Source organism: Vagococcus intermedius, from assembly GCF_029144185.1.
In the GTDB taxonomy this organism is placed as follows: Bacteria; Bacillota; Bacilli; order Lactobacillales; family Vagococcaceae; genus Vagococcus_D; species Vagococcus_D intermedius.
Genome location: NZ_CP110232.1, coordinates 1557128 through 1787813 on the forward strand (window position 1 = coordinate 1557128; position 230686 = coordinate 1787813).

The following is a 230686-nucleotide window of genomic DNA, read 5'->3' on the forward strand; positions in this document are numbered from 1 at the left end:
AGCAATCCTGTGACCTAATAACAAACCAATATCACCATATTTAAACGTATCTGATGGTCTTACTTCATGAATGCAATCCGCGACCCCACCAGAAAACGATAAAGCTAAGATATTACGATCTGATTCAATCCCTTTATTAGTTAAAATCATGTCATAATAAGGGCTTGGTGTGCCTAAACCAACACTATTTTCTAATAATTGCACCATAATATCAATAATTGGTTGTAAGCCCTCTGGTGTAGTTCTTTGACCTACTGCCAAGGGGATTTTTTCTGCCTCAATAATTTGGGCAATTTTAGGTGCGATATAAGTAATATTCTGTGTTTGACTGTCAACCTTAATCAGGCGACCCCCAATATCTAAACACCCCGTATCAATGACTTCATCATCATAAAAAAGAGCTAAGTTGGTTGTGCCACCACCAATATCTAGGTTAACAACCGACGTATGATGATTTTTAGAATGCATTTGAGCGCCTGCTCCACGTCCAGAAATAATGCTTTCCAAATCTGGGCCTGCAGTAGCAACTACAAAATCACCTGCGTAACCGCTCAAAGCAGCTAAAACATTACTTGAATTCTCTTTACGAGCTGTTTCCCCAGTAATAATGACAGCACCAATTTGAATCTCCTCTTTAGTGATGCCTGCAGCTTGATACTGTCTTGCAACAAAATTCTTAATCTGATCTACATCAATCAAGTTATTTTCTAAAATTGGCGTGAACATGATTTCACTTCTAAAGATGACTTCTTTATCCGTAATCGTAATTCTTGGAATTGTAAAGGCTGAGGCCATATTTTGAATATGTAACTTCGAAATTATCATCTGAGTAGTTGATGTGCCTAAGTCAATCCCAACACTTAACACTGTTTCTTGTGACATTATCGTTTCTCCTTTCGTGAATGAGCTAAGCCAAAAAGGCGCTTAAAATAAACCTATACCGTAATATAGCTTTCTTTTAAGCGCCTTTGCTTTTAACAAACATCTGTGTTTGCTATTATTTAATTGTCTAGTTCTTACTTCCGAAAATAAAACTGAGTAGTTGTTCCGTTAGAGTTTGAATTAATTTTAATTTTGCCTCTTAGTTTATCTTTCACATAGCTGATCACAATTTGCAAACCAAAACTATTTTTATTAACTTTTTTAGGGTTATAACCGCGACCATTGTCTTTTACAATAATCGAAATCGTATCGTCATCAATAGCTGAGACTACTATTTCAATTGAATTATTAGAATCTTCTTTAGTAAAGCCGTGTTCAAAGCTATTTTGTAATAGCTCGTTAACAATTAAAGCTACGGTTACGGTTTTGTCTCCATTCAAATAAATCTTTTCATCTATTTGTTTGTCTAAATTAATTTTTTTACTACTTAAAAAACTACGATGAGCATTCGTTATAATTAAATCCAGTACTGATGCTAAAGGAATATCATCCGTTAATTCCTTAGATAAAATCTCATGAGCAGTTGAAATAGCTAAAATACGCGCTTCGCTTTCACGTAAGGCTTTTTTTACTTCTTCATTCTCACTACGACGACCTTGAATTCTTAGGAGTGACACAATGCTTTGCAGGTTGTTTTTCACACGATGATGAATTTCTCTAATAGCCACTGATTTTGTAATGATTTCCACTTCTTTGTTATACACTTCTGTCTTATCATGTAAAATCATCACTAAAGCATCTTCATCTTGTTCGAAGAAACGTTTCATATTGAAATGAGATTCTCCAAAAAAAATCTCTTTCTCATCTACTTCATCCCAACGTTCCGCATGTTTTAAGTATTGTAATTGTTCAAATGTTGTCATATCAAGCGATAAATTATCATAATGTAGACCCTTAATTTTATCAAGGTAACCTAAATGGTAGTAATAAGACTCTGCCACTTCATTATTAATAACGAGATAACCCGCTTTATCAAAAATCAAGATCCCTTCGTCTAGCTTATTGACTAGTGTCCGATAAAAATGACTTTTTTTGGGCAAGTCACTACTTTGTGACGATATCTCTGGTAATTCACGCTCTTTAAACAAATTGAACAAGAAATAACGCTCTTCTGCTACCTCATTTAGTGGGGATTCCACTATGACTACCGCAATATTTTCTCGATTATTTCTAATAGGAAAAACTTTTTGTCGAATCATTTTGTTCTCTTGCGTCTTTGCTAAGAGACCTTCAGTTTTTAACGACGTTTCAAACGTTCGATAAACACTTGGTTCATTTAAACGTTTGGCAACTTTCCCTACTACTTGTTCACTATAAATCGAGGTACCACGCTTAGGTGGTCGGTGGTAAACAACAATTGCTTCGTCTGTCACATCAGACAGTATGTCAATAAAAACATCTTCATTTTCATACTGTTTACTCTCTTCAAGTTGATGGGCTGCTTTAATGATTTCAGCAATATTTTCAGCTGACAAATCAGAATACTTCTGACATAGCTGACGAATATTTTTGTCAATCATGGGCAATCACAATCATCTCCGCTACTTCGATCATTGGGCAACGTTTATCCATACTTAGTTTACGAATCTGTTGATACGCTGTTTCTTCATTGATTCCATTAGCTTTCATGATGATTCCCTTAGCTTTTTCAATGGTTTTACGATTTTCTAATTTTTCAGAAAGTTTCGTAACATCATTTTGAAGTTTGTCAACTTCTTTTCCTTTAGCTACCCCCATCTCGACCATCGGGATAAATGATTTTTCATCCAATGGCTTGACTAGATAACCGACTGCACCAAACTCTAAAGCTTTTTTACGATTTGTTTCATCACTAAATGCTGTTAACATCAGAATAGCTTTAGCCATTTTTTCAGACATGATCTTTTTACCAGCGCTTAGACCGTCTAAAATAGGCATTTGCACATCCATTATCACTAAATCTGGTTGATGTTTTTTACACAATTCAATAGCCTCAAAGCCGTCCGTTGCCTCACCTACCACATTATACCCAGCAATCTCTAACATTTCTCTCAGGTCTACTCTCGTAAGAGGTTCATCATCGACAATGATAATATCTCCATTCACGATTACCACTCCTGCCTTTTTTTATTCACTTCAGCAAACTATCTATGTTTTAGTGACAATAGTACTTGAAAAACCTAACAGTTCTTCTAAGCCTCTTGCGACTTCTGACAAGGCTGATTCAACAGAGGATAGATCACCGGTCAATACGACAGAGCCGCTAAAACGGTCAACAAAACCAATTTCAACATCTCCAGCTTTTACCGCAATATCAACAGCAATAATCGCTGCCTCACTTGGGGTAATGGTTAAAACGCCAATTGCACCCTGTTTAGTGTTTACTAAACCTAGCTTATCATAAATATCTGCTGTTGGGCTAGCAATTATATGCGCCATTGACACTTGTTTTCCTGGAACATATTCTTGAATCAATCGTTGTTTATCTTCCAATAGCCTCTTCCTTTCATCTAGCGCCTTATTTTAATAACTTAAGATTAAAATAACGGTGTTAATAAACGTTTTACATCCGCTGCAGTTGGTTGCACTGGATTAGTTGCCGTCGTTGGATCAACTAACGCTTCTTGGCTAATTGTTTCCCCATGTTCAGCTAAATCATCTTTAGTAAAACCTGCTTCTGCAAAACTAGCTGGCATTTTTAATTTTTGACGCAGTGACATAATTTCATTAACTAACGTACGAACACCAACTTTGCCTTTTGAAGTTGAAAAACCTTGACGATTTGCAATTTTAGCATATCGTTCTAAAGCTACATCACTTTCATTGGCATTGTATTGAACAACTGATGGTAATAAAATACCATTGATACGACCATGTGGCATATGTAGCTTGCCACCAACAGTGTGTGCAATACCATGACACATACCTAATGAGGCTTGGTTAAATGCAATCCCAGCAATACATGATGCATAGTGTACTTGTTCACGTGCTTCTGAATCTTCTGAATTACTAAATGAACGCTCTAGATAAGTAAAAATCAAATCAATTGCTTTTTCAGCTAAAGCATCTGAAAACACGTTTGCTGATGTTGAGACATACGCTTCTAAGGCATGTGTTAAAACATCCATACCCGTATCTGCCACAATATGAGGTGGCACACTTTTTACTAAACGTGCATCCAAAATCGCTTTATCTGGTTGTAATAATTCATTAACCAGTGGGTATTTCAAATTGTTTTTAGGATTGGTAATTACAGAAAAGTTGGTTACCTCAGAACCTGTCCCACTTGTTGTTGGAACAACTACTAACGAAATGTCAGCTGCTAAACCAAGTTTAGTACCAAATAATTTCATTGCTTTAGCCGCATCAATCGCTGAACCGCCACCAAAGGCAATTAAAACGCTTGGGTTAAACTGTGATAAATCGGCTACACCACCCACAACATTATCGACTGTTGGATCTGGTACAACATCTGTATATACGTGATACTCATTTGTATCATTAATATTGTCTGTTACATAGTCTACTAATTTAGACTCAACCATAAACTTATCTGTTACGATACAGATACGTTCATTTGAATAATTTTTAATTTCATCTAATGAATTTTCGCCAATAAAAATTTGCGTATCAAAATTCAATCTTTCCATTCTTTCGACACCTCCATAAAAATATAAAAAGCTATCTAAAAAGGCCTACTGCTTGAATAGACTTAATTAGATAGCGTCATTGCCAACTAAGGTTATAACATATTCTAAAGTAAAAACAACAAAAAAGACAGTGGTCAGTACGCCTTTGTACTGTAACTCACTACTTAGTAAGTTGTTTTACCCAATGTCTTATATCATAGCTATGAAGTTCTCCCCTAAAAAATAAACTTCTTAGGTGATACCCAGTTTGTTCATCCAAACCAGGATTGTCAATAGGTACGCTATAAAAACAAAGGGTACAACACAAAGAGCCGTAAGCTTTAAAAAGCGTTACTGGTTCTTTTATCCCACTGTTTTACCACGAAACAGTTGGTACCGTAAGAGTTACATGTAGAAAGACCTGACTTAAAGCCGAAGCTTATCACAGTGGCGGGACCGTGTTGGAATTTCACCAAACTTCCATCTAACAAATAACTAAATTTTAGACAATATTTATCATAATCAATATATCACAATCAAATAGAAAATACAACTATTTATGCGCTTTCTTTTTCCTCAAAAATAACAAAAAGCTCGTTTTAGTTATTTTTAATTATAAAAGACTTGGCTGTTACGACGATAACTAACATCTGAGCGTCCTTCGCGGAAATTGATTAAACGTGCTGCCGCAAAGAAATAATCGGATAAACGATTCAAAAATTTCAAGACTTCCTCATTGATTTCTTCTTCCATAGCAGTTGCAACTACCAGTCTTTCAGCACGACGAGCAATCGTTCTTGCCATGTGCAACTGAGCCGCAATCGGATCACCACCTGGTAAGATAAACTCTTTTAACAAGGGGGGTGACGCTAAATATTTGTCGACACACTCTTCTAACCAAGTGGTTGATGCCGCGTCTGTTCGATACCCTTTTGAACTATTCGGTGTCGCCATATCAGTCCCACAATCAAATAATATTTGTTGGATCTCCACCAAGTCTTTTTTCATATCAGGGCTACTTTTCATTTGGCTAATGATAACTCCAACATATGAATTTAATTCATCAATTGTGCCATAAGCGACAACGCGATCTGAACATTTCATAACTTTTTCGCCACCAATAATACTTGTTTGTCCTTTATCTCCTGTTTTTGTATAAATTTTCACATCTATTCCTCCTCTGTTAAATAATCTAAAACCGCTTCTATTCCGTCATTAGCAACAGATGACACTCTAAATACTTTTGTCGCACCTGCCGCTAACAAGGTATGTTCAGCTTTTTCAATCTCTTCTTCTGACTCAGCTAAATCAATTTTAGTTACAATTCCAATCGTCGGTTTCGGAAACATTGTACTGAATCCAGGTGGGAAGGTGTCAAAAGATTCTCCTACACTTTGTAGCAACCCAATCACATCTGCTTCTGTAGCTGTTACCTGTAAAGCACTGTAGTATTGTCTACGCTGGGTGAATTCACCTGGTGTGTCAATAATATTATCACCAAATTGAATCGCCTGTGTTTTGTGGTAAGAAATATCATTACCTTGTAGCCGCTGGGTTAAAGTTGTTTTCCCTGTCCCTACTGCTCCTACTAGCATTATCTTCTTCATAAGGCTTCTCCATTCTAATTACTGTTTACTAACACTACTGTTAAGATCGTGTAATCTTAGCTCCTGAAATTTTTAACATACGACCCAAGGTATCATTAACAGCCTCTAAAGCTGCTTCAACTGCTGTCACATCACCGGTCACAATCAACGCCCCACTAAAGCGATCCATAAATCCTACAGATACGTCCGCTGCCTTAGTCGCCACATCAGAAGCTACGATTGCCGCTTCAGCGGGTGTAATCGTTAAGATACCAATGGATTGATTCTTATGAGCTTGCAAGCCGACTTTATCATAAACTTTCTCATCCGGACTGGCAATAATATGAGCTATTGTTATTTGTCTACCCGGTACTGATTCTTGAATAACACGTTGTTTTGTTTCCATCATTATTACTCTCCTTTAATCTCACATATAATTTTATTACGTTAATTTTAAATAAAGTTGTTTCATTAAGTCCGGCGTTGTTCCACAACAACCACCTAAACCCTCGACCCCTAATTGATGCAAAGCCAGACCATATTTTAAGTAGTCATCATCCTGACAAGGATAATGAGCTTTTTTATCAGGAACTCCTTTGTTAGCTTGGATGATTAACGGCAATTCCGTAATTAAGCGTAGTTTAGACACCAATGAAACTAAATCAGCTGACATCTCAGCACAATTAATACCTAGCGCCTGCACTCTGTGACCTTCAGCTAATTTGATAAAATCAACCAGGTTATCACCACCATAGGTTGCTCCCTCTTCTGTAAGCGGACAACTAATAAAGACAGGACAGTGACAAACTGAGCGAATCGCTTTTATCGCAAGTTCAAGTTCTGCCAAACTCGAAAAAGTTTCTAAGATGATTGCTGAAACGTGGTAACGGCAAGCCAATTCTCCTTGTAAACGATAACGTGCTGTCAACCACTCTTCGTTGTCACGAGTCAATTCTCTAAAATCACCTGGACCAACACTAAGCTGAACAAATTCAGAATTTTGTTCCTTAGCTAAAGATACCGCATTCTTGACAATCTGTCTAACCTCATCCTCACTCTTACATGCAGTGACACGAAATGTATTGGTTGTTAACATCGTAGCGCCTGCTTCAACATAAGAATGATGAACTTTTCTTACCAAATCTTTTGCAGTCAAACACGCTTGATCTAGAGGATAGTCTTGAAACCCATATTTTTGTAACTCTGTTCCAATTCCACCATCAAAAAAGACTTGTTTATCGTATAATTTAGCCATCAATCCCATCATACTTATCCTACTTTCTTATAAAGTAACTACTATCTATATAAATACCAATCGGCAGACTCTTTGACACTCTGCCATAAATTCCAAGGGATTTTTAATCGTCGACGCATCACCGGCTCCATTTCAACATTATCTAAACTAATTTTTTCCCCATTTAACACCTTTTCCGCCCAATTAGGAATAAAAATATAAGGACGACATGCTGAAGCCAACTGACACTCATTCAAGACTTTTTCTACAGATGGCGCTGTCAACAGGTTACCGCAACCTATTAAAGGGACAGAGGGTGACATCTTATTTAACATTTTGGCTAAAGGTAGTGTCACACCATCTATTTCAACTTCTTTTAGCATATCACTCGTAGCTAAATGAATATAATCAATTGGACAATTATTTAGCAACTGAATAATTAAAAGTGTATCTCGCAAACTTTCTTCTCTCTGACTGCCACTTGCTCCACTATCCTCAACTGATAAACGCACGCCTAAAGAAAATGCCCCTGATGTTTCTGCCTCAATTATTTTTTGTAACCGGCCAATCAATTCACCTAAAAATCGAAAACGGTTTGTTAAAGAGCCACCCCATTTATCTTGACGCAAGTTCCAACCTGACATTAAAAACTGATAGGGTAAATAGTTGTTAGATGCATGAATTTCTACTCCGTCAAACCCAGAAGCAATCGCGCGGCGCAGTGCCTCTTCATACTCTACAAAGATCATCTCAATCTTATCATCCGTTAATTCTTGATACTCATGATCCGAAACTGCTAATAAACGCTCCGAGTCTTGACTTACACAATAAGAAACCTTTTGATTGCGACGATAAGCGCACATCGCACCGCCATGATAAATTTGAATAATCGCTCGTGTTTGGCCTTTTTGGATAACCCTCGCTAGCTTAGTCAATTCTTTTACACACGTTTTGTGACTAATACTCAACCCATTGTCATACGCTTTTCCTTTAATTGAGACATAAGCCGAGGCAACGACTATCGCACCAACATCCCCAGTCCTTGCCGAATAAAAATCACACTCTTCTTCTGTGACTTGTCCACTTACCGAACTTGACAAGGTTGAAATCGGAGCAAAAAACAAACGGTTTTTCAAAGTTAAACCTGACGGCAACGTATAAGCTTCTTGAACTTTCATAAATTTCTCCCCATTTCTCTAAACTTCCCAAAATAAAAACGACACAAAAAAAGAAACATCCCCCTTTTTTGCATCGTTGCATCTATCTCACCAGTACCTCTTTGTCTGGTTTATCGTTCTATATTATCATCTAAATAATACCAAAATTCAGCTTTTTAGTCAAAAGAACTTATGATGTCATTATTTTTTATTTATTTAAAGAGTCAAACTAGGTTCAGCATTCAGATCCCAATCAGCTAAGTTCCCTTTAGAAAATTCAATCCAAGCGGCTGCCCCAATCATACCAGCATTATCTCCACATAAATGTAAAGGAGGGACAATCAGCTCGACTTTTGGTGAAATTTCGGTAATAGCCGTCTTGATTTCAGCTCGTAATCCTTTATTTGCAGCAACACCACCTGCTACTACCAATTGCTTAACTGGATATTCCTGACAAGCTTTTAATGTTTTTGTCACAAGTACTTCGATGACACTAGCTTGAAAACTTGCAGCCAAATCATTTTTATCTAGATTGACCTCTTTTTGCCTAGCATTATGAACCGTATTTATAAAACTACTCTTCAAACCACTAAAACTAAAGTCATAGTTAGGCTCACGTAACATAGCACGCGGAAAATTAAAGGTATCTGCTCCTAAATGAGCCAATTCATCTAATTCTTTCCCTGATGGATAAGCAAGTCCCAAGACTCGGCCCACTTTATCATAGGCCTCTCCGGCTGCATCATCTCTTGTCTCACCGATCACCTCGTAAGACCCATGCTCTCTCATATAAACAAGTTCTGTGTGTCCACCACTAACCAATAAGGCCATCAAAGGAAATTCTAGCGGTTTGACATAGCTTGCCGCATAGATGTGCCCTGCCATATGGTTAACAGGGATTAAAGGTAAACCATTCGCCCAAGCAAAAGCTTTGGCCGCACTAATCCCAATTAATAAAGCACCAACCAACCCTGGTCCCTCAGTTACTGCCACAGCAGACAGTTCAGAAACCGTAATATTTGCTTCTTCTAAAGCCAGTTTCATACATAATGTAATTTGTTCGACATGATGACGACTTGCTACCTCAGGTACCACCCCACCAAATCGTTTATGACTTAGGATTTGCGAGGCAACAACATTAGCTAATAACTGATTATCCTCAGAAACAACCGCAACACTTGTTTCGTCACAACTACTTTCTATTGCTAAAATATATCTTTTATCTGTCACTCTTTCCATCTCTTTTCTAATCACCTAGCAATTGGCACATCATAACCAATGCATCCTCTAAAGGATGGTGATAATATTTTTTCCTTAAACCAACTTTTTCAAAATTATTTTGACGATATAACTTAATTGCAGCTTGGTTGCCAACACGCACCTCTAAAAAAACAGTTCTGACCCCAACTAATTTAAGCGTTGCTAAACATTCTTTCAACAGTTTATTAGCCAACCCTTTCCCTTGCCAGTCGGGTAAAACCGCAACATTATAAATTTCGGCCTCATCTAACATAATTCTATAGGAAATATAACCGATAACTGCTTGATTACTTAGCATCACGAAATAAACCGTCTCTCCCAATAGAATATCTTCTTTAAATTGACTAACTTTCCACGGAGAACCAGTGACGAATGCCTTATCACTGATTTCGTAAAGCACATCCGCTAAGACCACTCCTTGAGTCACATCTACTTTTTGACACTCTATCATTTATTAACCCTCTTCATGATACGATGTCGTCTCAACATACTTACTTATTTTTTCCGGGTTAGTTTCTAACCATTTCTCTTCAGCTTCGACTAATTTTAAGTAAACAGGAACAAATCCTTGACAGTCTTCAATTGGGTCTAACTCAAGTCCTAGTTTAGCTAACGTTATGGGGTTAACCTCATTCATCTCAACTAGACTGGTTTGTTCTGCATGGGGCAACTTCTCACTAATCTTGTCAGAAAATTGCTTAACGTCATGTCCTACAAAACGTAAGCCTTTTTCTAAATCTGGTAAGGTCAGTAGCTCTTCCAACCACTCAACCATCGCTAAATGTTTATCAGCTATAACAGAGACTAAACGTCCGTCTTCCCACTTATAAACAGCACTATAGACATTGTCACGGCGGGCATCAAAGACTGGGACGATATAACCTTGGTACTCAGTTGAATTACCAGCAATGGCAGCTAAACTTGAAACACCAACAAGGTCAATCCCCAATGTCCAAGCTAAAGTTTTAGCTGTTGTTACACCAATCCTTAAACCAGTATAAGAACCTGGTCCCTGAGCAACAACAATTCTGTCTAACTCGTTTGGGCTGATTTTGTTAGCTGACATCACAAAATCAATCGCCGGCATCGTTGTCACACTATGGTTATTGTTGGCTGTGCCTACATAATGAGCAACAACCGTTTGATTATCTAATACACCTACTCCCAAAGAACGGTTCGATGTATCTATTGCTAATACTTTCATTTTATTCATCCTCTACACTGAATTCTTGCTTATTGTAACCTATTTAAAAGCCTCAGTAAAAAGTCTTATTACACTACTGTAAGAAGACTTTAACTAAGGTTTTAAACACTATTACAAAGCAGATAGAAACGCCAAAGCTTCCGACACTTGATTATTAAAGCCATCTAAATCCTGTAATTCTTGCTGATACTTTGCTATTAATTCTTCTGCAGATAAAGTTGTTTCAGAATAATCAATTTCTTGATTTCCCATCAAGGCCATTAAATCAAGCGGATTAATCATTATTTTGCTTAAATCAACAAAAAAGATATCTAAATGATAGACCTCTTCTATTTTACGCATAACCATTGGTAAACGTGAGATACTCTGATCTGAACCGATCGTCAGAGAGACATCCGTTTGACGATTATCCCAGCTTGCCATTATATAATGCGCTGCCTGAACGAGCTGTTTACCATTACTACTAGAAAGTCTCAAGGTACTAACAGGCCACGCTAACAACTCAGCAGTCACTGTACTAAATAGAGGTAATTTTGCCGTCGCAATAGACTTGGCATTTTTCAAAGCAGACGCTTCATAACCTCCCACATATCTACCATGAACCATATCGCTACCCTCAGCATCAAACTTACCACCCTCAGCTCCTATAAAATAGTGGGGGAAGATATCAGCCAAAGCCAACAACTGTTCTAAAACACGCTGACCTGTTGGCATGCTATCGTGATGTTCAGAAGTAAAAATACAGCCCTCTTTTAAATTACTGTGGGGTTCAAACTGATAATTCCAAGTTTCGCCCAATAAATTCATTCGAATCATTCGTTGTATTTGGCGTGACGGATAGAAACGATGCCCTTCATACCCTTCATTTTCCATACAGTATAAACACACTGGATAATAACTGCGTAAAGCCGCATCTGCCAAACGCGCTTCCCGATGAACAGGTGCGAAGCGCCACGTTCCAAAATCAGTCTCTGCTAATAATTCCGTTTTGTGAGGTGGCATTACAAAATGATTGGCTTGATTGATGTCATAAAAATAATGAGTCGCATCAATCGGATCTTTTTCATAACGTTGTGCAAAAATAGCATTCACAACAGAAGGTGGTGGGGTTAAGATTTCAGCTAACCTCATCTCTAATGTTTTAAGTTCCTCGCCAACTATCCCTTTGGCCTCTCCTAAGACTTCAACTAAATCGGTTAAAACATCACCCGTTGTGATCTTAACTTCCTGTACAGGTAAGGCATCAAAAGAAGGTTCTTCAATAATCCCCAACAATCTATTTTTTAAATAAAGACGATCCATTTCCATCCAACCGCCAGTTTTAATAGCTAGTGACATAAATTCTTCTACTAATTGAGATACTAACATCCTATCGCTTCCCTTCCAGCTCATTGATACTCAACTGGTATCAAATCCTCCTATATTCTACCAAAAAAACTTGATAAAAACTATATTTTCCTACGCTCTTAAGGGATTTATCCTACTAAATAAGTGGCTAATAAGTAAAGTATTACAATATGTGCTGGATAAAAGATGTAAAAGAACCATTTTATCTTACGCCCTTCTTGCCCATTGTATAACATAATTGGAATAGCAGAAAAAATCATCATCCATTGAATATTAGTAGTTAGTAATTGATGAGTAAACTCAAAACCAGTCGTCACTAAAGCTACCAATCCTAAACCTAACACTTGTAGCCCTTTTTTTCCTCGGAAACAATAAAACCAGACACCTAATGCCACAAAGATGACATTTCCTTCAACAAACATGATATTCGGAATCACCATACTAAACAGTGCCACAGGCATCAACCAACCCGGTTGCGTGATTAACCATAAAAAAAGACCTCCCAACCCAACGATTCCCAGTAATAATACACTCCCTACTAGACGACTCTTCCCTTGATTTTTTTTAAATAAATCCAACCCGTACATAGTTAAAACAGTTAAAAATAATGTTCCAAAAATATTATTTGTAATCACAATGTCATCATTGGGAACTAATCTTGGTAAAAACCACTGAATGCTCGACATTATCCAAAAACCACCTAACAAATTACGTAAATAAGCTAATTTATTATGTGTATAATAATAGCCTTCTGCACTTAAAAAAAGAAAAATTGGCGCGACCACTCGTCCTAGCATGGTCAAATACATTGGTGCTCCTTGCATGACAAACATTTGATGGATATGATCACAAACCATCAAGGTAACTCCTACTAATTTCATTTGATAACTAGTTAACCCTTTTTGCATCTCTGTCTCTCCTTCTCTAACTTATCTTGGTATTCATAAGTATATCGAAAAGACCTAGTCATCTCACGAACACTAAACTAACAATCACCTTACAATTTTGTCAGATAAAAAAACCTCATCACAATGATGAGGTTTTAACTTTTTTTATTTTACAGTTAATTTAGATAACGCTTCAGCATCTGCAATCACATAAACATTTGGATGATTTTGCAAGGCACTTGCTGGACAAGCGGTTGATTGTTCTCCTTCAATCATGCCATAAATAGCATCAGCCTTAGCTTCCCCATAAGCAATTAAAATAATTTGTTTTGCTTTCATAATTGAGCCAATCCCCATAGAATATGCTTCAGTTGGCACGTCTTCTTTTTTATCAAAGAAACGTTTGTTTGATTCAATAGTTGACTCCACTAAATCAACACGACGCGTCAATGAATCAAAAGGCGTTCCTGGTTCATTAAAGCCAATATGACCATTTGTCCCAATCCCTAAAATTTGGATGTCAATTGGATTATCTTCAATTATTTTATCGTAACGGACACATTCAGCCTCTGCATCTGTTGCTGTTCCATCTGGTACGTATGATGCTTTAAAAGGTTTATCATTGAATAAGTTTTCATTCATAAAATAGCGGTAACTTTGGATATCTGTTCCACTTAATCCCACATATTCATCTAAATTAACTGCAGTTAAGTCAGAAAAATCCATATCACTTTTAACCATTTCTTGATATAACGTAATCGGCGTACTCCCTGTTGCTAGCCCTAATACTTTTGCACGATTCTCTTCAATCCCTTGACGAATTAAATCAAATGCTTTTTGACCCCCACTTACTTGGTCATTCACTAAAATAATATTCATAACTGTCTCAACTCCATTTTCCATTTGTTTTTTGGTATAGTCCAATGATACTCTAAATTGGTCTAGAGCACAAGTGAAAAGCTGATTAAAATTTTAGCTGATTAACAAATAGCATCAAGACTCCTTTCAAAATGTTTTTATATAAAAAAGCCGATTTAAGTAACTAACTTAAATCGGCTTAATTTTCAATCCAATTACTTTATTCTACTGTAACACTTTTAGCTAAGTTACGTGGTTTATCAACATCTAAGCCACGTTGTAAACTTGCATAGTAAGCAATCAATTGAATCGGCACAACACTAACAAGCGGTGTCAACAAGCTATGAACTTTTGGTAAAACGATGCCGTCACCCTCACGCTCTAATCCTTCCATCGACACTACTAATGTGCTTGCTCCACGACTCTCTACTTCTTTTAAGTTACCACGCGTATGAGCCCCAGTTTCTTCTTCTGTAATAACCCCAATAACTGGTGTCCCTTCTTCAATTAAAGCAATCGTGCCATGTTTTAATTCACCCGCAGCAAAGCCTTCTGCTTGAATGTAAGAAATTTCTTTTAATTTTAAAGCAGCTTCCATCGAAACAAAGTAATCTAACCCACGTCCAATATAAAAAGCATTTCGTGTTTCACTTAATTTTTCTTTGACTAATGAAGAAATCATGTCTTTTTCACCCACTAAACGCTCCATACCAGCTGCAACAAGACCTAGCTCATGCACTAAATCAAATTGTTCTGCCTCTACTTTAGCGCTAGCCATACCAGCAGCTTTAGCCAAAATTGCCAAGGTTGCAATTTGAGCTGTATAAGCTTTAGTAGACGCCACCGCAATCTCAGGGCCTGCATGCAATAACATTGTATGAATCGCTTCTCGTGATAGGGTTGAGCCTGCGACATTTGTCATCGTCATTGAATCATAACCCAATTCATTAACTTTAACTAATACTTGACGGCTATCCGCTGTTTCACCACTTTGGCTAATAAAGATAAAGAAAGGTTTCTCTGAAATTAAAGGCATATTATAAGCAAATTCACTAGCAACATGAACTTCAACCGGAACACCCGCTAATTGTTCAATTAGTTGTTTCCCTACCCAACCAGCATGCCAACTTGTACCACACGCCACAATATACACACGATCACTCATATTTAAACGCTCAGTAATTGTTGAATCAACCACTAATTCGCCTTGTTCATTTGTATATTCTTTAACTAAACGACGCATAACAGCTGGCTGTTCGTCTACTTCTTTTAACATATAATGTTCATATGTTCCTTTTTCCATATCAGCCACATCGATTTGAGCTTCATAGGCTTCGCGCTCAATTGTTTCACCTTGAGCATTTTCAATCGTAATCCCATCAGCTTTTACAATAACGATTTCGCCATCTACAATCTCTACAAATTGTTTTGTTTCCGAAATCATTGCCATGGCATCACTACAAATAACATTAAACCCTTCGCCTAATCCAATTAGCAATGGGCTTTTATTTTTAGCAACATAGACAACATCTGGTTCTTCTTGATCAACTAAAGCGAAAGCATATGATCCTTTTATAATATTTAGTGCCTCTTTAAAAGCTGCTTTTGCTTTCAATTTTTTTGTAGTTGCAAGATGATTAATCAGCTGAACGGCTATCTCAGTATCAGTCTCACCAACTAGTGCTACTCCTGTTAAGTACTCTGCTTTAATTTCTTCAAAGTTCTCAATAACACCATTATGAACCAAAACAAAACGACCCTCACCTGCAGTATGGGGATGAGCATTTGTTTCTGATGGCACACCATGAGTCGCCCAACGTGTATGCCCTATACCAGTCGTTCCTTCAACCTTACTTGAAATCTTAGCTCTCAAATCAGCAATGCGCCCTTTGGATTTTGTTAAATGCGCTTCTTTTGCTTCATTTGTAACAAATATTCCTGCTGAGTCGTATCCACGATACTCTAATTTTTCTAATCCTGTTAATAAAATCTCTGTTGCCTTACTATTACCAACTACTCCAACAATTCCGCACATATCCAAAATTCCTCTTTCTTTTCGTATATTCTCGTTTCTACCTGCGTGATTTGTACTTTGTTCTAACTTCACAGCTAGTTTTTATGCAAATCTTTAGAGTGCAGTCCCTAGAGTCACCCGCCGAATCATTCGATAAACTCTTTCCTCGTCACCTACAATAGGTCTGGCGCTTGTTTTAAATTGGTATATTCCAAAAAATTCATCAACCAACCATAGAAACATTTTAAATACTACAATATATAGATGATATAGTCAATCTTTTTATCATTGGTATAAAAATAATTTTAGATTGGTCTAGTTATTTATCTACATTGGTCTAGTTTAAAGTACAAAAAACTTTAATTATCTCATAATATTTTAATGTAACAAAAAAAGTACCGCTCTATTTCAAGCAGTACTTTTTGACAACTCTAATTAATCAATTCCAATTTCTGCACGAACAACATCCGCAATTGCATTGACATAATAATCAACTTTTTCAATAGTTGGCGCTTCAGCCATAACACGTAATAAAGGTTCTGTTCCAGAAGCTCTGACTAAAATACGGCCATCACCATTCATTTCAGCTTCAGCTTTTTCAATCGCCTCTTTAATGGCAGGAACTTCCATTGCGCCATTTTTATCTGATACACGAATATTTACAAGTCTTTGTGGATATTCTTCTACTTCTGCCGCTAATTCAGATAATTTTTTGCCGGTTTGCTTCATCACGTTCACTAATTGAATACCAGATAGCAAACCATCACCTGTTGTGTTGTGATCTAAGAAAATCATATGACCTGATTGTTCACCACCAAAGTTATAACCATTTTTACGCATTTCTTCAACTACATAACGATCACCAACTTGAGTCGCTACAGCAGTCATTCCTTCTGCTTCAACAGCCTTATGGAAACCTAAATTACTCATAACAGTTGAAACAATTGTATTTTTCTTAAGTCCACCGTGCTCATATAAGTATTTACCACAGATAAACATAATTTTATCACCATCAACAATTTTACCGTTCTCATCAACAGCAATAATTCGGTCACCATCTCCATCAAAAGCTAAACCAACTTGAGCTTGTTTTTCAACAACCAATTCAGCTAATTTTTCTGGATGAGTTGAACCAACACCCTCATTAATATTTAAACCATTAGGGCTTGTACCCATAGTATAAAAATCTGCTTCTAAATCAGCAAACACACGGTTGACTAAAGGTGTAGTCGCACCATGAGCACCATCTAAACAAATTTTCATTCCTTCAAAATCACCTTCAATGGTGTCAGTTAAAAATTGTGAATATTTTAAGATACCTTCCGGAAACTCATCTAAGGTTCCTAGTCCATCAGCAGATGGTCTTGGCAATGAATCTTCGGCTGCATCCAATAACGCTTCAATCTCAAGCTCTTGACTGTCAACTAGTTTAAAACCATCGGGGCCAAAAAATTTAATGCCATTATCTTGAGCAGGGTTGTGAGATGCTGAAATCATAACACCTGCTGCAGCTTTTTGTAATCTTGTTAAATAAGAAACACCTGGTGTAGAAATAACACCTAACTGAAATACTTCAATTCCAACTGAAATCAAACCGGCTACCAATGCTTGCTCTAGTAATTGACCTGAAATTCTTGTATCACGACCAACTAACACACGTGGTTTACCTTCATTTTCTTGATGCTGACACAAAACATATCCGCCACATCGCCCTAATTTAAATGCCAACTCTGGAGTTAACTCCTTGTTTGCCACTCCTCTAACACCATCTGTTCCAAAATATTTTCCCATCTTTACCTCTCCATTACTTTAAATTTTATATATTAACTAAGTATCACTTAGAGGAAACCTTATCAGTTACCTTATTCTTTACTTTCTTTAATAGGTATAACTTTCACTTTTACATTATTAGGGCTCATCTCTATCCCTGCTTGTGTCGGCAAGCGGTACGTTTCTTTAAACTCTTCCGTCACTTCTGACGTATTGATAGACAATTCAATTTCATTGACCTTATCAAGAGTCTCCATAGCACCTTGTAACCTAACTTCTTTAATTTCTGGTTTAAACTCAAACGATTTAATACCATTTGGCAACGTCCCTGAACGCTTCACTTTAATTGGCACCATTTTTGTTGGCGCAGAAATTTCCACAGTCATTGTTGCCGTGTTAGGTGTCATCACAACACTTAAAGCATTACCATCTTCATCCACTGCAATTAAATCTACACGTTTTGATAAATTTTCAGATAAATCACGATCATCAGATAAAGTGGCTTCCACACGTTTAATTTTTTTCAACGTTTTTTTACCACCAGTCACCTTAACCACTTCAGGTGTTACCTTGATACCTTCTAGTGTATAACCATGTTTTAAAAGATTATCATTAATTTTAGGAGTTACCGAAACCTTTTTACTCGACCGTTTTTCCAATGTAACATGGATTGTTCGATCGGCTAAAGTCCCTTGCACACCAGGATTCAAATTTTGGATAGATATAGGCACCTCATAGGTGCCTTCTTCAAAGCGAGTTAAATCAGCTTCAACAGTGAATTTTCTTGTTTGATCATGAGACTCACTATCTAATAAAACTCGATTGGAACTTTTTAAGTAAACCGTTGTCGTCGATTCATAACCTGAAACAAAATATTTTTTTTCATCATATTTAAGGTTGATTGGAACTTTTTCGGCAACGGCTGCTAAACTAGGTCCGGTCTCAATTTGTTTATTAGGTCTTGTTGAATTGGCATTGAAAAACAATAACAAGGCAAAAATCAAAGCAATAACTTTGGTAAACCATCTACTTTGGACTATTTTTTCCATTAGTCATTACCTCCTTTAGTGATACCATCAAAAAAGGACTGCAATAAACTTTCTTTTGTTTCTTCTTTATTTTTGATTAGTTCTTTTTTTAGAACTTCCAAATATTCTTCTCGACTTAGGTGCGTTTGTAAGTCATTATTTTGCGCCAAACTTACCTCACCTGTCTCCTCAGAAACAATAATCGTAAGTGAGTCGCTGACCTCGCTAACCCCTACAGCTGCTCGATGACGCGTACCAAATTCTTTTGGAATCGTCTCACTTTCAGATAAAGGTAGGTAGGCACAAGCTACTGCTATTTTATCGTCTTTTACAATCACTGCCCCATCATGTAAAGGCGTATTAGGGATAAAAATATTAATTAATAACTCACCTGTAATTGTCGCATTAATGGGGATTCCTGTTTCAATATATTCCTCTAATCCCGTATTTTTTTGAATCGTGATTAACGCACCAATTTTACGTTTAGACATATACTGAATCGCTTGATCGAAAGATTTGACAACTGCCATATCTTTCCGCTCACTTTTATTTGATGCTCTAGAAAAACCGGCTCGACCTAAATGCTCTAAACCTCGCCTTACTTCTGGTTGAAAAATAACTATTGCTGCAATCACACCATAAGTAATCACTTGATCCATAATCCACGATACTGTATTTAAGCCTAATATAAGACTGATAACTCTAGCAACAATAATAACGGCTATACCTTTTAGTAATTGTACCGCTTTTGTACCTTTTAACAAATCGAATAATTTATAAATTAAATACCAAACAACTAATATATCTAAGATATTTATTAAAAAATTGGGATTTAAAATATAGGTGTTCACTAGCTCTGTCCAACTACCAAACTTTAAAAAATTAAAAAACGGATGTCCCACGGCTGTCACTCCTTATGAATCAGATATCTTATTTAGTATATCACATTATAAAAACCAAGAAAACTCTTCTCGTTCTTCTCCCAATGAAAAATACTGATATCCTTAGTTTATTTTAATAATACCTTATTAAAGAACTAGACCACTTCTAAATAACTTACTCATGCTATTCTAGAGCACATGAATAAAGAGTCCTTTATAGTTAACTAGCACTATTAAGTTTATCTTACTAAGAATAGCATAGCTAACCAATTGCTTCATCTTTTAAAGTTTTAAAAATAAATAAATATGAGACAGTCTCGTTTTATCCTTCTTTTTTCTTGCTAAGTTAATAACTTTCACATGTTTTTCACTACAGTATGACCTAATTCAGATCAAAAAAGCACGTCTAGCCAATTCATTGAAGATGAATTTAGCAAAGACATGCTTTTTTATAATAAGACACTAAGTATCACTCATCGACTCGTAAACGTTCGTTATTATTCCCCTTCTAACTTCGCTTTAATTTTCTCTTCTTGACCAGCAATTCTAGCATAACGATAAAATCTTTCCCGCGCTTCTTTGACCGTCTGATCAAAAAGTCCTTCCGAGATAGTCTCATCTATTCCCATCAAAGTAGAAAAACGTGTCTCCGTCTTCATGAACTCTTTCATTTTAGAAAAATCTGGTTTTTTAAAATCTAAGGTCATTGGATTTTTTCCCTTATCAGCTAATAATGGGTTATAGCGATATAACGACCAATACCCACAATCAACAGCATCTTTGGCTTGTTTTAATGTAATACCTCCTGAAATACCATGAGCAATACATGGCGTATAGGCAATAATAACTGATGGCCCAGGGAATTTTTCAGCTTCTTCAATCGCTTTAATTGTCTGCATTTGGTTAGCGTTTGAAGAAATTTGTGCGACATATACATGACCATAACTCATAGCAATGATCCCTAAATCTTTTTTATTACCACGTTTACCATCTGCTGCAAACTTAGCTACAGCCGAAGATGGGGTGGCTTTGGATTTTTGCCCACCTGTATTAGAATAAACCTCATTGTCCATAACTAAAATATTAACATCTTCGCCGCTAGCAATGACATGATCTAATCCCCCAAAACCAATATCATATGCCCAACCATCACCACCGACAATCCAATGACTTGGTTTAGCAAATAAATCGTGTTTCTCATAAATTTTCTCAAGTAGTGGCTGCTTATCTTTTTCAGATAATAATGCCGCTCGTAATTTTTTAGCCCGTTGCTGTGTGCCATCTGTCACTTGATAATTTGCTAACCAATCGCTTAACAAGGCAAATAACTCGTCAGAGATAGCCAATGTTTCAAGCGCTTCTGCCACATTACTTGCTAAATAATCCCTTCTAGAATTATTAGCCAGATACATACCATAACCATATTCAGCATTGTCTTCAAATAAAGAATTAGACCAGGCTGGTCCTTGTCCTTGTTCATTAGTTGTATATGGTGTTGACGGTGCAGCCCCACCAAAAATTGATGAACAACCTGTTGCATTAGCCATCATCAAACGGTCACCATATAATTGTGTGAGTAACTTAAGGTACGGCGTCTCTCCACAACCAGAGCACGCACCAGAAAATTCAATCAATGGCTTTTGAAATTGGGAACCCTTAACAGAACCTAATTTTGTTGGATTTTCTTTTGTTTTCAGAGTCATTGAAAAGGCCCAATTAATAGCTTCTTCTTTCATCTCTTCATAAGGACGCATCTCAAGCGCTTTTCCTTTAGCTGGGCATGCCTCAACACACAACCCACAACCGGTGCAATCTTCGAGAGAGACTTGAATACGATAGTTTAGCCCATCTGCCCCTCGCATCTCCCTAACAATATAACCTTCCGGTGCTTCTGCTAGTTCTTCTTCATCTGCTAAAAACGGACGAATAGCCGCATGAGGACAAACAAAGGCACATTCATTACACATCGTACATTTATCAGCATCCCAGACAGGTACTTCTAAAGCGATACCTCTTTTTTCAAAGGCAGCAGTTCCTAACGGCATCCTGCCGTCGGTCATGTTATTTGCTTTTAAATCTCCTACTGATAAAGAATCTCCTTCTTGACGATTGACTGGTTCAACAATATTAAAAACAAACGACGGACGTTCTTTTTTGACAGTTTCTGCTACTTTCGTAGCGACCCACTCTTTAGGTATCGTTACTTTTTTCACGATTTGACTAGTGCCATCTATCGCTAAATTATTTTTATCAACAATTTTTTGTGATTTACGTCCATAATTTTTTACAACCTCAGCCTTCATCCACTTAACAGCTTCCTCATAAGGCATAATGTTAGTTAATTTAAAAAAGGCTGCTTGCATAATTGTATTAATCCGACGACCTAATCCTACTGATTGAGCCAAATCAATTGCATTGATTGTATAAAATTCAATCTCTTTTTCCACCAATTCTTTTTTTAACTTAGCGGGTAAATTGTTGGCTAACTGCTCTTGATTCCATGTCGTATTTAAAAGAAATGTACCACCCTTTTTCAACCCTTTAATCAAATCATATTGATAGACGTATGACGAATTGTGACAAGCAATAAAATCAGCATGCTCTACTAGGTAAGTAGAATCAATAGGTGTTTCGCCAAATCTAACATGAGATACTGTTAGACCGCCAGATTTTTTAGAATCATAAGAAAAATACCCTTGGGCATATAACTTCGTCTGATTCCCAATAATCTTAATAGTTGACTTATTAGCTCCAACCGTTCCATCAGAACCAAACCCCCAGAACTTCGCTTGGTAGGTTGACGTTGGCGTTAAATCTAATTTTTCAGTTGTTGGTAGCGATAAACCAGTAACATCATCCACAATACCAATTGTAAAGCGCGGTTTCATTTCACTTTTAGGTAGGAGTAAATGATCATAGACAGCTACAATCTGATCGGGTGTCACATCTTTAGAACCTAATCCATATCTTCCACCAATAATTTTAGGATGCAACTCACTGTCATACATCACACTTTGAACATCTAATAATAACGGCTCACCACCTGCACCTGGTTCTTTTGTGCGATCTAACACCGCCATTGATTGAACTGTTTGAGGAACCCTAGCTAAAAATTCTGCAACTGGGAACGGGCGATATAGGCGAACGTTGATATGTCCAACTTTTCGACCTTGCTCATTTAAATAATCAATCACTTGATGTACAACAGGTGCAACACTCCCGATTGACACAATAACTTCAGTTGCATCCTCTGCCCCATAATAATTGACTAAATCATAATCTGTTCCTCGTAATTTATTAATTTCTTGCATGTATTTTTTTACAATGCCGGGTACGGCTAAATAGTGGCTATTAACTGTCTCGCGCTGTTGGAAATGAATATCAGCATTTTGATTAGTTCCGCTAATATGAGGATGATTTGGATTCATACTTTTAGCGCGAAACTCAGCTAATTTTTCTTGATTAATCAACTGTTGAATTTCTTCGTATTCAATCACATCAACCTTTTGTATCTCATGACTCGTTCTAAACCCATCAAAGAAATTTACAAAAGGTAAGCTTGCTTCAATTGCCGCTAAATGAGCGATTGCAGATAAATCCATCACTTCTTGAACGGTACTTTCAGCTAACATCACAACACCTGTTTGACGTGCGGCCATCACATCTCCATGATCACCAAAAATACTTAGAGCATTAGTAGCGACCGCTCGGCTGGCGACATGAATGACAGCTGGGAGTAACTCACCTGCCATCTTATACATATTCGGAATCATCAACAACAGACCTTGTGATGCCGTATACGTTGATGTAAGTGCTCCAGTTTTTAAAGAACCATGAACCACGCCAGCAGCACCTGCCTCTGATTGCATTTCAACGACTTTAACAGGATGACCGAATATATTTTTTTTGCCATTAGCTGCCCATTCATCAACTAATTCAGCCATGGTTGAACTCGGCGTAATTGGGTAAATAGCGGCTAACTCAGTAAAGGCATAGGAAATATAAGCTGCTGCCGTATTACCATCCATTGTTTGTTGTTTACGCACAACGACTCTCCTTCTTTCTTTTATTAAATTACTTACTTTTTAACTGTTACTACAGAAACAGTCACCCTTATTATAAACGAGAGTCCCTGAATTAACATCTTATTTCACAAATAAATCATTTTTTTTAGATATTAATAAAAAACAAGCGAGCCTCTTTAAAAGAGTCTCGCTTGTTTTTTACTATTTTTTACATACAAAGAACCAACGAGTTGTATTTTCAGTCGGTTTATCATCTGTAAAATCAGCAAAAATTTCGATATTATAAAAGTTAGCACTTTCTAACATCGTGTAATAATTTTCCATGGTATAAGTGCGTTCCTGATGTAATTCATCATGGCGAACAAATTTCTCATCATCCTCATGTTCTTTAACAAAAAAGGTTAGGGCATGTTCAATACTATGTTTTTTCTCCCCTTCATAACTTTCCCACAAAAAGGCAAAATCGTCTGTTTGATAATGATAGCTATATTCTGGGAAGACTTCATCTATTTGAAAAATAGAATGAACATCAAAGATAAAAGTACCACCTTCTTCTAGTGCTTGATAAACGGAATCAAACACTTGCTGCACAGATTCTCTATCTGGCATATAACATAAAGAGTCTGAAAAACACGTAATCGCTTCATACGTGCCCACCTCAGATAAATCCATCATGTCGCCTTGAACAAACTGAACGTCTACGTTCTCTTCTTCAGCTCGTTCACTTGCTACCGACAACATTTCTTCTGATAAATCTAAAGCTGTTACATCATAGCCCTCACGTGCAAAATCACAAGCCAAAGCTCCCGTTCCACAAGCTAATTCTAAGATACGTTTGGTATCAGCCGGTAAGTGACGCTTGCTGAACTCCAACCAAGCAAGATAAAGTAAGGGATCCATGACTTCGTCATACACACAGGCAAACGTTTTATATAACATCTTAGTCAATCATCGATGCAATATTTACTGTTGGTGCATCTGCCCATAATTTTTCTAGATTATAGAAGCTACGTTCTTCTGCATGGAAGACATGTAACACGATATCTCCTAAATCAACTAAAACCCACTTACCAGATTCTTTACCTTCAATACGACCTACTTCTATACCATTTTCACGAGCTGCTTCTGCGACTTGGTCGACAATTGCCCCTACTTGTTTTTCACTATTACCATGACACACAACAAAATAATCTGCTAATAATGAGATACCTTGTACATCCATGGCGATAATTTCTTCTGCGCGCTTGTCATCTGCGGCTTTTACTACTACTTCTAATAACTGACTGCTTTCTATGATAATGACCTCCTATTATTTAACCACCCAGTGGTTATATGTTTCTAATGTTTTTGGATAAATTAGCATCTCTTTTTGAGTTAGGTAAAGCAATGTTTGCTTTGTTTCAAAAGCCACTGCCCTATCTAAATCTTCTAAGGCCAATGCTCTAGCCTCTTTGACTACCGGAAACTCTCTACCTGCTTCAACATAATCAGCAACATAAATCACTTTTGCCAATAAACTCATCTCACTAGACCCTGTCGTATGCAAACGAATAGCATGTAGAATATCTGAATCAGTAATCCTTAATTCTTTAGCGACTACGTCAGCACCCACTACACCATGCCAAATAGCATTCCCGTATTTTATAAGATCGGTTGAATAATCTCCTGCCTGAATCAACGCTATCATCTCTTCATCAGGTCTTTCTTTGGCATAATCGTGAGTTAAAGCAGCAATACTGGTTTTTTCTAAACAACAGCCATAGCGTTCAGCCAAAATCAAAGCCATTTCCTCAACTCTCAAAACATGTTCAAAGCGTTTCCGACTCATTTGACTGGCAACCTTACTCATTAACTCACTACGAGTCATAGGGCTATAGCCCAAGGTATAATTACTGACCATTTCTTTAACCATCGCGATACAGTCCTTTCATCTCTATATAGTTTATCACATCTCTGGGCAAAAGATAATTCACTGAATCACCTTTGGCAACCTTTGCACGGATTAAAGATGAACTAATATCCATCAACGGAACATCTACCCAAATCAATGGATACTCTGATGTAATAGGATAATTAGGACGACGTACCCCCACCAGTTGGACTAGCGACATCAGTTTCTCTATTTCATACCATTTAGGTAAATACTCCACCATATCGCCTCCAATAATGAAGTAATAATCCACATCAGGATTTAATTCGGTTAAAGTTTTCATCGTTTCATAAGTATAGCTCTTACCTGCTCGATTAATTTCCAAGGTTTCAATCTCTAAATAGTCGTCGCTAGCTAAAGCTAGTTCTAACATGTCTAAACGTAATTCTGATGAAATAGTTGTTTTATGATCAATGTGGGGTGGCTCGTACGTTGGCATTAAGTATATTTTATCTAAGCCTAATTGATGGTAGACTTGATCAGCGACAATCAAATGCGCATGATGCACGGGATTAAAATTCCCACCTAAAATCCCGACTTGCTGACGTTTAGAGGTTTCTTTTAATTCGGTCCTCGCAACAATTTGCGTCCTATTAAGTGTTTCTGACATGCTTCCCATCTTATCCTCCTTGATAAATTAAAAATTAAATCTTGCGAACGTCATATGATAATCTTTGATATTTTTCTTTTGAAGAAGGTTTAAAGACAACTAAGACACGACCTATTACTTGTACTACGTCACAATTAATTTCTTGTTCCAAGACACGTGCGACATCCTCGGCTACCTCATCTGTATTTTGTAACAAACTTACTTTGATTAATTCTCTTTTTTCTAAGGCTTCTTCAATTTGTGTAATGACAGCAGCATTTAAACCACCTTTACCAATTTGAAAAATTGGGTTTAAATCATGTGCTTTACTGCGTAAAAAACGTTTTTGCTTTCCTCTTAATTCCATTTTCTTCCTCTTTCTATAATCCGGAACTTAACAACACCGTTGTCAATTCCTTTTTTTAAATCAGGGCTTTACGGCGAATAACATCGACACCTTTAGGCGCCCAACCAGCTACAACACATGGTGTTGTGATCGTGATCCAGCCTAAACCAGCAAAGACAATATCTGTGTTTTCTTTGACTGAAAATTCAAAACGAACAAGCTCAGGAAAATCAGATACTTCATCTAGTTGAGGTGGTGTTAACAAACCTCCAGCATGTTTTTGATAAAATTCGCTAGCTTTTTCTAACTTAGTACGGTGAATATCGATATCATTAGAAACATAGGTTACAAATGAGGCGCGATCCCCTTGAATGAAATCAAACCGAGCAAGTCCACCTAAGAACAAGGTTTGTCCTGCGTTTAATTGGTAAACTTTTGGTTTAATTTCTTTAGTTGGGGCAACTAAACGCAAATCTTTTTTACCTAAATAATGAGCCATTTGAAAATTATGAATAATTCCTGGCGTGTCAATTAAAAAACGACCATCTTCTAAAGGTATTTCAATCTTATCTAAAGTCGTACCCGGGAATTGCGATGTCGTAATGAGCTCTTGAACACCTGCTGTTGATTTAATGATAGCATTAATCAAGGTTGATTTTCCAACATTCGTCACTCCTACTACATAAACATCGCGTCCCTTACGATATTTTTCAATCGTTTTTAATAAACTTTCCATCTCATTTGGTTTTTTAGCGCTTGTCAAGATTACTTCTTCAGGACGTAGCCCTACTTCATGAGCACGTTCGCGCATCCATTGTGTCAACTTGCCACGTTTCAATGATTTCGGCAAGATATCTACTTTATTCCCTACTAATAGAACCGGGTTATTGCCAATAAAACGGTGTAAACCTGGAATTAGGCTACCATTAAAGTCAAAAATATCTACAACATTAACAATTAAGGCATCTTCTTGACCAATTCCATTTAATAAACGTAAAAAATCATCATCTGTCAATTGAACATCTTGTATATCATTATAGTGACGCAAACGGAAACAACGCTGACAATAAACTTCACCCGTTTCTAACCCTTTTTCTAAAGCCGAATTAGGCGTATAGCCTAAGCCTTCTTTATCTTCAGTTTGAATAATCGAACCGCAGCCTATACAACGGATTTCTTCTAATAACTCTTCGCTCATTTTAATTTACCTCTCCATTTCATCTCTGGGTCTTTCTTTTTAAGCTGTTTCATAATAATTTTTTCCATTGCCCGATTGGGCTTGGTATTCCAGGCATCTGATTCGACAATCGGTTTTACTAAAATCGAGCGAATACCTGCACCATTTGAAGCTCTAATATCCGTCATGATTTGATCACCAACCATCACAATATTTTCCTTCGGTAACTGTAATTTCTCAACTGCTTCATCCATCCCCTTAGTCAAAGGTTTCAAAGCACGTGAGACATAATCTAAGTTCAAGTGTGAAATGGCGCGTTCTACTCGTTCAGCCTTATTATTTGAAACGACAATTACTGGAATACCCGCTGATTTCATACTATCAATCCAAGCCAATAACTCTGCTGTACCGTCTGGATTATTCCAAGCAATCAAGGTATTATCTAAGTCAGTTAATACCGCTTTAATATTATTTTTAGCAAGTACTTCAGGTGTCAACTGATAGATAGCTTCAAGCATCCATGTAGGTTTAAAGTTAAGAAACATAGTGACTCCTTTCAAAATTAGGCGCAAAATAAATCCTTTATTTCAAAAATTTGGCCTATAAAAACAGGCGTGCCCCGAAAGCACCCCTTCATATCCTTACTATTATAACTTATTTTTAATTTTTTTTCATCTTATTTATGATGTTTTTCACTGGAAGCCCTCACAACTAAACTGAACTTATCATTGAATTATAAAAAGGAGTACGTGTATACTCCTAATCGCTACAAGTAAAAGCACTTTCTAATCTTTCATTTCATCCCAATAAGCTTGTTTTTCTGTCTCCCAATAGCTTTTATCTTCATTAGTTATAGATCGGATTACACGACACGGATTCCCTGCTGCAATCACATTGGACGGAATATCTTTAATAACCACTGATCCTGAACCGATAATTGTCCCATCGCCTATTGTCACACCTGGGTTAACCGTTACTTGTGCCCCAACCCATACATCATTTCCAATAGTAATAGGTTTGGCAAATTCTATTCCCGATGACCTAACTTGACTATCTATGGGGTGTCCCGGTGTAAATAACCCTACTCGAGGACCAAACATCACATTGTCCCCAATCTTTATTTTTGCTACATCTAACATGATACAATCAAAATTGGCGTAAAAATTTTCACCAATGGTAATATGTTGACCATAATCACAACGGAAAGGAGGTTCAATATAGAAATTATCTCCTGTTTTTTCAAAAAGTTCTCGAAGCAATTCTTTACGATATGCCTGTTGTTCTTCTGTTGTTTGATTAAATAGGCGTGTGATACGACGTGATACAGCTGCATCAGCACGTAATTCCGCATCGTTAGCCATATACATAGATTCTGTTAACATTTTTTCTTTCTCTGTTCTCACTTGTCAAGCGCTCCTTCAATAATAATTAGCATAACTTTATTTTCTATTATAACAAGATAAAATCTGCTGAATGAACTTATCTAATTTTACAATTACTAGTGACTAATTACCAGCCATTAAATTCTCTAAAAAATCACTAACTCACTAAAAAATGGACATATTTTCTTCATATTTTCCAGCTATTATATAAGCATACCAACAAAACAACCCTAACAAAACTTTTTCATTATTTACTCCTCCAAAGTAAATAATAAATCTCCTAAACCATCCCTATTATTGGATGGTTTTTTTGTTGTTGACTGCCTAAAAAAACGTGCTGACATCAGCACGTTTTTTTATTTATTATGATAACCAAATAATGGACTCATCGCTACATTTTCATGAATACGGCGAATAGCATCTCCCATCAAATCAGAACAAGTAATAACATTTAAATGATTAATCGTCACATCATCTCGTAAAGCTACTGAATCGGTCACAACAATTTCTTTAAAAGGCGCTTTATTTAAAGTTGTCGCTGCATCACCACAAAAAATCCCATGAGAGGCACAGCCGTAAATTTCTTTTGCACCATTAGCATTTAAGATCGTTGCAGCCACAGCTATAGTAGTCCCTGTATTAATAATATCGTCCACTAAAATACACGTTTTCCCCGTAACTTCTCCAATTACATATCCTTGGTTAATTCCTTCTTCATCAACCCATTGATCAATAATTGCCAATGAAGCATCCAAATACTTAGCTAAGACACGAGCTCGAATAATACCGCTATTTTTAGGTGAAACAATAACAATATCCTCCCCTGTAACATGTTCTTTTTGAAAATGTGGACCAAACAGTGGCATTGTAAATAAATTGTCCACAGGAATATCAAAGAAGCCCTGTAACTGAACAGTATGTAAATCTAAGGTCAATACTCTTGTTGTACCGGCTTTTTCTAATAAATCAGCTACTAATTTAGCAGTAATTGGTTCACGAGGCTTTGCAATTCTATCTTGGCGAGCATAGCCAAAATAAGGCATGACAACGTTGATAGTTTTAGCGCTAGCACGTTTTAAAGCATCTATCATAATTAATAACTCTAATAAATGATCATTGACAGGATAACTTGTCCCCTGAATGATGTAAACATTAGCGCCACGAACACTTTCTTCTATATTAATTGAAAGTTCGCCATCACTAAACTGCTGAACCGTACATTTACCTAATTCAACCCCAACCACATTTGCTATTTGCTTTGCTAACTCTTGATTTGAGCTTAAACTAAAAATCTTTAAATTCGATTCTTTATCAGAATTTGTCATAATTGCCTCCAATGATTTGTTTTAGAAATAACCTTACTTCTCTATTATCTTTAGTTTATCAGAAAATCTTAGAAATAACACTCTGATTCAAAATTCTCATAGCATCCTAATCATGTTAGGAAAACTTATCATTATCATTTTCACTCAATAAAATTCATTATTTTGAATTTTTATACATAATAACTTGAAAAAATGAATATTTAGTGCTATTATAATTAAAAATATGAATAGTCGCTTTATGAAAGTTTATATGAAAATATCAGTAAGTGATCTTGCTTGCTGAAAATTAAAATTTAACTAGTGTCACTTTTTTAATCTACTATTCAAAAAAAACAGAGGAGCAACGTTATGCCAAAAGTACTAAAAGCAATTATTACCACCCTTATTACCTTATTCATTTTTTTGCCAACTGTTACACATGTATCAGCAGCTACCAATCAAGATAAAATTTATGAAGAAATTCAAAAAGAAGGTATTTTACGTATCGGCTTAACTGCAGACTACCCCCCTTATGAATTTCACGCTAGTATCGATGGAAAAGATCAAGTCGTCGGTGCTGACGTGTCAATGGCAAAAAAACTCGCGAAAGATCTTGGTGTAGAGTTAAAAATTGAAGAACTAAGCTTCGATGCTTTGCTGGGTGCCATGAAAACTGGTAAGATTGATTTAATCATTTCTGCTATGTCTCCAACTCCTGAGCGTGAAAAAGAAGTCAGCTTTTCAAACCCCTATCTAGATATCAATCAAAAAGTTGTTATTAGAAAATCCGATAAAAAATTATTTAAAACAACAAAGGATTTTGCAAATGTTCGTGTCGCTGCTCAAAAGCAGTCGACTCAAGAAGAGTTAGCTAAAACAGAATTAATCGGTTCAGAAGTCGTTTCTTTACAAAAAGTAACAGATATTATTTTAAATTTACAAAATAACAAAGTCGAAGCTGCTGTCTTGGAAGGTCCTGTAGCGGATGCTTATGTTGCCCAAAACAAAAACTTAACTACTGCTGATTTAACATTTGACGGTGGAAAGTCAAGCTTTGCAATTGCTATGTCAAAAGATGCCCCCATACTATTAGAAGAAATTAACAAATCTGTTGATGATATTTATCAAAAAGATTTAATGAGTGATTATAAAAAAGAAGCTAGTAGCTTAATGTTTAATGATGAAAGTTTTTTTAAAAAGTATGGCATGAACTATGTTAAAGGTACTCTCTATACAGTCTTTTTAGCCTTTGTTGGGGTTTTTGCCGGTGCTTTTCTCGGCGGTTTGCTTGCTTTAATGAAATTGTCTAAAAATAAGTTAGCTAAAGGAATCGCCCTTGTCTATATTGAGTATGTCCGTGGCACGCCATTACTTGTCCAAATTTTCTTGGTGTATTTTGGTTCAACCGCCTTAAATTTAAATATTAATGCTTTGGCTGCTGGCTGTATTGCCCTAACACTTAACAGTGGTGCTTATGTCGCTGAGATTATTCGTGCTGGTATTAATGCTGTTAATAAAGGACAGTTAGAAGCCGCTCGCTCTCTAGGAATGACTCAAACGGAAGCAATGCGTTTGGTTGTATTACCACAAGCTATCAAGAATATCCTACCTGCCCTTGGTAATGAATTTGTAACGGTCATTAAAGAATCATCTGTTGTTTCTGTTATCGGTGTTTCAGAATTGATGTTCCAAGCAGGTGTTGTCCAAGGAGCCAGTTTTAAACCCTTCTTACCGATTGTCCTAGTCTCAATCATTTACTTTATTTTAACGTTTACTCTCTCTCGTTTAATTGGTATTGCTGAAAGGAGCATGAATACAGATGATAGAAATTAATAAATTACATAAATATTACGGTAAAAACGAAGTCCTTAAAGGCATCAACTTAAGTATCGAATCAGGTGAAGTCGTTGTCATCATTGGTCCTTCTGGTAGCGGAAAAAGCACCCTGTTACGTTGTTTAAACCTTCTGGAAGAGCCCACTGATGGGACTATTACCTTTGAAGGACAGAACTTAACAAACAAAAAAACTGACATTAACCTGTTGCGTCAAAAAATGGGAATGGTCTTTCAAAATTTCAACCTATTTCCTCATAAAACTGTTTTAGATAATTTAACACTTGCTCCTATCAAAGTCAAAAAAATCAAGAAAGAAACAGCTGAAAATACGGCGCTAACTTTACTTGATAAAGTTGGTCTTAAAGATAAACAGTTAGCCTTTCCCAGTAACCTATCAGGAGGACAACAACAGCGGGTTGCTATCGCTCGTGCTTTAGCAATGGACCCCGATGTTATGTTATTCGATGAGCCAACCTCTGCACTTGACCCCGAAATGGTCGGAGAGGTTTTACAGGTAATGAAAGATTTAGCTCAAGATGGCATGACCATGGTGATTGTAACTCACGAGATGGGATTTGCCAAAGAAGTCGCTGATCGCGTAATCTTCATGGCAGATGGAATTGTTCAAGAACAAGGAACACCTGACGCCATTTTTAATACTCCTAAAAATCCAAGAACACAAGACTTTTTAAGTAAAGTTCTCTAAAACTTTCTACTACTATAGAAGAAGCTTAACCTCGTTGTTTTTCTAGCCAGGTTGAGCTTTTTTGTTTAAAAAAACAGACTATTATAAAATATTTCATTGAAAAACTAGTATAACCTCACTATAATTGAAAATAAATACTAATAAAATGACTCGGGGTGGATAAGTATGAAATGGCGCGGTGGTAGACAAAGTAATAATGTAGAAGATCAGACTGGCAGACAAAGTAATCGTAACGTCACAGGTGGTGGCATAAATGGATTGCCTATAGGTCTTTTACGTGGCGGTGGTTTAGGTTCGGTCATTATCGTCATACTTTTCTTTTTATTTAGCGGTGGCGATTTAACTTCAATGATCGGTGAGCCACAAACATCGGCACCACGTTCATCGGTTACTCAAACACAATCGAAAGCAGACCCTGAGAGAAAAGAGTTTGTTTCTGTCGTATTTGGTCACTTAGAAGATTATTGGGGACAAGCTTTTGCAGAAAAAGGGCAGACCTATGAACAACCTAAAATGGTGCTCTATGATGGACAAGTTCGAACAGCTTGCGGAGCAGCTGACTCGTCTGTTGGTCCTTTTTATTGTCCTGGTGATAAAAAAGTATATTTGGACCTCTCTTTTATGGATGAATTAGTGACAAAATTTAAAGCCAGTGGTGACTTTGCTATGGCTTATGTTGTAGCACATGAAGTAGGACACCACGTCCAAGAGCAACTAGGTGTTTCAGATCAGATGAATCGTTTGAGACGACAGCTACCTGAAAAGGACTATAATAAATACCAGGTGCGTATGGAACTACAAGCTGACTACTATGCTGGTGTTTGGACACGCTACATTGATGGCAAAACTTTCAATAACCAACCTATTCTTGATGTAGGCGATATTGACGAAGCTCTTGTTGCCGCTAATAGTATCGGGGATGATACCTTGCAACGTAAGTTTCAAGGTTTTGTCGTCCCAGATAGCTTCACTCATGGTACATCAAAACAACGGAAAAATTGGTTCTATCGAGGCTTTGAGTATGGTGACTTTGAACATGGCGATACTTTCAATGCTCCTAATCTAGATTTAAACTAAAAAAGCTAATTGGCTAGTCGCCAATTAGCTTTTTTAGTCTTCCGAACGATTAATTACTGTTAATCCTTTTAAAAAGTTTCGAGCAAACTTGTCTCCACACATTTGATAATTACGATGTCCTTCTTTACGTAGAATTGCACTCAATTCACTATTAGAAATACGTACGCCAGCTTTTTCTAAAATAGCTAACATATCATCACTTGTTAAAGCTAAAGCAATTTTCAACTTTTTCATCATGACATTATTCCCATTTTGATTACTCATTATCAATTTAGGTGCTTTTTCTACTTCACCTGGTTTTAAAGGCTTTTTACCACGTTTATAAGTGATGAACCCATTATAAAACATTTCTAATGCTTTATTATTGCACGTTAATTCATACTGATTTTCATCAAATTCATCTATTTCAGGACTTTTAATTCGGGTCAACATCTCACGAACCTCTTCCTTCGTAATTTCAACACCACCTAAATCAAAAATATCAACCATGTCCTGCTCTTTCATATCGAAAGCATATCTTAAGCGAACAAGTTTATCATTATTATTCATTTTTCATCCTCCAACTCTTCCTACTTTGTTGCCTTTTATTATATAACGCCTTTCATCAGAATGCACTTGTTATCTAATATTTATTAATTGAATCAAGAAAAAAACAGATTAGTTTAACTAATCTGTTTTAGAAATCACGAAAACGTTGATAACGTGTTTCTAATAATACATCCAATGGTCGACTTTTTAAAAAAGTTAAAAGTGCCACTAATTCTTGCTTCAATCGTTGCGTTATTTGAGTTTGAGGTAATGGTTCACCATTACTTGTTTCTGGAATAATATAATCAATTACTTTTAATTTTTTCAAATCAGGAGCTGTTAATTTCATTAAATCGGCAGCTTCTGGTGCTCTCTTTGCATCCTTCCACAAAATAGAGGCAAAGCCTTCCGGTGATAAAATTGAATAAATACTATACTCTAACATTATAACTTTATCAGCTACACCTAAGGCTAAAGCACCTCCACTACCACCTTCACCAATAAACACCGCAATGGTTGGAACAGTTAAATCACTCAATGTCAATAAACATTGAGCGATTGCCTCCCCTTCACCGCGTTCTTCAGCTTCTATCCCGCAAAAAGCACCTGGAGTGTTGATAAAGGTGATAACAGGACGTTCAAACTTTTCAGCTTGTTTCATCAACCGTTGTGCCTTACGGTACCCTTCTGGATGAGGACTACCAAAATTTCTTACAATATTCTCTTTTAAATCATGTCCTTTTTGAATCCCAATCACTGTCACAGGTAGTTGTTCTAAATAAGCAATACCACCAACAACCGCTTGATCATCCCCATAAAGTCGATCGCCATGACATTCGAAAAAACCTGTAAACAGTGTCTCAAAGTAATCTAATGGGGTCCCTCGCTTGATTTGGCGTGCTAGGGCAACGATATCACTTGCAGATTTCATTTTCTCTTTCATGTTACAGTCTCCTTAGCCTATTTTTCGTGAGCATGTAATTTTAACAAATCAGCAAGCTTTTCTACCAATTCTTGTCTAAAAACAATTTGATCGACAAAACCATGAGTTAATAAAAACTCAGCTGTTTGGAAATCGTCCGGTAACTTTTGCTTAATCGTTTGCTCAATCACACGCTTTCCAGCAAAACCAATTCTTGCTTTCGGTTCAGCTAAAATAATATCGGCTTCCATCGCAAAGCTAGCTGTAACTCCCCCCATTGTAGGATCAGTTAAAACTGCTAAATAAAACAGACCTGCTTTACTATGGCGTTTTACTGCATTCGTCACTTTTGCCATTTGCATGAGAGATATTATCCCCTCCTGCATTCTAGCTCCACCAGAAGCAGTAAATATAACAACTGGTAATTGGTTGCTTGTCGCATATTCAAATACCAAAGTTAATTTTTCACCGACAGCACTTCCCATACTTCCCATCATGAAATGACTGTCCATAATCCCCAATACGACTTTCTGACCTAAGATTTCCCCATACCCTGTTAAAATAGCCTCATCAAGCTTTGTTTGTTCGCGACTTTTTTTGATCTTATCTGGATAACCTGGAAAACCAAGAGGATTTGCTATAGTATGAGTCTTAAATAATTCTTTAAAACTCCCTTTATCTACTAATACCTCCAAACGTTCTCTTGCTTCTAAAGGAAAACAATAGCCACATTTTTGACAAATTTTTGCCTTGCCTAAATCTTTGGCATAAATAGCTTGCTGACACTCTGGACATTTAGCCCACATTTTATCAGGGACACTCGGTTTAGGTAACGGGTTAGATCGTTGGCTCTCACTGATTGGAGTAATCGGAATATAACGTCGCTTCTTTTTGAAAAAAGCCATATTATCACCTCTTATTCATTATCTTCTTGTTGCCAATCAGGTAAAAAAGTTTCTTGTAGAAAACTCGTATCATACGTGCCAGCTATCACATTGGTATTACTAATCAAATCTTGTTGAAATTCATGATTAGTTGCTACACCTTCCACAACTAGTTCAGCCAAGGCTCGTTGCATTTTAGCTAAGGCCTCTAAACGTGTCTTGCCATGTACAATTATTTTAGCAATCATCGAATCATAATACGGTGGGATATAATAACCATTATAAACAGCACTATCTACTCTGATTCCCATTCCACCGGCCGGTAAATAAACATGGTCAAGTGTCCCAGGAACCGGTGAAAAATTAAAGCTTGGATCTTCTGCATTAATCCGACATTCAATTGCATGACCTTGAAAACTTACTTGAGCTTGAGTGACTCTCAACTCATGGCCATAGGCAAGCCGCAATTGTTCTTTGACAAGGTCTATTTGTGTCACCATTTCCGTAACAGGATGTTCAACTTGAATGCGTGTGTTCATCTCCATAAAATAAAACTCATTCGCTTCATCGACTAAAAATTCAATCGTCCCAGCATTTTCATAACAAACTGCTTGAGCAGCCTTTACTGCCGCTTGACCAAGTTCTTCACGTAATGGTTGTGGCAAGTTCGGAGCTGGAGCTTCCTCTAACACTTTTTGATTTTGTCTTTGTAAAGAACAATCTCGTTCACCTAAATGAATGATATTTCCTGATTTATCTCCTAAAATTTGAACTTCAATATGCCTTGCTGGATAAATTATTTTTTCCAGATACATCTGACCATTATCAAAAGCTGCCAAAGCCTCTTGTTGTGCTGCTTTAAATTGACTAGCTAGTTCACTGGCATCCATAACTTTACGGATACCTTTACCTCCACCGCCAGCTGCAGCTTTTAGCATAATAGGGAAACCAATGGCCTGAGCAACTTCTAAAGCCTCATCACTCGTTTCTAATAGCCCTTCACTACCTGGAATGACTGGTACACCAGCTTTTTTCATTTCTGTTCGAGCATTTATCTTATTACCCATCAACTCAATCGTTTCAGCACTAGGTCCAATAAACGTAAGTCGACATTCTTCACACATTGTAGCAAAACGACTATTTTCAGAAAGAAAACCAAAACCTGGATGAATGGCTTCTGCTCCTGTTAAAATCGCTGCACTTAAAATTTGCTGTTGATTTAAGTAAGAGTCTGTTGCTCGTGCAGGGCCAATACAAACAGCCTCATCTGCTAGTTCGGTATGTAAGGCATAACGATCCGCCTCAGAATAAATTGCTACTGTCTGAATCCCTAATTCACGGCAGGCTCTAATGATACGAACAGCAATTTCGCCACGATTTGCTATCAACACTTTTGCAAACATCTTCTATGCCCCAATAATAAAGGTCATTGTCGCTTCACAAACCTTTTTGTCTTCAACATAGGCCGTTGCTTGTCCAATACCAATATTACCTTTTTGCTTAACGATCACCATTTCCATCTTTAAAACATCTCCTGGAACGACTTTTTGACGAAAACGAACTTTATCAATCCCACCTAAATAACCTGTTTTACCTTCGAATTCAGGACTTTTCAAAAGTGGAATCGATCCTGTTTGAGCCAAAGCTTCTAAAATTAAAACGCCTGGCATAACTGGTTCCCCTGGAAAATGGCCGGGAAAAAAGTGCTCATTGTAGGTCACATTTTTCACTGCGACTACACGCTTCCCTGGTTCAAGTTCTAATACTTTATCAACCATCATGATTGGGTAACGATTGGGAATAATTTCCATAATTTCTTGAACATTTAATTGCATTAGTTTACCTCCTGGCTAATTTCGAATAAGGGTTGTCCGTATTCGACCATAGTATCATTTTTTATTAAAACAGCTGTTATTGTTCCAGTTATTGGACTAGGAATATCATTCATTATTTTCATCGCTTCCACAATGCACAAGGTTTGACCTTTAGTAACCTGTTGACCCACCGAAACAAAAGAGGGTTCTTCTGGTGCTGGGCTTGTATAAACCATCCCCACTAAAGGTGATGTGATTGCTTCACCTGTTGCGATAGGGAAATCTACACTTACAGACTCTTCTTGTGTTTCTTGTGAAGTCTTATGAAAAAATGTGCCATCTGATTGGTCTATCTGATTATCTGAACCAATCGATTTTTCCTCTTTAAAAGATTGGTATTTAGATTGTTTATTTTTGTTGAGATATAGTGAACTATTGTTATCTGAAAACTCTAACTCACGTACGTTACTTTCATCAAATTGAGTAAGTAATTCTTTTAATTCAGTAATGGTCATTAGTTATCTCCTTGCCATTTTTTAAATAAACAGACGGCATTGTGCCCACCAAATCCTAATGAATTACTCATAGCATAGGTCACTTCTTTTGAGCGTCCAACTTGTGGCACATAATCTAAATCACACTCTTGAGCAACTTGTTGTAAGCCTATTGTAGGAGGAATAAAATCATCACAGATAGCTTTAATACAAGCGATTCCCTCAATTGCCCCTGCAGCTCCTAACAAATGCCCCGTCATACTTTTAGTACTTGAAATAACAACCTGACTAGCTGCTTCACCTAAGGCATATTTAATAGCTGTTGTTTCTGCCACATCGTTAGCTGGCGTACTTGTGCCATGAGCATTGATATAATCGACTTGACTTGGTGTAATCTCTGCCTCTTCTATAGCATCTAACATACAACGTCCAGCACCTGAACCATCAGGATTAGGACTTGTCATATGATAAGCATCACTCGTCGAACCATATCCTACAACTTCGCCATAAATATTAGCTCCTCTTGCTAAAGCATGCTCCATTTCTTCTAACATTAGCATACCCGCTCCTTCCCCCATCACAAATCCGTTTCGATTCTGGTCAAAGGGAATAGACGCTTTGTTGGGATCAGTCTCAGTACTTAAGGCGGTTAAGGCAGCAAATCCCCCAATACCAATCTCACAAATAGTGGCTTCTGATCCTCCAGCTATGACAAGATCAGAGTAACCATGCTTAATTGATCTAAAGGCTTCACCAATCGCATTCGTACCAGAAGCGCATGCCGTCACTATTGAGGTACAAATACCTTTTGCACCTAAATAATAAGAAATATTTCCTGCCACCATATTTCCTATAGCCATTGGGACAAAAAATGGGGCAATCCGTTTTGGTCCTTTTTCTTTCATTTTGATAACTTGTTCTTGTATTGTTTGCATTCCACCAATACCAGAACTTGCAATAACACCAAAGCGGTGGACATCAACTTCTTCTATTTTTAAGCCACTATCCTCCATTGCCTGTAAAGCAGCTGAGACACCATAGATTGAAAAAAGATCCATTCGCTTAGTCGCTTTTTTTTCCATATACAAGGTAGGATCAAATTCTTTCAATTCTGCTGCAACTGTAATACCAGTTTCTTTAGCATCAAATTTTGTAATTGGTCCAATACCGTTGTACCCTTTTTTTAAGTTTTCCCAGAAAATATCGGCAGTATTTCCGACTGGAGTCACTGCTCCTAATCCAGTTATGACAACTCGTTTCATGTGATTACCTCTCTTTCAACCTAACTTTTAGTAACTAATAATTTCTACTGCATGACCATGCCACCATCAATATTGATAACTTGTCCTGTTACATAGTTTTGCTTAGCTAAGAAATAAGCAACTTCTGCAACATCTCTTGGTTGACCAAATTTTTTAAGGGGAATTTGATTCTTAACCTCATTTTTCACTTTATCGCTTAAACTAGCTGTCATCTCTGTTTCGATATAACCTGGCGCAATGGCGTTACAACGAATATTACGCGAGGCAAGTTCTCGTGCTACAGATTTTGTCAAACCAATTACACCCGCTTTACTGGCAGCATAATTGGCTTGACCCGCATTACCGGTCAGTCCTACTACACTTGTTAAATTGATAATACTGCCACTTTTTTGTTTTAAAAAATAACTTGTACTCGCTTGAATCATATTAAAAGTACCCGTTAAATTCACTTGGATCACTTGATTAAAATCATCTTGCGTCATCCTCATTAACAATTTATCTTGTGTGATACCTGCATTATTAACCAGTACATCTAAACGACCAAAGGTCGTTAACGTTTCCTCAACTAACCGACTTGCCTGTTCGGATTCTTGAACTTCTCCTGCTATATAATGAACGTGGTTCCCCCACTCTGTTAGCCATTCCGGCACCTGCTTAGCACGCCCATTGATCACAACGTTAGCACCTTTCATTAAAAATTCAATGGCAATTGCTTTTCCAATACCGCGTGTACTACCAGTGACTAATGCTACTTGTCCTAACATATTAAGTCTCCTTTATTTTTCAATTCTACTAATTCAGTTAAATGAGTAGTCTTTTCAACATTGTAAATTGTCTTTCCCTTTGTAATTTTTTTGATAAAATGACTTAGGGCTGTTCCAGGACCAATTTCTATAAAAACGCTGACCCCTTCATTCGATAAGGTCTCTACGCTTTTTTGCCATAAAACAGGCGATTTTACCTGTTGAACCAATAAAGATTGACAATTTTCTGCTGTGATTACTTCTCCAGTAACATTACTGATTAATGGTATGTCACTTTTAGCAAACTGATAGTGAGTCAATTCTTGTTCCAATTGTTTAGCGGCCGGTTCTAATAATGGCGTATGAAATGGTCCGCTAACATTTAAGGGAATCACAGCCTTGGCACCTGCTTCTTTTAATAAGGTTTTAGCAAATGCTAACGCTTCAAGCTCCCCTGATATGACAGTCTGATTTGGCATATTATAATTAGCTGGTGCGACAAGACCTTTGCTACTAACTAATTGACAGATTGAAGCAATCCTGTCACTGGATAGCCCCATAACTGCCATCATTGACCCTTGATTGTTAGGAACAGCTTCTGTCATAAATTTACCGCGTTGCTGCACAATTTTCAGTGCATCTGAAAAGCTGAGTCTGCCGCTGACTACTAACGCGCTGTACTCTCCTAAACTCAAACCTGCAACATAAGCCGGTTTAATACCAAATTTATTAATCAGTAAACGTGATATCGCTACGCTAACTGTTAAAATTGCAGGTTGTGTATAACGTGTCTCATTTAAACAATTATTTTCTTCAAAACAGATTTGTTCCAAATTAAAACCTAACGTTTTCGACGCTTCTTCAAAAGTTGCACGTATCTCTAAATAATCATCATACAACTCTTTACCCATTCCTTGATATTGAGCCCCTTGACCATTAAATACAAAAGCAATTGTCATGATAAGCCTCCTAATTTTAAGATAACCAACGTGTTGCTTGTTCAATCGTGTCACAACATTCCGACACCAACTCATCGATAATTTCTTGACAAGTTTGACCTTCTTTCTTGACAAGTCCAGCAATTTGTCCTGACATCATGGAACTATTGACAGTATCGCCATCTATCACTGCCTTTTTTAAAACGCCCTTACCTAAATCTTCTAGACGCTCCCAATTGGGTTTTTCTTTACCCATTTCTTCACGCTCAGCTTGATCATAAAGACGAGTTAATTTATTTCGTAAACCACGTACCGGATGCCCCGTACTAATACCAGTAACAGTGGTATCAATATCTCTTGCTTTTAAAATCGCCTTTTTAAAATTTTGATGAATAACGGTTTCTTTTGCCACTAAAAATCGCGTTCCTAGCTGAACACCTTCAACCCCTAACATTAAAACCGCTGCCATACCACGTCCATCGCCAATTCCACCAGCAGCAATGACTGGGATTGAAACAGCATCGACAATTTGAGGCACAAGGGCTAATGTTGTTAATTTTCCAATATGTCCGCCAGCTTCCATCCCTTCAACTACAACAGCATCTGCACCTGCTTTTTCCATTTTTCTAGCTTGTGCAACTGAAGCGACAACAGGTATCACAACAATTCCTGCCTCTTTAAATCTTGGCATATATTTAGCGGGTGTTCCTGCACCTGTTGTTACAACTTTTACACCACACTGACATACTACGTCGACAATCGCCTCCACATGTGGAGAAAGTAACATAATATTAACTCCAAAAGGGCGCTTGGTTAAGGTTTGTGCTTTTCTTATTTGAGCTTCGACAAACTCTCTTGGGGCATGACCTGAGGCAATAATACCTAAACCACCTGCATTAGATACCGCACTTGCCAATTCTGCTTCAGCGACCCATGCCATGGCTCCTTGAAAGATAGGATAATCAATCCCTAATAATTGACATACTTTAGATTTTTTCATTAATTTTCTCCACTTTTATTAGTTATTTTAATTTTTTTTAATAAAAAAGTAGTAGTCAAACCTCATGGTTTAACCCTACTTTTTTAGAACATTTTACTTTTCAGCTAATTGACGATCAACTAATTCTACTAGGTCTTTAACAGTGTTTAACCCTTCATCTGTTTCAATTTTGACATCAAATTCATCTTCAATATCATTAATAATTTGGAATAAATCTAAACTATCCGCCTCTAACTCTTCACGGAAATTTGTTGTTAAAGTTACCTCATCGTTTTCTTTACCTAATTGATCCACGATAAGTTCTTGAATTTTTTCGAATGTTGTCATGTTTAAATCCTCCTATTGGTTGCTACAATTATTTTTTATTTTATATAAGCTGGCTAAATGATAATTAAAGGTTAAGAAGAATGCTTCCCCACGTTAATCCACCACCAAAACCAGTTAATAATACTTTTTGTTGTGAGCCTAACACTAATTGCCTCTCTAATACTTTATCCGCTAATAATAAGGGGATGGAGGCTGCCGATGTATTCCCATAATCAGCTATGTTACTTAAAAATTTAGTTTCAGGAATACCTGTTTTTTTGCTTAAAACCGCTAAAAGACGTTGATTAGCTTGATGAGCTAAAACATAGTCTAAATCCTTCATAGCGACAGATGAATTATCAAAAAGCGTTGTGATATTTTCAGCTACTGTTTGCGAAACAAAATTAAATATCTCTCGCCCATTCATTGTTAGAAAATCTAACTCTACTTTTGAGCTATCCCCTTCCAAATGAAAGGTGGTAGCGCCTCCTCCTTTTAAATGTGAGGCACAAGACCCATCGGAGCCTAGTGATTCCTCCCATACAGTCAAATTTGAAGTATCACTAGCTTCCACCAAGACACCCGCGGCACCGTCTCCAAATAAAATTGCTGTACTACGGTCTTGCCAATTAACAAGGCGAGACATAATATCAGCACCTATTACGAGACCACGCTGATAATTACCTGAATTTATAAATTTTTCAGCTGTCGCCAAACCGTAAATAAACCCTGAGCAAGCCGCACTAACATCCATAGCAAAGGCTTTAGAAGCACCTAATTTTCCCTGAACCAAGCAAGCAACGGAAGGCGTTGCATAATCTGGTGTCATGGTCGCGATGAAAATAAAATCCAATTCATCAGCTGCTAGCCTTGCTTGTGCTAACAAATCTTTAGCAACCATCACACACAATTCTTCCAAACTTTCAGATTCAACTAGATAACGTTGTTGAATCCCTGTCCGTGATTGAATCCACTCATCATTTGTTTCCAAATAACAAGCTAATTCTTGATTATTAACAACTCGTTTAGGGAGCGCTTTAGAGACTGCCCTTAATTTCATGTTAGTTCTCTTTTTAATCACTACCACTTCCTTTAATAATACTGTTCTAAGAATAAATGAAGATTTTTCAGGCCTTTAACTAAGGCTGCTTGTTCTGATTCTTCCATATCAGCTAAAGCTGACTCTACCATTTTTTTATGGAAGTGTTGGTGCGAACGATAAAATAAACGACCTCGATTTGTCAACTTTAACCTCACAACACGGCGATCTTTATCGTTACGTAGACGTTCAACGTATCCTTTTTTTTCTAGGTTGTTAATGGCTACAGTCAATGTCCCTACTGTGACAGATAATTCCTTTGCTACCTCACTAGATGTTTTTTCACCATGCAAGCCTATGGCATCAATTGTGTGCATTTCTTTAACTGACAAGTCATCAAATTCGCCTTTTTGTAATTCAGTTTCTTCAATTGTTAATATATCGTTAAAAACTGTTACTAAGTAATCATTGACTTGAGATAATTTATGATCCATCCATTTCTCCTCATCTCTTTTTATTACTTTGAACATCAAACCTTTTGATAATCAAAGTATATGTTGATAATCCAAAAAAAGCAACACTTTTTTTATATCTTTCTGATTTCCTTTATCCTCATAATAATTCCTACTATTAATTGGTTTAAAAATACGCAACACTTTTTTTCATAAAAAGGAGGTAATCTGTATTCACTTGGCATCGTTGCTTGTTTTTGACTGTTTTTGATTGTTAAAGAATGATAATGATGCTATTATATAATTAAGGAGGCGATTTTTTGCTCACTGAAGAACGTCAAAAATATATATTAGAACAATTATCACATCAAAAAATTATAAAAACTCAGACTTTAGTAACTAAATTAGATGCATCAGAATCAACAATTAGAAGAGACTTACAAGAAATGGAAGCCGCTGGCTTGTTAAAAAGAATTCACGGTGGTGCCAAGCAACTAATGAAGTTAGATACAGAACCAGATATGCTGGAAAAATCGTCTAAAAACCTTCATGAAAAACAAATAATCGCAAAGTATGCATCAGACTTAGTCAAAAATGGCGATTTTATTTACCTCGATGCTGGGACTTCAACTTATGAAATGATCCCCTTTCTGAAAGGAAAAGAGATTCATGTTATTACCAATTCGGTCTATCATGCAAATGCATTAGTTAATTTATCTATACCGACAATGATTATCGGTGGCACAATACGATTAAAAACCAAAGCTGTTATCAATGCTTTTAGCGTACAACAATTAGAATTGTTACGTTTTGATAAAGCCTTTTTAGGGATTAACGGTGTTGACGCCAACGCTGGTTTGACAACACCGGATCCTGATGAAGCAATTATGAAAAGTACGGCAATACAACAGAGTGAACAACTGATTGTTTTAGCTGATGCTTCCAAATTTAATAAAGTATCATTTGCTAAAGTAGCTGAGATCGATGCAGGTCTAATTCTTACTAATAGTTTGCCTGAAGAAGATCATGCTATTTATACACAACTAACAACAATAAAGGAGCTTGTCTTATGATTTATACCGTTACTCTAAACCCCTCAATCGATTATATCGTCCGTGTGACTGATATTGAATTAGGTCAATTAAACCGTGCTGACTCACAAGACAAATACCCTGGTGGTAAAGGGATTAATGTTTCTCGTATCTTACAACGTTTAGGTACTCCAACAACTTCACTAGGTTTTATTGGTGGTTTTACAGGTGATTTTATTCAAAAAACTTTACAGAATGAAGGAATTATTTGTGATTTCACTACGATTAAGTCCGATACCAGAATCAATATTAAGTTAAAAGCGACTTCCGAAACTGAAATAAACGGACAAGGTCCTCACTTAAACACACAAGACATACATGATTTAAAAGAAAAACTTTCTAGGATTCAAGCTGGAGATATTGTCGTTTTAGCAGGTAGTCTCCCTACTCAATTACCAATTGATTTTTATAATCAACTAATCGAGATTATCAAAGAAAAACAAGCCGACTTTGTGATTGACACAACTGGGGATAGTTTATTAAAAGCCCTTGTACACCAACCGCTTTTAATAAAACCAAATCACAATGAGCTAGCGGAAATCTTTCAGACTCAGTTCACTTCGGTGACTGACATATTGCCTTACGGCCAAAAATTATTGGATATGGGAGCACAAAATGTCCTGGTGTCAATGGGTAAAGATGGTGCATTGCTCTTCACTTCCGATGGCAATTACCGCTCCACTCCAATCGAGGGTACTTTAAAAAATTCGGTAGGTGCTGGAGACTCCATGGTAGCTGGCTTTATTAGCCAACTTGCTTTTGATCGCCAAAACATTAAAGAAGCTTTCACTTATGGAGTAGCCTGTGGCAGTGCAACTGCTTTTTCAGATGATTTAGCTACAACTACAGCTATTAAACAGTTACTTAAGACAGTTAAACTAACAAAAATTGCCTAACAAATCAAAGGAGACTACTATGAAAATTACAGACTTACTATCGCCAAATGTAATGATTTTAAATCTAAAAGGAACAACAAAACATAGTGTAATTGAGGAAATGGTTGAAGAACTTGCCAAAAATAATCGTATTACTGATTCTGAATTATTTAAAACTGGGATTTTAGCACGTGAAGCGCAAACTTCAACTGGACTAGGTGATGGTATAGCCATGCCTCATGCTAAAAATGCTGCTGTAAAAAAAGCGACCGTTCTTTTTGCTAAAAGTCATGCTGGGGTTGACTATGATGCCCTTGACGGTCAACCTACTTATCTATTCTTTATGATTGCTGCACCAGAAGGAGCAAATGATACTCATCTACAAGCATTGGCGGGATTATCACGCTTACTAATGAAATCAGAGTTTACTGCGAAACTAAAAGATATTGAAACCGCCGAAGAAGTTTATGCTCTTTTTTCAGAAGCCGAGCGGGATGATGAAGAATCGGCGCAACAAAATACGGAAGTAATCGAGCCCTTAACAGAGGATCAACCATTTGTCGTAGCTGTCACAGCTTGTCCTACAGGGATTGCTCATACTTATATGGCTGAAGATGCTTTAAAAACCAAAGCCAAAGAAATGGGCATTGCTATCAAAGTAGAAACAAATGGTTCAGATGGAATTAAACACGCTTTAACAAGTGAAGAGATTTCACGGGCTAAGGGCGTTATTGTCGCAGCAGACAAACAGGTTGAAATGGCACGTTTTGCCGGAAAACCTGTATTAAATCGTCCTGTCAGCGACGGGATTAGAAAAACAGAAGAACTATTAACTAAAGCTAGTCTTGGAGAGGCACCTCTCTATCAAAGCAGTGAAACAACAAATACAAAAGAAACCGAAAATTCAAGTGGCTCGATTGGTTCACAAATCTACAAACATTTAATGAATGGTGTGAGCAACATGCTTCCTTTTGTAATCGGTGGCGGAATTGTGATTGCCCTAGCCTTTATGCTAGATCAAGGGATGGGTGTTCCACAAACTGAGTTGGCTAATTTAGGAAGTTATAATTTCATTCCAAGTCAATTAAAAATGGTTGGAGACGCAGCCTTTAGCTTTATGTTACCAATCTTAGCTGGATTTATCGCATCAAGTATTGCTGATCGTCCGGGATTAGTTGCCGGATTTGTTGCTGGAGCCTTAGCAGCTTCTGGAGGAGCTGGTTTCTTAGGCGCATTAATTGGTGGGTTTGTTGCTGGATATGTCTTAATTTTCTTAAAAAAACTATTAGCTAAGTTACCACAATCGCTAGCTGGAATTAGAACCATATTATTTTATCCAGTCTTAGGTGTCTTGATTACTGGGGCTTTAATGTTATTAATAAATATTCCCATGCAAGCTGTCAATACTGGCTTGAATAATTTTTTAAATAACTTATCTGGTGTCAATGCAGCTTTATTAGGTGCATTACTAGCCGGTATGATGTCAGTTGATCTAGGTGGTCCTGTTAATAAAGCAGCGTACGTTTTTGGAACTGGTACACTTGCTACAACAGTTGCAAGTGGCGGTAGCACTGTTATGGCAGCGGTCATGGCAGGCGGTATGGTCCCTCCTTTAGCTATTTTTATTGCAACATTGTTATTTAAAAATAAATTTTCTGAAAAAGACCAACAAGCTGGTCTCACTAATCTTGTAATGGGTGCTTCTTTTATTACAGAAGGTGCGATTCCCTTTGCTGCTGCTGATCCTTTAAGAACCATTCCTGCTTTTGTAGTCGGATCAGCTATTACCGGTAGTTTAGTCAGTAATTTAGGCATAAAATTAATGGCACCACATGGTGGAATTTTTGTTATTCTATTGGTTAATCGTCCTCTACTATATATTGGCTTTATTATCTTAGGAGCCTTTATCAGTGCCTTCATTTTAGGCGCTATACGTAAACCTGTTCCTAACTAAAAAAGAGACTTCGGTCTCTTTTTTTTAGCTTCACATCATTAAAAAACTATATGTAAATAACATTAATTTTCATGAAAAAACTATTATTCTTTTGGTGTCCCTTATTTATGGTATTCACCCACACCCTTTGTTATAATCGATAACATCGTCATTGAATCTTTGGAGGGATACACGATGCTTGAAGAACGCTATCTTGAATTAAAAGCTGCTGAAAAAGGAGCAGTTATTAGTATTTTAGCTTATATTTTAATTTCTACCTTAAAACTAACTGTCGGAATTTGGGCTCACTCAGCAGCCCTTAAAGCAGATGGTTTGAATAATTTTACCGATATCATTGCCTCATTAGCAGTCCTGATTGGTTTGCGTCTAGCAAGACGTCCTGCTGATGATGATCATCGTTATGGTCATTGGAAAGTCGAAACTGTGGCAAGTATGGTGACATCTTTTATTATGTTGCTAGTGGGGGGACAAGTTTTAATTAGCTCTATCAAATCTTTTTTAAATAACGAAACAACAAGACCAGACCCTTTAGCAGCCTATGTTGGCATTTTTTCAGCACTTATTATGCTTGGTGTTTATTTTTATAATCGAAAACTGGCTAATCGTGTGCGCAGCGGAGCTTTATTAGCAGCGGCTAAAGATAATCTATCTGATGCTTACACTAGTATTGGTACAGCAGTGGCCATCTTTGCTGCTAGCTTAAATTGGCATTGGTTAGATAATGGTGCGGCTTGTATCGTTGGCTTGATTATTATTAAAACCGGCCTAGAAGTTTTTTCCGAAAGTGCTTTTTCCTTATCAGATGGCTTTTCGGAAGATTTACTCAAAACCTATAGCAAAGAAGTCATGACCGTTCATGGCGTTCGCCAAGTCAGTGAGATTCGTGGACGAACCTACGGTGCTAATATTTTTATTGATGTTGTTGTCTTAATGGATGGCGATTTGAGTGTCAATGAAAGTCATGATATTACTGAGCACATTGAATTTATCTTACACGAAAAATATGGCGTATTTGATACCGATGTCCACGTCGAGCCCTATAAAGAGTCAGCTTTTTAAAAAGCTGACTCTTCTTTTACTAAAAACACCCATTTTAGGTTATAATATATAAGTATCAATATGTGAGAGGAGCATTCGATGAAAATTGCCATAATTGGTGGAGGAATTGTCGGAACAACAACTGGCTATTACTTAACTCAAAAAAATGATGAGGTCACGATATTTGATGAAAAAAAAGGGCAAGCAACAAGTGCTGCTGCTGGTATTATCTCCCCTTGGTTATCCCAACGTCGTAACCAAGAGTGGTATCAACTAGCCAAAGCTGGCGCTAAACTCTATCCAGAATTAATGACAGATTTAGGTGTCACTGGCAGTTCCGATATCTATCAACAAGTTGGAACGCTATTATTCAAAAATAACGAAAAATTACTAAATAAATTATATGATATTGCTATTGAGCGTCGAATCGACGCCCCTGAAATAGGTAACATTGAGATTTTATCACCTACAGAAATAAAAGAAAAAATCCCCTTATTAAATCCAAGTATGCCTGGATTATTTGTCTCAGGTGGGGCTAAGGTCGATGGCCGTAAACTGATTGAGCACTTAATCACTTGTTTTAAAGCTAACGGTGGGGTTTTTCTCTCAACAAAAGTACTTGCCATTAGCCCTACTTCTCAAGGGTGGCAAATAGAAACTCAGGATGATAAACAACTTTTTGATAAAATTGTTTTAGCCACAGGGGCTTGGTTACCATCACTTTTAACCCCGCTAGGCTTTTCTGTTGACATTCGCGGGCAAAAAGGACAATTAATTGAGTTAAAAATCGACGAAGATACTAAAAAATGGCCGGTGGTAATGCCACAAGGAGAAAGCGATATTATTCCTTTTAGTAATGGACAGTTATTGGTCGGAGCAACCCATGAAAATGAACAAGGATATGATTTAACTGTAGATCCAAAGGTAGTAGCCGACATGCTAGCGACCGTCACTAACCTTGCGCCTAATTTAAGTGAGGCCGATCAAATCGAAACACGTGTAGGGACACGTGCTTATAGCTCTGATTTCTTACCATTTTTTGGTGAAGTAAAAGAACTTCCTAACTTATTTGTAGCCAGCGGGCTAGGCTCATCTGGTTTAACTATTGGACCTGTCATTGGTCAAACCTTGGCGTATTGGCTACATGAAGAAGAAACACCTTTAAAACCCGTTTCTTATTCACCTAACAATTATATTATTAAACACTAAAAGAAAGTAGGTAATTTATCATGGGATTAAAATTCAAAAAAGATGACCGCTTAGAAAGAGCCTTTGACTCATTTGCTTTTGACCCTTTAAAAGAAGAAGTTAATGCCAAAGCTCAAGCTGCTCGTGAAGCTGCAGCTAAATTTTTAGAAGAAGAAACAGACCACTCTGATCAAGAATCAGTCGACGACTAGGTTAAAAGAAAAAGACCTCAAAAAGGTCTTTTTCTTTTAGCTATAGGAAATATTTTGGTTCTTAAATTACGACGTGCAATTTCAAAAATAATTAGTCCCCCTGCAATGGCACCTGCTACAACCATCACACTTAAACCATACTCTACTGCCTTCGTGTACTGACCTGTAATCAAACTATAAGTCATTTTATATGAAGTTCCCCCAGGAACAAGTGACGTGATGCCAGGGATATTATAAAGAGTTGCTGGTGTCCGGCGCCACCGAGCAAGATAATAACTAATTGCTGCAATGGTCAATGACCCTAAAAAATTAGAAAGAGCTGGTCCCAATTCTAATAAATTAGCTGCCCAATAGACCAACCAGCCACCAGTGCCACACAAGCCAGCATAGACCCAGCCACTTTTAGGTACTTGCCAAATAATAGCAAACCCCACTGCTGAGATAAAACTTAATGCAAATTGTTCGATAAATTTTAATACCATCTCTGACATCATCTCTACCCCATCACACCAAAGGATGCAGCAATTCCTGCACCTATCATCATTGCGATAATCAGAGCCTCAACTCCTCTTAATACACCTGAAAGCATGTGTCCTTCCTGTAAGTCTCGAATTGTATTAGTCAAAGCTACTCCTGGTACCAAAGGCATAATACTCCCAATAATCATATCGTCTAATGAAAATCCCCAACCGATTTTTATCATAATAAAAGCAAGAGACCCCATGATAAAAGCTGAAATAAACTCATCTATATACTTTAATCTTAAATAAGTAGCACTAATATAATACGCACCATATCCCCCTGCTCCGACCAAGCAAGTCGCAAAAAAATCAGGCCATGTCCCGCCTAGTAAAATCATCAAACACCCACTGATTAAAGCTGAACTTAAAATTTTAAGCCAAACTTGGGTTGGTGCTTTATAGCGCTCGACTTCACGCAATTGTTTATTTAATTCTTTAATTGTAATCCTATTTGTAGAAAGTCCCCAAGATAAATCATTAACCCAAGAAACTTTTCCTAAATTAGTCGTTCGTTCACTGACCCGTTTCATTTGAATATTTTTCGTACTTTCTAAACTCATTAAAACAACTGTTTGCGTTACAAAACTAATGCCTTCTTCTTCTTGACTCGCTGCGATGCGATTCATCGTATCTTCCACTCGATACATCTCTGCACCATTTTCGAGCATGACTTTGCCTGCTAAAACACAGGTCTCTAATAAAAAGTTTTTTTCTTCCAAAGACATTGCCTCCTCACAATTGACTTGTTATTTCTCTCAACTATCTTTTCTACATCTTCCACATCATAACAAGTCATCATAGTATATGGCAACGTTTTAATTAAAAAACTAATGACTTTCTAAACTATTTCACATCACTTATTGATAATTAAACAGTTGTTTTAATCACTCATTCTTAGTTAAGGAAATAACTTTACGAATTTTTGCCAAACTCGCCTCAGAATGTTCTTGATCATGATACATGACATTCACAAACAGTGCATCTATAATACTTAATTGCGTAATTCGTGAGGCCAAAGCTTCAGATCGATATTCGACTTCTTTTGACGTCGACAACAAACAAATATCTGACAGTTCTGCTAATGGCGACAATAAAAAACTCGTAATTACTATTAAATGAGCACCATTTTTTTTCACCTGCCCAGCTATTTGCAAGCTATCTTGGCTCTGGCCAGTATGTGAAATAATCACTGCTGTGTCTTTTTCTGTTAGGCGTGCCGCTTGCATTAATTGAATATGACTATCTGTACTACAACTAACATCTAATGGGCTTCTTAAAAACTTATGATACGCGTCCATAGCAATAACATTTGAACCGCCTATCCCAAAAAAATAAATACGATCTGATTGCCTTAGCAAATCAATCGCTGCTGCTACTTGAGCTCCATCTAACAAGTCAACCGTGTCATTTAAAGCTTGTCGATTTGCTTCAAAAACTTTTTTAGCAATTGTTTTTGGTGAATCTTCCCTAGTAATCCCCTCATAAATTTCATTTTCAATACCTGGCTCGTTTTTTTTAAACGAAGCTAGGTCAATTTTAAATTCTTTATATCCTTTATACCCCAAACGTTGGCAAAATCGAAAGACCGTTGATTCAGCCATGCCTAACTGACGTGACAAATCACCTATTGATTGATGAATAATTCTTTCGGGAAAGTTTAAAATATAATCAGCAATTTGTTGTTCTTTACGACTAATATCTCGATATACGGCATTTATCTTTAATTCTATTGGATTTTTCATGGAATAACCCTTTCTTCTATATTAATTTATTTAAAGTGTTTTTTACTTTATTATTGTCATTTTTATTATAACATGACAATTCGGAAATAAAATTTCATTTTAACTTGAAAAGAATAAAATTTTATTCTATACTTAAGAAAATAAAATTTTATTTAGGAGTGACGAATAATGGAATTAGGAATTATTGGTTTAGGAAAAATGGGACTAAATTTAGCACTTAATATGACACGCCAAGGTCATAAAGTTGTTGGAACAGATATTAATAGTGACTCACGAAAACAAGCAACCAAAGAAAATATCCCTACAGTTGACACGCTTTCTGACTTATTAATGACTTTACCTGAAAGAAAAATAGTGTGGATAATGGTTCCTAACGGTGATCCTTTACAAGCTGTATTGGATCAAGTTATCAATCAATTAAATCCGAATGACATTGTTATAGATGGAGGAAATTCAAATTACAAAACCTCTCAGGCTCACGGAAAGCGCTTTGCAGATAAAGGAATTCACTTTTTTGATGTCGGGACTAGTGGTGGAACTAGTGGTGCAAATAATGGTGCTTGCTTGATGATAGGTGGTAATAAAGAAATCTTTTCTGAAATTGAACCTCTATTCCAAGGAATTTCAGTAGAAAATGGTTATATGTATGCTGGAGAAGTTGGTAGTGGTCATTTCTTAAAAATGGTTCATAATGGAATCGAATATGGGATGATGCAAGCAATAGCTGAAGGCTTTGATGTCCTTGAGGGTGGCCCTTTTGATTACAATCTTGAAGAAGTAGCTAAAGTTTGGAATAACGGATCAGTTATTCGTTCATGGCTAATGGAGTTAGCAGAGGATGCCTTTAAAGAAGATGCCAAATTAGATAACATAAAAGGAATTATGAACTCTTCTGGGGAAGGGAAATGGACTGTTGAAACAGCCTTGGATTATCAAGTTCCCACACCGGTTATTGCCTTATCATTAATGATGCGTTATCGTTCGCTTTACGATGATACCTTTACTGGTAAAGTAGTCGCTGCTTTACGTAATGGTTTTGGTGGACATGACGTTGAAAAAAAATAATAAAAAACAAGGTGAGTTAAATAACTCACCTTGTTTTTTATTTAAATGATTGAACATATGGGAGACGTTCGACTGTTACGCCTGCAGAAGCGCCTCTAACCCACTCTTTGTCTATCAACTTTTCAAAATTTTCAGAACGCCCGGTTAACATTACTCCCATCATTTTAACTTCCTTATAGGACTTTCCTTCATTATTTTTAAGCAACTGCTTCAACTCACTCTGTTCTTGTTTATTTGAAATTTTTTTGGCTACTTTAAAAAATTCTGCAAAATCTTCTTCAATAAATTTTGAGGTTTGGTATTTTTCTTCAATATTTATTCCATACTTCGGCATTCCGGCTGGACCTAATTCTTCTTTTGGCTGATCCTCTGGTTTAATGTCCAACCAATACCACACTTTATTCAGCTTCATAGAAGAAGGAATCAAGTCTTGAATTTCTTGATAAGTATAGGCTTTATCAAAGGAAATTGCTACTTCCACGACATGATTATCTAACTGGGTAACTGACTTTAAATCATTTTTAACACCGTCATAATAATTTTTGATATAAGGACTATAAAATGATGCTACTTTCTGTTTAGTTTGTTTATCATACTCATAGCTATCCCTCTCTCCTAGATAAAAACCTGGAACCAGTTCATTGTAATTAATTGATGAATTCAACCAAGTATAACGACTAGTTAATGTACTCCAAGGGACGATATAGCCATTAATATTTTTAGAACGATTTGTGATAACTGTACCACTTGTCATACCACTTTGACCTAATGTTTGTGAATCAATCTGAATATTAGGTGCAGAGAGGACCTGTTGATCGAATAACGTTTCATTTAAATAATCTGACTGCCTTCTAGCAAAATAGTTCGCTGTCTTATAAATAACTGGTAGAGCTAAAATGAACACAACCAAACTAATTAGGATTGTTTTTACTAATTGCTTGCGTTTCGCTCTTTTTAAAGCCTGTGAAACTGACCCTACCTTTTTTTTATCTAAGTTCATTTATCTTCCTCCTCTAATAATATCCTTGCTGCTTTTCTAGCACGATATAGTAGTGTTCTAACATTATGTTCTGAATAATTTAAAACAGTTCCAATTTCTTCGTAACTCAATTCATAATAATATTTGAGCATTAAAATTTCCCGATACTCTTCTTTAAGTTCTGTTAAAAGTTGGACTAATTGATCTCGCTCAAGCCAATTCACATCTAGCTTTTGACTACTATCATCCGCATCAAATACTTGTTTTACCAACCTTTTTCCAGTCTTCTCACGGCGTTTCATGTCAATCAAATTGTTCATTGCTACTCGGTAAAACCAAGCACGAATCGTTCGTGGTGATAAATCATCTGTTAAGATCAACATTTTATAAAAAGTGTTTTGAACAGCATCCTCAGCATCTTCTTTAGTCGCTCCTTTACTAATCAAATAACGTTTAACTTCCACTGAAATTGTTAATAACTGTTCATCAAAACTTGGTTCATGAGACCCGTCCTTCTTAAAAAACAACATATCCCCCCCTCTTTGCGACCCCTACACTTATAAGACGAATAAACTCATCAAAAGTATACACCTTTTTTAAGAATTATTTGCCAAAAAAAAAAGCAACAAGTTTTACTTGTTACTTTTAATAAACTATTAAAGAATGCCAATCCCGACTAACATACCTAACACAAAAGAAATCACCCACAATATCCAGACACCAATGCTAAATTGATGAAATTTAGCTTTTGCTGCTTGACTCCCTTTTTTATAAACCCAAATGGCCCAAATGAAATGTAGCCCCATTAAAATTAAGGCGGCTCCTCCTGTTAATTGATGTAAACCAAATACAGACCCTCCATTATCACTCGCAATTCGATTCATCAAAGTAGTTCCTGTCGTATCAAAGACTAAACCACCGGCAAAAAACAATAGATGTTTGAATTGAATAGTTCCACTCAATTTTTCACCAAAAACCCCAATACTGTATAAGACTAGCGCAACCATCATGGACCCGCTAGCTAAGATTAAATCCAAACTCATTTTATTACACCCTCACTTTATTTTATTTTTTTATTGTTTAACGCAAAAGTTAATAATAAGATAACTGCCGAAGCTAGTGTGCTCATTAAAAACATATGTTGATAAGCTAGATGTGCTGTATCATAAAAAATTGTTAACATCTGTGACTGTTCGATGCTTTGTGGTAATTCTTTAATACTCAATAAAGTCGCTTCCACCGAAGAAGTCTTAACGCTAGCCAAATTTTGGCTCACATACTCTGTTGGTAGTGATTCTTTGACAGTTGGTAGAAAAGAATCAAAGCCCCCTTGAATAAGAGCGGCATAGATAGTTGGTGCAATTGTTAAACCAACTTGTCTACTAACTGACAAAGTACCTAGTGCAGAACCTTTTTCTTCTCCCGCCGCTTCTGAGGCTAAAACTGACAAGGGTGCACCCATCAACATACCAAATCCAAGACCCGTAATGGAAGAAGTCACTAAGAAACTAGTGATGGTAGTGCTTAGAAATGCTAAACTACCAAAGCCTACCATTGCAATAAAACTTGCCATCACAATTGTCTCACGAGCACCTTTTTTATCTACAAAACGACCGCCACTACCTGCTCCTACAATTGAAGCCAGACCAATTCCTGACATATATACCCCTGCCTGGTTAGCAGATATTCCCAAACGGTGTTCCACATAACTTGGAATGTAAACAAAAATGGCAATCAACGTTCCTGTTAACAAGCCCATCACTAAGGTCAACATAAAGTTACGATTTGTTAATAAATGATAAGCTAAAATAGCATCAACATCTTTCTTTTCATTCGCTTTTTCAATAGTAAATAAACCAATAAATAAAGCAATCCCAATCCCTAAAAAAATCAACACAGTTGGACTAACTAAACTAGCTAATAAATTTGACTGGTCTAAATTAGTAATAGCTAACATAAAACTTAAAATACCTAGACTAAGGAAAACAGTGCCCCAATAATCTGTCCGTTTTAATACAGTTACTTTTGTTTCTGGGATCCACATCATCCCTGTAATAATGATAATCACAGCAATTGGAATGTTAATTAAAAATAACCAGTGCCATTTATGTGTCATATTTAACACTAAACTTCCGACATTTGGCCCAACGACCGAAGCAATACCATTAACTGCGCCAAGCATTCCCAACAATCCACCTTGTTTATCTTTAGGAAACACTGTTAATACAAATGAACTAGCAATAATAAAAATACCACCGCCGCCTAAGGCTTGTATAAAACGAGCACCTAAGAAGAAAATAAAAGTTGGGCTAATGGCAACTAAAAGTGACCCTATTGCAAATAAAATAATCTCCATGATAAATAATTTTTTACGACCATATCTGTCCGCTAATTTACCAATAATAGGAGTCGAAATTGCCATTCCTAAGGTGTATAAGGTAATCCCCCAAGAACCTTGAACTTCTGAAATATTAAAAGATGTATTGATAGTCGTCAATGCTGCTGAAATAATCCCATTATCTAGTGCTGACATAAAGACCCCTAAAACCAGGACCATCATTGCCAGTTTTTCAGTTCCTTTTTGATTTATCTTTGTCATAATTTTGTCATCTCTTTCTTTTTTAAAGTGACAGGGTGTCACTAATACACTATTGATTATAGTGACACCCTGTCACTATGTCAACAAAAAAAGATAATTCTTTTAAGAATTATCTTTTTAACCAAGTATAAGAAAGATTGTTTTTTTGTAAAAATGCTCCATTGACTGTTACACCAATGCCTAATCCTTGAGGTACTTTCATTTTACCAGCTTCCATTAACAGAGGTTTTTCTAAAATATCTTCATAAAAATAACGATCTGATGCCGATATATCTCCGGGCAAACCAAATTCTGTCCTAGAAGCTAATTGCAAGTTTAAAGCTCTACCTACACCCGATTCAAACATACCACCTAACCAGACTAATATCTGTTTGTCACGGCAATAGTCTATAATCTTTAAAGCTTCTGTAATTCCTCCAACGCGTGGAATCTTCAAATTGATACTTCGACAACTCCCTAAAGCTACTGCTACTCGACAATCATTTACCGTCCGAATATTTTCATCTAAGCAAAGTGGCGTGTTCAACTCTTTTTGTAAGATAGCATGATCTAAAAAATCATCAGCTGCAAAGGGCTGTTCAATCATTACTAAATTTAAACTATCTAATGCTTTCAAATCAGTTAAATGTGATAAATCATAAGCTGAATTCGCATCTGCCATTAACATAAGATTAGGAAATTTTTTTCTTATAGCTGATAATGGGATAATATCATAGCCTGGCTTTATCTTCAATTTTACTCGTGTATATCCCTCTTCGACATAGTCTGACACACGCTTCAACAATTCCTCTGTTGAGGCGACCATCCCCATGCTGACACCCACCTCTAATTGATCTGTTGCCGATTCTAAGATAACCCCTAAACTTTGTCCTGTTATTTTAGCATATAAATCCCAGACTGCTGTCTCAATGGCTGATTTAGCCATATAATTCCCTCTGACGACTTGAAACCATTCCCAGATTTGTGTGGGATTTTCAATTTTACGATTTAAGATAAGTGGCAACAAGTGGTCCTTAATAATCAGACGTGAATTGGGGAGGGTTTCTTCAATATAATCTGGCGTCTCGAACGCTACTAATTCGCCATAACCAATATGACCAGACTCAGATGTTAAGCAAATAATATCAAAAGCCTTCTCCGTTAAAACACCATAACTCGTTTTAAAGGGGCTTTTTAGAGGCAAACGAATCTGAAATAGTTCTACTTTGCTAATGCTAAAATTTTCTTCCTTCTCTCTGACTATTCTAACCATTTTATGATTACCTCACGAAATTTATTTGGAGCCTCTAAATGGACACAATGTCCAACATTTGATATTACTTCTTGTTTTAAACATGGGTGACTAGCCTTCATTCTATTAGAGATAGCACAAAATTTACTATCCAATTCGCCTGCAATATATAGAATTGGACACCTTATTTCTACTAAAGATTGCCAATAATTAGGCTGGCTCCCAGTTCCCATTTGTTTTAAACTTTGGGCTAATCCCTCTTTATTTTGTTTTAATCGCTCTGCTCTAAGTCTAGCTTGAACATCGGGTGTTAAGGCTTTCTGACTAGCAAATAAAGGAATATTTTCCCACTTATCTACAAAATCAGTTAAAGGATGTGACTGAATATAAATTGCCAACTGCTCATCACTCTGACGTCTGAGTAAACGTTCCTCCGGTTTAGCTAAACCTGGGGAGCCACTTTCTAAAATAAGAGTGTCCATTAATTCTGGGTAAATAATAGCGAGTGCTAGAGCAACTCTTGCACCCATCGAATAACCTAATAAATGTTTTTTACCAGGAACTAAGAAATTAATTAAGCTAGCAAGATCTTGACATAACTCTACCATCTGATAGCGGAATGCTTCGATAACTACAGTTGACTGCCCATGCCCTAATAAATCTACTACTAATACATTATACTGAGTCACTTGCTTCAAAGATTCATGAAAAGTTGCTCCTGTCCCTGTAAAACCATGTAAACAAATAAGAGTTGCTTTATTTTGATCAAATGGTCTTAAAAATTCATAATGATAAGTAGCATCTCTAATGTTTAACTTCATTTACTAGCCCTCTCAAAGGCTTTTTCTAGATCAGCTAAAATTGCCTCATATAAAGCAACTGGCTCTGATTGTTGTCCTGTTACTTCGATAAGTCTAAATTTTGGCTCGGCAATCGCCAAGTCTAACACTTCTTTAAACTCAACTAGAGTAGCTGGTTTGGCATACTCCGCTTCGTATAAACTGGCAACTTTACTAATATCCAAATTTAAGGGCGTCCCAAATAACGGGACAAAATCATGACTTTCTAACTGACGTTGTGATAAAAATGAGAAAATACCTCCCCCATTATTATTCAATAAAACGATCGTAATCGGGAGATTGAATTGTTTCATCAACTGCAATCCATTCATATCATGGAATAACGTTAAATCTCCTACTAATAAAAATAGTGGCTTATTAGGTTTAGCTAGACTAAGACCAGCACTTGTCGAAATAATCCCATCAATTCCATTAACTCCGCGATTACCAAAAATATGATATCGTTTCTGATTACTTTTCCCGAATCTATCAACAAAACGGATAGCATTGCTATTAGCAACAAATAATTGGGCGTTTTCAGGTATTTTATTTAACAAAGTTAAACTAGCACTTGTTTCTGAATAAACAGAATTAAGTAACAAGGAATTTTCTAAAATTCCGGTTGTCGTTAGTTGATACCTTTTCCACTGATCTAGCCATTCACGATTCGTTTCAGCCAAGTCGGCTGTCAATAAACTTTGAACAAACCACTTTTCTGATACTGGTAAAATCATATCGCTACATTGCAATTGATCTTTCCAAGTTTTTTCTTCATCTACTAAAAGCCACTCAATAGTTGGTAACTTACTCAAGGCTTTTAACCATAACATAATATTTTTAGAAACTGGTAACACTCCGATTCTAATTATTACCTCTGGAACTAGTTCTTTAGGTTGTTGCGCTAAAAATAAATCGGCTTGTCTCATTAAGACTGACGCATTTTTGCCACAATTAGCTAAATTAGTTAATGGGTCCCCCATGATAGGCCAGCCCAGTTTTTCTGCTAAAGACAGACAGTCTTTTGCCATCTCAGGTGTTTGACTTCCACCAACAATAATCACTCCACGCTTGGTTGAACATGTTGTTATTAGTTCTCTTAAGTAGGCATCATCAAAACTTTCAACCGTTTCAAAAACTTGTGTAGTTTGCTTGTACTTCCAATCTAACTCCAAATCGGGTAATAAGGGTTCTCTAAGTGGTAAATTTAAATGGACTGGTCCTCGTGGTGTTTGACTTGCCAAATTAGTCATCTTCATTCCATGCCAGTAACTATAGCGATACATCGCTTCGCTTGCCTCTGGTACAGCTAACTCCATAAATTTTTTGACATGAGAACTATATAATTGTTGTTGCTCCATCGCTTGTGGTGCCCCCACATCTCTTAGTTCTGGAGGTCGATCTGTTGTCATTATAATTAAAGGCAAATTAGTTGCCTCTGCTTCACAGATAGCTGGATAATAATTAGCTGCTGCTGTACCTGACGTACAAACTAAACCAACTGGCTCTTTCGATTGTTTCGACATACCTAAAGCCACGAATCCGGCTGAACGCTCATCCACATCTACCACCGTCATAATAGTTGGATGGCGATATAATAATAAAGCTAACGGAGTGGAACGTGACCCAGGACTAATGACTACTTTCTTTATACCTGCTACCTCTAATCCCTGGATAAAAGCAATCAAATACTTTGTCATCGCTTCTTGCCAATTCATTCTCCTGTCACTCCTCTCAGCATAGGTTGAAATTTAACCCATGTCTCTTTTAATTCTAATTCAGGTATAGAATCTTCTACAATTCCACAACCACCATATAACATTCCTTTGTTTTTACTAAAAATACCTGATCTAATTCCAACTGCAAACTCGCCTTCATCACGTACTAAGTTTAGCCAACCAACTGGCGCACCGTAAAGACCTCTTCCTAAAAATTCCTTAGTAGCAATCCAATCTAGAGCGGCTTCTTTAGGTTCTCCACCTAAAGCTGGAGTGGGATGCAATGCTTCAAGACCCTCTAATAAGGAAACCCCGTTACGACGCTTGCCCTTAATTGGAATAAATAAGTGCTGAATATCCCTATTTTTTAGTAAGGATAACTTAGGTTGAATCATCGATCCCTCAATTAAATCAGCTAACTGATTTTCAATTCGTTGAATCACTACATGATGCTCATAAATATTTTTAGGATCTGTAAGCAGTGACTCGCTTAAAATTTGATCTTCTTTAGAGGTCTTACCTCGCGGTGCTGACCCTGCAATGCCTGCTGTTTTAAAGTAATTTTCATCTGCAGAAAGCAAGCGCTCTGGCGTTGCGCCAATAAAACTTACCTCACCAGATACCAAGGCAAAAAGATACGTATTGGTTTGTTGTTGAGCTAAATTTGCTAAAACAACTTCGCTTGAGATAACTTCTTCCGCTAGTATTTCTAAGTGACGTGCTAAGACAATTTTTTTTATTGGATTGGCAGCATCTTTTATTTCAGACACTGTTTCTTCTACCAATGTTAACCACTTATCAACTGCTAACTCTTGTTGTTTTATATGATACCCCTTTTGTAAAGTTACTGGATGGTTATCGTCAACTAATTGCTCTAGAGTAGTCATTATCGCTTGTCCCTCAAACCACTGGCTCTCTAACTCATCAAGGGTTTCAGCTACAAAATTAAATGTCACATAATTTTGTTCTAGTCCCTTAGTTACTAACACACGTGGCAAGTACAAATAGCCACGTTCTAAATCAGACCAATACTGACACTGAGCGTCTTCTTGATTAAAAGCAAAAGCACCTAATACTATTGCTCCTGCTCCATAAATCAGTCTATTTTGATAGATCAAGTTAGCCATTTTTTTTTGATATTTCAAAAGCGATGCCGGAGTCCCATCCTCCTCCTTAAATGTTAAGACTGACCCTAAAGCAACTAAGGTTAGTTCTTTTGTAGGGGTTTCCCAGTAAAAACGTTCGGCCTCGCGGGAGATCGCCTGTGCCCCTTTTTGATATATTGTTAAACTAGTTGCGTCTCCATTAAACTCTTGAATACAACTAAATAAACGCTTCCCTTCTGCAAAAGCTTCTTTTATTTCTTCTGGTAAGTTCATCATACAACCTCTTTCCAACCATTGTTTCTGATTAAATTATTGATCAAAATCATACTGGAGAATTAACTATATCCCCTATTCTAACTGATTTCTTGATTGTTGAAGTATCTCTCAATCATCACTTCAAATTATTTTATCGACATCTTTTATTATAGCATTTTTATTGATTAGACAGCTAGACGATGCTTACTAAAAAAACTAGCCACTAAATGTAAGTGGCTAGCTTTTCTGATTAATTATTTTTTATTAACTTAGCCAATAATCACTTTACCTTTCGGATAACGGTAATTTCCTTGATCATTTTCTTTACTAGTTAAAGAGAGTAAGACAGTAAAAATCCCTACTCGTCCAATAAACATCAGGCACATCACGATAATTTTCCCTGCTACTGTTAATTCTGGCGTTAATCCCATACTCAAACCTACCGTCGCTACTGCTGAAATAACCTCAAATAAAATATATTCAATACCAGCTTTTTCAGGAACTGTTTCTGTCATAAATAAAATTAAGGTAGCGCCTATGACTAATGTTACGTAAAGAAATAACATAACAAACGCCTTCATCACAGTATCGATGGGAATTGTTCTTTGACGAAATTCCGCTTCTTTTCGACCCTTTAAAACGCTTTTCACTTGAAGTAAGAGTACCCCAAAAGTAGTTGTTTTTAACCCACCTGCAGTTGATCCCGACGTCCCGCCAATAAACATTAAAAGCATAGTTATCATTAAACCCGCATAACTCATCTTCAAATAGTCACCGTTAAAAAAACCTGCAGTTCGTGGTGTGACAGCTAAAAAAAGAAAATTAAGCAACTTATCTCCTGTTTTTACAGTCTCTTGATAAAAGTTAGGATTTTGCCAATCTGATAAGATTAACCCTATAAAACCTCCTAGTAATAAACTAAGCGTGACAGTTAATGCTAGTTTGGTATGTAACGTTATTTTTTTGGTATGACGGTATTCAATTAGATCCAGCCAAACTAAAAAACCTAAACCACCGGCAATAATTAAAGCCGATATTACTAACAATACCAATGGATTAGATGTAAACGAGACTAAACTATCTCCAAACAAATCAAAACCGGCATTACAAAAAGCTGACACCGCATGGAAAATACTAAAAAATAGACCTTTTGTGAGCCCAAGTTTTGGAATAAAAACAAAACTTAGTAGCAAGGCTCCTATAGACTGGATAATAAATGATATTTTTAAAACAAACATCATGACCTTAACAACACCTGCATACGTGTCAATGTTAAGTGTATCTTTTAAAAGTAAGCGTGAGGAAAAGGAGATTTTTTTTCTCAACATAATCAGAAATAAAATCCCTACTGACATAAACCCTAAGCCTCCAATCTCAATCAATAGCAATAAAATACACTGTCCAAAACTAGTAAATTGCTCAGAAACGGTCACCGTTGATAAACCTGTAACACAGACCGCTGATGTTGCTACAAATAAAGCATCAATAAAAGGAAGATTGCCTTGTTGATTACTAATGGGCAACCATAGAAACAATGCTCCTACTAGAATCAAAGCTAAAAATCCTAATGTTATAAGTTTCCCAGGTGGGATTTTTATGGTCTGATGTTTTGTTTGAAATAAATGTTTTTTTCTCATTTTTTTGTATCCTATCTTTTTATTTTCTTAAATCAACCTTATCTTGATAAACTATTTCTTTCATCAGTATACGCTCTAAACACATCAGGCGAAAGCCTTCTTTAAAAAAATAAAAAACAACCTTGCCATGACAAGGTTGTTTAAAAATACGATTATTTAATTAACTCAAATTCTACTTGTAAAAACTCGTCACTATTTTTACCTAACATTAAATTAAATAGACCGGATTCTGATTCAAACGTTAAATCTCTCGTATAAAAACGAAGCATCTCTTCTGTTATTTCAAATTCTACTTTTGTTGTACTAAGTGGTTCTAATAATACTTTTTTAAAACCTTTCAGTTCTTTAACTGGTCTCACAACACTACCTTTTTGATCCTGAATATAAAGTTGAATAACTTCCTCCCCTTGACTATCACTTAAATTTTCTACTTCAATTGTCGCGACAATACTCGTCTGTAAAGTTAATTCAGTTGTGCTTATTTCTAAATTCTTATATTTAGTTTCATGATAAGATAAACCATATCCAAAAGAAAACAGTGGCTGGTTCGGTGCATCTAAATACTTAGAGACAAACCTACCACTATGTGTTTCTGAATTTTCAGGTCTTCCCGTTATAAAACTATTATAATAAACCGGAATCTGACCTTCATTATGAGGGAAACTTTGAGTTAAACGAGCACTTGGATTTTTATCACCAAAAATAATATTAGTTAATGCCCTAGCACCTTCAGTTCCAGGGAACCAAGCTTGTATCAAGCCATCCACCATTTCAAATTCTTCTGTTAATACTAGGGGTCTGCCACTAAATGTTATCAAAATAACTTTTTTCCCTAATTTAATAATATCATTTAATAACTCTCTTTGTTTTTCAGGTAATCTCAGCTGTGTTCTACTTCCAGCCTCTCCACTTTGTAAGGTATGTTCACCTAAAGCCATTATCACAACATCAACTTGCTTAGCATAGGCTAGAGCTTTAGCATGTTCGGCTTGTTTTTCTTCTTCTGTTAATTGATAATTACCAATCACTTGTATCGGAATACCAAACTCCCCAAGAAAATCATAATTTTCTAGCATATCACAGCCTTTTGTATAGTGAACTTGCTTAGAACCAATCTTCTCCTCAAAAGCCTCTTTTAAAGTTTTAACATCTGACATCTGGCCATGAACAGCCCATAAGCCCATAAGTTCCTGACTGTCAGCATACGGTCCAATCAAAGCTACCTTGCTACTTTTAGCCAAAGGCAAAATATTTTCTTTATTTTTTAATAAAACCATTGAATTTTCAGCTATTTCTAAAGCAGTTTCTCTATTTTCTTTGGTAAATATGTCCGTTAGCTCCCTTTCTTCTGATGCACCACGATAAGGATCTTCAAATAATCCCAACTCATTTTTCAAGCAAAGGACGCGCCAAACGGCCTCATCAATTTTACTACTATCTAATTTTCCAGTGTTAACCAAATCTGCTAGATTATTTGCGTAACAAGACGTTTTCATATCAATATCATTTGTAGCTTCTAAGGCCTTGAGTGTAGCATCAGACTCATCTTCTGCATAGCCATGGGTAATAAGTTCTTGCACAGCTGCGTAGTCACTAATTATTACCCCATCAAATCCCCATTCTTTCCGTAAAATATCATTCAGTAACCATTTATTGCCAGTAGCAGGCACACCGTCTACAGTATTAAATGATGTCATTACCATTTTAGTTCCCGCATCAATTGCCGCTTTATACGGTGGCAAGTACTCAGAACGTAAGCGTCTCTCAGACATATCAACATTATTGTAATCCCGACCACCTTCTGCTGCGCCATAAGCCGCAAAATGTTTGACGCATGCTGCTAATCCTTTAGTAGCACCTAACTCTTTTTGAATACCTTTGACCATCGCTTGAGAATACAAACTACTTAAAAAATGATCCTCGCCTAAAGATTCTAAACACCTTCCCCATCGTGGATCTCTAACCAGGTCCACCATTGGAGCAAAAGTCACGTGCGCGCCTCCAGCAACGGCTTCATCAGCCATGATTTCATACCCTTTTTCAATTAACTCTGGATCCCATGTAGTAGAAAAGCCTAAAGGAATTGGATAAACAGTTCGATACCCATAAATAATATCTGACATGAATAGTAAAGGAATACCGTGATCCACATTATTTAAATAATTCGTTTGAATCTCTCTAACTTTTTTTGCCCCGGTAACATTTAAGACTGATCCAGATAAACCGATCATTTCTTGATTTATTCCTAATTTTTGTTGTGGCCCAACTAACATCGCTTGATCCTCACTAAAAAATTCACCTGACAATTGGATGAGTTGACCAATTTTTTCTTCTAATGACAACTTATTCAACAATTCTTTCAATTGACTAATTTCCATTATTCAACAACCTCGCTTTTTTCATTTTCGACTGCTTCTTTTTCAACCCACTTAAACCACGGATACCATAATAGTGGAGATATAACCAATTGTAAAATGAGCATCAAAATAATAATTGACATTTTACCTTGAATCGCTGCGTAGACTCCTACTGGCAACCCGAAAACTGCAGCTGTTCCTGTAAAAGTGGCTACCCATCCTATTTTTGTTACAATATAAGCAATAATAATCGCAATGGTATTATTAAATATGAACGGAATAGCTAACTTGAAGTTTAAAACTAGTGGCATTCCAAAAATAACAGGTTCAGTAATACCGAAAATAGCAGGGACAATTGATATTTTCCCAAGTTCTCTATACTGGCGACTCTTCGAAAATAACATCAAAATAACTAAACCTAAAGCTAGTCCACCCCAAGTAATCGTTGAGAAAAATGCTGATCCCAAGATATTAGGTGGCACCTCCCCTTTCGTTACAGCATTTAGATTTTCTAAATCCATTGACATCCAGATTGGCATAACAATTGGCATAATAACATTGGTCCCATGAATTCCAAAGAACCATAATACTTGTTGAACAATGCTTAAAATAATAACCGCACCTAAGCTTCCCCCTAAACTTTTCAACGGTTGCTGAATAATGTTATAAACGAATTCGTGCATCGTTCCAAAAGAGGTTGCCGCAAACAATCGTGTGACCACAATGAAAAATAGTCCTAATAAAATAGTTGGAATAAGTGCTTCAAAAACTTTTGTGACCATTGGAGGAACACTAGCTGGCATTTTAATCGTCCAACCTTTTTCTTTTACAAAAATAAAGAATCTTCCAACTATCAAGCCAATAATCATTGCTGAAAATACGCCTTGTGCCCCTAACCATGTAACAGGTAAGGCTAACGTATCAACTTCAGCCACTTTGACACTAACTGAGGGTGTTATAATAAAGAAACACATCAAAGCAATAATTCCTGCTGACACCCCATCTTCTTTTGGATTAAATTTAGAAACTAAATTTTTCGCCATTAAAAATACAATATATAGTGCCATCGCACCTACAGTAAAATTAAAAACTTGATTCAAAATTGGCGTAAAAGGTGTTAAAAACGCTACCTTATCTCCCATAGCTGTTATAAAAATAACACCTAGCAAGCACATTGAACCTAAAAATATCGGACCTAAAGTTGCCATCATTGAAGCTGAAATTGTTTGGAGATAAATACTTTGTCCTAACTTATCAAAATACGGATTTAACTTATAAAAAAATTTTATTACTTTTTCCTTCATAATACCCCTCCTGTTTTGAAATCGCTTTCTAAAAATAGTATAAACGATATTATTATTGTATAAGGGATTATTATTGCTATCTATTCGGAAATATTTTGTCTTTTTTATTTTTTCTATAATCACTAGGCGAAACTTTATAAAAGTGAGTAAAAGCATTATAAAATGTTCTAGTATTATTAAAACCTGATTCTATCGCAATATCAACGATTGACCAATCAGAATTAATTAATAAATTCTGAGCATGATTCAAGCGAATCGAGGTTAAGTAATCGGTAAAATTTATTCCTACATACTTCTTAAATAATTTTGAAAAATAACTTGTAGAATAATTGAAACATTCGGAAATATGAGTCAAACTAATGTCTTCTTTATAATGTTCTTGAATATACCTCATTATTTCAGCCATTTTAGTTTGTGTTGCCATCTTATTTATTTTAGGAGCGACAGAAATAATTTGACGATACTCAGAAACCAGTAATGATAACAAATTATATAACTCACTTTTAGTTAACAATTGTTGACTCAATTCTTGAGATTTAAATATTTTGGTTAACCTGGTCAGTATCTCTCTAAGTGATTGATCATTCTTTTTTTGATTTTTTAAAGTATCTAAATTGAACATCCAACTAACGTTATACTCTTCTTTAGTCAATTTTTGAATAAAAGATAACGGAATCTGTAAAACAAATATATGATTAGAACACGGACTTTGAGTAGAATGAACAATATTTGAATTAATTAAGATAATATCGCCCGCTTTTAATTGTCGATGTTCTTTTACAGAACCTAACCAAATATTTAATTTTCCCTCTAAGCAAAATAATACTTCAACGCTTCCATGCCAGTGAGGGGGAAAATAGCGATCCTCATTTTCAGCATTAAATTCAAATAATTTCACTTCTAAATCTGTTGTTGGGTTAATAATTTCATGACTAATCATCAAAAATTAATCCCCTCCCTTTATATTAAGTTTGATACCTTTTATAGTTTAACATTTTTTTATTTTTTTAAAAATAAAAAAACAACCTTGCCATGACAAGGTTGTTTAGAAATGCGATTATTCCGCAGCGTTTTCGTCTGCCAAACCGTATTTTTTGTTGAAACGGTCCACACGTCCGTCTGCTTGTGTGAATTTTTGACGTCCAGTGTAGAATGGATGTGAATCAGAACTGATCTCAACACGTAATAATGGGTAAGTGTTACCATCTTCCCACTCAACAGTTTCTTCTGATTTCTTAGTTGAACCTGATAAGAATTTGAAACCTGTTGTTGTGTCCATGAATACTACTGGTACGTAATTTGGATGGATATTTTCTTTCATTTTAAAGTCTCTCCTTTGCCCTGATTCATTTGCTGAGTCAGAGTTTATATTGTTTTACAACATTAACATATTATCATACTATTGCTTATCTGACAATCACCTTTTAGTCTTTTTACTAAAAGACTTACTTGAAAAAGAAACATCTTTAAAAACCTCAAATAATTTTTCATTATTAGCTGTTTTTTGCATTACTTTCAATAATTGATCCGTATACTCTAAAGAGTCTCCCATCATATTACGTCTAATTTTCCAAATATTTTCTAATTTCTCTTCTGTCATTAATAACTCTTCTTTACGTGTTCCTGATCGTTTGACATCAATAGCTGGGAAGATACGACGCTCTGATAAGTCACGGGAAAGATGTAATTCCATATTACCGGTACCTTTAAACTCTTCATAGATGACATCATCCATCCGACTCCCCGTATCAACTAAGGCAGTTGCTAAGATAGTGAGACTACCACCCTCTTCAATGTTACGCGCTGCACCAAAAAATTTTTTAGGTTTATAAAAAGCCGCTGGATCAATCCCACCACTAAGCGTCCGACCACTTGGCGGAATAACTAGATTATACGCTCTAGCTAGACGAGTTATACTATCCATCAAAATCACAACATCACGTTTATCCTCAACTAGACGCATAGCACGCTCCAGGACGAGTTCAGCAATGCGCGTATGGTTTTGCGGTTGCATATCAAACGTGGATGATACAACATCCGCCTTAACACAACGCTCGATATCAGTCACTTCTTCCGGTCGTTCATCAATTAAAAGAACAATCAATTCAACATCAGGATGATTTTCTGTAATGCCATTAGCGATTTCTTTTAAGATTGATGTTTTCCCTGCTTTAGGCGGTGCCACAATTAACCCCCGTTGCCCAAAACCAATTGGCGCAAACATATCAATCATACGGGTACTCAAACGCCCCTTAGTTGTCTCAAGCTGTAAGTGCCTATCTGGGTAAAGCGCAGTTAAAGCCGGGAAATGAGGGCGTTGTTTTGCCTCTTCTGGGTTTTTACCATTGACGCTTTCCACATGCATTAATCCATAATAACGCTCAGATTCTTTAGGTGGTCTTGATTTTCCCGCCACTTTATCACCATTTCGTAAACCAAAACGACGAATTTGAGAAGAAGAGATATAAATATCTTCTTGACTAGATGAATAATTAATCGGACGCAAAAAACCATAACCATCTTGTGAAACGATATCAAGAACTCCTTCCATCATAAAGAACCCTTGCTTTTCAGCTTGGGCTCTAATGACAGCTAATGAAAGTTCTTTTTTGTTCATCTGGCTATAATAAGGAATTTTAAAATCCTTAGCATAGGCATATATTTCTTTTAGGGTACGATTTTCTAGCTCACCCATTGTTAAATAATCTTTCATTACCTATTCCAACTCTCTTTAGGCTTCTTCAATCATTTGAATATCTGCACCTAAGTCGGTTAATTTTTCAATGATTGAATCATAACCACGTAGAATATATTCAACATTCGTAATTTCAGTTGTGCCCTCTGCCATTAAACCAGCAGTAACTAGACAAGCACCTGCTCGCAAGTCACTAGCTACAACTTCGGCACCATGTAACTTATTTGGTCCTTCAATAATAATCATGTTACCTTCGACTCTAGCATCTGCTCCCATACGTGCTAACTCAGGAATATGATTCACACGTTTTTGATAGATACTGTCTACTACAACACTCTTACCAGTTGCTTTTAATAAAAGTGGTGTTAGTGGTTGTTGTAAATCTGTAGCAAAACCAGGATACGGTAACGTATTGACATCTGTTCCTTTTAATTCCCCAACTTTAGGAACATAGACAGAATCTTCACCAATCTCTAACTCAACACCCATTTCTTCCAATTTAGAAATTAAACTTTCAATATGTTCGTGAATAACATTTTTAACCAACACACCTTCACCAACAGCAGCGGCCATTGAAATATACGTTCCCGCTTCGATACGGTCTGGAATAATTGAATGACGACAACCATGTAACTCTTCTACACCATCAATTCTTAATTCATCTGTACCTGCTCCACGAATCTTAGCTCCCATATTGTTTAATAAAGTTGCTACGTCTATAATCTCAGGTTCACGTGCCGCATTTTCAATAATTGTACGACCTTTAGCAGTCACTGCTGCAAGCATCACATTGATTGTTGCACCAATTGACACAACATCCATATAGATACGTGCGCCTGTTAAGCCTTCTTCAGTCGCATTTAAATAAGTAGCGCCATGTTCAGTTTTAACATCTGCTCCTAACGCTTCAAACCCTTTCATATGCAAATCAATCGGACGAGGTCCTAGGAAACAACCCCCAGGAAGTCCTACAACGCCTTCCCCAAATTTACCTAACAATGCTCCCATAAAATAATACGAAGCTCTTAAGCTGCTAATTTTACCACTTGGCATTGGTACTGATACCATGTCAGTTGGGTCAATGATCATTTGATTGTTAGCAAATGTTACTTTGACACCCATGATTTCTAATATTTCTTTTAATGAATGAACATCATTAATATCTGGTACACCATCTAGTGTTACAGGTGAATTTGCTAAAATCGCTGCTGGAATTAATGCAACGGCACTATTTTTAGCGCCGTTAATTGTTACTTCACCTTTTAAGGGATTTCCCCCATTAATCACAAATTTTTTCATTACTCTATTCACTCATTCCCAAAACCGTTTTAACAGTTAATTTTTATTTATTCATAGACCAATGGTCTTCAATTTTATCCCCCCTATTCTATCATATTTTCCTATATTTAAAAAGCTCTTAATTTTATCACGTTATTATAAGACAAATTTCCACAAAATGTCCTCTACTCTGGGCTGTTTATAAAGACCATATCTTAAGTATGCTAAGAGGAAGACTGTTATTAATTCAGATGATTCTTAATTCCTTATTAAAGAATTAGCTGAACAATACAGTCCTCTTTTATCCTCTAATTCAGCGCCTCTTATTCTTTAAATTTATTAAAAACTAAAAAAGAGGCTACTCACTTAAAAGTAGTCCTCCTTCTTTTTAATTCTACCAACTTGTAACATAAAACCATAGATGAATGCCGTTTGGGTCATCTACTTGTAAAATTTCTTTTCCCTTATTGTAATAAAAAGAAAAACCCTCAGTGCTTAAATGCTGTTGCAAATAATCCAATGCCTTAAAATTTGGCAATTTAAAGGCAATATAATCTAAACCATAAAATTGATCATCAAAATCAGCTTGAGTGACACTATCTTTTGCAAATAAAACTAATTGATGAGAAGCTCCTCCCGCGCTAAGTCGATAAATTTTATCCGTTACTTCCTCATAAATCACAAACCCCAAGATATCACGATAAAATAACAAGCTCTCTTCTAACTCAGCTACATTGACTTTTACTGTTTGCAACTGTAGTCTGTATTTTTGTTTTGTTATGACCGTTCCTGGGAACACTTTAACTTTGTCTGTTTGGAGCTCTTCCTCTGGCAAACCAATCCGAATCAAATTATTTTCAGGGTCCATCAGTTCAACTTCACGGATACGTCCCTTATCATCTTTAGACAGCTTCATTTCATAGTCTATTGCTTGCACTAGCTCAATGAGCTGTTTGAATGTTTCTTGATCTTTAATACTTAATTTATAATGTCTTAGAACATGACAGCCATGATTATTTTCAATTCCTTCAATATCTTCATATAAAGAAATTAGCGTTTTATTAGCCGTTTTAAAACCTAAATAAACAATCCCATTTTCTTCCAACAATACATCTAAATGTAAAACCTTTTTAAAAAAAGTAATCTCATCTTCAATATTATTAACCCTTAATGAAATCACATCTAACACGGTCCCTTTTTCAAGCTGATAAGCCACTTTCCCACTCCCCTATTAATTAACTCCACATCTAGCTAACTAGTCCTTTTAAATATCTATTAATATCCTACCACTAAAAAAAAAAAAAGAACAGTTATAAGCTATTTAATAGGGTTAATACAAAAAAACACCCCGTTATATCCACTGATAAATAACGGGGTGTTAAAAAAATTAAACTGATATTTAACTCTCAAAAATCGTTAAAGTTCGACATTTTCAGAGAATTGACTATTATATAAATCTGCATAAAAACCATCTTTAGATAACAGCTCTTCATGATTTCCTATTTCCATTATTTCACCATTATGCATCACAATAATTTTGTCTGCATCTTGGATTGTAGAAAGACGGTGTGCTACTACAAAACTAGTTCGTCCATCGAGTAATCGTCCCATCGCTTTTTGAATTAATTTTTCAGTACGAGTATCAACACTAGACGTTGCCTCATCAAGGATTAGAATCTCAGGGTTAGCCAAGAAAGCACGTGCAATGGTAATCAATTGGCGTTGTCCTTGTGAAATATTACTCGCATCTTCATTTAAAATAGTGTCATATCCATCTGGTAAGCGACGAACAAATTCATCAACGTGAGCTGCTTTAGCTGCCATCATGATTTGGTCATCCGTTGCCTCAGCATTACCATAGTGAATGTTATCATAAACAGTTCCTGTAAATAACCAACTATCTTGTAAGACAATAGAGAAATGTGAACGTAATTCTTCACGACTCATATCTCGAATATCTTGACCATCTAATTTTAGTGAGCCACCACTAACATCATAGAACCGTTCTAATAGATTAATTAGCGTTGTTTTACCGGCACCAGTTGGTCCAACAATCGCAATCATTTCGCCTTCATTCACTTCTAAATCAAAGCCTGTCATCAGTAACTCTGAGTCATCATAGCCAAATTGAACATTATCAAAAATGATTTTCTTATCTGTCTTAATTTTTGGTAAACCTGATTTTTCGTCAGACATTTCAGCTTGATCTAACACCTCAAAGACACGTTCAGCCGATGCCACTGTTGATTGAATCGTATTCATCAAGTTAGCCATTTGTGTGATAGGCTGTGAAAATTGGTTAGTATATTGTAGGAAAGCCTGAACATCCCCTAGATCCATCCGACCATTAGCTACTTTTATTCCACCTAATACGGCAATAAAAACATAACCTAAATTTTTAATAAAATTCATCATCGGCATAATCATGGCTGAAATAAATTGGGCACGTCGACCAGCATCATATAATTTTTCATTTTGTTCTTCAAATACTTCAATCGCTTTTTCTTCATAATTAAAACTTTTAATAACATTGTGTCCACTATAGGTTTCTTCAGTTTGATTGTTTAATAACCCCAAACTTTTTTGTTGTGCAGCGAAATGTCTTTGTGATTTAGGTGCCACAAACATGACCACAATCAAACTTAAAGGCACTGTTGCTAAAGCTACTAAAGTTAACTGCCAATTGATAGAAAACATCATAATCGTAATCCCAACAATCGCAACCATACTTGTCACAAGTTGAGTTAAACTTTGTTGCAACGTGCTTGAAATATTATCCATATCATTAATAGCACGTGACATAATATCACCATTAGAATGGGTATCATAATAATTAATCGGAACTTGATTCATCTTCCCTTTTAAATCTTTACGCATTTGATAAACAGTTCGTTGAGACACTCTTGTCATAATAAATTGTTGTAAAAAATTAAAAACTGCTGATATAGCATACATGCCAATCACTATTAATAAAATTTGACCAATTTTATCAAAATCAATCGGAAAACTATCTATTTTAATTCCAGCCTTCATTTGGCCTATTCCTTCGCCAATCCCTTTAGCAATTTCAGTTGTTGCCTTACCTAAAACCTTAGGAGTCCGTATTTGGAAAATAGTTGACGCGATTGCTAAAATAAAGACTAATAAAATTGCATAAGCACGTTTAGACATGTATTTTAATAATCGACGTGTTGTTCCCCAGAAATTTTTTGCTTTATCTGCTTTTTTTCCTAGTGCTGGGCCACCTCTTCTGCCACTCATGCAATATCCTCCTCTTTCAACTGCGAACTAATAATTTCTTGATACGTTTCACAATTTTCTTTTAATTCTACGTGTGTTCCTTGACCAACAACTTTCCCTTCATCGATCACTAATATTAAATCAGCATCTGCTACTGTACTAATTCTTTGAGCGACAATCACTGAAATTTGATTAGTCAAATCATTACTTAGGGCTTCTCTTAATTTAGCATCCGTTTTAAAATCCAACGCTGAAAATGAATCATCAAAAATAAAGACATCCGCTTCTTTTACTAAAGCACGAGCGATGCATAAACGTTGACGTTGTCCACCTGAGAAATTACCGCCAGCTTGTTCAACATGACTATCTAATCCTTCTTCTAAACTTGAAACAAATTCTTTCGCCTGGGCTATCTCTAAAGCATGCCACATTTCTTCTTCTGAAGCATTAGGCTTACCATAACATAAATTTTCTCTAATAGTCCCTGTAAACAACATTGCTTTTTGAGGAACATAACCAATACGATCGATTAATGCTTCTTTTCCAACTTTGGATACAGAGGTATTATTTAATAAAATATCTCCTGATTCAATATCATAAAAACGTGGTATTAAGTTTACCAACGTTGTTTTACCAGAACCTGTTCCACCAATAATAGCAAGTGTTTGACCTTTACTTACCTTAAAATCAACATCTTCAAGTGCTAAATTTTCAGCCCCTTGGTAACGGTAATTAACATGTTTAAATTCAATTGATGTTTGTTTGTCATCTTGATTGATTTCTACTGGATTTTTAGCCTCAGTCAATTCATCAACTGAATCTAGTACCTCATTAATCCTTACAGCTGATGCCTGTGCTCTTGGTACAAAAATAAAAATCATAGATAACATTAAGAAACTAATTAAAATTTGTGTAGCATACGTCATAAACGCAATTAAATGCCCCACTTCCATCGACATATCCGCAATTAGATGACTCCCTTGCCAAACAATCAAAATTGTTGTTCCGCTCATTACAAGCGTTACAATCGGAATCATCATTGCTAAAATACTATTAACCTTGATAGCTGTTGCCACAAAATCTTTATTGGCTTCATCAAATCGTTCTTCTTCATATTCAGATCGATTAAAAGCACGTACTACCCTGATTCCAGTCAAACCTTCACGAAAAACTAAGTTTAATTTATCTGTTTTCTTTTGCATACTTTTAAATAGTGGCACCGCAAAATACATAATAATCCCAACAAAAATTAACAGTATTGGAATAGTTATTAAAAATACTTTTGTTAATTCTGCATTTTTTTGATACGCCATAAAACTTGCACCGATTAAAGTCAGTGGCGCATTAATCATTAGTCTTAAAAACATTTGGGTAACCATTTGAACCTGATTAACATCATTAGTTGTTCTAGTAATCAAAGACGCCGTTCCAAACTTGTCAATTTGGTTATGAGACCCATAACTAACTTTTTTAAATATTTCGGAACGCAACGTCTTCCCTAATTTCTGTGATTCACGTGTAGCAAAATACGTATTACCAATTGCTGCTACAATACTAATCAGAGAAAAGCCAATCATCACGGCTCCAACTGACCAAATATAAGGAATATCTCCTTTTGCTACTCCTTTGTCAATAATGTTAGAAGTTAAATTAGGCAAGTATAAATCACTCATAACTTGAACCATCATGAATACTAGTGCCATTAAAATCGAACCAATTGACATACGTTTAGCTATTTTTATCATTCATTTCCACCTACTTTATTTTGATGCACACCATACTGCAACCAACCTAATTTTGTATCAAACTCTTCCTTTAGTTCTTCTAAATCTACTTTTTCGCCGCGCGTTTCTTGTTTATAAGCGTGGTTAATTGAACCAAACATCATCGAGGTCAAAATTCTAATTAAAATAATCAGATCTTTATCTGTCGTTAATTTTAATTTTGAAGTATCAATCATCTCCATTAACTGTACCATTTTCTCTTTATGCTTAGTGACACGCTGCTCTCTCAATTTTACCAGTGAATCATCTCTTGCAATCTCAGGTGAGACCCGTGATGTCCCTTGGTAATCTAAATACAAGAATAAATTTTTATAAAAAGCCGCATTTGGACCACAAATCGCTTCCTCGCTCCAGCGTCTAAAATAACGTCTGGTTGCTTTAAAAAGATCACCTTGCTCTTCTCTCAGTAATACTTCATAATCCCTTTTACTAGCCAGTCTCAACACATCAAAATAATAATAGTAAAGGTCTTCTTTATCATCAAAATATTGATAAAAACTACCTCTCGAGACATCTGCTAACTTTACAATATTCGCAATCGCTGCATCTTGTAATGGAACACGTGAAAATTCGATACGCGCTGCCTCCAATAAACGCTCTTGCTTTTCCTTTGGCAAACGAAAAAAAGTTTCTTTAGGCATCTTGCTCCTCCTCCTTGAACAATATGACACACCGTCATATGACACTGCGTCATTATATATGACGCAGTGTCATATTGCAAGAAAAAAATTACCAGATATCGTCAGTTTCGATAACGATATCTGGCATTTTTTTAATTAAGCGTTTTCTTGTTACGTCGGGCAATCGCTGGCATAATCATCCCTAAAGCGAGCAATACAATCGGAGTTGAGATATTTAAAACTAATTGAAATAACCATTCTTTAGGTTGATCTGTATAAGACACTTTAGGTACCATTCCCAATAGACAAGCGAAAGCCGTAAATAAGAAACACCACAGACCAATAATGTAACCAAAAGTAGCATTTTTGACTAGCTTATAATCTGACTGAAAACGATTGGCATATTTATTAATCCACATATAGGCTAAAAATACCCACAGATAACGCATCGGCATCACTACTGAATTTAAATTAGTTAGCCATTTAAATAATTCATTCATATTTCCCATGCCTAAAGATGGAACAATAATTAAGATAGTCACTAGAACACCCGTAAAAATGTAGCCATTGACAGGTGTTCCTTTAGCATTTACCTTAGATAAACTGGCAGGAATATAATCAGGATCTGCATCTGCCAATAAAATTTTAAGAGGGGCATCTATTGAAAAAGCTAAGGCTGAGACTTGAGCCATTGAATTAGCAATGGCATATAAAATTAAAAATAAGTTGCCTACACCATAGTGTGCTCCTAACTTCTCAAATGCTTGATACGCACCATTTACCATTAAATCTTCCGGAATATTATTTGCATCAAACAACATTCCCATCGCAACAGAGCCTAATAGAGCACAGATTGCTACCATCGCTGCTAAAACAATCATCCCTTTAGGAAATTCCTTTGAAGGGTTATGCGTATTATTAACATACGGCGAAATTTTTTCACAGCCTCCAACAGCAAAAACTAGCATGGAGATAGTTGTAAGATAAGCAAAGTCAAACTTAGGGATATAAGTAGCTAAACTTCCCATATCTGGCGTTGCAACTACTGCCCCTCTTAAAGAAGGGGCTGAGACGGCTAATAAAATAAATAATAATGACATCACGAACATCGCCGTCCCTGCCATATTCCCAATGACTTTCAAGGTAGTTAACCCTTTTGAAGCAATCCATAAAAATAGTAAAAATATGATCAAACAAATTAAGGAAACAATTTTTGAATCTACCGTATTAACAAAATTCCCATTCCCCTTAAACAGCCAACTTAAAGCGACTAAAATCCCTTGGGGTTTCTGTGCCAAATAAGGAATATGAACTATCCAATACGTCCAAGCTGCATAATAGGCCAACTTAGTTGTGGAGGTTTCCTTAATCCACGATGATACCCCTCCACCAGATTCTTTAAAAGTCGAACCTAGCTGTCCAACACTTAAGGCATATGGTACAAAATAAAAAATCATAATCAAGACCCAGGATGTCACAACTGTCAGTCCTTGTTGTGCAAAATTATTTACAACATTTCCAAGTCCCCAAACAGTAACAAAAGCCATCATTGCAATATTTTGCCATCTTAACTGTTTCTCATTCATTGATGTCTCTCCTTCTTATAGCTACTTATATTATTTAATTTTGATACGCCCTAACAGTACCTTGATCTCCAAATCATGTAAACGCTTACTTTTTCTTTGTCATTGAATTTTTAAAATAACATTATTTAACTAACCTTACCCTCATAAAAAAAGCAGCTCTTTCTAATGAAAGAACTGCTTTAAAAATTTAATTAAGATTTTTGATTACGACGAGCAATTAGCGGTAAAATTAAGCCCAAAGCAATCAAGACAAATGGTGTCACAATATTTAAAATCATTTCAAACATCCAGTGACTAGGATTCGCCGCATAATCAATTTTTGGTACCATTCCTAAGAAACAAGCAAAGGCTGTAAATAAGAAGCACCACAAACCAATAAAATAGCCTACTTTTGGATTTTTTACAAATTTATATTCTGATGAGAATTCTTTGTGTTTTTTATTAATCCACATAAAGGCTAAGAAAACCCACAAATAACGTAATGGCATAACAACTGAGTTTAAATTTAATAACCAGTCATAAAGCTCAACCATATTTCCCATACCAAGCGACGGAATAATAATCAGTGTACTAACTAAAATACCTGTTAAAATATAACCATTTACTGGTGTTCCTTTTGCATTAACTTTAGCCAATTTAGCTGGAATATAATTTTTGTCTGCATCTGACAATAAGATTTTTAATGGCGCATCAATTGAAAAGGCTAAAGCTGAAATTGAGGCTAAAGCATTAGCGATGGCATACAAGATAACAAATATATTCCCTACTCCATAATAACCACCTAGTAACTTGAAGGCGTCATAAGCACCATTAGCTTTCAAATCTTTAGGGATATTATTTGCATCAAATAACATTCCCATTGCAATTGATCCTAATAAGGCACAAATAGCGACCATTGCTGCTAAAATTAACATCCCTTTAGGAAACTCTTTAGATGGATTTTTAGTATTACTTACGTAAGGTGACATTTTTTCACAACCACCTACAGCAAAGACTAACATTGAAATCGTTGTTAAATATGCAAAATCAAATTTTGGCATATACGTTGATAGACTTGTCATGTTTGGTGTAGCAACTTCAGCACCAGTCATAGCAGGAGCTGTTACAGCTAAAAGAATAAATAATAATGACATTACAAACATTGACGTTCCCGCAATACTACCAATTAATTTTAAGGTTGTTAACCCTTTTGAAGCAATCCATAAGAAGAATAAGAAAATCGCTAAACAGATCAATGATACTATTTTAGCATCTACCGTTCCAACAAAATCACCATTTCCTTTAAATAACCAACTTAAGGCAATTAAAATTGCTTGTGGTTTCTGTGCCAAATAAGGAATATGAACAACCCAGTAAGTCCAAGCCGCATAATATCCTAAACGCGCAGTCGATGTTTCCTTAATCCAGGATGACACACCGCCATTTGATTCTTTAAAGGTTGAGCCTAATTGACCAACGCTTAAAGCATAAGGAACAAAATAAAGTACCATAATCAAAATCCATGACACAACAACTGTTAACCCTTGTTGTGCGTAGTTGTTCACAACATTTCCAAGACCCCAAACAGCAACAAAGGCCATTAAAGAAATATTATACCAACGTAATTGTTTTTCTTCCATTGAATTTCTCCTTTAATTTAAACTTTAATGAATGTTTATTTTACTGGTTGTAAGCTTTTGCAGTCAATCTAATTATGATAATTATCATTAAAATCTAATTAAAATAACTCTAATTTTATGAGGTTTTTACACAAAAAAGGGTTAGAATAACTTTCCTAACCCTCATCTTACCCACATAATTTAGTTAAAAAGCTCTATACAGGCGTTATTTAATTATCTAACAATATCAATCTTTTGATTTTCTAAAAATAATTCAACTTGACGTAAGGTTACAATTGGACTATCACCTAAAGTGGTATGAGCTAATACAGCACTAGCAGTTGCAAAATCCACCAATTTTCTTGGCTCCCATTGATTAAGAATACCTGTTAAAATACCTGCAACATAGGCATCTCCTGTCCCGACTCGATCAAAAATAAAGATAGGAAAAGTTTCAGATGTAATCATGCCTGTCGGAGAAATTAAAAAGCCTGTTAAATAGCGTTGCTCAGCTTGGTAAGAACGCTCAGTCCCTGCAAAATATAATAACTGATATTTCTTAACAAAATAATTAGCTAATACTGAAAATTCTAATTCTTGATTACATTCACTGGGCAGATCTAATAGTTCTATCAAATCACGATCACCACCTATAACAATATCAGCATATCCTAACATCTCTTCATAAGCCTTACGAATCTCTAATAAATCTTGATCTCTAGCCAAACTAGGACGATAATTGAAATCAAAGCAAACGTGTTTGCCTAAGGACTGAGCTTGACGTGCTAAGCGAAGTGCAGCTTGCCTTGTCGCATCTGTTAAAATTAAAGAAATACCACAAATATGTACAATACTACTGTCACTAATTGCATTATCTAACTCTAATTCCTCCCAACTACTCAAGCCAAAAGAGCTATGATGTCGCTCTAAGTAAGTAACTTCTGAGGGACGGTTACCATATCCTTGCTCAAGCAAGTAAATTCCCATATGCTCTCCCTCTTGTTTAATTAGCTTATCAGAAATCCCCAATTTTCGAATTTCAGCTTTAGCGGCCTCTCCTAAACGATTTTCGGGTAACTGTGTCAAAAGTGCTGTTTCATGACCAAAATGACTGATCCCACTTAAAACATTTAAACCTGTTCCAGTAAAGTTAAGACGAGCATCTTTTGTCTGCTCCATTGTTTGATAGTTACTCATCGCAATACGAAGCATCACTTCACCAAAAGCCATGACTTTTTTGCTTTCAAACATTTTCATAGTCCCCTTAACCTTTAGTTTAATAATTTTTTAACTGTTTCAAATAATGTTGTTACATCACTAGGACGTGTGTCACCAGTTTCTGAGTCAATAATTGAACTGTACACATGAGGAATAACTTTTTTTACACCAGCGTCTAGTGCAATCTTAACAATCTCCTCAAAATTTTCTAGGTCAATGCCACCAGTAGGCTCTAAATAAAAATCGTATTCTGCACAAGCCTTAGCAACAGCTACATACTCTTCTTTGTGAGCTAAGCCTTTCATTGGAAAATATTTAATTGAACTTGCTCCCATGTCTTTTAATAGGGCAATTGCTGTTTCAATTGGAACTTCACCCGCCGGTGTTTGACTACTTAAAGGACCCGTTGCAATATTTACATAACCAACCTTGCCGGTTGGTGAGACTAAGGCATTAACGATGGTATCGCTTTGACCTAATAAGGCACGAGAAGTCCCAGCACCAGTAAAAACTTGGTTAACATGCTGAGGTTGTAAAACTTGAGAGAGACGTGACACCATTTGACTTTGATTTGGGTCACCTGCGCCTAAACCAACAGACAAAGCATTATCTGTTGCCTTTTGATACAATGTCATATCATTAATAGCCGCTTCATCACTTGTATAATTTTTTGAAAGGACGCCTAAGACGACATGCCCATCAGCTGCTTGATAACAGTCTTTAGCATTTTCAACCGAATTTGCTAAGACGTTTAAAACGACTCTATCTTGATAATAATTTGGTGTTTTTTTCATTTTTAGTTCCTTCTTTCTTTTTTTATTGCATAATCTCACTTAATCGAGTTGTGATTTTTAACATTTCTTGTTCGTTAACAGCACGAATATCAAATTCAATAATACCATTATTACTACGATAGTCACGTGTATAAACAGCCGGACTTTTGGCTTTAAGTTCTGTGATAACTTCACTGGCTGATTTTCCACCTGAAATAGTTACCTCTGCTCGGTAAATCTCACGACCTGCCCCATCTTGAATACTTCGACAGCTAACATCTGGAATCTCATTTAAGGATTTAACAAAAGGTGCTAAGCGAGCTTTCATTGCCTCGCCACTTTCAGAACCATTTGTGACATAATCTTCAAGTGCTTGTGTAAAGCCTAAAATATTTTCTTTACCGATTTTCATTGATCGACCTAAGCCAAGTCCTTGCATCCTCACCCACTCAATGTAAGTCGCTTTTCCAACAACTAAACCAGAACTTGGGCCTTCAATTGCTTTAGCCCCACTATAGATAACCAAATCAGCTCCCATTTGAATATAACCAGTCAAGTCCTCTTCTGCTGCAGCATCTAAAATGAATGGTAAGTTGTTTCCTTTAGCTACTTTAATCGCCTCTTCAATTGACACCATACTTTTTTGAACCGTATGATGACTCTTAACATATAAAATAGCTGCAGTTTGGTCAGTTATCATCATTTCTAAATCTTCTGATGTACAACGATTGGCATAACCCGCTTCGACTAACTCACCGCCTCCTTGAGCAATCATAACATCAATCCCTGTTCCATAATCTACGTTATGTCCTTTAGGCATGATAATTTCACGTTTTTCTCCACGGCGTTCATAAGGGTGATACAAATGATACCGACTTCCTTGACCAATTAGGGCTGCTATACTTTGAGCAATACCTGCTGAGGCACTCGAAACCACCAAGGCATCTTCTGATCCAACTAATTTCGCAATATAAGCACCTGTCTGTTTACTTAAATCAGCCATCTCATAAAAACTATCACCCGCTTGGGCTTGAGCTTTCTTTACACGATCAGATACTTTTGATACACCTAAAATGGTCATTTTACCAGAAGCATTGATTACCTCTTTTAAATTATACTTTTCATAACTGGTTTGTGTCATAACATACTCCTCCTACAATCGCTTGTGTCGGCACAATTTGTGTCTTCACTGTTCGCTTATTTCCATTAGAATCAGTTAAAACTTTTGCTTCCTCACACAATTTAAAGACAGTAAAATCAGCATCATATCCTTCACTGATTTTTCCTTTTGTATTTAAAGAAAAATATTCAGCTGGCTTCACTGTGACTTTATCAATTAAACTAGGTAAATCATACCCTACTTCTAATAATTTTTCTAATGTTGTTGCTAAATCATGAACCGGACCTTCCTCACGATTGCGATGATAAATATCAGTACTAATAGTCGTTGCTAATAGCTCTTCTTTAAAAGCAACTTCAGCTACATGAAAATTGAAGCTATCTGTCCCGTGACCAATATCGAAGATAATTCCTTTATTGTAGGCCTCCCAAACGAAAGCTTTGATTGAATCATCACTCGCCAAAATACCATTTTCTTTACCGTTAAAACAGTGAGTCACAATATCACCTTTATCCAAACAGTTTAAAATATCTGATAATTCTGGCGGTGCTGACCCTATATGAACCATTAACGGTATATCATCGCATGCTTTCTGTATCTCTTTAGCTAAAACTAAAGGTTGAATACCGTTATCTCCAATTACTGTTTTACTCATACGTGCTTTTAAGCCTACAATAAAATCTGGATATTGTTTCAAAACTTTTTGAACACGTTCTTTTTTTATCTTATTTAAATCGGAAAGTTCATCTTGAGCTAAGATCCCCCATTCTGAAATATTGACTAAAGCTAACACATTTGTGTGTGCTTTAGCTGCTAAGTCATAAAATTCGCCAATATTTTGAGCACCAGTCGAACCTGCATCAATAACCGTAGTCACACCTTTTGATATTCCGATTTCATCGGGAAAATCATAATATAAAGACAATTTTTCAAAACAATGGACATGACTATCAATCCAACCAGCTGAGAGATATTCATCATCTGATAACCAGAGAACGTTTGTAGCTTCATTTTCAATACAAGGTGCAACTTTTACAATTCTACCTTCACTCACTAAAATATCACACCGTTCATTAGATACTAACTGGGCGTTTTTAATTAATAAATCAGCCATCATTAATTCCTACTTTCAGCTTCAAATTTAAACTTACTCCATGGTAATAAATAATCTAATAAAACTAACTCTTCTTCTTTTACACAGCCTACTTTATTTTTGCGTAAATCCTTATGCGGCTCTAATACAACTTGCAATTCATTTTTATATTTACCAAAGTCATCATTGCCAATTACAATATCCCCCCGTTGGAAGAGTTGTTCATTGTCATGTGCTGGATTAGACACCTGGCTGAATTTTTTGCGAACTTCTGTTGAACGAACGACCTGATTCGTAATATCTCCTCTACGGAAATGCTGACAAGTCTCGACAATTTCTGTTTCAACTTCATTTACGTCTGCTACATACTGAATAGATAAATGTAATTGATATGGATCAATTGCTGACATCGCTTGTAGTTCATCAGCTGAAGCATAAGCATTGCCAATGACAACATCATCAATAAGACCAGTAGCAAATAAATGTTTAGTTTGTACCTCAATTGGTAAATGACGATGCTCTTCCAAAGTCGGCAAGCCATCATTTATATTCCAAGGTCCAATTTTTCCTACTTGTGAATTAACAAAAGCGGCTGTCCGTAAACCTTGTTTTTTGAAACGTTCGCTACATTTTACAAAGAAATCATACGGCAAAGCAGTTCCTTCTTGTGGATAAAAATTGTGACATCCGTATAAAAACGGTTTATTAGCTTGATAGGTTAAAATATTATCTAAATAAGCCACATCATTACTCATATTTAATTCAATCTTTAATCCAAATGGATTATAAGTTAACATTGCTTCTTTATTGCCATCAAACCCTAAGTCTAGACGGATACCATCCGCTCCTAATTCATGAAAAAATGTAAGATCGTCGTAGGAAATACCTAACTCTTCAAAAATATTAGGTGCAATATCTAAGATAACTTCATAATCTAAATCTTTAGCTACTTGAATAATTTTCGAAAATTTTTGACTTACTTTTTCTTTTCCTTCGGTTACTTCTAACATACTAATAAACATTCTTGAAAAACCAAATGATGCTGCCAATTCGACATACTCTTGATCCTTCTCAAATTCACTATGGTCTGGGTAAATAGAAATTCCTAATCGTCTGTTCATTGATTACATTCCTCCATTATTTTTAAACTAAAAAGCACAGGTTTTAGACTAACATCTCACTAATATAATAACATTATAATAATAAGATGTATATTGTCGTAACTCATGCTTTTTAATTTTTATTCAATTAATTGGCTTGTTCTAATTTTTCTTTTTCGATTTGTTGTTTTTCAAATACTTTAAAGAATGGGTAATAGATAGCTAAAGCAATTAAGAAATTAACTATAACTAAAATAGCTGCCGCTACGCTCCAATTGGTACTCATCCAAGCCGCAACTGGTGCAGGAATAGCAAAAGGTAAACGTGCTACCATCATTGGGACGACATCAGTTACAGTTAAAAAGTACGATAGTGTGGTCGTAACCAATGGTGCTAAAATAAAAGGAATTCCTAAAATTGGATTCATTACAATTGGTGCACCAAAAATAATTGGTTCATTAATATTGAATAAGCCTGGTAAAAATGATAAACGACCTAAACTTTTTAAGTAATCTGATTTTGAAAACATCATTAAGATAACTAATGCTAAAGTTGTTCCTGCTCCACCGATCCAAATAAACCATTGTAAAAACTGTTCAGTAAAGATATTAGGCATATTATGAGCATTAGCGCCAGCATTAAATGCATCAATATTTTCTGCAATTGAAATATCCCAAAACGGGCGAATAACAGGTCCCATAATAGCAGGACCATGAATACCTAAAACCCAGAAAAAAGTTATTAAAAAGACTGTTAGTAAGCCACCTAGTAGGCTATTTCCAGCTAAAACATCTTTTAAGGGCATTAATAATGTACTCAGGAAAGTGCTAATATCAAAATTTAAAACATATCTGATAAACCAGAAAAATAAAATAACAACTAATGCCGGTAGTAGCGCAATAAATGAATTTGAGACTTCTGGTGGGACACCTGCTGGCATTTTAATTGTAATATCACGTTTTTTCATAAAATTAAAAATTTCAACTGATACAATCGCTGCAACCATCGCACCAAATAAAGAAGACGAACTTAGATTACCGATGTTAATATAACGACCCGCTCCAATAACATCTGGAACATCTTCCATAACTTGTAGTGGTTTAACTGTTGAGATTAAAAAAGCTAAAATCGCTAATAACCCACTTGATAATTCATCTAAATCATAGCTACGTGCTAAATTTGTTGCAATCCCATAGGTTGCATACAGTGACATAATTCCTACCGTATACCTGAAGGGTATATCCAACATTGGTTTGTATGGTTCAATGATTGCTGCAACTGATTCGATTGGAATATTTAATAAAATCGTGAAAAATGATCCTACAATAATTAATGGCATCGTTGCTATTAACCCTTTACGAATAGCTGTCATGTGTCGTTGGGACCCTACTTTATTAGCGATAGGCATTACTTTTGCTTCCAAAAAAGTGACTAATTTGTCCATTGTTCTCTCCCTAATCATCATATTTATAATTTCTAATTCAACACAATTATAACATTATAACGTTATAATGCAATATGATTTTAAAAAAAGACCGCTATAACATTATATAGCGGTCTTTGTATTAAATTTCAAACTCCATTTCATATGGATACTGTTCCGTATTATATAAAGCAACTGAGACTTCTATCACTTTTCCATCATTATCAAATGACTTTCTCACTCGTTTCATTACATGTGTTACGTCAGTGGCTAATAAATTTTGTTCTGCAGCACCAATGATACTAACTGAAAATTGATCTTTAAAATGATCGACTACTAAATGATTGTCAGCTAAAATACGATAAAGAGAACTATCAGCTAATTTTTCTTGTGTTTCTTGAAAGACTTTACCTGGAATGAAATGATTAAAAATAATATATGGCTCCTCATTCAACTCATACATTCTTGTAATCTTAGTAACCTCCGCTCCAAAAAAAGCAAAGTAAGGATGCTCATGTTCTAATGTTACTTTTTCGATATTAACGATTTTCTTACTAAGCGTCATCCCTTTTTTTTCTAAAATCGTTGAAAAAGAATCTCCCTTAGAAAGCTTATTAAACAACCGATTACTAATCACTGTTGTGCCTTTGCCACTCTTCTTCTCAACGTAGCCTTGTAATGCTAAAACCTCGACAGCTTTTCTAATCGTAATTTTACTAACTTCGAATAACCCTTCAAATTCTGTTTCTGTCGGCAACATACTCCCTACAGGATAAACATTATTTTGTATGTCATTCTTTATTGTATCAGCAATCTCCAAATACAGTACCTTTTTTCGTCTCATTTTAATACCCTCTCAATACCTTTTATCTCGTATTTAATAAATGTTTAATCTCATTCGTTACTTTATTATATATTATACAAAAAAAAAGCAAAAAATACTTGCAATAACTTTTATATTTAATGCCTTTATAACTTCCCCCTCAAAATCACCTAACGCTTGTCATCACTATTTACCTCAATCTTGATGATATTCACTGTAAACTTCTTGTTTTTTCAACCCTCTTAATTTAGCTACTTTTTTGATTGCCTCTTTAGAAGAGACTTGACTCAGTTGCATTACTTCTTCAATATGCTCTAAGACATTCAACCCTTCCCAAGTAGACTGCTCTTCTTCTAATAACTGACTTTCAGAAATTCCTCCAACTAAAATACAACACTCACCTTTAATATCATTTTCTTCAAGATAGGTTGCAATTTCTAACAATGTGCCCCTCAAATATTCTTCATGTAATTTTGTTAATTCGCGACATAATACAGCTGGACGTTCATCACCAAAAACAGTTGCCATGTTCATAAAAGTTGTCTTGACACGATACGGTGATTCATAAAAAATTGTGGTTTCTAATTTATCTTTTAACTTAGTTAATTCTGTTAATTGCTCACTTTTTTTACGGGGTAAAAAACCATAAAACGTAAACTGGTCAGCAGGTAGACCAGACGCAACCAAAGCTGTAACTCCCGCAGTTGCACCTGGCAAAGCAACCACTGAAATATCTGCCTCTATACATGCAACAACTAACTCATGTCCTGGATCACTAATTGAAGGCATTCCAGCATCACTCACTTGAGCAATCATCTCGCCTTCTAGCATTCTGCCAATTAGCTCAGGAATACGCTCTCTAAAATTATGATCGTGAAAACTAATTTGGGGTGTTTTAATTTCAAAATGATTCAATAATTTTTGCGTGTTTCTCGTATCCTCACTAGCAATGATAGACGCTTTATGTAACATATCGATAGCACGATATGTCATATCTTGCAAATTACCAATCGGTGTCGGAACTAAGTATAAGGCACCCTCATTTGCTTTTAATTTATCAAAACTTTTTTGCTTATTTATCATTGTTACAACTCCTTTATCTTCCTAATAAATAACATTCTTATCAAAAAAAAACCGGTTGGATTGCTCCAACCAGTTTATTTACGTTCACCGTAAATAACGTCTAAACAAAAGGCGCACTCTTCATCGTTTTCACGACGTGAGCCATAACAAACATTACACACATGAAACCCTTCTTCATAAATCTTCTCTAAATTAAGTCTTGATTTAGATAATTCTTGTTTTTCATCTGGCTCTTCCATACTCAATGATTCTAATTCCATTAAACGAGCTCTTAAATGTTTATTCTCAATTTCCAAATTGACATTTTGTTCCGTTAAACTGTCAACTGCAACTTTCATATCACTTAAACGTGATAAAATACCTTTTATCTCAAATTCTAAGTGACCAAACTCATCATATAATGTTTTTTTATCCATTAGCCTCTTCCTTTTTACCACTGGCTGCTTTGGCTGCCTCTTGTTTTTCAGCAAATTCTTTTAATTCATCATAGTCGTAATCAATAGTCACATCTTTACCGTACAATTTTATTTTAAGTACTCGATCTAAAAGATTCAAACCTATCACACGACCACGACCTTCTGGTGTAAGCATCTCAGTACCATAATCTGGTAGCTCACGTTTTGCTTCTTCATAAATATCATTTTCATATTTCAAACAACACATTAACCGACCACATAAACCTGAAATTTTTGTTTGGTTCAGCGATAAGTTTTGATCTTTTGCCATTTTTATAGAGACTGGAATAAAATCACCTAAAAATGTTGAACAGCATAATTGCCGTCCACAAGGACCTATTCCACCCAATAATTTTGCTTCATCACGGACACCAATTTGACGTAACTCAATTCGTGTTTTAAAAATTGCAGCTAAATCCTTGACCAAGCCACGAAAATCAATCCGTCCATCAGCTGTAAACTGAAATATCATCTTCGAACGATCAAAGGCATACTCAACATGAATAAGTTTCATTTCCAATTCATGTTCGTTAATTTTAGCTTTTGCAACTGACTTTGCCGCCTCAGCATCGGCTTGATTTTTTACTTCTTTAGCAATATCTTCAAACGATGCTTTTTTTATAATAGGTTTCAATTCATCCGGTACATCTTTTGGATCTAGTTCTTGGTTAGGAATGGCAACTTGACCTAACTGCTTACTTTGTTGCGTTTCAACCAAAACTTTTTCATTATATGCATACTCTTCATTATTTGAAGAGAAATAATAGATATGACCTGCCGATCTAAATCTTACACCAACAACTTCTACCATTGAATCCTCCTTATCCATCTAACAAGGTAATTGTTAACTGTTCGCAAACATTTTGAAAACTGACATTTGCTTCAAACTTTTTGCGACTGATTAAGGTCTGTTCGATTCCAGTTACTATTTTTTGTTGTGACCATTTGCTACGAGTTACTTGAGTATCTTCACCTCTTACCTTGTTATAAAGTAACTGATTAAAATAGACTAGTAGCATATCAAACATTAATAACTGTTGTTTTTTATCTTTAAACTGTTTGACTAATTTTTGTTGGACAAATACAAAGCTAAAATGATTGCTTTCAACTAAATAAGTCACCCATTTTAGAACAGCTTCTTTAGATTCATTAAACCACTCATCTCTATAAAATTCAATAGCTTTCTCTTTGCTATTAGTAAGTTCAGCTAAAAATTTGGCTTCAATGGGTGGAATATCCTCTGCTGTTAACAATAAGCTTAACTGTTTTTTAGATAAGGGATTAAAGTGTAACAACTGGCACCGCGATTGAATAGTTGGTAAAATTCGGGCTTTTGAATCTGTGATGAAAAGAATAATCATGTCACCGTCAGGTTCTTCAATAAATTTCAATAGACTGTTAGATGCACTTGTAGTTAGCTTTTCTGCTTCTTCAATGATGACTACTTTTTTCTGACTTTCCATCCCACTTTTGATAAAGGTTGCCTTAATATCTCTAATTTGGTCTACTTTAATTGTTTGACCTTCAGGAATTATCGTTAAGACATCAGGATGATCTCCTACCAAAATCCGTTGACAATTATGGCACTCGGCACAAGGTCTTGCTCCCTCTGATAAACAGAATATTGCCTGGGTGAGCCACAGAGCCATCTCTTTTTTACCTGTCCCTGATGCTCCTTCAAACAAATACGCATGGGTTAAACGCCCCTTAGTAATACTTGTGGATAGCTGTTGGTAGACTAAGGGTTGTAATTTAGCTAGTGACATTTTAGAATTGATGGAAACTTTCGACTGGTAAAACGAACACCGTTGCTCCACCTACTTGTACTGGTATAGGAACATTTAGATGACTATCCACAACAGCATCTACACTAATTGGTGAGGTCATATATTGTTCACGAGATTGACAAACTGATTCAATTACCTCTAACGCTTTCTGCACGCGTTCATCTTCTATCCCAATAATAAAGGTTGTATTGCCTTCTTTTAAGAATCCACCTGTCGTTGATAACTTCGTAGCTCGAATGTTTTCCTTAACAAATTTACTAGATAGACGATTGCTATCTTTATCTTGAATAATAGCTAAAATCAATTTCATCATACTTGCTCCTCTCATTATTTAAAAATTGTGGGATATCTTTTTTTAATTACGCTTAAACTTGCTTCTACAACTTGAGACAGTTCCAAACTAGCATCAATCACTTCAATCCGTTCTTGATGTTCCGCTACTAGAGATAGATAGCCACCACGAACTTTTTTATGAAAAGCTAAACTCTCTTGATCTAAGCGATCAATTTCAGAAGTTTGACGTCCTTTTTGAATCCGTGCTAAGCCTTTTTCGGATTCTATATCTAAGTATAACGTTAAATCAGGTAACTTGCCTGCTGTTACAAAATTGTTAATTGACGCAACTTCGTCCATTCCTAGTCCACGACCAGCCCCTTGGTAAGCTAAAGAACTGTCAACAAAACGATCACATAGTACCACCTTATTTGCAGCTAAAGCAGGTAAAACTTTTTCAACAAGATGCTGACGTCTGGCTGCTGCATACAATAAAGCCTCAGTTCGGTCATCCATTGTTGTATTTTTAGGATCTAGAATGACTTGTCTAATCTCCTCCGAGATTGGAATACCCCCTGGTTCTCTTGTAATAATCAACTCGTTTTTTAATTGTTGTTCTAGGATCGGAACCAGTGTCTGAATTAGACTTGTTTTACCGGCGCCATCTGGACCTTCCACTGTTATAAAAATACCTGCCACTTCTTACCACTCCTACTATCTCTTTTTGTTAATAACTACTTTAAATTTCACGTCTGCCTTCAACAGCTTTTAATAAAGTAATCTCATCAGCATACTCAATATCACTTCCAACTGATAAGCCATGAGCAAGTCTTGTCACTTTAATTCCGGCTGGCTTAATTAAACGAGACAGATACATAGCAGTTGCTTCTCCTTCAGTTGTAGCATTTGTTGCAATAATAACCTCTTTTATCTCAGCATCATGTAGACGCTTAATGAGCGTAGCAATATTAATATCATCTGGTCCTGTCCCATCCATAGGTGATAAGACACCATGTAAGACGTGATATTGCCCTCGATATTCTCGCATCTTTTCTAAAGACATGACGTCTTTAGTATCTTCCACAACTAACACAACACTTTTATCACGTGTCTGATCTTGACAAATATCACATAAATGATTTTCAGTAATATTGCCACATAACTCACAATAATGCAGATCACGTTTGACGCTAATTAATGATTTAGCAAATTCATTAACGTCTTCCTCACGCATATCAAGGGTATGAAAAGCTAAACGCGCTGCTGTCTTAGCTCCAATTCCTGGTAAACGCATATAACTTTCTATCAACTTAGCAATCGGTGTTGGATAATGCATAACTCTCAGCCTTTCTGTTTAAAACCTAGCATCAATTGTCTAATTTTTCAAAAAAACAGGAAGACTCGCTTCCTGTTTTTTTTTACCTGATTTAGAACCCAGGTAGACCTTTTGTATATTGTCCCATTGTTTTTTCAGTCTCTGTGTCAATCTTAGATAGTGCGTCATTCACTGCTGTAAGTAATAAGTCTTGCATCATTTCAACATCATCTGGGTCAACTACTTCTGGTTTGATAGCTAAATCGACCATTTTTCGATTACCTGTGAATGTTACTGTGACTAAATCATTGCTTGCAGCTCCAGTAAATTCTTTGGCATTTAATGCTTCTTGTGCACCAGCCATTTCTTTTTGCATTTTTTGAACTTGTTTCATCATGCCTTGCATATTTCCCATTCCGCGCATCATAATTCTATCCACTCCTAATTCTATTCATTTTTATTTTATTATAACTAGTTTCCTTAAAAAATCCTACTAGTAAACAACTATCTTGACTTACTTTTTAATCATCTATTACTTCAATCATCGTTTCACCAAAAAAATCGACAGCTTGATTCAAAATTTTTGCTGCCTGTTCCTCTTCGTCTGGTTCCTCTTGTCCCGTTAGAAAAGCAACCGTTTCGGGAGGTTCTTCTAAAGAAGTATCTGCCATTTTCAAATCATTTTTAGACCTAGTTTCTTTTTTTTCAGGTTCGCTTGCTTGGTGTTGTTGAATAAACTCACGTCTTATGACTTTCCACCCATCACTAGGAATACAAATAACGGTCGGACTATATTGTAACAAACGCTCCAAGCCTGCGACCACTCTGGCTTGTAATTCAGTATCCTCACTAGCTCTTTGACAAACAATTTCATAATCAAAAGTTAAAACTAACCCCTTATCACTTGCAGCTACAGGCTGACTAGCTTTTAGCATGGCCCGCTGTGTGACTGTTAGTAACTGTAGTAACTCTTCCCAAGCATCTTGAACTTGGATCAAACGACTTCTAGTAGCCTCATCCAAAATTTGGTAAACTTTTTCTTTTGGCAAGCGATATGTCGCTTGTGGTTTTGTTTTAGCACGAGTCGCTGTTTTTTGAGCAGTCTTAGGTTGTGCCATACTCTTAAATTTATTTTCAAGTTGATCTAACCGAGCTATTAATTCAGAAATGTCTGGGTTAACTGCCTCACTCATCTGCTCCTTACTTACTGAACTAACCGATGTACTTGAACCTATCCCTACCTGTTCAACTGTTACAGGTCTTAGATTAGCAAGTTTTACAATCGCGACTTCCAGATAAATATCTGGATGATTCGTAAATCTAATTTCTTTTTGGGTATCACTCAATATCTTAATAAATTGATAAATCTGAGCAGGGTCAAACGTTGTGCTTAGCTCTTTAAATTTGGCTGTTAACTGTCCATTTTGATTCGCTAAAAGATTTGGTGCTTGTTGGAACATCAATAAATCGCGACAATACAAAAGTAAATCTTCTAAAATTCGACTACTTTCTTTCCCCTCAGCCAATAAATCGTGTAATACCGTCAAACCTGTTTCTGTTTGGTTTGATTGACATGCTTCAATTAACTGATCCATTCTCTCAAAAGTGAGGCTTCCTGTCACTTGTAGCGCATCATTGACTGTCAGAGCCCCTTCACTAAATGATAAAGCTTGATCTAAAATGCTTAAGGCATCTCGCATCCCGCCCTCAGCGGCTCTTGCAATAACATATAAGCTTTGTTCATCGTGATCAATTCCCATCTCAGTTAAAATATGACCCATGTGGGTGACAATATCTCCGGTGTCAATTCGCTTAAAATCAAAACGTTGTGTTCTCGAAATAATTGTCAGTGGAATTTTATGAGGCTCCGTTGTTGCCAAAATAAAAATGACATTTTTAGGAGGCTCTTCTAATGTTTTTAACAATGCGTTAAACGCCCCTGTTGATAACATATGTACTTCATCAATAATATATACTTTAAATTCAGCTTGTGTCGGTGCATACTTAACTTTCTCACGTATATCACGAATTTCTTCAACACCGTTGTTACTAGCTGCATCTATCTCGATTACATCGTTTAAACGGCCCTCGGTAATCCCTAAACAGATATCACACTCATTACAGGGTTCGCCACCATGATTGTTCGGACAATTAATTGCCTTGGCAAAAATTTTAGCAGCACTTGTCTTACCCGTCCCCCGAGGTCCAGTAAATAAATACGCATGAGAGGTCTTTTTTTGTATAATGGCATTTTTTAATGTTTGGGTCACCATTTGTTGCCCTACAATTGTGTCAAATCTTTGAGATCGCCAAACTCGATACAATGCTTGATATGTCATAACTATCCCTCTCCTTCTAAGATTTCACTAGTCATTATTATACGTTAGTCCCCATTAAAAAACCACTATTTAGAAATTTTTATCTTAGCTTTTTTTTATTACTCCTTACTTTTTTTTCACGGTCAAGTGCTCCCCTATGGTACAATAATAGACAATAGCTTACTATCAAAATACTTATTAAAAACACACATTAAAAGGAGAATTTATTATGGGATTAATTAAAGCAACGGTCGATTCAATCGGAGGGGGCTTAGCTGATCAATGGCTAGAGATAATCGAGCCAGATAATTTAACTGATAAGACAGTCATGACACATGGTGTAATGATGCGAAAAGATGAGCGTCGAGGCTCTAATAAAAAAGGAACCCCTGGTGTTGTAACAGATGGCTCTGTTATCCATGTCTATCCAAACACCATGATGCTTCTAGTTGATGGTGGAAAAATTATCGATTACTCATCGGAAGAAGGGTATTATACCGTTCACAATGACAAAGCTCCTTCTATGTTCTCTGGTAACTTAAAAGCTGCTATTAGCGAATCTTTTAGCCGCTTTAAATTTGGTGGCACTACACCACAAAATCAAAAAGTTATTTACATCAATTTACAAGAAATTAAAGGGATTAAATTTGGCACAAGCACGCCTATTAACTACTTTGATAATTTTTACAATGCTGAATTATTCTTACGTGCTCACGGTAACTACTCAATGCGTGTCACAGATCCTATCTTATTCTATTCAGAGGCTATCCCTAAGAGCCAAGCTCGTGTTGAAATAGAGGATATTAATGAACAATATATGGCTGAATTTCTAACAGCTCTGCAAGCATCTATCAACCAAATGTCAGCTGCTGGCGAGCGTATTTCTTATGTTCCTTCTAAAAGTATGGAATTAAGTAAATTTATGGGGAATGTCTTAGATGATGAGTGGCGTGCTAACCGTGGTATGGAAATCGTGTCAGTTGCCGTATCAAGCATTTCCTATACTGATGATTCAACCGACTTGATCAACATGCGTAACAAAGGAGCAATGCTTGGAGATCCTAATATTCGTGAAGGGTTTGTTCAAGGTTCAATCGCTAGTGGCTTAGAAGCTGCGGGTTCTAATGCAGCAGGAAGTGCTACAACCTTTATGGGGATGGGCGCAGGCATGAATGCTGGTGGCAACTTCATGGGGCAAGCTAGTCAAAGTAATCAAAATCAAATGGCCGCTCAAGCTGAAAAAGCTGAAAAAGAAAAAGCTCAAGATACTTGGGAGTGTCCTAAAGACGGTACCCAAAACACTGGCAAATTCTGTTCTGAATGTGGTGAGGCCAAACCCACACCACAAGGTTCTGGCATTCAGATGAAATGCGCAGCCTGTGAAAAAGTTATTACCATAACAGGCTCTATGCCTAAGTTCTGTCCCGAATGTGGCCAACCATTCCAAGGTTTACCTTTATAATCACATTTTTTCTGAAGGGAATTAAATTATGAGCGATGTTATTATACATAAGTGCCCTAACTGTGATGGGCCATTACTCTTTGATCCGAAAGATCAAAATTTTCATTGTGAATACTGTTTGAGTCGCTTCTCTGTTACAGATATTGAAAAATTTGAGGCTAAGAAAGCTGAAAAAAAACAAGACACTCTAGCAAAAGACAGTTCCTCAAGCATCGATGCCCCTGTAGAAAATTTAAATTTGGAGCCACCTGAGAGAAATTCGACTAGTGAACACTATGCGACAGATACTCATAAAGAGTCTGACGATGATGCTTACATGGAACTTTTTAATTGTCCAAGTTGTGGTGCCGAAATAGTAACAGAGGCAACAACCGCTGCGACTTACTGCTATTATTGTCATAATCCTGTAGTTCTAGCTGGGCGTATTAGCGGTGAGTTCTTACCAGAATCTATCTTACCTTTTGCTATTGAAAAAGAAGAAGCAATCGATTCATTTTTGAACTGGGCTCAAAAAAAGAAATTTATTCCAAAAGATTTTTTTGACAAATCCCAAGTAGAAAAACTAACGGGTGTTTATTTTCCTTATTGGATTGTTGATGCTGATTTAAGCGGGGATTTATCAGCCAATGCTAACTCTATTAGCGTATGGCGTGTTGGAGATTATGAATATACTCAAACAAAAAAATTCAAACTTTATCGTAAAGGTAAAATATCGCTAACTGCTTTAGTAAAAAACGCTTTGAAGAAAAATGCTAAAGTTAAAATGGTCGAGTCAGTACAGCCCTTCCCTTTAGAACAAAGCCAGCCATTCCATTCACAATTTTTAGCAGGTTTCCAAGCCGAAAAACGAGATATTGAAATAAGTGAATTAAATCAAGAACTTTCATCAGAACTCAAAGGTTATGGCAATGATTTACTTGAAGACACAATTTCTGGGTACTCAACTGTTTATAATAAACAAAGTCACTTACAGATAGATAAACAACAACAGCGCTACGTACTACTTCCTGTTTGGTTAGTAACCTATAATAATCAGCAAGATGCTAGCGAAAATCCTAAACCCTATTATTACGTAATGAATGGTGCTACAGGAAAAGTAAGTGGAAAATTACCTATCAATACATTCAAACTTACACTCTTTTCATTAAGCATGGGGATACTGGCATTAATTGCCGTCTTAATTGGAGGTTATTTCATATGATAAATAATCTGTTAAAAAAATCATTAATTATTATAATCAGCTTCCTCGGCTTTTGTCTGATTAGCTATCCAGCCCAAGCCAATGAAACCTCTCGCTTGTTTGATGAGGCAAATTTGTTTTCTGATAGTGATAAGACAACTATCCAATCAGCAATTGCTACTTTTAAAACTGAAACTAAGATGGATGCCGTAATTTTAACAACAATCGATGCTGAAGGCAAAAGTCCGCAAGACTACGCAGATGATTTTTATGATCAACATAACTTTGGAACGGGTCCTAATAAAACTGGCTTTCTATTCTTAATTGATATGGATAATCGAACCTACTATATTTCAACAGCTGGAACCCTAATCGAACTACTAACTGGTAGTAAAAGAGAACGATTATTAGACCATGCTGAAACATCTATGAAAAGTCAAAATTATACTGATGCTGTGTTGAGCGTGATTGATGATATGTCTCGATATACTAAAAATTATAATTACGATCAATCTTCTGGTGCCCTAACAAAAGTTAAAACCATTACAACACTCGAAGGCCTTATTGCCGTTATCGCAGGCATTGTTGTTTCCCTTGCTGTCTACTCAACAGTATATGGTAAATACACGTTAAAACGCTCAAGTTATCGTTACTCTTATCGTGATAATGGTAGCCTAAGTTTATCTCAACGTGATGATCATCTTATCAACACGTTTACTACTTCTAGACACATACCCAAGGTGGACCCAGGAAATGGTAGCCATACCTCAAGTGGTGGCTCAAGTCATGGTGGAGGCGGAAGAGGTTTTTAAAAAAAGAAGCTCAATGAGCTTCTTTTTTTATTTTGTTATTTTTAATCGGTTAGTTTCTGATAATTCTTTAAACCATAACCCACTTTTTTTCATCGTCCGTTTATAATTGTTATCTAACTCCACACGGTAAAAACCATAACGATTCGTGTAACCATTTAACCATGACCAACAATCAACAAACGTCCAAGTTTGATAGCCAAAGCACTGACTCCCTGCTTCAATTCCTTTGTGTAATTGTTCCAGATGCTCCTTCATAAATTCAATGCGATAATCATCCTGAATCATGCCAGTTTCGTCATCAAGGAAACGTTCTTCTTCTGCAACACCCATACCGTTTTCTGAAACAAACCAAGGCATATTATCATAGTCATTTTTCATCATCATGGCAACATCATATAAAGCCTCTGGATAAATCTCCCAACCACGATATACATTCATCTTACGATCTGGCCAAACATAAGGTGCGTAAAAATCAGATGGATCTGTCGCTTTCCCGACTAATTTTTGAACAGGTTCTTGAACTCGGCGTGGTTGGTAATAGTTCAATCCAATGAAATCAACTGTATTTGTAGAAACTGCTTCCTTATCTCCTTGTTGAGTCGTCGGTAGTAACTCATTCTCTTTTAATAAATCGACTAATTCTTGGGGGAATTGGCCTAAAACAGCTGGGTCTAAGAAACTTTTCGTATTCAATAAATCTGCTTGTTTAGCTGCCAATTTATCACCCTCGGTTTCTCCTCGACTATAACAAGGTGACACATTTAAAATAATACCAATCTGACCTTTAGCTTTCATCTCACGGAAGTTTTTAACTGCCATAGTATGCGCCATAATCGTGTTGTAGCCTACTTGGATTGCTTTTTTAAAATCATGAATAGCTGGATAATGATACCCATATAAATACCCACACTCTACATGAACGATTGGCTCATTAAAAGTAGTCCACATCTCAACTAGGTCTCCAAATAATTCAAAAGCGGTTTTTGCGTAAAAAGCAAAGGCTTCGACAGACTCTCGGGCTTCCCACCCCCCTTTTTCCATCAACCACCATGGCATATCAAAATGAAATAAGTTAATGATTGGTTTGACTTTATTTTTATGTAATTCTTCAAAATAAGACCGGTAAAATGCCACTGCTTCTGGATTAACTGTCTGCCCGTCAGGTAATAAACGTGCCCAAGAAATCGAGGTTCTGAAAGAATTCATTCCTACTTGTGGCATTAATTTTGCATCTTCTCGGTACATGTCATACATATTTGATGTATTTTCTGGGCCTTGATTTTTAGTGAATTTAGTGGGGTCTAGTTCATACCACTTATCCCATGTTGTGGGTGTCTTACCGTTTGACGTTGCATGACCTTCTGATTGGGGCGCTGATGTAGCTGCCCCCCATAAAAAACCTTTTGGAAATTTTAACATGTTATCCACTCCTTAATCTACTAATAAATAAAAAATGTCCATCCTTTTTGTACCCTTAAACTATAATGTTTTTTTATTTTTATATGTTTATTCTAAACGATAATCAGGTGGGTTTTGTTATAAAATAAAAAACAAGTTTTTTTAGTTAATACAACGTAACATGTTACACTTAAATTGGGTTTTATTATTAAAATAGATTGGAGAATGCTATTATGTTGAAAAATCAAGATTATTGGATTAAATATTTAGAATTAGTGCCACATCCAGAAGGTGGGTTTTACCGACGTATACTTGAAAGCGGTGAAAAAATCACCAATAGTACTGATCAAAAACGGCCACTTTATACGAGTATTTACTTTTTATTAACTTCAAAAAATCCCTCTCACCTCCATCGCTTAAAGTCAGATGAGGTTTGGTACTTTCATCAAGGTTCCCCCTTACAAATTCATTTGATTAATCAAGATGGCGACTATAAACTCATAAAATTAGGAAATAACCCAGAAAAAGGTGAACTTTTACAAACTCTTGTTCCTAAAGGTTCTATTTTCGGGTCTAGTGTAAATGGGATAAATAATTTTTCACTGGTTAGTTGCATGGTCTCACCTGGCTTTGACTATACTGATTTTGAGTTATTCACTCAACAACAACTCCTTGACATTTATCCAGCACATCATGAATTAATTGAAAAACTAGCTTTTAAAACTATTCCTAAATAAGGTTAAATCTACCTCTTATCCTGTTAGTTAATTTTCTTTGATTTCTATAAAATAATTAATCATCACCTTTGCTATACTTAAATTGAAAGGTGGTGACTCGTATGAACATGCCAAAAAAAATCAAACAGCAAACAACCCATTTATTAAAAACAACCGGTGTTGTGGTTTCTTGTCCTATTTGTGCCACACCTATTACAGTCAAGTATGAAAAAACAAAATGTCCACATTGTAAGGTTAAAATTAATGGTAAAAAATTACCACTATCATAAGAAAATAAGCCCAGCTCACATTAGTAAGCTAGGCTTATTTAGTTTTACCTACAAAAAAAGAGCTACGCTTAACGTAGCTCTTGTAAGTTTAAAATAATAGGCACATGGCGGCACCAACGTAGTGCTGCTTCCTTCCGGATCTGACACAATTAGCCGGCCCACCATTGCCCAAAGATTATTATAACCGATATTAATAATAAATACTAGTCTTTATTTACATTTTTTTGTTCTAACTGTTTTAATTTTTTTCTTTCTTTATTTCTCTCTCTCAGTTTCTTAAAGAAACTCGTTAAAATTTCACCACACTCTTTTTCTAAAATTCCAAATTCAACATAACATTGATGGTTAAAACGTACATCTTCTAATAAATTCATTAAACTACCAGCCACACCTGCCTTGGGATCTTTCGCACCATAGTAAACCTCATCAACACGTGATAAGATAATCGCACCACTACACATGGGACAAGGTTCTAAGGTCACAAACAATTGACTTTCAGCTAAGCGCCAATTTTCTATCTTGCCACAAGCCTCTTGGATAGCTAACATTTCTGCATGTGTTGTAGCATTTTGTGATATTTCCCTGATATTATGACCTCTTCCAATAATTTTACCTCTATGAACAACAATTGCACCAATCGGAACTTCACCTTTAGCTTCTGCTAATTTAGCTTCCGATATCGCTTCAGACATAAAAAACTTTTTTTCTTCATCTGTTAAAGAACTATTTTTTCCCATCGTTTAATACACTTCCTAGCTTCATTCATCTATGATTTATCCTATAATAAGTTGTCTTTCTTCTTGCTATTCAGTATACTATGAGACAAAGAAAAGATACATAAATTTTTAGATAGTTGGTGATTGAAATCGATATAGCACAATTAGAAGAAATTTATAACTTTGCGATTCCCCAAAAAAAACCAATGAAAAATAACTATTTTTTAGATATACCACTCAAAGATACTTGGCTATGTTTACCTAAAGAACGGCTGACACAGACTGAAATAGCCTTATTAAGCTCACTTTTCCTTGAGAAACAAGAGACTATGATTGATCAGCACAGACATCCTTGGTATCAATTTTTAGTTAATAATCAGCCCATAAAAAAAGTAACTGGCAAGTATCGACTCCTTCATTTTTCCATGATTAATAATGAAAAAATGACCGCCAAACTAGAATGGCTAAAGGCATTCACTAATATGTTTGATAACCCAATTGATTCTTTTTATATCACAGACACTTACGGTGTGCTAATTGAGAAAAAAGGTAAAAATAATTTTAGTAGTGAACAACTAGAAGGTATTTTATTAACGCTAGAAACAGATTTTAATTGTAAGGTTTCCCTTTATCTAGGAAATTTTTATCCTTATTCTGAAAAATTTCCTCAACTATTTTCAGAAGAAAGAACAATTAGCTGCCAAAAAGAAACCCAAATTAGTGCTAATCAGGTTACTGTTTTTTCTCAAGTCGCTTTGCATTATTTGACAAAAGATAGTATACCTGACAGTTCTATCATGACATATTTTCAGGCGCATCTACTAATTGACCCCACTATGAAAAAAATTATTAAAACACTTTGGCTTCATCAAGGTAATATTAGTTCCACATCAAAAGAACTTTACATGCACCGTAACACTCTTCAATATCGCCTTGAAAAATTTAAAGACAATACCGGTTTGTCTTTAAAAAATATGGATGATTTAGCTTTAAGCTATTTAATTACCTTAACTCAATAAAAAAAACCGTTAATCTTTTTAAGGATTAACGGTTTTTTATTAATTTTCTACAAAGCCATTAACAAAATTCGTTAAGGTTTGAACAACATCATCTGTCGCTTCTTTAACCGACTTGCCAGTTACTGATATTTTCTTACGACCCTCTTCCATTTTATCCAAAAGTTTTACTACAGTCGCAATTTCAGAATCTGATAAACCATCTACTACATGTAATATTTCTTCACTACCGTTTAATTTGTGGTCAACAAACTGCTTCACTTGATAACGATTTTTTGTATCTTTAACTGCACCTATAATTTTTTCTGATGCTAAAACAGCTACTGTTGTTCCTATTAACGCACTAGTCCCAAGACCTATTAATACTTTAGTTGATGTTTTCATTCAATCAGCTCCTTCATCATTTAATCTATCTTCATTATAACACTAATCACGTCTATCTCCGAATAAAATGACCAATCTTAACAATTGAAGTAAAACAGAGACAGCTGAGGCAACATATGTTAAAGCGGCAGCAAATAAGACATGTTTTGCCATTGTCATTTCTTCTTCATCTAACATCTCGGTTTCTTCCAAAATATTAAGAGCTCTTCTAGATGCATTAAACTCTACCGGTAGCGTAACGATTTGAAATAAAAAGGCTACTGAAAAACATAAAATGCCAATATTAATTAAAAATTGACCAAAGAAAACACCGGCCATAATTAATGGAAAAGAAATACTTGAACCAAAATTAGCAATTGGGACTAACGCAGCTCGCAAACGTAAGGGAACATAATCAACAGCGTCTTGCACAGCGTGTCCACATTCATGAGCTGCGACACCAACCGCAGCAACAGATTGAACATTTGCAACAGGCTCTGATAAACTTAGAACCTTATTACCTGAATTATAATTATCTGTTAATTGACCTGAAATTGCTCGAACGCTAACACCTTGTACATTGGATACTTTTAATACCATTTGTGCTGCATCTATTCCTGTATAGCCTCTTTTGTTTCTTATTCCCGAATATTTTTTAAAGGTACTTGTTACATAATTTGACGCTAAAAATGACAAAAGCATACCAATTAATATAAATATGTAGGTTTTATCCCAAATTAAATTCATCGCACCATACATAAAAAAGCTCCTTTCTTTATTCCCTACTTTACCTTCGTTTTAATTTCTTTATTTAAACAAAGACGACACTTACTAAAAAAAGAACTGTCCCCCATCGGTCAGTTCTTTTTTTAACCTGCGATAAATTAGATCTTTTTAACAAATTCGGATTTCAATTTCATTACACCAAATCCATCAATTTTACATTCAATATCGTGATCGTTATTCATTGAAGGATCAATTAAACGAATATTCTTAACATTTGTTCCTTTTTTAATCGCAGTTGAACTACCTTTCACCTTTAAATCTTTGATAACACTGATAGCATCGCCCTCAGTTAAAACATTACCATTACTATCTTTAATAACAGTTTCTACTTCAACTTCTTCGGACTCTGTTGAAGTAGACCATTCATTCCCACATTCTGGACAAATGAATAAAGAACGATCCTCGTAAGCATATTCTGAGTTACATTGTGGACAATTTGGAATTGACATTTTAATTCTCCTATTCAAATTTTTTTATACTAATAGAGTAGCACATTGTTTTAAAAAAACCAATTACTGTTATTTTAAAATCGTTTCTTTTTTTGAAAAAATATTCAATTATATAATTCATTCTCCATAAATTATTAAAAAAATGTCACTTTCACTATCTTTAATGGTTATTTAATATATAATTCACTTTAAAACTACTGAAAAACAAATATTTTTTATGTTTAACGTTCCATTCTTACTTTTATTTAGCAAAAATGGTATACTACAGTGGATAATATAACAGGAGGCTCCTATGAGAGAATTATTAGATGCGTCAACCAGACGTCGCCTTGCAATTTTAGAACAACTCAATATAACGTCTAACTGGGTCAGTTCCAATGAGCTTGCTGAACAAAATCAAGCATCTCTTAGAACTATTAATAGCGATGTTCACTTTTTAAAAGAACAGTGGGCACCTTTTTTAATTATTGAAACTTCAAAGAAGAATGGGGTTCGTTTAAAAACACCTGCAAGCAGCCATGTTTCGGTAGTTTATAATAAAGTTATTCAAAAATCAGATTCTTTTAGATTACTTGAAAGTATCTTTTTTAATCCTAATTTAGTGATTGAAGATTGGGAAGAACAATTATTTATTAGTGAGTCTTCTCTCTATCGCATTTCAAATCAATTAAGTAAATCTCTGGCAAATTTTGGATTAAAATTACAAAAAAGACCCTGTCATATCACGCCTCATAATGAGTATTATGTTCGCCATTTTTTCACTATTTATTTATTTGAAATCTATGGTGTCCACCATTGGCCTTTTAAATTTGATCGCAAATTACTTGTTAATTTTTCAACAGCACTATATAAAAAATTTGGCTATTATGTCGATGAGCTATTGATTATGTTTTTAGCCTACATTATTGCGGTAACTTTAGAGCGCTATTCTCAAGGTTTTAAATCAGATTCTAAAGACTATTCATCTATAACAGCCGATCAAAAAGAGTTTTTCTTACAGCATAAGGAGATGTTAAATCTAATTTTAGCACCACATAATCTAAACTTAGATGACGACCTAACCAATGAACTGATTGTATCCATCTTATTTTTAAAAGCTGAACTTTTGGACGACATTAAATTAGCGTCCTTAGATACTAAAATAGAACAATTTCTCAGCCAACTTCAACAACGTATTAATGAAAAATTAGACATGGAAAGCTATCAACAAATCACGAGTATGTTGCGTTTAATTTATTTTGAACACTATTTCTACCCATTCAATGATTATATTTTATTTGATCGCTATCAATTTAATGGTAAAGCGATTGAAAAAAACTATCCAATCTTTACTGATTTAATTAAAGAGTGTCTCTTACCCTTAGAAAATAATATGGGATTTCCTTGGTCAAGTCAGTTTAATAGTAAGATTATTTATTGGCTAATGGTTAAGTGGAAAAATTTACCACTCATTTTAGAAAATAAAAAAGCCAAAGCTCGGTTATTAATCATTAGTGATTTAGGAAATGAACATGCTGAACTTCTAGCTGATATGATTACTAAAAATTTTAATTCAAAAGTTGAAATTACGATTTATTATGGCTCTATTATTTTTCTGGAAAATAATGACCCAAATGAATTAAATAATTATGACTATTACATTACAACATTTTTCTGGGAATTACTAAATAATGACAAAGTTATTGTTGTCGATGCTATTCCTTCTGATCAAGATTGGGGGGAAATTCGGCAAGCAATCAATACAGTTTACCGATCACACTTAGCAAAACTCCCTTAATAAAAGACAGTTTTAAAGGAGGTGCTTTATTTAAAATGTTAGTAGTACACATAATTAGTGTTTTGAATGCTGTCTTAATAAATATTTCAATTATTATTAGTGCTATTCTGACTTTATATTTCTTTTCCTTATATTTTGCAACCAAACGAGGTCAGGAATCACGATCTTTTATTGTAGAAGACCAATTAAAACATTTAAAACTCCCTATGCTTATTTTCATGGGTGTCTTACTAGGATTAATCAGTTTTCTACTTTATAATAATCTAATTCCTACATCTAATAACCCTAGACATGGGATAGATATGAGCTATGCTTTTGTCTATCTTGTGACACTCTATATCTCGCCTCTGATTGGTTTGATTAGCTCTGTCACCCTCGCCTTATTAAAATACTTGATTTTTATTCAGCATCCGGTTTTATATACACCGTCTGAGATAATAAATACAATGATTTTTATTGCAATTCTAACTATTTTAGCAAGCTATTTAAAAAAAATGAACGTCCAATATTGGCAAAGTCACTTTATCTTTCTAGCATGCCTTATTTTCTTAAAAGCTTTTTCTTTTACCCTTTATACAAAAGGAGTCTTGACTAATCAAGATGCTAAAGAATCACTCTATTATTTAATCATGTATACCTTTATCTTCTTGTTAACATCTGGGATTATTACTACTACGATCTCACTCTCACAATCAGTAAATGTTTATAAAACAGCCGCGATTTACGATACTCTCACCGGACTTTATAATAAAAATTCTTTTGAATTTTTTTTAGATTACTTAGCAGATCCGAAGAGTAAACAAAATGCACCGTTATCTTTAAGTATCCTAGACTTAGATAATTTTAAAACAATCAATGATACCTATGGACACAAGGTAGGAGATATGGTCTTAGTTCATTTTTCTGATATTTTGTGTTCTATCGCACAGGAACCTAATAATTATCTTTGCCGCATCGGTGGCGACGAATTTGCTATCATGCATGACCAACCTAAAGATAAATCACTTGATTATTATGATCTTTTACAAAAAAAATTAAAAGATCGACCTTTTATTATCCAAAAAAAAGAAATTTATTTAGAAGTTTCTATCGGTCTGTGTCACTTCAACGTCACACCTAATTTTAGTTCTCAATATGCTTTTATTTTGACCGATACAGCCTTATATGAAGCGAAACGAAATGGTAAAAATAAACTTTATCAAGAAGATTATACAAAAAAAACAGCCTAGTTTTTCTAGGCTGTTTTTTTTAACGTGCTTGTGTATACTTGTAAGCAGTTCCTAAAGAAATATCACATTCATCAGCAATCTCTCTTAAGGTATGTTTATTATTTTTATATAAGAATTGAATTTTTTCAACCGTTTCTTTAGAAATTTTTGGACGTCCCCCAACGCGACCATTTTTTCTGGCTTGCTCTAAACCACGAGACGTACGCTCACGAATAATAATTTTTTCAGTTGCTGACATTGCTTCAATCATTGCCATGTATGTTTTATTATCAACATCTTCTAAGCCTGGTCTACGATTGACAACAACTAACTCTATATTTTTTTCACGTAATACAGCAACTAACTCTGCTAATTGAATAATTGATTTTCCCAAACAAACTAATTCATAAACAATCAATTGATCCCCAGATGACATCTCAGATAATGAATTTTCTAATTCTTTATGAGGATGACCTCCTCCTGTAAACAAGTCAGTTTCTAATACGATACGATCGCATCCATATTTTCCTAAACTTTCTAATTGTGATGATAAATATTTTTTATCCTCTGTGGCATAAGCATATCCTACTACGTTCATTTTTATTGCATCCCCTATTCATTTAATTACTCTATATTTTTTATACCTATATCTTATAAATAGTATATTAAACATACAACAAAATTACTATACCACTCTTTGCATATGAATATGTAAATTATGAAAATAACGTACCTTCTTAAAATGATTTATTAACCTCTCTTTTACTAAACATAAATCTAGACTTAGTTTTAGCTTTTTAGTAGAATAAACAAGTGATTAAATAAAAAAAATGCGAGGTTATATCATGTCAAACTTATTAGTAATCAAAGCTCATCCGTTATCTGCTGAGCACTCAACTTCAATGAAAGTAATGGATCATTTCATCTCTTCTTTTAAAGCTAGTAACCCTGATGCATCCGTTGAAATCGTCGATGTTTTTACATCAGATATCCCAGAATTGGATGAAGCACTATTAACTGCTATGTATTCCCTGAAAGCAGGTAATGACTTTGCAACATTAACAACTGAGCAACAAGGACTTTTAACACGTTTTAATGCCTCCACTGAACAATTTTTAGCAGCTGACCGAATTGTTATCGCCAACGCCCTTTGGAATTTAAATATTCCAACTCGTTTAAAAGCTTGGGTAGATACAATTAATGTTGCTGGTAAAACATTTAAATATACAGCGACAGGACCTGCTCCACTAACAGAAGGTAAGAAAGTATTACACATCCAATCAAATGGTGGTAGCTACAATGGTCAAGATTTCTCTTCGATGTACTTAAAAGGAATTATGAACTTTGTTGGGGTTAATGATTATCATCAATTATTTATCGAAGGTATTGATCATCATCCTGAAGATAGCGACAAAATTCTCGCTGCTGCTTTTGCCAGTGCAGCAGATTTAGCTAAAACATTTTAAAAAAAAGATTGCCTTTGTTTAAAGGCAATCTTTTTTATTTTAAATAGCTGTATGTCCATTTTTCTTAATCTACTAAAAGTTGTTTAGCCAATGCTAAGCACCCAATCGTTGCTGCATTATTTTCTAAAACGGGGGTGATGATATATGTCGCCATCTCTGGTGTCTCAACATAACCATTTAATAGCTCTTTAAATTTCTCTCTCACCATCGGTAACAAGTGTTTTTGCTCCATCACCCCTCCACCTAAAATGATTCGCTCTGGTGATAACATTAAGGTAGTATTATAAAGACATTTTGCAAGGTATTCAGCTTCTAATTCCCAATATGGGGAATCAGGTGCTAAGTCTTGTCCTTTTATTCCAGACCTGGCTTCTATGGCAGGTCCTGCCGCTAATCCCTCTAAACAATCTTGATGATAGGGACAAGTACCACTGTAATCATCATTTGGATTTTTAGGAACCATCATGTGTCCCATTTCTGTATGATTGATTCCGCCAATAAATTTTCCATTTTGAATGGCACCAGCACCGATACCTGTGCCAATCGTGTAGTAAACAACGCTACTTAAACCTAAGCCTCCGCCGGCATAAACTTCACCATAACACGCTGCATTGACATCTGTTGTCCAATACACAGGTTGTTTAAACGCGACTTTCATTTCGCCTAAAAAATCAAAATTAGTCCAACCCGGTTTAGGTGTCGATGTAACCCAACCGTATTTTTCTGATTGAGGATTACAATCGATTGGGCCAAAAGAACCTATACCAATCGCTTTTAATTTTTCATCATATTTCTTAAAAAAGTCAATAACTTTGGCTAAAGTCTCGACAGGACTTGTTGTTGGAAAAGAAATTCGCTCAATAATAGTCAATTCACTGTCAGATACGGCACACACAAATTTAGTGCCACCTGCTTCAATACTACCTAACATATCCATAAATTAATAATCTCCTTAATTGAAGAATCAGAAGCGACTATGCAAGATCATAGTTGCTTCTGATTCTTTTTATATACTATCGTAATGACACTACTAATTAGGCTCAATTCAGTCTAAACTTTAATTATTTTCAGCTAATTGTGCCATAGCTGTTGCTAATACTTTAGCTCCGTCCATCATACCATATGCTTGCATATCAATTACATCTACTAAAGTCGCTGTACCGGCTACTTTTTTATCGAATTGAGCTTTCATAAATCTAACTTGGGGACCTAAAAGTAAGATATCTACTTTTTCAACTGTATTATTTAAATGTTCTTCAGCTTCTGAAGCAGGCACAGCAAAAATTTCAACTTCTAGTCCTTCCTTCACTGCTGCTTGCTCCATTTTAGAAACTAACAAACTAGTACTCATACCTGCTGAGCAGGCTAACATAATTTTTTTCATTTTTATTTCCTCCTGAATTAACCATACTGTCGGTTGGGTTATTTAAAATTAAAAGCCGTTATTATCAGATAATTCTTTAAACCATAACCCACTTTTTTTCATCGTCCGTTTGTAATTGTTATCTAACTCCACACGGTAAAAACCATAACGATTCGTGTAACCATTTAACCATGACCAACAATCAACAAACGTCCAAGTTTGATAACCAAAGCACTGACTCCCTGCTTCAATTCCTTTATGTAATTGTTCCAGATGCTCTTTCATAAATTCAATACGGTAATCATCCTGAATCATGCCAGTTTCATCATCAAGGAAACGTTCTTCTTCTGCAACACCCATACCGTTTTCTGAAACAAACCAAGGCATATTATCATAGTCATTTTTCATCATCATGGCAACATCATATAAAGCCTCTGGATAAATCTCCCAACCACGATATACATTCATCTTACGATCTGGCCAAACATAAGGTGCGTAAAAATCAGATGGATCTGTCGCTTTCCCGACTAATTTTTGAACAGGTTCTTGAACTCGGCGTGGTTGGTAATAGTTCAATCCAATGAAATCAACTGTATTGGTAGAAACTGCTTCCTTATCTCCTTGTTGAGTCGTCGGTAGTAATTCATTCTCTTTCAATAAATTGACTAATTCTTTGGGAAATTGACCTAAAACAGCAGGGTCTAAGAAACTTTTCGTATTTAATAAATCTGCTTGTTTAGCTGCCAATTTATCTCCTTCGGTTTCCCCTCGACTATAACAAGGTGACACATTTAAAATAATACCAATCTGACCTTTAGCTTTCATCTCACGGAAGTTTTTAACTGCCATAGTATGCGCCATAATCGTATTGTAGCCTACTTGGATTGCTTTTTTAAAATCATGAATAGCTGGATAATGATACCCATATAAATACCCACACTCTACATGAACGATTGGCTCATTAAAAGTAGTCCACATCTCAACTAAGTCTCCAAATAATTCAAAAGCGGTTTTTGCGTAAAAAGCAAAGGCTTCGACAGACTCTCGGGCTTCCCACCCCCCTTTTTCCATCAACCACCATGGCATATCAAAATGAAATAAGTTAATGATTGGTTTGACTTTATTTTTATGTAATTCTTCAAAATAAGACCGATAAAATGCCACTGCTTCTGGATTAACTGTCTGACCGTCAGGTAATAAACGTGCCCAAGAAATCGAGGTTCTGAAAGAATTCATTCCTACTTGTGGCATTAATTTTGCATCTTCTCGGTACATGTCATACATATTTGATGTATTTTCTGGTCCTTGATTTTTAGTGAATTTAGTGGGGTCTAGTTCATACCACTTATCCCATGTTGTGGGTGTCTTACCGTTTGACGTTGCATGACCTTCTGATTGAGGCGCAGATGTAGCTGCCCCCCATAAAAAGTTTTTTGGAAATTTTAACATAACTTTTTGAGCCTCTTTTCTAATAGTTACCCTATGGAGCAAACCAATGTGGTTAAATTAACGCTAAATAATGAAATGCTAATTGACAATAGGTCATATTAGCCCAAGAGAACCATTCTCTTGTATAGTTATCAGGATTATCAACATCAATTCCTTCATGACATTGACACGTCCCACCGTCTGTCTCGCTGATCACTTTTAGCTGATTTTTAATTAAATCTAAATCTGTTGAGGTTAAACCTTCCATTGCCAAAGAAATAGGCCAAACATGATTTGGTGGTGTGTGCGGACTACCAATTCCTTTTAAGACCTTTCCCTCATAGTAGTATGGGTTATCATGACTCAAAATTTTCTGACGCGTTGCTTGATAGATTGGGTCCTCTTCTTGACAAAAACCTAGGAATGGTAGTGATAACAAACTTGGTACATTGGCATCATCCATAAATAAACTATTGCCTAAACCGTCTACCTCATACGTATAATAACGATTTCCTAATTCATCTTCTAAAGTTGCAAATTCTTCAATTCCTTTTAAGATATCTGCTTGTAATTTTTTCATTTTATCTGTTAGTTCTTGGTAACCTTTTTGCTCATTTAATAATGTTAACATTTGATCGATAACTACAACAATAAACATATTCCCTGGCACAAAATAACCGTAAGTACAGGCATCATCACTTGGTCTAAACGCACTCCAAACCATTCCAGTATAACCTATTTCAGAGCCCTTACCCTCACGAGGTAAGGTATCTGATGGCGGACAATCTGTTCTTTCAAATGTATAGGCAGAATCTTGATGATTTTGTTCATGAATAAAAGTATCCATTGCTAACTCAACCGTTTTCCAAAAGTTCTCGTCTAAATGGTCTGAATATCCTGTTTTATTTTGTAAGTGATAAGCTAAAAAGAGAGGCGCACACAAGGAATCAATTTCAAATTTCCGCTCCCAAACAAGGGCTGAAATTGGAATATTTGATGTGTCATTACTATAATGTCCACCATCTTCTTCTTTATTAAAAGCATTTGAATACGGATCATGATTTAAATAAGAGAGTTGTTGTCTTAAAACACCATGAACTAATTGTTTGACTTCTGGCACTTTATCAGCAATTTCTAAGTAAGGTAACACTTGAAAAGTTGAATCTCTTAACCACATAGCGGGAATATCACCTGTGGCAACAAAGATTTCACCATTTTCACGAACACTGACTGTGTTAGTAATTGTATCTGTTAAGGCATTTCGAAATAATTTTGTTTGTTTTTCCGTTGGTAACGTTATCGTTTCACCATAACGAGTTATATCTTCAATTAATTTGTTCTGATTAATCACACCAAAACTCCTCTCATTATTTAAAATGAATCCCATATGTTCTGATCTCACCAGGCTCAAATGACTTCATTTCCAATTTATCTATATTGGCGCTAAGCGACTGCTTAATTTTTCCTTCTAGATCTAATAAGAAAACATCTACTGGAGATTCAAAATCAATCGTACCTACTTGAGATATTTTTTCTTTTGAAGGATTGTAGAGACGCAACTCAATGCCCGTACCATCAATTGACGGTAGCAAGCTACTAATCACTACATTTTCATTATTAATCGCTAGTTTCTGATTCACAATAGTCTTTTCTAACGGTAATAAATTACTTTGGAAATACTGTAGTTGCGTTGTAAAACGATTAAGAACCTGTGTTTGATAGTATAAATTTTCTTGAGTAATACTTAAATATTTTTTTTGTAAATCCTGTGCATCAAACTTACTATCTAAAATAATACTCCCTTCAAAGGTTAATTTCCCAAGTAATTGACTATCTGGAGTTTCTAATTCACGCATATGTAAGCCAGAAGCGTCACCTGGACGTCTAATTGTATCAGGACGACCTAAGAAACCTACTCCCCTAAAGATAGTAATAGCTAAAGTCTCATAGTCATCACCAATTAATTGGAAATCTTTTGTCCCTTTTGTCAAGAAACTCCAACTTGACTCATTAGAATGGGTATTAGCAAAATGTAACATTGGACGCATACTTGTTGGTTCTTCTTTATACCCAATTTCTCGCCAGTTCTTAATATTATCATCTTCCACTGGACGTTTTATAACACCAAATGGTGTGTCAGCATAAGAGTCAGTTCCTTTAATATCTGTCATTAACATTAATCTCATACGATGATCTAAAACTTGATTATCTAAAGTCAGGTTAACATCAATTCTAGGGCTATCTGAACATAAAATTAATTCTAATTCATAGCCAACAACGGCATCTAAGCGCTGATTTTTTCTAGAGTCTAGATTATAAGGTAACTGCCACTCTCCTTTGACCAGCATTCGACTCACTAAGTTACCTTCTTCAATAATTGTTTCAGTTGCGTTACTAAAATCTAATTCTAGTAACCAATCGTGATAAGCAGGTGAATAATCATAAGTATCCCCCTCATCGCCACCATCTTCAATTTTCAAGAAATTAGTGTACCATTTCCCTAATTTTTCAGAGTATAAATTAAATTTACCCTCTTTAAATTGTAAACGATAAGCATCAGATGAAATCTCATCACTTACTTTTAGACTTTTACCAGAAGTTCTGCCTTCTGAGACTTGGACCATAATATAAGACATCGCAGGAATATCAACTTTAATAGCGACTGTTGTCACATAGTAGGATTCATCTAAACGTTCAGCTGGATTGCGACGCAATAAAGCATCATTTTCTACACGCTGCGTTACAATATCAAACTCAAGCTCTTTTCCTGATTTGTCGACTAGCTTAAACTCAGGAAGTTGTGTTGTCACTTCAAACTGACGCACTTCACTCATGTCAAATGGCAATGGATTCCAAATAAATAATTCATTCAACTGGTTTTCATTAATTGAAATACTCACTTTTCTTAATAAGTAATCCATAGTAGATTGTGCTTCTTGTAGTGCGTTGATTCCACGTTGGTAAATATCTTGGTTCGTCTTATCACTATTACAACCACCTGCACTATCATGTGCTTGCCCACGAGCAACAGTCGCCCATAAACTATCAATTAAACCTTGTTTGACAGAAATACCATAATCCCGGGCAATAATTGAAAATGGCTCTAATTGATAAGTTAACACACGCTCTAACTTATCGTATAGTTGTTTTAAATCATATCTTGATGAATAAATACCACGATGAATTTTTGAATCTGAAGGATCTATAAATTCACCAGTTAGTTCAGGTAAGCCTTTTTGTGTCTCTAATGCTTTGAAAAACTCTGGATAGTTACTCTCGATGTAGTTGATTGACTCATCACTTTCTTGATTGCCAAGTTCGATACGTTCTTTTAAGTTGAAATCAACCGCACGTTGATCCCCACCAGTTGGTAATAAGTGATGGCAACTTGGTGTTTCAGTTGATATTCTTTCAACTAATTCATCAAACTGATTATTTTCTATAAGATCAACACCTGCATAATAACCATTCTTGATGTTAGCAGTTAAAACTTTAGAGCCATCTTCACTAGACCAATAAAAGTAACGGGTCTTAGCATCTTTAGCTAAACCACGCCAAAATAAAGCATGATTTATATTAAATCCTTGATAAATCTTAGGCATATCTTGACTTTGGCCAAATGAATCTGGTAAATACCCAACTCTCATTGTGCCACCTAATTCATCAGCCTGTTTCATTCCTAAACGTAAGTTACGAACAATTGATTCTCCAGAAGTTGTCATTTCATCAATCTGAGTAAACCATGGTCCTATGAACAAGCGACCTGCTTTAACAAATTTACGAATACTCGCTTCTTTTTCAGGACAAACTGATAAATAATCTTCCAAGATTGACATTTGACCATCTAATGTATAATAATCTAATTTTTTTTCTTCCAAAGCAGTTAAGACTTCATCCATGTGGAAAATAAACTGAGCTTTTGATTCTTGCCTTGTAAAATACCATTCATAATCCCAATGTGTGTGGGCTACAGTATAAACATTTTTCATTTTCTATATTCTCCATTTCCTAGCAAGATACTTTCTGACTATTCAATTAGTACCTTAGGCTTGTAATTCTCTTTGTTGTTTTTGATTTAAAATAACGAATGGTGCATATAATATAATATCCAAAATAACTAGTACTAAAGTTAAAATAACTGGGCTAATATGGAATGCTCCTAATACCCATGAACTAATAAAGATTGGTTCATTACCAGCATTCAACACGACTAATGGGACTACCCAGCCAATTGATGTCACAACATAAGCAATCACTGCATTAATAATTGGAACTAAAATCCAAGGGATAAACATAATTGGGTTTAAAACAATTGGTAAACCGAAAATAACTGGTTCATTGATACCAAAACAGCCTGGTACTAAAGCAAGTTTAGCTACTTCTCTTTCTTTTTCACCATTTCTTGTAAAAATTAACATCGCAATAATTAAGCCAAAAGTTGCTCCTGATCCACCAATCATGGCATAAACGTTAGTCATTGTATTAGGTGAGATTGAAATTCCTTCAAAGCTTTGTGTTTCTGCAAATTTAGCAACATTTTCTAAGAATAGCGGTAACCAAAAAGCTGACACAACTCCCCAAACAATATTAAAGCCATGTAAGCCTAAGAACCATAAAATTTGTTGTAGTAAAATAACAATAATAATTGCTGGTAAACCAGTTCCTACTGTCAATAATGGCGCAATTAATACTTCTGAAATCATTTGTAATAGAGAGACGTAACCTAAACCTTGAATACCTAAACGAACTAAACCAAAAATTAATAAGACTTCACTAATTGGAATCAATGAAAAGAATGAATCAAAAACATTTTGAGGAACATTCCCTGGCATCTTAATCGTAAATTTACTTCTTGAGAAACGTGCAAATAAATCTACTGCAATCATACCTACGATGAGTGCTGTGAACATCCCTTCATAACTAAAGAATGATGTGGCAAAACCTTCTACAACATCTGCTTTTGAATCTAAGTAGTTAACATTATTCGGAATCATTACAAAATAAGCGGCAAAAGCTAACAATGTTGCAATAATAGGATTTAATTGACTATTCTTTTCATGACGTTTTAATTCAACCGCATAAGAATAGGCTGATGAAAAGACAACAATTAACGCAACAATACCTAAAGTTGCACTTCCTAAATAACCAAATAATTTTGCTGCATTATTTAAAATCACATTATCAATATTATAATTTTTAATCAATGCTTCCAACTGCATTTTAATCAGGTTTGAAAAAGAACCTACCACGGTAAATGGGATTGTTCTGACAAACGCATTTTTTACTGCTTGTAAAATCATATTTTTTTCTACCCAAGCCGAAGCTTTTAGTAATGGTTCTTGAAATCTCTCAACATTAAATTTCATAAATAACACTCCTTAATTTTTTGTAAACGTTTTTCTAACTTAATTATAGCTATTTAATTGTTTTTATAAATACCTAATTAGTAATTTGGGTTTACATATTAATTAGCACGTGATAATATGTATATACAAATAGAACGTTCGGAGGTTAACAAATTGTATAAATATAGAGAAATATATTCAGACATTAAACGTGATATTCTAACAAACCATTACCGTTCAGGGACTTTACTACCTACCCAAGAATTTTTCTCTGAGAAATATAATGTTTCTCGTATTACCCTAAAAAAATCATTAAATTTATTAGAAAATGAAGGGTTAATTTATAGTAAACAAGGTTCTGGTACATATGTTAGATCAAAAATTGAAGCAGATGAAAGTGAACTGTTACCACTAGATTTACCAGTTGGCGCTACCTTTTCACATAAAGATCAAAATATTTCTAGTAATGTCTTATTTTTCGATGCCCGACTTCCAACAACTGAGGAACAACAAAATCTAGGTATTAGTAGCAATCAGCCTGTATACGAATTTAAGCGTATCCGTAAGATAAATTCAAAACCTTATAGTTTCGAACATGTCATCATGCCTGTCCATATTGCGCCTATCGATCAAGATATTTTAAATGGTTCCGTCTATGACTATCTTCAACAAAACGTCAATATTCAATTGCTAGATGCACGTAGAATCATCTATGCTCAAAACGCTACCGAAGAACTAAACCAAGTTTTACATGTACCAAAAGACTCTCCTATTTTAGTCATTGAGCAAACTGGTTATGACCAGAAAGGACGTGCGTTTGAATTTTCAAAATCTTACTTTATTAGCAATCAAAGTAAATTTGTTTTAGATGTTCATATTAATAAAGAGCGCAGATAAACTATCAAACTAAATTAAAAAGCATTGCCTCAAAGGGCAATGCTTTTTAATTTAGTTCTTTTGGAATTTCAGTCGAGTCTTCCTCATATAAATTAGACACGTTACGATACCATTCAAATATGTGTGTAATCAATACTTTTAAAGCGGCATATCCTGGTATTCCCAACACAACGCCGACAAGTCCAAATAATTTTCCCGCAGTTAACAATACAAATATGATAGTGACTGGGTGAATCTTTAATTGGCTACCTAACACTAAGGGTGAGACAAAGCGTCCTTCTATAACTTGTTCTAAAGAAAAGACAATAATAACTTTAACTAACATCGTTGGGCCACTAACCAAGGCCAGTAATAAAGCTGGAATCATAGCCATGGCAGAACCAATATAAGGTACTAAATTTAGAAATCCAGCTAAGATCCCTAATGTTACACTATAATCTAAACCAATAATACTAAATCCTATGATAAACATAATCGCAACCGACAGTGCGACAGTTAATTGTCCTCTAATGTATTGAGACACTTGATTATTAACATCTATCAAAACTTTTTTAGTTGGTTTACGTGCCTTGGTAGGCAAGACTTTAATAAAGTGTTCTGTCATACCTTTTCCATCTTTTAATAAGTAAAATAAAATAAACGGGGTTGTAAAGATGGTGACCATGACATTGGCAACCGTTCCAATAATATTTCCAATACCTTGAAAAGTATTTTTGGATAGACCTTTGACCATATTACCAACACTTTCAAAAATATTATCGGTAATTTGTTCTAACTGATCAGCATACTGACTAAAAAAAGGATGACTAATAATTTCACCTGTCTTTTCTTCAATTATCTTCCAATAACTCGGCCAGTTATTAATGAAACTCAGGGTTTGCTCTTGAATTTTAGGAATCAAAATAATAATTCCCCATGCCATTAGCGCAACAATCCCAATAAAAATAATCGTAATTCCCATCACACGTGACAAGCCTTTTTTCTCGAGACGATTGACTAACGGATTTAAAAAATAATACATCAGACCGGCAAACATAATAGGAAAGCCTATAATTCCTAAAAATTCACCTAATGGTGCCAGTAAATAAGATATTTTACTAAAAATTAAGATATTTAACAAAATTAACAGAACTATTAACAGACCTGTGACTACCTGATTATTCAAAAACCACTTCCAAAACCACGATAATTTTGTTGGTATTTTCTCTTTATTATCCATAGCTACCCCCTACTTTTAATAATAGCTAATAACCGAGCCTTCGACTAACGAAGGCATACTTACTGGTGACAAATAAACGGCACTACTTAAAACTTCATTAGCTACTGGAACCTCATCAAATATCATTGTAATATGACCAATTGTATTGAGTTGTTTAGTTGCCAGACTCCCTACTTGTGTTATTTCGTAATCATTATTATCGATACTAATAATACCACCTTTTTTCAACTCAACCGTGTCTGAGTTTTCTGAAAATTCTTGAATCACTGATACTTTTTTTAACTCGATGGTCGCTTCATCATTAAAAAAAATAATCATTCGATCATTTTTATCAATAGCCTGCTCACCAATTTGTTTTACAATCGCTTTTTTCATTCTTATACTCCAATCTTTCTTTTAAATATAAATTAATTGTATCATACTTGTTAAAAATTACCTTCTCTGAACCTATCCTACGGACTAATTTTGTTATTTCTTATAAAATAAATAACTTTTTATTCCTCCGAATGAGTTAGTATTTTTTATTTTATGCTATACTATTTATTATAATGAATTGAAAGGATGGTTATTATGTTAGAAAAAATTATCTTAGGAACGTATACTAAAAGAGAGAGTCAAGGTATTTATGAAATAACGCTCGATTCTAGTAATGGAAAATTAACAAATTTAACTCATACAATCACTGCTACTAATCCAACTTTTGTAGGCCGAGCAATTAATAACTGTTTATATACTGTTGGCACCATTGAAGGTAAAGGTGGTATGTTAGCCTACAAACCAACAGAGGACATGCACTACGATTTATTAAATGCTGTAACGGATGATGGTGCTTCTCCTTGTTACGTTGGAATTGATAATGATCGTCAGCTCGTTTTTGGTGCTAACTATCATAAAGGACAAGTAACCAGCTATAAAATAAATTCTGATGGGTCGATTACTTTAGCCGATACCGTGCAACACATCGGTCAAGGACCTCATGAAAATCAAACAAGTGCCCATGCACATTACGCTGACCTGACACCTGATAAGCGTTTAGTGGCCTGTGATTTGGGAACTGATACCGTTTATACTTATGACGTCACACTTGATGGAAAATTAACCGAAATAGCAACATTCAAAGCGACTCCTGGAACAGGACCACGTCACTTAGTTTTCCATCCAACTAATCAAGTAGCCTATTTATTTGGAGAATTAGCTAACACTGTGACTGTTCTTTCATATGACGTACAAACTGGTACCTTTACAGAAAAACAAACACTCTCTACCTTACCAACTGATTTTAAAGGCTTTAGTGGTGGTGCAGCTATTCGTATTTCAAATGATGGTCGCTTTGTTTATGTCTCTAATCGTGGTCATAATTCTATCGCTGTTTTTGAAACAAAAAATGAAGGAAATACTTTAGAATTAATTCAATTAATTTCTTCTGAAGGTGATTTTCCTCGTGATTTTGATTTAAATAAAACAGAAGAATTTTTAATTGTGTCACATCAAAATTCTGATAACTTAACAGTCTTCACGCGTAATGCTAAAACTGGCTGTTTAGAACTAAAAGAAAAAGATATTTATGCACCTGAATGTGTCTGCACTTATTTTGTAAACTAAAAACTAAAAAAGCCATTCCTTATAAGGAATGGCTTTTTTATATCATCATAATCAATTAGTGTAAAATATGACCTTCTTTTAACTTATCATTTAGCCCTTTGAAGAAACCTTTTACTTTAGGGAATAAGAAGAACCCTATTGCAAAGAAACCAATTCCTATCAAGATTAAAATAATCAGTGCTTTACTTGTATTTGGCCAATAAATACCACCAACTGGTTCACGCAATAAATTAACCGCATGGGTAAATGGTAGCAACGGATTAATAAATTGGAAGAACTTACCTGACATCTCAATTGGGTAGTTACCACCACCACCTGAAATCGATAGTACCAAAATAATAACCGCTGCCCCTTTACCAAGGTTACCAGCTAAAGAGACTAGCACATAAACCATTGTCATAAAGACTAGTCCTACTAAAAGAGCAAACGTCACAGTATAGACTGGATTCACTGCATAAATTCCTAATAACCATAAGTTACCTAAACTAACTATTAAGGCTTGGAAAAATGCGACAACTAGGAACGTTGCCATTCTTGCTAAAAATTGTTGACGCATTGAATATTTTTTCTTAGCACGCTCTGATAAATGGAAATCAGTCGTTGCAATACTTGAAAATAAAACAGCCCCTACCCATAAACACAATGCTGTATAAAATGGGGAACTTGCAGAACCATTATTAGGTACAGGATAAACGTTTTTCTGATCGATCTTAACAGGATTAGCGATAAAATCACTTTCTGCTTTGGCATCAGCTTTTAAAACTTTAATAACCTCTTTTAAGTCGATCTCTTTCTTACCTTTTCGAATAAAATCGGCAGCTTTATGAATTCCTTTACGCATATTAGGCCAATCATTTTCAATCATTTTAGTTGCTGTCGTCAATGCTTCTTCGACTTCTGGAAACTTATCATTAGCTACTTTTAAGGTTTTTGTTAAATCATTTTCTAATTTAGGTAAGTCTGATTTTACAAAATCGGCAGCTTTATCTAATTTTTTCTCCAGCTCAGGAAGATCATGCTCATAAACATCGGCAGCTTTATTAATACCACCTACAATAGTTGACATATTACCATTCAAAATTTCATTAGCCGAATGGATTTCATTCTTGACATCTGGCAACTCTTTTTGATATTTTTCTAACATCTCTATTGCTTGTGTAATGGTTTTACTTGTATTATCTAATAACGTATCTAATTGTCCTACCATATCTTCATCAACAATTTTATTCGTGATTTTTTCTGCAGAGCCTAATGTATCTTGAACGCCATCAATAATACTTGAGATTTCTTTTTGCATAGATGACGGGTCAATACTATCTACCCCAGTTGAAATATCTGCTGCAAGATCGCTAATATCAGCCAAACGATTGGCTAATTCATCTGTAGACAATCTATCGATATTATTAGTTACATCATTATTACGATTTTCTAACAGCATCAAAGTTGATTGAATATCTGACAAGCGATTAATCATTGGTGATAAATTATTACGTCCAGACCACTGTTCTAACGCATCCATCGTACTTACTGTTGATTCAATAACTTCTGTCATACGATGAGTGCTCATGCTCATTGTATTTAATACTTTGGCAATACTAGCTTTTTTCTCATCAATTGCTTGATCATCGCTTAAGATATTTGCCAAATTACGATTGGCTTCACTGATGTCATGAGAAACTAAAGTAACAATTGTTAAACCAGATCCTATTCCTGAAGCTACTTCTGGTAAGGCATCATTAATTTTAGATGCGCTTGCTGAAATTTCTGGTACTACTTCATTAGCTGTTTTAGCCATATTTTCAACTTCTGGCAAGACTTCTTGCGCTTGTTGGATAACATCTAATCCGCGATTAGCTTCCGTAATCGCACTATCCATAATTTCAACTACTTGGTCAAAATCCTCATCAACCATAGCAATTTGTTTCCCTGCATTTTCAATTTCAGGAATTTTATTTTTTAAATCTAACACAACTTTACCTGATTCTTTCAATTCAGGTACTCTTTTATTAAGATCAACAATTTTGTCGCCCATCTTATTTAATTCAGGCATATAATCAATAAATTCATTTGCTTTAGCTAATTTATCTTTATATTCAGGCATATTTTTATTCACTTCGATTAATTCCTTAGTATAGTCATCAATCTTATCGAGATTGTCATCTAGTTCTAACACTTTACCTGAAACCTTATTAATACTTGCTAAATTACTATCTAAATCGTATCCAACTTCATTAAATGTTTTTAAAAGTGTATCACTAACCGTTTCTACAAATTGTGTACTAATCGTATCTTTGATTGCCCCAGCACCTTTATCGGTAATCTTTGGCGCAATAGCATTTATTTTTTGATTGACACTATACTTGATTTCTGGTTTTTTAATATCACCATTAACAAAACTTGTTAAATTAGCTGAGAAATTTTGTGGTAGGTAGATTCCACCATAGTATTTCCCACTTTGAACCCCTTTATCCAGTTCTTTTTTTGAATCAACAAAACGCCAACCTACCGTTTTATTTTTTTTCAAATTTTTAATAATTTTATCACCAATATTTATCTCTTTATCCATCACATCAACTGTTTTATCATCTGAATACACGGCGATAGAAATATCTTTCGTATTAGCATAAGGATCCCATAAAGCAGCAATATTGAACCACGCATACAAAGATGGAATAATCATTAAAGCAATAATTAGTAAAAATGTTAAAGGATTCTTAAAAATACGTTGCCAGTCAAGTTTAAATAACTCCCAAGTATTTTTTATACTATTTTTCATTCTTGGTTCCTCATCTTTCATTAAATCTCATTCCAATTCTTTTCAGGAATTGTTGTTTCATTTTCGAAAACTTGTTTGACTACCTCTTTTATTGACGTATTACGTAATTTATCTTCCCAAGCACGGTCTGCTTCAGAAAAATAAGCAGCTACTATATTATGCCCATTTTGAGCAATTTCGTCAAATTCTGAAAACGCTCGTTGAAACACTCCCATATTAGGAAATGTTTCGAGTGGCCCTTCAATCGCCTCAACAATTTCTAGTAGTGAAATATTTTCGATTTCTTTTTCTAAGTAAAAACCACCATTATTTCCTGAGACACCACCTATCAATTTTGAGACAACTAATTTTCTCAAGAGTTTCTTAACATATGAAGGTGAAACTGATAATTTCATATAGATAGATTCTGATGAGACAGGTACCTCTCTTTTTTGAATTGACAAAATCGCCATAATGGCTAAAGCTTGCTCTGTCGCATTTGTTAAACGCATAATGTCACTCCCACTTTCTCTACTTCAAGAGTCCATTATAGACTTTCTTTATCTCTAACGCAAGTTATTTACTATTACTTTTGTTATTTTAACAGTTTTTTTTCAATAAAAAAAGCGTTAATCCTGTAGGATTAACGCTAAAAGAATGAGCTAATTAAGCTTTTCCTTTTGAACCGAACCATTCGATTCTTTCTTTAACTAATTCAACAACTGCATCAGTTCCTGGTGCTAATAATTTACGAGGGTCAAAACCTTTTCCTTCAAGATCTTTTCCTTCTTCAATATATTTACGAGTCGCTGCTGCGAATACTTCTTGACATTCAGTGTTTACATTAATTTTTGAAACACCTAATGAGATAGCTTTTTGTACTTGATCTAATGGGATACCTGATCCACCATGTAATACTAGAGGTTTACCATCTGTCACATCAGCAATATTGCTCAATGTTTCAAAACTTAAACCAGTCCAGTTTTCAGGATATGAACCATGAATGTTACCAATACCTGCTGCTAAGAAGTCAATACCAGTATCTGACATTTGTTTACACTCAGCTGGATCTGCTAATTCACCAGAGCCGATGATACCATCTTCTTCTCCACCGATACTTCCAACTTCACACTCAACTGAAACACCTTTATCATGAGCAATTCTTACAACTTCTTTTGCTTTTTCTAAGTTTTCTTCAAATGGTAAATGAGAACCATCGAACATAACTGAAGTGTAACCTAATTCGATACATTTTAAAGCATCTTCATATTCACCATGATCTAAATGTAAAGCAACAGGAACTGTAATTCCCATTGAATCAATTAAATCTTCAACCATGTGTACACACATTTGGTAGCCGCCCATATATTTAGCTGCGCCCATAGATGTTTGAATCATAACAGGAGATTTTGACTCTTCTGCACCTTTTAAGATTGCTTTAGTCCACTCTAAGTTGTTTGTGTTAAAAGCCCCTACTGCGTATTTGCCTTCACGTGCTTGTTTTAACATTTCTGCTGCTGATACTAATGCCATTGATAATTCCTCCTATTTATGGAAAACATATTTGCTAAGTAATAACTTAGCTGACGCCCTTATTTTATCAGAAATAACAGTACATTTCTACCTAAAACATGAAAAATATTCATCTATTTGAAAAATCTTTCACATTTCCATGATATTTCCGCTTATTCAACTTCATTTTTCCTCCCTTTTTACAAAAAAACTTACTAAACATTGTTTAGTAAGTTACTTGATGCTCTTCAAATAAGTCAATGCATCCTCCGCTGTTTTAACCGGTATGATTTTCATCTTGCTCTTAATTTTTTGTGCTGCCTCTTTTGCTTCCTCATAATTAGTTTGAACGTCTGGGTATACTTTTTTAGTTTCTTCATCTATTTCATCATTTGGAGCAAAAAAGACAGTTGCCCCAGCCTTATCAGCAGCGACTACCTTCTTATCAATTCCACCAATTGGACCAACTGTACCGTCACTCATAATAGTTCCAGTTCCTGCTATATCTCTACCTTTGCGAAGGTCTTGATCTTCCAGCAATTGATAAAGAGACAACGTAAACATTAAACCAGCTGAAGGCCCTCCAATATCGTCCACATTAATTTCCAAATCTTGTTTAGTCTTTAAAGAGGTCTGTTCCGTTAAAGTTACTCCAATTCCAACTTTTTTGGCATCAGGTAAATCAATAATCTTACCTTCCGCTTTTTCTTTATTGCCATCACGGAAAAAATGTATGGTAATACGTTGTCCTAATTTTTGTTTTTTTATATAGTTCATAAAATCATCAGTTTTTTTAAACTTCTTATCATTTACTTGATAAAGGATATCCCCTGGTTCTAACTTGTCATAAAAATCTGACTGCTCTTGAACTGTCATAACATAAGCACCATCATAACTTATTTTATATGGTTTTTTAGCCAAGTCTAGCGCAACTTTTTTAGCCATATTGGTAGAAGAGGTCATTTCATAATTACTTAGTTGATCATATTCGTCATCTGTACTATCTCCCATCAACTCATCCTGACTAATAATATCTTGGAATGAAGACAGTTTTGCTGTTGCTAAACTGGCTAATGTCCCTCTTTGAATTCCCACCGTTGTTAGCATAAAAGAACCTGGTTGTTTATCACGTTTACCATCCACTGTTACAAAATTTTTAGTATCTTCAGCCGATCCTGGCATTTCAATATAATAAGGTAATGGGACTAATACACTTAAAATTGCTAGTAGGCTAATCCCTATTAAAATAGAATATTTAATTAAGTCACGACGATGTTTAGACTGATACTTCTTTGCCATGTTTACGTCCTTCTTTCTATACTGAACTAGTTACTTTTCAATTTTTTTAGCATTGCGTCTTTTACATTCTGGGGTACAAAAGCGCTGATATCCCCATCAAACTTAGCAATTTCTTTAATAATACTCGAACTGATATTACTATATTCATCATCCGCTAGTAGGAAAATAGTCTCAATATTACTATTTAATTTTTTATTCATAGAAGCAATATTTTTTTCATACTCATAATCTGTCATATTTCTTATGCCACGAATTAAAAATTTAGCTCCCAGTTCACTTGCAATATCGACTGTTAAACCAGCTTTTTGATTAATAACAGACACCTTTGGCAGTGCCTTAGTAGACTCTTCAATCAGTGTAACTTTTTCTTCGGCAGTAAATAAGCCCTGTTTCGTTGTATTAGTCAAAACACCAATAATAACTTCATCAAACAATTCAGATGCTCGTTCGACTGTATTGAGATGACCATTTGTAAAAGGGTCGAAACTTCCTGGAAATAAAGCGATTTTTTTTATCACTATTCTTCAGTCCTTTCATAAATAACCACTTCTGTTCCACCATAATTTTGGCGACGGCGACATACGAACTCTCCGATACTATCTGTTAATTTAACAGATCTATCTGTCTCGCAAACAATCAGTGCCTCTCCAGATAATAAACCTAATTCATCCATTTTTATCACTTGCTCATTAATCTTTTGTTGGGCATACGGTGGGTCTAAAAATAAATAATCAAATACTTCACCTGCATTAGCTAATTGTAAGATAACACGATCAGCGTCCCCTTTGATTACTTTAAATTTGTGACTTTCTTTTGTTAGCTCTATATTTTCCTTTATAACATTTAACGCTTGATAATTTTTGTCAACACAAACTGCAAGCTCACACCCTCTCGAAACAGCCTCAATTGCCAAAGAACCACTTCCAGCAAATAAATCTAATACTTTTCCACCATCAAAATATGGCCCTATCATATTAAAAATTGACTCTTTTACTTTATCTGTTGTTGGTCTTGTATTATCACCTGGCAATGACTTTAAACGTCTTCCTCCATATTCACCTGAAATAATTCTCATACTAGACACGTCCCTTCTTATTAACTTTCCTTGTTTTACTTCAAAATAAAAAAGCATGTATAAAGTCTGACTAGCTAGTTCAGACTTTACTCACCAACATGCTTAATCTGTCTCAATCAACGTTATCTTTGTTGACTTTTCAATGACATCAAAGCCATCATCATCTTGTAATAAAGCTTCTTTTGACCCAACCCGTTCACCAAAATCCATTTCAATATTTGGTCGATAAGAAGGCTCTACTTCTCGAACGAAGTGTAATTTTTCAAGTGCTAATTGATTTTTTTCGATATTATCTTCATCCATATATATCACTATATATTTCATTTTTCTTGAAACATACGCAATTGTACCAAATTTTTTTAATGTTTTTAACTGTCTTAAACTGTAAACCCAGACAATTAATGATCTTCGCTTAGTTATTTCAAACTTAGGTTGTGTTTCAACTGAGTTATCCAACATGGCAGTTACCACCGCATCCTTTCTGAGCAAATTCAAAGAACGGGTTACCCGCCTCAATTTTAATATTACTAGAGATTGATTGTGCTATTTCATAAGTCACTAAATCCAAACTTTCCTGAACATCTCGCTCATAAATTCTAAATTCAACAATATTATTATCCATATCTAACTGGCGTTTAGTTGCTCTTAACGCTCGTCTTTTCTCCTTGTAGTCAGGTGCATATTGCCCATAAGCTTCAATTTTTTCAAAAGATTCTTTTGCACGGCTAAAATCTTTCACATGTTCTTGAGTTATTTTAGATGTTTCTATTAATTGACGACTTTTAAGATAGCCTCTAGTAGGAGAACTTGCCAATAAACAGTCACACAACCGATCGATACTATCTTCTAATTCAAATATCTCTTCTGTATATAACATTTGATCAGCTCCTTTTTTATCCTCAATTAATAATAAAGTATTTTATCTCACCTAGCAAGCCTAGCCTATTCGTCATTCCTAACACTAGTCTCTGATTCTAGTGAAGATTCTAACGGATATTTCTCAGAACTACTATCATTAGCCTCTTCTATAAGCTGATCATTTCCATCTTGGATCGCTCTCTCATCAAATTTTTCATGATTCTGTAACTCATCTTCAGGTTGAACCTGCGTCAGTCCTGCTGATGAGGTAGTTGTTGTCAGCTCATCACTTCTTAACAGTGACTCATCTTCCTCGTTCTCTTCTTTATTTGTCGTAATACTCGGATTTTTTTGAACCTCTCTACTACTATTTTCACTAAACTCACTTGTTTCTCTTGTCTCACTTGTTTCATTTACATTTTTTAACTTAAGAAGTGCTTCTGGATGGGAAGATTCCGTTGTTACCTTATTTGAGACAATGAACAACACAACGCCTTCAGCACACGCAACCCCGATCTCTTTGCTACTACCATCAATAATGTTAGTTTCAATCATGCCAGTTCCGTATAAAGTCATCACTAAAAATGGTATATCACTACTTGGTGCTACTAAATAACCCTTTACTACTTTAGAATTTAAGCTTGACAATTCTAATAAGCGAGTCATTTCAGCCTTATTTAAGACTTGCAGGTCCCTTACGCCTCTAACTTTTTGCCGATCATCCCATTCTTTTTTCGATTCTCGATTGGGAAAAATAGTCGATTTTTCGTTTAAAAATGTTTGTAATGTTGTACTAGCCACATCCATTAAGGTTGATGTATAGTGAATTTTACTCTCTTTACTTTGATCTAAAATAGCTAGTAAAGATTGGAGTTGAAGTTGATTATTTTTATCAATATGGGCTTGCTCTACTTTAGGCTGGTACTCTATTAATTTACTCAACTCTCCCTCAACTTGATAGGGTTTCAAATCTAATAACATCTCTTTATCTAAATAACGAACACCAATTAATTTTCCATTTTTTTGATTAAAATGTAAGATTGCAAACGCACCATTATCAAAAGCAACGAGAGGACGATAGTTCATATCATCCTCCGTTAACTCTAAACTGTACTCGGTCTTATTATACGTAATATCAAAATTCGAATAAATAGTCGTTAACGCTGCAACATCAGTCAATGACATACCGAGTTCAAAAGGGGCTATTTCAAAATCTTTTCCCAACACAAAGATAGATTTAATACGATTGGCTGTTACTTCTATCTGTAAATAATCATGAACCTCATCCCCTAAAATCCACCACTGACCACCAAAATTATTATCTTGGATATCTAATGGTTCACCATAAACTTTTGTCAACTCACTTGCATTTTGACCAATATACTTGGCAAAACCAGTCGCGGCTAATTTACCATAAGGAAAAGCTTTATGCTTAGCTACACTAGCTTCTTTCTTTTCGACTTTTACAACCTCTTCTTGATTTGACTTTGGCGCTGAATAGATAGGTACAAGATACGCTACAATCAAACACAGCATCACTAGTAAGATAAATTGACCGAAACGTTTCACTGTCCCACCCCTTTCTTCTTAAACAAATTTCATTTTGATTAGTAAGTCACCTGATAAAATACTCTCTCCAGACTCAACATGAATAGAATGAATAATACCATCAAAGGGGGCTTGAATCATGGTCTCCATCTTCATAGCTTCTGTTATTAGTAACGGCTGGCCTTTCGTAACGTGTTGACCTTTGCCCACTAATACGTCTAATACAGAACCAGACATTGTCGCTCCAATATGTTCTTTTTTACTTGGTTCAGCTTTTTCTTTAACCATCACGACTGACTTAATATTGTTATCCTTAACTAAAATTTCACGGCGTTGACCATTAAAGGTAAAGAATAAAATACGTTGTCCTTCAAGATTAGGTTCTCCAATTTGATCCAAAGTAATAATTAACGTTTTTCCTTTTTCAATAGCTAGATGAATCGTTTCGTTTTGTCTCATTCCATAGAAGAAAGTTGGGGTATCTAATAACGTCACATCACCAAAATCTTGATGTAATTTTTGATAATCAATAAACACTTGCGGGTACATTAAATAACTTAATACTTCTTCCTCTTTTGGTTCATAACCAATAATAGCTTCTAATTCACTTTTTACTGTTACAAAATCAACTGGTTTTGCCAAGCTACCAGGTCGAACCTCGATTGAATTTTTCCCATTTAAAATAATTTGTTTTAATTTTTCTGGGAAACCTCCTGTCGGCTGGCCTAAGTCACCTTTAAATAAACTAACAACTGATTCTGGGAAATTCAATTCTTTCCCTTTTTTATAAATATCAGCTTCTTTCAGCTTATTTTGAACCATAAATAATGCCATATCTCCTACAACTTTAGATGACGGTGTAACTTTAACGATATCCCCAAACATTTGATTGACAGTCGCATACATTTTTTTGACTTCATCCCACTGTTCGCCTAGCCCAACAGCTTTAGCTTGTTGTTGTAGATTAGAATATTGGCCACCAGGCATCTCATGTTCATATACTTCGGTTTGAGGCGCACTCACTCCATTTTCAAAAGGATGGTAATAAGCTCGAACACTTTCCCAATAGTGATTAATTTGTTGGACATTTTCTATCGTCAAGTTAGGTGTTCTCTCACCGTTCACCAAGGCATAATATAAACTACTTAAGCTAGGTTGACTTGTCGCACTACTCATCGAACTCGTTGCCACATCCACAATATCGACACCAGCTTTGGTAGCTGCTGAGTAGGTAATAATACCATTACCACTAGTATCATGAGTATGTAAATGTATTGGCAATGATACGGTATCTTTTAATTCACTAATTAAGCGATAGGCCGCTTGAGGTTTAAGCAGACCTGCCATATCTTTAATCCCTATAATGTGTGCACCCATTTTCTCTAGTTCAAGAGCCATTTCCTTATAGTAAGTTAAATCATATTTAGGGCGTGATTTATCCATAATATCACCCGTATAACAAATAGCTGCTTCAGCTATTTTACCCGTATCTCGCACATATTGAATACTTTTTTCCATCTGTGGTAACCAATTTAGACTATCAAAAATCCGGAAAACATCAATTCCTTGTGCCGCTGATTCCTTAATAAAGGCCTCAATTACATTATCAGGATAGTTTTGATACCCTACTGCATTTGATCCTCTAAAAAGCATTTGGAATAAAGTATTGGGCATCGCTTCTCGCAATACTCTCAAACGTTCCCAAGGATCTTCTTTTAAGAAGCGGTAGGACACATCAAAAGTTGCTCCCCCCCACATTTCACTTGAAAATAATTCTGGCATTGCTTCTTCAGTCGAACGTGCTATTTTTTCAAGATCAGTCGTTCTTACACGAGTTGCTAATAGACTTTGATGCGCATCTCTAAACGTCGTGTCTGTCAATAGAACTTCTTCTTGCTTATTGATCCAATCCACGACAGCATCTGGTCCTTGACTATCTAAAATATTTTTGGCTGTTGTCAGTTCTTTTGTAATAATTTTTTTAGGTAAACGTGGTGTCTCAAAGAAACGTTTTGTTTCCTTTTCGATACCAGGGAAACCATTGACTGTTACTTCTCCAATATATTTTAACGTTTTATTTCCTCTATCACGCAATAAAGGAAAATCAAATAATTCAGGTGTGTTATCAATAAACGTTGTCGTTACTTCACCTGACTTAAATGTTGGATGGTTGATTACTTTTTCTAAAAAGGCTACATTCGTCTTGACCCCTCTAATTCTAAATTCTTTCAGGGCACGGCGCATTCGGTTGATACTTTTTTCAAAATCTGTTCCAAAAGTACATACTTTAACAAGTAAAGAATCAAAGTGAGGCGTAATTTGTGACCCGACATAGACATTTCCCATATCTAGACGAACACCTAACCCCCCCGGTGAGCGATATGTATCAATCACCCCAGTATCTGGCATAAAATCATTTAATGGGTCCTCAGTTGTAATACGACACTGAATAGCAGCTCCTTTTAAATGCAACTCGTCTTGTTTAGGAATACCAATTTCTGTATGTAAATTTTTACCTTGAGCAATTAATAACTGACTCACAACGATATCTATATCCGTTACAAGTTCTGTAATTGTGTGTTCTACTTGAACACGTGGATTGACCTCAATAAAATAAAAATTATCTCCTTCTACTAAAAATTCAACTGTTCCAGCATTAACGTAGCCAACATGATTCATTAATTGGACTGCAGCTTCACAAATTTCTGATCTAAATGATGGCGTTAAAGAAATACTTGGTGCAACTTCTACGACTTTCTGATGACGACGCTGAACCGAACAGTCACGTTCAAATAGATGGACAATATTCCCTTGTCTATCTCCTAAAATTTGGACTTCAATATGCTTAGGATTAGAAATATATCGCTCCACATAAACCTCATCACTACCAAAAGATGCTTTCGCCTCACTTTTAGCACGATCATATCCTTCTCTAGCTTCTTTTTCGTTATGAGCTACACGCATACCACGGCCACCGCCACCTAAGGCAGCTTTAATCATAATTGGATAACCATGTTCAGTTGCAAACTCTAGGGCCTCATCAATTGAAGCGATTGGACCATCTGTACCAGGTATTGACTGAATACCTGCAGATAACGCCGCTTCTTTCGCTTTTATCTTATCACCAAACATATCAAGATGTTTTAAGTCTGGTCCAATAAAAATAATATCCTCTTCTTGACATCTCTTAGCAAATTCAAGGTTTTCAGATAATAACCCGTAACCAGGGTGAATCGCATCTACCCCTGATTCTTTTGCGATTCTTAAAATATCTTCAATATCAAGATAGGCCTCGATTGGTTTTTTTCCTTCCCCAACTAAATAAGCCTCATCTGCTTTGAAACGATGCATCGAATCTTCATCTTCTAATGCATAAATCCCCACAGCTCTAATATCTAACTCCGTACATGCTCTAAATATACGAATGGCGATTTCCCCACGATTTGCTACCAATACTTTTTTCAAAGCTAACCCCACCTTTTCAAAATTATGACTATCTAATCCCTAATTTTCAACCTGTTGGCGATCAACCATCGGAATAATTTCCGCTTTTGGTTGTAGATCCCCCTCATAATGACGACGTAACTCATTTGCACGAATATTTAAAACAAATCCTATCCCTATCGACAAAGTCAACAAACTTGAGCCACCCTGACTTAAAAATGGGAAAGTAACTCCTGTCAGTGGAATTAAACCAGTAATCCCTCCAACATTGACAAAAGTTTGAATCAACATCATGCCACCGATCCCAATACACATCAATGAATTGAATGCTGTAGTCGCTTGAATACCAATCCAAATAATTCTTAAAATTAAAAATAACAATAATAATAATAGACCTATACCTACAATTAAGCCTAATTCTTCCAAAATAATTGAAAACATAAAGTCAGAATGTGCCTCAGGTAAGAATCCTTTTTTCTGAACACTATTTCCTAAACCTTTTCCAAACCAACCACCACGATAAATAGCATAATAAGAATTTACCATTTGGTGACCTAAATCATAAGGGTCCAAGAAAGGGTCTTTGTAACTTGCAAAGCGACCATATACATGTGTAAAACTACTTGGATACATTGATTGTGGAATTTTACTGACTACCCAAACACCGATGTAACCAAATACACCTAACCCACCAATGAATAAGACTGAATAAAGAAATCTCAAGCCACTAGCTAAAATTAATACCGCTGCTATCAAGAAAAGAATAACTGCTCCACCTGTATCCGGCTGGATCAATACCAAACAAATTAAGAACCCAACTAAAAATAAGGGGCCTAAGGCCGCTTTTTTAAAATTATCTTTAATGATATCTTGCCTTCTAGCAAAAATGTAAGCTAAGTACCAAACAATCATTATTTTTAAAAATTCAGCCGGCTGAATATTACCTAGAGGTCCAAATTTTAACCAACCCCTGGCACCATTCACTTCTGCACCTAGTGGTGTAAAACGAGTTAAAAATAACATAATTGAGATAATCCCTATACCGGTCATAATTAATCGTTTGTTTTGAAATAACTCTGTTTTCATCTTATATAAGACAATAATCAGAACAAAACTAATCACTAAAAAGACTGACTCTTTTAAAGCATCCGACCACGGTGCCCGAGGAGGGATAGAATTCATCAACCGATATGAACTCGCACTGTAAGCCATAATAATCCCTAATACAGCTAGTATTAAATATGGTATTAAAATACCATAATCTAAATAAATAATTTTCTTTGCTTTTTTACCCAAGACTAACGTTCCTCCTGCTTTTCACTACCGTCTTGCTGTTTTTCATAAACATCGCTATAAACTAAATTTAACTTATGTTCCAAATCAGCTAAAATTTTGTGCCCTTCTGAGCTAGTTATTATATTTAAACGAACGGCATACTCTACTTGTTTAGAAAATCCATACATTTGTGTATCAACCACTTCTTCAAAAGCTTTACATTGGGCAATGCATAGATGATGTTGTTGATTACTTATTAGTTGTTCAATTTTTTTTGCTTCATCTTTTAAAACGTCTAAGGCAACGTCTTTAGAAATTTCTGTTTCCACAATTTTCCCTCCTACTCTAATTTATTTATTATAGCACAAATGATGTTTTTTTTTACAGCCTCATCCCCATTTTTAAAAGGAATTAAAGATGCTTTAACCTTTCTTACCAAAAGAAAAAAACTCGGAAACCAAGTTTCCGAGTTTTTTATTGTAATATTTATTTAGCAGCTGCTAAGTTTTTATTTACTTGCTCCCAATTAACAACGTTCCAGAAAGCATTGATATAATCAGGACGCACATTACTATATTTTTTATAGTAAGCATGTTCCCAAACATCTAAACCTAAGATAGGTGTTTTACCTTCTGTTAATGGTGAATCTTGGTTTGCTGTAGACATAATTTCTAATTTACCGTTGTTGATAACTAACCATGCCCAACCAGAACCGAATCGGCCAGTTGCCGCTGTTTTGAATTGATCTTTCATTGCTTCAAAACTACCAAAAGCATCTTCAATAGCTACTTTAACATCACCAGTTGGTTCGCCACCACCATTAGGCCCCATGATTTCCCAGAAGAACTTGTGGTTGGCATGACCTCCACCATTGTTTTGTACAGCTGTACGAATATCCGCTGGTACTGTTGCTAATCCAGCTACTAATTCTTCAATTGATTTTTGTCCTAATTCTGGATATTTTTCAATCGCTGCATTTAAATTTGTAACATATGTGTTATGGTGTTTATCGTGATGTAAGTGCATTGTCTCAACATCGATATGTGGTTCTAACGCATCATAAGCGTATGGTAAGTCTGGTAATGTATAAGTCATAAATAAATACCTCCAAGTTATCTCGTTTTATTTTACATCTTTACTTTATCATGTCTGAAGTTGGTTGGCAAAAAAAATGCTTACTTTTAAGAACCTGACACTTTGTTTTTTTGTTAATTAAGTAGCTCTTAATGTGCAATGATAGCCGCCTCTCTTGTATTTATTACTAAAAAAGCTTACAATTACTAGTGACCTACTGACAGAAACAAAGGAGACTATATGAGTTTATTACAATTATTTATGACAGCGTTTAAAGATCCTCGAAAATTACTTTTTGGAAAAGATAAAGGCTTTGGTAAAACTTTCTTATACCTTTTTATATTGAGTATATTTTTAATGATTCCAATTGGTCTAGAAGCATCAAAAGTCATCAAAACCTTCCAAACGGAAATCGAAACCATTGCAACAAAATTACCTGATTTTGAAGTGAAAAATAACACACTTACTACAGATAAAAAGGATACAGGCTTTATCTACCAAACTGATAGTTTTATTTTTACATTTGATCCTGAGGGGAAGCGTGATGCTAGTGCAATCCAAGGAGATTTAATTGGTAATGTTATGGGATTAGGATTATTGAAGCACGAACTAGTTTTTTCTGTAACAGACGATCATTTACTTGCGTCATTTTTACCTCGTAGCTTACTTACCTTACCATACAGTAAATTTGATAATGGTTTACTGACTAAGTCTTGGATCAGCTCACAGCTTACCAATTCAACTAAAAACATTGGCTTTATTGTAATTATTTGTCTGGTTACACTAATCCCAATCATGATTGATTTAGCATTTAATCTCTTAACAATCAGTCTACTTGCAAATATCTGGTGTCTATTAAAACAAGGTACTTTAAAATTTTCTGATACTTTTAAAATTATGATTTACTCGGCAACACTTCCTACAGTGTTAGCAACTGTCTTATCTTTCTTCTCTCTAAGTATCAGCCCCATGATGATTATTATGTTCTTAACTTTCATGATCTATATGAGAGTAGCATCACCGACATTTACCAAAACAAAATAAAAAAACTCGCTAATAGCGAGTTTTTTATTTTGCCTGATAATAATAGAATGGTTCACCCAATTTTTCATCAAAACCAACTTCTAAATCATAACCATGGAAAAACCAATCATCCAATGTTTCTGCGAAATAAATAATTTCTTGTTCGGTTGTTTTACCTAATATATCCTCACTTGGCTGTGCTATATCCATGCCTGTTGTAAAGCCACTATGAACATTAGTTGAACCACCATATTTACCAAAAAACTTAATACCAGATCCTGATGTTAGATTTAATTCTTCAATAAACCAATTCTGTGCTTGCTCGGAAACTGTTATTTTCATGAGCTATCCCACTTTCTTTTCTTAATAGCATCATTCTAGCATAAAATATGTAATTAATCGTTTTTTTTGCTTCATGCTACTTTATTAATTAAAGAATAAGAATTAGGACATTTTTTCATCCAGTCTTTCAACATCTTCATCTGCTCCGATTAATAACAAACAATCATCCTTAAATACTATTTCATCTGCCATTGGTGAAATAATTAAATGACCCTCACGACGAATTGCCACCACATTTAAGCCGAAACGTTGTCTAAAGTCAAGCTGTGCCAAGCTCTTATCAAAAAATTTTCGATTGGTTACTTTGACCTCTGCTAAAGAATATTCATCAGACAATTCCAAATAATCAAGAATATTTTTTGAAACTAAGTTATGAGCTACTTTGATTCCCATATCTCTCTCAGGATGAACAACATTGTCAGCACCAATCTTGTACAGCACCTTGGCATGATAAGAATCTTGTGCTTTAGCTGTTACATTAGGGACACCCATTTCTTTAGCCATTAAAGTAACCAAGATGCTTGCTTGAATATCTTCCCCAATAGCAACAATAACATGTTCAAAATTACGTAAACCTAAAGAACGTAAGGTCATTTCATCTTGAGCATTGGCTACTACCGCATGGGTTGCAATATTCATATATTCATTGATGCGATCCTCATCACGATCTATTGCCAAAACTTCCTGCCCTGATTCAATTAATGTTTCACATAAACTTCCACCAAAACGACCTAATCCAATAATCGCAAAATTTTGTTTCATTACTATTCTCCATTCAAAAAGTCTTTATTTAACAATCCCATGTTTAAAGGCATAAATTGCCGCCTGAGTACGATCCTCAACATCTAATTTTGATAAAATATTCGAAACATGGGTTTTAACTGTTTTTAGTGTGATAAATAAATCATCTGCGATTTCTTGATTACTCTTTCCTTCAGCGATCAATAATAAAATTTCATTTTCACGATTAGTCAAATCCTCATGTAAGACTGGTTCATTCTTACGGGTCATTCTCTCCATCATTTTCCCCGTAACCTCAGGTTCTAATACTCTTTCACCGCGATAAGAAGCTCGAATAGCATTGGCTATTTCTCCAGCTGTTGATGTTTTTAGTAAATAGCCTGCCGCACCTGCCTCAATAGCTGGATAAACTTTTTCATCATCAATAAAACTTGTCACAATAATAATTTTAGCCTCTGGCCATTCTGCCAAGATTGCTTTTGTAGATTCAATCCCATCCATCACATCCATCACTAAATCCATCAAGATAATATCAGGTCGTAATTCTAACGCCTTATGGTAGCCTATCTGACCATTTTCAGCTTCACCTACTACTTCAATATCCTCTTGAATTGATAAATAAGATGACACACCTAGCCTCACCATTTCATGATCATCAACCAATAGTACTTTAATCATTGTTTACACTCTCCTCCAATACCGGCACACGTATTTCAACACTTGTTCCCTTCCCTTTAAAACTAATAATCTTACAAGTCCCGCCCATGCTCGTCACACGCTCTTGAATATTATTTAAACCATAACTCCCAACACGAGGTACTTGGCTGTCAAATCCCACACCATCATCAATCATACGTAACATGATACTTTTATCTACCTGTTTTAAATAGACTTCTAAAGATGATGCCTTGGCATGCCTCAACGTATTTGAGAGTAATTCTTGCGCTATTCTAAAAATATGATCTTCAATACCACTGGGCAAAGTTATATCTTCAATTTCCCAAGTCAAATCAATTTGAATTTTAGTTTTTAATTCTCTTAATAATTGCTCAATCCCTTTTTGTAAGGTTTTTCCTTCTAGACTTACTGGACGTAAATGCAATAATAACGCACGCATTTCTGATTGAGACGCATTAATAATTGAACCAATCATTGTCATTTGTTTCTCTAAACTAATGGTTACCTCTTGTTTATGGGCCTCTTCTTGTAAAGCAGACATCATCATGCTAGCTGCAAATAATTGCTGACTAACAGAGTCATGAAGTTCTCTAGCTAAACGATGACGCTCAGCTTCAACAATTTGTTCTTTGGTTTCCCCATCAACCAACTCAGGTCTTGCTGCAATTTGTTGTAGCTCTGTTGACATTCTTTTTAAACTACCATGAACCTTCGTTAAATCTTTATCGATTTCATGGATATATGGATCATTTTCAGATCCTAAAATCCCTTTAAATAACAAGTTATTATCATAATTACCACTAGCAAGTAGCCGAACTTTCTCTTCAATTCTACCATATTGTGTTCGTCTCACGAAATAAACTGTTAAAAATACAATAAAACTTACTACTAAGGAAATAACTAAAACATACGCAAGCAATGGTATATGAAATATTTTAGCACGCAATAATTCCAATAACCAACGTTTTTGATGTTGAGCATAGTAACTAGCGTACAAAGTTAACAATAAGATAATATTTGTAAAGATAAAGGTATATAAAAATAGCAAGGGCCTTGTTATTTTTGATATCATATGCGAATGACCTCCACATCCCCCATCAACGTACTTGTTATAATTTTTAACCGTCGATTACTCTCATCATAATCTTCGCTGTATGCCTTAATTGATTCGTTTTTAACACGATAAAATTCACCTTCAAATTTAACATTTCCTAATAAACTTGAATGTTCTAAGACGATACCCACTCCAACTGGAACCAATACTCTTGTACGTCCAAATCCTTTACGGATTAAAATAACATTATCTGTCTTTGGCAATAAAGTATTTCCTAAATCAACAATAGTATCTCCTGATATAATGGTAAAATTAATATCGTCCCATTCATAAATATTACTCCCAATTCTTTGATTACCTATCCAAGGACGTTTAAACCGACGACCATTTTTAGGATCAGTTTCGGTTGTTTCCACCATCACCATTTGTTTTTTATGCCACGGCGCATTTTGGAAAAACGAAACGCCTGAAACCTCCACTCCTTTGAGTCCTATAAATATTACAGCAAAGACTAACATTATCCAAATAATAGGACTGCTAATCAATAAACTCAATATAATCACTACTAAGCTAACAATCATTTGAAATTGATTAAAAGATGTTCTTCGTTCTTTTTTTATCGCATAAATCAGGTTAATAATAGCTACCACTAATAATACTAATGCTGGTGGGTTTTTAAATAATTGATAACCGGCTAAAATTAATAGCAACGATTCAATGATCATAAAAAATTTCCATGAGCTCTTCATATATACACTCCTATCTGACATGTATTTTACCTTTATTTATTATACCTAGTTTGCTAATAATTAGAAAGTCACTTAAGATGGATTAATTACTACAACTTCCGACCGATTACATAAAAATAGTCCGGGACAAACGTCCCAGACTGTTTAACTTAAGCTAAATTAATTTCTATGAAATTTTAACAATCTTAACTTGCATATCTCCGCCAGGAGTGCTAATTGTTACCTCTTCATCTAATTCTTTGCCAATTAATGCTTTGGCAATCGGTGAATCATTTGAAATTTTACCTGATAGAGGATCTGCTTCTGCACTTCCAACAATCGTATATTCTTCTTGATCTCCATCGGGTAATTCAACAAACGTCACTGTGCGTCCTAACGATACTTCATTAGCGTTAACATTATTATTGTCAATGATTTGTGCAAAACGAATCATATTCTCTAAAGTAGTAATGCGCCCTTCTGTAAACGCTTGCTCATCTTTCGCTGATTCATATTCTGAATTTTCAGATAGGTCACCAAAACTACGAGCAATTTTGATACGTTCGACAATTTCTTTTCTTTTAACTGTTTTTAGTTCCTCTAACTCTTGTTCTAACTTTTCTTTACCTTCAACAGTCATTGGATATACTTTTTCTACCATGTTCCTGCTCCTTTAAAAGATACATTTTATGTAATATGAATAGCTTTTCTAGAATAATTACACTAGAAAAGCTATTCATAAAATTTATACACCAAAGGTTACCATGAGTTACTATAATTGTAAATAGCCTAACCTTCTTTTATTAACAACAATTTAATTATTCTTTGCTATCAATATACTTTTCTTTTAAAACTAAGTGTTCATCATATGTTTTGGCAAAGTAAACTTTATGAGTGCTAACATCTGCCAAGAAATATAAGTAATCATTTTTTTCTGGATTTAAAACAGCATCTATTGCCTGCTCACTTGGATTATTAAAAGGACCTGGTCCAAATCCTGTATTAACGTATAAATTGTACGGTGAGTCAACTTGAGTATCTTTAATTGACAAATGGACCTTATGCTCATCCATTGCATATAAGATAGATATGTCTGATTGCAGCGGCATCTTTTCTTTAATACGATTTAAAAAGACTTGTGCAATTTTTCGACGATCTCCCTCTTCAACCCCTTCTTTTTCAACTAATGACGCTAAAGTTAACATTTCTTGTGTTGTTAAATGACTAGCAACTAAATCAGCCTCTCTAGCCTCTATCACGTCATTTGTTTTTCCTACCATTTGAGAGACAAAATCTTTCAAATCATTCTTCTTATAGTAATTATAAGTCGCTGGGAATAAATAGCCTTCTAAACGATAACGTACATCTTTAGCATCCTTGACACTTTCTAATAATTTTGGATACTGCTCGTATAATTCATTGAAAAAAGCATCATCTTTCATCAATTTTAGAAACTCATCTTTTTTAATATCCGTGTTATCACTGACTAATTTAGCAATTTGTTTAATAGAAGATCCTTCTGGAATAGTTAATCGAGCATCAGCTAATTTAGAAGGTTCTTCTGACCCACCTTGTTTTAATAAACTACTAATATCACTCAATTTCATATTAGGGGACATTTGATAATAACCGCCTTTAAAATCAGTAATATTATTAGTTTTGACGTAGTAACTAAAGACTAAACCACTCTTAATAATTTTTTCTTTTTCAAGTATTGCCCCAATTCCCTTATTACTTGTCCCAATTGGTATTTCAATTTGCACAACTTTTTTATTATCTGGATCCAATGGTTTTAAGCCATCTTGCCAAAATTTATAAAAACTAAAACCTAATACAATCAAAATAACTACAAGGGCTAATATTACAAATGTCACAATTTTTCTAACTAATGAATTTTCTTTTTGTCTAGATGACGCACGATTTTTACTTGCTTCTTTTGCGGCCTCTTTGTCTGAATAATTTTTTTCATCTGGGTATTTATTATCGTTTTGTCCCAAAATGAAACCTCCTCACTACTTGTTTACTGCATACTTTTTCTATTATACATGAAAGATCACCAAATTAAAATTTATTTTGATTATCTTAATATAAAAGTAAAAAATAAGCGTTCATCTTTATATTTTATAATTAAAAAGAAAGTAGTAAATTAACTTTATTTGTAAAAAAAATAAAAAAGAAAGTTACTCTACTTGACAGTGAAATAACTTCCTTTTTTATTTTACTTTTATGCCAAAGCGCCCATTGGATCCCATGGTGCTAGCACTTTCGCCTCATCACCTTCGATAATTGCCTTTAATTCAGTTGATAAAAATTCTTTACGAACTACAATTTGATAAGTATACTCATCCATCCAAGCATCACTCATCACAAAGTAGCCTTTAGTCCCAACCTTATCGCCCCAACTATTTTCAACTTTCCATTTAGTAGACTTACCTTCTACAAGATCAACCCCAGTCAAGACCATAGCATGAGTCATTAGACTCTCACCAAAATCCAAACGTTCAGCTTTACTCATAGTAAAATCAACACCTAAGGTTGCATCAACATCAAATATATCTGTTGCCATAATACCAGAATCTCTAGTAGAAGATTGACCAACATCACAACCATACCAAACCGATTCTCCAGCTTTCAGTTGGGCAATCGCTAGTTCTTTAAAAGTTGCCATATCAACATTCAAATGGCGAACCTCTTTGCCTCCTACAACGTTTCCAAGCATTTCAACCGTATACACCTTATTGTAAGGTTTGTCCTCAGTAGGAGCATTTATGATGCTGACATACTCATTTAAGTCTACAGCTACAAATTTATCATAAAAACTCTTAGGAGTAAGATTTTTTTCTAAATGATACTCGCCTTCTGAGTCTCTATACTCAAAATCAAAAGTCGTTGGTGGTGTCCCTAAAGCCGTTGCCAATATACGATAAATACCAGCAAGCATATCCTCTTTAGCTTTATCTAATTCTGAGCGATTGGCATTATTGCTCACTAATTGGCGCAAAGTAATGGCATCTTTTCGCATTTTTTTATTCAAATAGCTATTAAGTTCTTTTGAAGCAGAACTACTAATAGTCTCTGGCATGATGACCTTAGGTACAATACCATATTTTTGAATCAGAGCGACTAACATATCCCACTGACCACCATCTTGTTGTGGTGTTTGTAAAAGAAAAGCAACCTTCCTACTTGTCAAATCATCAGAACCTGTTTTAATAATATTTTCATAAAAATAATTTGCTTTTTCAAATTTATCCCAGAAAAACGTATGATTTTGTGATAATTCAAAGTCTTTTAATTTGAAATTATTCGCAATTTGATGGCGAAAAGTATTTAAAGCTGCAAACATCCAACAACGTCCACTTTGCTTCTGGTTTGCTACCCCGCCTGTCTCTAAATCAATTGAAAATACTGGTGTATTTGCTATAATCGAAGATTGATTTTCAGAAGTGGCTAAAATTCCATTTTTAATAACTGCACGTTGGCTAAGCATACGTTTAGAACATGATTTGAACTCCTCGGAAAATTGCTCAATGACCTCTAGTTTTATTTCTTTACTCATTATGTCATCCCTTTCTCATACAATTTTAATACTTCTTAATTGTACTCTTTTTTTTAGGTACATGCCAATAATAACTAATAAATATTCCAATTAGTCCTTATTTCTAGAACTCTATCTTGACAAAGTTCTAGAAAGATTGTATATTTTAACTATTCATGATTAATAACATGCCACCTTAGCTCAGTAGGTAGAGCACTACCATGGTAAGGTAGGGGTCGCCGGTTCAAATCCGGCAGGTGGCTTAAAAAAAGGAGACTCTGATTAGAGTCTCCTTTTTAGCTACTTAAATAGTATCAAGCATTTATCTTTTAACTTATTCAATCATACATCAGATTACTTTCGATACTATATTGTTCATTTTCAATAAAATTCAATAAAAAAAAAACACTATATAATAGTGTCTTCTCAGCTCCGGCAGTAGGACTCGAACCTACGACATCATGATTAACAGTCATGCGCTACTACCAACTGAGCTATGCCGGAATAATATAAAAATAAACCCACTTGAGTTTAGTCTTAATAATATCTAAGCGTGGCGACGTCCTACTCTCACAGGGGGAAACCCCCAACTACCATCGGCGCTAAGAAGCTTAACTTCTGTGTTCGGCATGGGAACAGGTGTATCCTTCTTGCCATCATCACCACACTCTTAGATATTTATTAAATTGAGTAATTGCTCACTCAAAACTGGATGTTAAAGCTTAATCAAAACATTCCTTGATCCTACGTTTAAATTCTTGGTTAAGTCCTCGACCGATTAGTACTAGTCCGCTCCATACATCACTGTACTTCCACTCCTAGCCTATCTACCTGATCGTCTCTCAGGGGTCTTACTTTCCGAAGAAATGGGAAATCTCATCTTGAGGGGGGCTTCACGCTTAGATGCTTTCAGCGTTTATCCCGTCCACACGTAGCTACCCAGCAATGCCCTTGGCAGAACAACTGGTACACCAGCGGTGTGTCCATCCCGGTCCTCTCGTACTAAGGACAGCTCCTCTCAAATTTCCTACGCCCGCGACGGATAGGGACCGAACTGTCTCACGACGTTCTGAACCCAGCTCGCGTGCCGCTTTAATGGGCGAACAGCCCAACCCTTGGGACCGACTACAGCCCCAGGATGCGACGAGCCGACATCGAGGTGCCAAACCTCCCCGTCGATGTGGACTCTTGGGGGAGATAAGCCTGTTATCCCCAGGGTAGCTTTTATCCGTTGAGCGATGGCCCTTCCATGCGGAACCACCGGATCACTAAGTCCGTCTTTCGACCCTGCTCGACTTGTAGGTCTCGCAGTCAAGCTCCCTTATGCCTTTGCACTCTACGAATGATTTCCAACCATTCTGAGGGAACCTTTGAGCGCCTCCGTTACTCTTTAGGAGGCGACCGCCCCAGTCAAACTGCCCATCTGACACTGTCTCCCGCCACGATAAGTGGCGCGGGTTAGAATGGTCATAACACAAGGGTAGTATCCCACCAACGCCTCCTTCGATACTAGCGTACCGAGCTCTACGGCTCCTACCTATCCTGTACATGTGTCACAAACATTCAATATCAAACTACAGTAAAGCTCCATGGGGTCTTTCCGTCCTGTCGCGGGTAACCTGCATCTTCACAGGTACTAAAATTTCACCGAGTCTCTCGTTGAGACAGTGCCCAAATCGTTACGCCTTTCGTGCGGGTCGGAACTTACCCGACAAGGAATTTCGCTACCTTAGGACCGTTATAGTTACGGCCGCCGTTTACTGGGGCTTCAATTCTGAGCTTCGCATAAAGCTAACCCATCCTCTTAACCTTCCAGCACCGGGCAGGCGTCAGCCCCTATACGTCATCTTTCGATTTTGCAGAGACCTGTGTTTTTGATAAACAGTCGCTTGGGCCTATTCACTGCGGCTGGTCCGGAGACCAGCACCCCTTCTCCCGAAGTTACGGGGTCATTTTGCCGAGTTCCTTAACGAGAGTTCGCTCGCTCACCTTAGGCTACTCGCCTCGACTACCTGTGTCGGTTTGCGGTACGGGCAGTTGTATTCTAACTAGAAGCTTTTCTTGGCAGTGTGACATCAGAAACTTCGGTACTTTATTTCCCTCCCCATCACAACTTGTCCTTGAAGACGTAAGCATTTTACTCACATCAAGACTTGTTGCTTGGCCACACACTTCCAGTCGTGTGGATTTCTTAGCCTACTGCGTCCCTCCATTGGTCAAACAAATACTACTGGTACAGGAATATCAACCTGTTGTCCATCGCCTACGCCTATCGGCCTCGGCTTAGGTCCCGACTAACCCTGGGAGGACGAGCCTTCCCCAGGAAACCTTAGTCATACGGTGGACAGGATTCTCACCTGTCTTTCGCTACTCATACCGGCATTCTCACTTCTAAGCGCTCCAGTAGTCCTCACGATCTACCTTCGACGCCCTTAGAACGCTCTCCTACCAATGTACAAAAGTACATTCCACAGCTTCGGTAATATGTTTAGCCCCGGTACATTTTCGGCGCAGGGTCACTCGACTAGTGAGCTATTACGCACTCTTTAAATGGTGGCTGCTTCTAAGCCAACATCCTAGTTGTCTGTGCAACCCCACATCCTTTTCCACTTAACATATATTTTGGGACCTTAGCTGGTGGTCTGGGCTGTTTCCCTTTCGACTACGGATCTTATCACTCGCAGTCTGACTCCCGGATATGAATGGATGGCATTCGGAGTTTATCTGAATTCGGTAACCCGAGATGGGCCCCTAGTCCAAACAGTGGCTCTACCTCCATCATTCTTAATCCGAGGCTAGCCCTAAAGCTATTTCGGAGAGAACCAGCTATCTCCAAGTTCGATTGGAATTTCTCCGCTACCCACAGCTCATCCCCGCACTTTTCAACGTACGTGGGTTCGGTCCTCCAGTGCGTTTTACCGCACCTTCAACCTGGCCATGGGTAGATCACATGGTTTCGGGTCTACGACAACATACTCAAACGCCCTATTCAGACTCGCTTTCGCTACGGCTCCGACTCTTCATCTTAACCTCGCATGCTATCGTAACTCGCCGGTTCATTCTACAAAAGGCACGCCATCACCCATTAACGGGCTTTGACTTGTTGTAGGCACACGGTTTCAGGATCTATTTCACTCCCCTCCCGGGGTGCTTTTCACCTTTCCCTCACGGTACTGGTTCACTATCGGTCACTAGAGAGTATTTAGCCTTGCGGGATGGTCCCCGCGGATTCCGACGGAATTTCTCGTGTTCCGCCGTACTCAGGATACTCATAGGTGTGTGATCAATTTCGCCTACGGGGCTTTTACCCACTACGGCTGACCTTTCCAGGTCGATTCGACTATCCATCACAACTACCATATTTGAGTCCTACAACCCCAAGAAGCAAGCTTCTTGGTTTGGGCTCTTACCGTTTCGCTCGCCGCTACTAAGGTAATCGAATTTTCTTTCTCTTCCTGCAGGTACTTAGATGTTTCAGTTCTCTGCGTCTCACCTCATATACCTATGTATTCAGTATATGATGACAGCCTATAACAGCTGCCGGGTTTCCCCATTCGGAAATCTCTGGATCATAGCTTACTTACAGCTCCCCAAAGCATATCGGAGTTAGTCCCGTCCTTCATCGTCTTCTAGTGCCAAGGCATCCACCGTGCGCCCTTATTAACTTAACCTAATTTACTAACAATGTTGTTAGATTTTTGATTTCCACATGTAGCGATACATGCTCCATCAATCCTTTAAACAGCGTTTTGAACTTTGTTTAAAAACTCTTATGAATAGTACTAATGTACTTATCATCAACGCGGTGTTCTCGGTTTGTTTTGATTAATTATATCTTTAACTATCCAGTTTTCAATGAACAATAAGTTTGAGAGTAGACCTCTCAAAACTGAACAAAGTGACTTACCTGTAGGATTCCGTTATATTCCTTAGAAAGGAGGTGATCCAGCCGCACCTTCCGATACGGCTACCTTGTTACGACTTCACCCCAATCATCTATCCCACCTTAGGCGGCTGGCTCCAAAAGGTTACCTCACCGACTTCGGGTGTTACAAACTCTCGTGGTGTGACGGGCGGTGTGTACAAGGCCCGGGAACGTATTCACCGCGGCGTTCTGATCCGCGATTACTAGCGATTCCGGCTTCATGTAGGCGAGTTGCAGCCTACAATCCGAACTGAGAATGGCTTTAAGAGATTAGCTTGGCCTCGCGACCTTGCGACTCGTTGTACCATCCATTGTAGCACGTGTGTAGCCCAGGTCATAAGGGGCATGATGATTTGACGTCATCCCCACCTTCCTCCGGTTTATCACCGGCAGTCTCGCTAGAGTGCCCAACTTAATGATGGCAACTAACAATAGGGGTTGCGCTCGTTGCGGGACTTAACCCAACATCTCACGACACGAGCTGACGACAACCATGCACCACCTGTCACTTTGTCCCCGAAGGGAAAGCTCTATCTCTAGAGTGGTCAAAGGATGTCAAGACCTGGTAAGGTTCTTCGCGTTGCTTCGAATTAAACCACATGCTCCACCGCTTGTGCGGGCCCCCGTCAATTCCTTTGAGTTTCAGTCTTGCGACCGTACTCCCCAGGCGGAGTGCTTAATGCGTTAACTGCAGCACTGAAGGGCGGAAACCCTCCAACACTTAGCACTCATCGTTTACGGCGTGGACTACCAGGGTATCTAATCCTGTTTGCTCCCCACGCTTTCGAGCCTCAGTGTCAGTTACAGACCAGAGAGTCGCCTTCGCCACTGGTGTTCCTCCATATATCTACGCATTTCACCGCTACACATGGAATTCCACTCTCCTCTTCTGCACTCAAGTTCTCCAGTTTCCAATGACCCTCCCCGGTTGAGCCGGGGGCTTTCACATCAGACTTAAAGAACCACCTGCGCTCGCTTTACGCCCAATAAATCCGGACAACGCTTGCCACCTACGTATTACCGCGGCTGCTGGCACGTAGTTAGCCGTGGCTTTCTGGTTAGATACCGTCAAGGTGGGAACAGTTACTCTCCCACTTGTTCTTCTCTAACAACAGAGTTTTACGATCCGAAAACCTTCTTCACTCACGCGGCGTTGCTCGGTCAGACTTTCGTCCATTGCCGAAGATTCCCTACTGCTGCCTCCCGTAGGAGTCTGGGCCGTGTCTCAGTCCCAGTGTGGCCGATCACCCTCTCAGGTCGGCTACGCATCATCGTCTTGGTGAGCCATTACCTCACCAACTAACTAATGCGGCGCGGGTCCATCCTTCAGTGACACCCGAAAGCGTCTTTCATAGTTTTGCCATGCGGCAAAACCAATTATGCGGTATTAGCACCTGTTTCCAAGTGTTATCCCCCGCTGAAGGGTAGGTTACCCACGTGTTACTCACCCGTCCGCCACTCTTCTTATATGAAAGGTGCAAGCACCTTTCGAAGAAGCGTTCGACTTGCATGTATTAGGCACGCCGCCAGCGTTCGTCCTGAGCCAGGATCAAACTCTCAATAAAAGTTATGATTAAGACCGAAGTCTTTAGCTCATTAATGATTGCTAGCGAATTACTTCACTATACAGTTTTGATATAAAACTGATAAAAATTTTTGTGTTGTTATCTTACTAAAAGATAACATCCTACACGTTTGGTTCGTCTTACTTTGTTCAGTTTTCAAAGGTCTAAATCTTGTCGCTTTAGCAACTCATTTATAATATCATGTTTAGTTGTCATTGTCAACAACTTTTTGAAATATTTTTTTGAGTTGTTTCAACGAAGCCTTGCGACTTGTTTTAGCAACTTAATCATAATATCATGCTTAGTTGTTGTTGTCAACAACTTTGTGACATTCTTTTTAAAATTCTGTTACAAAAACATTTCGTTGTTGTTTTAGCAACCTAATTAGAATAACACCTAGCTGATTAACTGTCAATACTTTTTTTACTGTTATAAAAAAAGCAAACAGGTCCATGACCTATCTGCATTTATTCAAAAATTGGTACCCCTGATACATTAAATTTTGTTAGTACTTCTCTAAAAGTCTTAGGTGTTTCCCATGTAAAACCATTTCCTAATTCTTCATTTTTTTGATAGCTTATTTCATTCATTTCAAAAACAAATAATGGCATCTTCTGTTCATCAATGCTGACATTAGTTAACTCGACTAAATCGATTGAACTAACATCCATCATTGCCTCTGTTTTTAATTCTTGTAAAATACTAGCTAGACTAGTTATTTCGTCGTTCATTGATGTCGTAATAAAATCAAAATCACTTTCAGTTTTTTTTACTAAAAATTTCTTCTCGCCATTTGAACTACTTAAGATGACGGTACCAGCGACTAATTGGCAACTCAAAACTTCCACCTCTATTTTCAATGAATTTTCATAACAATACATCAAATGATAGCACATTTTCAGTAAAATATCACCCTTATTTTCCAGTTAACTCTTTCATAGACTCTTGAACCCAGACAGGTAATTGCTCTTCCAAAGTTTCAAATCCAATTTTCTTTTTTCGGTTAGTAAAATATGTTTTTCTTTTATAAGGTGAGATGGGTGCTTTGGGATCTAACGCCCTCATTGATAAACTGATTTTTTGAGAATACTCATCTATATCTATAATTTTAACTTTTACTTCATCATTCACTGCTAAAACATCTGCAATACTTTTTATAAAACCATGCTTTACCTCTGATATATGGATCAACCCTTGTGTCTTATCATCTAAAGAAATAAAAGCGCCGTAAGGTTGTACGCCAGTTACAATTCCATTAACTTCCATACCTATTCTAAATGTCATAATCTGACCCTCTCTTTCCTTCTTATTTTTTTTATTATACGCCACTTAGTCCTAAATTTCAAAAACTGCCTTTTAATATAAACAAAAACAAGAACACTCACTCGGAGTATTCTTGTTTTTGTTTATATTGTTATGACAGCAGGCTTAGTAAAAATAAATTGAATCAATACCTATTATATAATAGACATTCCTTCTATAGTACTAGTAGCTCATCTTGTCTAATAAGATTGACCGTATAAATAACTCTATTCAGCAATTTCAATAGCTTCAATTACTATGTCATATACGGGACGGTCTTGCGGTCCACGTTGTACGCTACCAATTTCATCAACAACATCCATTCCTTCAAGGACGTGTCCAAAAACAGTATGACGTGAATCCAACCATGGCGTTCCACCTTTACCATATTCAGTAATAATGTCATCAGGGAAACCTGCTTCTGTTAATTGCCCTAACATATTACTTGGCACATTTTTATTTTGAACAATAAAGAATTGGCTTCCGTTGGTATTTGGTCCAGCATTAGCCATTGATAAAGCACCACGTAAATTAAATACTTTACTTGAAAATTCATCTTCAAATGACTCTCCATAAATACTTTCTCCGCCCATACCAGTTCCTGTTGGGTCCCCACCTTGAATCATAAAGTCTGGAATAACACGATGGAAAATAACACCATCGTAATAACCTTTTTTAGCTAACCCTACAAAGTTAGCAACGGTTTTAGGGGCGATATCATCAAATAATTTGAAGCTAATATCACCTTTATTAGTCTTCATTGTTACTACTGTTCCTTCAGCTTCTTGTAAATTAAGTTGTGGATATGTCATTTTAAATTCCTCCTAGATTTTTATACTTCTATATCATACCTAAAAAGGAACAATTTTTCTATCTATTTTACTTAATAAGGCAAATTTGTGTCGTTATTCGTCTAAATATTCTATACTATGAGTCGATTCTATCTATTACTAAGGAGGAACTAACCATGTCAGAACAAGACATTTACGATATTACTATTATCGGTGGAGGCCCCGCCGGTCTTTTTGCAGCTTTCTATGCTGGAATGCGCCAAGCTAAGACAAAGGTCATTGAAACACTACCACAATTAGGAGGTCAGCTTGCTCTCCTTTATCCAGAAAAGGAAATTTATGATATACCTGGTTATCCATCAATCAAGGCATGTGATTTAATTGATAACTTGACTACTCAAATTGAAAGATTTAATCATACGATTGTCTTAAATCAAGAGGTAACTCATTTAGAACGTCGCGATGATGGCTTAATTGAATTAAAAACTACTGAAGGCTCTCATTTATCTAAAAGCGTCATTATAACCGCCGGCAACGGTGCCTTTCAGCCTAGAAAGCTACAAATAGAGTATGATGAAACTCTTGAAGGAGCCTCTCTTCATTATTTTGTAACGCAAGCAGATAAATTTAAAAATCAAGATGTCGTTATTTGTGGTGGAGGCGATTCTGCTATTGATTGGGCGTTGATGCTAGAACCACTTGCAAAATCAGTCACGTTAGTACATCGCCGTCCCAATTTTAGAGCTCACGAACATAGCATTGAACTGCTAAAACAGTCACAGGTCAACGTCAAAACACCTTTTATTATTGATTCTTTAAAACATATTGATACCGAGCTTGAAGAAATCATTTTAAAAAACCCTAAAACTGGTGAAATAGAATCTTTAGTAGCTGATCACATGGTTATCAACTACGGTTTTCTTTCTCATCTAGGTGAAATTAATAACTGGGAACTTGATTTAAACCGTCAAGCAATAAAGGTCAATAGTGACATGTCAACCAATATCCCAGGAGTCTATGCAGCGGGAGATATTTGTACTTATGAAGGAAAAGTTAAATTAATAGCCACCGGTTTTGGTGAAGCACCTACTGCTGTCAACAATGCCCTATACTTTATTAAGCCAGACGCCAGACGCCAACCAGCACACAGTACTAGTTTATTTTCTGAAAAGTAAATTGCTTGCATTATAAATAAGCACACAGTACTATTAAACGGTACCATTAATTTGATTACTAACTTTATATGATAACTTATATCTATGAGTCATTACTCGTGACATCATAGTAAATGAAAGAAGGTTTTAACATGGTTACTAATATTAATATTCTAGAACAAAAAGCTTTAGAACTATTAAATCAACGTGGCGTTAGTTTAAAAGATATTGCCGAACTTGTACTCTTTTTACAAAAAGATTATGTCGACGACCTAACTTTGGAGACCTGTGAAGAAAATGTCAAAGCTGTTTTAAAAAAACGTGAAGTTCAAAATACTATTATCACAGGGATACAGTTAGATATATTAGCTGAAGATAAAAAACTACTAAGCCCACTTCAAGAAATTTTAACTGAAGATGAAGGTCTATATGGCATTGATGAAATTATGGCTCTTTCCATTGTTAATGTCTATGGTTCAATCGGTTTTACCAACTACGGTTATATTGATAAGGTGAAGCCTGGTATTCTTAAAAAATTAAATGCTCATGACGGTCAAAATGTTCACACCTTTTTAGATGATATTGTGGGCGCTATAGCTGCTGCAGCCGCTAGTCGAATAGCTCATGCACAAGCCGATTAAAAAAAACGATGCCCTTTGGGCATCGTTTTTTTTTTATAAACTGCGCAGTGTCTTTTTCCCAAAATATATACCCAATAATAAAATTAATTCCAACAGTCCAAACCCTAAAATAAAACAGTGCATAAAATATGTTTCTGGCAATACATTAATTATAGGATCCGTTACAGGATCAAACAGCCAAGCATCATTATTAAAAAATAAGCTGTGAAATCCAACAAAAAATTGATCAAATCCCATTAACATAACAAATCCCAAAACAACTGGGACCATTGCTGCTACTCTAAAAGGCATCACCAAACGCCATATCTGGTTTGTTTTAACTAAATTTATACAAAATAATATCGTTGGTATAATAGTTACTAATAAAATACTATAATTGAGCATAAATAATTTTTTCACTTCATAAAAATGAAGTGCACCTGAAGCGGATACTGGAAAATCTGTCAGGATCAATTCTTGATGCCACGGTATGTTTAAATATCCCATTAACTGACGATAATTAGTTAATAATTCGGACTGACTCAAATCAACCCAGTCTAATAAATTTAGATACTTCACTTCAAATACATACAGTGGGTAAGCATTAATAGTCACAGTTATAACAACCGTAATAATGGTTAAAAACAACGATAACATTCCTAACTTGTGATAGTTGTTACTTTTAAACATACACTAAACCTGCCAATCATCTAAACTATCAACAATATGTGTTGGCGCTACAGGTAAGTTAGGGATGTCTTCTTTTTGAGTAAAACCAGTTAAGACTAACAAACTTGCAATTTCATTTTTAATTCCAGATTGAATATCAGTTTCATAATTATCCCCTACCATCACAACAGCTTCTTTAGCCAATCCTATTTTTTTTAATGCGCCATCCATGATAACTGCCTCTGGCTTGCCTATAATAACAGACTTTACTCGCGTAGCAGTCTCCAGTAGCGCAATTAAAGAGCCTGCGCCAGGCATTAAGCCACGCTCTGTAGGAATATTTTTATCTGGATTAGTGCCAATAAAATGTGCTCCTTTTTGAATTGCTAAGGTTGCTTTAGCCAATTGTTCATACGTAACAGCTGTATCTAAGCCAACTACCACGTAATCTGGCTGCTCTTCTTCCCAGATGTAATCAGCTTCTCTAATTGTATCAATCAAACCAGACTCACCAATCACATAAACTTTTTTACCTAGCGCTTTTTCATCCAGATAATCAACGGTTGCCAAAGCTGCTGTATAAATGAGCTCCGCAGAAACGTCAATACCAAACTCTTCCGCCAAACGCATCTGAACCATTTCGGGCTTCTTAGTTGTATTGTTCGTAACAAATAAAAAAGGAATATTCTTCGCCTGTAACCTTTCAACAAATCTTTTACCTGCTGGTATCGGTTCTTTCCCTAAGTAAATTGTACCATCTAAATCAATCAAATAACCTTGATATGTCATAAAAAAACTCCTTATTTATTCATTTTGACTCACTACTTTTTTGCCTAATAGTAAAGCCACGTTTATCATTTTTACCCTCACTATTATGTTTTTTAGGGGCAGTTTCTGGGCGACTTTTTTTCTCCTCGTCTATTTCACGCTCACGACGATTTTTTATGATAGGGGATTTTTTAGTCGTTTTATTTTTTACGTTAGGCGTATGGGTTCGCCCTTGTTTTTCTTGAATGTGAGCTGGTTGATTTTTACTTTTACTTTTATTACGATTTTGACGTTTGCTACGGTTGGGTTTATTTTCTTTTGGTACAGGTGCATCTAAACTTTCTAAGACAAAATACGCACAGCCAAAATTACAATACTCATATAAATAATCTTGTAATGAACCTATTCGTTGATCATTAGGCATTTTCTTTTGATTATCAGAGAAAAAACCTCTTAAACGTAGTTGTTCAAAGCCAATATCACCAACTACAAAGTCATAACGAGCTAACACATCACTATACCTAGCGTTTAATTGCTCAATATCAAAAGCCTCTCGATAATTTTCTACTAAATGATAACGTCGTCCTTCAATTAAAATCTCACCATTTTCTGACAACTCGACTTTTTGTTTCTTATCTTTAAGAGCTTGCTCCTTTTTATCATCTTTATTTTCTTCATTCTTAGTTTTAATCTCCAAATTAGGCATTACTTCAGGTTCACTCTGGCTAGCTGGTGTCCCTTCTATATCTTTAAATGGCTTTTCATTTTTAATAGTTATTGAAGTTTCTGTTACATTATTCTTTAACTCTACTTCATTAGTCAGCTCATCTGTTACGCTAACAACTTGTTCATTTTTATCCATCATGCTCTTCACCACCTTATTTTCATCTCTTCTATTATAGCCTTTTTTTACTAGCATGGATAGTGTTCTGATAAATACTGCCCTAGGACTTCTCTTAAAAATTCTGGAAATAAAAATTCAACCTGTCCTTTTTTACTCATTATAGGAAACTGAGGGATAAATAATAAATGGTCTACAGTAGCAAAAGAATATATTTTAGAGGGAAGAATAGGGTTTCCTTGCCAATAGATAGATTTTTCTTGTCTATCAAATGTGATCCCTGTTAATACCAACTGACCAAAAATCTTCCCACGAAATCCCATCCCTTCAATTGGATGATTTAATAGTCCTTCCTGTTTTGAGTCCATATCTACTAACAACTCAAATAAATCACTACCTGTTAGCGTCACTTTTATAATTCTCATAGGGTGCGGTAAACACTCATGTAAGTCTTTTTTAGTCACAAATCCGGCTTCTAAACTTTTCAAAAATAAGCCACTATTAATAATTGCAGCATCAACGCCTGCATAGTTTTTCAGTGCTTCAAGAGTCTCTTTAACTAAATCATTATAAAAATCAGCAGCGTCACCTAAGCCTTTTTGTAAAAAAGCGATTGGCTGTGACGCTAATAATTCGTCACCTTTTTCCCAATAACCTGCAACCTCACTGTTATCTGAAGCTTTTTCCTTTAGTTCACTAACATTTATTATTTTTGTTTCTTTTGCTACAATCTGATGTTTTTCAAGGTCTAAGTGAGTTAGTCCCACATATTGCCCGAATTTACCTGCACCTGTCAACAAAACATTATTAACTAACACACCCGCTGATAATAAATGGTGAGTGTGGGAGCCTAAAATAAGATCAATTTCTGGAAACATCTCCGCTAACAGTTGATCTTCTTTTAATCCTAGATGAGACATTAAAATAATAACATCAGTATTTGAACTAAGCTCAACCAGTAAAGTGGGCAAGATACTCTTAGCCAAATGAATTGTCCAACCGTTTGGTTCATAGGTTAAAGGATACGCTGCTGTCAAACCTATTAAACCTATTTTTGTTCCCTTAGATGTTATGATGATCTTATATGGTTTGGCCCAACTCGGCCTTTTATTGGTCTTTTTTTCAAAGAGATTTGCTACTATCACATCAAAATTAGCCTCACTATATAACTGATTCAATTGTGAGAAACTATTGCCAATTCCCTCATTATTTCCAATAGTTACCCCATCAAATCCTATCTCATTCATCAACTCTGTATTGAATAGACCATTGCTTGCTTCTGTATAAGGATGAACCCGATCAGAAAAATCCCCTAAATCCAAGGTTAAACAAGTCTTCCCTTTCTTTTCTACAGCTCTTTTTTCTGAAACTAAATAACGCCTTATCTTAGGCCAATTTTCAAAATGTGAATGTATGTCGTTAGTATTTAATATAACTATTTTTTCCATATATTTCTGTCGCTTCCTTCATTTAAACCGTATCTATTATCCAAAAAAACCACTCCTGATTTCAAGAGTAGTTTTCTTGTTAAACTAAATATAAGGCTCTAATTTTTTCGATTGTTTCTAAGCTAATGCCTAGCCCATTTTGAATATAGTTTATAACGTTCCCATAACGTTCAGTAATTAGTTGAAATGATTCATCTAAATAATCTTTTTTGACATACATCATAACTGAGATACTCGCTAATTGCGACTCACTTAGTCCTTTTACTCTTAATTCCTCTAAAATTTGATCGTTTGCTGTTTTTCTGGCCCGATTAGTCTCTAGATAATCTTCATAAATTAATTCTTCTGAAACTCCTAATAAACTCAACAGTAAGGCTGCACCAAATCCTGTTCTATCTTTTCCTGCAAAACAGTGAAAAATAAAAGGGCAGTTATCTTTGGCTATTTCTTCTAAAAATAACTGATAGCCTTCTTGACTAGAGCTCGTTAGGACTAAATCACGATAAATTTGCAACATGTGCTGATCAGCTGCTTCTGCTTCTGACATCATACTATCAAATCCCGCTGTTTTCCCCAAAGAATCACGCATAATATCAATCTGGTAATAGACAACATCTGAGAAGCTATCATCTGGCTTAAGAACAACTTCACTGTCACCACGAAAATCAAAAATCTTTTTAATACCGTATTTACCGGTAAATAGTGACTGGTCTTTCTCTGTTAGCCCACAAATTTCGCCACTTCTAAATAATTTTCCCTCTACAACCTTTTTCCCATCTAACGTTGGGATATTTCCCATATCTCTAAAATTAATCAATGATTCCATACTTTTCCCCTTTTCTTTAAATGATTAAACATCTATTAAACGAATCTGCATCACATTTTTATTCAATGATAGATCTTCGATTAAATCTGCATAGTTTTTTCCTCGTGGTAACTCAATCGTATAAATATTTGTATAGATACGTCCTTCCTCTGTTAGAGTGACATCAAAGTTAACATCTTTTACTAATACATGGTTGTCTACAAAATAATCAAGAATAAATTCTTTTGTGGCAACTCGATGTATGTATTTTACTTCTAATTTTTTTATAGTTGATACCACTAAGATTTTGTTAAGGAGTGATAAAACAACTTGAATTGTTATAAAACCTAAAATTGCAATGCGATACATTCCCAATCCAATAGCGACTCCTAAGCAGGCAGATGCCCATAACGATGCCGCTGTGGTGAGGCCTAATACTGAACGTTTAGTAACAATAATTGTGCCAGCACCTAAAAAACCAATGCCACTTATCACCTGAGCAACTAACCTTGTAGGGTCTGATTTAACAACACTTGCTAATTCCGGGGTTGCAAGAGCTGTTTCTAAAGCCTCTGTTGAAATTTGATACTGAATTAATGCGACAATAGTCGCACCAACACACACTAAAATATGAGTTCTAATACCAGCAGGACGATTCTTAAACTCACGGTCAAAGCCTATGGCACCAGAAATAAAACTAGCTAAAAGTAAACGTTGTATTATTTCCAACCACTCCATTTTTATCGCTCCTTTATCAAACAACTATGTCTCTATTTAATTTTATCACTCTTACTTTTTTTTTTCTAGCAATCCACTTAACTGTCGCGATAAATAAATTTTCAAAAAACATATACTTAATAAGTAAATTTCCATTATTTAGCTAAATTAAGCAAATATCAGACTTTAGTCGGTAGTTATAACTGTAAGAAACCGCTATACTGTTTTTATTATAGGTTGATTATGGAGGGAATTTAATGAAAAAGAAAACAAAAATTATTTTAACAGTCGCCGTTGTCGGTATTATTGGTACTTCAGCTGCCTTGGCGCTAGGAAGCAAGTCAAAACAAAATAGTGACAAGGATACTGAACCTAAAATCGAATATTTCACCCTAAAAGGGAGTAAACAAGTTTTTATTAATGGCACTGTCACACCTACTCGATCTGAAGAATTTGTCAAAGATCCTTCACTTGGAAAACTAGGTGATTTAGAAGTGAAAAATGGCGATACAGTTGAAGAAGGTACACTCTTATATCAATATATCGACCCTAATAGTGAAAAACAAATTGCTGAAATTAAAGCTTCTATTCAAAGCACACAAGCAGATAGAAATAAAGCTGCTCGTCAAATGCAATTAGATCTAGATAAATTAGCTGCTGCTGATACTAAACCTCAGCAAAACGACAAAGAACAAGATGACAAAGAGTCGCCGACCTCAATGCCAGATGCTCCTCTTGAAAATACTGCTACTAACCGTGAAAGCATTATCTTACAATATGACTTAGAAGGGTTTGATGTCCGTTTAACCCAATTAGAACAACAGCTTAATGATGTGCTAAACGATCAAGTTAATTTGGTCAAAGCTCCTTTTAAAGGCAAAGTATCGATTCCTCAGGAAAAAACTCGTGATAGCGCAATTTTAAACTTAACTTCTGAAGACTTTTATGTAATTGGAGAAGTCAATGAAAAAGACGTCTCAAAATTAAAAGTTGATCAAATTGCTAATATCCAAACCATTGCTGATAAACAATCTCTAAAAGGGAAGATTAGTTATATTTCAGAAATACCTGCTACAGCTAGTACTGAGCCTGGTGCTGGTGGGGGAAGTAGCTTGTCTAGCTATACAGTCAAACTTGCTCTTGATGATGCCAAGAAGTTGAAAAATGGCTTTCATGTTCAAGCCTCTATTGATTTAGATAAACAAAAAACGATGGTGCCTAAAAATGCGATTCATTACGATAACAAACAAGCTTATGTTTTAGTAGATGACTTTGGGACTGTCTTGAAAAAAGACATATCATTAAATAAAGACAATGATATTACCGATAAAGAAGTCGAAGTTACTGATGGGTTAGAATCCATGGATAAAATTATTGTGAAATCAGACAAAAAACTAAAAGATGGTGATATGTTAACAATCCAAGAAGACGATCCTATGGATGAGGAGGCTAACTAATGACGCAACAATCAGACCCTTTAATTGTGATGAAAAATATCAATAAATATTACCCTGTCGGAAAAGAGCAATTACATGTCTTAAAAAACTTGAATCTAACTATCGAACGCGGCGAGTTTTTAATGATTATGGGGAAATCAGGCAGTGGTAAAACTACCCTAATGAATATTATTGGTTTTCTCGATCAGGTGTCAGATGGTCACTATTACTTTGATGGTAAAGATGCCTCAAAGTTAAATGAGAATCAAAAATCTGATTTACGTAACACCTACCTTGGTTTTATCTTCCAACAATTCTTCTTAATCCAGTCATTGAATGTTCGACAAAACGTTGAATTGCCAATGGTTTACGGTGGTAAAATCAAAGAAAATGAGAGACAAAAAAAAGCGCAAACCTACCTTGACTTAGTCGGTTTAAAAGAAAAAGCAACTGTTAAAACAACCGAACTATCAGGTGGTCAACAACAGCGTGTCGCTATTGCTAGAGCTTTAGTCAATGATCCTCTACTAATTATGGCAGATGAACCTACTGGAGCTCTTGATAGTGAGACCAGTTCAGATATTATGGAAATTTTAACCAAATTAAATCAAGAAGGTAAAACAATCGTTATGGTTACACATGATACAGATATTACTAAATATGCTACGCGCGTTATTTATATGAAAGACGGTTTATTCCTAGATGAGGAGGCCTATCACAATGCTTAAAAATTTACTACTAAGTACCCTACTTAGTCTAAAAGCGCATAAACTACGTGTTTTTTTAACAATGGTTGGGATTATTATTGGTATTGCAGCTGTTGTAACCGTATCTGCGATAGGTGAAGGGATGAAACAAAGTAGTTTGAAAATGTTAGACACTACTAACTCAAATGTGGCTCGGTTAACTTATCAACCAAATATAGAAGACGACGAATCTGAAACAATGAATACTTATGAAGATTTTGCTTTTGAACGGTCAGATTTAAAAGTCTTGCAAGAAATTGAACAAATTACAACCTTGTCTGCAGACTATGGTTACGGTTTTGATTCAACCGAAACAATTTCTACTGACTTAACTTATTTTGACAATCAACAAGGTGGCCAACTTATGGCAAGTCCAGGTAAAAATAAAGTGGCTTATGGTCATGATTTTACAGAAGATGATCAAGAACGTAATGTTATTATTTTAACTTATGAAACCATGGAGTCCCTATTACATAAGAAAAAACCTGAAGACCTATTAGGGCATGCAATCGATGTCGATGGTGACAAATTTCAAGTAATTGGAATAAAAGCTGAATTATCTGAAATGGCGATGGATGTGCAAATGACAGATTTTAATAACTCTGTTCCTAAAAAAGCTTATAATAGTTTAGCCAAAAATAAGCCTATTAATGCTATTAAATTAAAACTTGCTCCTGAGGCAGACAGAGAGGCTGTTGTTGATGAAGCAAATACACTACTTAAAGAATATCATCCTGAATTAGATGGTAATTTTGAAGAAGATCGCTCAAGTGAGTCTATGAGAAAACAAATTGAGGATATGATTCAACAAGTTATCATTGGGTTAGTCTTCATTACAGCAATTTCTCTACTAGTTGGCGGCATTGGGGTAATGAATATCATGTATGTTTCCGTTTCTGAGCGAAAAAGAGAAATCGGTATTAGACGTGCTATCGGAGCGAAACCTAAAAATATTATGATGCAATTTTTACTAGAAGCTGCGTTTATCACCTTACTAGGTGGCATTATTGGTATTTTACTTGGCTGGGGAATTGCGCAAATTGTATCTAGTGTCGCTGGCATTGAAGCAATCTTAAGTCTGAAGATGACACTCATCTCTGCTGGTGTTTCTGTGGCAATCGGCCTTATTTTTGGTGTTATTCCAGCAATTAATGCTGCTCGAATGGACCCTATTAAAGCTATTTATCAATAATTAATCCTCTTTAATCACAAAAAGCACTGACAACTAAATTGTCAGTGCTTTTTCTTGCCAATAAAATTGACGAAAGCCACATCCGCTTCTGCGTTGTGGCTTTCTAACTAAAAATAAATATTTGTAAGGTTTTTGTTCCGGTAAAACTATTTGAATTAAACTGCTTTATTGTTTCTCATTTAAACGATACAATCCCTACCTGCTATTGTATCCTTGCAATCCTTTAATTGCGCCAGTGTGATTAAATTTCTTAAAAATCAATCGCGTTAATACTTCATACTTATTTTTAATACTTGTTTATTATAACACGTCTTCTAAAAAAATGCGACTTGCTTAAAAAAATCTTAATTTATAACACTTAAACCATGATTTAAAGCTAATAAGCTATTGAAAAAAGGAATTAAAAAATTTAAGTCATCCCTTATATTTATCATACCTTATTTCAAAAAAACATTTCAATCTTCTTGAAAACACGAACGTTATTCGATAAAAAAGGAAAAAAAATCGATTTTCGTTTGAATACACCAAACATTTTTGATAAAATAGCAAAGGTTCTTTGAAAAAAGGACAACTTCAACTTAAAAGGAGCAAAACTAAATATGAATCGCTTTTTTAAATTAAAAGAACATGGGACAACTGTCAAAACAGAAGTAGCCGCCGGTATTACTACTTTCTTAACAATGTCTTATATTATCGTTGTCAATCCAGCTATTTTGACTGCAGCCGGCATTCCTGCTGAACAAATTTTTATGGCAACTATTATTTCAGCTGTTATCGCCTCTACCTGGATGGCGCTAGTTGCTAACTACCCTATAGCAATTGCACCAGGACTAGGTTTAAATGCTTACTTTGTTTCTGTTGTAGCAAGTGGTGTTGATTACAAAACAGCTTTTTCATCCGTTTTTGTAGCTGGTGTGATTTTTCTACTATTGTCATTTACTACCTTTAGAGAAAAATTAATCGGCTCAATACCTGAATCTTTAAAATCAGCTATCTCAGCAGGAATCGGGTTATTTATTGCCTTTGTTGGTTTAAAATTATCCCATGTCATTGTTGGAGACCCAGTCAATTTAGTAAAATTAGGTGATTTACATAGTCCTGGTGTCCTCTTGACGCTATTCGGCCTATTATTAACTGTTTCACTCATTCTATTAAATATTCCTGGTGCTATTTTTGTCAGTATGGTTGTCATCGCCTTAGTGGGTGTGATAACTGGTCAACTCCATTTTGATGGTGTCATGAGTATGCCAAAATTAGGACATGAGTTGATGATTACTAATCCTATTACACCTTTTAAAAATATTGTGGATCACAATTTGTATGGCGCTGTTCTATCATTCTTATTAATTACTATTTTTGATACAACTGGAACCATCATTGGTGTTTCAAAGCGAGCTGGGCTAATGAAAGATGGTAATTTGCCACGCGCTAAACAAGCACTCTTTTCTGATGCCTTAGGGACTGTTGTCGGGTCTATTTTAGGTACTAGTCCTACAACTGCCTATATCGAATCAGGAACAGGGGTTGCCTTAGGAGGACGGACAGGACTACAAACATTAACGGTAGCCTTTATGTTCTTCCTCTCCAGTTTCTTTTACCCAATCGTCAGCGTTTTAGCTACTGCACCAGCAGTAACGTCACCTGCATTGGTTATAGTTGGAAGTATGATGATTGGTGAAGCAGCTAATATTGACTGGGATGATTTTTCAGAAGCCTTCCCTGCCTTTTTAGTTATTATAACAATGCCTTTAACCGGTAGTATTGCTACAGGCTTAGCACTAGGATTTATGACTTATCCATTAACGAAATTTATCAAGGGACAATCAAAAACAGTCCACCCGTTTATTTATATTTTTGCTATTTTATTCTTTATTCAGTTATTTATCTTAGGCGGACATTAGCACATTTAGCAAATATTTGGTAAAATAACTCTTATACAATACATTAGCCAGTCCATAAAAGGACTGGCTAAAATTTTGGAGGTAATTTAATTGCTTCAAGATCTTAAGCATAACGTAATCACATTAAGTAAAGAAATTGGCATTGATAAAATTGGCTTCACAACAGCTGAGCCTTTTTCACATTTAAAAGAAAGTTTACAAGAACAAAAAGCAGCTGGACACACAACAGGTTTTGAACACCCCATTATCGAAGAGCGTTTAGAACCAGCCCTACTTTTCCAGCAGCCACGTTCTATTATTTCTATTGCTCTAGCTTACCCAACCCGTCTTTCTGCCAAAGCAGAATCCATTAAAGGCGAACGTCGCGGTAGTTTTGCTCGTGCTTCTTGGGGAACCGATTATCACGATATCCTGCAAGATCGCATGACCAAATTAATGACAGGTATTAAAGAATTAGCTAATGAAGAGACGAACTTAGAATTTAAACCCATGGTTGATACTGGAGAATTAATTGATGTTGCTGTAGCCCAGCGAGCGGGTCTCGGTTTTATCGGTAAAAATGGGTTATTAATAACTGAAGAATTTGGTTCTTATGTTTACCTAGGTGAAATTATTACTAATATCCCCTTTGAGCCAGATACTCCTAAACAACCTCAATGCGGGGATTGTCGAAAATGCATCGACTTGTGCCCAACTAGTGCTTTACTAGGAGATGGTCGTATGAACGGTCAAATTTGTTTATCTTACCAGACCCAAACTAAAGGTATGATGCCCCTTGAGTACCGTAAAAAAATACGCAATGTTATTTATGGTTGCGATATTTGTCAGCAAGTCTGCCCCTTCAACAAAGGAGTTGACACCCATCATCATCAAGAAATGGAAGCTGATCCAGAAAGTGTCACTCCTTTATTAACACCGTTACTGACTATTTCAAATAAAGAATTCAAAACAAAATTTGGAAGTCTAGCTGGCTCATGGCGTGGCAAAAAACCACTGCAACGTAATGCCATTATTGCTTTAGCAAATGCTAAACAAAAATCAGCCGTCCCAAAACTTCTCGCACTTGTAGAAAATGACCCTCGTCCTGTTATTCGTGGTACTGCGATTTGGGCTATCTCTGAACTGAGCGAATTTGGGAATTTAGAAATAGTAAACTTTTTAGAAAAACAAAAAACAGTTGAAATCGATTCTGAGGTATTAGTAGAAATCGATTACGCTCTAACTCACCTTACAGAACCATTTTAATTAGTTAACCGACCAAAGTTAAAAGAAGTTAGCCCTCAACTCTTTTAACTCTGGTTATTTTTTATTCAAGAGTTATTAATTGCTGTTTTTCACTTAACGTACTATAATAAAGTTACAAACTTATTTAAAGTTAGTAATAAAAGAAATGAGGTTTTCATATGTCAACTAAAAAAATTGGAATCATTATCGGAAGTTTAAGAAAAGAATCTTATAGTAAAAAAATCGCCTTAGCTATGGCCAATTTATTTCCAGAGGGATTTGACTTAAAGGTAATCGATTTGAGTGATTTGCCAATGTATAACGAAGATTTAGACGGTGAAACTCCTCCGAACGCTTGGACAACTTTCCGTGAAGAAGCTAAAAAAATGGATGCATTCCTTTTTGTCACACCAGAATATAATCGCTCCGTTCCTGCTGTTATCAAAAATGCTTTAGATGTAGGCTCACGACCTTATGGTCAAAGTATTTGGGATAATAAAATTGGAGCTGTTATAAGTGTCTCACCTGGTGCCTTAAGTGGCTTCGGTGCTAATCATCACTTACGTCAATCACTTGTCTTTCTAAATGTTTTAACTTTACAACAGCCTGAGGCTTACTTAGGAAATGTTACCAACTTTTTAGCAGAAGATGGCACGATTACAAATGAAGGAACACTTGGATTTATTCAAACTATCGTTGATAGTTTTGTCACTTTAATAGAAAAAAATAGTTAAATTAAAAGCTTGAGCCTAATGGCCCAAGCTTTTAATTTTTTAATGATATAATTGCCAACCATTATAAAGATTCATTAGAATAACTAAACAGACAACACTAACAAACAATTTTGTTACCCACTTATCTGAAAGTTTGCCACTAATGATTCCGCCTATATAACCACCAATAATAGCAGCAGGAATAATAGCAATTAGAAGTGATAAATCAAAATTCTCATATGAACCTGAAAAAGCTATCTCAAATAATTTCGCAAGTTGAGAAAAGAAAATCGTAATTATCGAATAAACAGTAGCTTCTTTCATCGTTAAGCTAAAACAAACAATTAAGAAGCTCACATTGATAGGTCCGCCTCCTATTCCTAATAAGGTTGAAAATCCTCCCAAGATTCCTCCCACTAAGAAATACATGACTAAATTTGTTAATTGAAACGTTTTGGTTCCTTTTAAAGTATAAATTAAAACAAAGACTAACGATAATACGGTCAAAATTATTTGCAAAAATTGAACTTGTTTTTGATCACCATAATAACTCAGCAAATAATTAAATAATTTATTTCCCGCTACGCCACCTATAACAGAACCTAGTGAAATAGCTGAAGCATTTGACCAATTAATTTCAAATCCATTTTTGACTTGTTTATAAGTTGAGGCTATTGACATCGTAAAAACTGCTACACAAGAATAAAACGCAATGGCTTCCAAAGAATGATAACCTAAGGCATCAAACATCGGTTTTATAATAACCCCCCCGCCCATACCTGAAATAGCACCAATCGTATTTGCAAGTACAATAATCAAAAAATAAATGAAATAGATCGACATCATTCAACCATCCCCCTTATACCAGATAAACATTGATTACTTCAATAATTCCGCATCATAAATAGTATAATCACAGCGATAAATAAATAAATAATGGTTATCTATCATAATTCCAGTACTCTTTGGCACATCAGTTTGATATAAAGACACTTTGTCACCTGCATAAGTAGCTAAGGGGTAGCCTAATTGGCTTCTAATCAGAACAACTTTCTTCTTACCAGTGAATGAATTTTTAAATTCATCAACCATACTGTTTATAATTGGAATTGAACGATTTTGATTTTTTATATCGTGTTCCTTCTTGTAATCATCAAAAATATTAGTTAAGCCTTTTTCTTCCACAATCATGGATGATCCTACATGATGTAATTCATTACGTCCAACACCTACTCTTAGTACAGGTGAATCTGCTTTGTCTTCATCGCTATCAAATTCAGTATCACGTTCTATCATCACGGATTTTCCTTTTATTTGATCAATAACTTGACTGTCATCATCATACGTTCTAACAGTCATTTCCAATCCTTTAAACGACTGTTCAAAGTCCTTGAACCACATTCTGACATTTTGACAGCCACTTAAAGCAATTGTGCTAATGACTAGTAACCCAACCATTATACTTTTTTTACCACTTAATTTTTTCATATCAACACACCCTTTCACAAATTTTCTTGTTATTTTAGTTTACCTTCTTTGCTTTATTTTTCAAAGTAATAACCTTTTGGCAACTTGTCAACCAAGTACTCTCAAACATAGCCGTCGATGATTATAAATTATAACAAGCAACAGAACAATTAATATTCACTAGATTGCATCATCACGCTGATTTTAATATTCTCTCTAAAGAAACAGTACAACTCTTTTAAAAATACCAAGAGTGGCTTAGTTTACGGTGGCGCTACTACGATCAAAAATCTTATGCTAAAGGCATTTAGTATCATCTGATTTTAGCAACCACTATGACAAACGCTGTGGCAATGGGGCAACTAAATTTTTAGTCCCAACTATTTGATATTATCTAGCCAAATATGAGAGTAACTATTCTTTGTCAATCATAGACCAATTAGTTATAATTGATTAGAGAGTCATATTTAGAAAGGAGTGAGTGACATGATTCATGTTACATCATTTGTTACAACCGGTTCCGCTGAGGAAAATTGTTATTTAATTTACAACGAAGAAAATTTATTAGTGGTCGATCCCGGAAACGATAGTGCTAAAATTCAGGCTTATATTACCAAGCTAAAACGGAATCCTGTTGCTATTTTATTAACACACACACATTACGATCATATTGGTGCAGTTGAGGCAATCCGCCAAGCCTACGATATTCCTGTCTATGTTAGCCCCTTAGAGCAAGCTTGGCTCGGCGATCCAATGCTTAATTTATCTGGTATGTTACGTCACGCGGATATGGATGATATTATTGTCGCACCGGCTGAGTACGAATTTGAAATGCGTGAGTATACCTTAGGTGGTATGACCTTTACTGTTGTTCCCACGCCAGGACACTCTATCGGTAGTGTGAGCTTGATTTTCCATAGTGATAACTTTGTCATAACTGGTGATGCCTTGTTTGCTGGCAATATTGGTCGAACAGATCTTCATACTGGAAATATGACACAACTACTTAATAGTGTCCAAACTAACTTGTTCACTTTACCAGATGACTATACCATCTATCCTGGTCATCGTGGGTCCTCTACAATTGGACATGAAAAAGCGACTAACCCTTTTTTTAATTAAAATAAACCACCAAAACTTCTGTCGTTTTGGTGGTTTATTTTATATTAGCTGCTGACGTTTAAAACTATTGGCCAACCCATCCTGTTCTGCTAATTCTGTTATCTCTTTTGCAATTTTTTTTAACTCCGGTGTTGCATTTGACATCGCGACACCATACTCAACACCTGCAAACATTGCCAAATCATTATTTCCATCTCCATAAGCCAAGGTATTCTTCTTATCAACTTTGAGATGATTTAAAATCATCTCAATCGCTGTCTGTTTGTCCACACCTTTTATTGAGATTTCCCCACTTTCTGGTCCAAACTGGGGGACAGTCGTACGATGCATTTGAAATAGTTCTTCAAACTTCTTAGCAACATTTTCATACTTGTGACCGTTACTTATAAAAGAAATTTTATTAACATTACTATAATCTAACACCTTTTTATTGCTTTCTATCAAAATTTCTTCAAACCAATCAAATTCTGACTTAGCTTTATCATACTCTTCCTGATGTTCCATCCCTTTTGTTACTTGTCTGACAATCGTTTCCAGACAATTATCACTACCAAATAGGCCGTCATTCGATTCGATATAATAACCTATTTCATACTGATTAAAATAGTTTATTACCTCTTTAACAGCCGCTTCTGGCATTCTTTTATGCATAATAATGTTATTCTGTACCTCAATGTATCCACCACCCGCTCCAATAATACCGTCAAATCCAATTTGTAAGATATCTTCGGTTAATTCAGGTTTAGATCGTCCGGTACATAAAAAAACTTTATGACCACTAAGACGTGCTTTCTTAATGGCTTCACTTGCTGAATTAGGAACTTTTCCGTTAGGCATACATAATGTGCCATCAACATCAATAAAAATTATTTTTTCCATCTTACGCCACCTACTTATTTATTCTTTTGCTTTTGATAAAAAAGGCACTACCATCATAACAAACAGCGCTTCTATCTTTTTATAAAAAATAAAACGTGTCTTTATGAGGTAAGGCCTAATCGTATTAATAACACCCCTTATTTAAGCTCACTTTATCATCAAATGTTTGCTACTGTCAACTCTCACAAAAAAAGCCCTTAAAAATAAGGGCTTTTTTCTATACTCTATTTCTAGCTATCTCTTCAATGATAGCCGCTGTTTCTTCAATTGCTTTATCATCAACTTCAATCATATGAGCATTTAACTTACGAAAAACATCATTAGCATACTCAACTTCTTCGGTAATTCTTTCTAAATTGGCGTATTTTGAATCAATATTTAAACCTAACCCATTTAACCGTGATTGACGTGTTCTTAAGATACGCTCAGGACTCACTGTCAATCCTATTAATTTTTCTGAAGGGACATCTAAGATTTCATCTGGTAAAGGTACTTCTGGAATTAAAGGTAAGTTCGAAACCCGATAAGATTTGTTAGCTAGATACATACTTAACGGTGTTTTAGATGTTCTAGAAACACCTAAAATAACAAAATCTGACTGCTTAAATCCTCGCGAGTCTTTTCCATCATCATATTTAATAGCAAATTCAATCGCAGCCACACGATTAAAGTATTCTTGGTCCAATTTGTGTAAGGCGCCAGGCTCTTCTTTGGGAATCATTCCAGTTTTACCTTGAATCATTTGCGTTAGAGGCGTCATAAAATCAACATAATCCAAACCTGTTCTACCTGCAAATTCTTCTAAAACAGCTATCAATTGACGATTCACCAAGGTAGCTACTACGACGGCTTTTTCACTTAACGCATCAGATAGAATTTTCTTTAAATCGTTTTCATTATTGATAAACGGGAACCGTCTGACGTCTGTTTCCTCTACTTCTGGAAATTGTGCCATAACTGCTGAAATTACTTTTTGTGCCGTTTCTCCTACAGAATCGGATACAATAAATAAGTTTGCTTTTGTCATTATTTTTTCCTCTTTACTGTTCTTTATTTTTTTCCATATCATAGCCACTGGCTATAAAATGGTTCATTAACTTACTTTTCGAGATTTTACCAATTACTTTGCTACTATCTTGTTTTTCAACAACTGGTAAGGAGTCAACTTGATGATTCATAATAAGATAACCTGCATCAATCACGCGTTCATCAGCACTAATACTAATTATATTTGGCATACGACTCATCACCATAGCAATTGGAGTGGTTCCAATCGCAGAGTTATTGAGCGTGGCACGAAGTAAATCTTTACGTGATACTAGACCTACAAAATCAGCATCATCATCAATGACATAGAGACTTCCTGTATCATGCATAAACAAATCCGTAATGGCATCTTGAATAGAAGTTGTATGCTTAATAAAGACTGGCGGAACCATAATTTCTTTTACTTTTAAATAGAACAATTTTTCATACAACAAAGGCTCAATTGTTTGACCAGAATAAATATAGCCGACTTTTGGCCTAGCATCTAGTATTCCTGTCATCGTTAATAGCGATAAATCTTGACGCAAGGTGGGCTTAGTTAAACCTAATTGTTTGGCGATTTTATCACCACTAATCGGTTCGTTATCCTTTACAATTTCAATGATTTTTTTTTGTCTGACTGACAGTTCCATTTTAATACCTCGTCTTATTATTAATAAAACCTATTATATAAGACGTGCTATTTATTTTCAAGTGGTTTTATTAATCTTTATTTTTTATAGCGCTTTGAGCCACAGCTAAGCGAGCAATCGGTACACGATAAGGTGAGCACGACACGTAATTTAAACCGATTTTTTCAAAGAATGCAATCGACTTAGGATTACCACCAACTTCTCCACAGACACCAATTTTCAAATCAGGTTTCGTTTGACGTCCTAATTTAACCGCTAAAGCCATTAATTGCCCAACCCCTTCTTCATCTACTTCTTGGAAAGGATCATTCTCTAAGACTTTCGTTTTTTGATAATAAGGAATAAATTTACCCGCATCATCACGTGAATAGCCATACGTCATTTGAGTTAAATCATTTGTACCAAAACTAAAGAATGCTGCTTCTTCAGCTAATTGATCAGCAATCAGACACGCTCTTGGTAATTCGATCATCGTTCCGATTGTATAAGAAACTTGCTCATTTTCTTCTGCTAAAACTGCTTCAATTCTTTTGATTAGACGTTCTTTTAACTGATCTAATTCAGCTTTGACTCCAACTAATGGAATCATAATTTCCGGAGATACTGTGATTCCCTCTGTCTTCAAGTGACACGCACTACGAATAATAGCTTCCACTTGCATCTCATAAATTTCTGGGAAGGTTACGCCAAGACGACAACCACGATGACCTAACATTGGGTTGGTTTCGTGTAACTCGCTAATACGTGCTGTTAAATAATCACTATCTAACTCTAAGTTCTTTGCTAAAGTTTCTGTCTCTTCCTTTGTATGTGGTAAGAACTCATGTAATGGTGGATCTAATAATCGAATAACAATTGGTTTGTCTAAGGTTTCTTTAAAAATAGCCTCAAAATCACTTGTCTGCATACCTAATAATATGGCAAGAGGATCTTGACGTTTATCACGGGTCCCAGCTAAAATCAAACGACGCATTTCTCTTAAACGAGGCCCTTCAAAAAACATATGCTCTGTTCTAGCTAATCCAATACCAATTGCACCAAATTCTATTGCTGTACGGATTTCTTGTGGTGTCTCTGCGTTCGCCCTAACCTTCAGATTGGCTGCATCATCTGCCCAAGTCATAATTTCTTGGAAGACCTGGCTTTCCTCATTCTTTTCAGTTTCTAACTGCCCTAGGAAGATTTTCCCTTGACTACCATCGACTGAAATAATATCACCTTCTCTAATAACCCCCTCTTCATAGCGAATTTGACGTGTGGTTTCATTTACTTCTAATTCACTACATCCGGCTACACAACAGGTTCCCAACCCTCTAGCAACGACGGCTGCATGAGAGGTCATTCCCCCACGACTCGTTACAATGGCTTCACTAATGCTCATTGCTTCCACATCTTCCGGAGACGTTTCTTGGCGAACTAAAATTACCGGTTCGCCCTGTTCGACACGACTCTTGGCTTGTTTGGTATCAAAGACAACATGTCCCGTAGCAGCACCTGGACTAGCAGGTAACCCTTTGGCTACTAACTCAGCTGAATTTAAGGCCTCCACAGTAAAGACTGGGTGCAATAATTGGTCAATCATTGCTGGTTCAAGTCTCATTAGTGCTTGTTCTTTGGTTATCAATCCTTCTACTGCTAAATCATGAGCAACTTGGAAAGAAGCTCTTGCAGTTCGTTTCCCGTTACGAGTTTGCAGAAGGTATAATTTTCCAGATTCAATTGTAAATTCAATATCCTGCATATCTTGGTAATGATTTTCCAATAACTGTGCGATAGCTTGAAACTCCTGATAAACTTCAGGTAAAATACGATGCAATTTAATTAATGGTTCAGGTGTTCTAACACCGGCTACAACATCTTCACCTTGGGCATTAATTAAAAATTCACCAAATACTTCCTTGCTTCCTGTCGCTGGGTTTCTTGTAAAAGCGACGCCTGTCCCACTGTTATCTCCACTATTACCAAATACCATCGTCTGAATATTGACCGCTGTCCCTAGATCATGAGGAATATCATGTAAATTACGATAAATATTAGCTCGGTGATTATTCCAAGATTTGAAAACTGCTTCAATCGCTAAGAACAATTGCTCTTTAGGGTCTTGAGGGAAAGAAAGTTGCAACACTTCCTCATAAATATTTTTGTAAGACAGGATAACTTGTTTTAAGTCTTCTGCTGTCAATTCTGTATCTAACTGATAGCCTTTTTGATTTTTTAAATAGTCTAAATATTGTTCAAATCGATTGCCATCAATACCATAAACAACATTTCCAAACATTTGTAACAAGCGACGGTAACAGTCATAAGCAAAACGAGCATCACCCGTCTTATTAGCCAATACCTCTACTGTTTGATCATTTAATCCTAAATTTAAAATAGTATCCATCATACCGGGCATCGAAAAGACTGCACCACTACGAACAGATAATAATAATGGGTTCTCTTGGTCATTAAATTTTTGACCATGCTGAACTTCTAAATCAGTTAGCGCATTTAAAATTTCTTTTTTTAACGTTTCTGTAAATATCTCGTCGTTTTTTAAATAATCCATACACGCTACTGTTGTAATCGTAAATCCCGGTGGGACAGGTAAGCCTAATTTAACCATTTCAGCTAAATTTGCCCCTTTTCCTCCTAAAAGACTCTTCATACTAGCATTACCTTCATGAAATTGATATACATTTTTAGTCATTTAAACATTTCCACCTTTATTAAGACGTATTATTTAACTTCTACACCAATATATATGACGTCTTATATAATTTCAAGAGTTTTTTTTACTTTAATTAGTTATTTTATGACTTAATTCACATCATTTATCCTATTTAATAAATATAATCTGTCTTTTCAACCGCCAAAATTCGCTACTCTAAGTTATCTTAACTTTATTTTTTGACCTATTTGACCTCTTAATAAACCCATAGAGTTATAGCCAAAGTTTATAGAAATCTTAAATTGTCTCCTTACAGTTGGTTTTTACGATAAAGATAGGTATACTTGTTGATGTATTTTAATAAATAAGATTTGGAAGGAATGAAACGATGGATTGGTTTAATCTATTTAAAGCAGTTATTTTGGGAATTGTCGAAGGGATTACCGAATGGTTACCAATTAGTAGTACTGGTCATTTAATTTTAGTCGATGAATTTTTACACCTCAATGCGTCTGCCGATTTTAAAGAAATGTTTAATGTGGTCATCCAACTTGGAGCTATCATTGCTGTTATTGTAATTTATTTTCATAAACTAAACCCCTTCTCACCTAAAAAGAGCAAACAAGAACAAAGTGATACTTGGAGCTTATGGTGGAAAGTATTAATTGGCTGTATTCCAGCAGGTGTGATTGGTGTTATTTTAGACGATTGGTTTGAAGCTAATTTTCACAAATTTTTACCAATTGCTTTAATGTTAATTATTTATGGTATTTTATTCATTGTAGTTGAAAATTGGAACAAGACACGTGTTCCTAAAATTAATAATTTTTCAGATTTTACTTATAAAGCAGCTTTTCTAATTGGGGCTTTTCAAGTCCTTGCTTTGATGCCTGGAACCTCTCGCTCTGGAGCAACAATTATTGGCGCTATGTTAATTGGCTGTTCGCGTTTTGTAGCAGCGGAATATTCATTCTTCTTAAGTATTCCGGTTATGGTTGGGGCTAGTGGCTTAAAAATTATGAAATTTTTAGCTAAAGGCAATACCTTTACTTTTGATGAAACCATGATCTTATTAGTAGGGTGCGTTGTTGCCTTCGGTGTATCTATTTTAGCAATTCGTTTCTTATTAACGTTTATCCGTACCAACGATTTCAAAGCATTTGGTTGGTATCGAATTATTTTAGGTGTGATTTTAATTGGTTATTGGTTTATCGCACTAACTTAATCATAAAGAGTCTTGGTAAATTACCAAGGCTCTTTATTTATAATTATTATAAATTGATTGATAACGAGAATCGTTCTCTTTATTCATTTTTAAAGCTAAAAAGCCTTTAAATAAGTTGAATTGTATTTAAATATGGTTATTGATATAAATTATCATTATCAATTAGAATGATTGTTTTATCATTAAATATCTAAATTTGGTAAGATGAAGCTGTAAAGGAGTTGTTATTATATGTCAAAATTATCTCATGAAAAAAAAGTAATCTTATCAACGATTGTTTGCGGTATTTTTATGGTAGTCGGTTGGTTTTTAGAAAAAAATACTATTCCTATCTTTCCCATTGTCTATGTAATCGGCATGGTAATCGGTGGCTATTTCCAAACAAAAGAAGGGATTACTGAAACTATCAACGATAAACACCTTAGTGTCGATTTACTTATGGCTCTGGCTGCTATTGGGGCTTGCTTAATTGGCTACTGGTTTGAAGGTATTATGTTAACATTCATCTTTTCCCTAAGCGGATCTTTAGAAGAATATACAACTAATAAAAGTAAACGTGAAATTTATAGTTTACTTGAAATGCAGCCAGAAGATGCCTATAAGCTTCAAAGTGATGGCTCAACTGAACGTGTTGCAGTAGAAACATTACAGATTGGCGATACTTTATTAGTACCAAAAGGAGCTAATATCCCAATCGATGGTTTTCTAAGTAACGGGCAAGGTCTATGTGATGAAGCTTCTATTACTGGTGAATCTATCCCTGTTGACAAAACTATTGGTGAAGAAGTTTTTGCCGGAACAATTAATGTCGGGAACTCTTTTGAAATGACCGTCACAAAAACTAGTGACAATACACTTTTTAGTAAAATTATTAGCTTAGTTGAAGAAGCACAGAATACGCCTTCTAAAACTGCTAGTTTTTTAGATCGTATTGAGAATACCTATGTTAAGATTGTTTTGTTGATGGTCCCTCTTATGATTTTTATTCCCTATTTTTTCCTAAATTGGGGTTGGAATGAAAGTTTTTATCGCGGGATGGTCTTACTAGTAGTAGCTTCTCCATGCGCCCTTGTCGCCTCAGCTACGCCGGCAACGCTTGCTGCTATCTCTTCAGGCGCACGCAACGGTGTATTATTTAAAGGCGGCGTATTTTTAGAGCAATTATCTGACCTTAAAGCCATCAGTTTTGATAAGACAGGTACTTTAACAGAAGGTAGACCCGTCGTCACAGACGCCTATTTTACAGAAGAAACAGAAAAAGAGCATGGAATTAATGTTCTGGTTGCCATGGAAACAACTAGCACTCACCCTTTGGCTCAAGCCATTACCCAATATTTCATCTCTGAGGTTACCGAAACACCTCCCAACTTAAAAATTGATGATTTAACAGGTTCTGGGATGCTTGGTCAAACACCAACTGAAACTTGGCGCATTGGGAATTTAGCTTTTGCTGCCAATCATATAAAACAACCACAACTTGACGAGTCAGTTAACCAATTACAAGAAGAAGGTAAAACCGTGATTTTTTTATCTAAAAACGACAAGATTATTGGTTATTTTGGCTTACTAGATGTTCCAAAACAAGCAGCTAAAGAAACTATTGATTATTTTAAAAAAGAGGGGATCAATACAATCATGATGACAGGTGATCATCCTAAAACCGCGCAAGCTGTTGGGAAGATGCTTGGAATGGATGCGATTCATGCTGAGTGTACACCTGAATCTAAAACAACTTTAATTAAAGAACAACATGCTACGTATGGTGTCAATGCTATGGTCGGGGATGGCGTCAATGATGCGCCAGCTCTTGCTAATGCTTCAATAGGTGTCGCAATGGGACAAGGGACTGATATTGCAATTGATGTGGCCGATGTCGTGTTAATGAAAGATGATATTGAAAAATTACCAATGGCACATCACCTTTCAAAAAAATTAAAACGGATTGTTACACAAAATATTATTTTTTCAGTCTCTGTCATTTCACTCCTGATTATTTCCAATTTCATGAAAATGGTTAGCTTACCAATTGGCGTAATCGGACATGAAGGCAGTACTATTTTAGTAATTTTAAATGGCCTTAGACTTCTAAAAACACCAAAAAAAACAGACTATTAATGTCTGTTTTTTTTATTTATAATAATTCCTCTTGCACCATTCAAGAATAATGCTATCATAACTAAAGACTGACAATATAAAAACTCGATAAACATTTAAATTACTTATCATCATTATTTTAAGGAGGCTATCTATGAGTATCGTAATTTTAGCAGAAAAACCTAGCCAAGCTAAAGAGTATGCCAATGCTTTTTCAGCTTCAAATAAACAAAATGGCTACTACCAAGTTAAAGATCCACTTTTCACTGAAGAGACTTACATTACGTATGGATTTGGCCACCTTGTTGAATTAGTTCCCCCATCTTATTATGATTCTAAATGGAAAAAATGGTCATTACAGTCATTACCTATTTTCCCAGATACTTACACCTATCAAGTCCCACCAGATAAAAAAAAGCAATTTACAATTGTCGCTAAACTATTAAAACAAGCAAATACCATCATTATCGCTACTGATTGTGATCGTGAAGGTGAAAATATAGCCTGGAGTATTATTGAACATGCCGATGCTTTCTCTGCCACCAAAAACTTTAAACGTCTTTGGATTAATAGCCTTGAAAAAGAAGCTATTATTGATGGTTTCAATAATTTACAAGACGGGCTTACTTATCGCTCTCTTTATAAAGAAGCTCAAACTAGACAAATTAGTGATTGGCTAATTGGCATGAATGGCAGTCCACTCTATACTTTATGCTTACAACAAAAAGGAATTTCCGGTACTTTTTCCTTAGGTCGTGTACAGACACCTACCCTCCACATGATTTATAAACGACAATATGAAATTGAACATTTTGTTAAAACTCCTTATTTAGAAATTGGGGCTACTATTAAGACAGATAAGGAGGATACCTTTAAAGCCTCTCTCTCTCCCTTTAAACGATTTTCTACCATGGTAGATCTAACTTCCTATTTAACAGAGAAGAAGACTTCTATTGGCATACAAGATGGTCATATTAGTAATATTGAGACCACTTATAAAAAAATGAGTAGTCCGCGTTTATTTTCTCTTAGTAGCTTACAAGCTCGTATCAATCAATTATATAAAATTAGTCCAGCGGAAACACTTAAAGCTGCTCAATCACTTTATGAAGCAAAACTATTAACTTATCCTAGAACAGACTCTCCCTATATTACAACTAATGAATTCAATTATCTAAAAAATAACTTAGATAATTATCAACAATTTTTGAAAAGTTCGATTGAACCAACCCAACTAACACCGCGAAAACGCTATGTTAGTAACAAAGATGTCCAAGAACACCATGCCATTATCCCGACTAAACAAGTAATCAGTCTGGATCGTTTTAATAAATTAGCCCCCCTTCAACAACATATCTATCTATTAATCCTAAAAACAACTTTTGCTATGTTTTTACCTGACTACGGCTTTGAAGAAACTATTATTGAAACAAAAGTCCAGTCACTACTTTTTAAAACAAAAGGGCATGTCCCCAAAGTAATGGGGTGGAAAACCCTCTTTAATACAAATGAAACTACCAACACAAAGGAATTGATGTTACCCTTAGTGACAATTGGCCAAAAAGTCTCTGTCGAATTATCTGCTATTGAAAAAGAAACTCAACCGCCTAAAGCCTATACCGAAGGAACCTTAATCACGATGATGAAGACAGCAGGTAAATCCGTCGATAATGAAGAAGCTCAACAGTTACTTAAAGAAATTGAAGGTATTGGTACAGAAGCAACCCGTGCAAATATTATTGAAACACTAAAAAAGAAAGAGTATATTTCAATCAAAAAAAATAAAGTAACCGTAACTGAAAAAGGCAAAATACTCTGTCAAGCCGTTGAAACTGAACCTTTGCTAACAAGTGCTGAAATGACAGCAAAATGGGAAACTTACTTAAAGAAAATCGGGAAAAATCAAGGTGGGACTCAAGATGCTTTCATTGCCAATATCCAAAAATTCATTCAACATTTATTAGTATCAGTCCCAACTAATATGGAAAATTTAACCTTTACACCTTCTCAAAAAATCAAGGACTGTCGCGCGGACTATCAGTATAATAGCTTTCCAAAAACCAAGCCCTCTAACAAAATGGCTAGAGCTACTGATAAAAAAAGTTCGACTAGCCTCGGCCACTGTCCTAGATGTCAACATGAAGTCATCTTAAAAAAAGATTTCTACGGCTGTCTCAATTATCCTGACTGCCGTTATACCTTGCCTAGCCATTACCGTAATAAAAAATTAACCAAAGCGAATGTACGCGCACTTTTAAAAAAGAAAGAAACAGTTATTACGGGTATAAAAACAAAAGATAAAGTTACTTATAATGCTCGCGTCTCACAAAATAATAATGGCGTTATTGAATTTATTGCTTTTGAAGCAAAAAAATAAAATGAACCCCAAAAATTCGACTCTTATAATCGAATTTTTGGGGTTCATTTTTTATAAAATTACTAAGAAAACTTTTGTAATCAAATAGGCAATCGCTAAACATCCTGGAAAAGTTAAAATCCATGCAAAAACCATTTCTTTTGCGGTACTCCATTTCACAGTATTAACATCTTTAGCTGCACCGACACCCATGATAGCAGTTGTTTTCGTTTGAGTAGTTGACATAGGAATACCAAATAATCCTGCACCTAACAGTGCCAACGCAGCTGTTAAATCTGCACTAAACCCTTGATAAGTATCAATCTCGGCCATATCACCTAAATTTTCAATAATACGAGTTCCTCCAAAGCTGACTCCCAATCCAATTGTAATTGAACATAAGATCATCACCCAAATAGGAATCGTAAAACCACCACCATCGTTCATACTAACTAAACCATTATAATATAGCCCTAACATGAATACGCCCATAAATTTTTGACCATCCTGCATACCATGCATAAAACTCATTAAAACAGCACCAAATATTTGCCAGCCTTTAAAAAACTTATTATTCTTTTTACTTGTTGGGTTTGGAACAAAAAATTGGATGAGGCGCGTCAATAACCAACCCCCGCCAAAACCAATCACTGTTGATACCAACAAGCCAACGCCTACCTTCACCCACTCATTCGCATTAACTGCATCAAGACCACCTAGTGCCATAGCACTACCTGTCAATCCTGCTACTAGTGCATGACTTTCACTCGTTGGAATACCAAACCACCAAGCAGTTACTGCCCAAGTGACAATGGAAAATAAAGCTGCCATTAGGGCGATTCTAGCTTGAGTCCCTGTTCCATCGTGAAACGATACAATATTACTAATTGTTTCAGCTACCTCAGCATTTATTAAAGTCATTGTAAATGCGCCCAAAAAACACATAACCGCAGCAATCCAAATAGCAGTTTTCGGTTTAAGTGCTTTTGTAGAAATTGCTGTTGCAATACTATTTGGAGCATCTGTGAAACCATTCACAAATATAACTCCCATAGTTAATACCAATGTTATAATTAACGCTGCATTCATTTCTTCCACCTCATCTAATAAAATGTTATTTAATATAAATTAATCATATCACATTCATAAAAAAATGATGACTAATATCCTAGATTCAAGCATAATTATTTTTTCCATCTAAGATAAATACTTGTTGCAAACTGAAAAATCATTATGTATAATGGATAATGTTGAATTACGTTCAGCATTGGTTGAATGTAAACTAAACTTATTGGAGGTGAAATACATGCCAAATATTGATTCTGCAATCAAACGTGTACGTACTGCTGAAAAAGCTAACGAGTTAAACTCAGGCCAATTGAGCACTATGCGTACTGCTATTAAAAAATTCGAGCAAGCTTTAGAAGCTGGAGCAGATAACACTGAAGAATTATACAGAAATGCTGCCCGCGCTATTGATATGGCTGAAACTAAAGGTCTTATCCATAAAAATAAAGCTGGACGTGACAAATCACGTTTACACGCTAAATTAGCTAAATAATAAAAAAAAGCCTAGAGACTTTTAAGTCTGCTTAGGTTTTTTTTTATGTCTTATAAGGGGTTTTATCGTCGACGAATTCGTAAGAGAAATAATTCAAACAACAGTTCTTTTTCCATCTGTCCCGTCTTAATACGATAATCATTTTCAACTAAGTCTTGAAAAACATCCTTTAATTCTGTTAATTCAAAGGACTTAACTTGTTGAATCGCTAATTTTATTCTATAGGGATGGATTTTTAAGATATCTAACATATTACTTTGTTGATACCCATTACTTAACATGATTTTTACTTGTAGTAATAAACGGAATTGGCTGATTAAAATACTGTTAATTTTAATTGTTTCTTCACCTTGGAGTAACAAATCTCTGTACAAAATTAAGGCTTGTTCCGATTGGCCTTTAGTTACATATGTAACCATATCAAAGATGTTATGTTCTAAAGATTTTGGAACTAAATTGCCTATCACATCTTTTGTTATTTTCTTACTCTCAGACGAATATAAAAGAATTTTATTTAATTCTGACATTATTTTTGATAATTCCATATCAGACAACCGTAGAAATAACTCAAACGCTTCTGGTGTGATCTCATAGCCGGCATTATTAATATAATTTTGAACATATTGACGCACTTCTTTTTCTTGCATCATTTTAGTATCAACCAATACTGCTTGTTTTTTTAGTAATTTCACAATTTTCTTACGCTCATCTAATTTTTCATAAGGAGCATAAATAACTAAAATAGTTGTTGAGCTAGGGGCTTCTAGATATGCTAAGAGTTCATCAATATTATGCTCTAACGTACTATTTTTTTTCTCACCTGTTAGAAAGTATGGATTATCGATGGCAACTAAACGATAATCACCAAAAAAAGGAATCGTATTAGCTTCTTCCACTGCGACAGACAATGGTGTTTCTCCCATATCAAAAGTCGCAAAATTTAGTTCATCGTCCTCATTTTGAATAACTTGTTGTGTGATGGTTTGTTTAAACGTATCTGTCAGAAATTGTTCTTGACCTAACACTAAGTAAATTGGTGCTATTTCTCCATTTTTAATTTTATTTAATTGTTGTTGCAAACTCATAGCTATCATCCATTCTTCTTTAGATTCATTAGCGGCAATAATAATATTCATCTCTTATCCTATCATTATCCACCTCTTTTTCCTAGTCTGATTCCATCATTGTTTCACCTTCTTTTAACTCCCGAGACCAAGGGTACCATTGATAATACACCATCCCTTGTTGATCAGTTCGGTAGATAGTCAGATTTTTTTTGATTAGTCGTTGTAAAACAATCTCATGAGGGTGCCCAAAAGTATTATTAACTCCACATGAAATAATGGCTTCTGTTGGTGACACCGCTTCTAAAAACAACTCGCTTGTTGACGTTTTACTACCATGATGGCCCACTTTCAAAATATCAGCTTTCAAATTGTTTGAATGGGCTAATAGTTCTGACTCTCCTTCTTTTTCTAAATCTCCTGTCATTAAAAACTTTTTATCTTTTATCGTAAAGGTTAAGACTAGAGAGTTATTGTTGCCACCATCCCCTCTTTTAAAGGGATATAAACTAGTTACTAAATGTTTATTGATCAACCAACTGTTAGACGCTAACGTTCGCTCTATTTGCGTTCCTTGATGACTTATGTTTTTCAACTGCTCTTTAAAATTAGAAGATTGCTCTGAGCCATCTGCAAAAGTAACTTTTTTTATTGTCACACAGTCATTTATTTTTTCTAAATCACCAAAATGATCTTCGTGTCCATGGGTAATAAAAATCTGATCTAACTGTGTAATCCCAAAACTTTTTAAGAGTGGCACTACACCATAATCCGCTTTTGAGTGCGTCATTATTTTTTCTTGCCAAGGCTCTTTTTTATACTTTCTCTGACCGCCAACATCAATCATCATCGCCCCTTTATTAAAAGGGAGTTTCAATAAAAAACCATCTCCCTGTCCAACATCAACAAACATGGCTGCCCCTACAGGATTAATGTATTTAAAAGAAGACGGTATAATTAAAATCAATAACAAAACAAGATAGCAACTATATTTTGTCTTATGCGACACTGCTAACCAATACATTATCAGCATCAAACATAAGATAAATACACTAATTGGCAACTGCCCTGTGACAAAATGGCCTGGGCTGTTAATTGATAACCAAGCTAATATCTCATCAAATTTATTTAATATACTCTCAACAAAATCATTCCAAAATCCTATAGAAATAATTGGACATAGACATAACATAACCACTATTGCAGGCATTAAAAACCAACTAAAAATAGGAATTAACATCAAAGTTAACACTAAAGAAAGCAAGTGCCATTCAAAAAAGTTATAAGCAATAATCGGAATTGAAAAAATTGAAATTACTAAAGAAAAATAACAGCCTCTCCAAATCCTGTTTTTTAAACCACCCACGATAGGCTGTAAAAATAAAATAAAAAAAGTCAAGGCAAAAGATAATTGTCCACCTGCTTGTAGTAATAAAAACGGGTTAATCACAAAACAACTTATTAATGTTAAGGACCAACAATCTAACTTTGTCAATCTATTGCCTAATTGTTTATTACAGGTCAACAGCCAAATATATAACGTACTACGTAAAACACTCGTTGAAAAACCTGTTAAAATAGCGAATGTACCTAAAAAAATAGTATCTATTACTAATAAATAATTTTTAATTCCTCCTAAACGTAAGTAGATGTAATGTAGGCCACTTAAAAAGAAGAAGATATGAAAACCTGATATACTAAAAAAATGCATAATTCCTAATTGACTTAAGACACCTTTAACTTTTTGAAAATCATCGTCTTTAACGCCCAATATAAGACTTTTCATATAGGAAGCTGTGGTTACTCCAAAATTTTTAGTTATATATCGCTTAATTTTCACTCTAAGAAGTGACAAATATTCCCAAGGATTATGCCCAATATCTACCTGTAGTGTTTGAACTTTTTGTAAGTCTGCTATCTTCCTTATATTTTGTTGTCTTAAATATTTTTTATAATCAAATGCACCTCTATTACGCTTGAAATTAGGTTCATTTATATTAAAGACCCCTTTAATGATTAGATACTTATCTATTTCTCCTATTTTTTTCTTGGTATCTGCCGACTTAATTCGGTATCTTACTTGATAAGTTTGATTATTTAAAGTAGATTTGCCTACTGCTTGCATCACGTCACCATTAACTTTTATTTTTGTAGGATTAATTCTTAAAACTAGTGGTTGATTTAGTAAGTCATCAGATAAGCTTGCATCTCTATTAGTGGACACTTGCCATAAAAAAAGGATGCTACAGACTCCCATGATAAAAAAACAGCTCATAATTAGCACGAGCTGTCTTGATTTTATTAAGCGTCTTGTAAATAGTAAAAAAAGACCCAGACTAAGCCAATTTTCCGTCACAATGATCAAATCAGTACAAATAACACCTAATGTAGCAAAGATAATATAGCCTTCAATTGATTTTAATTGTTTAATCTTTCGTAAATAATTCATCATTAAAATTTTTGGCAATAGCCTCATTACCAAGTTGGATATCAGCAAAATATTTTTGCGAAAGTGTTACTTTATCGACTGTCACACCCGCTTGCTCGATTAATTTTAAAGCGTATTCATCATTCCGATAGTCAGTTAGATAATGTATTTTATTAATGCCTGCCTGTAAAATCATTTTTGTACATTGTAAACAAGGGAAGTGTGTCACATAAATTTCTGCCCCTTCCGTTGGGACACCAAACTTGGCACACTGTAAAATAGCATTCATCTCAGCATGAATGGTTCTCACACAATGATTGTTCACTACATAGCATCCCTCATCAATACAGTGACTATCTCCACTAACTGATCCATTGTATCCACCAGCAATAATACGACTATCGCGAACAATTGTTGCTCCAACTGCTAATCTTGAACAAGTACTTCTCAACGAAAGTAGCACACTTTGTGCCATAAAATATTGATCCCAAGGAATTCTTTCAAATGTCACCCTAACACCTAACTTTCTCTCACTTATTTTTATTACCATTATTGTATAGGTTCAAAGTAACTATCGCAACTATTTAATTAGTGGAAACTCCTCGTTTTTGCTGCTCACAACGCCTCCTAATTTTAGTATTTTAAATATGAATACTTGCTTTTAACTTTTCGACCGTCTCAGCCCCAATCCCTGATATATTTTTCAACTCATCAATTGACTGAAAAGAACCATGTTCTTCTCGATAAGCAATAATAGCTTCTGCTTTTTTAGGTCCTATACCTGATAAACTCTGCAACATCATTAAATCTGCTTCATTCAGATTAATGCCTTCGTTCTGACTTGTCTCATTTCCTATTATCATCTCATCTTTAGTTTTACTATCAGATAAGGGAGGCTCTAGATAGTGATACTCCTCAGGAATTTCCTCACCTGACTTTGGAACATAGACAACGGCTTGGTCTTCAACTATCCTTGCAAAATTAAGTTGATCTGGATCTGCCTCTTTTGTGAAACCACCTGCCAACTCTACTAACTCTATAATCCTCTCATTTTGTTTAATTTGATACATTCCCGGTTTATTCACAGCACCTTTTATATCTGCATAATTAATACTATTAATTTCTTCCTTCTTTGTTCCATTTTGATCTACTTGTTTGACTGACTCCAAATTAATTGTTTTAGGATCTTTTTCCATAACCTCAACAGATGATTCATTCGGCTCATTCTTAATCTCAGATAGACTCGTGTTACTTTTACTATCTGATACTTTATCTCTTGGCTCCCCCTCATTGGTCCATACTTGCACTCCAATTATACCTACTATCATCACAAATCCACTCACAATTAAAATTAATTTAATGTGAGATAAGAGATACTTTTTGATAAGTAACATGTCTAGTCCCTCCTTTTCACCATACTTAAAGATTCGTATTTTCTCATAAAACACTTGAAAATAAAAAAAAGCTAGGCAAATTTGCCTAGCTTTTCAAGAAAGTTCTATTCTTCTGAATCCTCATCGTCTTCATCATAATCAAGGTCATCTTCATCAATGATTGTTAATTCGTCTTCCACACCTTCTGGAACTTCTTCTTCATCATTAATGTCTTCAGCACCAATTTCTGATAAATCTTTGTTGTATTCAGCAATTTCTTCTTCTTCTTCTTCTTCTTCTTCGATATAGTCTGGATCTTCATCATCGACTAAATCTGCATCTTCTGGATCATCGTCATTGTAATCAATCGCATTTTCATCGTTCATGTCTAAGAAAGCATTCACTTTTTTACGTTTCTTACGACGTGGCGTATCTTCATCCTCATCTTCACCAAGATGTGATACTTCTTCATCGATTGAATCAATTGGATACCAAGAGCGTAAGCCCCAACGGTTTTCTCCTAAAGAAATAAAACTACCATCAATATTTAAATCTGTATAAAATTGAGGTAAGTTTTCACGAATATCACTATCCGCTTTACCTAAGTAATTTTGAATTTGATTGACTAAGTCAGAAAACTCCATAACATCGCCACGTTGCGATAAAATCGCATGAGCAACTTCAATCATTGATAGTTCGTTTTTATTAACACCTTCAAAAACTTTTATTTCCAAACGGCACACGTCCTTTCGCAGTCTACTCCTTATCATACAATATTTCGTAGATAAAAAGCAATTAAAAAATCACTTATTCTTAAACTCTTTTGACTTTTCTTAAATATTTCCTTACTCAGCAAAACGTAAATCCAATTGATAATCTCCTAATTTTTCTGTTCCTGCTTTTAACTGATAATCAATAATTGCCTCACCTGCAATCGGCTTATCTTGTAAAACCAAATGCGCTTTGATCGTCACAACATCAATCAGCATCATACCATATGGTGTACGGTAGTTAGTCGACTGGGATTTAGTTAAATCAAAACTCATTTTAACGCGTTGTTCAGCTGCCCGGGTCAGATGCACCACACCATTTTCTTCAAACTTCACAGTCACAGGAATTTTTAAACTTTCCCCTGTTTCTAGTTCATATTGTTCCTCATAACGTAGATATAAGGTCTCAGCCATCTTAACTACTTGACCAGGGACATCAAAAACATGAACTTCTTCCTCACCATTTACCGTAATGGTTGTTTTTAAGTGCACGTTTACCTTTATTCCATTCTTCATGCTTTACTCTCCTTTAAATCATTCCACACTATCTTTCTCAGTGTGAGCCTTATCTCATATCTTATAGTTATTTCTCTTTAGTTTCAAGCCTCATAATGAAAGTTAGTAATGACTAAGTTTCAAACCAATTAGTCACTTTTTTATGAAATATCGTTTATAATAAAGTCATTATCGACTACTTTATTTTAGGTCACCACTATATTAGAAATAGAAATGGACGAGATTGATGATGAAAACTTACCAAACCCTTTTTAAACAAAGCAATAGCTTACTCTTTAACCAACCATGCGTCATGCAAAAGGATGCTTTAACCCCTTTTGCTCTTACTGACGTGTTTATTCAGTATGTAGCAACACATAATGTTCCTATTTTTCATTTTTGGCAAGCCAATCAGTGTGTCATTTTAGGAATGAAAGACACACGAGTGACTAATCTCCCAGCTGGCTTAAACGTTTTTAAAACAGCTGGTTATCATTTTTTAGCGCGTAACTCAGGCGGTTTGGCAGTCGTTGCCGATGAAGGTGTCTTAAATTTCTCTATTATTATTCCTAATTCAACTGAGGAAAAAATTACAGTTCCCGAGGCATATGACTTTATGACTAACGTCATCCAACGAGCTTTCGATGATTTTACTTGTACGATTGAAGCTAAAGAAATCAGTGCCTCTTACTGCCCCGGTGATTATGATTTAAGTATTAATAATAAAAAATTTGCAGGTATCTCACAACGCCGAATCGGAACTGGTATTGCTATTATGATTTACTTAAGTGTCAACGGACACCAAATTGAGCGTGGCCAAATGGTTCATGATTTTTATAAACAAAGCTTGGAAGAAGAATTTGGCAATAATGGTTATCCGCCTGTGGATCCCTATTCAATGGCTAACCTAAGCGATTTACTGCAACAAGATTTAAGTGTTGAGGACGTCAAGAAAAGAATAACCACTGTTTTAACAGCTGATTTTATCCAAGAACTCTCAGATCAGCCACTCCAAACATTTATTGGACAACCGACTGAAAATGAAAGCTTCCAAAAACATATGGCTAAAATGATTAAAAGAAATGAGACTATTTTAAATGACTTAGAAGGAGTGCCTCTATGACCCTTGCATATAAAGATCAAATTTTAACCCATGAAAAAATTTTTAGAGATCCTATTCACAATGACATTCAAGTTCAACATCAAGTGATTTTAGATTTAATTAATAGTAAAGAATTCCAACGTTTACGTAGAATTAAACAATTAGGCACAACTTCTTTTACTTTCCACGGTGCTGAACACAGTCGCTTTGCTCATTCTTTAGGTGTCTATGAAATTAGTCGTCAAATTTGTGATATTTTTGATCGCAAATACTCTATCCAAAACGATCCTGAGAACGGCTGGAATGACAACGAACGGCTTGTAACACTTTGTGCTGCTTTACTTCATGATGTCGGACATGGACCGTACTCTCATACCTTTGAAGGGATATTCAATACCAATCATGAAGCTATTACGATTCAGATCATCACCTCACCTGAAACGGAGGTATTCAAAATCCTAGCTGACGTTTCACCTGACTTTCCCGAAAAAGTAGCCAGTGTTATTCGTAAAGATTATCCTAATCCTCAAGTTGTACAGATGATTTCAAGCCAAATTGATGCTGATCGCATGGATTATTTACTACGAGATGCCTATTACACAGGAACACGCTACGGGACTTTTGATTTAGCCAGAATATTACAAGTCATTCGTCCACATAAACATGGCATTGTCTTTGAAGCAAGCGGCATGCATGCGGTTGAAGATTACATTGTGAGTCGGTATCAGATGTATATGCAGATTTATTTCCATCCAGTTTCACGTGGGATGGAAGTGATTTTAAATCGTTTATTACATCGCGCAGCTGACCTTTATAAACTTGATCCAACCTATTATGATAATCAAATGACACTCCTGATTCCCTTCTTTAACGAGACCTATTCATTAAATGACTATTTACGTCTAGATGATGGCGTTCTGAATACCTACTTTACCTTGTGGTTAGACGATTCAGATGCCATTTTAAGTGATTTAGCCAAACGATTTTTATATCGTAAGCCTTTAAAATCAATCCAAATTCAAGACCTTGCTAACCAAGAGCTCTGTCTAAAACTGACAAGCTTGATTGAAAAAATTGGGTTCAATCCTGATTACTATACTGCTCAAAATACTAGTTCTGATCTACCTTATGATTTTTATCGTCCAGATCAAGATCACCCACGCACTCAAATTGAACTAATCAATAAAGATGGTAGTTTAAGAGAACTTTCAAAATCAAGTGCATTAGTAGCCGCTTTGACAGGACAAATTAATCGTGATGCGCGTTTCTTTTTTCCGAAAGAAATGAAGGAGCACCGGGAAACCACTAATTTGTTTCAAGCTGATTTAGAAAAATTCACAACACTTTTAAAAACAACATAAATTTATTTAATTGTAAGTAACTCTAACAATCAGATTATTAGCACGTCTCCTCTTCCGTATGATAGAATAATAGCAGATGATATTTGAAAGGATGATTACTATGAAAATGGCACATACTTGTGTACGCGTTAAAAATCTAGAGGCTTCTTTAGAATTTTATCAAAAAGCCTTTGGCTTTGAAGAATCACGTCGTCGTGACTTCCCAGAAAACAACTTTACTCTATCTTACCTAACGTTACCTGGTGACGATTACGAATTAGAATTAACTTACAATTATGGTCATGAAGGGTATGATTTAGGAAATGGCTATGGTCATATTGCTATCTCTAGTGTTGATTTAGAAGCCCTACATGCTAAACAAAAAGAAGCTGGATTTAATGTCACTGATTTAAAAGCCTTACCTGGTGTTCCACCTTCATATTACTTTATCACTGACCCTGATGGCTATAAAATTGAAGTAATTCGCGAAAAATAATCATTTACCTTAAAACCAATGAGACAGGTGCTCATTGGTTTTTTACTACAACAAGTCCGCAATTTTCATAAGTAATGGTGGCATTTTTTTTAGTCTACCTAAATAAAAAAATAGCTGGATATATCATAAAGCTGTTTAACAATTACTATGCTATCTGTTACAATTAACATATAAAAAAGTTTGAAAGGATGACGTGTTTATGAAAGCCTTCCCTTCTAAAGAGGCTGAAAAACATTATTATGAAAGTGATGCTTCAGAAGCTGATTTTTTAGAGTGGTATAGTCAACAAGACTTGCCTACCTATGAAACACCTTCTCTTACAATCGATAATGTTTTACTATGCTACAATCGTGTAGAAGATGAATTAAAATTATTACTAATCCAACGAAATACGCATCCCTATCGTTCTTCATGGGCTTTGCCTGGTGGTTTTGTACAGCGTAATGAGGCTACCGAGGACAGTTGTATTCGTGAAACGAAAGAAGAAACTGGGGTTTACATTACTAAAGATAATATTGAACAACTCCATACTTTCAGCACACCTAACCGTGATCCACGAGGATGGGTCGTTACAGTCAGTTATTTAGCATTTATTGGTGAAGAGCCATTAATAGCTGGTGATGACGCCAAAGCTGCCCAATGGTTCACATTTAAACGTGATGGAAATTTGCTAAAACTCGAAAATGAACAACATGATGCCATTATATTAGATTTAAAAACGAACCAATCAATCGGAACTGAGACCTTAGCTTTTGACCATGATCAAATTATTTTAAAAGCCTTCAATCGAGTCTTAAATAAAATGTATCATGAACCAAAAGTCCTACAAGTGTTAGGTGAAGAATTTTCGATTGCTGAAGCTCGTAAAGTATTTGCAAAATTCTTAGGCGTCGATTATCGAACAATTGATCATTCTAATTTCAAAAAATCAATGTTAGATTATTTTGTTGAAGTTGCCGAACGTCCTACAGGAATTGGCCGCCCTTCCAAAATTTATCAATTACTACCAATCAATGATTAATAAAAAAACTTAGGAACTTTCGTTCCTAAGTTTTTATTTTTCTTCTCTTTTTTTAATTTGCTTACTACGCAATTGACCACAAGCAGCATCAATATCCGTTCCTTGTTCTTTACGTGCCACACAATTGACACCACGTTTTTTTAGAATATCATAAAAAGCCATAATATCTTCTTTCGTACTACGACTGTACTGATCATGTTCACTTACTGGATTGTATGGAATCAAATTGACATATGTTAACTTGCGTTTGTCACTAAGTAAATCAGCTAACTGGTGAGCATGCTCAGGTCGATCATTTACATGTGACAGCATAATATACTCAAAAGTAATCCGACGATTAGTTTTTTCCAAATACTCATCCACTGCTTCCATCAATTTTTCAACAGGGTTACTGCGGTTAATACGCATAATCGACGTTCTGACTTCGTTATTAGGCGCATGTAAGGAGATTGCTAAATTAACTTGTAGCCCACTATCTGCAAATTCACGAATTTTAGGAATTAAACCACTGGTCGAAACCGTAATATGACGAGCACCGATACCTAGCCCGTTCTTATCGTTAACAATATGTAAGAACGTCATTAAATTATCATAATTATCAAAAGGTTCTCCGATTCCCATTACGACAATATGACTAACACGCTCATCCAATTCACGTTCATCTAAGAAAAATTGAACTTGCATAATTTGTGCTACAATCTCGCCTGCTGTTAAATCACGCTGTTTTTTTAATAAACCACTTGCGCAGAATGTACAGCCAATATTACAACCTACTTGTGTTGTCACACATACTGACAAACCATACTCATGTCGCATTAAAACTGTTTCAATCATATTTTTATCTGATAACTCAAATAAATACTTGATTGTCCCATCTGCTGATTCTTGAACAACAACCTGATTTAAGGGACTTGTATCAAAATTTTCTTCTAATAAATTAATCGTGTTTTTACTTAAGTTACTCATCTCTTCAAACTTACGTACACGCTTAACATATAACCAGTCCCAAACTTGTTTTGCTCTAAATTTCTTTTCACCATGTTCTTCAAACCATGTTTGAAGCTCACTTACTGTTAATCCATAAATTGATTGCTTTAGCACACACTTTCCTCATTTCTTCTAGTGTTCTCTCTTTGACACTATATAGTAATTTTACATCCATTGCAACTTTCAAACTTAGTTTTGTTATAAAAGGTTATCAAGAAAAATAACTTTCATAGAGCTACTCTTCTTCACTGGTAACATCCAACATAATAGCAAACACGATACCCAATAGACCAAAAATAACAATACTAAACGGGGGTAAAGTGACGCTTGGAACAAATTGATCCATTGTATATAGTAAGGAACACTCACCTAAAAAACTCAAGACCAAATATATTCCAAACGATTTACTTCTTGATACCCTTCCTTCTGGAAAAATAAATTTAACTAATTTCTCTAAAATATTATCAATGACAAAACTAACCGCAATAAAAATCATTAGAAATAATAATAAATCTATCTTAGAATGGTAATCTGCACCTAATAATTGTAAGAGACCACCCAAGGTCATCATTAAAAATAACAAGATACAACTACTTAATATCATAAATATAAAACCACTACTAAGCTTTTTAAATCGAACTGGCATTTTTTTAAACTCCTTTAGTTAATCGTTTCTTATTATACCATTCCTCATCTCAATTTTTAGAAATTTTTTTAACTCTCATCAAGTAAACGATTTACTAATCGTCTGTTAAGTAAAAACTTATAACTATCAGAATAATCATAACTTTTTTTCATTTCCTTAGGTATGTCTAATTTTTTTTGGTATAATTAAAATGGAGGTGATGCGAATGACCGTATTGGTGGCAAGTATCTTTATGATAGTTCTTGTAATTATATCCAATATTATCAGTCATTATTTAGTATCAATTCCGACAGCCCTAATCGAAATAGCTGTTGGACTAATAGTCGCACTTGCATTAGATATCAATATTACCTTGGAAGCCGATTGGTTTATGTTATTATTTGTTGCACCCTTACTATTTAACGATGGTAAGATGTTTCCTAAAAATGAGCTTTGGGAATTGAAAACACCTATTTTTGCCTATGCCATTTGGCTCGTTTTACTGACAACTGTTACTGGTGGTTTCTTTATCCATTGGCTAATTCCAGATGTCCCCTTACCTTTGGCAATGGCACTAGTTGCTGTTCTTTCTCCAACAGATCCTGTAGCAGTTCATGGGATCGCAGAACAAATTAAACTACCTAAAAAAATTCTTAGTTTAATTAGTGGTGAAAGCCTCATCAATGATGCCAGCGGGCTAATTGCTTTTAAATATGCCTTAGCTGCTTTTATGACCGGACATTTTTCATTGACAAAAGCAACTGGTGATTTTTTCTATATGGCTCTTGTCGGAGTCTTAGTCGGAATTTTATGTATTTCATTTATTCATTTTTTACGACTAGTTCTAGTCCAACAAGGAATTCATGATGCCGTGCTACATACTACTATTCAGCTACTAACTCCTTTTATCATCTATATTTTAGCAGATGAAGTTTTAGGTGCTTCTGGTGTTATTGCCGTAGTCTCAGCTGGTGTTTTATCTATCAACCAAACGCCAATTTTTAGAAGCAGACATTCTGAGGCAAGACTGATCACAAACAAAATGTGGGACATGCTTGTGTACCTTTTAAATGGCCTTGTCTTTGTTTTACTTGGCATTGAGTTACCCATAGCTATGCGTGAAACAATTGTCAACCCTGCCATACACAATGGAACACTTCTATTCTATATTCTCTCCATTTGGATTTTCTTATTGATTGTGAGAGTTGTTTGGTCATATATCTATATGTGGCTAACTTATTTGAAAAAAAATAATGCTAATTCTGATAATGCCTTAACTCGACCAACCTTTATTACAGCTTTGATGACAGGGTTGACAGGTGTACGTGGCGCTGTGACTATGGCATCAATCATGTCTATGCCCTTCTTCTTACCTAACGGGGAGGTCTTTATCGAACGCCCATTAATCATTACCTTAGCTTGTGGTGTAGTCTTAACAAGCCTAATTGTTGCAACCATTACCTTACCTATTTTAACAAAACAAAAACAACGCTTACCTTTAGTTGGAAACGAGTCACAATCCCAAAAAATACAACCATCGGAAAGTAGCCATTCACAAAATCGAACACGTCTTACCGAGCTTGAGGCTAGACAAATTATGGTCAAAGAAGCCATCACGATTTTAAAACAAGAAACGCAAAACTCTGACGATCACATGATCCTAACGGATTTGATTCAAGAATTTGAATCACGTTTGAGACACCTTTACCGTGAACATAATGACGAACAAACAAATCGCCTATACTCACGCCTTGAGAAAAATGTCCAAGATATTGCAATTCAAGGAGAACGTCATGGTGTTGAAAAAATGTTAGCCAACGGTGACGTCTCTGAATTAATGGTTAAAAATTATTTGAAAGTAGTGACAGCCAAACGAGAAGCCTTTGAAAGTGGGGCTTTAAATGCCTTTAAACGCTATCTATTTGTTCTTAAACGACAGACTAATGTCGCTTTTTGGCGTTTTAAATCCGCTCAACATCAAGAAGATATCTTACTAGCTGATACTATTTTAATTAAATTAGAAACCGAAAGTACTAAAGGCGCAATTGACTCACTAAAAAATTATAAAAAAACTTTAAATACCAATGATGATGGCTATGACTTACATAAGCATATTGTGAATCAAAAATTATATGAGTATCTTCATAAATTAAATCGGATAAAAAACTTTAGTCAAAAATCAAAACATGACTATCAAAAATTAGTCCAAGAATTCTATATGAAAGCACTTGATGCTGAACGCGAAACTGTTCAAGAACTTTATCAACAAGGAAAAATAACGCTTCAAATGGCCAATCATCTACGTCAGTCCCTTAATTACTATGAAAGCTCTCTTTTACAAAGCGAAGCAAGCAATTAAAAAAAACACTTACTTATCTGTCTACCACTCCATGTGGTAACAAAAAAGTAAGTGTTTTTCTGCTTTAATAATTCCCTTCTGGGGGTTCTGGTGGTAATGGGGGATGAGATGATAAGGCAGAGTTGTTCACCTCTTCTTCAGGAATATAACGACGCAAAACTTTACGAGGTTTGCTTCCTTCAGATGGTCCTACTACCCCTGTCTCTTCTAATTGATCAATCATCCGAGCGGCTCGGTTATAACCAACTCTAAACTTACGTTGTAACATGGAGACACTCGCCTTATCTTCTCTGATAATAAACTCGACTGCCTCATTATATAACTCATCTAATTCCATTCCATTAACTGTTGGTGCTTCTGGTTCATCAGTTGGCATCATATCTTCTTGATAGTCAGCACCTTGTTGCTCTGTCACAAAACTGACAATATCTTCCACTTCTGAATCAGAAATAAACGCCCCCTGCACACGGATTGGTTTATTTTCACCCATTGGTAAAAATAACATATCTCCACGACCTAATAACTTTTCAGCTCCATTGCCATCAATAATTGTTCTAGAATCCGTTCCGCTTGAAACAGCAAAAGCAATCCGAGACGGAACATTCGCTTTAATAATGCCTGTAATAACATCAACACTTGGGCGCTGTGTTGCTAAAATCATATGAATACCTGCTGCACGGGCCATTTGAGCTAATCGAATAATAGCATCTTCAACTTCATTACTTGCAACCATCATCAAGTCTGCTAACTCATCAACAATCACTACAATAAAAGGTAAGACAGGTGTTTCAATCCCCTCTTTGGCATTATTTTTTACAATCATTTCATTATAGCCTGTAATATTACGAACGCCAGAGCTAGCAAATAATTCATAGCGACGTTCCATTTCACTCACTACCTTATGCAGGGCTTGAGCCGCTTTACGTGGATTAGTCACCACTGGTGTCAATAAATGTGGAATCCCATTATAGACATTTAACTCAACCATTTTGGGATCAATCATCATCAATTTAACTTCATGTGGTTTAGCACGCATTAAGATACTCACAATTATGCCATTGATACAGACAGACTTCCCACTTCCTGTTGAACCAGCTATCAGTAAATGAGGCATTTTAGCCAAATCTGCTGAAATAACTGACCCTGAAATATCTCTACCCAAAGGAACTTCCAGTAAATTTTCTTCATGTTTTGGTTGTGCTTCAATAATGTCTCTAAAAGAAACCATACTAACGGTGTTATTAGGCACCTCAATCCCGATTAAAGATTTACCAGGGATAGGCGCTTCCATCCGAATATCCTTTGCAGCTAGGGCAAGCGCTAGATCATCTGTTAAACTGACAATTTTACTAACTTTGACCCCCACAGCCGGTTGAATTTCGTATTTTGTAACAGATGGACCTAAACTAGCTCTGACAACTTTAGCATCTACTCCAAAACTCTTAAAGGTTTGCTCCAATATTCCAACGTTGACTTCAATAGACTTATACTCATCACTTTGATCTGTTAAAGGAATTTCATTTAGCAAAGTAGATGGGGGAACAAGGTAATCACGATTTTCTGTTTCAACTGGTATATCAAAATCAAGTGGCAACTCCTCAGGATCTTCTACTTGAGTTGTTGGTCCTTCTGTGATGGAACCTTTTGCCAAATAATCAGCTGCTTTAGTAACAATTGGCTCTGTTGGCATTTGATAATTTGCTTGATAATTATCAATAGCTACAGGTTCTTCCTTTGCAACCAAATCAGCAAGATTTTCTTCCTCCAGCTCAGTCGGTTTAGAGGCAATTGCCAAAGCTTTTTCGTACTCTTTTTGCTCAGCAACTTTAGCTTCTTTTTCACGTCTTTTTTCTTCAGCTAATAACTTTTCTTCTGCTCTTTCAATCTCTCTTAATCGACGACGTTCTGCCCGCCTTGCTTGCTGTGATGATAGTAAATTTTTAATGGATTGAAAACTTGTTTGAGAATTTTCTTGTACATGTTCCCATTTCACATCTAAAACTAAAAAACTTCCCAATAATAATAATAGACCTGAAATCAAATAAGTACCCACTTGAGAGACTAAGAAATAGCTCATACTATACAAACTAGCCCCTATCAAACCTCCACCGACTGTTTCGAAAATAACGTTATTTCTAATATCTAACACGAGCTTGTCCCAAATAACCGTTAAAGCACTCACATCAGTCCCTAAATAAGGTCTGAAATTGACCGCCTGAACTACTATCAAAATACCTATATAAAAGATAACTGAGCCGATCCATATCTTCGGTTTTTTTAATGAAAAATCTGGTCCAATAAATACGAGTAGTAAGCCATATATAATAGTTAATATTGCTAATAATGGATAGGTCACACCTACAAATAAACGAAAAATATTAGCCAAAAATACGCCTAAAAATCCTAGCTTAAATAAGCCAAAGATCCCTAATAAGGTTAAACCTGCTCCTATTATGGCTGAAAGCAGTCGTTCTTGTTGTGCTTGTTGTTTTTTAGTAACTTTCTTCGAGCGACTTGTTTTTTTCTTTGCCATGCTCATCCTCCTTTTAAGTCCTATTTATTATACTACAAAATCTAAAGCAAACAAACTACACAAAAGCGCTGTTAATCCAATCTCTTTTGAGATAAAATTAACAGCGCTTAATTTAATTATCTTTCATAGCGGCTTTTAAAGCTAAGGCTAACGGACTTTCTTCTGGTTCACTTGCTTGTGATTGACTATATTTTTTTAGCAATTTCTTCTCTTCATGTTTGGTCATCTTTTTCTTCCGACCCTTGCCTGATTCAATTTTCTCTGTAATCACACATGTCTTACATTTGAAGAATTGCCCATTTTTACCTTCATGAATTTCCATCTTTTTATGACACTGAGGACAGCGTCGATTTGAGACTTTAGGATCTTTGCGACGACGATATTTACAAGTTTCTCCAGTACAGACGTAAATCTTACCATCTCGTGTGTTTTTCTCACGTAAGGCTTCCCCACACTCTGGACATTCTTTATTAGTCAATGAAAAATCGGTATACTTTTGCTCACTATACTTAATTTCTTTGACCAACTTAGTAGTATCTTCTTCAATTTCTTTTATGAAAGTTTTCCCATCACGTTTTCCTTGAGCAATTTCTTCCAAGGCACTTTCCCATTTCTCAGTTAAATCTGGGCTAACTAGAGACGGGTTTACTAGTTTTAATAACTGTTTGCCTTTTGGTGTCACGGCTAATTTATTAGCTGTCCGACTCATTAATTCTGATTTGATTAATTTTTCAATAATTTCTGCACGAGTAGCTGGCGTACCTAATTTATGTTTTTCCATCAAGCCAAGCAAACTACCTTCTGACAGAGCTGCCGGTGGACTTGTTATTTCTTTATTTAGTTGAAATTGATTGTTTAAGGTCATGCCTTCTTTAAACTCTACTTGTTTTTGAATGTCTTCTTGTTTAACAACTTTAAATCCTGGCTGGATAATTTTTGTTTGTTTAAACAAGAAAATGTTCTCTGCATTTTTAGCTTCAATTGTTTGCTGTTCAGTAATATGAGCATCACCAAAAAGTCCTAAAAAGCGTTTAGTAATCATTTGATAAATTTTTTGTTCATCATTATCCATCTTTTCTGCACGTGGCACTTGTTCTGTTGGGATTAGTGCATGGTGATCTGTCACTTTTTCATCTTGAAAAACTTTAGTCACTTGAACTTTGCTTCCCTTGCGTATAGCTGCTTTCGCTTCATCTGGATAATAACTAGCAACTGCTTGTAAACGTTCCTTCATCGTAGAAGCCATATCACGGGTTAAATATTTAGAATCTGTCCGTGGATAAGTCACGACTTTATGGATTTCGTATAAATTTTGAACCAAGCCTAGAGTTTTTTTAGCCGAGAAGCCAAAACGTTGATTAGCCTCTCGTTGAATTTCAGTTAAATCATAGGGTAACGGTGCTAATTCTTTTTTTTGTTTACTCTTGACTGATGTCACCAATGTTTTTTGAGCTACTAACTTATCGACTAACTGCTCTGCTTGTTCTCGTTCTGAAAATTGACGTGGATTTTTAAGTTGAAGACGTCCCTTTAAGCCTCCATAGGTCAAATCAATGGTGTAAAAATTTTCTGCCCTAAAATTTTCAATCCGTTCCTCTTGCTTACGAACCATGGCAAGCGTTGGTGTTTGAACCCGCCCAGCTGATAAATTATCCTCATATTTAACTGTCAAAGCACGTGTGACATTTAAGCCAACCAGCCAATCAGCCTCAGCTCTAGCTAAAGCTGAGCGATAAAGATTATCATAATGTTTACTTGGTTCTAGTTTCTTAAAACCATCCTTAATAGCTTTCGTTGTTTGCGATGAAATCCATAAACGTTTGACTGGCTTATTGAAACGTACATACTCCAAAATCCAACGTGCAACTAGCTCTCCCTCACGACCTGCATCAGTTGCAATAACTGCTTCTGAAACATCTTGACGTTTAGCTAATTGACTAATTGCTTTTAACTGATGGCCTGTTTTAGGAAGTGGTTTGATTCCAACTTTTTTAGGAATCATTGGTAAGGTTTCCATATTCCATTGAGCCCATTCCTTGTTATAGTCCTCAGGCATCTTCAAGCCTAACAAATGCCCTAAAGCCCATGTAATAATAACATTTGGTCCTTCAATGTAAGTTTTAGTTTTCTTCGTTGCTCCTAGTACCTGCGCTAGGTCTCTGGCAACACTTGGCTTTTCTGCGATAATTAATTGTTTCATCTAATTCCTTTCCAGCTTCTGACAATTTTTTACAATCTTTCAGAAGCATCAGCCCTTTATATAATTGAAGGTCTTCATCACACTCTTCACAGTAGCGTAAATCATCTGCCTCCCAAAAAGCTGTTAAATAATCTGATTTCTCTTTTATCATACTATATTCTTTATGCAATTTGGCAAATTTTTCACGATAACATGCCTTTGCTTCAATTAAATTGTCGAAAATATCTTCTTCCACAATATCTAATTCCCAATCCTCAAAAAACCACCACGGTTCATTTTCTCCATACATTACGATTACTTGATACACTTTTAAGCCACCTTTCATGCTTGTTATGTCCTCTAAGTCTACGTCCTTATGGCAAATTCTGCAACTTTTATACTTGTGTCTGAGCTAACAAAAAAGATGCCATAAATTAGTGGCATCTTTTTTAGCTTATTTAATCATGCCATTAACAGGTTGTATTTTCCCACCCCATTCTTTTTTTATCCATGATTGTGTCTTTTTAGAATGTAAGGCTTTAACCAAGACCTTGATCGCTTCATCATGACGATTATCCTTACGACTTACCAAAATATTAGCATACGGTGACTTTTCTTTTTCTACTAAAACACTGTCTACAGTTGGTGATAACTGGATTGTACTAGCAAAATTAGCATTAATTGCGACCAAATCTGCTTCATCATTTTGATAAGCTTGTGTTAATAACTCTGGGTTAACTGTGTGAATAAACTTTAATTTCAGTGGGTTTTCCACAATATCATCAAAAGTCGCTGTAGCTAACTCTACTCCCTTGGCAACTTTCACTAAACCAGCTGTTTCCAATATTGTGATAACTCTACCCCAATCAGACTCTGAATTGCTTACCATAACAGTTGCTCCCATTTCTAACTCTGATATTGTCTTAATTCTCTTAGAGTACAGTCCCATTAATTCAATATGAATTGGCCCTTGATTAGCAAATTGATAATCATTTTCTGAGACTGCTAGGTTATAAAAAGGCTCGTGTTGAAAATAATTGGCATCAATATCTTTCTCTGCCAAAGACTTATTAGGTAAAATATAATCATCAAATTTTACAATTTCTAGTGTAATCCCTTCTTTAGCTAACTGTGGTTTAATATATTCCAAAATTTCAGTATGTGGGGTTGGCGATGCTCCAACTCGTAATGACGTCGTTTCTTTAAATGACGTCGCCTCTACTGCACTGAATCCCATTAAAATAGTTAAAAATAAGACAGCCAAACTTCCCCACATAATAGCTGGGCGATGACTCGCTACTTTTTGTCGTTTGTCTACTATCGCTACTAAACTATCTCCTAATCCTTGAATAATAAAAACTAAAACTAGTATCAAAATAGTCGCAACAAATGTTACAGTTAAATTATTTCTCATAAACCCATCTTGATAAGCTAATCCACCTAACCCACCAGCATTAATCGCTCCAGCCATAGCCGTGAAACCAATCATCGTAATTGTTGTTACGGTAATTCCTGATATTATAGCTGGCAAACTTTCTGGAAGTAATATTTTAAATATTGTTTGGCTTTTAGATGCTCCCATCGCATCAGCTGCTTCTAACACGCCTTCTGGCACTTCACGTAAAGCTATTTCAACCAATCTACCGAAAAAAGGGGTAGCAGAAATCACTAACGCTGGAATAGCCGCTGTTGGTCCTAAAAATGTTCCAATTACTGACCTTGTAACTGGGATTAAAAGTACAATCAAAATAATAAAGGGAATTGATCGGCAAATATTACTGAAAAATGATAAAAAGCTATAGCCAACTTGAGCTAATCTCCCTTGTCTTCTTTTTAAGTAAAATAACATTAGTCCTAAAATCAACCCTAAGATAATCACTAAAACCATAGAAGCACTTGTCATATAAAGTGTCTCCCACGTGGCTTTAACTAATTGTGACTTATTTAATTGTTTTATATCTAAATATTCTGAAACAAAATTAATTTCCTTCATAAACGGCTACCTCCAAACTCACTTCTTCTTGTTTTTCTAAATAAATTAAGGCTTTTTCTATAGATGTTTTCTGACCTAGCAGTTCAATCAATAACGTCCCAACTGAGCCTTTTTGTAAAGCTTGTATTTGACCTTGAATCACATTAACATCAACTTGACTCGCTTTAATCATCTTTGATATTAAAGGTTGAGTTGCTTGATTCCCTTTAAAAGTGACTTGTACCAAGACTCCTTCTCTCTTCTCTTTTGCCAAATCTTCTAATTTTAATAACGGATTCCCATAATTTGGGACTACTTCTTGTTGAACAAAGCGTTTGGTTACTGCTTCTTGAGGCTCACTAAAGACTTTTAAAACATCTCCTTGTTCCACAACTTGACCGTTTTCCATCACGGCTACTTGGTGACATATTTTTCTAATGACTGCCATCTCATGCGTTATTAAAACAATCGTGACACCTAATTCCCGATTTATTTTAGCTAACAACTCCAAAACTTCATCCGTTGTTTGCGGATCAAGGGCACTCGTGCTTTCGTCACAAAGTAGGAGCATTGGATCGTTGGCTAAAGCCCTAGCGATACCAACTCGTTGCTTTTGCCCACCTGATAATTGACTAGGATAGGCCTCTTCTTTTCCACTCAAGCCAACTAAGGCTAATAGTTCTGAAGCTTTCTGATTCGATTCAGCTTTTTTCATACCACTTAATTCCAAAGGTAGACGAATATTATCTAAAATAGTCCTCGACCATAGCAAATTAAAATGCTGAAAAATCATGCCCACTTTTTGACGATATTTTCGTAAATCATTCCCTCTCAGCTGTCCAATATCCCGATAGTCTACCAAAACTTGCCCTCTACTAGGTTGCTCCAAGCCATTTAATAAACGTAACATTGTACTTTTCCCTGCACCTGAATAGCCCACAATACCATAGATATCACCTGAATTTATCGTTAATGTAACGTTATTCAAAGCTGTAACTACTTGTTTTTTACTCTTAAATAATTTTGATACTTCTTTAATTTCAATTTGACTCATATCCGATTCCCTCTTTTCTATCACTTAACCCTTTATATGAAAATAAAAAAACTTCCGTCCTAGTTTATCTTAATAAACTAGGACGAAAGTTTGAACTAACGTGTTACCACCTATTTTTATGCTGAACTCTCATCCAACACCTCTTTCAGTGCGAGACCCAATAAAACAAGCCTGATACTGCGACACTGTAACGGGTGTAGACGTCGTAAGCTTATCTAGTAAAACTACTATGAATCACTTACGCTTGCTCAAAGACCATCTTCCATCTCATTTCAGTTACCCACTCACACCTTACAGGGCTCTCTTTAAACTTTCCTGATATGTACTCTTCTTTTCAAAGCTTTTTGTTTTTTAATTTTATAATAATACTCTAACTCAATTGCCATTTGATGTCAATCAATAATTAATCTAAATTTAAAAAAGCTTCTTCTGATACATCCGTCATAACTATCATCCAAGCTTTTCTTTCTTCCGGATTGTCTAAAACAGAAGGCGTTTGTAATGATTCATTATTAATCTCCACAATCGTACCTGCCAACGGTGTTATTAATTCAGTAACAGCTTTTTCCGCTTCTAATTCAGCAAAGGTATCCCCAACCTCTAGCTTGTCCCCTACCTTTGGTAACATAACAAAGGTCACATTACCAAAATCATCTTGTCCCTCATTAGTTAAACCGAATATAAACGTATCTTTATCTTTTAATACCCAAATTTGCTTATTGATAACCTTTTTCATTTTCCATAACTCCCACTAACACTTTTCTTATTTTAATAAATCCTCATAGGCTTCTTCTTTAAACCCTAATAAGACAGGTTCGCCAACTTTTTCCATAATTGGACGCTTAATTAACATTCCGTCTACACATAAACGACCAGCTGCTTCTTCATTACTAAAATCATTCACAATAGTTTTTAACCCTTGCTCACGGTAACGAACACCACTTGTATTAAAAAAACGACGAACAGGTAACTCACTTGCTTCCATCCAACCAACTAACTGCTCTTTTGTCGGTGGTGTTTCAATCATATCAATCATATTATAAGCAATGTTATTTTCATCTAACCATGCTTTTGCTTTCTTACACGTTGAACATTTTGGATACCAATAAAAATTAACCATCTGATCCCTCTTTTCTTAATGTATTACTTTAAGTATAACATACCTAGACTATAAAAATAAAACCCATCCTTAGCTAGCATTAAACAAAAAAACAACCATGATGGTTGTTTTACTTGTAATCTTGTTTTTGAAATTTCATGGATAAAATGATTCCGACACCAATTAAATTCCCCAGTAATGATGAGCCACCTTGACTAACAAAAGGCAGTGGGATACCAGTTAAAGGTAACAGACCAATATTAGCCCCAATATTCTCAAATACATGGAACAAAATCATCATAATTGTTCCTGTTGCAATGTAGGCATAAAATTCATTATTTGTGTCAAAACAAACACGAATCATGCGATAAATTAAAAAGAAATACATTAATATCATTAAGCAACCACCAATAAATCCAAAGTTTTCACCAATAACAGTAAAAATCATATCAGATTCACGTACAGGAACGTCTACTTCTGAAACGTTAAATCCTTTTCCTAATAAACCACCAGAACCAATCGCCACAAGTGCCTGAGCCTGTTGGAAAGATTTTCCTGATGAATCATGGAAGGGATCTAACCAAGAATCAATTCGTAGTAACTGGTATTGTTTAACCCCTGCAGCATATAAAAAATCACGTCCACTATCTGTTGTAACGAGATATATCGTAATAGCTGCTAACACTAGGAAAATACCAATAACAGGTAGAACAATTCGCCACGTAATACCAGACATTAAGAAGACACCACCTAGAATGGCAACATAAACTAACATCGTCCCAAAATCTTGTTGGAATTTCAATAAAATCCCAACAGGTAAAATGGTTAAAACTAGTTTACCAATCAAAATAAAATCATTTTTAATTGTATGCTCATGTTCTGAGTTATGTTGTGTCACCACATAAGCTAACATTAAAATAAATGCAATCTTCATTAATTCTGACGGCTGAATCGTAAGACCTGCAATATTAATCCAGTTTTTAGAGCCTGTCATAACAGCTAACGCTTTATCATGAAACCAAATCAGACTGGTCATTAATGCCAAGCCAAATGCATAAAATATCGGCGTCATCTTCCATAATGTTTTCGAGTCAAACTGCATTAAGACAACAACCGCTGCCACCCCGATTAAAATCCACAACACTTGTTTCAACATTGGCGTCCAAAGATCATCAATCATCGGATTATGATTCAATGCTACAAAAAGTGCAGCTAATCCCATTAATGATAACACCATAACTGGTAGAATGATGCCATAATCAATTCTATTATCCAAGTTATACCTTGTTTTTGTTTTATTCATGTCACATCTCTTTTCTATATAATCCTGTTATTTATTATAACCAATCTACTTCTATTTCATAAAACATTTAATAAATTTAATAATTTTTTTATTTTTTAACTTCATCTAAAAACTGTGTTAATTGTTTAAATGTCTCTTGAGATTCTTTTAGTGACAGATCAAATTGATATTCGTGCATCAACTCAGTATCTGTCTCATCATAAAAAACAGTCGTCACGTCACTGCCACTATCTTTTAAAACTTTAGCAAATGCTTTGCCTTGATCGGCGAAAGAAAACGTATTGCCATCGGCGATAAAAGTCTTAGGAAACGGTTTTTTTACGACGGTTAATAAATCGGCCTCTTTTACCATCTCAGAATCTTCCCAGTTACTTGTACCTGTATAAGCCCAACCAATCTTTTTCACAAAATAATCTAGTATAATTGAACTACTTTCTTGTGTCAGTGCTTCTAGTGAGAATGGCGTACATAATAGAACCGTGCCTACCAGATTTTTAGCAGGAATATCTTGCGGTAGGTTTACTTGCTTACTATAGGACTTATCTAGTTGAATCGTCGTATATTGGGCAGCTATTTGCCCACCTGCTGAATCTCCTGCCACGATAATTTGAGACATATCTAAATTATAAGCTTTAGCATTTTTAGCCAACTCATGATAAAGATCACTTACTTGGATTAAGGGACTGGGATAACGATTGGTAGGTGCTAATGAATAGTCCATGTTAGCGACTGCAAATCCTCGACTTGCTAACATAGTCGCATATATCTCTGTGTCAGATTTTTGACCTCCAACATATCCTCCTCCGTGTATCCAAATAATAACAGGAACTTTTTTACTTCCTTTAGGTCGTAGTAAATCATACTTATTTGAAGGCAATAACGACTCGTACGTCAAGTCTTTTTGAACACTGACTTCTTTTTTTAGTTGTTGATAGTCGCTAGGTGCTTGCGCCGGACTACCTGCTTTAAATTGCTGGTACACCAACTCACTAGCAGGGTACGGTGTGAATAAAATAATAAATAATGTAAAGATAAAACAAACTAGCGTGACAATCCCCGCTTCTTTCAACATTTCTTTCATTCAAGTACTTCCTTTTATTTAAACTAATTATTAAACAATAGACTTCGCCATTATAATTTATAATCGTACTAAAAGTATATGATATATATTAAGCTATATCAAGCAGTATCTGTCAGGTTACTCTGATGATATTTTATTTTTTCATGGTGGCTAACACACTCTAAAATGATAACTTTTAATTTAATATTTTAGAGTTAGGCTCACTTTTACTTAAATCATTAGCATAATTTTCTGCTATCACTAAAAAAGCCTACTGAATTATAAAAATTCAGTAGGCTGGACTCATTAACTAAAATTATTTTGTACCAAATAAACGATCGCCAGCATCTCCCAAGCCTGGTACGATATAGCCATCTTCATCTAAACGTTCATCTAGACCGGCTGTAATGATATCAATGTCAGGATGTGCTTCTTGTAATGCTTTAACACCTTCTGGAGCGGCAACTAAACATACAAATTTAATATTGTTTCCCCCACGTTTTTTTAAGGCATCTACTGCTAAAATAGCAGAACCACCTGTTGCTAACATTGGGTCAACAACAAATAATTGACGTGTTTCAATATCTGATGGTAATTTGACAAAGTACTCTACAGGTTCCCATGTATCATGGTCACGGTACATTCCGATATGACCTACTTTAGCTGCTGGAATTAACTCTAACATTCCGTCTACCATGCCGATACCTGCACGAAGAATTGGAATAATTGCTACTTTCTTACCTGATAACGTTTTTTGAATTGATTTTCCAACTGGCGTTTCAATCTCAACGTCCTCTAAAGGCATGTCACGTGATACTTCAAAAGCCATTAGCATAGCGATTTCATTGACAACCTCTCGAAATACCTTTGTTCCACAATTTTTATCACGAATGATAGTTAACTTGTGCTGAATTAGTGGATGATCAATAACTTGAAATTTTCCCATTCCTATTCTCCTTTTTCTTCGTATGAATGATTTTATCTAGAATAAGCTAAGATCATTCTTACTCTGTTTAAATTTTGTCTCTAACCATTGTAAAGGAAAAATGAGTGATTGACTAGTCAATCACTCACTTTTTTTTAATATTTTAACGATATAGTGGATATTTTCCAGTAATTGAACGAACTTCTTTACCTTCTCCAATAATAATGTCTTCATTATCCTTATTACTTAAAATCAGATCAATGATTTCAGCGATTCTTGTAGCACTCGCTTCTTTCATCCCACGGCTAGTAATCGCTGGAGTTCCAATTCTGATACCACTCGTTTTAAATGGGCTTAGTACTTCAAATGGTATGGTATTTTTATTAACAGTAATATGAGCACGGTCTAATAAGGCCTCAGCTTCCTTACCATTTAAACCATAACCGCTGACGTCTAATAATAATAAATGATTGTCGGTACCACCACTAATAACGCGGGCATTTTTAGAGTTTTTAAAGACTTTTTCCATTGCCTTAGCGTTGGCAATGACTTGCTTTTGATACTCTTTAAATTCAGGAGCAAGCGCTTCTTTAAACGCTACGGCTTTACCGGCAATCACATGCATCAAAGGTCCCCCTTGTATGCCTGGAAAAATAGCACTGTTGATTTTTTTAGCCAACGCTTCATCATTTGTTAGGATGATACCTCCACGAGGGCCTCTCAAGGTCTTATGTGTCGTTGACGTTACAATATCAGCATACGGCATTGGATTTTGATGTAAACCTGTTGCTACTAATCCAGCAATATGAGCCATATCAACCATCAATTTTGCCCCAACTTCATCTGCAATCTCACGAAATTTTTTAAAATCAATCTCACGACTATAAGCACTTGCTCCGGCTACTATTAATTTGGGTTTAATTTCACGAGCATGATAACGGATAACTTCATAATCCAATTCTTCAGAAACAGGTTGGACGCCATAGGCATGAAAATCATACGTTTTACCACTAAAATTAACAGGTGACCCATGCGTTAGATGACCACCATGCGTTAGATCCATCCCTAAGACGACATCCCCTGGTTCAATTAGGGCCATATAAGCAGCGGTATTAGCCTGTGATCCTGAATGAGGCTGAACATTTGCAAATTCAGCACCGAATAGTTGTTTAACTCGCTCAATTGCTAAATTCTCAACAACATCCACAACCTCGCATCCACCGTAATAACGCTTCCCAGGATACCCTTCTGCGTATTTATTAGTCAAAATACTCCCTTGTGCCGCCATCACTGCTTTTGACACAAAGTTTTCTGAGGCTATCAATTCAATATTTTCATCTTGACGATACCCCTCTTTAATAATGGCATCCCATAATTCTAAATCATTCTCTTTAAAATCCATACCCAAACTACCCCCTTGTTCTTTTTAATATTGTATCACAATTTATTTGATTGATTCAAAGTATAACCTACCCTTTAGCATTTAAAGATTTTACCACCTGATGCTTTTTTCAGACGGTTCATATAGGCAGCACCTACTCCTATTTCTGGAAAAGTCTCAACTAAGACTAAATCAAGCGGTTCTTCCCACTCATCTAACGCTCTTAGTCCCGCAAATAAGTGTTTAGCAGCTTCTGAAACAGTCCCATTTGAAGTTAAGATATAACTAGCAGTTATCTCAGAGCCTAAATCAGATACTATTTTTTCAGAGGCTAATACACCAACGTTTAGGTGATCTTTCTTTGCTAGCGAGACAGCTTCTTTAAAATCCGCTTTAAGGTAGTCAATCATCCACACCTCAACATTTGGTGAATAATGTTTGTACTTCATACCTGGAGACTTTGGAGCCTCAGTTTCAGTCATCAAATGGCGATCAATAGTAACTTCTCCAATAACCTGTTCTAAATCAACTTCTGTAAGCTGACCCGGTCTTAAAATCATTGGCACATCTCCCGACATATCTAAGACCGTTGATTCTAAACCAACACTTGTAGCACCGCCTTCAAGTATACCAGCAATTTTGCCAGCTAAGTCATGCATCACATGTTTGGCTGTTGTAGGACTTGGCTTACCTGAGGTATTAGCACTTGGTCCCACTAAGGGAGCCCCTACTTGTTCAATTAAAGCTAAGGTCAAGTCATTAGCTGGCATTCTAAAAGCAGCCGTTTCTAACCCTCCAGTGACAACACTTGGCAAACTACCAGGTATTATCTTAAATATTAATGTTAAAGGTCCTGGCCAAAAGCTATCCATTAATTTCTTAGCTTCAACTGGAATACTTTCAACATAATGGGTTAAATCTTCTTGCCCTGTCACATGCACAATCAATGGGTTATCACTTGGACGTCCTTTTGCTTGGTAAACTTTTTGAACCGCCTCAGCATTAGTCGCATCTGCCCCTAAACCGTAGACTGTTTCAGTAGGAAAGGCTACTAACTCTCCTTTTTGCAATAACTCCACTGCTTGATTTAATGTTTCTTCAGAAAAATAATTTGTTTCCACAGCTTATCCACAACCCTTCTTAATTACGCACTGTGCTCTTTAAATAGCTTTCTATTTTCCACATTTCTCTACATCTACTCGTTTTAACATTACTTTGTTTAATGAGAATACTCATTGTTTTTTAGTGAATTGCCATTACCACCTCTAATGTACTGATACCATCCGGTCTTGGCCAAATAAATCTTTATGAACCCTAATCGTTTTTTCTGGAAAAACTTCTTTAAAAATAGCCACAACTGCACTCCCTTGTTGGAAACCTATCTCTAAATAAAGACGACTATTCTGATGCATAACCTCACCAACTTGTGAGGCTAATTTTTGGTAAATGGCAAGTCCCTCATTCTCAGCAAACAAAGCCAGGGATGGCTCGTACTCACGTACACTAACATCCATCACATCAAATTCATCCTGACTAATATAGGGGGGGTTAGATATGATAATATCAAATGTTTGACCTCTAACAGGTTCTAACAAATCCCCTTCGTAAAACAATACTTCTTGATCTTGTAACTTAGCATTTTCCTTAGCAACGGTTAGCGCTTCTCTTGAAATATCACTAGCAGAAACTTCCCAATTTTTAGCTTCTCTCTTTAAAGTCAAAGCAATCGCACCTGTGCCCGTTCCAACATCCATCACCTTTAAATTAGCTTGCTGATTATTTTCATTTAAACACATAGCTACAAGTTCTTCTGTCTCAGGTCTCGGGATGAGAGTGTTTTCCGTCACTTTAAAACGTGCTCCATAAAACTCACAAGAGCCGATAATATACTGAGGCGGATGATTGGCTATAACTAATTTCAAATCTTCCTCTAATTGTTCTTGTTCCTTTTGAGGCATACTTTTTCTCAGACTTATCAATAACTCTGTCCTCGTCCAACCTAATCGTTCTAACAACATATATTCAGCTAAATAAGGCTCTTTTCCATGATTTTCTAAAAAAGAAGAAGCCCCTTTAAGGACTTCAACATAGGTCTTAGTTGCCATTTTGCATCTCTTCAATCTTAGCAGTTTGATCATAAATGATTAAAGCATCGACGATCTCACTTAATTCACCTGATAAAATACGGTCTAATTTTTGAATTGTTAAACCAATTCGGTGATCTGTGACACGGTTTTGGGGGAAATTATATGTTCGAATACGTTCTGAACGATCGCCTGTCCCAACTGCTGATTTACGATTTGCATCATATTCGCTTTGTGACTCCTGACGGATTTGATCAAAAACACGCGTACGTAATACTTTCATCGCTTTTTCTCTATTCTGTAATTGTGAACGTTGATCTTGCATTGCCACTACCACACCTGTTGGAATATGCGTCAAACGAACAGCTGACGCAGTTTTATTGACATGCTGTCCACCAGCTCCACTTGCATGATAAATATCTACGCGAATATCTTTATCTTCCAACTCTAACTCAACTTCTTCTGCTTCAGGTAAAACTACTACTGTCGCAGTAGAGGTATGAACACGACCTTGTGATTCTGTTGATGGAATGCGTTGAACACGGTGCGCGCCACTTTCATATTTTAATTTAGAAAAGACATTTTCACCACTAATCATTACTGTTACTTCTTTATAACCACCAATATCAGTAATATTAGCGTCCATCACTTCAAATTTCCAACCTTGTGATGCTGCATAACTTTGGTACATTTCAAATAAATCACCTGCAAATAACGCTGCTTCATCACCACCGGCAGCACCACGGATTTCCATGATAATATTTTTATCATCATTGGGATCCTTAGGAATCATAAGGACTGTGATACGCTCTTCTAATTCTTCTTTTTCTGTTTTTAGTTCCGATAATTCCTCTTTTGCTAATTCTTGCATCTCAGCATCAAGTTTTTCACCTAACAACTCTTCTGTTTCAGAAATCCCTGTTACGACTTCTTTATAACGGCGATAAACTTCTACTGTTTCACGACTATTAGCTTCTTCTTTTGATAATTCCATAAATTTTTTCGTATCTGAAATCACATCTGGATCGCTAAGTAACTCCCCTAATTCTTCGTAACGGTCTTCGATTGATTGTAATTGATCGTACATCATGATTCTCCTTATCATTTTTTATTTGTAATTGGACCATATCTTACCTCATTATTTAAATCTCTGGATGTAAATAATGCTTGCGGCAGACTGGATAATAGGCTTCGTTCCCACCAATTTGAATTTGCTCACCGGTATACACCGCTTGACCATCATTCATTCGTAAATTCATAATGGCTTTTTTATGACAGAACCAACAAATTGTTTTCAACTCTTCAAGTTTATCTGCATATAATAATAAATATTTTGAACCTTCAAATAAGTCATTTTTAAAATCATTTTTTAATCCAAATGCCATCACTGGTATCTCTAATTCATCAACAATTTTAGCTAGCTGCACAACATGATGCTTTTCTAAAAATTGCGATTCGTCTACCAAAATACAATAGGGTATAAAATCTAACTTTTTGATATAATCATAGACATTTGTTTCATGAAAAATTGGTGTTGCTTCTCGAGATAAGCCAATACGGCTCGATACTTTTCCAAGTCCATCCCGTGTATCAACGCCACTTGTCATCAATACCACCGGTTTATCTTGCTCTTCATAATTATGGGCAACCTTTAAAATTTCAATCGTTTTACCACTATTCATCGCCCCATACTTAAAAAATAACTGTGCCAATCTCTTCCACCAACTTTCATTTTCTACCTATGTAAGTATACTGTAAAAATTTAAAAAAAGCATCCTATTGGGGATAAAAAATCGAAAAGCCCCCCATATTTCCCAAATAATCTTATTCGCTCTACAACATAATTTAGAGGCTCTTATAATATAGATTCAAAACATCATTTTAAAAATTTATAGCCAATAATTTTTATAGACCTCAAACAACCCTATTCTAAAGACTAACTAAAAAACAAACGACTAAAAATCAATTAACCTCTTCTTAGAAATCTAATCTTCTTAGAAAAAAACTATTAGTGATAAATCACTAATAGTTTTTTTTAAGCATTAGGACCTCCATCGCCTTTAAACCAACCTGTTTTAGCATTGATTGTTACTAAATAAATTGGAACATCTTTTGGATTACGTTTACGCAATAAGGGTGAATCGGTGTTAGTAGCATATAAATCATAGTACGCCTCACCGTTAACGATTTCACGTTGACGTAATTCATAACCACCCTCGGTCATATAACCTCGGCTCAGACATTCGTTAATAACTTTTTCTTGAATTCCCGGCGCCCATGACCAATCTCCTTCGATGTTCTTAGCAGCTTCTTGTTCACGATTAGCAGCTTCTTCAGCTTGTTTGGCAACCTCGGCCTCTATTTCAGTTTGTTTAGCCGTCTCTTCAGCATCATACTGTTCATCTAATGCTTCTTTTTGCTGCTGCTCATCTAATATCTGTTGTTCCAACTCAGCTTGCTCGGCAGTTTCTTCTACCAATTGTTGTTCCTCAATTTGTGGACTTGCTATCTCTGAATCCTTTGATTCGTCTTCTTTAGTTGCATTTTCTTTTTCAGCATTTATTTGCTTATCACTTGCTTCTTTAGCCACTTTTTCTTTTTCGGCTTCAGCTTTTTTAGCAGCAGCCTCTTTAGCCATTTTTTCTTTTTCGACTTTAGCTTTTTTAGCAACTGCTTCTTTAGCCGCTTTTTCTTTTTCTACTTTTTCTTTTTCGGCTTTTTCTTTCCTAGCATTTGCTTTTTTAGCTGCCTTTTCTTTTTCTACAGCTGCTTTTTTAGCTGCCTTTTCTTGAAGTTCATTGTCCACTTTAGCCAATTTTTCTGCCAACTGCTTTTTCAATGTGGGATTTATAGCTGTGGATAGTTTTTTTTGAACAGCTGATAGCTCTTTTTTAGTAACCTCTTCTTTAAGATTACCCTCTTGATCAAATAAGGCATCAATCTCTTTTTGAACTTTTCCACTTGTTTCCACTTGCTTATTGGCGACACCAATAGCCAGATTAATCGTCTCATCTAGTGGATCTTTAGGCTGTTCTATCATCTTAGGTAACCTTGGTTTTTCAGAACTTAACGCAACATCTTCCAAGACCTTGTCACCTTTTATAACAGGTTCCTCAAACAATTCATTTACTTCTTTTTGACGATCAAATACTTCCTCAACTTCATCTAAAGTTGCGGTCAATAGATTTTTTTGAGTGTCATCTTCTTTCCCCAATGACTTCACTTCTTTTTTTAAACTAGCTAATTGTTTCGGGGTAAATGAGTCATTTAAAAACAACTTACGTTTATCCAAAAACAAGTTATCCACATCACTTGTCAATTTTGTTAACATCTTGTCATGGGATTTTTGCGCCTCAATCACTTGATTTTCTTGATATTTGGTTACACCATAATACCCGCCACCCATTAGTAAGGCTAATAAAGCTATAACTCCCAATGTTTTTTTCACATTCTTCGATTTTTTAGGTGGCTCTGGCGAGTCTTTCTCTGGCAACTTACTTTCCGTTTTCAACTCTGATTGACTGATGTCTTCTTTTTTACTGCTCGTTGTTTTCATGCCAGCAGCAGAAGCTGCTGCACCAATTCCTGCCACCATCGCCGCTTTTTTATCCGCACTAGTTGCTTCTTCTTTCGCTTCTGTAGAAACTTCTTGATCACTACTAGGAAGTGTTTCTTCTTGTTGCGACGGACTAGAACTAGCTACTTCATCGGCGATAAGTGCCGTATTCGCTGTTGCTTTTGTATCAGTACTAGCTACTTCCACTTTTTCTTTTTTTGAATTAGACTCTTTAGAGTCATTTTTAGCTTTTTGTTGACTTTTTCGATCTTTTTTTAAAACCAATGCTGCATTAATTTCTTCTGCTCCTGGTTGGAAGATATCACAGTTAGGACAGACCTTTTCCTCAGCAGTCACAATATGACCACAATTAGGACACTTTACACCTCTACTCATGCTTATCACATTCCTATTAGTTAATTTTATTTTAAATCACATGCCTTTAATCCGAGCATATCAACCTTCATTTTATCACAAAAAGCCCTTAATTGTTAAGGGCTTTTTGATCTCGATTTTTTTCATTTAAGGTCTTTTTATCATAACTAGTTAAAAGACTATTTATCTTGTAATAACAAACCCTTCAATTTTAAACTCCTCCACGTAACCTTGAGCTTGTTTACCTATGATATTTGCTTTAAAACTAACCTGATCACCTTTCTCTAAGAAAGTTGCCTCTTCATAGTCTGTCGTATTAACACTATAAACTTGGTTATCATCTAAAACAAATTTGATAACAGTCGCATCATTTAAATTCATTGGTGGCGTTAGACGTTTTATCGTCCCCTCAATGGTTTGTTCTTTTGCTTTATCAGTAGCTGAGACATTGCTTGTCTTTTGACTTAGCTTCAGACGGTAACTTTGTAAGGCTTTAGACACCGTGTCTTCCATTGCGATAATATCACTATCCGTTGCATTGACATACGCAATTTTTTTGAAAATACCATTTTTGTCTAACATCGATACAACCCAAGTTGGCACACCATCAATATTATAAAGAAGTGGCATGTTTCCTTCCAATTTCTTTTCTGGATAAACAAGATTGACCAAGTTTAATAAGCCTTCACTATCCATCATATTTTTTTTACTATAATAAGTAATTTCTGCAGTTCTTGCATTAATAAATGAATAGCCAATAGCTGAATCATCTGAACTGGAAGGTGATGTAAAATCAGTAAAATACAACATCTCACCTTTCTCATTAAAGATGGGAGTTACCTGATCTTCTGTCCCATTACTCGTTGCAAGTTTGACGCCTTTTTTGGCTAATTTACTATTCAGCCAACCATTTTCATATTTTCCATAGACACTATTCATCTCAGTTGCCATTTCAGGTGAAATTGGTGCATCAATAAAAGCTGGAACATCTTTTAAATCATAGACTTTAACTTCTCCAATTTCACTATCTAAGACAGCTATTTTCATCTTACGATAATTAGGATTTTCAGAAATCCCACGAGGTTTATAAAGTGTTTGGACATAGTAAGCATGCCCATCATCAGCAATCTCTAGTTGTGGTTCACCAATTGATTTATAGGTAGCTGTAGCAAAATAAATTTTTCGCTCCACATCTTTTAAGAAAAAAGCACTTGGAATATATTTCATCCCACGTTTGACGGGAATAGGCTGCTCGTACACATCGGTTGCTGACATCTGTAGATATCCTTCCGATACGCCACCTTTTAACCATCGCCAAAACCCTTTGAATTCTAAAGGTGCAATATAGACCACTTCATCTTTAACTTTTTGAACCTGTAAACGTCCTAAATTATAAAATTGTTGGTTATCAAACTGATTCATTGATTTCTTCATTTTATTCCTTACCGTTTTAGGTGGAATAGTTACAGGTGTGTCTGCCTTATCAAGCTCCGGTGTATCTGTTCCTTTAACCAAATTCAACGTATCATAAACTTGTTTTTTGCTATAGACTTCATAACCATTAGAAGCAATTAATAAAACTAAACTTGCTAAAATAAGGCCAATAACTTTTTTGCTAGTGGGCCGCTTGATATCGGTCACTAAGTCGTCCCATTCATTGACGAGATAGATAATTCCCACAGCAAGTAATCCTAAAATACCGTTCGTCAATAAATAGTTCAATAATGATTTACTTGGCAATACACACCAAATTACTAACCCATACATAACAATAACAATTAAAAAAAGCCCCACCAATAATTTCCATTGTTTTTTATTTAATTGAAATTTCTTACTAATTAAATACCCACCAACTAAAATTAACGCCATAATATGACTAATCACTAACTGACTTAACATCATTTTCCCCCATTTCTTCTTCTTATTATTGTATCTTAAGTTTGCGATAGGCGCTACTAAACTCGTAACGGATTTATTAAAAACAGTTAAAAATACAAACTTTTTCTTTTCCTCATGAGAAATCATTAAGGATAAATTGCAGTTATTTTTAGACGTGCTATACTAGGACTTGAATTTATATCTGAAAGGGGCTGAGCGCTTGGCCAAACGTCGTTTTTTTTATGGCTACAAACGTGACTTCACACGCTTTTTATCTGCCCACATCTCTAGTATCCAGATGATCGTTCTCTACTATTTACTACTAACGATTTTGTCGTTCTTCTTGTTACGACTAGCGTTTTTTAGAAATCCTGGAGTAGACACCAGCTTACTTGATGATGTCTTTATGGCAATCAGTACTGTTAGTGTAACAGGTCTCAGTACGTTTAATATTAACGAAGTCTTTAACCACCGAGGAGTCGTCCTCTTAGAAATACTATTTCAAGTGGGTGGACTTGGTATTATGATGGTTTCAACTTTCTTTTTTATTGTGACTAGACGAAAAATTTCATTGAAACAACGTCAACTAATTATGACCGACATGAACCAACCTAAATTAAGCGGCATTGTTAGACTAATTAGAACAACTTTAGCTATTCTCTTGTGGATTCAACTTTTATTTGGTGTCATTTTTTCAATTCACTTCTATAGCTCTCATCATCAGGCAAATATTTATGATTCCATTTTCTATGGTTTCTATCAATCTATTTCAGCTGTCACAAACTCAGGTTTTGACGTGACAGGAGGCTCTATTATTCCCTATGCTGATGACCACTTCTTTTTGATTTGCATCATTTTGTTAATTACAGTTGGTGGGATTGGCTTTCCTGTTATTATGGAAATTAAAGAATGGTTATTCTTCAAAAAATCTAAGCACGGCTATCCTTTTCGTTTTTCATTATTCAGTAAACTTGCTATTTGGTCCTTCTTAATTCTTTTTATTTTTGGGACTTTACTCATTTTTGCTTTAGAAAGACAACATTTATTTGCTGATATGTCTAGTAGTCAACAATGGATTTCATCCATGTTTTACTCTATGACTACCCGTAATGCTGGTCTGCAAATCAATGATTTAAATGATTTTCAAACGGCTACCTTATTACTATTTTCGACGCTGATGTTTATCGGGTGCAGCCCTAGTTCAGTTGGAGGGGGTGTTCGAACCACAACAGTGGCAATCATTGTCCTCTATATGTTTTCATTTATTAAAAGTGAAGAAAAAATCAGTATTTTTGGTCGCCGAATTTCAGAAGAAGATATAAAAAAATCAGTCGTTGTGTTTAACTTATCCTTATTAATGTGCTTTTTATCAGTCATTATTTTGGCAGCAACGGAAAAACACTCACTCATTTCTTTAATTGTCGAAGTGACCTCCGCTTTTGGAACAACAGGCCTATCCCTAGGAATTACCCCCGACTTGTCAACAACAGGCAAAATTATTATTGCCTTATTAATGTTTATCGGACGAATCGGAATGCTTTATACCTTAATGCTGTTTGTTCCTAAAGAGATGCAAGACAAAGGTTACATCTACCCAACTGAAAAAATTATTATTGGTTAAACTTAAACCTATTCGATCCTTTGGAAAGAATAGGTTTTTATTAATTATTCAACTCAGCTAGGAAAAATGATTAAAAAATCAAACAAGTTATGGTATGATGAATTGGATAAAATTTAGACTTCAATGAGAGTAAGTAATCAATCATGTTAAATAGGAGGAACAAAATAATGACCGTACGCAGTCAATTAGCTACATTTGTAGGGAAATCAAGTCAATGGTTTCTAAAAAATTTTACAAAAGGTGGTAGCAGTTTACCTGGAAAGTTAGCGCTAAAAATTGATCCTAATATCTTAGATAGCTTAGCCAAAGACTATGAAGTAATTGTTGTAACAGGAACCAATGGTAAAACACTAACAACCGCTTTAACCGTTAATGTATTGAAACAAGAATTTGGAGAAGTTTTGACCAACCCAACCGGAGCCAATATGGCACAAGGTATCGTTTCAACTTTCTTAGGTGCAAAAAAGAAAAAAAATGGTAAAAATTTTGCTGTTTTAGAAATTGATGAGGCTAGCCTGAGCAAAGTAACAGAGTACATCAAACCAGAATTATTTTTATTTACTAATATTTTCCGTGATCAGATGGACCGTTATGGTGAAATCTATACTACCTATAAATTAATTGTCGACGGGGCTGCCAAAGCACCTAAAGCAACAATCTTAACCAACGGTGACTTACCAATTTTCAACTCTGTTGAAACAGTTAATCCTCGTGAATACTACGGATTTAATCATGAAGAAGATCATGAACAAATGGCTCACTACAATACCGATGGTGTATTATGTCCAAATTGCCAACACATTTTGCATTATAAAATGATTACTTATAGTAACTTAGGAAAATATTATTGCCCACATTGTGAGTTCAAACGTCCTAAACTTGATTATCAATTAACTGAACTTGGTGAAATGACGAATACATCGGCTAATTTCACGATTGATGGTCAAGAATATGGCATTGAAGTGGGTGGTTTGTACAATGTCTATAATGCCTTATCTGCTACTGCTATCGGCCGTCATTATGGTGTCTCACCAGAGAAAATTAGAGCTGGATTAGCCTATGATGAAAAAGTATTTGGACGTCAAGAAGTCATTAATGTCGAAGGTAAAAAATGTACTTTAGTACTTGTTAAAAATCCCGTTGGCTTAAATCAAGTCATTGATATGATTGGCTTAGCAAAAGGGCCATTCTCTGTAGTTAGCTTACTGAATGCCAATTATGCAGACGGAATCGATATTAGCTGGATTTGGGATGGAAATTATGAAGGCTTTTCCGAAATGGATGTAACTAATGTAGTTACCGGCGGAGATCGTCGTAAAGATATGACTCTTCGTATGAAAGTTGCAGGTATTCCTGAAGACAAAATAACAGAAGTTGACAGCTTAACATCTGTTATTGATGAAATTAAACAGGCACCATCTGATCAAGTCTTTATCTTAGCGACCTATACAGCTGTCATTCAATTACGCAAAGAATTAGCAAACCAAAGCTATATTAAAGGAGGGATGTAAGATGACACAACTAAAAATCAGAGCGTGCCACCTTTACGGAAACTTACTAAATACCTATGGCGATAATGGCAATATGTTAATGCTAGACTACCATGCAAAACAAATGGGGGTAGAGTTTACAACAGATATTATTAGCATCTATGAAGATTTCTCTGCCGATGATTATGATTTTGTTTTCTTCGGTGGTGGTCAAGACTATGAGCAAACTATCGTTTCTAAAGATCTTCAAACAAAAAAAGAAGAATTAACACGCTACATCGAAGATGATGGTGTTATGCTTGCTATTTGTGGTGGCTATCAAATGTTAGGTCACTACTATATTGGGGCTAATGGTGATAAAATTCAAGGAATTGGTGCCTTAGACCACTATACTCTTAGCCAAGAAAATAACCGTTTCATTGGAGATGTCGAGATTTATAATGCCGAATTTGATGAAACTTATGTTGGTTTTGAAAATCACAATGGAACAACATTCTTAGGTGAAGGTGAAAAACCTTTGGGAGAAATCAAATTAGGTGAAGGAAACAATGGAGAAGATAAAAGTGAAGGCGTTATTTACAAAAATACTTTTGGGAGCTACCTACACGGACCAATTTTAGCTCGTAATGAACACCTATCAATCCGTTTACTTAATATGATTTTAGAAAAAAAATACGGTAAAGATTTTAAAAAAGAATAATTAATTTTAAAGTTGACATAACAATAACCCCCTCACAAATTTAGAAAAACAAATTTGTGAGGGGGTTATTTTAAATGTCGTCATAATTGGCTACTATTGCTGCATATAACGACGTTGGTTCCCCGACTAAAAAATGAATCACTCAATCTTTTCCTACTACTTCTATTCTAAGAAACTAGGGTTGCTCTTACAGAAATATCTCCCTTTCCTACTAAAGGCACCATGTATACAGATAGGACATCATTTTTATTCGCTAAATTATTAAGTGGTAAATGCATTTGTTTTGCCCCTTGTAGATGATAAATAGGCGCGACAATAATCTCTTCCGTTGTTAAATTGATTACGCCTACTGCCCAATGTAAAGATTTGGGACCTGGATTAAGGATATCAATAATAACTTCTTTTGGCTCAAAATCAGTGGCTTGAACAGGGATAAATGGGGGCTCTAACGATTCTTTGTCTAGTAGACCTGTATACATACCTGTGGCAGACTGAGGTGGAAACTCGATCATAGTATCTGTTATAAATGAACTACTAGTCATACTTGCCTCGACTTTTGATGCCGTGGGCATAAATAACCCAAAAGTTACCACTGTTAATAGACTTAAAATAATTTTACCTTTCATACTCTTCACCTGATTTCTATAAGATTTAATAACACGTTCACTATATACCCTTTAACGAACATTGTAAAGGTTTTCATCTGTATTTTTAAAAATATTATACTAAATTGACTAGATTGACTCATACTGATTCACACTATTTTAACCTCATTACTTTTGTATATCTGTTCAAAAAGAAACATCTTTTAAGATGCTGCGTCATCTATACTATCCAGTAGTTTATAATAGGTATAAAGATTTAACTCTAAAAAAAAAGCACCTCCAAACGAAAATTGAGGTACTTAATCATTCTACTAATACTAGCCTAACCTTTTACAATTCATTTGGATTAGGACTTTCATCATCTTCTTCAAAAAACTCTCGAGTAAAGCCTTCACCAATCACACTTTGTGCATCGTTAATAATCACAAAAGCAAGTGGATCAAGATCATTAATAATTTTTTGAATCGGTAATAATTGTGCTCGGCTAATAACGACATACAATAACTTTTTATTGTTTTTTTTATAATAGCCTACGCCATTAAGAACCGTAATCCCACGACCTAGTTTGTCACTAATTTCTGAAGCGATTACTTCATGTTTTTCAGAAATAATCGTTACTGTTTTTTTAGGGTTAAAGCCTTCTAAAATGAAGTCTAAGACTTTAGTAGACACAGCTAACGATATTAGGGTAAATAACATACTTTCAAATCCAATAACAAAGACAGATGGAATAACAACAATTAAATCAAAAAAGAGTAACGCATAACTTGTATTCCAACCTAAATATTTATTGGCCAACTTAGCTAAAATCGCACTACCTGCTGTTGTTCCACCACCACGCATGATTAAACCCATCCCAGTTCCCATTAAAACACCTGCACTAACTGCAGCTATCGTGACCTCACTAGCGTGATAAGCCAGTGGTTCAGTTAATTTTAAAAAGACAGATAAAATACCGATAACATATGCTGTAATAAAGATTGTTTTACCATCTAGAAACTTGTACCCAATCACCATCAATACGGCATTAAAACAAATATTTGTGAGAGCTGGGGAAATTCCATTTGTATAATAAAGAATCATGGTCAACCCTGTTACGCCACCTTCACCTAAATTATTGGGCAAAGCAAAAACATTAATTGCCAGTGCAAAAATCAATGCACCTAGTGTAATTTTCAAAAAAGTTAGTATCGTCTCTTTCTGATTACTTTTTACCATTTTAATCCCCTCCTACTTCAAGTTTAACCTAAATAAAAAAAAAACGTACAAGACGCTCTTTCCCTCACAATACTAAATGTTTTATGAATTTGCAAATCACCGTAATGAATTTTTATACATTTTATTTATTAAATTTGGGTCAATAAATAAAAAAGAAGACTAACGTCTCCTTTTTTAATCATCATAATCCCCAGATTCATCAAACTGACTATGATAAAGCTTTTCATAAAAACCTCCGGCAGCTAGCAAACTATCGTGAGTTCCTTGTTCAATGATCTCGCCATCTTTCATCACTAAAATCAAATCAGCTTCTCTAATTGTTGATAATCGATGAGCAATGACAAAACTCGTACGACCTTCCATTACTTTAGCCATTGCTTTTTGAATCAAGGCTTCTAAGCGTGTATCCACAGAACTAGTGGCTTCATCTAAAATTAAAATTTTAGGATCTGAAATAACTGCTCGAGCAATTGTTAATAATTGTTTTTGGCCTAAGGAAACGTTTGAAGCTTCCTCGTCAATCTCCATCTCATATCCTTTTGGCATTGTTTTAATAAAATGGTGAACATTGGCTGTTTTAGCGGCATCTACCACTTCATATTCCGTTGCATCAAGCTTACCGAAACGAATATTTTCAGCAATCGTATCATGATACAGCCACGCATCTTGCAAAACCATTCCAAATAATGACCGGACATCGCTTCGATTCATTGCTTTAGTATCAATATTATCAATTTTAATTGAACCGGAGGTGACATCATAAAATCGCATTAATAAATTAATCAGTGTTGTTTTCCCAGCTCCAGTTGGGCCAACAATGGCTACAGTTTGACCTGGTAATACTTCAAAGCTTAAGTTTTTAATTAAAGGACGCTCTGATGAATAACTAAATGCCACATTTTCAAATGTAACCCGACCTAAAATAGTTGTTGGTAAAGAGACGTCCTTTTCATTTTCAGTCGCTTCCACTTCATCTAAAATATCAAATATTCTAACAGTCGAAGCTGAGGCGCTTTGTAACACAGCAGCCAATTGTGTGACCTGTCCCATTGGCTGATTAACTTGCCAAACGTACTGAATCATTGCTTGTAAATTACCAACTGTTAAACTCCCTGAAATAATCAAAAAGCTACCACTAATGGCCATTGCTATGTAAGCTAAGTAAGCGGTCATCGATACAAGTGGCATCAACAACCCTGAAATCCAAGCCGATTTAAAGCCATAATTAGATAAGCGGTGGCTGACTTCTTTAAATCCATCTAAAGTCTCTTTTTCACGACCATATAATTTTAGCACATTAAATCCTGTCATATGTTCTGTTACATATCCATTTAGATCACCTAGTGCATCTTGTTGCTTTTGAAAATATTGTTGAGACTTGGAAACAATAATTTTTGAAATGATTAATGAGGTTGGAATCATTAATATTCCCATCAATGCTAATTTGACATTTAAAATAAACATCATACTAACTGCTGTGACGATTCCTAAAAAGGCTGTGATGATGGCTATAAAACTTTGTTGCATCGCGTTGCTAACAGCATCCACATCATTTGTAACCCTAGATAAGACTTCTCCTTGTTGATGAGTATCAAAATAAGAAACCGGCAAGCGATTGATTTTTTGACTAATATCACGACGCAAATCCTTCATTGAGCGTTGGACGACACGTGTCATTAGATAAACAGCTGAATATTGCATACCACTATATAACACCGTAATCAATAAAATAAAACCAATCATTTTTAAAACATATCCAAAATTCAACTGCTCGCCACGAGCCAAATTATTAGAAATTTCTGTAATCGGTAAGCCTGTAACATAAGGTAAAATAGCATTGACTCCTACTGCACCCACAGTTAGTAAGACTGCTAGACTAAACATACCACGATAGTGTCTAAGATAACTCCATAATCGCTTTAAAGAGGTAAGAGACTGTTTCATGCTAATTCCTCCTTTGATAATTGTGATGCAGCAATATCATAATAAATACCACAATTTTTTAATAATTCTTGATGGGTACCGCTACCAACTACATCACCTTCATTTAAAACAATAATTTTATCAGCATGCATAATTGTACTAATTCTTTGAGCAACAATTAAAACTGTCGCATCTGTTGTTTCCTTTTTAAGGCGTTGACGTAATGTGGCATCTGTCTTGTAATCAAGTGCTGAAAAACTATCATCGAAGACATAAATATCAGGTCGCCTAATAATGGCTCTAGCTATTGCTAAGCGCTGTTTTTGTCCACCTGAGAAGTTACTTCCCCCCTCTGATAACATCTCGTCAAAGCCATGCTCTTTTTGAGAAATAAACTCAGTAGCTTGCGCGACCTCTGCCGCATATAGAAAATCTTCCTCAGTCGCGTCAAGTTTACCAAATCGTAGATTATCTCTAATCGTGCCTGTAAATAACAATGCTTTTTGAGGTATATAGCCAATCTTAGCTCTTAAATCTGCTAATTTATAGTCTTTAACATTGACACCATCAATCAATACTTCTCCTTTAGTTGTATCATAAAATCGTGGAATTAATTGAATTAACGTTGATTTCCCACTACCAGTACTTCCAATAAAAGCAACGGTTTCTCCTGGATTAGCAGTGAAGCTAACATCTCGAATAACTGGACTTTCTGTAGCACCAGGATAAGCGAAAGTCACATTTTTAAATTCTAAGACGCCATGTGTGCTTGTTTCAATCACGCCCTCTTCTGGTTCAACAATTGAGCTTGAAGTATCTAGAACTTCTTGGATACGTTGTGCTGAAACAGCTGCTCGTGGATACATCATAAAAACAGAAGCGAAAAGCATAAATGAAAACAGCGCATGAAAGACATATTCAATAAAAGACAGCAACTTTCCGACTTCAAGTGTCCCTAATTCAATTTGCTTTGAGCCAAACCAAATAACTAAAACCATAATAATATTAAATAAAAAGTAAAAAGCTGGTTGCGCCGCTGCTACTAATGAAAATAATCGAGTTGAGCTACTGGCATAATTCTCATTTACTTTTTTAAAACGTTTCTCTTGAAAATCTTCATTAACAAAAGCTCTAACAACTCTAAGTCCTGATAAATTCTCTCGTAAAATCATATTTAGCTTATCTAAATTTTTCTGTTGTAATTTTGATAGAGGTTCTGAGAGTCGTGCTAAAACGATAACGCCTATTAAGAGTAAAGGAATCGCCATAAAAACAAATTTTGATAATGAGACACTTTCTCGCATAATTAAATACAGACTTGCTGTAAACATCATGGGGGTTAAAAAACCTGTTTTTAATAACATCCCTAAAAACATCATGACTTGATAGGCATCATTTGTTGTTCTCGTAATCAAGGATGAAACACCTAGCTTTTCATACTCTTGATGTGAAAATCCTTGCATTTTTTCAAACATATCATCACGAATGTCAATGATAATAGCAGTATTCAATCTTGCTCCAACATATGTGAGTAAAATATGTAAGGTCAAACCAATGGCAGTAATGACTACCATCCATAAGCCCATCACCTTAACGTACTCCCAATCTTTGTTTCTTACCCCAACATCGATCATTTTAGCCAACAGAGTTGGTAGTCCTAATTCAATTAGGATAAATCCGAAAACACAAATAAAGTTGAAAAATAATAATTTTTTCTGTCGCATGGTGTATTCCCACATCAAACGCATCTAAACTCCTCCATTCTTTCCCCTCAAATGTTTAATAAAACGGGACATTATAAACTTACTTTAATATAGCATATTAATTTAAAGCATAACAAATCTTTCTATTTTATTATTCAATTTATACGGCACTCCTTCCTATACTTATCATTAAAATTATGATAAAATTGTTTTAAATGTAACGAACACGTCTTTTTACCGAAATAATTAGTTTGACTAATACTTAGCTATTATCCCGAAATAATGTCGAGATTTCGGATCACTACTAACGCTTAAATGTTAGTGTGAATTGATAGCAAAACAAGGTGATTTACACCTCATTTTGGTGTGTTCAAAACGCGTGCGTTACACTAAAAACAACAAACAGGTGAAAGTTCTTTTCGCCTTTTTATAAAACTAACAAATATAACGCATTAACATGCATAAAGGAGATTATCAGATGATTTACAAAGTCTATTATCAAGAAACAAAAGTAAGAAACCCAAAAAGAGAGCAAACCCAATCATTATACGTCGAGGCGGATACAGAAGTAGATGCACGTGTTCTTGTTGAAGAAAATACCCCATACAACATTGAGTTGGTACAACTTTTAGAAGGTAACCACTTAGAATATGAAAAGGAAAATGCTGATTTTTCTTTAACGGAGTTCAAGTAAGATGAAACCCAACATTAAAAATAATGAAACGGGTGTTTTTGGTATTGGCGGTTTAGGTGAAATCGGTAAAAACACATATGGGGTTCAATTCCAAGATGAAATTATCATTGTAGATGCTGGTATTAAATTTCCAGAAGATGACCTACTAGGAATTGATTATGTTATTCCTGACTACAGCTATATTGTTCAAAACATTAAAAAAGTTAAAGCCTTAGTGATTACACATGGTCATGAAGATCATATTGGTGGTATTCCCTTCTTATTAAAACAAGCGAATGTACCAATCTATGCTGGTCCTTTAGCTTTAGCTCTTATCAAAAATAAATTGGAAGAGCATGGTCTATTACGTGATGCTGAGCTTCATGAAATCAATGAAGATACTGTTATTAAGTTCCGTAAAACAGCTGTTAGCTTCTTCAGAACTACTCATAGTATTCCTGATGCTTTAGGTTTAGTTGTTAAAACACCTTCAGGTAATATTGTTTGTACAGGTGATTTTAAATTTGACTTTACACCAGTTGGTGAACCACCTAACTTGCAACGTATGGCAAAAATTGGAAATGAAGGCGTCTTATGTATGCTTTCAGATAGTACCAATGCTGAAGTTCCTGAATTTACCAAATCAGAAAAAACAATTGGCCAATCAATTGAACGTATCTTTGAAAAAATTGAGGGACGCATTATATTTGCAACTTTTGCCTCAAATATCTTCCGTTTACAACAAACAGCCATGGCTGCCGTAAAAACAGGACGTAAAGTTGCTGTTTTTGGACGTAGTATGGAAAATGCCATTGTTAATGGTCAAAAATTAGGCTATATTAACGTGCCAGAAGATACTTTTGTTGATGCACGCCAAATTAATAGTATTCCAGCAAATGAAATGCTTATCTTATGTACGGGCTCACAAGGTGAACCAATGGCTGCTTTAAGTCGAATTGCTAATGGTACTCATCGCCAAATTTCAATTCAACCTGGCGATACCGTTGTCTTTTCAAGTTCACCTATCCCAGGGAATACGACGAGTGTAAACCGTGTTATTAACCGTTTATCAGAAGCCGGAGCTGAAGTTATTCATGGCAAAGTAAATAACATTCACACTTCTGGTCACGGTGGTCAACAAGAACAAAAATTAATGTTAAGTTTGATGAAGCCTAAATACTTTATGCCTGTTCATGGTGAATATCGTATGTTAAAAGTTCATACACAACTTGCTCAAGATACGGGCGTAGAAAAAGATAACTGTTTCATTTTAGGAAATGGTGATGTCTTAGCCTTAACTCCTGATAGCGCTCGTTTAGCCGGTCACTTTAACGCAGGTGATGTTTATGTAGACGGTAACGGTATTGGCGATATTGGTAATGTAGTTTTACGCGACCGCCGGATTCTTTCAGAGGAAGGTCTTGTCCTAGCTGTTGTTACGGTTAACTACAAGAAAAAACAAATCATGGCTGGCCCAGATATTTTATCACGTGGGTTTATCTATATGCGTGAATCAGGTAGCCTGATTAACCAATGTCAACGTTTGTTAACAAAAGCTATTAACAAGGCGCTACAAGATCCTGAATGTAATGAAGCTGTCCTAAATGATGTTATTAGCAGTACCTTAGAGCCATTTTTAATTGAAAAAACGGAAAGACATCCTATGATCTTACCAATGGTTTTAACAGCTGATAACTAAAAAAAATCCCCTCACAATGAGGGGATTTTTTATTTAGCTCGTTTTGTCTTACCAGTCCAGCCATTGTAGCCGCCTTTTAAAATATAAACATCCGTATAGCCACTTTTGCGCAAAATATTTGCAGTACGAATACTTAATGATTTTTTTTGATCATATAAAAAAATAGGTAAATCATGGCGTAACGAGCTATGCGTCTGTTTAAATGTTGGAAAAGGAATATTACGTGCACCTAAAATATGGCCAGCATCAAAAATATCTTTTTCTCGTACATCTATAATTTGACCTTTACGCATTTTTTCTTTAAATTCTTCTTCAGTAAGGGTTGTTGCTGATTTTTTCGCCATAATACGTAAATATAACTCATTTAAAACTAACCCTAATAAAATGGCAAATAAAATAACATTTACTACTAATAAAACTGTTCTCACACTCCGTACTTCCTTTCTTACTTAACCTTTTTCTATTTAAATGCTAAAGCCAATGAGCTTGCACCAATCACACCAGCTTCATTTCCTAACTGTGCCAATTTTACTTTCGTACTCTCACTTACTTGTGGGAAAGTAAATTGTTCAAAATAACTTTGCACACGACTTCTTAAAAATTCACCCGCTGCTGATACACCGCCACCAATCACAATATCTGTAGGGTTTAACATATTACCGATATTACCACAAGCTAGGCCTAAATAAAAGGCTACTTTATCCACAACACTTAGTGCAAAATCATCCCCTGCTTCAGCTAAGTCGAAAATATCTTTACTTGAAACATCTTGCCCATCGTCAATATTGTATTTTAATTTAGAATCGCCTGAATAGGCTTCTGACATCGTACGAGCCAAACGTACAACACCTGTCGCACTTGCGACCGTTTCTAAACAGCCTTTCTTCCCACAGGTACAATCAAATCCTTCTGGATCAACTGTAATATGACCAATCTCCCCAGCCGCACCAACAGCTCCGTGTAAAAGATGTCCTTCTGCAATAATACCACCGCCGACACCCGTTCCTAAAGTAATGAAGGTTACATCAGGACTATTTTCTCCTGCACCTTGCCACCGTTCACCTAAAGCTGCCACATTCGCATCATTATCAATCGCAAACGGAATACCTAAAGCTGTTTCAATTTGTTCTTTGACCGGCTGTAACGTTGTCCAATTCAAGTTATAAGCACCTATAACGGTCCCATTCGCACGATCAACTGTTCCTGGTGTTCCCATCCCAATTCCAATAAAATCAGCTGGTGTCATCTCATATAAATCTAGACGATGTTCAATAGACTTGATAATTTCTGGCACGATTAAGGTACCATTTTCGCTCACATTTGTTTCAATACTCCATTTTTGTTGAATAGCACCTTCTTCAGTCAAAATAGCAAATTTTACTGTTGTACCACCCAAATCAATTCCGATTAATTTACGACTCACACTTACTTCCCCCTTATTTTGTTTGCTCTTTCTTAAGTTCTTCTTCATGCTCTCTTAAAAGTACCCCTTTTACTATTTGATATGTTTTTAGATCAAGTACTTGAGCACGGTATAAACTATCAATTTCGATTGCCATCATCTCAATATCCCACAATCTTTTCCCAACATAGACAACGGAACCATAATTTTTCAATAGTTGTTGAACATCATATAACGTGTGATAGGTTTTCATTCGCCACATCCTTCTGTAACATTTGGTACTTATCTTAAGACTACACTCTTATGATGCTTTAAAATATCACCAAATGAGTCAATCTAATGCTATGATAAATTATACTAATAAGCCTTCATTTTAGCAAACGCTATTACAAAAAAATAAAGTGTTAACAGACATATTCTCTAAGATTTCACAAAAAGAAACACCACTTAACTAAATTTAAGTGGTGTTTCTTTTTGTACTACTTTTATGCTAATAACATCGCACCTATCAAAACTAATAAGTTCATTACTGCAATCACAATCATCGGTTTCATCATAAATTTCATCCAAGTAGAATAATTTACTTTAGAAATTTCTAAGCCACCCATGACAACACCTGAAGTTGGTGTAATTAAATTAATTAATCCACATCCTGATGTAAAAATTAGAACCATAACATCTGGACTCAAGCCAATACCACTAGCCAAACCACCCATAACTGGGATAGACACATAAGCTAATCCTGAAGTTGAAGGGATTAAGAATGTCAGTAATAAGTACAAGACATAGGCCGCAATTACAAATAGAATTGGAGATAAGCCTTGTAAACCACCGGCTGCTTTATCCAAAATATATAAATCTAGATGCGTTTGGGCCATTAAAACAGACGCCCCTCTAGCTACTACAATAATTAAAACAACTGACAACATATCTTTTGTACCATCAAGGAAATGATCAATAATCTCAGTTTCACTAAACCCTTGAATTAACGCAATAATCAGTCCCATAATGAAGAACCACATTGCTAAATCTCCAAAGTACCAGCTACCAAAACTTTCCCCTGTTAAAAATGATGTCCAACCT

Annotated in this window: 211 protein-coding genes, 2 tRNA genes, 3 rRNA genes, 1 other RNA gene, 2 pseudogenes and 1 riboswitch (2 of these 220 cut by a window edge); of the genes and pseudogenes, 46 read left to right on the forward strand and 173 right to left on the reverse strand. The window is 35.6% G+C overall.

From position 1 onward, the window contains the following. The 30 genes and pseudogenes from eutA to OL234_RS07415 all read right to left on the reverse strand — a co-directional run. Positions 1–882, reverse strand: the 5' portion of a protein-coding gene (gene eutA / locus OL234_RS07270) for an ethanolamine ammonia-lyase reactivating factor EutA (protein ID WP_275468585.1). 552 nt of this gene lie to the left of the window's left edge; 882 of the gene's 1434 nt are visible here — the first part of the coding sequence; it begins with the start codon at positions 880–882; its stop codon lies off the left edge, out of view. 134 nt (positions 883–1016) lie between these two features. After that, on the reverse strand, positions 1017–2462 hold the full coding sequence (locus tag OL234_RS07275) for a sensor histidine kinase (protein WP_275468586.1): 1446 nt from the start codon (positions 2460–2462) through the stop codon (positions 1017–1019). Further along, a complete protein-coding gene (locus tag OL234_RS07280; protein ID WP_275468587.1) occupies positions 2455–3027 on the reverse strand; it encodes an ANTAR domain-containing response regulator in 573 nt (190 codons plus the stop codon). The genes OL234_RS07275 and OL234_RS07280 overlap by 8 nt, the downstream gene beginning before the upstream one ends. A gap of 42 nt (positions 3028–3069) precedes the next feature. Further along, positions 3070–3414 carry a BMC domain-containing protein gene (locus OL234_RS07285; RefSeq protein ID WP_275468588.1) on the reverse strand — a complete coding sequence of 115 codons (345 nt, stop codon included), beginning with the start codon at positions 3412–3414 and terminating at the stop codon, positions 3070–3072. Positions 3415–3458: 44 nt separating this feature from the next. Then, positions 3459–4571, reverse strand: a complete 1113-nt coding sequence (locus OL234_RS07290; RefSeq protein WP_275468589.1) for a 1-propanol dehydrogenase PduQ — start codon at positions 4569–4571, stop codon at positions 3459–3461. A 341-nt stretch (positions 4572–4912) separates the two neighbouring features. Next, positions 4913–5060: riboswitch (adenosylcobalamin (AdoCbl) riboswitch) on the reverse strand. A gap of 99 nt (positions 5061–5159) precedes the next feature. Then, entirely contained in the window at positions 5160–5717 is a 558-nt protein-coding gene (locus OL234_RS07295) for a cob(I)yrinic acid a,c-diamide adenosyltransferase (protein ID WP_275468590.1), read from the reverse strand. A 2-nt stretch (positions 5718–5719) separates the two neighbouring features. Further along, positions 5720–6157 carry a EutP/PduV family microcompartment system protein gene (locus tag OL234_RS07300; protein WP_275468591.1) on the reverse strand — a complete coding sequence of 146 codons (438 nt, stop codon included), beginning with the start codon at positions 6155–6157 and terminating at the stop codon, positions 5720–5722. A gap of 40 nt (positions 6158–6197) precedes the next feature. Then, positions 6198–6542 carry a BMC domain-containing protein gene (locus OL234_RS07305; protein WP_275470126.1) on the reverse strand — a complete coding sequence of 115 codons (345 nt, stop codon included), beginning with the start codon at positions 6540–6542 and terminating at the stop codon, positions 6198–6200. A gap of 36 nt (positions 6543–6578) precedes the next feature. Beyond that, positions 6579–7403: a homocysteine S-methyltransferase family protein gene (locus OL234_RS07310; RefSeq protein ID WP_275468592.1), complete on the reverse strand. Its 825-nt coding sequence runs from the start codon at positions 7401–7403 to the stop codon at positions 6579–6581. A gap of 29 nt (positions 7404–7432) precedes the next feature. After that, on the reverse strand, positions 7433–8548 hold the full coding sequence (locus OL234_RS07315; RefSeq protein ID WP_275468593.1) for an oxidoreductase: 1116 nt from the start codon (positions 8546–8548) through the stop codon (positions 7433–7435). Between the two features lie 195 nt (positions 8549–8743). Further along, complete coding sequence (tsaD, locus tag OL234_RS07320) at positions 8744–9766, reverse strand: tRNA (adenosine(37)-N6)-threonylcarbamoyltransferase complex transferase subunit TsaD (RefSeq protein WP_275468594.1); 1023 nt, start codon at positions 9764–9766, stop codon at positions 8744–8746. A 7-nt stretch (positions 9767–9773) separates the two neighbouring features. Then, complete coding sequence (gene rimI, locus OL234_RS07325; RefSeq protein ID WP_275468595.1) at positions 9774–10238, reverse strand: ribosomal protein S18-alanine N-acetyltransferase; 465 nt, start codon at positions 10236–10238, stop codon at positions 9774–9776. A gap of 3 nt (positions 10239–10241) precedes the next feature. Further along, entirely contained in the window at positions 10242–10991 is a 750-nt protein-coding gene (gene tsaB / locus OL234_RS07330; RefSeq protein WP_275468596.1) for a tRNA (adenosine(37)-N6)-threonylcarbamoyltransferase complex dimerization subunit type 1 TsaB, read from the reverse strand. 111 nt (positions 10992–11102) lie between these two features. Then, positions 11103–12359: a hypothetical protein gene (locus OL234_RS07335; protein WP_275468597.1), complete on the reverse strand. Its 1257-nt coding sequence runs from the start codon at positions 12357–12359 to the stop codon at positions 11103–11105. A 107-nt stretch (positions 12360–12466) separates the two neighbouring features. Continuing rightward, positions 12467–13246 (reverse strand): TraX family protein, encoded by a 780-nt coding sequence (locus tag OL234_RS07340; protein WP_275468598.1) that lies wholly within the window; start codon positions 13244–13246, stop codon positions 12467–12469. A 144-nt stretch (positions 13247–13390) separates the two neighbouring features. Next, positions 13391–14104, reverse strand: coding sequence for a glucosamine-6-phosphate deaminase (locus OL234_RS07345; RefSeq protein ID WP_275468599.1), 714 nt, complete (start codon positions 14102–14104; stop codon positions 13391–13393). A gap of 199 nt (positions 14105–14303) precedes the next feature. Beyond that, a complete protein-coding gene (glmS, locus tag OL234_RS07350) occupies positions 14304–16118 on the reverse strand; it encodes a glutamine--fructose-6-phosphate transaminase (isomerizing) (protein ID WP_275468600.1) in 1815 nt (604 codons plus the stop codon). A gap of 414 nt (positions 16119–16532) precedes the next feature. Further along, positions 16533–17888 (reverse strand): phosphoglucosamine mutase, encoded by a 1356-nt coding sequence (gene glmM / locus OL234_RS07355; protein WP_275468601.1) that lies wholly within the window; start codon positions 17886–17888, stop codon positions 16533–16535. Between the two features lie 71 nt (positions 17889–17959). Next, positions 17960–18916, reverse strand: coding sequence for a CdaR family protein (locus tag OL234_RS07360; RefSeq protein ID WP_275468602.1), 957 nt, complete (start codon positions 18914–18916; stop codon positions 17960–17962). Further along, on the reverse strand, positions 18916–19797 hold the full coding sequence (cdaA, locus tag OL234_RS07365; protein WP_275468603.1) for a diadenylate cyclase CdaA: 882 nt from the start codon (positions 19795–19797) through the stop codon (positions 18916–18918). The genes OL234_RS07360 and cdaA overlap by 1 nt, the downstream gene beginning before the upstream one ends. Positions 19798–20282: 485 nt before the next feature. Continuing rightward, a pseudogene (gene nifJ, locus OL234_RS07370) lies at positions 20283–23804 on the reverse strand (pyruvate:ferredoxin (flavodoxin) oxidoreductase); the annotation flags it as partial. 198 nt (positions 23805–24002) lie between these two features. Continuing rightward, positions 24003–24740, reverse strand: coding sequence for a class I SAM-dependent DNA methyltransferase (locus OL234_RS07375; protein WP_275470127.1), 738 nt, complete (start codon positions 24738–24740; stop codon positions 24003–24005). A 1-nt stretch (position 24741) separates the two neighbouring features. Then, entirely contained in the window at positions 24742–25095 is a 354-nt protein-coding gene (rsfS, locus tag OL234_RS07380; RefSeq protein ID WP_275470128.1) for a ribosome silencing factor, read from the reverse strand. 15 nt (positions 25096–25110) lie between these two features. Further along, complete coding sequence (yqeK, locus tag OL234_RS07385; RefSeq protein ID WP_275468604.1) at positions 25111–25713, reverse strand: bis(5'-nucleosyl)-tetraphosphatase (symmetrical) YqeK; 603 nt, start codon at positions 25711–25713, stop codon at positions 25111–25113. Then, positions 25706–26350, reverse strand: coding sequence for a nicotinate-nucleotide adenylyltransferase (locus OL234_RS07390; protein ID WP_437184420.1), 645 nt, complete (start codon positions 26348–26350; stop codon positions 25706–25708). Before OL234_RS07390 ends, yqeK begins: the two co-directional genes overlap by 8 nt. A 25-nt stretch (positions 26351–26375) precedes the next feature. Next, a complete protein-coding gene (yhbY, locus tag OL234_RS07395; protein WP_275468605.1) occupies positions 26376–26687 on the reverse strand; it encodes a ribosome assembly RNA-binding protein YhbY in 312 nt (103 codons plus the stop codon). A 55-nt stretch (positions 26688–26742) separates the two neighbouring features. After that, entirely contained in the window at positions 26743–27864 is a 1122-nt protein-coding gene (gene yqeH, locus OL234_RS07400) for a ribosome biogenesis GTPase YqeH (RefSeq protein WP_275468606.1), read from the reverse strand. Next, positions 27861–28388 (reverse strand): YqeG family HAD IIIA-type phosphatase, encoded by a 528-nt coding sequence (locus OL234_RS07405; RefSeq protein ID WP_275468607.1) that lies wholly within the window; start codon positions 28386–28388, stop codon positions 27861–27863. The genes yqeH and OL234_RS07405 overlap by 4 nt, the downstream gene beginning before the upstream one ends. Positions 28389–28628: 240 nt before the next feature. Next, positions 28629–29246, reverse strand: a complete 618-nt coding sequence (locus tag OL234_RS07410; protein WP_275468608.1) for a sugar O-acetyltransferase — start codon at positions 29244–29246, stop codon at positions 28629–28631. Positions 29247–29581: 335 nt separating this feature from the next. Continuing rightward, a complete protein-coding gene (locus OL234_RS07415; protein ID WP_275468609.1) occupies positions 29582–30550 on the reverse strand; it encodes a ribose-phosphate diphosphokinase in 969 nt (322 codons plus the stop codon). 348 nt (positions 30551–30898) lie between these two features. Between OL234_RS07415 and OL234_RS07420 the strand changes: the two genes are divergently transcribed. From OL234_RS07420 to ypfJ, 3 genes are all read left to right on the forward strand, one after another. Beyond that, the gene (locus tag OL234_RS07420) at positions 30899–32362 is read left to right on the forward strand and encodes an ABC transporter substrate-binding protein/permease (RefSeq protein ID WP_275468610.1); all 1464 of its coding nucleotides are present in this window, start codon (positions 30899–30901) and stop codon (positions 32360–32362) included. Then, positions 32349–33071: an amino acid ABC transporter ATP-binding protein gene (locus OL234_RS07425; RefSeq protein WP_275468611.1), complete on the forward strand. Its 723-nt coding sequence runs from the start codon at positions 32349–32351 to the stop codon at positions 33069–33071. Before OL234_RS07420 ends, OL234_RS07425 begins: the two co-directional genes overlap by 14 nt. 165 nt (positions 33072–33236) lie before the next feature. Further along, positions 33237–34148, forward strand: a complete 912-nt coding sequence (ypfJ, locus tag OL234_RS07430) for a KPN_02809 family neutral zinc metallopeptidase (RefSeq protein ID WP_275468612.1) — start codon at positions 33237–33239, stop codon at positions 34146–34148. Positions 34149–34181: 33 nt separating this feature from the next. Here the strand turns inward: ypfJ and OL234_RS07435 are convergent, their stop codons facing one another. The 13 genes from OL234_RS07435 to fabT form a co-directional block, all read right to left on the reverse strand. Continuing rightward, the gene (locus OL234_RS07435; RefSeq protein WP_275468613.1) at positions 34182–34697 is read right to left on the reverse strand and encodes a YehS family protein; all 516 of its coding nucleotides are present in this window, start codon (positions 34695–34697) and stop codon (positions 34182–34184) included. Between the two features lie 127 nt (positions 34698–34824). Next, positions 34825–35619, reverse strand: coding sequence for an acetyl-CoA carboxylase carboxyltransferase subunit alpha (locus tag OL234_RS07440; protein WP_275468614.1), 795 nt, complete (start codon positions 35617–35619; stop codon positions 34825–34827). Positions 35620–35636: 17 nt separating this feature from the next. After that, on the reverse strand, positions 35637–36503 hold the full coding sequence (gene accD / locus OL234_RS07445; RefSeq protein WP_275468615.1) for an acetyl-CoA carboxylase, carboxyltransferase subunit beta: 867 nt from the start codon (positions 36501–36503) through the stop codon (positions 35637–35639). An 11-nt stretch (positions 36504–36514) separates the two neighbouring features. Beyond that, positions 36515–37885, reverse strand: a complete 1371-nt coding sequence (locus OL234_RS07450; protein ID WP_275468616.1) for an acetyl-CoA carboxylase biotin carboxylase subunit — start codon at positions 37883–37885, stop codon at positions 36515–36517. 3 nt (positions 37886–37888) lie between these two features. After that, on the reverse strand, positions 37889–38317 hold the full coding sequence (fabZ, locus tag OL234_RS07455) for a 3-hydroxyacyl-ACP dehydratase FabZ (protein WP_275468617.1): 429 nt from the start codon (positions 38315–38317) through the stop codon (positions 37889–37891). Next, complete coding sequence (gene accB, locus OL234_RS07460; protein ID WP_275468618.1) at positions 38317–38811, reverse strand: acetyl-CoA carboxylase biotin carboxyl carrier protein; 495 nt, start codon at positions 38809–38811, stop codon at positions 38317–38319. The genes fabZ and accB overlap by 1 nt, the downstream gene beginning before the upstream one ends. After that, on the reverse strand, positions 38811–40052 hold the full coding sequence (gene fabF, locus OL234_RS07465) for a beta-ketoacyl-ACP synthase II (protein WP_275468619.1): 1242 nt from the start codon (positions 40050–40052) through the stop codon (positions 38811–38813). The genes accB and fabF overlap by 1 nt, the downstream gene beginning before the upstream one ends. A gap of 44 nt (positions 40053–40096) precedes the next feature. Then, on the reverse strand, positions 40097–40816 hold the full coding sequence (gene fabG / locus OL234_RS07470; RefSeq protein WP_275468620.1) for a 3-oxoacyl-[acyl-carrier-protein] reductase: 720 nt from the start codon (positions 40814–40816) through the stop codon (positions 40097–40099). Then, complete coding sequence (gene fabD / locus OL234_RS07475; protein ID WP_275468621.1) at positions 40810–41754, reverse strand: ACP S-malonyltransferase; 945 nt, start codon at positions 41752–41754, stop codon at positions 40810–40812. The genes fabG and fabD overlap by 7 nt, the downstream gene beginning before the upstream one ends. A 16-nt stretch (positions 41755–41770) precedes the next feature. After that, the gene (gene fabK, locus OL234_RS07480) at positions 41771–42733 is read right to left on the reverse strand and encodes an enoyl-[acyl-carrier-protein] reductase FabK (RefSeq protein WP_275468622.1); all 963 of its coding nucleotides are present in this window, start codon (positions 42731–42733) and stop codon (positions 41771–41773) included. A 93-nt stretch (positions 42734–42826) separates the two neighbouring features. Further along, positions 42827–43060, reverse strand: a complete 234-nt coding sequence (locus tag OL234_RS07485; protein ID WP_275468623.1) for an acyl carrier protein — start codon at positions 43058–43060, stop codon at positions 42827–42829. A gap of 64 nt (positions 43061–43124) precedes the next feature. After that, the gene (locus OL234_RS07490) at positions 43125–44099 is read right to left on the reverse strand and encodes a beta-ketoacyl-ACP synthase III (RefSeq protein WP_275468624.1); all 975 of its coding nucleotides are present in this window, start codon (positions 44097–44099) and stop codon (positions 43125–43127) included. Between the two features lie 32 nt (positions 44100–44131). Next, on the reverse strand, positions 44132–44572 hold the full coding sequence (gene fabT / locus OL234_RS07495; RefSeq protein ID WP_275468625.1) for a fatty acid biosynthesis transcriptional regulator FabT: 441 nt from the start codon (positions 44570–44572) through the stop codon (positions 44132–44134). Between the two features lie 278 nt (positions 44573–44850). Between fabT and OL234_RS07500 the strand changes: the two genes are divergently transcribed. The 6 genes from OL234_RS07500 to OL234_RS07525 all read left to right on the forward strand — a co-directional run bounded on the left by OL234_RS07500 (position 44851) and on the right by OL234_RS07525 (position 50888). Beyond that, positions 44851–45603 carry a DeoR/GlpR family DNA-binding transcription regulator gene (locus tag OL234_RS07500; RefSeq protein WP_275468626.1) on the forward strand — a complete coding sequence of 251 codons (753 nt, stop codon included), beginning with the start codon at positions 44851–44853 and terminating at the stop codon, positions 45601–45603. Next, entirely contained in the window at positions 45600–46517 is a 918-nt protein-coding gene (gene pfkB, locus OL234_RS07505; protein ID WP_275468627.1) for a 1-phosphofructokinase, read from the forward strand. The genes OL234_RS07500 and pfkB overlap by 4 nt, the downstream gene beginning before the upstream one ends. A gap of 19 nt (positions 46518–46536) precedes the next feature. Then, positions 46537–48450: a PTS fructose transporter subunit IIABC gene (locus OL234_RS07510; protein ID WP_275468628.1), complete on the forward strand. Its 1914-nt coding sequence runs from the start codon at positions 46537–46539 to the stop codon at positions 48448–48450. Between the two features lie 174 nt (positions 48451–48624). Continuing rightward, entirely contained in the window at positions 48625–49509 is an 885-nt protein-coding gene (locus OL234_RS07515) for a cation diffusion facilitator family transporter (protein WP_275468629.1), read from the forward strand. A gap of 78 nt (positions 49510–49587) precedes the next feature. Then, positions 49588–50697 carry an NAD(P)/FAD-dependent oxidoreductase gene (locus OL234_RS07520; protein WP_275468630.1) on the forward strand — a complete coding sequence of 370 codons (1110 nt, stop codon included), beginning with the start codon at positions 49588–49590 and terminating at the stop codon, positions 50695–50697. A 20-nt stretch (positions 50698–50717) separates the two neighbouring features. Beyond that, positions 50718–50888 (forward strand): SPJ_0845 family protein, encoded by a 171-nt coding sequence (locus OL234_RS07525; protein WP_275468631.1) that lies wholly within the window; start codon positions 50718–50720, stop codon positions 50886–50888. 17 nt (positions 50889–50905) lie between these two features. On the opposite strand, the gene OL234_RS07530 is transcribed toward OL234_RS07525, so the two are convergent. The 3 genes from OL234_RS07530 to OL234_RS07540 form a co-directional block, all read right to left on the reverse strand. Beyond that, positions 50906–51382, reverse strand: coding sequence for a threonine/serine exporter family protein (locus tag OL234_RS07530; protein ID WP_275468632.1), 477 nt, complete (start codon positions 51380–51382; stop codon positions 50906–50908). A gap of 2 nt (positions 51383–51384) precedes the next feature. Then, entirely contained in the window at positions 51385–52128 is a 744-nt protein-coding gene (locus OL234_RS07535; protein ID WP_437184421.1) for a threonine/serine exporter family protein, read from the reverse strand. Positions 52129–52293: 165 nt separating this feature from the next. Continuing rightward, positions 52294–53151 (reverse strand): MurR/RpiR family transcriptional regulator, encoded by an 858-nt coding sequence (locus tag OL234_RS07540; protein ID WP_275468634.1) that lies wholly within the window; start codon positions 53149–53151, stop codon positions 52294–52296. A 168-nt stretch (positions 53152–53319) separates the two neighbouring features. Here OL234_RS07540 and gnd point away from each other — a divergent pair, with 168 nt between their 5' ends. Next, positions 53320–54216 carry a phosphogluconate dehydrogenase (NAD(+)-dependent, decarboxylating) gene (gene gnd, locus OL234_RS07545; RefSeq protein WP_275468635.1) on the forward strand — a complete coding sequence of 299 codons (897 nt, stop codon included), beginning with the start codon at positions 53320–53322 and terminating at the stop codon, positions 54214–54216. Between the two features lie 37 nt (positions 54217–54253). Here gnd and OL234_RS07550 read toward each other — a convergent pair whose 3' ends face one another. The 37 genes from OL234_RS07550 to dnaX form a co-directional block, all read right to left on the reverse strand. Beyond that, positions 54254–55216 (reverse strand): anti sigma factor C-terminal domain-containing protein, encoded by a 963-nt coding sequence (locus tag OL234_RS07550; RefSeq protein WP_275468636.1) that lies wholly within the window; start codon positions 55214–55216, stop codon positions 54254–54256. Further along, positions 55213–55725, reverse strand: coding sequence for an RNA polymerase sigma factor (locus OL234_RS07555; protein ID WP_275468637.1), 513 nt, complete (start codon positions 55723–55725; stop codon positions 55213–55215). Before OL234_RS07555 ends, OL234_RS07550 begins: the two co-directional genes overlap by 4 nt. Positions 55726–55851: 126 nt before the next feature. Beyond that, on the reverse strand, positions 55852–56238 hold the full coding sequence (locus OL234_RS07560) for an HsmA family protein (protein ID WP_275468638.1): 387 nt from the start codon (positions 56236–56238) through the stop codon (positions 55852–55854). 17 nt (positions 56239–56255) lie between these two features. Further along, on the reverse strand, positions 56256–57794 hold the full coding sequence (locus tag OL234_RS07565) for an MFS transporter (protein WP_275468639.1): 1539 nt from the start codon (positions 57792–57794) through the stop codon (positions 56256–56258). Between the two features lie 109 nt (positions 57795–57903). Next, the gene (gene menC / locus OL234_RS07570) at positions 57904–59046 is read right to left on the reverse strand and encodes an o-succinylbenzoate synthase (RefSeq protein ID WP_275468640.1); all 1143 of its coding nucleotides are present in this window, start codon (positions 59044–59046) and stop codon (positions 57904–57906) included. Continuing rightward, positions 59034–59846 (reverse strand): 2-succinyl-6-hydroxy-2,4-cyclohexadiene-1-carboxylate synthase, encoded by an 813-nt coding sequence (gene menH / locus OL234_RS07575; RefSeq protein ID WP_275468641.1) that lies wholly within the window; start codon positions 59844–59846, stop codon positions 59034–59036. Before menH ends, menC begins: the two co-directional genes overlap by 13 nt. Beyond that, positions 59843–61579: a 2-succinyl-5-enolpyruvyl-6-hydroxy-3-cyclohexene-1-carboxylic-acid synthase gene (gene menD, locus OL234_RS07580; RefSeq protein WP_275468642.1), complete on the reverse strand. Its 1737-nt coding sequence runs from the start codon at positions 61577–61579 to the stop codon at positions 59843–59845. Before menD ends, menH begins: the two co-directional genes overlap by 4 nt. After that, on the reverse strand, positions 61576–62958 hold the full coding sequence (locus OL234_RS07585) for an isochorismate synthase (RefSeq protein WP_275468643.1): 1383 nt from the start codon (positions 62956–62958) through the stop codon (positions 61576–61578). The genes menD and OL234_RS07585 overlap by 4 nt, the downstream gene beginning before the upstream one ends. A gap of 251 nt (positions 62959–63209) precedes the next feature. Continuing rightward, positions 63210–64577 carry a TrkH family potassium uptake protein gene (locus tag OL234_RS07590; RefSeq protein ID WP_275468644.1) on the reverse strand — a complete coding sequence of 456 codons (1368 nt, stop codon included), beginning with the start codon at positions 64575–64577 and terminating at the stop codon, positions 63210–63212. Between the two features lie 152 nt (positions 64578–64729). Then, positions 64730–66955: a beta-glucosidase BglX gene (gene bglX / locus OL234_RS07595; RefSeq protein WP_275468645.1), complete on the reverse strand. Its 2226-nt coding sequence runs from the start codon at positions 66953–66955 to the stop codon at positions 64730–64732. Then, the gene (locus OL234_RS07600; protein WP_275468646.1) at positions 66955–68238 is read right to left on the reverse strand and encodes a PTS sugar transporter subunit IIC; all 1284 of its coding nucleotides are present in this window, start codon (positions 68236–68238) and stop codon (positions 66955–66957) included. Before OL234_RS07600 ends, bglX begins: the two co-directional genes overlap by 1 nt. A gap of 76 nt (positions 68239–68314) precedes the next feature. Beyond that, positions 68315–69178, reverse strand: a complete 864-nt coding sequence (locus OL234_RS07605; RefSeq protein WP_275468647.1) for an AraC family transcriptional regulator — start codon at positions 69176–69178, stop codon at positions 68315–68317. A gap of 117 nt (positions 69179–69295) precedes the next feature. After that, a complete protein-coding gene (locus OL234_RS07610; protein WP_275468648.1) occupies positions 69296–69559 on the reverse strand; it encodes a type B 50S ribosomal protein L31 in 264 nt (87 codons plus the stop codon). A 96-nt stretch (positions 69560–69655) separates the two neighbouring features. Continuing rightward, on the reverse strand, positions 69656–70951 hold the full coding sequence (rho, locus tag OL234_RS07615) for a transcription termination factor Rho (protein WP_275468649.1): 1296 nt from the start codon (positions 70949–70951) through the stop codon (positions 69656–69658). 18 nt (positions 70952–70969) lie between these two features. Continuing rightward, the gene (murA, locus tag OL234_RS07620) at positions 70970–72232 is read right to left on the reverse strand and encodes a UDP-N-acetylglucosamine 1-carboxyvinyltransferase (protein ID WP_275468650.1); all 1263 of its coding nucleotides are present in this window, start codon (positions 72230–72232) and stop codon (positions 70970–70972) included. Positions 72233–72605: 373 nt separating this feature from the next. Further along, a complete protein-coding gene (locus tag OL234_RS07625; RefSeq protein ID WP_275468651.1) occupies positions 72606–73427 on the reverse strand; it encodes a VOC family protein in 822 nt (273 codons plus the stop codon). Positions 73428–73627: 200 nt separating this feature from the next. Beyond that, the gene (locus OL234_RS07630) at positions 73628–75472 is read right to left on the reverse strand and encodes an ABC transporter ATP-binding protein (protein ID WP_275468652.1); all 1845 of its coding nucleotides are present in this window, start codon (positions 75470–75472) and stop codon (positions 73628–73630) included. Further along, positions 75469–77196, reverse strand: a complete 1728-nt coding sequence (locus tag OL234_RS07635) for an ABC transporter ATP-binding protein (RefSeq protein ID WP_275468653.1) — start codon at positions 77194–77196, stop codon at positions 75469–75471. The genes OL234_RS07630 and OL234_RS07635 overlap by 4 nt, the downstream gene beginning before the upstream one ends. Next, the gene (locus tag OL234_RS07640; protein WP_275468654.1) at positions 77193–77876 is read right to left on the reverse strand and encodes a TetR/AcrR family transcriptional regulator; all 684 of its coding nucleotides are present in this window, start codon (positions 77874–77876) and stop codon (positions 77193–77195) included. The genes OL234_RS07635 and OL234_RS07640 overlap by 4 nt, the downstream gene beginning before the upstream one ends. Positions 77877–78007: 131 nt before the next feature. Then, positions 78008–79441 (reverse strand): APC family permease, encoded by a 1434-nt coding sequence (locus tag OL234_RS07645; protein WP_275468655.1) that lies wholly within the window; start codon positions 79439–79441, stop codon positions 78008–78010. Between the two features lie 191 nt (positions 79442–79632). Continuing rightward, the gene (locus tag OL234_RS07650) at positions 79633–81060 is read right to left on the reverse strand and encodes an APC family permease (RefSeq protein WP_275468656.1); all 1428 of its coding nucleotides are present in this window, start codon (positions 81058–81060) and stop codon (positions 79633–79635) included. A 213-nt stretch (positions 81061–81273) separates the two neighbouring features. Further along, positions 81274–82290: a sugar kinase gene (locus tag OL234_RS07655; protein WP_275468657.1), complete on the reverse strand. Its 1017-nt coding sequence runs from the start codon at positions 82288–82290 to the stop codon at positions 81274–81276. Positions 82291–82310: 20 nt separating this feature from the next. After that, entirely contained in the window at positions 82311–83051 is a 741-nt protein-coding gene (gene dagF, locus OL234_RS07660) for a 2-dehydro-3-deoxy-phosphogluconate aldolase (RefSeq protein WP_275468658.1), read from the reverse strand. Positions 83052–83073: 22 nt separating this feature from the next. Further along, positions 83074–84171, reverse strand: coding sequence for a DgaE family pyridoxal phosphate-dependent ammonia lyase (locus tag OL234_RS07665; protein WP_275468659.1), 1098 nt, complete (start codon positions 84169–84171; stop codon positions 83074–83076). Further along, on the reverse strand, positions 84152–85264 hold the full coding sequence (locus OL234_RS07670; RefSeq protein ID WP_275468660.1) for an amidohydrolase/deacetylase family metallohydrolase: 1113 nt from the start codon (positions 85262–85264) through the stop codon (positions 84152–84154). The genes OL234_RS07665 and OL234_RS07670 overlap by 20 nt, the downstream gene beginning before the upstream one ends. A gap of 2 nt (positions 85265–85266) precedes the next feature. Continuing rightward, a complete protein-coding gene (locus OL234_RS07675; protein ID WP_275468661.1) occupies positions 85267–86364 on the reverse strand; it encodes a DUF871 domain-containing protein in 1098 nt (365 codons plus the stop codon). 127 nt (positions 86365–86491) lie between these two features. Then, on the reverse strand, positions 86492–87787 hold the full coding sequence (locus OL234_RS07680) for a PTS sugar transporter subunit IIC (RefSeq protein ID WP_275468662.1): 1296 nt from the start codon (positions 87785–87787) through the stop codon (positions 86492–86494). Between the two features lie 121 nt (positions 87788–87908). Then, positions 87909–88610, reverse strand: a complete 702-nt coding sequence (locus OL234_RS07685; protein ID WP_275468663.1) for a GntR family transcriptional regulator — start codon at positions 88608–88610, stop codon at positions 87909–87911. 174 nt (positions 88611–88784) lie between these two features. Next, positions 88785–89669 carry a 16S rRNA (cytidine(1402)-2'-O)-methyltransferase gene (gene rsmI / locus OL234_RS07690; protein WP_275470130.1) on the reverse strand — a complete coding sequence of 295 codons (885 nt, stop codon included), beginning with the start codon at positions 89667–89669 and terminating at the stop codon, positions 88785–88787. Positions 89670–89746: 77 nt separating this feature from the next. Further along, positions 89747–90088 (reverse strand): DNA replication initiation control protein YabA, encoded by a 342-nt coding sequence (locus tag OL234_RS07695; RefSeq protein WP_275468664.1) that lies wholly within the window; start codon positions 90086–90088, stop codon positions 89747–89749. Next, on the reverse strand, positions 90081–90938 hold the full coding sequence (locus OL234_RS07700) for a PSP1 domain-containing protein (protein WP_275468665.1): 858 nt from the start codon (positions 90936–90938) through the stop codon (positions 90081–90083). Before OL234_RS07700 ends, OL234_RS07695 begins: the two co-directional genes overlap by 8 nt. Before the next feature lie 10 nt (positions 90939–90948). Next, positions 90949–91905 (reverse strand): DNA polymerase III subunit delta', encoded by a 957-nt coding sequence (gene holB, locus OL234_RS07705; RefSeq protein WP_275470131.1) that lies wholly within the window; start codon positions 91903–91905, stop codon positions 90949–90951. After that, positions 91895–92224, reverse strand: coding sequence for a cyclic di-AMP receptor DarA (gene darA / locus OL234_RS07710; RefSeq protein ID WP_275470132.1), 330 nt, complete (start codon positions 92222–92224; stop codon positions 91895–91897). The genes holB and darA overlap by 11 nt, the downstream gene beginning before the upstream one ends. Positions 92225–92241: 17 nt before the next feature. After that, a complete protein-coding gene (gene tmk, locus OL234_RS07715) occupies positions 92242–92886 on the reverse strand; it encodes a dTMP kinase (RefSeq protein ID WP_275468666.1) in 645 nt (214 codons plus the stop codon). Between the two features lie 40 nt (positions 92887–92926). Then, a complete protein-coding gene (recR, locus tag OL234_RS07720) occupies positions 92927–93523 on the reverse strand; it encodes a recombination mediator RecR (protein ID WP_275468667.1) in 597 nt (198 codons plus the stop codon). A 91-nt stretch (positions 93524–93614) separates the two neighbouring features. Continuing rightward, positions 93615–93929, reverse strand: a complete 315-nt coding sequence (locus tag OL234_RS07725; RefSeq protein ID WP_275470133.1) for a YbaB/EbfC family nucleoid-associated protein — start codon at positions 93927–93929, stop codon at positions 93615–93617. 94 nt (positions 93930–94023) lie between these two features. Continuing rightward, on the reverse strand, positions 94024–95841 hold the full coding sequence (gene dnaX, locus OL234_RS07730; protein WP_275468668.1) for a DNA polymerase III subunit gamma/tau: 1818 nt from the start codon (positions 95839–95841) through the stop codon (positions 94024–94026). A 208-nt stretch (positions 95842–96049) separates the two neighbouring features. Between dnaX and OL234_RS07735 the strand changes: the two genes are divergently transcribed. From OL234_RS07735 to OL234_RS07745, 3 genes are read left to right on the forward strand one after another with little or no spacing between them, the layout of a single operon-like run. Further along, a complete protein-coding gene (locus OL234_RS07735) occupies positions 96050–97282 on the forward strand; it encodes an SPFH domain-containing protein (protein ID WP_275468669.1) in 1233 nt (410 codons plus the stop codon). 28 nt (positions 97283–97310) lie between these two features. Further along, positions 97311–98483 carry a TFIIB-type zinc ribbon-containing protein gene (locus tag OL234_RS07740; protein WP_275468670.1) on the forward strand — a complete coding sequence of 391 codons (1173 nt, stop codon included), beginning with the start codon at positions 97311–97313 and terminating at the stop codon, positions 98481–98483. Continuing rightward, positions 98480–99274 carry a TPM domain-containing protein gene (locus OL234_RS07745; RefSeq protein WP_275468671.1) on the forward strand — a complete coding sequence of 265 codons (795 nt, stop codon included), beginning with the start codon at positions 98480–98482 and terminating at the stop codon, positions 99272–99274. Before OL234_RS07740 ends, OL234_RS07745 begins: the two co-directional genes overlap by 4 nt. A gap of 27 nt (positions 99275–99301) precedes the next feature. Here OL234_RS07745 and OL234_RS07750 read toward each other — a convergent pair whose 3' ends face one another. Continuing rightward, positions 99302–100693, reverse strand: coding sequence for a glycoside hydrolase family 1 protein (locus tag OL234_RS07750; protein WP_275468672.1), 1392 nt, complete (start codon positions 100691–100693; stop codon positions 99302–99304). Between the two features lie 212 nt (positions 100694–100905). On the opposite strand from OL234_RS07750, the gene OL234_RS07755 reads away from it, so the two are divergent. Together OL234_RS07755 and OL234_RS07760 are read left to right on the forward strand one after the other, a co-directional pair. Further along, on the forward strand, positions 100906–101409 hold the full coding sequence (locus tag OL234_RS07755) for a cupin domain-containing protein (RefSeq protein WP_275468673.1): 504 nt from the start codon (positions 100906–100908) through the stop codon (positions 101407–101409). Positions 101410–101510: 101 nt separating this feature from the next. Further along, entirely contained in the window at positions 101511–101678 is a 168-nt protein-coding gene (locus OL234_RS07760) for a hypothetical protein (protein ID WP_275468674.1), read from the forward strand. 91 nt (positions 101679–101769) lie between these two features. On the opposite strand, the gene ffs is transcribed toward OL234_RS07760, so the two are convergent. Both ffs and tadA read right to left on the reverse strand, forming a co-directional pair. Then, positions 101770–101852: signal recognition particle sRNA small type (gene ffs, locus OL234_RS07765), an RNA gene on the reverse strand. Positions 101853–101881: 29 nt separating this feature from the next. Continuing rightward, on the reverse strand, positions 101882–102415 hold the full coding sequence (gene tadA / locus OL234_RS07770) for a tRNA adenosine(34) deaminase TadA (RefSeq protein ID WP_275468675.1): 534 nt from the start codon (positions 102413–102415) through the stop codon (positions 101882–101884). Between the two features lie 119 nt (positions 102416–102534). On the opposite strand from tadA, the gene OL234_RS07775 reads away from it, so the two are divergent. Further along, the gene (locus tag OL234_RS07775; protein WP_275468676.1) at positions 102535–103413 is read left to right on the forward strand and encodes a PucR family transcriptional regulator; all 879 of its coding nucleotides are present in this window, start codon (positions 102535–102537) and stop codon (positions 103411–103413) included. 39 nt (positions 103414–103452) lie between these two features. Here OL234_RS07775 and OL234_RS07780 read toward each other — a convergent pair whose 3' ends face one another. The 3 genes from OL234_RS07780 to OL234_RS07790 form a co-directional block, all read right to left on the reverse strand. After that, positions 103453–103794, reverse strand: a complete 342-nt coding sequence (locus OL234_RS07780; RefSeq protein WP_275468677.1) for a hypothetical protein — start codon at positions 103792–103794, stop codon at positions 103453–103455. Positions 103795–103836: 42 nt separating this feature from the next. Then, positions 103837–104532 carry a zinc metallopeptidase gene (locus OL234_RS07785; RefSeq protein ID WP_275468678.1) on the reverse strand — a complete coding sequence of 232 codons (696 nt, stop codon included), beginning with the start codon at positions 104530–104532 and terminating at the stop codon, positions 103837–103839. Positions 104533–104657: 125 nt separating this feature from the next. Next, positions 104658–105008, reverse strand: coding sequence for a zinc ribbon domain-containing protein YjdM (locus OL234_RS07790; protein WP_275468679.1), 351 nt, complete (start codon positions 105006–105008; stop codon positions 104658–104660). Positions 105009–105300: 292 nt separating this feature from the next. Between OL234_RS07790 and OL234_RS07795 the strand changes: the two genes are divergently transcribed. Both OL234_RS07795 and OL234_RS07800 read left to right on the forward strand, forming a co-directional pair. Beyond that, positions 105301–106785: an AcpB/EbpR/MafR family transcriptional regulator gene (locus OL234_RS07795; RefSeq protein WP_275468680.1), complete on the forward strand. Its 1485-nt coding sequence runs from the start codon at positions 105301–105303 to the stop codon at positions 106783–106785. A 35-nt stretch (positions 106786–106820) separates the two neighbouring features. Next, on the forward strand, positions 106821–108014 hold the full coding sequence (locus OL234_RS07800) for a GGDEF domain-containing protein (protein ID WP_275468681.1): 1194 nt from the start codon (positions 106821–106823) through the stop codon (positions 108012–108014). Between the two features lie 19 nt (positions 108015–108033). On the opposite strand, the gene OL234_RS07805 is transcribed toward OL234_RS07800, so the two are convergent. Beyond that, a complete protein-coding gene (locus OL234_RS07805) occupies positions 108034–108591 on the reverse strand; it encodes a recombinase family protein (RefSeq protein ID WP_275468682.1) in 558 nt (185 codons plus the stop codon). 247 nt (positions 108592–108838) lie between these two features. On the opposite strand from OL234_RS07805, the gene OL234_RS07810 reads away from it, so the two are divergent. Next, positions 108839–109459, forward strand: coding sequence for an FMN-dependent NADH-azoreductase (locus OL234_RS07810; RefSeq protein ID WP_275468683.1), 621 nt, complete (start codon positions 108839–108841; stop codon positions 109457–109459). A 64-nt stretch (positions 109460–109523) separates the two neighbouring features. Here OL234_RS07810 and scrK read toward each other — a convergent pair whose 3' ends face one another. The 6 genes from scrK to OL234_RS07840 form a co-directional block, all read right to left on the reverse strand. Continuing rightward, positions 109524–110390 carry a fructokinase ScrK gene (gene scrK, locus OL234_RS07815; RefSeq protein ID WP_275470134.1) on the reverse strand — a complete coding sequence of 289 codons (867 nt, stop codon included), beginning with the start codon at positions 110388–110390 and terminating at the stop codon, positions 109524–109526. 126 nt (positions 110391–110516) lie between these two features. Next, positions 110517–110849 carry a PTS sugar transporter subunit IIB gene (locus OL234_RS07820; protein ID WP_275470135.1) on the reverse strand — a complete coding sequence of 111 codons (333 nt, stop codon included), beginning with the start codon at positions 110847–110849 and terminating at the stop codon, positions 110517–110519. Between the two features lie 42 nt (positions 110850–110891). Beyond that, positions 110892–112271: a glycoside hydrolase family 1 protein gene (locus tag OL234_RS07825; RefSeq protein ID WP_275468684.1), complete on the reverse strand. Its 1380-nt coding sequence runs from the start codon at positions 112269–112271 to the stop codon at positions 110892–110894. Between the two features lie 52 nt (positions 112272–112323). Next, the gene (locus OL234_RS07830) at positions 112324–113601 is read right to left on the reverse strand and encodes a glycoside hydrolase family 125 protein (RefSeq protein ID WP_275468685.1); all 1278 of its coding nucleotides are present in this window, start codon (positions 113599–113601) and stop codon (positions 112324–112326) included. Between the two features lie 16 nt (positions 113602–113617). Beyond that, positions 113618–116239, reverse strand: coding sequence for a glycoside hydrolase family 38 N-terminal domain-containing protein (locus OL234_RS07835; protein ID WP_275468686.1), 2622 nt, complete (start codon positions 116237–116239; stop codon positions 113618–113620). A 54-nt stretch (positions 116240–116293) separates the two neighbouring features. Then, a complete protein-coding gene (locus tag OL234_RS07840; protein WP_275468687.1) occupies positions 116294–117616 on the reverse strand; it encodes a PTS sugar transporter subunit IIC in 1323 nt (440 codons plus the stop codon). 153 nt (positions 117617–117769) lie between these two features. On the opposite strand from OL234_RS07840, the gene OL234_RS07845 reads away from it, so the two are divergent. Continuing rightward, positions 117770–118492 (forward strand): GntR family transcriptional regulator, encoded by a 723-nt coding sequence (locus OL234_RS07845; protein WP_275468688.1) that lies wholly within the window; start codon positions 117770–117772, stop codon positions 118490–118492. A gap of 46 nt (positions 118493–118538) precedes the next feature. On the opposite strand, the gene OL234_RS07850 is transcribed toward OL234_RS07845, so the two are convergent. Beyond that, on the reverse strand, positions 118539–119711 hold the full coding sequence (locus OL234_RS07850; RefSeq protein WP_275468689.1) for an AI-2E family transporter: 1173 nt from the start codon (positions 119709–119711) through the stop codon (positions 118539–118541). Positions 119712–119726: 15 nt separating this feature from the next. Next, on the reverse strand, positions 119727–120086 hold the full coding sequence (locus OL234_RS07855) for a PTS glucitol/sorbitol transporter subunit IIA (protein ID WP_275468690.1): 360 nt from the start codon (positions 120084–120086) through the stop codon (positions 119727–119729). 195 nt (positions 120087–120281) lie between these two features. Here OL234_RS07855 and OL234_RS07860 point away from each other — a divergent pair, with 195 nt between their 5' ends. Then, entirely contained in the window at positions 120282–121313 is a 1032-nt protein-coding gene (locus OL234_RS07860) for a lactonase family protein (protein ID WP_275468691.1), read from the forward strand. 55 nt (positions 121314–121368) lie between these two features. Here OL234_RS07860 and OL234_RS07865 read toward each other — a convergent pair whose 3' ends face one another. The 13 genes from OL234_RS07865 to OL234_RS07925 form a co-directional block, all read right to left on the reverse strand. After that, positions 121369–124089 carry a YhgE/Pip domain-containing protein gene (locus tag OL234_RS07865; protein ID WP_275468692.1) on the reverse strand — a complete coding sequence of 907 codons (2721 nt, stop codon included), beginning with the start codon at positions 124087–124089 and terminating at the stop codon, positions 121369–121371. A gap of 20 nt (positions 124090–124109) precedes the next feature. Next, on the reverse strand, positions 124110–124580 hold the full coding sequence (locus OL234_RS07870) for an RrF2 family transcriptional regulator (protein WP_275468693.1): 471 nt from the start codon (positions 124578–124580) through the stop codon (positions 124110–124112). Between the two features lie 154 nt (positions 124581–124734). Next, on the reverse strand, positions 124735–125601 hold the full coding sequence (locus tag OL234_RS07875) for a class II fructose-bisphosphate aldolase (RefSeq protein WP_275468694.1): 867 nt from the start codon (positions 125599–125601) through the stop codon (positions 124735–124737). Positions 125602–125814: 213 nt separating this feature from the next. Continuing rightward, complete coding sequence (locus OL234_RS07880; RefSeq protein ID WP_275468695.1) at positions 125815–126879, reverse strand: SepM family pheromone-processing serine protease; 1065 nt, start codon at positions 126877–126879, stop codon at positions 125815–125817. Between the two features lie 26 nt (positions 126880–126905). Then, positions 126906–127394, reverse strand: coding sequence for a pantetheine-phosphate adenylyltransferase (gene coaD, locus OL234_RS07885; protein WP_275470136.1), 489 nt, complete (start codon positions 127392–127394; stop codon positions 126906–126908). A 2-nt stretch (positions 127395–127396) separates the two neighbouring features. Further along, complete coding sequence (gene rsmD, locus OL234_RS07890; protein WP_275468696.1) at positions 127397–128011, reverse strand: 16S rRNA (guanine(966)-N(2))-methyltransferase RsmD; 615 nt, start codon at positions 128009–128011, stop codon at positions 127397–127399. A 45-nt stretch (positions 128012–128056) separates the two neighbouring features. Beyond that, positions 128057–128413 carry a YlbG family protein gene (locus tag OL234_RS07895; protein WP_275468697.1) on the reverse strand — a complete coding sequence of 119 codons (357 nt, stop codon included), beginning with the start codon at positions 128411–128413 and terminating at the stop codon, positions 128057–128059. Beyond that, entirely contained in the window at positions 128403–128831 is a 429-nt protein-coding gene (locus tag OL234_RS07900) for a YlbF/YmcA family competence regulator (protein WP_275468698.1), read from the reverse strand. Before OL234_RS07900 ends, OL234_RS07895 begins: the two co-directional genes overlap by 11 nt. Positions 128832–128896: 65 nt before the next feature. After that, positions 128897–130381 (reverse strand): CAP-associated domain-containing protein, encoded by a 1485-nt coding sequence (locus tag OL234_RS07905; RefSeq protein ID WP_275468699.1) that lies wholly within the window; start codon positions 130379–130381, stop codon positions 128897–128899. 18 nt (positions 130382–130399) lie between these two features. Next, positions 130400–133825 (reverse strand): pyruvate carboxylase, encoded by a 3426-nt coding sequence (locus tag OL234_RS07910; protein ID WP_275468700.1) that lies wholly within the window; start codon positions 133823–133825, stop codon positions 130400–130402. A gap of 39 nt (positions 133826–133864) precedes the next feature. After that, entirely contained in the window at positions 133865–135100 is a 1236-nt protein-coding gene (locus OL234_RS07915; RefSeq protein ID WP_275468701.1) for an FtsW/RodA/SpoVE family cell cycle protein, read from the reverse strand. A gap of 2 nt (positions 135101–135102) precedes the next feature. Then, a complete protein-coding gene (locus OL234_RS07920; protein ID WP_275468702.1) occupies positions 135103–135408 on the reverse strand; it encodes an Fpa/YlaN family protein in 306 nt (101 codons plus the stop codon). Positions 135409–135565: 157 nt separating this feature from the next. Continuing rightward, positions 135566–136174: a superoxide dismutase gene (locus tag OL234_RS07925; RefSeq protein WP_275468703.1), complete on the reverse strand. Its 609-nt coding sequence runs from the start codon at positions 136172–136174 to the stop codon at positions 135566–135568. 219 nt (positions 136175–136393) lie between these two features. Between OL234_RS07925 and OL234_RS07930 the strand changes: the two genes are divergently transcribed. After that, positions 136394–137197 carry a DUF1189 domain-containing protein gene (locus OL234_RS07930; protein WP_275468704.1) on the forward strand — a complete coding sequence of 268 codons (804 nt, stop codon included), beginning with the start codon at positions 136394–136396 and terminating at the stop codon, positions 137195–137197. Between the two features lie 24 nt (positions 137198–137221). Here OL234_RS07930 and OL234_RS07935 read toward each other — a convergent pair whose 3' ends face one another. From OL234_RS07935 to OL234_RS07970, 8 genes are all read right to left on the reverse strand, one after another. Next, positions 137222–137518, reverse strand: coding sequence for a HesB/YadR/YfhF family protein (locus tag OL234_RS07935; protein ID WP_275468705.1), 297 nt, complete (start codon positions 137516–137518; stop codon positions 137222–137224). Positions 137519–137620: 102 nt separating this feature from the next. Next, positions 137621–138280, reverse strand: coding sequence for a potassium channel family protein (locus OL234_RS07940; RefSeq protein ID WP_275468706.1), 660 nt, complete (start codon positions 138278–138280; stop codon positions 137621–137623). 24 nt (positions 138281–138304) lie between these two features. After that, positions 138305–138937 carry a response regulator gene (locus OL234_RS07945; protein ID WP_275468707.1) on the reverse strand — a complete coding sequence of 211 codons (633 nt, stop codon included), beginning with the start codon at positions 138935–138937 and terminating at the stop codon, positions 138305–138307. After that, a complete protein-coding gene (locus OL234_RS07950) occupies positions 138930–140009 on the reverse strand; it encodes a sensor histidine kinase (protein WP_275468708.1) in 1080 nt (359 codons plus the stop codon). The genes OL234_RS07945 and OL234_RS07950 overlap by 8 nt, the downstream gene beginning before the upstream one ends. Beyond that, entirely contained in the window at positions 140006–140740 is a 735-nt protein-coding gene (liaF, locus tag OL234_RS07955) for a cell wall-active antibiotics response protein LiaF (RefSeq protein WP_275468709.1), read from the reverse strand. Before liaF ends, OL234_RS07950 begins: the two co-directional genes overlap by 4 nt. Positions 140741–140906: 166 nt before the next feature. Next, positions 140907–141380 carry a transcription elongation factor GreA gene (gene greA / locus OL234_RS07960; protein ID WP_275468710.1) on the reverse strand — a complete coding sequence of 158 codons (474 nt, stop codon included), beginning with the start codon at positions 141378–141380 and terminating at the stop codon, positions 140907–140909. Positions 141381–141537: 157 nt separating this feature from the next. Next, entirely contained in the window at positions 141538–142716 is a 1179-nt protein-coding gene (gene mltG / locus OL234_RS07965; protein ID WP_275468711.1) for an endolytic transglycosylase MltG, read from the reverse strand. Between the two features lie 227 nt (positions 142717–142943). Further along, positions 142944–144278, reverse strand: a complete 1335-nt coding sequence (locus OL234_RS07970) for a C1 family peptidase (RefSeq protein WP_275468712.1) — start codon at positions 144276–144278, stop codon at positions 142944–142946. 169 nt (positions 144279–144447) lie between these two features. On the opposite strand from OL234_RS07970, the gene OL234_RS07975 reads away from it, so the two are divergent. Then, a tRNA-Thr gene (locus OL234_RS07975) sits at positions 144448–144520 on the forward strand. 167 nt (positions 144521–144687) lie between these two features. Here the strand turns inward: OL234_RS07975 and OL234_RS07980 are convergent. The 7 genes from OL234_RS07980 to OL234_RS08010 form a co-directional block, all read right to left on the reverse strand. Further along, positions 144688–144761, reverse strand: a tRNA-Asn gene (locus tag OL234_RS07980). Between the two features lie 47 nt (positions 144762–144808). Then, positions 144809–144924 (reverse strand): 5S ribosomal RNA (rrf, locus tag OL234_RS07985). A 91-nt stretch (positions 144925–145015) separates the two neighbouring features. After that, positions 145016–147928, reverse strand: a 23S ribosomal RNA gene (locus tag OL234_RS07990). A gap of 262 nt (positions 147929–148190) precedes the next feature. Beyond that, a 16S ribosomal RNA gene (locus OL234_RS07995) occupies positions 148191–149747 on the reverse strand. Together the 16S, 23S and 5S rRNA genes with 1 tRNA gene alongside form the textbook arrangement of a ribosomal RNA operon. Positions 149748–150214: 467 nt before the next feature. Next, positions 150215–150628, reverse strand: a complete 414-nt coding sequence (locus OL234_RS08000; protein ID WP_275468713.1) for a hypothetical protein — start codon at positions 150626–150628, stop codon at positions 150215–150217. Between the two features lie 34 nt (positions 150629–150662). Next, positions 150663–151031, reverse strand: a complete 369-nt coding sequence (locus tag OL234_RS08005; protein ID WP_275468714.1) for a CvfD/Ygs/GSP13 family RNA-binding post-transcriptional regulator — start codon at positions 151029–151031, stop codon at positions 150663–150665. Positions 151032–151276: 245 nt separating this feature from the next. Further along, positions 151277–151861 carry a peptidylprolyl isomerase gene (locus tag OL234_RS08010; protein WP_275468715.1) on the reverse strand — a complete coding sequence of 195 codons (585 nt, stop codon included), beginning with the start codon at positions 151859–151861 and terminating at the stop codon, positions 151277–151279. A 155-nt stretch (positions 151862–152016) separates the two neighbouring features. Here OL234_RS08010 and OL234_RS08015 point away from each other — a divergent pair, with 155 nt between their 5' ends. Both OL234_RS08015 and OL234_RS08020 read left to right on the forward strand, forming a co-directional pair. Next, a complete protein-coding gene (locus OL234_RS08015) occupies positions 152017–153015 on the forward strand; it encodes an NAD(P)/FAD-dependent oxidoreductase (RefSeq protein ID WP_275468716.1) in 999 nt (332 codons plus the stop codon). A 131-nt stretch (positions 153016–153146) separates the two neighbouring features. After that, positions 153147–153635 (forward strand): phosphatidylglycerophosphatase A family protein, encoded by a 489-nt coding sequence (locus OL234_RS08020; protein ID WP_275468717.1) that lies wholly within the window; start codon positions 153147–153149, stop codon positions 153633–153635. A 33-nt stretch (positions 153636–153668) separates the two neighbouring features. On the opposite strand, the gene OL234_RS08025 is transcribed toward OL234_RS08020, so the two are convergent. The 6 genes from OL234_RS08025 to OL234_RS08050 all read right to left on the reverse strand — a co-directional run bounded on the left by OL234_RS08025 (position 153669) and on the right by OL234_RS08050 (position 158883). Continuing rightward, complete coding sequence (locus tag OL234_RS08025; RefSeq protein WP_275468718.1) at positions 153669–154304, reverse strand: TIGR01906 family membrane protein; 636 nt, start codon at positions 154302–154304, stop codon at positions 153669–153671. Positions 154305–154307: 3 nt separating this feature from the next. Continuing rightward, positions 154308–155072, reverse strand: a complete 765-nt coding sequence (locus OL234_RS08030; protein ID WP_275468719.1) for a TIGR01457 family HAD-type hydrolase — start codon at positions 155070–155072, stop codon at positions 154308–154310. 19 nt (positions 155073–155091) lie between these two features. Beyond that, a complete protein-coding gene (locus OL234_RS08035; protein ID WP_275468720.1) occupies positions 155092–155916 on the reverse strand; it encodes a YutD family protein in 825 nt (274 codons plus the stop codon). A gap of 47 nt (positions 155917–155963) precedes the next feature. Continuing rightward, entirely contained in the window at positions 155964–157340 is a 1377-nt protein-coding gene (locus tag OL234_RS08040; RefSeq protein ID WP_275468721.1) for a bifunctional metallophosphatase/5'-nucleotidase, read from the reverse strand. A gap of 79 nt (positions 157341–157419) precedes the next feature. Next, positions 157420–158166, reverse strand: a complete 747-nt coding sequence (locus OL234_RS08045; protein ID WP_275468722.1) for a tyrosine-protein phosphatase — start codon at positions 158164–158166, stop codon at positions 157420–157422. 24 nt (positions 158167–158190) lie between these two features. Next, complete coding sequence (locus tag OL234_RS08050) at positions 158191–158883, reverse strand: MgtC/SapB family protein (protein WP_275468723.1); 693 nt, start codon at positions 158881–158883, stop codon at positions 158191–158193. Positions 158884–159119: 236 nt separating this feature from the next. On the opposite strand from OL234_RS08050, the gene OL234_RS08055 reads away from it, so the two are divergent. The 6 genes from OL234_RS08055 to OL234_RS08080 all read left to right on the forward strand — a co-directional run bounded on the left by OL234_RS08055 (position 159120) and on the right by OL234_RS08080 (position 166095). After that, complete coding sequence (locus OL234_RS08055) at positions 159120–160319, forward strand: efflux RND transporter periplasmic adaptor subunit (RefSeq protein ID WP_275468724.1); 1200 nt, start codon at positions 159120–159122, stop codon at positions 160317–160319. Beyond that, positions 160319–161026 carry an ABC transporter ATP-binding protein gene (locus OL234_RS08060; protein WP_275468725.1) on the forward strand — a complete coding sequence of 236 codons (708 nt, stop codon included), beginning with the start codon at positions 160319–160321 and terminating at the stop codon, positions 161024–161026. The genes OL234_RS08055 and OL234_RS08060 overlap by 1 nt, the downstream gene beginning before the upstream one ends. Then, positions 161019–162236, forward strand: coding sequence for an ABC transporter permease (locus OL234_RS08065; protein ID WP_275468726.1), 1218 nt, complete (start codon positions 161019–161021; stop codon positions 162234–162236). Before OL234_RS08060 ends, OL234_RS08065 begins: the two co-directional genes overlap by 8 nt. Before the next feature lie 599 nt (positions 162237–162835). After that, positions 162836–164137, forward strand: coding sequence for an NCS2 family permease (locus OL234_RS08070; RefSeq protein WP_275468727.1), 1302 nt, complete (start codon positions 162836–162838; stop codon positions 164135–164137). A 90-nt stretch (positions 164138–164227) separates the two neighbouring features. Further along, complete coding sequence (gene queG, locus OL234_RS08075; protein ID WP_275468728.1) at positions 164228–165382, forward strand: tRNA epoxyqueuosine(34) reductase QueG; 1155 nt, start codon at positions 164228–164230, stop codon at positions 165380–165382. A gap of 158 nt (positions 165383–165540) precedes the next feature. Continuing rightward, entirely contained in the window at positions 165541–166095 is a 555-nt protein-coding gene (locus OL234_RS08080) for an NADPH-dependent FMN reductase (protein WP_275468729.1), read from the forward strand. Positions 166096–166134: 39 nt separating this feature from the next. On the opposite strand, the gene OL234_RS08085 is transcribed toward OL234_RS08080, so the two are convergent. Next, entirely contained in the window at positions 166135–166917 is a 783-nt protein-coding gene (locus OL234_RS08085; protein ID WP_275470137.1) for a sulfite exporter TauE/SafE family protein, read from the reverse strand. A gap of 36 nt (positions 166918–166953) precedes the next feature. Continuing rightward, complete coding sequence (locus tag OL234_RS08090) at positions 166954–167562, reverse strand: DUF5052 family protein (protein WP_275468730.1); 609 nt, start codon at positions 167560–167562, stop codon at positions 166954–166956. 465 nt (positions 167563–168027) lie between these two features. Here OL234_RS08090 and OL234_RS08095 point away from each other — a divergent pair, with 465 nt between their 5' ends. After that, positions 168028–168663 (forward strand): MBL fold metallo-hydrolase, encoded by a 636-nt coding sequence (locus OL234_RS08095; protein ID WP_275468731.1) that lies wholly within the window; start codon positions 168028–168030, stop codon positions 168661–168663. A 39-nt stretch (positions 168664–168702) separates the two neighbouring features. On the opposite strand, the gene OL234_RS08100 is transcribed toward OL234_RS08095, so the two are convergent. From OL234_RS08100 to ppdK, 4 genes are all read right to left on the reverse strand, one after another. Then, the gene (locus OL234_RS08100; RefSeq protein ID WP_275468732.1) at positions 168703–169542 is read right to left on the reverse strand and encodes an HAD family hydrolase; all 840 of its coding nucleotides are present in this window, start codon (positions 169540–169542) and stop codon (positions 168703–168705) included. A 217-nt stretch (positions 169543–169759) separates the two neighbouring features. Continuing rightward, positions 169760–170569: a pyruvate, water dikinase regulatory protein gene (locus OL234_RS08105; RefSeq protein WP_275468733.1), complete on the reverse strand. Its 810-nt coding sequence runs from the start codon at positions 170567–170569 to the stop codon at positions 169760–169762. Between the two features lie 13 nt (positions 170570–170582). After that, entirely contained in the window at positions 170583–171221 is a 639-nt protein-coding gene (locus OL234_RS08110) for a helix-turn-helix transcriptional regulator (RefSeq protein WP_275468734.1), read from the reverse strand. A gap of 70 nt (positions 171222–171291) precedes the next feature. Further along, complete coding sequence (gene ppdK, locus OL234_RS08115; protein WP_275468735.1) at positions 171292–173913, reverse strand: pyruvate, phosphate dikinase; 2622 nt, start codon at positions 173911–173913, stop codon at positions 171292–171294. Positions 173914–174262: 349 nt separating this feature from the next. Between ppdK and OL234_RS08120 the strand changes: the two genes are divergently transcribed. The 3 genes from OL234_RS08120 (at position 174263) to topB (ending at position 179570) form a co-directional block, all read left to right on the forward strand. Further along, complete coding sequence (locus tag OL234_RS08120; RefSeq protein ID WP_275468736.1) at positions 174263–175099, forward strand: undecaprenyl-diphosphate phosphatase; 837 nt, start codon at positions 174263–174265, stop codon at positions 175097–175099. Positions 175100–175330: 231 nt separating this feature from the next. Continuing rightward, complete coding sequence (locus OL234_RS08125) at positions 175331–177214, forward strand: heavy metal translocating P-type ATPase (RefSeq protein WP_275468737.1); 1884 nt, start codon at positions 175331–175333, stop codon at positions 177212–177214. A 133-nt stretch (positions 177215–177347) separates the two neighbouring features. Next, positions 177348–179570: a DNA topoisomerase III gene (gene topB / locus OL234_RS08130; RefSeq protein WP_275468738.1), complete on the forward strand. Its 2223-nt coding sequence runs from the start codon at positions 177348–177350 to the stop codon at positions 179568–179570. Between the two features lie 51 nt (positions 179571–179621). Here topB and OL234_RS08135 read toward each other — a convergent pair whose 3' ends face one another. Further along, on the reverse strand, positions 179622–180638 hold the full coding sequence (locus OL234_RS08135; RefSeq protein WP_275468739.1) for an inorganic phosphate transporter: 1017 nt from the start codon (positions 180636–180638) through the stop codon (positions 179622–179624). Positions 180639–180855: 217 nt separating this feature from the next. Here OL234_RS08135 and rpsT point away from each other — a divergent pair, with 217 nt between their 5' ends. Then, positions 180856–181110 carry a 30S ribosomal protein S20 gene (rpsT, locus tag OL234_RS08140; protein WP_275468740.1) on the forward strand — a complete coding sequence of 85 codons (255 nt, stop codon included), beginning with the start codon at positions 180856–180858 and terminating at the stop codon, positions 181108–181110. Between the two features lie 62 nt (positions 181111–181172). Here rpsT and holA read toward each other — a convergent pair whose 3' ends face one another. The 6 genes from holA to OL234_RS08170 all read right to left on the reverse strand — a co-directional run bounded on the left by holA (position 181173) and on the right by OL234_RS08170 (position 187261). Further along, complete coding sequence (gene holA / locus OL234_RS08145; protein ID WP_275470138.1) at positions 181173–182195, reverse strand: DNA polymerase III subunit delta; 1023 nt, start codon at positions 182193–182195, stop codon at positions 181173–181175. 82 nt (positions 182196–182277) lie between these two features. Beyond that, the gene (locus OL234_RS08150) at positions 182278–184623 is read right to left on the reverse strand and encodes a DNA internalization-related competence protein ComEC/Rec2 (RefSeq protein ID WP_275468741.1); all 2346 of its coding nucleotides are present in this window, start codon (positions 184621–184623) and stop codon (positions 182278–182280) included. Continuing rightward, positions 184601–185113 (reverse strand): ComE operon protein 2, encoded by a 513-nt coding sequence (locus OL234_RS08155; protein ID WP_275468742.1) that lies wholly within the window; start codon positions 185111–185113, stop codon positions 184601–184603. Before OL234_RS08155 ends, OL234_RS08150 begins: the two co-directional genes overlap by 23 nt. Before the next feature lie 130 nt (positions 185114–185243). Next, a complete protein-coding gene (locus OL234_RS08160) occupies positions 185244–185996 on the reverse strand; it encodes a helix-hairpin-helix domain-containing protein (protein WP_275468743.1) in 753 nt (250 codons plus the stop codon). Positions 185997–186100: 104 nt separating this feature from the next. Beyond that, the gene (gene rpoE / locus OL234_RS08165) at positions 186101–186709 is read right to left on the reverse strand and encodes a DNA-directed RNA polymerase subunit delta (RefSeq protein ID WP_275468744.1); all 609 of its coding nucleotides are present in this window, start codon (positions 186707–186709) and stop codon (positions 186101–186103) included. A gap of 111 nt (positions 186710–186820) precedes the next feature. Continuing rightward, positions 186821–187261: a YwiB family protein gene (locus OL234_RS08170; protein ID WP_275468745.1), complete on the reverse strand. Its 441-nt coding sequence runs from the start codon at positions 187259–187261 to the stop codon at positions 186821–186823. Positions 187262–187487: 226 nt separating this feature from the next. Here OL234_RS08170 and OL234_RS08175 point away from each other — a divergent pair, with 226 nt between their 5' ends. The 4 genes from OL234_RS08175 (at position 187488) to OL234_RS08190 (ending at position 191199) form a co-directional block, all read left to right on the forward strand. Next, the gene (locus OL234_RS08175; RefSeq protein ID WP_275468746.1) at positions 187488–188363 is read left to right on the forward strand and encodes a lipoate--protein ligase family protein; all 876 of its coding nucleotides are present in this window, start codon (positions 187488–187490) and stop codon (positions 188361–188363) included. Next, on the forward strand, positions 188360–189703 hold the full coding sequence (locus OL234_RS08180) for an HD domain-containing protein (RefSeq protein WP_275468747.1): 1344 nt from the start codon (positions 188360–188362) through the stop codon (positions 189701–189703). Before OL234_RS08175 ends, OL234_RS08180 begins: the two co-directional genes overlap by 4 nt. A gap of 100 nt (positions 189704–189803) precedes the next feature. Then, on the forward strand, positions 189804–190178 hold the full coding sequence (gene gloA / locus OL234_RS08185) for a lactoylglutathione lyase (RefSeq protein WP_275468748.1): 375 nt from the start codon (positions 189804–189806) through the stop codon (positions 190176–190178). A 199-nt stretch (positions 190179–190377) separates the two neighbouring features. Continuing rightward, entirely contained in the window at positions 190378–191199 is an 822-nt protein-coding gene (locus tag OL234_RS08190; protein ID WP_275468749.1) for an NUDIX domain-containing protein, read from the forward strand. 33 nt (positions 191200–191232) lie between these two features. Here the strand turns inward: OL234_RS08190 and rlmN are convergent, their stop codons facing one another. Then, positions 191233–192300, reverse strand: a complete 1068-nt coding sequence (gene rlmN, locus OL234_RS08195) for a dual-specificity RNA methyltransferase RlmN (protein WP_275468750.1) — start codon at positions 192298–192300, stop codon at positions 191233–191235. A 121-nt stretch (positions 192301–192421) separates the two neighbouring features. Beyond that, the gene (locus OL234_RS08200) at positions 192422–192832 is read right to left on the reverse strand and encodes a YrvL family regulatory protein (RefSeq protein ID WP_275468751.1); all 411 of its coding nucleotides are present in this window, start codon (positions 192830–192832) and stop codon (positions 192422–192424) included. A gap of 205 nt (positions 192833–193037) precedes the next feature. Here OL234_RS08200 and OL234_RS08205 point away from each other — a divergent pair, with 205 nt between their 5' ends. Continuing rightward, entirely contained in the window at positions 193038–195170 is a 2133-nt protein-coding gene (locus OL234_RS08205) for a Na+/H+ antiporter (protein WP_275468752.1), read from the forward strand. Positions 195171–195234: 64 nt separating this feature from the next. Here OL234_RS08205 and OL234_RS08210 read toward each other — a convergent pair whose 3' ends face one another. From OL234_RS08210 to OL234_RS08295, 18 genes and pseudogenes are all read right to left on the reverse strand, one after another. Continuing rightward, positions 195235–197709, reverse strand: a complete 2475-nt coding sequence (locus tag OL234_RS08210; RefSeq protein ID WP_275468753.1) for a DNA translocase FtsK — start codon at positions 197707–197709, stop codon at positions 195235–195237. Positions 197710–197815: 106 nt separating this feature from the next. Further along, positions 197816–199903, reverse strand: a complete 2088-nt coding sequence (locus OL234_RS08215; RefSeq protein WP_275468754.1) for a DNA topoisomerase 3 — start codon at positions 199901–199903, stop codon at positions 197816–197818. After that, a complete protein-coding gene (locus tag OL234_RS08220; RefSeq protein ID WP_275468755.1) occupies positions 199824–200210 on the reverse strand; it encodes a DUF1033 family protein in 387 nt (128 codons plus the stop codon). Before OL234_RS08220 ends, OL234_RS08215 begins: the two co-directional genes overlap by 80 nt. Positions 200211–200336: 126 nt before the next feature. Then, positions 200337–201158 carry a MetQ/NlpA family ABC transporter substrate-binding protein gene (locus OL234_RS08225; protein WP_275470139.1) on the reverse strand — a complete coding sequence of 274 codons (822 nt, stop codon included), beginning with the start codon at positions 201156–201158 and terminating at the stop codon, positions 200337–200339. 30 nt (positions 201159–201188) lie between these two features. Then, positions 201189–201875 (reverse strand): annotated as a pseudogene (locus OL234_RS08230) (methionine ABC transporter permease); the annotation flags it as partial. Next, positions 201862–202908 (reverse strand): methionine ABC transporter ATP-binding protein, encoded by a 1047-nt coding sequence (locus OL234_RS08235; RefSeq protein ID WP_275468756.1) that lies wholly within the window; start codon positions 202906–202908, stop codon positions 201862–201864. The pseudogene OL234_RS08230 and the gene OL234_RS08235, both read right to left, overlap by 14 nt. 403 nt (positions 202909–203311) lie before the next feature. Continuing rightward, positions 203312–203644, reverse strand: coding sequence for a glycine cleavage system H family protein (locus tag OL234_RS08240; RefSeq protein ID WP_275468757.1), 333 nt, complete (start codon positions 203642–203644; stop codon positions 203312–203314). A gap of 27 nt (positions 203645–203671) precedes the next feature. Beyond that, positions 203672–204028 (reverse strand): arsenate reductase family protein, encoded by a 357-nt coding sequence (locus OL234_RS08245; protein WP_275468758.1) that lies wholly within the window; start codon positions 204026–204028, stop codon positions 203672–203674. A 109-nt stretch (positions 204029–204137) separates the two neighbouring features. Continuing rightward, positions 204138–205310, reverse strand: a complete 1173-nt coding sequence (locus OL234_RS08250; protein WP_275468759.1) for an FtsW/RodA/SpoVE family cell cycle protein — start codon at positions 205308–205310, stop codon at positions 204138–204140. 88 nt (positions 205311–205398) lie between these two features. Next, positions 205399–206391: an alpha/beta hydrolase gene (locus tag OL234_RS08255; protein ID WP_275468760.1), complete on the reverse strand. Its 993-nt coding sequence runs from the start codon at positions 206389–206391 to the stop codon at positions 205399–205401. A 295-nt stretch (positions 206392–206686) separates the two neighbouring features. After that, complete coding sequence (gene upp / locus OL234_RS08260) at positions 206687–207316, reverse strand: uracil phosphoribosyltransferase (protein WP_275468761.1); 630 nt, start codon at positions 207314–207316, stop codon at positions 206687–206689. Between the two features lie 142 nt (positions 207317–207458). Beyond that, positions 207459–208697, reverse strand: coding sequence for a serine hydroxymethyltransferase (glyA, locus tag OL234_RS08265; protein WP_275468762.1), 1239 nt, complete (start codon positions 208695–208697; stop codon positions 207459–207461). 74 nt (positions 208698–208771) lie between these two features. Further along, positions 208772–209797 carry an L-threonylcarbamoyladenylate synthase gene (locus OL234_RS08270; RefSeq protein WP_275468763.1) on the reverse strand — a complete coding sequence of 342 codons (1026 nt, stop codon included), beginning with the start codon at positions 209795–209797 and terminating at the stop codon, positions 208772–208774. 144 nt (positions 209798–209941) lie between these two features. Continuing rightward, the gene (gene prmC / locus OL234_RS08275; RefSeq protein ID WP_275468764.1) at positions 209942–210781 is read right to left on the reverse strand and encodes a peptide chain release factor N(5)-glutamine methyltransferase; all 840 of its coding nucleotides are present in this window, start codon (positions 210779–210781) and stop codon (positions 209942–209944) included. After that, positions 210771–211847 carry a peptide chain release factor 1 gene (prfA, locus tag OL234_RS08280; protein ID WP_275468765.1) on the reverse strand — a complete coding sequence of 359 codons (1077 nt, stop codon included), beginning with the start codon at positions 211845–211847 and terminating at the stop codon, positions 210771–210773. Before prfA ends, prmC begins: the two co-directional genes overlap by 11 nt. Positions 211848–211902: 55 nt before the next feature. Continuing rightward, a complete protein-coding gene (locus tag OL234_RS08285) occupies positions 211903–212472 on the reverse strand; it encodes a thymidine kinase (protein WP_275468766.1) in 570 nt (189 codons plus the stop codon). Positions 212473–212795: 323 nt separating this feature from the next. Next, on the reverse strand, positions 212796–214712 hold the full coding sequence (locus OL234_RS08290) for a cell division site-positioning protein MapZ family protein (protein WP_275468767.1): 1917 nt from the start codon (positions 214710–214712) through the stop codon (positions 212796–212798). 162 nt (positions 214713–214874) lie between these two features. Beyond that, complete coding sequence (locus OL234_RS08295) at positions 214875–216716, reverse strand: DNA-binding protein (protein ID WP_275468768.1); 1842 nt, start codon at positions 216714–216716, stop codon at positions 214875–214877. A gap of 73 nt (positions 216717–216789) precedes the next feature. Between OL234_RS08295 and OL234_RS08300 the strand changes: the two genes are divergently transcribed. The 3 genes from OL234_RS08300 (at position 216790) to OL234_RS08310 (ending at position 220380) form a co-directional block, all read left to right on the forward strand. Further along, complete coding sequence (locus OL234_RS08300) at positions 216790–218190, forward strand: TrkH family potassium uptake protein (RefSeq protein WP_437184422.1); 1401 nt, start codon at positions 216790–216792, stop codon at positions 218188–218190. Between the two features lie 167 nt (positions 218191–218357). Beyond that, a complete protein-coding gene (locus tag OL234_RS08305) occupies positions 218358–219701 on the forward strand; it encodes a Mur ligase family protein (RefSeq protein ID WP_275468769.1) in 1344 nt (447 codons plus the stop codon). Between the two features lies 1 nt (position 219702). Further along, positions 219703–220380 (forward strand): type 1 glutamine amidotransferase, encoded by a 678-nt coding sequence (locus OL234_RS08310; RefSeq protein WP_275468770.1) that lies wholly within the window; start codon positions 219703–219705, stop codon positions 220378–220380. A gap of 167 nt (positions 220381–220547) precedes the next feature. On the opposite strand, the gene OL234_RS08315 is transcribed toward OL234_RS08310, so the two are convergent. The 4 genes from OL234_RS08315 to OL234_RS08330 all read right to left on the reverse strand — a co-directional run bounded on the left by OL234_RS08315 (position 220548) and on the right by OL234_RS08330 (position 225874). Further along, entirely contained in the window at positions 220548–221006 is a 459-nt protein-coding gene (locus OL234_RS08315; protein ID WP_275468771.1) for a hypothetical protein, read from the reverse strand. A gap of 309 nt (positions 221007–221315) precedes the next feature. Then, positions 221316–222203 carry a YitT family protein gene (locus tag OL234_RS08320; RefSeq protein ID WP_275468772.1) on the reverse strand — a complete coding sequence of 296 codons (888 nt, stop codon included), beginning with the start codon at positions 222201–222203 and terminating at the stop codon, positions 221316–221318. Positions 222204–222377: 174 nt separating this feature from the next. Then, positions 222378–224147 carry an ABC transporter ATP-binding protein gene (locus OL234_RS08325; protein WP_275468773.1) on the reverse strand — a complete coding sequence of 590 codons (1770 nt, stop codon included), beginning with the start codon at positions 224145–224147 and terminating at the stop codon, positions 222378–222380. Next, positions 224144–225874 carry an ABC transporter ATP-binding protein gene (locus tag OL234_RS08330; protein ID WP_275468774.1) on the reverse strand — a complete coding sequence of 577 codons (1731 nt, stop codon included), beginning with the start codon at positions 225872–225874 and terminating at the stop codon, positions 224144–224146. The genes OL234_RS08325 and OL234_RS08330 overlap by 4 nt, the downstream gene beginning before the upstream one ends. A 433-nt stretch (positions 225875–226307) precedes the next feature. Between OL234_RS08330 and OL234_RS08335 the strand changes: the two genes are divergently transcribed. Together OL234_RS08335 and rnjA are read left to right on the forward strand one after the other, a co-directional pair. Beyond that, complete coding sequence (locus tag OL234_RS08335; protein WP_275468775.1) at positions 226308–226523, forward strand: DNA-directed RNA polymerase subunit epsilon; 216 nt, start codon at positions 226308–226310, stop codon at positions 226521–226523. A gap of 1 nt (position 226524) precedes the next feature. Beyond that, a complete protein-coding gene (rnjA, locus tag OL234_RS08340) occupies positions 226525–228201 on the forward strand; it encodes a ribonuclease J1 (RefSeq protein WP_275468776.1) in 1677 nt (558 codons plus the stop codon). Between the two features lie 29 nt (positions 228202–228230). Here rnjA and OL234_RS08345 read toward each other — a convergent pair whose 3' ends face one another. From OL234_RS08345 to OL234_RS08360, 4 genes are all read right to left on the reverse strand, one after another. Then, positions 228231–228629: a rhodanese-like domain-containing protein gene (locus tag OL234_RS08345; protein ID WP_275468777.1), complete on the reverse strand. Its 399-nt coding sequence runs from the start codon at positions 228627–228629 to the stop codon at positions 228231–228233. Between the two features lie 32 nt (positions 228630–228661). After that, the gene (locus OL234_RS08350) at positions 228662–229624 is read right to left on the reverse strand and encodes an ROK family glucokinase (RefSeq protein ID WP_275468778.1); all 963 of its coding nucleotides are present in this window, start codon (positions 229622–229624) and stop codon (positions 228662–228664) included. Between the two features lie 13 nt (positions 229625–229637). Continuing rightward, positions 229638–229856: a YqgQ family protein gene (locus OL234_RS08355; protein ID WP_275468779.1), complete on the reverse strand. Its 219-nt coding sequence runs from the start codon at positions 229854–229856 to the stop codon at positions 229638–229640. 232 nt (positions 229857–230088) lie between these two features. Next, positions 230089–230686, reverse strand: partial view of a YfcC family protein gene (locus OL234_RS08360; RefSeq protein WP_275468780.1) — the end only. 848 nt of this gene lie beyond the right edge of the window; only the last 598 of its 1446 coding nucleotides appear in the window; the start codon falls outside the window, past its right edge; its stop codon occupies positions 230089–230091.

Bases quoted from the DNA above. Each gene is read 5' to 3' on its own strand.
- OL234_RS07275 (WP_275468586.1), bottom strand. From the start codon at position 2,462: ATGATTGACAAAAATATTCGTCAGCTATGTCAGAAGTATTCTGATTTG.
- OL234_RS07290 (WP_275468589.1), bottom strand. From the start codon at position 4,571: ATGGAAAGATTGAATTTTGATACGCAAATTTTTATTGGCGAAAATTCA.
- OL234_RS07300 (WP_275468591.1), bottom strand. From the start codon at position 6,157: ATGAAGAAGATAATGCTAGTAGGAGCAGTAGGGACAGGGAAAACAACT.
- OL234_RS07305 (WP_275470126.1), bottom strand. From the start codon at position 6,542: ATGGAAACAAAACAACGTGTTATTCAAGAATCAGTACCGGGTAGACAA.
- OL234_RS07310 (WP_275468592.1), bottom strand. From the start codon at position 7,403: ATGATGGGATTGATGGCTAAATTATACGATAAACAAGTCTTTTTTGAT.
- OL234_RS07315 (WP_275468593.1), bottom strand. From the start codon at position 8,548: ATGAAAGTTCAAGAAGCTTATACGTTGCCGTCAGGTTTAACTTTGAAA.
- tsaD (WP_275468594.1), bottom strand. From the start codon at position 9,766: ATGGAAAGAGTGACAGATAAAAGATATATTTTAGCAATAGAAAGTAGT.
- rimI (WP_275468595.1), bottom strand. From the start codon at position 10,238: ATGATAGAGTGTCAAAAAGTAGATGTGACTCAAGGAGTGGTCTTAGCG.
- tsaB (WP_275468596.1), bottom strand. From the start codon at position 10,991: ATGAAAGTATTAGCAATAGATACATCGAACCGTTCTTTGGGAGTAGGT.
- OL234_RS07335 (WP_275468597.1), bottom strand. From the start codon at position 12,359: ATGTTAGTATCTCAATTAGTAGAAGAATTTATGTCACTAGCTATTAAA.
- OL234_RS07340 (WP_275468598.1), bottom strand. From the start codon at position 13,246: ATGCAAAAAGGGTTAACTAGTTATCAAATGAAATTAGTAGGAGTTACC.
- OL234_RS07345 (WP_275468599.1), bottom strand. From the start codon at position 14,104: ATGAATATTATTTTAGTGAATGACCAAGTAAGTGGGGGTCAAAAAGCA.
- glmS (WP_275468600.1), bottom strand. From the start codon at position 16,118: ATGTGCGGAATTGTTGGAGTAGTTGGTAATAGTAAGGCAACAGAGATT.
- glmM (WP_275468601.1), bottom strand. From the start codon at position 17,888: ATGGGAAAATATTTTGGAACAGATGGTGTTAGAGGAGTGGCAAACAAG.
- OL234_RS07360 (WP_275468602.1), bottom strand. From the start codon at position 18,916: ATGGAAAAAATAGTCCAAAGTAGATGGTTTACCAAAGTTATTGCTTTG.
- OL234_RS07375 (WP_275470127.1), bottom strand. From the start codon at position 24,740: ATGTTATATAAAACGTTTGCCTGTGTGTATGACGAAGTCATGGATCCC.
- yqeK (WP_275468604.1), bottom strand. From the start codon at position 25,713: ATGGTTAAAGAAATGGTCAGTAATTATACCTTGGGCTATAGCCCTATG.
- OL234_RS07390 (WP_437184420.1), bottom strand. From the start codon at position 26,350: ATGGGAAGCATGTCAGAAACACTTAATAGGACGCAAATTGTTGCGAGG.
- yhbY (WP_275468605.1), bottom strand. From the start codon at position 26,687: ATGGAATTAAGAGGAAAGCAAAAACGTTTTTTACGCAGTAAAGCACAT.
- yqeH (WP_275468606.1), bottom strand. From the start codon at position 27,864: ATGAGCGAAGAGTTATTAGAAGAAATCCGTTGTATAGGCTGCGGTTCG.
- OL234_RS07405 (WP_275468607.1), bottom strand. From the start codon at position 28,388: ATGTTTCTTAACTTTAAACCTACATGGATGCTTGAAGCTATCTATCAG.
- OL234_RS07415 (WP_275468609.1), bottom strand. From the start codon at position 30,550: ATGACAAATTCTGATAAAGAATCGAATTTAAAGATTTTTAGTTTAAGC.
- OL234_RS07420 (WP_275468610.1), top strand. From the start codon at position 30,899: ATGCCAAAAGTACTAAAAGCAATTATTACCACCCTTATTACCTTATTC.
- OL234_RS07425 (WP_275468611.1), top strand. From the start codon at position 32,349: ATGATAGAAATTAATAAATTACATAAATATTACGGTAAAAACGAAGTC.
- ypfJ (WP_275468612.1), top strand. From the start codon at position 33,237: ATGAAATGGCGCGGTGGTAGACAAAGTAATAATGTAGAAGATCAGACT.
- OL234_RS07435 (WP_275468613.1), bottom strand. From the start codon at position 34,697: ATGAATAATAATGATAAACTTGTTCGCTTAAGATATGCTTTCGATATG.
- OL234_RS07440 (WP_275468614.1), bottom strand. From the start codon at position 35,619: ATGAAAGAGAAAATGAAATCTGCAAGTGATATCGTTGCCCTAGCACGC.
- accD (WP_275468615.1), bottom strand. From the start codon at position 36,503: ATGGCTTTTTTCAAAAAGAAGCGACGTTATATTCCGATTACTCCAATC.
- OL234_RS07450 (WP_275468616.1), bottom strand. From the start codon at position 37,885: ATGTTTGCAAAAGTGTTGATAGCAAATCGTGGCGAAATTGCTGTTCGT.
- fabZ (WP_275468617.1), bottom strand. From the start codon at position 38,317: ATGCAATTAAATGTTCAAGAAATTATGGAAATTATTCCCAATCGTTAC.
- accB (WP_275468618.1), bottom strand. From the start codon at position 38,811: ATGACCATTACTGAATTAAAAGAATTACTTACTCAATTTGATGAAAGT.
- fabF (WP_275468619.1), bottom strand. From the start codon at position 40,052: ATGAAACGAGTTGTCATAACTGGATTAGGAGCAGTGACTCCAGTCGGA.
- fabG (WP_275468620.1), bottom strand. From the start codon at position 40,816: ATGTTAGGACAAGTAGCATTAGTCACTGGTAGTACACGCGGTATTGGA.
- fabD (WP_275468621.1), bottom strand. From the start codon at position 41,754: ATGACAATTGCTTTTGTATTTAATGGTCAAGGGGCTCAATATCAAGGA.
- fabK (WP_275468622.1), bottom strand. From the start codon at position 42,733: ATGAAAAAATCTAAAGTATGTCAATTATTAGGGATTGATTATCCTATC.
- OL234_RS07485 (WP_275468623.1), bottom strand. From the start codon at position 43,060: ATGACAACATTCGAAAAAATTCAAGAACTTATCGTGGATCAATTAGGT.
- OL234_RS07490 (WP_275468624.1), bottom strand. From the start codon at position 44,099: ATGAAATTAAGGGCAGTCTCTAAAGCGCTCCCTAAACGAGTTGTTAAT.
- fabT (WP_275468625.1), bottom strand. From the start codon at position 44,572: ATGGATCATAAATTATCTCAAGTCAATGATTACTTAGTAACAGTTTTT.
- pfkB (WP_275468627.1), top strand. From the start codon at position 45,600: ATGATTTATACCGTTACTCTAAACCCCTCAATCGATTATATCGTCCGT.
- OL234_RS07510 (WP_275468628.1), top strand. From the start codon at position 46,537: ATGAAAATTACAGACTTACTATCGCCAAATGTAATGATTTTAAATCTA.
- OL234_RS07515 (WP_275468629.1), top strand. From the start codon at position 48,625: ATGCTTGAAGAACGCTATCTTGAATTAAAAGCTGCTGAAAAAGGAGCA.
- OL234_RS07520 (WP_275468630.1), top strand. From the start codon at position 49,588: ATGAAAATTGCCATAATTGGTGGAGGAATTGTCGGAACAACAACTGGC.
- OL234_RS07525 (WP_275468631.1), top strand. From the start codon at position 50,718: ATGGGATTAAAATTCAAAAAAGATGACCGCTTAGAAAGAGCCTTTGAC.
- OL234_RS07530 (WP_275468632.1), bottom strand. From the start codon at position 51,382: ATGATGTCAGAGATGGTATTAAAATTTATCGAACAATTTGCATTAAGT.
- OL234_RS07540 (WP_275468634.1), bottom strand. From the start codon at position 53,151: ATGAAAAATCCAATAGAATTAAAGATAAATGCCGTATATCGAGATATT.
- gnd (WP_275468635.1), top strand. From the start codon at position 53,320: ATGGAATTAGGAATTATTGGTTTAGGAAAAATGGGACTAAATTTAGCA.
- OL234_RS07550 (WP_275468636.1), bottom strand. From the start codon at position 55,216: ATGAACTTAGATAAAAAAAAGGTAGGGTCAGTTTCACAGGCTTTAAAA.
- OL234_RS07555 (WP_275468637.1), bottom strand. From the start codon at position 55,725: ATGTTGTTTTTTAAGAAGGACGGGTCTCATGAACCAAGTTTTGATGAA.
- OL234_RS07560 (WP_275468638.1), bottom strand. From the start codon at position 56,238: ATGAGTTTGGATTTAATCTTAGCTAGCGGGTCCATGATGGTTGCGCTA.
- OL234_RS07565 (WP_275468639.1), bottom strand. From the start codon at position 57,794: ATGACAAAGATAAATCAAAAAGGAACTGAAAAACTGGCAATGATGGTC.
- menC (WP_275468640.1), bottom strand. From the start codon at position 59,046: ATGGTTAGAATAGTCAGAGAGAAGGAAGAAAATTTTAGCATTAGCAAA.
- menH (WP_275468641.1), bottom strand. From the start codon at position 59,846: ATGAAGTTAAACATTAGAGATGCTACTTATCATTATGAATTTTTAAGA.
- menD (WP_275468642.1), bottom strand. From the start codon at position 61,579: ATGAATTGGCAAGAAGCGATGACAAAGTATTTGATTGCTTTTATCCAG.
- OL234_RS07585 (WP_275468643.1), bottom strand. From the start codon at position 62,958: ATGAACTTACCAGAAGAAATAAAAGAAGCTTTTGCAGAAGGGAAGCGT.
- OL234_RS07590 (WP_275468644.1), bottom strand. From the start codon at position 64,577: ATGAGAAAAAAACATTTATTTCAAACAAAACATCAGACCATAAAAATC.
- bglX (WP_275468645.1), bottom strand. From the start codon at position 66,955: ATGGAAATTAGTCAATTGAAAGAATTGTTGAATAAGTTGTCATTAGAA.
- OL234_RS07600 (WP_275468646.1), bottom strand. From the start codon at position 68,238: ATGAAGGAAAAAGTAATAAAATTTTTTTATAAGTTAAATCCGTATTTT.
- OL234_RS07605 (WP_275468647.1), bottom strand. From the start codon at position 69,178: ATGATTAGTCATGAAATTATTAACCCAACAACAGATTTAGAAGTGAAA.
- OL234_RS07610 (WP_275468648.1), bottom strand. From the start codon at position 69,559: ATGAAAGAAAATATCCATCCAAATTACGTACCAGTAGTATTCATGGAC.
- rho (WP_275468649.1), bottom strand. From the start codon at position 70,951: ATGAAAGATTATTTAACAATGGGTGAGCTAGAAAATCGTACCCTAAAA.
- murA (WP_275468650.1), bottom strand. From the start codon at position 72,232: ATGAAAAAATTTGTGATTAATGGGGGAAATCCCTTAAAAGGTGAAGTA.
- OL234_RS07630 (WP_275468652.1), bottom strand. From the start codon at position 75,472: ATGAGTGGCAGAAGAGGTGGCCCAGCACTAGGAAAAAAAGCAGATAAA.
- OL234_RS07635 (WP_275468653.1), bottom strand. From the start codon at position 77,196: ATGATAAAAATAGCTAAACGTATGTCAATTGGTTCGATTTTAATGGCA.
- OL234_RS07640 (WP_275468654.1), bottom strand. From the start codon at position 77,876: ATGCCTAAAGAAACTTTTTTTCGTTTGCCAAAGGAAAAGCAAGAGCGT.
- OL234_RS07645 (WP_275468655.1), bottom strand. From the start codon at position 79,441: ATGAATGAGAAACAGTTAAGATGGCAAAATATTGCAATGATGGCTTTT.
- OL234_RS07650 (WP_275468656.1), bottom strand. From the start codon at position 81,060: ATGGAAGAAAAACAATTACGTTGGTATAATATTTCTTTAATGGCCTTT.
- OL234_RS07655 (WP_275468657.1), bottom strand. From the start codon at position 82,290: ATGTTTGAAAGCAAAAAAGTCATGGCTTTTGGTGAAGTGATGCTTCGT.
- dagF (WP_275468658.1), bottom strand. From the start codon at position 83,051: ATGAAAAAAACACCAAATTATTATCAAGATAGAGTCGTTTTAAACGTC.
- OL234_RS07665 (WP_275468659.1), bottom strand. From the start codon at position 84,171: ATGACACAAACCAGTTATGAAAAGTATAATTTAAAAGAGGTAATCAAT.
- OL234_RS07670 (WP_275468660.1), bottom strand. From the start codon at position 85,264: ATGGCTGATTTATTAATTAAAAACGCCCAGTTAGTATCTAATGAACGG.
- OL234_RS07675 (WP_275468661.1), bottom strand. From the start codon at position 86,364: ATGAACAGACGATTAGGAATTTCTATTTACCCAGACCATAGTGAATTT.
- OL234_RS07680 (WP_275468662.1), bottom strand. From the start codon at position 87,787: ATGGACAAATTAGTCACTTTTTTGGAAGCAAAAGTAATGCCTATCGCT.
- OL234_RS07685 (WP_275468663.1), bottom strand. From the start codon at position 88,610: ATGAGACGAAAAAAGGTACTGTATTTGGAGATTGCTGATACAATAAAG.
- OL234_RS07695 (WP_275468664.1), bottom strand. From the start codon at position 90,088: ATGGATAAAAAAACATTATATGATGAGTTTGGTCACTTAGAATTTGAG.
- OL234_RS07700 (WP_275468665.1), bottom strand. From the start codon at position 90,938: ATGGTAGAAGTTGTTGGTGTAAGATTTAGATCGGCAGGTCATATCTAT.
- darA (WP_275470132.1), bottom strand. From the start codon at position 92,224: ATGAAATTGATTTTAGCTATTATTCAAGATAAAGATAGCAATCGTCTA.
- recR (WP_275468667.1), bottom strand. From the start codon at position 93,523: ATGCATTATCCAACACCGATTGCTAAGTTGATAGAAAGTTATATGCGT.
- OL234_RS07725 (WP_275470133.1), bottom strand. From the start codon at position 93,929: ATGATGCGCGGAATGGGAAATATGCAAGGCATGATGAAACAAGTTCAA.
- dnaX (WP_275468668.1), bottom strand. From the start codon at position 95,841: ATGACATATCAAGCATTGTATCGAGTTTGGCGATCTCAAAGATTTGAC.
- OL234_RS07735 (WP_275468669.1), top strand. From the start codon at position 96,050: ATGGGATTAATTAAAGCAACGGTCGATTCAATCGGAGGGGGCTTAGCT.
- OL234_RS07740 (WP_275468670.1), top strand. From the start codon at position 97,311: ATGAGCGATGTTATTATACATAAGTGCCCTAACTGTGATGGGCCATTA.
- OL234_RS07745 (WP_275468671.1), top strand. From the start codon at position 98,480: ATGATAAATAATCTGTTAAAAAAATCATTAATTATTATAATCAGCTTC.
- OL234_RS07750 (WP_275468672.1), bottom strand. From the start codon at position 100,693: ATGTTAAAATTTCCAAAAGGTTTTTTATGGGGGGCAGCTACATCAGCG.
- OL234_RS07755 (WP_275468673.1), top strand. From the start codon at position 100,906: ATGTTGAAAAATCAAGATTATTGGATTAAATATTTAGAATTAGTGCCA.
- OL234_RS07760 (WP_275468674.1), top strand. From the start codon at position 101,511: ATGAACATGCCAAAAAAAATCAAACAGCAAACAACCCATTTATTAAAA.
- tadA (WP_275468675.1), bottom strand. From the start codon at position 102,415: ATGGGAAAAAATAGTTCTTTAACAGATGAAGAAAAAAAGTTTTTTATG.
- OL234_RS07780 (WP_275468677.1), bottom strand. From the start codon at position 103,794: ATGAAAACATCAACTAAAGTATTAATAGGTCTTGGGACTAGTGCGTTA.
- OL234_RS07785 (WP_275468678.1), bottom strand. From the start codon at position 104,532: ATGTATGGTGCGATGAATTTAATTTGGGATAAAACCTACATATTTATA.
- OL234_RS07790 (WP_275468679.1), bottom strand. From the start codon at position 105,008: ATGTCAATTCCAAATTGTCCACAATGTAACTCAGAATATGCTTACGAG.
- OL234_RS07795 (WP_275468680.1), top strand. From the start codon at position 105,301: ATGAGAGAATTATTAGATGCGTCAACCAGACGTCGCCTTGCAATTTTA.
- OL234_RS07800 (WP_275468681.1), top strand. From the start codon at position 106,821: ATGTTAGTAGTACACATAATTAGTGTTTTGAATGCTGTCTTAATAAAT.
- OL234_RS07805 (WP_275468682.1), bottom strand. From the start codon at position 108,591: ATGAACGTAGTAGGATATGCTTATGCCACAGAGGATAAAAAATATTTA.
- OL234_RS07810 (WP_275468683.1), top strand. From the start codon at position 108,839: ATGTCAAACTTATTAGTAATCAAAGCTCATCCGTTATCTGCTGAGCAC.
- scrK (WP_275470134.1), bottom strand. From the start codon at position 110,390: ATGTTAGGTAGTATTGAAGCAGGTGGCACTAAATTTGTGTGTGCCGTA.
- OL234_RS07825 (WP_275468684.1), bottom strand. From the start codon at position 112,271: ATGTTAAAATTTCCAAAAAACTTTTTATGGGGGGCAGCTACATCTGCG.
- OL234_RS07835 (WP_275468686.1), bottom strand. From the start codon at position 116,239: ATGAAAAATGTTTATACTGTAGCCCACACACATTGGGATTATGAATGG.
- OL234_RS07840 (WP_275468687.1), bottom strand. From the start codon at position 117,616: ATGAAATTTAATGTTGAGAGATTTCAAGAACCATTACTAAAAGCTTCG.
- OL234_RS07850 (WP_275468689.1), bottom strand. From the start codon at position 119,711: ATGGATAATAAAGAGAAAATACCAACAAAATTATCGTGGTTTTGGAAG.
- OL234_RS07855 (WP_275468690.1), bottom strand. From the start codon at position 120,086: ATGAAAAAAGCGATTGTAAAACAAATTGGTGAGCAGGCTATTGATAAA.
- OL234_RS07860 (WP_275468691.1), top strand. From the start codon at position 120,282: ATGTTAGAAAAAATTATCTTAGGAACGTATACTAAAAGAGAGAGTCAA.
- OL234_RS07865 (WP_275468692.1), bottom strand. From the start codon at position 124,089: ATGAAAAATAGTATAAAAAATACTTGGGAGTTATTTAAACTTGACTGG.
- OL234_RS07870 (WP_275468693.1), bottom strand. From the start codon at position 124,580: ATGCGTTTAACAAATGCGACAGAGCAAGCTTTAGCCATTATGGCGATT.
- OL234_RS07875 (WP_275468694.1), bottom strand. From the start codon at position 125,601: ATGGCATTAGTATCAGCAGCAGAAATGTTAAAACAAGCACGTGAAGGC.
- OL234_RS07880 (WP_275468695.1), bottom strand. From the start codon at position 126,879: ATGGCAAAGAAGTATCAGTCTAAACATCGTCGTGACTTAATTAAATAT.
- rsmD (WP_275468696.1), bottom strand. From the start codon at position 128,011: ATGCTTTTTTATTTTGAAGTAAAACAAGGAAAGTTAATAAGAAGGGAC.
- OL234_RS07895 (WP_275468697.1), bottom strand. From the start codon at position 128,413: ATGTTGGATAACTCAGTTGAAACACAACCTAAGTTTGAAATAACTAAG.
- OL234_RS07900 (WP_275468698.1), bottom strand. From the start codon at position 128,831: ATGTTATATACAGAAGAGATATTTGAATTAGAAGATAGTATCGATCGG.
- OL234_RS07925 (WP_275468703.1), bottom strand. From the start codon at position 136,174: ATGACTTATACATTACCAGACTTACCATACGCTTATGATGCGTTAGAA.
- OL234_RS07930 (WP_275468704.1), top strand. From the start codon at position 136,394: ATGAGTTTATTACAATTATTTATGACAGCGTTTAAAGATCCTCGAAAA.
- OL234_RS07935 (WP_275468705.1), bottom strand. From the start codon at position 137,518: ATGAAAATAACAGTTTCCGAGCAAGCACAGAATTGGTTTATTGAAGAA.
- OL234_RS07940 (WP_275468706.1), bottom strand. From the start codon at position 138,280: ATGAAACAAAATTTTGCGATTATTGGATTAGGTCGTTTTGGTGGAAGT.
- OL234_RS07945 (WP_275468707.1), bottom strand. From the start codon at position 138,937: ATGATTAAAGTACTATTGGTTGATGATCATGAAATGGTGAGGCTAGGT.
- OL234_RS07950 (WP_275468708.1), bottom strand. From the start codon at position 140,009: ATGATATCAAAAATAACAAGGCCCTTGCTATTTTTATATACCTTTATC.
- liaF (WP_275468709.1), bottom strand. From the start codon at position 140,740: ATGAAGAGCTCATGGAAATTTTTTATGATCATTGAATCGTTGCTATTA.
- greA (WP_275468710.1), bottom strand. From the start codon at position 141,380: ATGGTAGAAAAAGTATATCCAATGACTGTTGAAGGTAAAGAAAAGTTA.
- OL234_RS07970 (WP_275468712.1), bottom strand. From the start codon at position 144,278: ATGAGTAAAGAAATAAAACTAGAGGTCATTGAGCAATTTTCCGAGGAG.
- OL234_RS08000 (WP_275468713.1), bottom strand. From the start codon at position 150,628: ATGTATTGTTATGAAAATTCATTGAAAATAGAGGTGGAAGTTTTGAGT.
- OL234_RS08005 (WP_275468714.1), bottom strand. From the start codon at position 151,031: ATGACATTTAGAATAGGTATGGAAGTTAATGGAATTGTAACTGGCGTA.
- OL234_RS08010 (WP_275468715.1), bottom strand. From the start codon at position 151,861: ATGACATATCCACAACTTAATTTACAAGAAGCTGAAGGAACAGTAGTA.
- OL234_RS08015 (WP_275468716.1), top strand. From the start codon at position 152,017: ATGTCAGAACAAGACATTTACGATATTACTATTATCGGTGGAGGCCCC.
- OL234_RS08020 (WP_275468717.1), top strand. From the start codon at position 153,147: ATGGTTACTAATATTAATATTCTAGAACAAAAAGCTTTAGAACTATTA.
- OL234_RS08025 (WP_275468718.1), bottom strand. From the start codon at position 154,304: ATGTTTAAAAGTAACAACTATCACAAGTTAGGAATGTTATCGTTGTTT.
- OL234_RS08030 (WP_275468719.1), bottom strand. From the start codon at position 155,072: ATGACATATCAAGGTTATTTGATTGATTTAGATGGTACAATTTACTTA.
- OL234_RS08035 (WP_275468720.1), bottom strand. From the start codon at position 155,916: ATGATGGATAAAAATGAACAAGTTGTTAGCGTAACAGATGAGCTGACT.
- OL234_RS08040 (WP_275468721.1), bottom strand. From the start codon at position 157,340: ATGGAAAAAATAGTTATATTAAATACTAACGACATACATTCACATTTT.
- OL234_RS08045 (WP_275468722.1), bottom strand. From the start codon at position 158,166: ATGGAATCATTGATTAATTTTAGAGATATGGGAAATATCCCAACGTTA.
- OL234_RS08050 (WP_275468723.1), bottom strand. From the start codon at position 158,883: ATGGAGTGGTTGGAAATAATACAACGTTTACTTTTAGCTAGTTTTATT.
- OL234_RS08055 (WP_275468724.1), top strand. From the start codon at position 159,120: ATGAAAAAGAAAACAAAAATTATTTTAACAGTCGCCGTTGTCGGTATT.
- OL234_RS08060 (WP_275468725.1), top strand. From the start codon at position 160,319: ATGACGCAACAATCAGACCCTTTAATTGTGATGAAAAATATCAATAAA.
- OL234_RS08065 (WP_275468726.1), top strand. From the start codon at position 161,019: ATGCTTAAAAATTTACTACTAAGTACCCTACTTAGTCTAAAAGCGCAT.
- OL234_RS08070 (WP_275468727.1), top strand. From the start codon at position 162,836: ATGAATCGCTTTTTTAAATTAAAAGAACATGGGACAACTGTCAAAACA.
- OL234_RS08080 (WP_275468729.1), top strand. From the start codon at position 165,541: ATGTCAACTAAAAAAATTGGAATCATTATCGGAAGTTTAAGAAAAGAA.
- OL234_RS08085 (WP_275470137.1), bottom strand. From the start codon at position 166,917: ATGTCGATCTATTTCATTTATTTTTTGATTATTGTACTTGCAAATACG.
- OL234_RS08090 (WP_275468730.1), bottom strand. From the start codon at position 167,562: ATGAAAAAATTAAGTGGTAAAAAAAGTATAATGGTTGGGTTACTAGTC.
- OL234_RS08095 (WP_275468731.1), top strand. From the start codon at position 168,028: ATGATTCATGTTACATCATTTGTTACAACCGGTTCCGCTGAGGAAAAT.
- OL234_RS08100 (WP_275468732.1), bottom strand. From the start codon at position 169,542: ATGGAAAAAATAATTTTTATTGATGTTGATGGCACATTATGTATGCCT.
- OL234_RS08105 (WP_275468733.1), bottom strand. From the start codon at position 170,569: ATGACAAAAGCAAACTTATTTATTGTATCCGATTCTGTAGGAGAAACG.
- OL234_RS08110 (WP_275468734.1), bottom strand. From the start codon at position 171,221: ATGGAACTGTCAGTCAGACAAAAAAAAATCATTGAAATTGTAAAGGAT.
- ppdK (WP_275468735.1), bottom strand. From the start codon at position 173,913: ATGACTAAAAATGTATATCAATTTCATGAAGGTAATGCTAGTATGAAG.
- OL234_RS08120 (WP_275468736.1), top strand. From the start codon at position 174,263: ATGGATTGGTTTAATCTATTTAAAGCAGTTATTTTGGGAATTGTCGAA.
- OL234_RS08125 (WP_275468737.1), top strand. From the start codon at position 175,331: ATGTCAAAATTATCTCATGAAAAAAAAGTAATCTTATCAACGATTGTT.
- topB (WP_275468738.1), top strand. From the start codon at position 177,348: ATGAGTATCGTAATTTTAGCAGAAAAACCTAGCCAAGCTAAAGAGTAT.
- OL234_RS08135 (WP_275468739.1), bottom strand. From the start codon at position 180,638: ATGAATGCAGCGTTAATTATAACATTGGTATTAACTATGGGAGTTATA.
- rpsT (WP_275468740.1), top strand. From the start codon at position 180,856: ATGCCAAATATTGATTCTGCAATCAAACGTGTACGTACTGCTGAAAAA.
- holA (WP_275470138.1), bottom strand. From the start codon at position 182,195: ATGAGTTTGCAACAACAATTAAATAAAATTAAAAATGGAGAAATAGCA.
- OL234_RS08150 (WP_275468741.1), bottom strand. From the start codon at position 184,623: ATGAATTATTTACGAAAGATTAAACAATTAAAATCAATTGAAGGCTAT.
- OL234_RS08160 (WP_275468743.1), bottom strand. From the start codon at position 185,996: ATGTTACTTATCAAAAAGTATCTCTTATCTCACATTAAATTAATTTTA.
- OL234_RS08170 (WP_275468745.1), bottom strand. From the start codon at position 187,261: ATGAAGAATGGAATAAAGGTAAACGTGCACTTAAAAACAACCATTACG.
- OL234_RS08175 (WP_275468746.1), top strand. From the start codon at position 187,488: ATGATGAAAACTTACCAAACCCTTTTTAAACAAAGCAATAGCTTACTC.
- OL234_RS08180 (WP_275468747.1), top strand. From the start codon at position 188,360: ATGACCCTTGCATATAAAGATCAAATTTTAACCCATGAAAAAATTTTT.
- gloA (WP_275468748.1), top strand. From the start codon at position 189,804: ATGAAAATGGCACATACTTGTGTACGCGTTAAAAATCTAGAGGCTTCT.
- OL234_RS08190 (WP_275468749.1), top strand. From the start codon at position 190,378: ATGAAAGCCTTCCCTTCTAAAGAGGCTGAAAAACATTATTATGAAAGT.
- OL234_RS08200 (WP_275468751.1), bottom strand. From the start codon at position 192,832: ATGCCAGTTCGATTTAAAAAGCTTAGTAGTGGTTTTATATTTATGATA.
- OL234_RS08205 (WP_275468752.1), top strand. From the start codon at position 193,038: ATGACCGTATTGGTGGCAAGTATCTTTATGATAGTTCTTGTAATTATA.
- OL234_RS08210 (WP_275468753.1), bottom strand. From the start codon at position 197,709: ATGAGCATGGCAAAGAAAAAAACAAGTCGCTCGAAGAAAGTTACTAAA.
- OL234_RS08215 (WP_275468754.1), bottom strand. From the start codon at position 199,903: ATGAAACAATTAATTATCGCAGAAAAGCCAAGTGTTGCCAGAGACCTA.
- OL234_RS08225 (WP_275470139.1), bottom strand. From the start codon at position 201,158: ATGTGGGGAAGTTTGGCTGTCTTATTTTTAACTATTTTAATGGGATTC.
- OL234_RS08235 (WP_275468756.1), bottom strand. From the start codon at position 202,908: ATGAGTCAAATTGAAATTAAAGAAGTATCAAAATTATTTAAGAGTAAA.
- OL234_RS08240 (WP_275468757.1), bottom strand. From the start codon at position 203,644: ATGAAAAAGGTTATCAATAAGCAAATTTGGGTATTAAAAGATAAAGAT.
- OL234_RS08245 (WP_275468758.1), bottom strand. From the start codon at position 204,028: ATGGTTAATTTTTATTGGTATCCAAAATGTTCAACGTGTAAGAAAGCA.
- OL234_RS08250 (WP_275468759.1), bottom strand. From the start codon at position 205,310: ATGAATAAAACAAAAACAAGGTATAACTTGGATAATAGAATTGATTAT.
- OL234_RS08255 (WP_275468760.1), bottom strand. From the start codon at position 206,391: ATGAAAGAAATGTTGAAAGAAGCGGGGATTGTCACGCTAGTTTGTTTT.
- upp (WP_275468761.1), bottom strand. From the start codon at position 207,316: ATGGGAAAATTTCAAGTTATTGATCATCCACTAATTCAGCACAAGTTA.
- glyA (WP_275468762.1), bottom strand. From the start codon at position 208,697: ATGGATTTTAAAGAGAATGATTTAGAATTATGGGATGCCATTATTAAA.
- prmC (WP_275468764.1), bottom strand. From the start codon at position 210,781: ATGGCAACTAAGACCTATGTTGAAGTCCTTAAAGGGGCTTCTTCTTTT.
- prfA (WP_275468765.1), bottom strand. From the start codon at position 211,847: ATGTACGATCAATTACAATCAATCGAAGACCGTTACGAAGAATTAGGG.
- OL234_RS08290 (WP_275468767.1), bottom strand. From the start codon at position 214,712: ATGAGTAGAGGTGTAAAGTGTCCTAATTGTGGTCATATTGTGACTGCT.
- OL234_RS08295 (WP_275468768.1), bottom strand. From the start codon at position 216,716: ATGATTTCTCATGAGGAAAAGAAAAAGTTTGTATTTTTAACTGTTTTT.
- OL234_RS08305 (WP_275468769.1), top strand. From the start codon at position 218,358: ATGACCGTACGCAGTCAATTAGCTACATTTGTAGGGAAATCAAGTCAA.
- OL234_RS08310 (WP_275468770.1), top strand. From the start codon at position 219,703: ATGACACAACTAAAAATCAGAGCGTGCCACCTTTACGGAAACTTACTA.
- OL234_RS08315 (WP_275468771.1), bottom strand. From the start codon at position 221,006: ATGAAAGGTAAAATTATTTTAAGTCTATTAACAGTGGTAACTTTTGGG.
- OL234_RS08320 (WP_275468772.1), bottom strand. From the start codon at position 222,203: ATGGTAAAAAGTAATCAGAAAGAGACGATACTAACTTTTTTGAAAATT.
- OL234_RS08325 (WP_275468773.1), bottom strand. From the start codon at position 224,147: ATGAAACAGTCTCTTACCTCTTTAAAGCGATTATGGAGTTATCTTAGA.
- OL234_RS08330 (WP_275468774.1), bottom strand. From the start codon at position 225,874: ATGCGTTTGATGTGGGAATACACCATGCGACAGAAAAAATTATTATTT.
- OL234_RS08335 (WP_275468775.1), top strand. From the start codon at position 226,308: ATGATTTACAAAGTCTATTATCAAGAAACAAAAGTAAGAAACCCAAAA.
- rnjA (WP_275468776.1), top strand. From the start codon at position 226,525: ATGAAACCCAACATTAAAAATAATGAAACGGGTGTTTTTGGTATTGGC.
- OL234_RS08355 (WP_275468779.1), bottom strand. From the start codon at position 229,856: ATGAAAACCTATCACACGTTATATGATGTTCAACAACTATTGAAAAAT.